The sequence below is a fragment of the Pedobacter sp. AK017 genome (genome assembly GCF_014200825.1).
GTDB classification, from domain to species: domain Bacteria; phylum Bacteroidota; class Bacteroidia; order Sphingobacteriales; family Sphingobacteriaceae; genus Pedobacter; species Pedobacter heparinus.
The window spans coordinates 230511-411702 of record NZ_JACHCW010000003.1 but is presented as its reverse complement, the minus strand read 5'-3'; the positions used below and the strand labels follow the sequence as shown (position 1 = coordinate 411702).

Sequence of the window (181192 nt, the reverse complement as noted above, 5' to 3'; positions counted from 1 at the left end):
GTCTCGGTACGCAGGCTGATCTTAGCCGGCCCGGCCTGCCCCCTTCTGGTGGTGATCACCATTACCCCGTTAGCCCCTTTGATGCCGTAAACGGCAGTTGTAGAGGCATCCTTCAGGATAGAGATGCTTTCGATCTCGTTGGCATCTATCCTGGCCACCTGGTCGTAGGTAGATTCCACATCGTCCACAATGATCAGTGGCTGGTTGGCACCTGCCCCATTGGAAAAGGTGCTTACCCCCCTGATGTAAAAGGCAGCCCCATCACTGCCGGGGATGCCCGATCGCTGCTGGGAAAAGAAGCCGGGCAGGCGGCCGCTCAGGGTGTTCTGCAAACTGGCCGAAGGATTTTGTCTGAGTTCCGACCCTTTAACCGAGCTTACCGAGCCCGTAACGGTCAGCTTCTTTTGGGTACCATAGCCCACTACTACCAGCTCTGCCAGCCCTTTCGTATCTTCCTGAAGGTCAACAATGGCATAGCCGCCCGAACTTATGGCGATTTCTTTCGACTGAAAACCCATATAACTGAACACCAGTATCCCTGTATCATCCGGAACCTCCAGCATGTAACGGCCATCAGCATCTGTAACAGTCCCCTTTTTTTCATCTTTTAAATAAACACTCACACCAGGTAAAGCTGCTTTTTGTTCGTCCCTTACCAGACCTTTTATGAGCTGCAACTGGTTTGCAGGAGCAGCAGGCTGCTGTCTCCATTTCACCACCACTGTATTGCGGTTGATCAGATAAGTAATGGGCTGTCCGGCAAAACACAGGTCGAGCACTGATTTTAACCCCGCATTCTTTACCACAATACTTACGGGATTCGCTTCCCTCAGCATTTGCGAATTGTAAATGAAATTATAGCCGCTTTGGCGTCGTATCTCTTTAAATACTTTTTCAAGGGGGACGTCTTTTTCCGACAGGGTTATTTTCTGCGCATCAACCGTATTCAGTAACGCAAATAGCGGGAATAGCAAAATAAGCACGAATTTCATCGACCTAAAAATTAAATGAATACAGGTATAATTAGTTTATATTGGTTGTTTCTATTCCTATGGCATTACGGTTACCGTTCTGCCATTTATACTGAAGTGAATGGTGCCCGTCAGTTCCAATGCTTTAAGTACCTCAGAGAGGTTGTCAGAACGGGAAGCCGTTCCGCCAAATTTGGTACCTTTAAGCTCGCCCTTATATACCACTTCTACATCATACCACCGTGATATTTTTCTCATGATGCTATGGATATCTTCATCTTCAAACATAAATATGTCGTTCTTCCAGGCTATGGCCTCTTCCAGGTTAGCCGCTGAAACAGCTATGCTACCCTTTGCAGGGTTCAGCAATGCCTGCTGCCCGGGTTTTAACAGTTGTTGTATATTGCCTTTGATAGCCGAAACACGCACGCTGCCTTCCAGCAGGGTTGTTCTGGTCATAACTTCCTCATCGTATGAACTGATGTTGAAATGGGTACCCAAAACCGCTACACTTTGCGCGGCAGTTTCCACTATAAAAGGAACCCGTTCTGCTATTGCTTTTCCATTCACTATGCTTAACCTGTTACTTTTTGCAACTTCAAAATAGGCCTCGCCCTTTAAGCGGACTACCCTTTTTTTAGTACCGAACACCGCAGGAAAACTTAAAGAAGATGCGGCGTTTAACCATACTTTTGTACCATCCGACAATATTACCTGATATTTTCCGCCACGCGGCATACTGATCGTATTGACCTGCTGATCTGAAACATCAGGCCCAGCAGCAGGTTCGTAAACCAGTTGCCCGCCATCGATGCGCAGATTTGCAGCACCCTGCTGCGCCAATATTCCATTCTTTTTACCTTCCAGCACAATTTCCGACCCATCAGCCAGTGTAAGTACAGCTTTATCTTTTCCAGGAGGAACGTCATTTTTAAAGAATTTGCTTACTGCTTGTCCGGCCAGCTGCACAGCTGCTTTGCGGGAATTTAAGCGGTACAGGCCTACAGACAGCGCCAGCAGCAGCACTGCAGCGGCAGACCATCTTACTAAGGTATTTAAACGCAATACTTTACGCGGCCTGATTTTCGGCTGTAGTCTGTTGAAGATCATTTGCCTGGTCTGCTCCTGATCGCCCATCTCTTTCGTATCCCAGGGCAGGTCAAGCAGTTCAAAACCATCCTGATAATTCATCAGTAAAGCCTCCTCTGCCTGGCTACAGGTGCCGGCAAGGTACTTTTCATACAGTTTCAGGTAATCTTCTTTGCTCATAATTTGGTTGCTCTAATTATATAGAGCCCGATTTTGAAAGCCACACACATAAAAGTTAAATCTTTTTTTTAATTTTTTCGGCTTTTGTAAATTAATGCCTTAACATTACAATTTGTAATGCAGTTGATGCTATTATTGTCTAATTTTATGGTAATATGACCGATCAGGAACTTTGGAAAGCAATCAGGGAAGATGACCCCAGGGCATTTGCTGTGCTTTTCGAGAAACATTGGTCTAAAATTTATACCACGGCATTCTCCATGCTGAAAGATGCTGAGGCCTGCTCTGGAATTGTACACGATATTTTCCTTAACCTCTGGATCAAAAGGGAACACCTGAATATAGCATCTTTTCCTGCTTACCTGAAAGCTGCTGCGCGCTACCATGTTTACAAATATATCAAAAGCTTAAAGGCCAGCCCTATCGATTATACCGACGAGCCCCTATCCCTGGAAAAGGCAGTCAGCCAGAATACCGGTGATGAGCGTATCAGGTATATGGAACTGGAAAATAAAGTGGAACTCTACTTAAAGGAATTGCCTAAGCGATGCCAGGAGATCTTTATACTGAGCAGAAAAGAAAACCTGAGTAATGAGGAAATTGCCAAACGCCTGGGCATTTCAAAAAGAACAGTAGAAAATCAGCTCACCCATGCACTCCATCATTTACGGATCTCTATGAAAGACCTGATTGTGGTCCTTATCCTGCTGGAAATTATGGGCCGCTAGATACGATGGAGCTAACCGGTTTCAATTTACCGGCTTGTTGTATAAACCGGTATTACCTTTTTCCAGTAAAACCATCAATTGTTTAACCAGTTCCGGCTGCTGTGCTGCTATGTTCTTATTTTCATAAGGATCTGTCTGGTGATCGTACAATTCAATTGCAGGCATTGCGGCCCGGAAGTATTTTGTTAAACGGTAACGGTCTGTACGCAGACTGATCCCTTTCTTAAAATAACTGTAGGCTATATCGCCCGCTGAACTGGCAAGCGGATTTTTTAATGCAGGTACCAGACTTGTCCCGTCAATATGCGCTGGCTTCTTTATTCCGCAGAGTTCCATTAAAGTAGGATACACGTCTACAGCGCTCACCACATTATTGTTTATGGCCTGGGGCAAACCAGGTACCTTTATGATCAGGGGGCTGTGCAAGGCCCATTCAGATAGCGTATGTTTACCCCAAACGCGGTCGTCGCCCAGGTGCCAGCCATGATCACCCCATAATACCACAATGGTATTTTTATCCTTTCCGCTTCGCTTCAGTTCATCCAGTATTTTACCTATCTGGGCATCTGAATAACTTACTGCAGCATAATAGGCATGACGAAGTTTACGGGCATAAGCATCAGATACAGGCTTGGCCAGTGAGGCTTTTTCCTCGCCTTTTTTATACCCGTTAAACTCCCCGCTTTCCTGCAAACTGACAGGATTAACACCTACTGGTATATCTGGTGATGGTGTTAAGCTGATGTCGGCCTCCTGATACAAATCCCAATACTTCTGCGGCGCAGTAAATGGTAGATGGGGCTTAAACAGGCCTACACCCAAAAAAAAAGGTTTCTCTTTTGTACTCAGTTCTTTTAACTTGCTGACTGCCATTTCGGCTGTTAAGCCATCGGGGTAGCTGCTGTCACTTACAGGCGCATGTTCATAAGGTTTTACTTCGCCTTTCAATTCATTTCTGTTGCTGCCATCGGCATAGCCAAAAAAGGCATTCCACCCTGTTTTCCATTTACCTGCATTAAAAAGCATTTCATCCCAGCTTCTTTCCAGTTCCATTTGTGAACTTTTTGGTTCCAGGTATTTATATACATAACCATCGGGTGAGTGACTTATTTTACCTATCCCTACCGTATAATATCCTTGCTGTCTAAGTAACGCTATAAAAGATTCGGGTATATTCTGGCTTTTTGGTTTAAGTTCAAAAGCCTCATTGGAAAGATCATTTACTGAACGGGGCCTTAAACCTGTAAGTATACTGGCCCTTGAAGCCCCACAGGTAGGTACTGTTACAAATTGTTGCTTAAAAAGAACCGATTGTGCAGCCAAGGCATCTATATTGGGAGATTTTATAATGCGGTTACCATAACAGCCCAGATCGGGACGAAGGTCGTCAACAAAAATAAAAAGCACGTTATAAGGTTTTGTAGTAGGTGCCGGACCATATTTATGACTGCTAAATAAAATAAGGACAGAAAGGGTAAAAAATAATACTGTAGCTCTTTTCATGCTGGAAAATTTGGTTAGTGTTTGCTATATTAGAGTATTTTTTTAAGCAGTACACACATTTATTAAATATATTATTTTTTGTGCCGAACTTCTAAGCAACTGCTTATCTGGTAAGTTTATGTTTCTTTTGAATTAATAATCCGTTTTACCTGCCTTTGTTGTCAGTCCACAGTGAACCCACAGTCAGCCCACGGTGAGCCCACGTTTTTACTGGAAAAACGTGGGCTTACCATAGGTTAACTGTAAATTAATACTGGCCACAGCTACGCTTCAAATAAAGAGGAGGCCAGACACGGTATAAATGGTGTGGCCTCCTTTAAAGGAAGGGATAAAATGTATGTCTGTATTATTTAGTAGGCCAGATTGGGTTTTGGATTATTTTAGGGTTTAAAACAATCTGGTCATAAGGTATGGGCTGTAGATACATATAATCTTCAAATACCCTTTTTAAATTGTTCTGAACAATAATTACACCAAAGGTATCATTTGTCAGGTAATGTTGCGTACCGTTCACTACAAAATAAACTACACCTTTTACCGGATTGGCCGGCGCTGTTTTTACAAAGGATACATCGTTTACCCCATCTTCATTTAAATCGTACAGGGTATTCAGCGCCGGAACATACAGACCATCATAAGGTTTTAGCAACAATGAGCCAAGCTTCCAGCGCATCAGGTCGTCATACCTGAAACCTTCCATCGAAAGCTCGATGCCACGTTCTCTGCGGATTTCCAACAGATTTGCATCTGATATGTTTGTAAAATAATTGGTTTTCAGGTAATTATCGGCCGTGGTCGGCATTGCAGTATTTGTAATTCCTGCCCTTTCCCTTAGTACTTTAACGGTTGAGTTCCAATCGGTAACCGTAAAAGTGCCCAGTTCTGCCTTTGCCTCAGCAAAATTCAGCAACACTTCCGCGTAGCGGATGATGGGTAGTGAATTGCTGTTCTCGGCCTTACCATCGGTAGTTTTAGCATCCAGGGTAAACTTATAGGGCATATAACCCGTATAGGTATAAGTGAAATCGGGTGGTGCAGCGGCCCCTTCCCTTTTGTAATCGCCCATTCTGATGGTTTGCTGCAACCTCAGGTCCCTGCCTTTTACCTCATTCCAGAATGGTATGGCATTGTAACCGGTCTGATCGGTAAAACGGCTGCCATCGGCCTTTAAAAAGGTATTGATAAAGGATTTTGTAAAGCTCAGTCTTCTGCCGTAAGTAGCACTTGTCCAGTACCAGTTGGCATCATTAAGTACCCTTAGCGTCAAACTGTTTACTGCTGCCAGCATCACTTCATTCGTTTTAGGCAGTTCATTGATGAACAGGTTGCGGTAGCTCATGTTCAATGTAGCTTCCTTATTGATCTGATACTGGTTTCCCAGCATTACTTTTGAGGCTGCATCGGCACTCTGTTCCAGCCAGAAACTGGCATCTGTAAAGCTGTATTCTGTATGGTATTTGCGGAAAGTACCTTCGTAAAGACATACCCTCGACTTAAAGGCCAGTGCAACCCATTTGTTGATTTGGGAAGATGAGGCATCTTTAGCAGCCCTGATGTTGGCGGCAGCAAAATCCAGATCGGCCAGCACCTTTTTCATTACAAAATCCCTGGGATCTCTTGGTTTGTAAATGTCAGGATCTGATACGTCCATGGTTTTATCATACCAGGGCACATCGCCAAACTGTTTAACCTTATCAAAATAAAACCAGGCCCTGAAAAACCGGGCCAGACCTTCGAAGTGGTTTTTGGCTTCATCGGGAATACTGGCCTGTCCGAAGTGTTCCAGGAAGTAATTGATGTTCCTTAATGAAGTAAAGGACCAGGTTGCTGCAGGTGCCTGAACGGCATTGTAACTACCGGCAATATAGGCCGGAACGGTAGAGCCAACCAGAAAGTCACTGGTGCCATCAGCCCTTACAATATCATTACCTGTAGGCAGGGCATTGTAAAATGAATTGGCGTATAACTGCAGGTCTTTTTCTGTTTTGAACGCATTTGCGGGGGCAAGCTTATCAGGCGGATAAAGTTCGAACGACTTTTTACAGCCTGCCAGCAGCACTATTGTGGCAATAAAAATAATTCTTTTCATGATCATTTTATGATTGGATAAATTGATTATCGTGTTTATATAATTCATGCGGCAGCCTATAAAGTGACATTAAGACCAATGGTATAGGTTTTTAGCATAGGGTAAGCCATTCCTTGTCCTGCATTTTTGTTCAGTTCAGGATCGGCCTGTTCTATGTTTTCGGGATCCATGTTTTTGGTATGTTTAAACATGGGCGACCAAACCCAGAGGTTTTGTCCGGTTAAATAAACACGTAAGGCCGACAAATGTATTTTTTTGATCAGGCCGGAAGGGAGATTATAGCCTACAGACAGATTTTTAAGTCTGATATAAGCTGCATTTTGCAGGTACTGGGTTTGTGCGTAAGTGAGCTCTCCGCCCGCATTTAATGCCGTATAACCGCGTAACCTTGGGTAATAGGCATTTGGGTTTTCCGGCGACCACATGTTTTCTACCACATCTTTTGGGTGCCAGCTATATGGCCTGTTGTATGGGCCCCAGAACAGGGAATTGTCGGCCGTAGGCATGTAATCGCGTTTTCCTACGCCCTGAAAAAATACACCGAAAGAGAAGTTGTTCCAGTCGAAATTTGCGTTGAAGCCATATTGATAACGGATACTGCTGTTGCCGATCACTTTCTGATCGCCAGGATCGCTTAGTGTTTTTGTGCCCTGGTTGATGATGTTGTCTCCGTTCAGATCTTTGAACTTGATGTCGCCCGGCAATGGTTTATTCGCTGCCGAAACCTTAATTAAGCTTTGGTTGGCATGGGTGTTGATGTCGTTCTGATCTATAAAATAACCATCGTTTACAAAACCCCAGATCTCTCCTACTTTCATACCCGGGTAATAGGTGGTAATGAGGTTGAGCGGGTTGTTGAAACGTTCGATGGTCGACTGGCTGTCAGACAGGGTAAACCTGAAATCATAGCCAATTGGCTTGCTGGTATTGATTTTATCACGCCAGCCGATAGAGAGCTCCCATCCCGTGGTTTTTAAGTCGGCATAGTTCCCTTTGGGTACTGCTGCACCAAAAGTAGCGGGTAAAGGAAGGCCTACGGTAAACATATCTGTAGTTCTTCTGATGTACCAGTCGAAATTGGTGGTCAGCCTGTTCCTGAACAGGGAAATATCGGCACCTAAATTGGTGGTAGTGGCTTTTTCCCAGGTCAGGCCATCAGGTATTACATTGGGTAACTGGGTATAGTTTGGCCTGATGCCACCCAGTACCATTGGCGACCTGGTTACCCCCATAGTTTGAAGGAACTGGTAAGGATCTATATTTCCGTTACCCAGACTTCCGTAAGAGGCACGTAGCTTAAACTCATTGACCGTATTTTTGATAGATTTCCAGAAAGGCTCTTCAGAAACCCGCCATCCGCCAGAGAAAGAAGGAAAAAAGCCATATTGCTGACCTTCAGGAAATTTGGATGAGCCGTCGTACCTGCCGTTCACTTCAAACAGATACTTGCCTGCGTAATTGTAGTTGACACGGAAGAAACCGCCCAGGGTGATCCATTTGTTGCCCCCACCGGTAAGGATGAAGTTCTGCCCGTCTACAAGAGAGAAATCCGGAAATTCAGGGTTAATGAGGTTATCGCGTTCTACAAACTGGTCTTTTTGTGTAGACTGTTCGTAATTGTAACCCAGTAAAGCGGTAAAGTTATGTTTCCCAAAGCTGTTGCTGTATTCGCCATAAGTATTTAAAGCCAGGTAGGTAAAATCCTGGTCAAGGTTGTTCATTTTGTTGATACCACGCTCCAGAAACACATTTGGTGCCGTACTGTAAGGTACCGGGCTATAGATAAAACGCCTGTTGAAAGAAGTTTTATCGAAGGTAAAGTCGCCGTTGATCTTTAGCTTATTGTCGAGGAAATTAGTAAAGACGCGGGAAGTATTTCTGGTTTGTTTGTTGGCTTCGTTCATGAAGTTGTTACCGGAAATGAAGCTGCCGAATACGATAGAGGCATTATCGGTAAGTGTACCATCGGGGTTCCTTAACATGGCAACAGGAAAAGCTTCATCAGAGATGCGTCGCCAAACCGGTGTATTGCTGGCATGGTTCAGGATCGGGAAGAAATAATCGCGCTGATTAAAAGTAATGTCATTTTCAATTTTCAGCCAGCTGGTAGCCTGAATACTTCCTTTTGCGCGCAGGTTATACTGGTTAAATTTATCGGGGTTGTAACGGAATATACCACCCTGGTTGTTGTACCTTCCGGAAATGTAGAAAGCTGTTTTATCGCTGCTGCCCGAAACACTGATTTGCTGCTCCATGGAGGGCGTATTGTCGGCATACAATTCTTTTAGCCAGTCGGTACTGCCATAATAAATGTATTTGCCGGTAGCGGGGTCAATTTCAGTTGAGGGCCCTATGCCTGCTTCATAGCGCCTTTTAAGTTCTTTAAGATATTCCTGTGACCATGGAAACACGCTGTTGGCCTTTTGCGGATCGGCACTATAATCGTTCCATGAACTGAAGGCATCGTTAAATACCTGTGCCCATGGGTAGCCCTCGGTAACCAGATCGGGCCTGATGGTCTGATAGTTAAGAGAATAACCAGAAGTATAGTTAATGGTAGCCTTTTCTTTTGCCGGGGCTTTGGTAGTGATCAGTACCACACCAAAACTACCTCTGGCGCCATAAATGGCTGCTGATGCAGCATCTTTTAACACAGTAACACTCTCTATATCATTGGGGTTGACGAGGTCGGGATTGCCAGGGACACCATCTATCAATACCAGTGCGGAGCCACCGGCACCAATGGAAGTGGTACCACGAACGTTATAGGACGATGTCCGGGTAGGTTTTCCATCGGTCATTCTGATGTTTAAATTGGGGATAACACCCTGTAAACCTTTAGTGGTACTGGTAAGGGGGCGGTTTTCGAAAACTTCTTTACCAACCTGGTCAACTGCACCGGTAAGGTTTACTTTTTTCTGGGTGCCATAACCCACTACTACAACTTCAGAAAGTTCTTTCTGTTCTTCCAGCAGTTTAATGTTGATGGTGGTTTTGCCTGCTACCGGTATTTCCTGGGTTTTAAAACCAACATACGTAAATATCAGCGTTCCTTTATTGGGTACTTTGATCTGGTATATACCCTCTGCATTGGTGGTGGTTGCCGTATTGGTTTCCTTATGTTTGATGCCGATGCCCGGTAAGGGAATCCCTTTCAGGTCGACCACTTTTCCGGTTACTATTTTTAAAGTATCGGCAAGGATACGGCCAGCAGCCTGCCTTACCTGTATGACAATGGTTTTGTCTTTTATGGCATAGGTTAAGTTTACGGGTGCCAGAATTTGTGAGAGGGCCTCATCAAGTGACATGTTTTTAACGCTTACGTTTATTTTGGCATCCTCGTTAAACTTTTCCGGAGGCCAAATGATATTCATGCCCGTCTGCTTCCTGATTTCCTTAAATACCTGGTTTAAAGAAGTCCCTTGCTTTGACAAGGTTATCCGCTGTGCATGTCCTATAGCACTAACATGCATAAAGCAAACGGTTATGATCAGAATGGTAAGCTTAGCTCGCATAATTATTCTTCTTTTACTGGCCTCACTGATCTGGCAAAAAGCCAGGCCCGAAAGCAAGGGTTGTCCCAAAGCATAGACTAGCTGCCTAAGCCGGGATAGGTTATAAAAAATCATATATTTGGTGTTGGTTTTTATTAAATAATTGTGTTTCTGCAATTTGTTGGGATAAGACCAAAATATCCGGGGGTGTTAGCCGCACTCCCGGTTTTTTGCTTATCCGGATGGTAAAAATTTACAACATGGCCGTAATCCTCCTTCCTTCTACTTTAAAGTGGACCAGACCGGTAAGTTCCAGAATGGCCAATACCTGGGCAGCATTTTCGAATCGGGAGACATTTCCACTGAAAACCTGATCTTTAACTGTCTTGTTCTGATAGGTAACCTCTACATCGTACCATCTTGAAACCTGCCGCATAATGGTTTCAAGGGTAGTTTTATCAAATGTGAAATAGCCGTTTTTCCATGCTATTGCGGCCTCAGTATCTACCTTGCTTATTTCAAACCTATTGGTATGGAAACTGGATTGCTGTCCGGGTTTAAGAAGGGCCTGGGTATGGTTAGACAGGTTTGACACTTTAACCGAACCTTCAATCAGCGTAGTTTTGATATCCGGCTCATCTTCATACCCATTGATGTTGAAATGCGTACCCAATACTTCCAGTACCTGGTTATTGCTGATTACTTTAAAAGGTGCGTTTTTGTTTTTGGTAACTTCAAAATATGCTTCGCCTTTAAGTTCGATCAGCCGCTCTGTTTTACTGAAGGAAATGGGGTATTTCAGTGAGGAATTTGCATTTAGCCAGACTCTGGTGCCATCGGAAAGAATGAGCTGATATTGTCCCCCACGTGGGGTTTCTATGGCATTGAAACTTAATTTTGATGTGGCAGCTTGCTGTTGAATGTGATATATCAGTTGACCGGATGCTGTTTTGGTGAGCTGAACACCAGCCTGTGTTGACACTTTTCCGTTAAGGACATCATCAAGTGGCACCCTGGTTCCGTTGGCCAGTGTAAGTATAGCTTTGTTGGTACCAGGTACCAGTTCATTTTTTGCATGGATCTGTTTATTTATTGTTTTATGCTGTGTATTTTGATACTGAGAATAGAAAAATATTCCGGCAAACAGCAGGAGGATTACTGATGCTGCAGCAGCTAATTTTTGATAAGGCCATTTAGATTTGACCTTTGGTTTTCTTTGCGTTTTATGCATCATAGAATTGTAGAGCTGCTCCCATTGTGCGTTGGTATGGTGTTGCTCGGGGCCGGTATGCTGCCACAGGAGTTTCAGTTCCCTTTGTAAAAAATCGTTATTGCTGTGATGATCTAAAAGTTGAAACAACTCGTCAAGTTCACCTGCTGTACAATTGTTGTGGATGTAACGGTCTAATAAAAAGGATATTCTTTCCTGCTTATTCATACATGGAGGTTATTTGGTTATGCTATGTACTGGTAAGACGAAAAAAAATGAAGAGCGGCCTAATGGCTGGGTATTATTTTTTTAAAAAAAATAAAATGAGCAAAATGAGCTCAAAATTAGTGTTTAAGTGATGACGAATAAAATGGAGGGAATCGAGCATGTGGTTTTTTACAGTACTTTTTGAAAGTTGCAGGTGACTGGCGATCTGATCGTAGGTCATGTGCTGCTCGCGGCTAAGGCGGAATACAGATTTACGCTGTGGCGATAGCTGTGCTACCGCTTTATCGATGTTGGATTTTAATTCGTTTAGCAATAATTGATCGTCTGGCTGGTCGGCAGCTGGTGTATTGATCTGGTCCCAGAGCAATTCGACCAATACGCGGTCTTTTGCGGCCATGCGTAGAAAGTCGAGCGACTTATTTCTGGCGATGTGAAAAAGGAATGCCGGGAAGTTCCTTATTTCTGTCAGGACCTCTCCGCTTTCCCATATTTTCATAAATACATCCATTACAATTTCTTCTGCCGTTTCCCTTGATTTTGTGATCTTGAAAATATAGGCAAATAATTTATCACGGTGTTTCCTAAATAAGCATTTAAACGCTTCTTCATCACCCTTACTAATGGACAGTAACAGATCGTCATCAATTAATTTCATGGTTTAATTGATTATTTGGTTAGGTAGCCATAAATTTAGCATTTATCTTTCAAAGTGTTTAATTTATTCAAAAATAAACATTAAAAAATCTTATATTTTCTTTTAATATATTAAATAAGTATTAAATTTTCATTAACAAAAATTTAAAGAAGAGCCAGGGCGACCAGGGCGAAATTAACAGGGCTGAGCATATGCCGGGATATAAAATTAAATAGCAATAATGTTTTAATTTAAATTACTTTATTTGTATAATTTTACCATACAAAACAACTAACCGACTTAATGCAGTTTAAACAGTTTACCTGGCAGATAGCCTGGGATTATCAAGCGTTCCGAATAAAGTTTATTGTTGGGATGCTCATTCTTATTGCAATTCTAATTTTTATTCCTCATTTCTTTTTACGTATTGAGGCGCGTGAGGGAAATGTATTGAATGACCTGGTGCTGGCGAATTTACCGGCAATAGATGTTTCGGCATATATATTTATCATATTGTATGCCATGATTGGCTTGTTCCTTTACAGGATGTCTAAAAATACACTGATGTGCCTTACGGCTTTATGGGCATTTATATTTTTGTGTGCAGCGCGGATCATCACGATAACCCTGGTGCCGCTTAACCCGCCCGTTGGTATCATTAATCTGGCTGACCCCTGTTCTATTTTCTTTTACCGCTCCAACGTAATCACTAAAGACCTGTTTTTTTCGGGCCATACAGCTACCATGTTTCTGGGCGCATTGTGTCTGGAGAAAAGAAATGATAAGGTTATAGCTTTTATTGCTACAATTATAATTGCCGGACTGTTGCTGATCCAGCACGTTCATTATACCATTGACATTATGGCTGCTCCGATCTTTACCTGGTTGTGCTGGTATTTAGGAAAGTCAATGGCTAAGATCTAATTAATCTTGTAATCACGGAGGCTTTTAAGCTGATTATTTAGTACCTAAAGGGAGGATGAGCTCCCTTTAGAACTAAATATATACGAGAACGCACCAATCTTCTTATACAGCTTTAAAAAACCCTGATACAACTAGTGCACCAGGACTTTAATGTTCATCATAGATGGATGATTAACTAAAAGTATAAAAGAAAGAATTCACCTGCAATTATATTACACCAACCTTATGTTTACCGTGGTTAATTATGTATTTTACGTGGTGAATGAAAATGAATGGTTTGAAATATGTGAATCGGGATAAAAAAAAATTGCCACAATACCTCGTTTTTATGATGAATATCCATAAGTTTGATAGATGATGATGAGCGTAAATTAAAAAGGCATTTCCATGGACAGCAAACTAAATTGTGTTATTATTGATGATGAGAAACATGCTGTTGATCTGCTGGCGGATTATATTGAAGCAATGCCAAATCTGCAATTGTTAAAGTATTTTACTGATCCGCTTAAGGCATTGATGGAAATTACTTTGGAAGATAATATTGATGTTCTTTTTATGGATGTTGACATGCCGGGAATGACAGGACTGGATTTATCGCTGGCCATTAGGTATAAAACCAAATATCTTGTTTTTACTACTGCGCATTCCAAATATGCAATTGATGCTTTTGGTGTACAGGCAAATGAATATCTTTTAAAACCGATTTCTATGACCAAATTTGCATTGATGATCAATCGGTTGCTCAAGTCAGAAATTAATCTTAAAAGAGAAATGAAAGATGAGGATTTCTTTTTTATTAAAACGGATCAGGTTCAGAAATACGTAAGGGTTAATCTGAGAGACCTGGTTGCTATTGAAGGTTTAAACAATTATGTAAAGATCCATACCGTTAGCGGTATGCATATTGCTTATTTAACAATGAAGGAGCTGGAGACCAAATTAGAGGGTAACAGTTCGTTTATACGTGTTCAGCGGTCTTTCATTATCTCAATGGATTTCATTAATAAAGTTGAAGGTGCAAGTATTACACTGAACAATAAACTGGAGGTTCCACTTGGAACAACCTATAGGAAACAGTTTTTAACTTTTTTAGAAAGGAACACGCTGAGATCTAACCGGAATATATCAGATTAGGGACTGGTTGCCCAAATACTATGATATCTATACACGACTATATTACATAAAATGAAAGAGGCTTTTACAAGATGTTTTAATTTTTTATACAAGCACCGCATTCATTTTATTGCCTGGTTCTTCTTTATATTTTACGAAGTCATCATAAGTGGAATACTCAGGGGGTATTTTGCAACTGCCGGTAATTATGTTTTATTTTATGTACTTAATATCTGCCTTTTCTACTTTCATGCTTATGTGATTATGCCTGCGGCGAAATCGCATACCAAACATGGGATATGGTTATTACCCCTGCTAATTGTAATTGAGGTGGTCTTTTATGTGCCTTTTTCAATATTATTGGCGGGATTTTTAAATAAATATGCCGGACTAATGCTTGTAGCACCCGCAACACTGACTAAAACTGCAGTAGTCACTTCAGTTTGGAGAACCATTTATTTTATTCTTTTTTCTTCTGGTTACTATTATCTGGTCAATTATTTAAAAGAACGAAAAATTACACAGGAAGCTGAGAAAGAGAAATTAATTATGATCATTGAAAATCAGAACGTGCAGGCTGAACTGATCAAATCCCAGTATGCACGTTTAAAAGCACAGATCAATCCGCACTTTTTGTTCAATACCCTGAGCTTCATTTATGCAAGTGCACGTAAAAAGGCGCCGGAAGCTGCTGAAGCCATAATTACTTTAACGGATATGATGCGCTATTCTATCCAGGATGATGATGAAAAGATCTTTACGGATATTGCACTTGAAATTGAACAAATAGAAAACCTGATTAAACTTTATCAGATAAAATCGGAAACCAAACTGAATGTTATTTTAGAATATGATGCTGATTTGGCCAAAATTCAGATTATTCCTTTGGTACTGATTACACTTGTTGAAAATGTGTTTAAGCATGGGGATCTTTTACAGGAGGCCCACCCGGCTTTAATTAGCATTAATCTTGCGCACAATATCCTGATTATTGAAACCAGAAATTTAATTAATTTAAATGGTTCTGTAATCAGTCATAACATCGGTTTGGATAATATCAAAAAAAGAATACAAATGGTTTATGGTGACAAGGCCTTTTTGCAGACGGATAGAGACAAAAGCAATTATTTCAATGTTTTACTGAGCATTGAATTGAATTAACAAGATGTATTAAAAAAGCCTTCACGAATAAGATGAAGGCTTTTTTATATAAGGCTTAATGGTATTGTTTATTTTCCCTTAAATGCGTTTAAGCCGCTTTGCAGGTAAGCTGCATATTCCTTTGCATCGAATATAGCTCCCTGGGGTTTTACCAGTGGGTTCAGGTCATGACCCGCCAGTACATATAAGGGTTGTGCATTGGAGCCGTATTTTGTAGCCTGGAAATCCAGGTTCCAATAACCCAGGTCATCCGTATTGCGTTTCAGCACACTGGAATAATGGACCTTGTCTTTCTCCATTTTGATGTTGCGGTCGTCGGCATACAGCTGGATCAGTACATATTCCTCTTTGATCAGTCTGCCCACCTCCTGGTCTACCCATACCAGGTCTTCCATTCTGCGGCAGTTTACACAGGTATGCCCTGTAAAATCAAGCAGTACAGGTTTGTTTACTTTTTTTGCATAGGCCAGTCCTTCTTCCAGTTCAAAGAAAGGATGGAAACCTACCGGGGCTTTTAAAGATCCGCTGTATTTGACCTGGGCCGGAAAATCTGCAGCTACATTTCCTGAGGCTGAGGACTGGTTGCCGTTCAGGATAAAGTCCTGGGTATTCATTGGTGGGGCCAGTCCGCTCAGTACGCTTACCGGAGCGCCCCACAGCCCGGGCACCATGTACAGCGCAAAGGAAAAAGAAAGAATGGCCAGGAACAACCTGGGAACAGATATATAAGGTACCTCACTGTCGTGAGAGAACCTGATCTTCCCCAGTAAATAGATCCCCATCAGCACAAAGATCACGATCCACAGCACCAGGAAGATCTCCCGGTCAAACCATTCCCAGTGCCAGGCCAGGTCGGCCGATGACAAAAACTTTAAGGCCAGGGCCAGTTCCAGGAAACCCAGGCATACCTTTACGCTGTTCAGCCAGCCTCCGGATTTGGGCATACTGCTCAAAAAGCCGGGAAATATGGCCGATAAGGTAAAGGGAAGGGCCAGGGCCAGGGCAAAACCAAACATACCGACGGCCGGGCCCAGTAACTCTCCTTTGGAACTGGCATCTACCAGTAAGGTACCGATGATCGGACCGGTACAGGAGAAAGAGACCAGGGCCAGTGAAGCAGCCATAAAAAAGATGCCTGCCAGGCCTTTGCTGTTATCGGCCTTATTGTCTATCTTATTGACGAAAGCACTGGGCAGGGTAATTTCGAAGGCCCCGAAAAAGGAGATGGCGAATACCACCAGCAAAATAAAGAACAGGAAGTTGAACAAACCGCTTGCACTCAATGCATTCAGGCCGGCCGATCCGAACAAAACAGTGATCAGCAGGCCAAAACCTACGTAAATGACAATGATGGAAAGCCCATAGATCAGGGCCTGGCCAATGCCTTTGCCTTTACTGCCTGCCCTTTTGGTAAAATAACTGATGGTAAGGGGCACCATGGGAAAGATGCAGGGCATCAGAAAGGCCAGAAAACCACCTACCAGTCCGGCTATAAAGGTTCCCCAAAGGGTTTTGTCCGCTTCAGCTGCAGGGGCTTTATTGCCCGGTGCAGCCGCAATGCCGGCTGCGCCAGCTGCCGGCACAACTGCAGCTTTGGCTTTAACCGTATCAGCGGGGCTGACAGTATCAGGGGCAATTTCGGTAAACTCCAGACCGGAAAGGCTCGTATCGGCTTCCTGGGCATGGACTGTAGCAGCTGATGCAAAGAAGATTAAGCAGCCAATGACAAGCACTTTCGTGCTTGTCAAATAGTTTTTTAAGGTCATTACTGTTTTATTTTACAGGAATAGAGAAGTCGACGGTTTCTGGTGGCAGACATTGTGAATCATCGCATACCATATATTCAAGTGTTCCTTTCACAATTGCATTTGCACCGGTAAGTTTTACTTTTTGCTGGAAAATAACTGACTTTTCAAAATAACTTACATTCATGTCAAATGATTTCTCGAATTTAACAATTGCTTTTGGTTCAGTTGTTTTACCTACAGTTTTGTAAGCTTTTGATGGAGTGAATTTAAAACTTGTTTTTACAGGCCCGCCATCAGCCATATTTTGTGAATATAAATGCCATCCTTCGTCAATAGTGGCTTTAAGGTACAAAGTAGCTTCTGTTTTTGAGGTTTTCTTAGCAGCATAGCTCCACTTTACAGGTTTCAAAATCTGACTACTTACCGTAAGGCTAAATAGTAATCCAACAGTTAACAAGATTAGGTTTTTCATTATTTATCGTTTTTTTATGTGTTAGCAAATTTATGCATTTCCTCTAACATCACGGTTATTCAATAGTGTAAATTAAATGATACCCCTTATTTAACATTATAAATTGCTATATCCCACCCCCTAAAGACCGGTAAAGTTCTACAGTTGCGCTGAGCTGTGCTGTTTTAATGGCTGCAAGTTCGAGTTCGCTTTGCAGGGAATTACTTTGGGCCGTAATGACTTCAAGATAGGTGGCCATCCCACTTTTAAATAGCATGTTGGCATTTCTAACGGCTTGCTGTAAGGTATTTACCCTATTTCTGGAAATATCGTACTGCAATTTTAATTTTTCTATTTTCACAAGTTCATCAGAAACTTCAGTAACTGCATTAAGGACAGCCTGACGAAACTGAATTACGGTTTTTTCTCTGTCAATTTTAGCGATCTCATACTGTGTTTTCAATTGCCGTCTCTGTAATAGCGGTTGGGTAAGTCCACCTGAAACCATGCCAAATAATGAAGCCGGAACATTAAACCAGTTACTGGCCTTGAAAGAATTTACTCCTCCAGTTGCGGTAATGTTCAATGTTGGATACATACCTGCCTTTGCTACCCCTACTTTGGCATTGGCAATATCCAGAGACAGTTCTGCACTTTTAACATCCGGTCTTTTACTTACCATCGCAGAAGGATATCCGGCAGATGGCTTGTCGGGTATAAATGTTTTGTCCAGACTTGTTTTGCGATCAATTGCTCCGGGGATACGTCCAGTAAGCATGCTCAAGGCATTTTCCTGAATAGTTATGTCCTGTTGAAGCTTAGGGATCAGTTGTGCTGACACAAGTTGCTGTGCCTGCGCTTGCTGTATAGCAAGTGAACTAACCTGTCCGGCATCAAATTGCAACTTTACAATAGTTAATGTGCTATCACTTAAAGCAAGATTCTTCTTGGCAATGCCTATTTGCGCATCCATCATCAATAACCTGTAATATCCCTGAGCAATGCTGGCGATCAATTGGGTTTGTACGGTTTTTCTTGCTTCCTCGGTCTGAAGATAAGTAGCCAAAGCTCCTTGTTTCTGGCTTCTTATTTTTCCCCAGATATCAGCTTCCCATGTTAATCCCAGGCTGGCATTAAAATCCTCAATATGGCTTGTCTTTAAAAACTCACTGGTGCTCAGCCCATTAACACTATTGTTTGAAGGGTTATTTGAACTACCTGTGATCTGCAGGTTCAATTGAGGAAGATTGCCAAGTTTAGCCTGTTTAAGTAACTGGCTGGTTGATTCAATATTCTTTATCGCAATTTGCAGATCGTAATTTCTTATCAAAGCTGTATCAATAAGATTTCTCAGCTCCTTTTCAGGAAAAAAGTCGACGATAGCCTGATTACCTATGCTCAATGAATCTGTGCGCTCTGCATTTCTGAAATGCTCAGGAATGGCTGTTTTAGGAACTGGTATGTCTTTCGATACCTTACATCCCCCAAGTATACTTATAGTGATCAGGATCACTAATATTTTTATATATGCATTCATTTTATGTTTTTGTTATTTAGGCGATTAAGAATATATCATTTCTGAATCAACTTTTACAGCAGGATGTGTTTCATTTTCAGCAACAACAGGTTTTCCAGATACCTTTTCCTGCAGGTGCTGGAAAATCACAAATAATACGGGTATGATAAATAAGCCCAATATTACTCCGGACAGCATACCACCGGCCGCGCCAATACTGATGGAGTGATTACCCTGGGCAGAAGGACCGGTTGCGATACTCATCGGGAACAATCCGAAAACAAAGGCCAGTGAGGTCATGATGATCGGACGAATCCTTAATCTTGCTGCTTCAATAGCAGCGTCTACCAGACCCCGCCCTGCTTTACGCCGCTGTACAGCAAACTCAATGATCAGAATGGCATTTTTAGCGAGGAGTCCGATGAGCATGATCAATGCAACCTGGACATAGATATTATTTTCTATACCTGTTAAGCCCAGGACTACAAATACACCAAAGATACCGGTTGGGATAGACAATATAACGGCTAAAGGCAAGAGATAACTTTCGTACTGTGCTGACAGTAAAAAGTATACAAAAACCAGACACAATATAAATATGACTGTCGATTGTCCACCCGACGAAATTTCCTCTCTGGTTTGTCCGGAGAATTCATAAGCAAAGCCTGATGGCAATTCTTCTTTGGCGGTTTCCTGAATAGCCCTGATGGCATCGCCAGAACTATAACCTGGTTTTGGGATGGCATTTACCTGGATGGAATTAAATAAATTGTAGCGTGATGCAGTTTCTGAACCAAATACCCTGGTTAATTTAACCAATGTATTGATTGGTACCATTTCGCCGGTTTTACTTTTTACGAAAACACGGTCAATAGATGCCGGGTCTGTCCTGTCGGCAATATCAGCCTGAACTACCACCCTGTAATACTTGCCAAAACGGTTAAAATCTGAAGCCTGGGCACTACCAAAATAAGCCTGCATGGTTTGCAGTACATCTTTCACATTTACACCAAGCTGATTGGCTTTATCGTCGTCAACTTCTAATTGTAACTGCGGATAATCTGCTTTAAAGGATGTGAATGCAAAGGCGATTTCTTTCTTGGCCATTAGTTTGCCGATAAAATTATTGGCTATGCCACTAAAATTATCCAGTTTACCCCCTGTTTTATCCTGCAGGACTAAATCCAAAGCTTCTACATTACTAAATCCAGGAACCGTAGGGAAACTAAAGACGAAGAAATTACCACCGGTTAAGGCGCCCAGTTTTCCTCTGATGACATTCTGGATGAGGTTAATGTCTTTAATTTCACCTCTTTCTTTATTTGGTTTCAACAAAACAAAAATTACAGCAGCAGAGGGACTATTTGAATTTGTTAACAAATTGAAACCGGAAATTGCTGTAACAAACCTTGAGGCAGGTAAAGCACTCAGCTCATCCTCTGCCTGTTTAAGCAATTTGGTTGTTCCGTTTAACGATGTTCCGGATGGTGTAGAAACGGCAATGGCTACAAACCCTTGATCTTCTGTTGGTATAAAACCAGATTTGGTATTCCGTACCAGAAATATGGTTGCCAGAACAATGATGAAAAGTCCACCCATACTGACCCATTTATGTTTAATCAGAAACTTTAAGCCGCCTACATACCTGTTGGTCATTGCATTAAAACTACTGTTAAAACCTATATAGAATTTTTGTATAAAAGTCTTTTTAACCTGGGTATGGCCTTCTGCAGTATGGTTACTTTTCAGAAATAAAGCAGCAAGCGCGGGACTTAAGGTTAGGGCATTTACTGCAGATATCACAATGGCAATAGACATAGTGAATGCAAACTGCCTGTAGAAAATACCTGTGGAGCCAGTCATAAAACCTACAGGTAAAAATACTGCGGCCATTACCAGCGTAATCGAGATCAGTGCACCCGTAATTTCACGCATGGCCTCTGTTGTGGCAGCCTTAGCACCAAGGCGTTTCTGTTCCATCTTTGCGTGAACCGCTTCTACCACCACAATGGCATCATCGACCACAATACCGATAGCCAATACCAGGGCGAACAACGTTAGTAAGTTGATGGAGAAACCAAATAGATTCATAAAGAAAAAAGTACCCAAAATAGATACAGGAACCGCGATTGCAGGAATTAATGTTGATCTGAAGTCCTGCAAGAAAATGAACACCACAATAAATACCAATATAAAAGCTTCTATTAAAGTATGTATTACCTGTTCAATGGATTCGTCAAGCGCATTTTTTGTTTTATAAAAGCTATTGTAACTGATGCCGACAGGGAAATCCTTTGCCGCCTTTTCCATTACTTTATCTACAGCAATCTGGATTTCATTGGCATTTGAACCTGCTAACTGGATTATGCCGATTACAATTCCGTCTTTTCCATTTAAATGACTGTTACTGGTATAAGAATAAGCACCCAGTTCGACACGGGCAACATCTCTTAAATGTAAAACAGAACCATCTTCATTGGCACGAATCGCAATATTTTCGTATTCTTCGGGTTTGTTAAGCTTTCCTTTATATTTAATTACATATTCGAATACTTCGTTACTTCTTTCCCCTAATTTACCTGGTGCAGCCTCTATACTTTTATCCTGGATAGCGGCCATTACTTCATTAGGTGTAATTTTATAATTGGCCATTTGAGTTGGATTTAACCAAACCCTCATGGAATAATCCTTAACACCACCAAATATAGCGGCCGAACCTACACCGGGAATCCTCTTAATTTCAGGAATAATATTGATCTGTGCATAGTTGGCTACAAAGGTCTGGTCATATTTTTTGGGATCTTCTGTGTAAACACCAATGGCATTAATGAAACTATTTTGTTGTTTGGTTGTGGTGATCCCCTGTTGTACAACTTCTGAAGGTAGCTGACTGGTAGCCTGTGCCACACGGTTCTGAACGTTTACAGCTGCCTGGTCGGGATCGGTACCTTGTTTAAAATAAACAGTGATGGCTAGTGTTCCGTCATTACTGGCAGTGGAGCTCATATAGCTCATGTTTTCTACTCCGTTGATGGATTCTTCCAGTGATGGCGCAACGGAACGCAACACGGTCTCTGCATTGGCCCCAGGATAAACGGCTGCAACCAGTACTGCCGGAGGAGCGATATCAGGGAATTGCTGTAAAGGCAATTTTGTTAAACCAAGTACTCCCAGAATTACCAATAAAATGGAGATCACTGTAGAGAGTACCGGTCTTTCTATAAATTTTTGGAACATGACTTTAATGTTAAAATTTGCTTGTTATTTTTTTGTTATAGCAACAACCTTATCTGTCGCTTTTTGTGGTGCAATTACAACTCCCTCCTGCAAACGGTCTAATCCACTCAAGACGATCTGGTCGCCGGCTTTTATTCCATCTTTAACCAGATAATTGTTTCCTGCTTTACCAATAATGGTTATGGCTTGTTTTTTTACCTTATTGCTATCTGCAAGTGCAAATACAAATACTTTGTCCTGCACTTCAATTGTGGCCACCTGCGGTACAACTAACGCATTATTGTGTTGAAGGCTCAATCTTATTTTTCCGGTATTTCCAGATCTGAGCAGTCCATCCGGATTTGGAAATTTAGCCCGCACTGTAATGGCCCCTGTTGTTTTATCAAATTGTCCGTCGATCACATCAATTTTTCCTGATCTGGCATATTCAGTATTGTCGGCCAGAATTAACTTTACCGCAGGAAGCTGTTTGATTTTCTCATTCAAAGTCTGCCCCGGATACTGATCTTTGAAATTCACAAAATCTTTCTCCCCTAATGCGAAATATACATGCACATCATGAACATCCGACAAATTTGTCAATGCTTCAGCGTCTGTTGCTGTGACTAAGCTTCCCTGTTTTTTAAGGAGACGGCCAATATATCCGCTCACCGGTGCTTTGATTAAAGTATATCCTAAGTTTATTGATGCTGTGGCCACATTAGCCTTCGCCTGCTCGATGTTTGCTTTAGCAACCTGTGCAGTGGCCTTGGCTGATTTTAGCTGAAACTCTGAGATTACCTTATTCTGAACTAAGGGTGTTAATCGCTCAACCTCGAGCTGGGCATTAATTAATGAAGCTTCTGCAGAATGTTGACTGGCAAGCGCATTATTTAAAGCAGCTCTGTAAGGCTGTTCATTGATTTTAAAAATTGGCTGACCTGAATTTACAAAAGCGCCTTCATCAATATATACTTTTTCAAGTGTACCACTAACCTGTGGCCTGATTTCGACATTGACTGTACCCTCTATGGATGCGGGATAATCCTGGAAAGTAGTTTCTGATCCTGTGGTAATACTTGCCACAGGTAAGGCTGGTGGAGCAGGTGCAGCGGCCTGAGGAGTTTTATCTGCACAGCCCATTAGAAATAGTGCTGCAAGTAATATAGTTGTCTTCATAACGTGTATAGATAATTTAACGGTGTTAAGTTGTGAGGGGTAAAAGAGGTTATTATTCATGATTATTTAGTTTATTTTTAACGTGTATAAGTTATTTAACGATGTTAAGTATTGGTGTCAAAAAAAGGCTTTTATAGTTAAAGCCTTTTATTAATCGTTTATATATTTTATGATTCCTTTGAGTGCATCTCTTAAAATATGTTGGTTCATGGCTTCGTCTCTGCCTTTATTGACCATGTTAATAGAAATTAATCCATGAACAATAGACCAGAAAGTATAATATTTTCTGCAGATTACGCTTTCATCAGGTTCTTCTGCCTTCATCAGGTCTTTAATGGTATCAAAGAACAGGTTATCTAAAAAGTCTATTTCCGGCATTGATTTCTTTTGTTCGCAACAGATCATATCTACCCCGTACATCAACTGATAAAATTCTTTATACTCAAAAGCAAAGTTCCAATATGCTATCCACATGGCTTCCAGTTGGCTGGCAGTTTCTGTGTGCTCGTTTTTAGCGGTTTTAATTTTTTCACCCAGCATGATATAGCCTTGTCGGGTTAACTCCAGCAGTATAGCATCTTTATTAAAAAAGTATTCATAAATAATCGGGGCAGTATATTCTATCTTATCTGCAATCTTTCTCATGCTTAAAGCCTGCCATCCCTCTTCTTTAACGATTTGTAAGGCTGCATCGAGAATATTTGCCCTCGTGTCTTCTTTAAGCCTTTGGATACGTTCTTTACTTCCCATTACATTTAGTTAAGATGTATAAATAATCTAACACCGTTAAGCAAATTTATAAACAGTTATTACAGTCTGTATCATTGCTTTGTCAAGTTATTTATACGGTTCATTTTAATATTAAATAACATTCATTTAATCAGCTTATTAAGATAGTTATTCTCAATTGATAAATCAAATTGGTTTTTTTGTGTTTGTTGGCATATCCTGAAAAAATAACCAAAATAAAATAAAGAAAATTAATCTTATCGCCTTAATAGTTGCAAATTAGCGTTTCTATTTAAAAGAGGAATGAGCATGAACAACAGCGTCACATTAAGAGATATTGCCAAAGCGCTTAATTTATCTATTTCTACAATTTCGAAGGCTTTAAACGATAGTCATGAAATCGGTGCAGAAACTAAGCAAAAGGTTTTAGACTATGCAAAGAAACACCATTACTCGCCCAATAGAATGGCAAAAGGGCTTAAAGAAGGTAAAAGCCGGTCTATTGGTGTTGTGGTCTGCTCTTTAGACAATAACGTTATTTCCCAAATGCTGGATGGGATCCATAAAGCTGCAACGGATAAAGCCTATCAGATCATTATTATGCAAAGTAAGGAATCTGAAAGACTGGAAAGTGCCTGTATAGAATTGCTATATGCGGGAGGTGTAGATGGAATCCTGATTTCTCCGGCATATGAAACTATAAACTTCAGTTACCTTATTGCCCTTCAGGAATCAGGTTTGCCCATCGTGTTATTTGACCGGCTGATTGATCAGGTCAATACCCATAAAGTTGGAGCTGATAACTTTAAAGGTGCTTATGATGCAACGATGCACCTGATCAACAACGGATACAAGAATATTGCTCATTTAAATACGAATACCATATTGAGTATAGCTACCGATCGTTTAAACGGATATAAACAGGCACTTGCAGATAGTGGTATTAAATACAGACCGGAATTATTGCGGTCATGTAATTATACGGATGCAAATAAGTTAAATGAAGATTTGGAGCAGGCTATTAAATATTACATGAGCCTGAAGGATAAACCTGACGCTATATTTACAGCTACGGACCAGATCAGTACCAGGTGTTTGGTCCTGCTCAATAAGCTGGGCTATAAAATTCCCGATGATGTTGCTTTAATTGGCTTTACCAATACTGAGCTTGCTGATGCGATGAACCCCGCTTTAAGTACAGTACATCAGCCAGCTTTCGAGATTGGCCAGCTTGCAGCTGAAAAATTACTGGCCCTGATTGAAAAGAAGGACCTGAATGAAGGCTATGAAACTGTTATGCTGCCGACACAGATTAAGGTGAGGGCATCATCTCAATCTAAAATCAGGTAAAAGCAGAACCCCATATAATGGGGTTCTGCTGTAGCTTAATAATTACCAGTTATACCCAGTTCCAGTCCGCGCAACTCTGCCAATCCGCGCAAACGGCCAATTGCAGAATAGCCAGGATTGGTAACCTTGTTTAAGTCGTCCAGCATCTGATGTCCGTGATCCGGCCTGAAAGGCATTGGTGTAGCTCTTTTTGCATTTTCTGCAACAATTGCTTTCATAATTTCATACATATTCACATCACCACCCAAATGATCAGCTTCATAAAAATTACCCTCTTCATCTTTGGTAACATTGCGAAGGTGAAGAAAGTATACCCTTTCTTTTACGGCTTCAAAAATATCATTTAAATTATTGGACACACCAGCTCCCAGTGAACCTGTGCAATAGCAAATTCCATTAAATGGTTTATCTACGCTTCTAAGAATACTTACCAGGTCTTCTTTTGTACTGGCAATCCGGGGTAGACCAAGAATGGCATAAGGAGGATCATCAGGATGGATGGTCATATTTATACCGGTTTCCTCACATACATCTGCGATTCCATTTAGAAAATAGGCCAGATTTTTTTTCAGTCCTTCTCTGCCAATGGATTTATATTCTTCTATACTGGTACGTAAAGCTTCGAGTTCAATTTCTTTTTCATTAGGTATCCCCATTAATACGTTGATCTTGAGTTCATTCAGTTCGTCAGTATTCATGGTAGCAAAACGATCCTTTGCCCGGCTTCTTATATCCGCTGAATAATCGGCATCAGCACCTTCCCTTTTCAGGATAAAAAGATCAAAAACGGCCAGGTCAAGCCAGTTAAAGTATAAAGCCTTTGAACCGTCGGTCATGGTTAAATCCAGCTGTGTGCGTGTCCAGTCGAGCACAGGCATAAAGTTATAGCATACTGTTTTTATACCGCAAGCTGCTAGGTTTTTTAATGTTGTTTTATAATTTTCGATGTAGTGGTCTGCATTGCTCCTGCGCGTTTTAATTGCTTCATGGACTGGAACACTTTCTACAACTGCCCATTGCAGGCCCGATGCTTCAATAATTGACTTTCTTTCCAGGATGTCTTCCAGCGGCCAGATTTCTCCATGAGGAACATGATGCAGGGCGGTAACAATTCCGGTTGCGCCTGCCTGTTTAACATCCTGTAAGCTTACCGGATCTGATGGCCCATACCAACGCCAGGTTTGTAATAATTTATGTTTTACTGTATTCATTTGTTTATATTATATCTTTAAATTATACCCCACTATAAGCATTAAAGCCACCATCTACCAGGATAGTTTCTCCGTTAACAAAGGCTGACGCATCGCTTAATAAATAGATCAATGTGCCATTTAATTCTTCAGGACTCCCCAAACGACCAAAAGGGGTATGATTTACGAAACGTTGCGCCCTATCTGTAAATGTGCCATCCGGATTGGTTAATAATGAGCGGTTCTGTTCTGTTAAGAATACCCCTGGTGCCAGTGCATTAACCCTTACTTTATCGCCATAACGCTGGGCAAGTTCTACCGCCATCCACTTTGTATACCCTTCTATTGCATTTTTTCCCATTGTATAACCCAAAACACGGGTTAAAGGGCGTTGTGCTGCCAGTGAAGAGATATTCACAATGGATCCTTTGCCTTTTTCTGCGATAACCCTTCCAAACACATGTGTAGGATAAACCGTTCCAAAAAGATTAAGTTCGACAGCTTTTTGGGTGTCGGCCACGTTTATATCAAATATATTCTGATCAGGAGAAATGGTAGCGCCAGGAATATTGCCCCCTGCAGCATTGACAAGTCCGTCAATGGTACCCCATGTATTCAGTATCTGATTTTTTGCCGCAATCAATGCCTCTTCATTTAGCACATCAGTGATTACCGCAATTGCCTCTCCCCCAGCTTCGGTAATGGCCTTTACGCGCGTATTGGCTTTATCTTGATTTCGCCCTAAAATGGCAACTTTTGCACCGGCAGCAGCAACAGCCAGCGCAAATGATTCTCCTAATACACCAGTTGCCCCGGTAATTACGATCACCTTGTTCTCTAATGAAAACAGATCTTTGCTCTTCATATTGTTTATTTAAAACGAGTTAATTAATTCTATCAATGTTAATGAAATTTAATCTCGGAAGGCAATAATAGAAACTAAATATTTACGAAATCGTTTGAAATTTATTAAATAAAATACTTTACTTCTATTTGATAGGGAGAACCTGTATTATTGCAATCTGAAATCATTAAATTTATGCTAAATCAAGAAAACATATTGGTATTCGGGGAATTATTGTTGCGGTTCAGTTCTTCCGAAGATCAATTTATTTCTAAGAACCACACTGTTTCTTTATTCCCCGGAGGATCTGAAGCGAATGTTTCCGCTTCATTGGGGCAATGGAATATTCCTTGTTCTTATGTGAGTTGTGTACCAGATAATGCACTTGCCAATAATGCTTTACAAACTTTGCAGGAATTGGGTGTTGATACGGGCAGAACTGTGCTGCAAGGCAGCAGACTAGGTTTGTATTTTCTACTTTCTGCGAATGGTTTAACCAATGGCGAGGTGGTATACGACAGAAAATATTCTTCATTCAGCAATCTGAAGCCCGGCACCATCGACTGGGATCAGGTTTTGGAAGGCCATACCTGGTTTCACTGGACGGCACTTACCCCTGCTTTAAATGAAAATATGGCTGCTGTTTGTGAAGAAGCGCTGAAAGTTGCAAGAAGAAAAGGATTAAAAATATCCGTAGATCTGAACTACAGGAGCAGGTTGTGGGATTACGGTAAGCAGCCTATTGAGGTAATGCCTGATCTGGTAAAATATTGTGATGTGATTATGGGAAATATATGGGCAGTAAATAAAATGCTTGGCATTCCTGTTGATGAGCACTTAAACCGTCAAACCCCTCCTGAAATATACAAAACACATGCAGATGTTTCTGCTGCCGCTGTATTTAGTAATTTCCCACAGTGCAGACATATTGCTTATACTTTCCGTTTTATGGATAATCCAAAGCACAATTTATTTTATGGTACTTATCATACACCCGATGGTAATTATATTTCTCCGGTACTGGAAACCAATGAGGTATTAGACCGGATCGGCAGTGGTGATGCTTTTATGGCAGGCTTAATTTATGGTTTATCAACCACTAATGACGGGCAGGAAATTATAAATAAAGCAACAGCATCTGGCTATAAGAAGCTTTTTGTAAAAGGGGATTTTGGTGATGGCGCTATTTAAATTGCAAATTGTAACGATAAAATAATCATATATACTGATGAACATTGAAAAAAATCCGTTAAAAGTTATACAGGACTACCCGGTTATCCCGGTTTATTATAACGAAAATGCACAAATCTGCATAGAAGTATTAAAAGCAAGTTATGCTGGTGGTGTGCGCGTGTTTGAATTTACAAACAGAGGGCAAAATGCGCTACAAAATTTTAAAGCTTTATTGGCATATAGAAATGAACATCTGTCGGATATGCAGCTTGGAATAGGAACTATAAAGACTGTAGCACAGGCCGAAGCTTATATAGAACTTGGCGCCGATTTTATTGTAAGTCCTATTGTACGTGCCGACCTTGCCAAAATAAGCGCTGCACACCATATATTGTGGATACCGGGTTGTATGACACCAACAGAGATTAATCTGGCTGAGGAACTTGGAGCGCCGCTTGTTAAGCTTTTTCCGGGAGATACTTTGGGTACTGGCTTTTTAAAAGCTATAAAACCACTTTTTCCTAATCTTAAATTTATGCCAACTGGTGGTGTTGATGTAACTAAAGAAAGCATAGACAGCTGGTTAAACGCTGGCGTAACTGCTTTGGGATTTGGTTCTAAACTATTTCAACAACCGGAAAATGCAAATGACTATAACTGGCTAACAGAACGCTGTCAGTTGTTAATGAGTCTTGTTCATAAAAAATAAGAGTTAAAAAAGAACGCTCACCGGTTTAACTGATGAGCGTTCATTAAATCTTATTTTTATGTTAGTTAATGTTCTGGTCGCTTTAAAAGAAAAGCCAATCTTATTTTTTCTGGTCGTCCCGATCGTAAAGGTCGATCAGTTTACTCTGTAACCTGATTACCGAATTTTCCAGCTGACTGATTTTTTCCTTTAACTGTGAGACTACTTGTTCCTGCTCGCTTACCCCCTCTTCTCCAATATCTAAAAACTCTCTAAGGGTTAAATTGTGAACTTCTGCTATCTGATTTATTCTGCTGAAGTTAGGGTCTGTAATTCCTGTTTCAAGCTTAGAATACGCCGGGATAGATATTTCCAACAGATCAGCCATTGCTTTTTGGTTAACTCCCTTTTTCTGGCGTAAGATTCTAAATTTTTCACCTAAAGTTTTCATAGTCTATAATCTATATCTTTGTGAAGTTTTTTGTATAATAAATTTAAGAATTATTTAATAAAATATTGTAATATTCTTATAATATTATGAAACAAATTATTCAAATCATTTATTGGTAATTAAAATATTATCTTTTGACCCAATAATTTCAGATTTTTAGAAAATATTGGGAGAGAGAAAAATACTATTTTTTATTCTGTCTGAAGATAAATGCTGCCATCATCAATGCGACAGATAAGCCTGAGAGGCCAGGAAAAGAAATAAACAAAAACAATACTCCACAAACTACACCAATTGCAACAATAAAGAGAAAGCCCTGCAGGAAAGTATCCATCTTAAAGGCCGCTATGAATGCAAACAAAATAAAGGCTAATGCTAAAATATTTATAAACATATACAAAGATGCATATTCAATGTTAAGTTAATGTTAACAAGGGTGTATTTTGCAATAATGTGAACAAAAAAACATTGCTTATTTTATTCCTATATTTTCTATAATCTCCATTTTGGCTACAAAAAGCACACAAACGTTTGTTTAATTTTAATTCATTGTTCCAAAACAAAGAGAGAAGCCAGATTTTTATTGAATTGTTAAAGTTTATTCTAATATTTGAATATGATGACTGATAAACCAACAACTATTAAGGAAATAGCTAAAATGCTCAAGGTTTCGGTTTCTACAGTTTCAAGGGCATTAAATGATCATTCAAGTATAGGTTTAACTACAAAAATGAGGGTCAAAAAGCTTGCTGAAGAACTTAATTATGAGCCCAATCAGAAAGCAATACAATTTCTACATGGAAAGTCTTACGTAATTGGTGTGATTTTGCCGGAGTTATCTGAATCATTCTTTTCTGCGGCCATCAGTGGCATTGAAGATATTGCATACAAAAGAAATTATACGGTTTTACTGGCGCAGTCACATGATGATGCGGATCGGGAAAAACTACTTGTGGAAAAAATGAAAACCCAGAGAGTTGACGGTTTACTTGTTTCTGTATCCAAAACAACGAGCACTTATGAACATTTTGATAATTTTAAAAAGTTAAATATCCCTGTTGTTTTTTTTGATCGTGTCCCTCCTGTTAAAGATATACATTATGTGGCTTCTAATCTGGAGACCGGTACTTTTGAAGCAGTGAACTTTCTTTTAAAAAAAGGGCATCGTTCTATTGGAATGATCAATGGACCTCAGACACTTGTGGCAAGTCATGAAAGGAAAGAAGGCTACATAAGGGCAATGCTATCTAACCGTTTAAAATTTGATCCCTCTTTGATGATCAGTTGTGATCTGTCTGAAAAAGGAACTGTTGAGGTAATGGACAGGATGCTGAACCATAAGCGTAAACCCACTGCAATTGTTACTTTTAATGATTACGTTGCCCTGTTCGCTATGCGCTATGTAAAGTCTCTTAACCTTCAGCAAATTGATTTTGTGAGCTATGCAAATCTTCCGATCATTAACTATATGGATTATATACCCATTGCCTCTGTAGAACAGTTTCCTTATAAACAGGGTAAAAAGGCGGCAGATATATTAATTGATCTGATCAATAAACCAAAAAATGAATCGGCAACTGAACAGGCCTACTTCCATATAGTTGTTGAATCTGAATTGGTTTTAAGTAGTAAGCGGTAATTTTGCGCAAACGTTTGCACATCTTATTAGCAACATAAATAATTAAATTTGGGTCAATAATCAATATACTAAACCCATGTTCGAAAATATTCTAAGCCATTATGGCCTTGATTTGAATACGACAAATATTCAGCCATTTGGTGATGGTCTGATCAATCATACCTGGATGGTTGTTACAAATAACAAAAGGTACATTTTGCAAAAAGTAAATAGCGAGGTTTTCAAAAAGCCATCAGATATTGATGAGAATCTTTTACTATTAAAAAAATATTTGCATAAAACACATCCTGAATATTTATTTGTATCACCTTGCAGTACAAAAGATGGAGCTTCTTTGATTAGTAATGAAGCTGGCTATTTTAGGTTATTTCCTTTTATTGAGGGTTCTACTTCACTTAATACATTGAGCAGGAAGGATGAAGCCTTTCAGGCTGCTAAACAATTTGGGATGTTCTCAAAGCTACTGGCCAACTTTGATGCAAAACAACTCAATATTACCATTCCTAATTTTCATAACCTGATATTAAGGTACGATCAATTTACGGAAGCATGTAGACTGGCGCCTAACCCAGAAAGGCTACAGAAAGCAGCCGATGAGATACATTTTATCAATGCCAATGAGGAAATTGTGCATACCTATCGGAAGATTTTACAGAATAAAGCCATTCCTTTAAGAGTAATTCATCATGATACAAAAATTAGTAATGTATTGTTTGATGCCCACAATAAAGGCATATGTGTAATTGACCTGGATACAGTTATGCCAGGTTATTTTATAAGTGATGTTGGAGATATGATGAGGACTTATCTGAGCGAAGCTGGTGAGGAAGAGACGGATTTCAGTAAAATAAGCATCAGGAAAGATTTCTTTAGCGCAATTTACGAGGGATATATGAGTGAAATGAAAGAAGTGCTGACTGATGAGGAGAAGGAATATTTTACCTATTCTGGAAAGTTTATTATTTATATGCAGGCCATTCGATTTTTGGCTGATTACTTACAAAATGATATTTATTATGGGGCAAAATATGAAGATCATAATTTCAACAGGGCAAAGAATCAGATTGTATTGTTAAAAGAATATATTAAAGTTGAAAAAGAACTGATCATTGATACGCTTAAGGTGGATTTTTAATTAAATTTGAGTGTAAATGTTTAATCATCAGGCATTATGTATAAATCTAAATTTAAGCTCGCTCTCCACTGGCTGCTGATTACTTTAGGATTCTACATATTTTGGGTTCTCAGTTACCTTATTTTAACTAAGTTTGCAACATCTGAAGTCAGCAGGTTCCATCACAGTAGGGAAAGTATATGGGACCAGTTGACAGCGGCCGATATTTTCTGGTATATCATGTTTGTTTTTGGAGTTGCATTGGTTACCTATGTAATCAAGCAATGCATAAAATATGCACCAAACAGAAGAATAGCGGCTCTGCTTTATGCATTACTTATTATAGTATCTGTAGGAATGTTAGTAGATAAGCTGATAGAAACAACTACATTTCTATATATTATTCCTCATTTTATTATAAATATTGTTTTTCTTTTTCCAATAGCCCATGCCCTTTTTAAGGCTACTGGAAAAGTCGAAAACGATGTTCAATCAAATTAAAACAAATATTTTGTACTCAGGAAATTGGAACTATTGCTGTCTACAATTTCATTGATCAGGTGTTTGTTACTCTCATTTAATTTAGTAGCCACTAAAGAGCGGATAGAAAACGACCTTAAGGCATCAATTACAGATAAGGTTCCTTCTGCGCTATCTTTCCTGCCTGTAAACGGAAACACATCCGGTCCGCGTTGGCATTGGCAATTGATATTAACTCTGCTTACCTGATTAACCAGCGGATCAATAAGCGCAGCGATTTCTTCATCATCATTGCTAAAAATGCTCACCTGTTGTCCATGTGTAGAATCAATAAGATATTGAATGGTTTCTTCCAGATCATCAAATGGTACAACTGGTATTACAGGTCCAAATTGCTCCTCGGTATACAACTTCATGCGCTTATTTACAGGATAAACAATTGCAGGATATACAAATGATTCACAGCTATCTCCCCCATTGTCGTTCACAATCTTAGCACCCTTAGCTACTGCATCAGCTATACAGTCTTTAAGGTAAGCCGGTTTTTGTGGCTCCGGTAAAGGAGTTAAAGAAACACCTGTTTCCCATGGCATGCCAAATTTAAGTTCAGCGACTGCAGCGGAAAGCTCTTTCAGAAATACGTCGGCCAGGCTTCGGTGTATAAAAACGATCTTAAGGGCAGTACACCTTTGTCCGTTAAAAGACAATGACCCCAATACAGTTTCCTGTACTGCCAGGTTAATATCAGCTTTTGCGGTAATTATTGCGGCATTTTTGGCATCTAAACCAAGGATTGCCCTTAACCTGTTAACTTTAGGATGTAGCTTTTTAAGTTCATTGGCTACCTTGCTTGATCCAATTAATGTTAAAACATTAATCTGACCAGATTTCATGAGATCAGGAATAATTTTATTTCCCCGACCGTATATGGTGTTTACTACTCCTTTTGGAAAACAATCCCTAAATGCTTCCAACAGTGGGTAATGTAACAGCGTACCATGCTTAGGTGGTTTAAACAGCAAGGTATTTCCCATGATCAACGCAGGGATCAGTGTGGTAAAAGTTTCATTTAAGGGATAATTAAATGGCCCCATGCACAATACCACACCTAAGGGTGAACGTCTGATCTGTGCCACAATTCCCTGCTCTATGCTGAATTTAGAAGATTGTCTGTCTAAGTCTTTCAGCGCATCAATTGTAGCATAAATATACTCCACTGTACGGTCAAATTCTTTGACAGAATCGGCATATGATTTACCTATTTCCCACATTAACAATTTGACAACGATGGCCTTCTTTTCAATGATTTTATGGGTAAACTGTTCTACGCAATGGATCCTGTCTGCTACACTCATAGTTGGCCACTCTCCTCTTCCGTTGTTGTATGCTGCTACTGCAGCCTGAAGTGCTTCATCAGCCTCTTTTTCACTACATAAAGGATATGTTCCTATTAACTTTCTTTCCAGTCCCTTTTCTGTTCTAATACAAACAGGAGATAGAACTTCATGTACCTCACCATTCCAGGCGCGCATTTCACCATTACTCAGGTATTCACGCTGGTGTATTTCTTCGGATAATTTAAACGCTTCAGGGATCTGATTTTCTGCTACGAAAATAGAATCGAGCTGATTTTTTGAAAACATTTAGATCGTATTAGATATTATTTAACAATTAGAGGTTGGTAATTGGTCTGTATTTAGGCACCAATGATTTCATGACTGTCCACCCAATTAAATAACAAACGGAGCATATAGAAAATACAATAAAATATCCTGCTTCCTCTCCCTTAAAACCCATGAATACCATTTGAGTCTGACCGGCATGATCGAACAATAAACCTGAGCCCTTGTTAATAAAAAAGGCACCTATACCACCGGCCATACCTCCTATACCTGTAACTGTTGCTATTGCTTTTTTAGGAAACATATCTCCTACAGTTGTGAAGATATTTGCAGACCATGCCTGGTGTGCTGCACCGGCAATACCGATAATAAGTACCGGTATCCAGTAAGTAATCTGCCCCAGGGGTTGTGCCAATAAAGCAAGCAGAGGGAAGAACGCAAAAATTAACATTGCTCTCATTCTGCCCTCGTAAGGGTTCATCCCCTTTTTTTCCACAAAATAAGTAGGCAACCACCCTCCGATGATAGAAAGCAATGTGATCATATAGAGCACAAAAAGTGGTAGTGCACTTTGTGTAGAATCCATTCCATATACTGAGCTCAGATAAGCTGGCGTCCAGAAAAGGAAAAACCACCATACCCCGTCGGTCATGAATTTACCAAAGGCGAATGCCCATGTTTGGTTATGTTTCAAGCAATCAATAAAAGAAGCTTTGGTAGTTGTTTCTTCTACATAGTCGACCAGTTTCCTATCGGAGATCAAGTCTTGCTGTATATATTCCAGTTCAGCTGCATTCACTTTAGGGTGTAATTCAGGTTTATGATAGATAAATACCCAGAAACCCATCCATACAAAGCCTAGTGCTCCTATAATTATAAATGACATTTCCCAGCCCCATTTTGCGGCAATAAAAGGAATGGTAATTGGCGCAGCAAGCGCGCCCACTGTTGCACCTGCATTAAAAATACTGGTAGAAAATGCCCGGTCTTTTTTAGGGAAATATTCGGCTGTAGCTTTAATTGCTGCTGGAAAATTACCAGCTTCACCAACAGCCAGGATAAAACGTGCAAAAATGAACAAAGTAACGCTTACCGTAATGATCATTGCTGTATTATCCACTAAGGCCAGTGATTGTTTTGCACCTTCAAAACCGACCATCCAGTTGCCAGTAATCATACCTGATGTAGCTATTCCACAAAATGCGTGTAAACAGGCACCAATAGACCATATTCCGATAGCCCATAGAAATCCTTTTTTGGTATCAAGCCAGTCTACAAAACGGCCGGCAAATAACATAGAAACTGCATAGAAAATAGAAAAAAGAGCTGTAATGTTACCATAATCATTGTTTGTCCAGTGAAATTCCGGAGCAATAAAATCTTTCCATGTTAAGGAAAGAACCTGCCGGTCCATATAATTAATTGTAGTAGCAAAAAATAACATGGCACAGATTGTCCATCTGTAATTCCCCCTTTTAGTCTCTTTCATTATATTTGGTTTTGTTTAATTTGTATGTGATTGAAATTTAAATTTTTGCTCGTTGTACTTTACAATGTTTTCAGGGCCTCAATATATGTAATTCCCGTTAATTACCCGTGTCAAAAATTCTTTACGTAACTTATTTCTATTAAAATCTACGCCATTACTTTTAATTGTTTTACCTGTAACCTGAGCAATTCTACAGAATAATTATAAGTAAAAACAGTCTTCTTTGGAAAATATTTACGCAATCGTTATCGTGATTATGTGCTTTTGGATACTCTTTTGGCTATTTAATAAACATTATTAACATTTGCTTATGTAAGTGGAACGATATAGACTTTATTTTCATAAATTTATACATGCATTTAAAAGACACATTATTAAAATATGCTTTCCTGCTTGTTATTTATTGTGCAGGAGGGATTTCTCTGGGCTATGCCCAGGAAAAAACGGTTTTACTTGATTATTTCTTTAACCATGAAGTAAAAAAGGACAAATCGGGAAAAGAAGTAAGGTTCCATTATACCTGGGAGGATCAAACCCTGAACGGTTTTTCTATGCTAGGGGATCTGTTCATAAAGGAAGGATTAAAGATAAAAAGCCTGGATGCCGCCCCTACTGCATCTAATCTTAAAGGAAATGATATCTATATTATAGTCGATCCGGACAATCAAAAAGAAAGTCCCAATCCAAACCTTATTGGCCCCGGTCATATCAAGGCAATAACAGATTGGGTAAAGGCCGGTGGCGTGCTTGTAATCTTTGCCAACGATAGCGCAAATACCAATCTAATACAGTTAAATGACCTTTCTAAAAAGTTCGGAATAACTTTTACCAATCAAAGCAGGAATATGGTGAAAAATGGAAAACTTGAAATGGGCGAAGTAAATGTTCCAAATGACAATACGGTTTTTCCTTCTTCGAAGAAGTTTTATTTAAAGGAGATCTCTGTTCTTGGCGTTAGGCCACCTGCAAAAGCCTTAATTACGGAGCAAAATGATGTTATAATGGCAACCGCCAGATATGGAAAAGGAACAGTATTTGCCGTTGGAGATCCATGGTTATACAATGAATATGTAGATGGAACCAGGATCCCTGCAGAGTATGAAAATTATAAAGGCGCTGCTGAACTGGTAAAATGGCTGAAAAAGCAGATTCCTTAACAGCCATTTTATTATTTTTTTGCAGATAAATAAAATCCGCGACTATAACCGGATGGGTATTCATCGATATAAAGAATCTGCTCACCATCAATATATGGTGGGAAATCAGCAATTACATCGTAACCTTCAGCAAAATGGCTCAATAGTTTTTCCTGATTGAAAAACCAGGAAGGATAAGAGGCCGGATAAACTTCAGGAGGAACGATCTGTAAGGTCAGTCGGTCTTCTTTTTCCTCATGAAAAGCGGTTCTGTCAAAAAGAATAAAGTCAAAATGATATGCGGCAAGTTCTTTAAGAAAAATATGAGGTCTTTCAAGATACTGTACAGAGCTGGAAATCAATACAAAATCAATGTTTTTATCCTGGATACATTGCGCTATACTGTTATAGAATTTAAGTTGACCATCTTCAAAGTTAGCCTTACCGGATGCTACATAATGCTCTTGCTCAACTACATTCCAGGTTAAACATACGCCGGGATTCAAAAATTCTTTGATCTGGTAATAAGTACTACCCAATGAACCTCCAAAATCAATCACATGAAGCGGAGCACCCTTTAAAGAAGCACTATGCTGTAAAAAAGTAAGAAGAGGAAAAGGATACTCTTTTTTATCAAAAATTACAGAATCACGCTCATAAACAGCTTCACCGGATTTTACTTTTAACAGCGCATTTTTGGTTCTTTCTAAAATAATCCCAGAATCGTACCCGTCTGCTTCTTTTAATACATCTGCCCAGGACAAATAATTACCAAACCAGCCATATTTAGGCTGGTTATCTGACTTAAATTTCCCGAAAATACCTTTGAACATATAAAATTGATTATCTATTTATGGTTCAAGACAAGTACTTATTAAAAAAGTCCTATACCAGCCCTGGTATTTCTACCATTTCATCAACTTCTTTTTGATAGTCGACACCAGCCATATCGAAGCCGAATAAATTCAGGAAATCTTTTTTATAACCCGGCAGATCACCTATCAATGGCAGGGTTTCATCGGTTGCTTCTGCCCATAAGGTAAATACCTTATCCTGAACATCGCTACGCATTTCCCAATCATCTATTCTGATCCTACCCTGCTCATCAGTTTTGGGCTCATGTCCGGTATAGAGCCTTTCGGTAAATAGCCTTTCCATCTGTTCTATGCAACCTTCATGAATGCCTTTTTCTTTCATTACTTTATAAAGAAGGGAGATATAAAGTGGAATTACAGGTATCGCAGAACTTGCCTGCGTAACCAAAGCCTTATTTACAGAGACAAAAGCCCTTCCGTCGATGTCTTTTAATTTATCGTTGATGGTAAACGCAGTCGCTTCCAGGTGATCTTTCGCACGGCCAATGGTACCTTTACGATATACGGCCTCAGTTACAGATGGACCAATATATGAATAGGCAACTGTTTTAGCTCCTGTTGCGAGCAAACCTCTGGATTTCAATGCATCCATCCACATTTCCCAGTCTTCACCACCCATTACGGCAATTGTATTTTCTATTTCTTCTTCATTAGCCGGAACAATGGAAATTTCAGAAACTACCCCCGTATGAAAATCTACAGTTTTATTGGTAAATATATCCTCACCAATCGGCTTTAGCACAGAACTATGTAACACGCCGGTTTTAGGGTGCATCCTTTTTGGAGAAGCAAGGCTATAAATAACCAGGTCTATTTGCCCTAAATCTTTTTCAATCAAATCCAGCGTTTTTTGTTTTACTTCATCAGAAAAAGCATCTCCGTTAATGCTTTTGGCATATAAACCTGCTTTTAGTGCCTGATTTTCAAAGGCGGCGCTATTGTACCAGCCTGGTGACGCTGTTTTACCAGGGGCCGGCGGTTTTTCAAAAAAAACACCTACTGTAGCCGCGTCTGAACCAAATGCACTGGTGATCCGGGAAGCCAGTCCGAATCCTGTAGAAGCTCCTATGACCAATACTTTCTTAGGGCCATCAATTGGCCCTTTAGATTTTACATAATTAATTTGGTTGATTACATTTTGTTCACATCCTTTCGGGTGTGCTGTAAGGCATATAAACCCACGCATTCTAGGCTCAATAATCATAAAGCATTTTTATTTTGGTTAGTAATAATATAAGGAAGGATTAACATCATGGCAAAATAACCATTGTTTTTACATATTATCAAGAATTTCCCGATAAGTTTCCATCACACGACCAAAACAGATCTTCAACCATTCTGTATATTCTTCGGGATGGGCCTGCAGATCATTTAACAATACCTTCATTTCCAAATATTTATACGCTGCTACTTCAGCAGGATTGGGAACTGGTATACTGTCGCTTAGGCCAAAAAAAACATGATCATATTCATGTTCATAAATTTCATCTGATAAGGCCGCTTTATAGATAAAGTGAAAACCGTAAATAAGGTTACAATGCATCCCCATTTCTTCCTGCAGTCGCCTGTTGGCTGCATCAATAGTAGTTTCTCCATGTCGGGGGTGACTGCAACAGGTATTTGTCCATTTACCACCTGAATGGTATTTATCATTGGCCCGCTGTTGCAACAACAATTCTCCTTTGGTATTAAAAATAAAAACAGAAAAAGCACGATGCAGGCAGCCTTGCAGGTGTGCCTCCATTTTTTCCATCAATCCTATTTCGAGGTCATTTTCATTAACCAATATTACTTTTTCAGTCATTACAAGGTTCTATTTATATTAAAAGCTAGCGTACCAGTTTATTATATAATTTATGGAGTGTTTCGTGAGCATCAGCACTAAGACCCGCGTGGGCCCTGGAAGTTTGCAAAACTGTACTACGGGTTGCTGTCAACCAGCGGAACCTGGAGGCTATATCTAATTTACCAATGGTTCCAGCATCACTACCTCCTATACAAATGCGTTTAAATGCATTTAGGTTTTCTTCAAGTACGGAAACATCCAGATCTGTGCAAAAAATATTTAATTTTTTCAGGTTCAGTTCAAACATAACCTGTAAGAATTTTTGCTTTGGACAGTAGACCACGACGCCCACATTCATGAATTCTTCGCGTTCTACCCTTGGCACGACACGGATGACAGCATATTCAAATAAGTGTTTCTCTTGCATTTTGTGCCTCTTTAACAAAAATTTCTGAATTGGCCACTCTTGTTTCCAAAAAGTGGATATACGCTTGCCTGTGTTCAGTTAGCGTTTCAAAGGAATACTCCTCAACCAGCCATTCATCGGGGATCAGGTGTACAATATCAGCAATAAGGCCAGGTGTAAGCAACTGACGGAATTCCCTGTCAACGCTTTCCAGTTCTGTCGCCATTGGCAACATTACATGATCTTTTATCAATACAAATGGACGTAAGGCCTGTTCTTTCCAGTTTTGCCAGGAATGATGAAAATACAAGGATGCGCCATGATCTATTAACCAGAGTTCTTTATGCCAGATCAGCATATTGGTGTTTCTGGCTGTGCGGTCCATATTTGTAAGTAAACAATCCAGCCAAACAATTTGCGAAGCTGTTTTTGCATCAATTACAGTTACAAGCGGATCAAAAGTAATTGCACCAGAAAGATAATGTAAAGCCAGGTTAAGTCCTTCGCTTGCCCGCAACAGGTCTTGTATTTCTTCATCAGGTTCTATCCGTCCAAATGCTTCGTCTAACGAAGCAAATACAATTTCTGGAACCCGGAAACCCAATGCCCTGGCAATTTCACCACCAATAATTTCAGCAATCAGTGCTTTTACCCCTTGCCCCGCACCTTTAAATTTAAGTACATATAAAAAACCATCATCTGCTTCTGCAATTGCTGGCATAGATCCACCTTCCCTTAAAGGAGTTACATACCTGGTCACATTAACACTGCGCAATGTTAGCTGGCTATCGCTCATATCTTTATTTAATATTGCTATTTAATGGCTAAAGATAACAATCTTTTTATTGAGCAACCGAATAGCTTAATCGATATAGGAGACCGATATTTTTTTTGGAAGTGGTTCGGGATTACTTTTTTTACCGTTGTAATAATAAATGCCAGCGGCTTTAAAATATTCCAGGTGTGTATTTAACCTCAGCTGAAAATCATTAAAATTCTTTTTATTGTCTGTAGTCCAGGCGGCTTCTGCCAGTGCAGTTATCCTGGGAAACAATAAATAATCCAGACGCTGGCTACTGTTTACCGTCTCCGTCCACAAACAAGCCTGAATGCCCATAATATTTTTTTCATGATGAGCAGTTTCAGTAACCTGTTCATGAGAAAAGTAATATACTTTTTCAATCGGACTGTATTCGCCTGCTTTCCACCTTCTGCCGGAAACAGCTGTGCTGTCTTGCACAAAATCGAAATATAAAGGTATTCTTGGTGTCAATACAACCGAAAAGCCTTTATCCAGTGCGGTTTTTAGCACCTCAGGCTGATCATGCCTCCACCAAAAAACCAGGGTATTTTTTGGTGCCAGATTGGCTTCTGTTACCTCATCCCAGGCCAATACTTTATTGTTCAGTTTAGTCAGAGAATCAGCCATTCTTTTAATAAAGTAATGTTCAACCGCTTTGAGGTCTTTCAGGCCCATGGTTTTCATTAAATGTTGTACATCAGCATTGGTATTCCATTTTTTATTTCCAAAGGCAACTTCATCACCACCAATATGGATCATCTGCGATGGGAAAAGTACATCCGTTTCCTTTAAAATATTGGTCAAGTACTGATAAGTCCCTTCTTTACCAGGATTAAAAGTAAACTCGGCATATTTATCGGTTCCACCCCCACTGTATTCAGGATAAGCCATATTTGCAGCGGTTGCATGACCAGGCATATCTATTTCTGGGATAATCTGGATGTGTCTTTCCGCTGCATAAAGTACCAGCTCAGCGATGTCTTCCTGACTGTAGTATTTTGCCGGGGCATAAGGATTAAAATAGTTTCCTATGCCGCCTATTAAAGCTAATTTAGGATATTTTTTAATATCTAAACGCCAACCCGGCTGGTCTGTTAAATGCCAGTGAAAACGGTTCAGCTTATAAAAAGCCATCCAGTCTAACAACTGCTTAACTTTTTCTTTTCCGAAAAAGTACCTTGATTCATCGAGCATAAGCCCACGCCAGCCATATTTAGGTGCATCGGTTATTTTCCAGCATTCAATGGACTGTCCTGCTGACTGTCTGATCAATTGCAATAAAGTACTGATCCCATTAAACAGGCCATCAGTAGTTGAAGCGCTGATGCTGATATTTCGGGCATTCATTTCTAACTGGTATTCCTCTGCCTTAATCGTTTTTTTAGGACTAAGGTTTAATACTATAACAGATGAACGCTGTCCTTCTTCTATACGAAGACTCAATCCCTTATACTTGAGCAATTCCTTTTGCAGGTAATGGGCCAGTGGTTCAAGTACTGATTGGTTAACCTGTATTGAGGTTTGATCTGTAAGCTGAAAACTTCCGGTAGTTTTGGTAAAACTGGCTGGTAAAGGTATAACCGGACACGATTGTTGGGCAGAGGTACCAAGCCATGTATATAGAAATAAACACAATAATATTTTTTTCATATCAGTATTGATCTTATTTGATATTAAAACTTCCTGTTAATCTTATGTCTTCACTTGAGGCACCAATCATCACCTTAAAAGTTCCGGGTTCAATTATGTGCTGCATCTCGCGGTTCCATAATTTCAGATCATCAGGAAACAAAGTAAACTTAAGGGTTTTGGTCTCATTTGGTTTTAAGCTGATCCTTTCAAATCCTCTTAATATCTTTTCATAGGTGGTTACCGTACTCAATACGTCCCTGATGTATAACTGCACGATTTCATCACCTTCAAGCTTTGCAGTATTGGTAATGTCTACACTGATACTGATGTTGCCGTCTTTTTCCTGTTCAATTGGACTGATCTTTAGATTGCTATAAGCAAACGTTGTATAACTTAGGCCAAAACCGAATGGATACAGTAAACCTTTAATTTTAGCCAGTTCACCCTCATCAGTTTGTGCATTAGGTTTAGAGGGAAAATTTAAAGGCAGCTGTCCTACAGATTTGGGAAAAGTAAGTGTTAACTTGCCCCCAGGGTTATAATCACCAAATAAAACATCAGCAACTGCAATTCCTCCTTTTACGCCAGGATATCCTGCATATACTATACCGTCGATATATTTATCTATCCAATTTATGCCCATAGGTTGTGTACCTATCATTACGGCAACAACCGGTTTTCCAGTTTTTTGAATGGCTTTGATCAGGTTTAACTGGAAACCAGGAAGTTCAAGTGTTGTGCGGCTTTTGTTTTCGCCTGCTGTTTTGGTATTGCCCCCTAAAACTACTATTGCTACGTCTGCTTTCATAGCTGTGTTAACAGCATCTTCAATCAGGACTATAGCTGTTGCATCAGGATCTTCCGGAAAAATCTCGCTTTCCGGCCAGTTCTTGTCTACCAGCTCGCAGCCCTTGGCATACCATACCTTATCTGCTCCAATTTTATTACGGATACCTTCCAGTATGTTTGTACTTTTAGATTGAAGCGGGCCGTAATGCGTATGTGCGTAATCATTGTCGACAGCATTTGGCCCTATTACAGCAATCTTTTTTAAAGATCTTGAAAGTGGCAGGATTTGATTATTGTTCTTTAACAGCACAATACTTTCTTTGGATGCCTGTAAGGCAACTGCCTGATGGGCGATACTGTTTACCAGTTTTTCTGATGCTGCTGCATCTTTTACGTAAGGCTGGTCAAACAGGCCTAGCTTAAACTTTACCCGCAAAACATCTTTAACCCTGCTGTTAATTGTTTCTATGGGGATGCGTCCCTCATTAACCAGTTGCCGCGCATAAATAATGATGCTATCTGGTGGCCGAAAGGTAGTTCGCACATTTAATCCGGCCATAAAAGCCTGAAAAACGGCTTCTTTTAAATTGGCTGCAACATGATGCTTATTGTATAAATATTCAAGTGCATCGCTGTCACTTACCACATATCCACCAAAACCAAAATCCTTTCTTAAACGTTGTGTTAGCCAGTATTCACTTCCGGTAATGGGAATGCCATTGTAATCATTATAGGAACTCATCACCCCCATTATTCCGGCTTCCTGTATCACTTTTTTAAAAGGATAAAGCATGATGTCTTCTATTTCACGGGGTGAAACCTGAGGATCTGTTCTGGCAAGTCCCTCTCTTGCTCCTTTGTTGGCACTATATACTGCAAAATGCTTAGCTGTTGAGGCAATCTGGTTATTCTCCTGCATACCCAGGGTCATTTCTACACCCAGACGGGCCACCAGGTAAGGATCTTCACCATATACTTCTTCCAGTCTTCCCCATCTCTGGTCCCTTGCCACATCAAGTATGGGGGCATACACATTGGTGTAACCCAATGCCCTTGCTTCCTGGCCGGTGATTCTACCCATTTTCCTGATCAGGTTCCTGTTCCAGGTCATACCCATGTTTAACTGGGTAGGGAAACCTGTGGCCTCGTAAGCTTCCACCCCTCTTATCCCCTCATTGGTAAAATCTACTGGTATTCCTAAACGGGTTTGCTCTATAAAAAAACGCTGCGTTTCATTCATAGCCCATACATGTTTTTTAATATCAGTTACCAGTTCTGAGGTACTGGTTACACCCCAGGTTAGAAAGCCGTTCAAATGTTCGTCAATATTTGCAATCCCATCTTTCCATATTGCCGTTTTCCATTCTTTTGTAGGTAAAGAGTCCTTCAATACACGTTTCCAGCCATATAGAGTGGCCATCTGACAGGTTTTCTCTTCCAGTGTCATTTGCGACAGCAGGTTGTCTATTCTTGCATTTAAAGGTTGGAGCGGATCTTCATAAATATCCTTTTTTCCATTTTTATTCAGATCGATCCAGCCTTTGCGATAAATTGGTGGATCGGCCTTAAAAGATGAGATGAGCGTTGTGAGGCTGACAACAACAATAAGTATGGGTAAGTTGCTGATTGAACGGTTCTGCATGCTAAAAAATTAATAAGGCTAAGATAGCGCTTTTCAGCGCTATCTATAGCTTCTAGGGGGTTATTGAGAGCACTATTTCTTTAACATCGCTGACTGATCCATATACACTGGTATTACTTACTACAAAGGTTACTTTATAAGTTCCCTCTTCTGTATAGCTGTAAGGATAGGTTAACAATTGAGTGGTCATGTTTTGGATGGGCACGCCTATATCTGTTCTAGCCCCTGCGGTTATGCGGTCCCTGAATTCATACATGCGCCCCGTCTCGCCAGAATAAAAAGTTATGTAGTTTGGATTTCCTGAAAATGTGAAATCAATTTGTTCGCCAACTTTAAAAGTTGTTTTACCCTGTGCAATGGCAACATTAAAATTGGGGGCAACTACCTCCTTTTTGTTGCATGCTGATAACAGCAGAAAAAGTACAGGCAATAATAGTATTCTTTTCATTTTTATTAATTTAATTGTCTGCTGCATATTAATATCCTTCATTTTGTACCATAGCTTTGTTTAACGACATTTCCAGAATTGGAATTGGGTACAACAAATGTGTTGCAGTAACCCTTTGTGCAGCATCCCTTGCATTTTTATAAATGGTAGTGGTCATGGCAGCATAAGTAGTAAACTCGGTAGCGGTGGCTTGCATGGTATTTACAAATATTCCCCACCTGATCAGATCAGACTTGCGTAAACCTTCAAAACACAGTTCACGTGCTCTTTCATCCTGTATCACTTTTAAAAAGGCTGCCTTACCTAATGAAATTGCCCCGGGATAATCGGCATTAGCCGGATTGGTTGCCCCTGCTAATAATTTTCCGTAACCACGTCTTCTTACTTCGTTAAGGGCATTAACCGCAGTTGCATTTGGCCCGTTATTTACTTCATTTTCTGCTTCGGCCAGCATCAGTAATACGTCAGCATATCTGAGTATCTGGAAATTGGTTGACGTATAGTTTTTATTTTTAGGTGTTACCACTTCGTATTCACGGCGCCATTTAGCACAATTTCTTGCATAAATATTGGTAGCGGCAATATTCGCCTTTACACCAGATGCATTTAATGTATAGGTAGCTATTGCCCAATCTCTTCTAAGGTCACGTTTAGATGCATCAGTGGCATTATATTCATAAGACGTGTATAGCTTTCTGGTTGTGCTTACAAAGCCGTAAGCAAAACCAACTGTAGGGATCAAATCTGTAGATGCAGAGCATTTCACACCGTTCTCGTTGCCGATCCGGCCACCTTCTCTAAAAGCGTCACTATTTGATCCGTATAATTCAGCTTCAAAAATGCTTTCCTTTATATCGTACTGATCTTTACAAAGGTTTATAAAAACCTGGCTGTAATCTGGATTTAAAGCATGTTCTCCATATTCATTCACTTTTGCAGCCCATGTAGCAGCATCTTTAAATTTAGCAACGTCATTTAAGGGATAACCAGCCATGTTAAGGCATACTCTGGCCAAAATACCACGTACAGCGGATTTAGAGACCCTTCCTCCGAAACCGATATCAGAAATCTTTTTGACCAATCCTTCCGCTTCAACCATATCTTTTAGAATCTGATCATAAACCTCCTTAACAGAATTACGTGGAATATTAACATTGTTTATAGAGGTGGTTGGTGTCAGCTTTAAAGGTACACCACCCCAATTCTGTACCAGGATAAAATAATAAAAGGCCCGCAGAAAGAGAGTTTCACCTTTAACAACGGATTTTTTGCCTTCGTCCATATTTGCTTTATCCAGATTGGCCAGTAAAACGTTTGCCCGTTCTATGCCATCATACAGGTATCTCCATAGATCCCGTATCGTAGCATCATCGGCACCAAAATTATAATAGAAAGGTCCGGTTGGAAAGGAAGCATAAGAGAAGAATGACTCATCTGTACTGACTGCATGGCGAATGGGCAATTGTCCGCCAAATGTCTGCTCCCGGCCTAAAATATCATACACTCCGTTCAATGCAGTATTTACTTCTTTTTCATTATTAAAATAATTTTCGGGGGCAACAAATGATGAGGGTACTTTATCTAAAAATTTCTTGCAACCAGTTGTTGAGCATATAATTGCCAAAAAACTTAAAAGAATTATTTTTTTCATGTCCTATTTAGTTTAGGTAATTGTAATTGTATAATTAAAAGGATAAACCGGCGCCAAAAGTAATGGTACGCGCACGTGGATAGGCTGAATAATCAAATCCAGGCGTTAATGCGGTTCGTTTAACATTTACTTCAGGATCTGAACCAGAATAATTAGTCCAGGTAAATAGGTTTTGTGCAGACGCGTAAACCCTTAAGCCTTTTATTTTAACAGTGTTTATTAGGGTTTTAGGAAGAGTATAACCTAAGGATACCGTCTTTAGCCTTAAGAATGATCCATCTTCTACAATTCTGGTTGAGTAATTGTATCCATATTGTCCACCGGAACGGTGCATGGTGGTATTTGTATTTTCGGGTGTCCAGCGGTCCTGATAAGTTGCATATTGATTCAGGAAGGCTTTGTTTCCAGCTTCAAATATAAGTTTGTTGGCATTTACAATATCATTGCCATAAGACCACTGTAAAAATACACCGAGGTCAAAATTCTTGTATTTGAAATTATTGGACATACCACCCTGATGTATTGGATAAGCACGACCTATTACAGTCCGGTCAAAATCATTCACTACACCATCACCGTTAATATCCCTGTATTTGATATCTCCTGGCCTGATCGAGGTTCTGGCATTACCATTTGTAGCAATTTCAGGTTTCAAAAGATAGGTGGTTGGTGTTGGCTGAGTAAAATCATCAAGCTGATAAACACCATCCCAGATGTATCCGTAAATCTGCCCAATGGGTTGGCCAAGTTTCGCAATATATAGTGGAACAGCACTATAAAAACTATCCCAGCTAATGTTACTTGTCAAGCTTTCCTGGTTTTCAGTTAGTTCAATAACCTTGTTTCTGTTAAAGGCAATATTGAAGCTGGTGGTCCAGGAAAAGTTTTTATTTTTAATATTGGTGGTATTAATTGAAAACTCGAAACCTTCATTTCTGGTGGCACCAATATTTTTAAATGCACTTACATACCCGCTTGTATAGGGCAATAAGGCATTTAACAGTAAATCTGTGGTGTTTTTACGATAGTATTCTGCAGTAAAACCTATTCTGTCTTTTAAGAACCCTACATCCAGCCCAATGTCTGTTTGTTTTGTACTTTCCCATTTTAAGTTCGGACTTCCCACATTTGTAATGTTTATGCCCTGGGCCAATCCGTTATTGAAAGAATAATAAGAATTAATAGGATAAGTCATTTGGGCAAAGCGGTCGCCATCTCCAACCCTGTTATTGCCTGTAATACCCCAGCTTAATCTCAATTTGGCATCTGAAAGAAAGGAAATATTTTTCATGAAGTCTTCATTGATCAATTTCCAGGCAATAGCTCCCGAAGGAAAATAACCCCATTGATTGCCCGGGCCAAACTTAGATGAACCGTCTGCACGCATCGAGGCAGTAAAGAGATACTTATTTTTATAACTGTAATTTACCCTTGCCAAACCTGAAACCAACGCCCATTCAGAGTTATAGGAGGTTACAGGTTGTGGAGTTCCCGAGGCCAGGCCACTTAAGCCAAGTGCTTCGTTAGGTAAGGCATTTGCAGACAGACCGTAGTATCCATATTTATTACCATTTAAGGTAAATCCACCAATTACATTGAGTTTATGGTTTTTGCCAAACTTCTTGTCGTAAGTTAAAATGTTCTCATTTGACCAGGTAGTGGTCTCAAAATTTGTGATGCTACCATTTGGTCCGTTCGTGAAAGGATTTGAGGGACTTCCACTATAAGTATTTGAGTTGTTAAAAGACTCTGCACGTCTTTGTACCCTATTTATTCCACCGCTTATCCTCAGTTTAAGTCCGGGTATAAAAGTATACTCTGCATATCCGTTTCCTACAAAATTTCTTGCAAAAGTTTGTCTCAATTGATTTTCTGCAGTCATGATCGGATTAAACCGATAATCTGTAGAAGTATTTACAAAATCATCCGAAGGTTCTTCTATTACATCTTCAGGCAATACACCAATAGGCGTTACAGGTCTGTATCCCCAAACACTATATAAAAAATTGTTCATTGAAGAATTGGCGGCAGTTGAAGTTGCCGAACCAAAAGTTTTAGAACTTGTATAAGTAAAGTCTGCCCCTACTTTAAATTTATTATTTACAGTCTGGTCCAGGGTCATCTTGGCTTGTTGGCGTCGGTAACCGGAATTTATAATTGTCCCATCCTGCATAAATATTTGTCCTGACAGGGAATAACGCGTTTTCTCTGTTCCGCCCGACATCGATAGAGAATGGCTCTGCATTGGCGCCGTTCTGAAAAGCTGACTTTGCCAGTCTATTCCCTTTACATTACGGTAATCTTCCAGTGTATATTTATACCCTATAGGTGGGTTTGTAGGGTTAACAGGATCTGCGATTGGTCCCAGATACGCATTTTTAAAATCAGTAGCCGTAATTTCACTCTGCAATTTTAAATATTCATAAGGGCTCATCAATGGTACTTCATAAATGTTATTCTGAATGCCATAAGAACCATTGTACTTAATAACAGGCAAACCCACTTTACCCCTTTTGGTTGTTATGATAATTACACCATTTGCTCCTCTTGCACCATAAATAGCACTTGCCGAAGCGTCCTTTAGTACATCAATGGATTCGATTTCTTCAGGGTTAATGGCATTGTTGTCAAAATTTTCTGTAGGAAAACCATCTATCACATATAAAGGCGAATTGTCCTGCGTCAAAGAATTTGCTCCCCTGATGATGATGTCGATACCAGATCCTGGCTGCCCTTCAGATGAGGTTACCTGTACACCTGCCACGCGACCAGCCAGCGCCTCATCAAAAGACCTTACTGGTGCCTGTTGAAAATCACTGATGTTAACCTGTCCAACAGAACCGGTTAGGTCACTTCTTTTGGCTGTACCGTAACCAATTACCACGACTTCATTTAATTTAGACTGATCTATATCCAGGCCGATGGTTAATTGTTTCTGGTTGTTAACAGCAACCTCTTTAGTCAGAAAGCCTATATAGGAGATCACAAGTATTGATTTTGAATCTATACCTTTTAGCTCAAACTCTCCGTTGCCATTAGCCGTTGTACCTTTTGTTTCACCTTTAACCCTTACATTGGCACCAGGCAAAGGTTTCCCATCACCGTCCAATACCTTTCCCCTGATGTCTATTGTTGCAACGTACTGGTTTATGGGTGTTTTGCTTGATTTAATCACAACAGTCTTATCCTTAATTGAATAAGATAGCTGTTGGTTTATAAATAGCTTTTCTAAAGCATCATTGATAGAGATGTTCGAGAAGTTGACATTTACAGCTTTGGAATTTGCCAGATCCGTATCTTCGTAAAGAAAGCTAAACCCACTCTGGGCCCTGATCTTTTTTAATACTTTTTCCAGTTGCGCATTCTTTTCAGAAAGCGTTATTTTCTGACCATAGGTTGCAGCACTTACCTGCAGTATTGCAATCGTCAGCATTGTTATTGTTAATCTCATAACCAGCAGGAATTTCGTTATATAGCAATGAGGTTTAAATAAAATCTTTGTAGAAATTTTATACATTTGATTTAGTTTTGGTTATTATAAATACTTGTTTTTGCGACATTTTTTATACCACCTGAACATTTTGTCAGGAGTGTTGGTAGCACTCCTGATTTTATATACTGGTGTTCCTGATTGTGTGCTAAGGGGCTCGTTTGGATTTTTTCATTTCTGTTTTATTTTATATTTGGTTTATTCTTATTTACTCGTTTATATAGCGCGTTACTTTTATTTTACGTTCCTCAACACTGAACTTTACTTTATTGGTCATTTCCAGCATTTGTAAAACATCGGAAACATTTGAATACCTCGATACAGTACCCGTAAACCTCATTGAATTTACATTCCCTTCATATTCCACATCAACATTATACCACCTGGAAATTTTGCGCATAATTGCCGTAATGGGTTCACTCGAGAACATGAACTCGCCGTTTTTCCATGCGATGGCCTGCTCTGTTTCCACTTCTTTTACCTGTATACCCGATGCGCTTAGAACAGATTCCTGCCCCGGTTTTAGTATCTTTTCAAATAATACCGAACTGACATGTACTGCTCCTTCTATCAATGTCGTTTTTACCACAGGTTCGTCACCATAGGCATTAATGTTGAAATGTGTACCCAGCACTTTTACATCCTGGTTTACACTATGCACAATAAATGGTTTGGCCTTATCCCTGTACACCTCAAAATAAGCTTCCCCCTTCAGTTCAACGGCCCTTTCTTTTAATGTAGCAAATGAAGTAGGATATTTTAGCGATGAAGCTGCATTTAGCCAGACTTTAGAACCATCAGGGAGTAATATCTGGTATTGCCCGCCTCTTGGGGTTTCAATGGTATTATAGACATTATTAGCTGCAGGGTCATTAACCGATGATAGTTTATAAACCAGCTGCCCGTTTGCAGCTTTGGTGATTTCTACGCCTGCATCTTTAACTATTGTACCATTGTTCAGCTCGGTAAGCGCAATCCGTTTTCCATTGCCCAGCGTTAAGTATGCTATATTGCCACCTGGCGCAATACTTTTATTTGTGCTGCTCAGGCTTTCTTTTCTAGATGAATTTGAAAGGAAATAACTGGTAACGGCCGATAAAGTGACCAGTATTAGCGATGCTGCAACATATTTATACCAGGCGGCAAATCTTTTTGGTCTGTCCGAATTTATATCAGTGCCAATAGCCGCAATATCCCGGTCCATCTCTTCTTCCAGCAAAGCATCCATTTCATGGTTACTTATCATTCCAAATAAGGACTGCAATTCTTTTTCAGACGCTGCATTTTTTGCATAACGCTGAATCAATTTTCTTTTATGGCTTGAGTTTTTGTCTTGCATATCCTGAATCGGTTTTAGCCCTTTTACTGATATGACGATTAAGGCATACCCACAGGGTACCCCTCTCAATAAAATAAAATTCAGATACGCATTAAAAACTTGATAATAAGATAAATAGAATGCTCATTGAAATCCCCAGTTCCGTTTCAGCAGCGGTACGTAAAACCTTCATCGACCTTACCATGTGTTTTTTTATGGCATGCCGGGATATGCCCAGAATTGCGGCCGCCTCATCATAGCTTTTATATTGTTGTCTACAGAGTTTAAAAACTTCCTGGGTTTGCGGGGGCAATCTCAATAAAGTGTTATCAATAAAATTGAGATATTCATTGTATTGCTGATTTTCCTCTGTGATATTGTTATCTAATGGATAAGCCTGAAGAATTAAATTCATGGCCGTTTGTTCAACTGCAGCCCGTTTTAAAAAATCGAGACACTGGCGTTTGGCAATTGTAAACGCATAGGCATTAAATGAGTTGATGGTGCTCAGTTCTTCTTTATTTTCTCAGATTTTTAGAAAAACATTCTGACAAATATCATCAGAGAGTTGGGAAGACTTTAAATATTTTTTAATAAAAAGATAAACACGCAAACGATAACGTTCATAAATAATTGTAAAAGCCTCTTCATTGCCAGAAGATACGAGTTGCAATAAGGAATGTTCAGCTGTGTATCTCATTTTTAAAGCATTCGGAGCGGCTTTTATGGTAAAAAATTCACTTGCAAAATATTGATAATATTTTAAAAATCTTATATTGAACTTAAAATTCAATGTTAAATTTTATTTAATTATATTAATTTTTATTTAACCTAGCATATTTATCCTTGTTTTATTATTTTAAATTCACCTATTCCTCTTTTGTTTGAGCGTATTACATACAAATTATTTTATAAATTGCTTTACAATTAATTATATTAGCTGCTTATACTTATCAACGCTTAAAATCTAAATAAAAACACTTCGTCTTATCTGCGCCTTCTTGCTTCCTTTTTTCCTTATTTCTGCCTGTAAAAAAATACCTGTAATTCCTGAAAATAAAACCAAAGCCCTTATGGGTAAACGATGGAAAATGACCGCATATACAGAAGATGGAGTGAATAAAATGACAGAAACCTATGATGCATGTGAACTGGATAATATTGAGATCTATGCTGCTGGCGGTAAATACATGATGGATGAGGGGGCAACGAAATGCGACGATAATGATGAGCAGATTCAGGAAGGTGGCAAATGGGAAATTAAAGGTGACAAACTCATCCTTTCTCACGAAGCTCTTGATATACAACTCCAATTTATTATACTGGAGCTGACTACCACAACTTTAAAGTTTTCATTAAGAAATCCGTTTGGTTCTGAACTTTATATCTACACCTATACTGCCCAGTAAAACAATAGTTACTTATTTATAGATTAATAGTTCTATAATGACTCTTTATAGATTAATTATTCTATAATTTGGTTTTATAGAGTAAAATATCTATATTTATAATATATTAAGATGAACTATGAATGCACAGGCAGTAATCACAGGAGATATTATCAACTTCACCCGGCTGAATGCGGCAAACAGGAAAAAATTGATTGAAGATACAGAGCTGCTGCTTAAAAGATGGATAAAAGAAAAGCAAAATGCAGAGATTTTTCGCGGCGACAGTTATCAGGTACTTTTTGATGATATTTTTGAAGCCCTCACAAAAAGCATACAACTGATATGCTGGTTTAAAAAGCATTCCGATGAAAAGAATAAAATATATTTAAGTACAAGAATTTCTATAGGTATTGGAGCAGTATCCTATCGGGGTAAAAATGTACTTAACTCGGATGGAGAAGCGTTTCATTTATCGGGCAGGAATTTTGATACCATGAAGGAAGGAGAATTTTTAACCATTCATACCAATAACGAGCGAAAGAATGCAGGAATTAAAATCATACTTAGCTTCATTAATAAATACATTGCCAACTGGACGATGGCACAGTCGGAAGTGATTTTTCTGCTTTTAGAAGGTAAAACCCAACAGGAAATAGCAGAATATCTATCCCTCTCTCAGCCTTCCGTTAACAGCAGGTTAAAATCTGCAGGTTGGAAAGAGTTTGAACCTACAATGAGATATATTGCAGAATTAGTAAAACAGGAATAATGGAATTAAATTTATTATTGAGACTCCTGGTAGCACATTTGCTTACAGATTTTATTTTTCAGCCAAAAAGCTGGGTAAAAGACCGTGAAGAAAAGCAAGGTAAATCCATTAAACTATATCTTCATGTACTTGTTACAACTGTATTTGCCTATATTTTTTCAGGTCAGTACAACAATTGGGTCATTCCTCTGGTCATATTTGTGAGCCACCTGATCATAGACTATATCAAATCCAAAGTAAATAAGGATAACTTTAATTATTTTATTGCAGATCAGCTGGCACACCTGCTGGTCATAGTGCTACTTTCTGTGTCTTTCAGCTGGAACTGTAAGGCTGTACTGTCTTTTGCAAATGATACCTTCGGAAATTATAAGTTCTGGATACTGGTGGCAGGTTACCTGTTTGTAAGCTGGCCACTTGGTATAATTATAGGAAAGGCCACGCAAAAGTGGCGCGACCAGATTACCAGGGAAAGCATCTTAAATTCGGCTCCCACATTGCCAGGGATTGATATTTCAGAGCCTGCAGAAAACCAATCTGAAGAGCAACCCCAGCCTGTAGCCGAAGTAATTAAAAGCGGTGAAGAGCAGGAACTTGGACTGGCCAGTGCCGGTAAATGGATCGGCATTTGTGAACGGGTCATGATCTTAACCTTTGTTTTGATGGGTCAGTACACTGCAATAGGATTTCTTATGACAGCAAAATCGATTTTACGGTTTAGCGAAAAGGAAGCCAATACACAATTAAAAACAGAATACGTATTGGTAGGAACCCTGGTCAGTTTTGCAACATCAGCTATGATTGGTGTACTGATGAACCTCACTTTAAAGTAAAATTCCGTTTAAACATAGGCGATAAAATCTCATAAACCGAAGAAGTCTATTTTCTGTAAATTTGACAGTACAAAACCAGCAATACAAAAAGACAAACAATGATATCATTAAAAGACTTTAAATCTACTTTCTTGTACGGACTGATTTTATCAATATTGATTTTTGTTTTGAAGTGGCTGCAATGGAAATTTCTAATTGTTGACAATTCCATAGATATATACGTTGGATTGATAGCTGTTTTTTTTACTGCTCTAGGTATATGGGTAGCCACGCAAATCCTAAGACCCAAAATTAAGACCATCATTATTGAAAAGGAAGTGCCTGAACAGTTTTCCCTAAATGAGAAAGAATTAGAAAAGCTGAATTTAAACTCCAGAGAATATGAAATCCTACAGCTTTTAGCTAAAGGCCATAGCAATGCCGAAATTGCCGGGGACTTATTTATTTCTTTAAGTACAGTCAAAACTCATGTATCAAATCTTTTTGTGAAAATGAATGTAAAAAGTAGAACAAAAGCCCTGGAAAAAGCCAAAAGACTAAAAATCATCAGTTAAACGAATTCATAATTTAGCATAAAATGCAGTAAAAAAATGCATTTTGGTACTAAAGTATGATGGTCGAATCAGTTGTGAGACTAGTTTTGTAGAACATTTAAAAACAGAACTCATGAAAAAAACTGTATGGATTTTTGGGTTGATTATCGGGGGCATCTTAGCTGCAAATATGGTAGCTATGGTACAAATGGTTTATAGCGGTAAATTTAAGGGAAATGATTTTGTTGGCTATGCAGCGCTTGTGGTTATTTTCTCGATAATTTTCTTTGGCATAAAAAACTACAAGAATAAGCAAAATGCCGGTCTGATATCATTTGGAAAAGCTTTTAAAATCGGGACTCTAATTGCATTTATTGGCTCCACTGTGTATGTAGTGGTCTGGCTATTTTATTACTACCTTTTTGTTCCTGACTTCATGGACGTGTATACATCTTGCGTGCTCAGAGAAAGCACTCCAGCTGATCTGCCAGCTAAGACACAACAAATGGCAGACTTTAAAGAAATGTATAAAAACCCTTTGTTTGTCGTTTTGATTACTTATTCAGAAGTATTTCCCATTGGATTAATCGTCGCCCTAATTAGTGGATTGATCTTAAAGAAGAAAGTAAAAACCATTAAGTAACTAATTAAAAACAGATTGACATGAAACAACAGGTAACCCCATTTTTGACCTTTCAAGAAAATAATGCCGAACAAGCCATGAACTTTTACATCAGTTTATTTGAGAACTCCGGCATTATCGAGGTTCAGCGTTACGGGAACGATGGTCCAGGAAAAGAGGGCACAATCATGAAGGCGATTTTTGAGCTAAACGGAAAGGAATTCATTTGCAGCGACAGCTTCATTAAGCATCATTGGAATTTCACACCGGCCATTTCAAATTGGGTGGAATGTCGAAATGAAACGGAATTGGTAGATCTTTTTTCAAAACTAGCTGAAAATGGAAAAGTAATGATGCCACTCGATGATTATGGCTTTAGTGAGAAGTTTGGGTGGATTGCCGATCAATTTGGTATATCCTGGCAGTTGAATTTATCATAAAGCAAAACTATTTGCCGATGCAGAAAATACATGTAATTAACTATCAATAAGTTACATATATAAATGAACAAGTGGGGAACAAGAGAAGGGTTGTGCCAATTATTTTTCACCACCTAATAGTTTATGAAGGTAATACAGCTACCGGCTTTCCTTTTAGCCGTTCATTGCAAAAAAGTCTGGAATATTCAATGTTAAGACACCGTATATGCCAATAAAGTGGGTGTCGGAGACAGATTTGTTGATGGGATACACTACAGTAAAGAAGTGAAGCAATAGCAAACGCTCTGCTCCTAATTCAAGGAGGAAACAATCATGCCTTCATTGAATGTCAATCTTTCACGGACACTTGAGCAGGCAGTAAATTATATGGTAGAAATTAAAAGCAATCTGGACAAAAAAAACAGCTTCACTTGTTTGCTAAAAAGAAGAACTTTTCAGTTCTTCTCTCAATTTGAAAAATATTTGTGCAGATCGCATGCTACTAACTTATTGCTAAAAGCGAAAATCAGCATTGCCAATATCTGCTTTGAATGTGGTTTCAAGAGCATTTCTTATTTCGACAGCAGGTTAAAGAATTTACCGTACAAACCCCGATCGACTCCAGAAAAGCATTTTGTCCCTACTGAAGAGTAAATGAACCAAATCCATCCAGTTAAGCAAATCGCCCTAGGGAACTAAAGTACCTGTAACTGTCATATTGGTTTTACCTAGCCAAATATCTGAGTTAAATATGTCTGGGGCGACAGCAGATGTGGATGCCGCTCCACCGTATTGGAAACTAAACTGAGTGCCACCGGTTGTAAGCGGAGCGTTTGCGCCGGTACCGTAATCGGTAGTGAATCCAAGAAAATAAGTATTCAAACTTGGGTGACCAATAAGTTCCACAATTGCGGATCCGTCATCAAAGTTCAAGCCGTCGGAGGAAAACCGGAATGTAGGCACACGCTTGCCTGCTGAATTTGCGGTATGTGAAATACGCATATACAGCCGACCACCTGGAACATCGACATACCCTGTTTTGTTTCCAAGTTGTGAAAATCCACTACATAGCTGAGCTGTGCTCCAATCGAATGTGTGGGGTGTGGTAGATTTGATGCGGAAATAACCCTTTGGAACATTATTTAAATGTGAATAAACGTACATTACCCACGGCTTTGCCGCACCTGCTTCATACATCATTTCATGATGACCGAACTTCCGGGTGCTTCGCTCGGCAGCGGGTATATTCGTAATAACCCCCCGATTTACTCCTCCTGGAAGATACTTGGTCCAGCCACCCTCACCACTTGTACTGGTATAAAGCTGGATACGGTCAGCCCAAACCCCCGAGCCTGGAGATACTGTTGGAGAGCCATCTACATTCCGGCTTCCTGTAATTTCACACTGCGTAAATTGGTAATATACTCCACCAACTTTGATGACTTCAGGATCCATGTAATTACCAGCATCCCAAGCATCCGGATTACCGCCAGGAACATCTTCAGGCTGCCTCCACAAACCTCTGGGCAACTCGGTGCCTGAAGGATATAGCGGCGGCGATATCCAGGAAGACGAAGACTGCCAGTTGGCAATATTGGCTGATCCTGCGTAACTTACTTTCCTGGCCAGAGTATGATCGCCGTCAGACATAGCATCTTTGAAACGTCCACCATGAAAAAGTCGGATAGTTTGAGCCGCGACGTCCCTTACGAGATCGACTGAATAATCGTAGGCTGGTGAGGGCACAGAAGTAAAGCCAGTAGTTGGCCTTGATATTGTCCCGATAGAAGAGTTGTTGCTAAAGGTGATGGTCAAGCCCTTGTAGGTCGTTACAAGTCCTCCTGAAAGAGCCGATAGCGTAGTGTTTTGAGTGGCGACGTCGTCAATAGCAGTGGCCGTAGTTTTGAGCGAAGCAATTTCATCTTCATTTTTACAAGCAGACAGCAATATCAAGAAAATTGCTATCGGAGTTAAGATCAAATAATTTGGTTTCATAATTTATATTTGGTTAGAAAAAATGAATGCCTCTTTTGAAGGATGAAGCCTTTCCTATATGGTGTTCATCAAGTACTTCTATTTCTTTAAACGCCATGCATGCCAACACGGCAGCACGTTCGGATAATTACTAAAGCTATAGTAATATCACAGTAAATTATAGCATTGTATGTGCAAGCCATGATACAATATTTACCCCTTATGAAGTCACTAGCAGGATTAGGTCGGAAAAAGCCGGACAAATTTCACAACAAGAAATTTCTGTACGACACACTCGCTATATTGAGGTAGTTAGCGGTAATTACAGCAACCGTCGCTTCCTGGCAATTCGCTCGAAGAAAGCGCAAGGTTATAACTTTTTGATTGCCAATAGATTTTATATAAATTATGAATAGAAATACTAATTTTTGAGGTAAATCGTGGTGCCAGTATTTACAGTCGTCTCTTTGTTAACTATCAACCCGGTAAGCAAATTGCGATAGCTATCATTTTTATTTTCTGGAGCATTTAATAATGCACCAACTGTAGTCGTACCTGCTTTTGGATTAGTTAATACCAGATCTGCTTTGAAGTTTTTCTGCTGCATGCTCAATTTCATGATTTCCGTACCTGCCAACAAAAAGGCACAAACACCGTATACTTCGGTATCTTCATAGCCTACACTCGCTGGGCTATCGCCAATTTTTTGAACAAAGCCTAATTTACCATCGGGATGCACACAGTCGGTCAATGCTTTCCAAGCTTTTAAAACGCCCGGCGCATAGGTTTGCGCATCGAGCAAACCGTTGTTAATTCCCCATGCCAAGGCGTAACAGTAAAACCCGGTGCCGCTGGTTTCTTTGACAGGGAAACTTGCAGGATCCAATAAACTTGCATGCCATGTACCGTCTGGCTGTTGCAGCGAGGCTACTTTCTTAGCCATCTCTTTAAACTGCTGGTTAAAACGTGGTCTGCTAGGATAATCTGCAGGCATGCTTTGCAGTACGCCTACCAAACCGCCCATTACCCATCCGTTTCCCCTCGACCAAAAAACCCTCCTACCATTTTTTTCTTTTTGCTTGAAATAGCGGCTATCACGATAGAACAAACTTTCTTCCTTGTCATATAGATAGTCTGAAGTTTTCCACCAAAGCTGAGTACATATATCCAGGTATTTAATCTCTTCAGTTGCTTTTGATAATGCAGCTAAGGCTGGTGGCGCCATAAACAGGGCATCACACCAACTCCATTCCCTTTTATCAACCCTGTTTTTGTTTTCCAAAGATTCGGTATGTGGCCTTGCAATTAAGGTATCACCCAGCAATTTGAAATCTGCAACCATCTTTGGATCCTTGTATAAGGCGTACATTCGGCTGTACATTAAGCCAACACAATAAAAATCTGCATGGTAGCGCATATCGGTATTATACAATTTCCAATCGAATTTTTTACCAACTTTTTCCTGCATAAAACCATAGTAAATGGGATCATTTGCCACTTCAGCGAATTTTAAGAGGCCTGCATACAAAGCTCCATTGGTCCAGTCCCTTTCCGGATGCCTCCATCCCTTCCTGCTGATACTGTTCAATTGCCAATCGGCTACTTTTTTCATAATGGTATAAACAGATTCAGGGCTTGGGCTTTCTTCAGAGAAATTAGCATGCCTAACCTTACATGCATTGAATATGATCATTATAGACATTAAAAAAGCTAGTCTTATCATTAGACCGTGAAGTAGGTTGTTACTTTTAAAATTGATTGTTGTCATTATCATTTATTTTTAAGGAGTAAAATAGGTAGCCAATTGTGCATTCGAAACGGTATCAAAGGCAATCGGAACCGATTGATGTTCCTAATAAGCCTGATTGGTTTTACTGAACATACCTTGCTTAATTATCCATTTGGTAAGGTATCCTTGTGCTGCATGTGACGCAACCCATTCTTCCCTTCCTCCAAAATTATCTTCTTTCAAAGTGATATAACTACGTCTGTCGGCCGATCTATTTTGCATATCCAACACAGCCTGCGCATGCAGAGTTTCCCAATAGTCACCTTTTTTGCTCACGCCCTTGTCCATTCTAAAGGCGCTCATCTGGCAATCCATCAGCGCAAAATTCATTCTTCTTCCTTTTCCCCAATCGGTATTTTGTGGATAGTAAATTACATCTGACCCAGGAACATACATCGTACCTCCGGGAGGCACTGAAGGCGGCGAGGGAAACTCAAGGTCGATCAAAGCTTTGTAAATAAGATCTGTATTGAAAAAAGCCGCTTCTGGAGTAGGTCGCTGTGCCAGTGTAAATGTTAAGGCATTATAGAAATTATGTGCTGTGCAGGCCATATAGTCGGGATGTACAAAGCCATGATTTGTAATGGTTCCATCATTATTGCAATTTGATCCCTTTAGTACTTCGCTTAGCTTTCTACCGTTTATTACCGTTGAGCTGCTTAAGTCGTCTGGCCTCGCATTAGCGGAAAGCATCAATTCAATATTTTTGTTCATCCAGAGCTTCCAGTTAGCGTGATGTGGCATCATAGCCATAGCAACGTGCAGAACCATGGCATTCCATGAGTTCTCTTCGGATTTACTATCACCTTTAAAATTTACCTTTCCTCCACTGCTCTTATAATAGGGAACATTATACTTATTAAAGCGGTCGGCCTCATACTCTACCATCCGCCGAACTAGCTCCTGATCTGCGGGAGGAAGTTCATCCCACATCAGCCAGCCGGCAAAGCCTCCGAAGCCTGCCCAAAGTGCACTTTGCCAGACATTTCCCCAACCGCCTGCCTGGTTTATTTTATGTCTGTATGCTACAGAGCCAATAAGTTTTAACGTTATTTTTTTAGCATCAGAAAGAGATACCCCGGTTTTAGATGGATCATACACACCTGTTTTGATCGATACTGCCAAAGCAAATGCCTCACTACCGGGTTCTCTGATACTCTTGATCTTTAAATAAGTGCTATCCTGTAAATTGTATTTGTTGATCTCGTTGTACCATGTGGACAAAGCAAATCGGTTACTATTCAAGAGTATTTCTCTTTGTTTAATAGAAAGAGGATCCGTTGGATTGCCTTTTCGGAATTTTTTCCAATTAATCGGCAACACGTAGTTCGAAGCAACATTATCTTTTAATGGCAATAGCTTTTTTGAGCATGCCGATGTATTAAGTAGTATAATGACGAGAACTAGCTTCAAATTTAGGGTATTATGGAACATTTAATTGTTTTTTTAGTTAGGCTGCGATTATTTTTCCAAAAATTATATCAGTTAAAGAGGTTGGGAAGGGTTCATTCCTATTTTGTTCAAAATTTAACAAAAGCTAATACACTTCTATTATCTGCTTCATTAATTAACATATCACGCAGATGCTATGGAGTTGTAACATCCACCAACTTAAATCCTGCACTACGGATCACCTGTTGAGTGGACGTTACCCAATTCACCAATACACCTACAGAAACCTGTCTGGTCGATGGTACTGTAAATGTAATTGCTGCCGAAGTTTTGCTAACAAAAGTCACAGATGCGAGGGCAGTGTTTATATTGGCAAGGTCGGGTAGTGTAGCACCATTTGCTGCAACTAAAAGCCGGGTTTCGGTTCCCGAATTGTTAAAGCCATTCGCAGTACCTTGCTGCCAACTGAATTCGTAAGTTCCCGGAGGCAGAGTGAATGTTTGATATACTTTTCCATTTGCTATATTGGGATCAGCAGGAACCTTTTGCAAACCGAAGAAGCTTACTCCGTTAAAATTATCATACCCACCATAAATTTTGGTTGGAGCCCCTTGATTTTTAGCAGCTGCATTTACCGTCCAATCTTTTAGCGTTCCCCACCTCGTGCCATCATATAGATCGGGAGTAAAAGGCTGAGAAGCGTTTTTCAGATAAGCTGAAGTAACATCCTCGAAGACGACATTTTTTGTGACGTTAACTCCGGTAGAAAAATTATCGATAGCCAGTAGTTCAGGTAAATATTCCGTTGAATAGGTGAAGCCGGTGCGCGGCTTAAAATTAGGGATTAACGTTTGATTTTCATTTGGAGGTATCGTAATTGTGCGGGTAACATTAAACTTGTCGGTATAGGTTAGTTTAGTATACGCGAGCTGGGTCTCAGAAATCCAGTTGATGGTTGCGACATTATCGGTGATAAGCGCATCTTTAAACGTTCTATTTCTAATTGAGGCCTGATAGGTATCACCATAAACATTACCAGAACCGGTTACTTTCACCGATTTGTGACCTTTCGCGTCAAAAGTGTATAAATCGAAAGTATAAGCTCCTTCTGGCAAATTGTTTACCATGACTTCGACGGTGTTCATTCCCGGCGCTCGCTCAATGATCGTCTCCAAAGAATCAGCTCCATTGTTCCAGAAAATTTTGGCCTTTTTAACCTTTGGATCTGTCCCAAGTGCCCAGGTTAACAAAATCCGCTTCCTACCTGGATGAATAACTAATGAATCAACCTTACTGACATAAATGGTTTCTCCGTCTTTAACGTATTCTTCATAAGTACTATCCATCTTGTCGCAAGCAAAAAAACTTACAAGAGTGAACACGAGCAATAAAAATTTATATATATGTTTCATATTATCTTAAACTAGAATAGATTATTGACCAAAAAAAGCTAATTCCGCTATGTGAATATAATTTACGGTTCCGAAATTCTTAGTTGTTTTCCAACGGATATATCTAAAAGCAGGAGTATTTGATGGAAAAGTTAAATCTAGGCCTGCAGCAGCCGTAGCTATATCAGCATTCGAACTTGTTCCTATTGGCAAACCTGATGGTTTCTCAATTTTATACTCGGCAATCCTTGTCCAGTTTGCAAAATTATCGTCTAAAACATTACTTCCGTAGAGCTCAAATATTTCCGGATTTCCTGAATTGTACAAGTAAGTTTGATTTTCGCCGGCAGTTAGTCCGCGCATCCAGTACTTGAAACGGCTGAATTTCGATGCAACTCCAAAATCTAAAGTGAACGATACCGGAAAAACAGTTCCAACATTTGTATGAGCCATATTGGTAGAACTTTTATCAACAACCTTGTCAAACATTCTTTCCCAAACATATCCCATATAAAAATCTGCCGTTCTCCATTTATCACTGGCTAAAATTTTTACGATGGCGGGCGAAGCCAATTGCTTTTCAAAAATTGGAGTCAGCGTGGCTTTCAGCGTATCAGAATAATTACTGTACCTATCCCGTATAAATACACCAAATTCTGCGGGAGCCGATGCCTGACCTCGGGCCGAATACTGGCCCGTCTTTTGGTCTGTATAAAATGTCTCAAGTGTTACCCAATCTCCAGTTGCATCCTTAACAATTACGTTGATTGCGATATTTGCCCCAAGCTCATTTAGGAATGAAACAGTAACCCCTCCAAAATCTGCTGTCATACTTAGCGATTCTCTGACAAGTTTTACGGGAGCGGTAAGCGGTGTAACCATGACTATTTCGGGTTCTGATTGAATTTCGGAACGACTAACGGCATAAAGTTTAACTTCATGAGGTTTTGTATCTCCAAAACCGACGATGATAAGACTATCGACATACACAGATGCCTTTACCTCCCGAACGTGACCTGGAGATGTTTCATATACCGCTTTAACATATAACAAATCGTCATCATCAGGAACGTTGTAGCTAAATTTTGCTCCTCCCGGACGAGCTTTCACCGTTACATTGCTCACCTTCTGAGGCATTGACCCCTTCTTAGACAAAGGTCCTAGGTCATCTTCTTTACATCCAGCAAATGCGAGTAAAATAAGCGCGATTGCAAAAAAATATTTGGTTATTTTCATTTTAGTTTGTTTTAATGGTTACCAACCTGGATTTTGAATCAGTTTTTTGTTGATGGTAAGCTCCAATTCGCTTATAGGAAAGAAATAGTCTCTCGATCTAAAAGTTTGTGAAAATAAAGTTAACACCCGATAATAGGTAACGGCTTCCGCCTGGGTGATGTCCCATCCCTGAATAGGGGCATTTAAAACCTGGGGGGCCTCTTTCCATCTCCTAAGATCCCAAAACCTATGTCCCTCAAATGCCATTTCAATTGCTCTTTCTCGGTGAATAATTGCTCTCATTCCAACTTTAGTTGTAAACTTAACTGGATTGTTGGAATATGTACTCCAGGATTCTACAACCCCTGGAAGACCCGCTCTTTTTCTGACTAGATCTATATAAGTCAATACATCTGGCACGTCTGGTCCCACTGCTTCATTTAGTGCCTCGGCATATAATAAGTACAAGTCTGCAAGCCTTATCTGCGGCCATGGGTAGTCTACTACTTGATAGTTTGCGGTTGCAGAGTACACGCTATTAGGATTTACTAATTTTTGTGGCCAATAGCCAGTAGTAGAATACTTGCCAGCAGAATTTTTGCCGGCCGGCTGACCAAGTTTGGCTTGCACATACCAATTATTCACATCGGTAATAATTCCCTGTCCATACCAGATGCCGCCGTCAAAGCCTAAATCAGCATAAAACCTGGCTTCCCTGTCAAAATGTAGTCCAACAGTTTGGTATCCCTCCTTAATGTAAAACCGTTCAGCATTAACTGCATTTCTTAGATTAAAGCGGCCATTGTAATCGTAAGTTACATCTTCGGAAATGGGAACGCCATTCTTGGAGTAAAATAATTCGGCCATCTTCAAGGTCGGCGCAAGCTCGCCGGCCAAAGAAGATTGACCTGGAGCATTACCATCCAAACGTGGCTGGGAATAAATTTGCAAATCGGCAGTACGACTATTAGGATTTGCCCAGACTGTTTCGGAATTCCACTTAGAAGCAATTGCATTTCTGATGTTCATCTTCAAATTGGTCTCTGGAGAAACCAGTAACGCATTCGGATCATTATCTTTATAGTAATATAATTTATTGCCGTTGGTATGACATAAATCAATTGCTTTTTTACAAGCGTCGGCTGCTATTTTCCATTTTTGAGGATCGTAGGTTTGGTTGAAAAATGGTATTCCTTGAGCATTTTTAAAGTTTGAATATTCAATATTGCCATTAAAAAGGGGACTCGCAGCCATTACCAAAACTTTTGCTTTTACAGCAAGGTTGATTGCTTGGGTTATTCGTCCTAACTCGGTATTTTCTGCCTGAATTTTACTGGGCAGGAACTCTAAAGATTCATCTAATAACTGCACTATGTAAGCCACGCAGACATCTATTGGTTCTCTTGGAGGCGTCAGTTCGTCCAAGCTAGCATTTACAGGTATGTTTTCTCTTATAACAGGAATTGGCCCATACATTCTTAAAAGATAGAAATGATAGTAAGCTTTCAGAAATTTGGCTTCAGCTATCCATCTATCACGCTCATAGTTGTCAAGCCCCTCTACTTTGCCCACATTGTCTAGAAAGATGTTACAGGTTCTAATTCCTTCAAATAGAGGCTTAGCAGAATTTGTGCCCTCCCAATAGTTATTCTGAGGGCTGGAAACGCTTTGATTTCCTTTGGCAATAACTTGACCTGTGCCGTAGTGCCAAACTTCATCGGCCCCATACATTGCAGCATTGGTAGACCTGTTACCGTCTGTTGGGAGGTAGGAGTAGCAGGTGAATAAGTATTGTTCGGCTTTTGACCGCAGTGTAAATGAATTATCGATTGTCGCAATATTGTCTGGCACTACGTCCAAATATTTTTTGCAGGAACAATTGATCGAAACGAGTACCACAATTATCAAATTAATATTAAATTTTTTCATACTCTTTGCGCTTAAAATGAAACTTGTAAACCGAAATTATAAACTCGCTGTAAAGGATAGCCTAGGCCATCGCTGCCCATTTCTACGTCCCATGTCTTGAATTTGCTTAGGGCACCAAGGTTAGTTCCTTCGGCATAAAATCGAACGCTCTCCATCAATAATTTCTTCGTTAGCTTTTTGGGAAGCGTATATCCTAATAGAACTGATTTTACTCTTAAAAATGCGCCATTACGCATAAACCAAGTACTGGTTTGATTATTATTTTCAAGAACCTGAGTACTTAACCGCGGGTAAAGTGCATATATATCCCTATTCTCTTCAGACCAATGGCTGTCTGCATATACCTTTAACAATTGGTTTCTCGGCACACCGGTCACATTGCTTTCACCTGCGTAAAAATATGGGGCAAACGGCGACGTCGAGCCATTTGTATTCATCCAGAAAGACGATCTGGCTGAGCCCTGAAAGAAACAAGCCAGGTCAAAACTTTTAAAGGTTGAAGAGAATCCAAACCCATAGGTGATTTCCGGAACGGTTGGATAACCTATGGGCACTCGATCACGTGTGGTGACTTGTCCATCACCATTCACGTCTTTGTATTTAATGTCTCCCGCACTGTAAGTGCCAAAAGTCTGAATTGGAGAGTTAGCAACATCAGCCTCATCCACAAATAGTCGTTCGGCGATGTATCCCCACGTTTGTCTAATTGGATAACCTACCCTGGAAAGGTTTTTTTCGGCATAAATAGGTTCCTCATAGACTTCATATTTACTTGTGGCATAAGTAAAATTACCTAAAGCCTGTATAGAAAAGTTGGTTCCAAAAAACTGTGAGTAACTGCTGCTGATATCTATCCCACTGGCTGAAGCTGCACCCACGTTAGCTCTTACTGCCGCTGTTAAGCCTAAGGACTTAGGCAAAGAAGCACGGGTTTGCAAAATTCCAGTTCTTTGTTCGGTAAAATAATCAGCTTGTAGGTCGAACTTATTGAACAAGCCTAAATCGAGTCCAATATTTAATTTCTTAGACCGTTCGAACGTAATGTCTCTGTTCTCATAACGAGTTACGTTTACTCCAGTTCTCCCGTAGGAGTAGTCCGTTCCGAATGAGGTTGTAGGACCGTTATAGGATATATTGGACAAATAGAAAAAGCGGTCGTCTGAACTTCCTATATCTCCATTACCTACTAACCCGTACGTTCCTCTCAACTTCAGTTTTGACAGAACTTTTTTGACCGGCGCCATAAACTTTTCTTCTGAAACAGCCCAAGCTATACCCGCAGAAGGGAAAAACCCAAAACGTTGGGTTTCGTAAAAACGTTCCGACCCATTGTATCCAAAGTTAAATTCAGCAAAATAGCGGTTATTAAACGAATAAGTGGCCCGTCCTGCTAAGTCGGCTGACCTGCTCGGCAACGATTTTTGCAGCGTGTTCGCATTTGCTTCTATCGATCCCAGTACCTTAAAATTTAACAACGCACTCACGCTATGCTTTGCCTGAAAAATACGGTTATACGTCAATGCAGTCTGTAAAGTGGTATTAGACTTAACAACTTTTGTTCCTTCAGAATAGTCTAAAGTCTCTGTACCAGAGTTCGAATTAAGTTCTCGCAACACAAAAGAGTCGTCAAATTTATTATAAGCGCTAACGGAATAGAAAAATGGATTATATTCCCTTTTGACGTCAAACGATGCTTCCTTGTTCGTATTTCCAAGTGCATTTATTGATAATCCTTCGGTAATAAACGATAAATTCTGCGTGAGTTCGAATTGCGCAAGCATCAGCGATTTCGATTTATCTTTATACCCGCTTACCATGTCGGCATATGGATTGATGTAAAAATTGTCCCCATTTAAGCTATTTCCAAATAAGGTATGTTTTGTCGCTGAATTTGCTGCATCTGGAGTATATCTTGCCGGAAACAAGGTAGGAACGGTGCGCATCACCTTCCTGAACAGCGCAGCACCTTCATCAATGGGACCATTATAATCGTCGAATGTACCATACAACCTTACTCCCACCCTCGTAGACTTCGTTACATTTATGTTTACGTTTGACCGTAAACCGTAACTCTTCAACTTAATATTATTATTAAAATCGTTATTTCTATCTACTTTCAGCAGTCCGTTATCTTGATTAAATGTACCTGCCAGATAATATTGGGCTGCTTCACCTCCACCTGTTAAGTTTAAGTTCATCCGCTGATTGGATGTATAATCCTTGATTAGCTCTTCTCTCCAATTAACAGCAGGATAGACTTGGGGATTTTTGCCAGCGATAGTAGCATCAATCCGATTTTCGGTGTAAGGTAATTCACCTAGGGGTGTTCTGGTTAATACAGCTTCGTTATTCAATCTCATATAAGTTATCGGATCCGCCAATTCAACATTCCTAGTGTTTGAAGAGATAGGGTTTTCCAACCTAAAACTAAACTTAGGCTTTCCGGCTTTACCCTCTTTGGTGGAAACCAGAATTACACCATTGGCACCTTTCGCTCCATACAATGATGTAGCAGTGGCGTCTTTTAAAATTGAAAAACTTGCAATATCATCAGGTTGCAAACGTGCAAGCTCTGTTGTTGACAACTCTATATTATCTATCAGGATAAGCGGCTCTGCTTTGTATCCAAACGTGGTAACTCCGCGTATGAAAAACGACGCATTATCTGCACCCGGTTCACCGCTTCTTTGAAATGCAATTACGCCGCCAACCCGGCCAGCAAGCGCGGTAGTGAGATTACTGGATGATGTTTTTAAAATTTTTGGATCCACCGTTGTAACAGCTCCGATTAAGTCCGTTTTCTTTTGCTTACCATAGGCGACAACTACAACCTCGCCTAGTGACTCACCGGAAGGTTTAAGTATTACATCAAGTTTCGTTCTTCCGTTCAGTGGTATTTCTCGTGGCTCAAAGCCAACCATCGAAAATATTAGGGTTACGTTTCCGTCGGGTACGTCCAAAATGTATTTACCGGTTTCGTTTGTGGTGGTGCCTAAGTTGGTACCTCTCACTTTAATACTCACACCAGGTAAAAAGCCAACAGAATCCCGAACAGTACCCGTCACTTGTATTTTCAAGTTTTTTCCGTGACGCTCAAGATCGTTCAGAACTGAACTCGCTCTAGCTGCACCTAGCTTCCCTGCTGAACCGGCGTAAACTGCCGTGCTGTATACTAAAAACATTAATACACAATTGAAGCTAAACAGCTTAAAAAGTAACTTTCTTCTCATATATTATATTTGGTTTGTTGCTAAATTATTTCTTCACAATGCAGCACTTGTTTTTAAAAATTACATTTTGGTTTGGCTAAGACTTATTAGCCTCGGCAATTCGCCGAATAGTACTGAAATATTGTGCATTTGTTCAACGACTGAACGATTATTTCAGGAGTAGACACCATGTCTTGGATAAAGCTGTATTTATCAAAAGAATGATTGTTCCTAATCCGGATGCGATGTGGTGGCGATCACTTTTTAGTTTTGCACCAACATCCGGATATGCCCGCCGACTGGCTTTCAAATCTATTATTCATAATTTTATATTTGGTGGTTTAAATTTATCTGTTTAGCAATTACTAATATATGCCCCGTTTCTAGCTTATCAAAATACGCTATTTGCCGTTTTTAATACACTATTTACAAGTTCAAAGGATGATAAATAATACGTTTTCAGTAGATATGCAGACTAGGAGCAATTTCGATGTTACCTTGCAAATTTTAAAACTTGATTTCCCGCCATTAAAAAACCACCAGCTGCATACCAATTACTCATATTCGCGGTTGAAAGATAGGGTCTATCGCCGCCTGGTTGCACAAAGCCGAGCTTGCCGTCGGCTAAAACTACACTATTCAGCGCATTCCATGCTTTTAGTACCACTGGCAAGTATTCTTTGCGATCAAGCAGCTTATGATTTATCGCCCAGGCAATCCCATAACAAAAAAACGCTGTGCCACTGGTTTCTCCCATTGGATAAATCTCTGGGTCTAGCAGATCCGACTTCCAGAATCCATCGGGTTGCTGAAGAGATTTTAGTGAAGATGCTAGCTCAATAAGTAAATCTTCATACTTTTTCCGGCCTGGATAGCGTGCCGGCATCGCTTCTAGTGTACGCGCAAGACCAGCAACCACCCACCCATTCCCACGACTCCAGAATACCGGTTTACCTGTTGATCCAACGATAGATTTAAATCTATTGTCACGATAAAATAGTTTATAGGTTTTGTTTTGTAGGTTGTCAGCAGCATCCCAATAGATTTCCGCCAAGTAATCGAGATACTTTTGATCTTTGCTAATGGCCGAATAGCGACTCCAGATGGGTGGTGCCATAAATAAAAGGTCACACCAAGAAAACTCTAAGCGTCCTGGCTTTGGCGACAGCATGATCGAGTCTAAAGTTCTTTTTGTGGCCGTCAATAGTTTCGGATCTCCAGTAAATTCATACATTTCAAGATAAGTTTGCAAAATCGCCTGATCGTCTGCATTCCTAAGTTTAGGTCCACGGTCATATCGATTGCTCTCGGCCATCAGTTTTACGGCCTCCATATACTTCTCATTTTTGGTAGCCCTGTAGGCGTCCATTACACCTGGATAAAAAGCGCCAGCCTCCCAAGAGCGGCTACCAGTTGGTGGGTTGCCTGGCTTACTAGTTGACCAACTCTGGGCCACTTGCCAGTCAGCAACTTTGGTCATCTTGTCAATGATTCGTTTTTTAGTGAACTGCTGTGCATGTACTGCAACCGACCATGTGAAACTACTGACCAGTAGCATTCCAAATGTTTTAAAGTTAATCTTCATATCTGTTTGTTTTGTGCCTAATAGGCTCTATTCGTTGTCTTAAATTTTTTCTGGGCCATCAGCCATTTGGTGAGATAGGCTTGTGCCACATGAACCGCTACCCAAGCTTCTCTTCCCTTGTAGGTATCTTCTTTTGGTTCAATATAGGTCCGTTTGTCTTTACTCCGTTCCTGCATATCAAACACGCCTTGCGCATGGTATTTTTCCCAATATTCTCCATTGTAGGTTAGCCCTGTATCCAAGTTGAAGGCATTCATCTGACAGTCCATCAATGCAAAATGCATTTTGCGGTTTGTTCCCCAATCATTAACCTGTGGGTAATATATATCTTGCGAGTTAATCCTGTAAATACTCCCACCGGGCTTTTGGAAAGGTGGAGCTGCAAACTGATGTTCGACCATGGTTTTGTAGATTTGATCACAATTGAAAAGCGCCGCTTTAGGCGTTGGCTGTGATGCCAGGGCGAACATTAAAGCATTAAAAAACGAGTGAGCAGTGCAAGCCATGTAATCCGGGTGAATTCGACCGTGGTTGGTAACGGTCCCATCACTGTTATAATTTGATCCATTTAATAGATCATTTAACTTTTTGCCGTGAAAGATCTCCTCACTATTTGCATCCTGTGGGCGCGCGTTGGCAGATGCCAACAGTTCAATATTTTTATTCATCCAGAGACTAAAATTCGGATGTGTCGGCATCATTGCACATGCTACCTGAAGAATCATGGCATTCCAAGAGTTTTCTTCAGACTTACTATCATCTTTGGAGCCTAAAAGCTTTCCGTTTACGTCTCGCAAGTATGGAACTTTGTAGGTAATAAACCTGTTAGCCTCATACTCTACCATTTTGCTTAAGTAGGTCTGATTTTTAACAGAAAGGTCATCCCACATCATCCAGCCAGCGGCACCTGTATAGGCGGACCACAAGGCGCTTTGCCATTGGTCGCCCCAACCACCGGCCGAATTGGCCTTATGGCGAAAAGCTTGTGATGTGATCAATTTGACGGTAATCGCCACCGCTTTTTCTTTTTTAACCCCAGATTTCACCTCGTCGTAAACATTGGTTTTGAGCGCAACTGCCAATGCAAATGCCTCACTGCATCCTGCTCGGATATGGTGCTCACCATTACCGCCTAGATCAAGATACTCCGAGGTTTGGCTGGCATATTTAGTGCTATCAACATACCATGTTGTTAGTGCGTAAACATTAGTGTTGCGCAAAATATTTCGTTCCAGTAAAGACAGGTTATCTGCAGGATTATCTTTGTTAAATTTACTCCATCGTATGGGTTTTACCTGCGCGTTACAAATACTGGTAAAGAGTAACATGCAAAGAGCTAAGGTAACCTGTGTAGTTTGTTGGCGCATTAATGCAACTAAATTCATATTCATTACTTATTTATCCGTTTTTTGGTTTCATTGGTTTTGCGGTTAAGATAGACCACATCATCATTATTTTTTGATAAATCTGTAGGCGAATCGGCCATTCGGTGCCGAATCTCCTTTGTCTAACCAGTTCATTACATTTTCTTGTGCTGGGCTATTGTCTGACCATTTGAAGTCGAGCGTAAATTGCTGCCCCTTAATGCCAAGCATTTTCTTCGGCACCAACAATTCCAGCTCATTACCTTCACTATTCATTTTTATGTTTCCTTGTAAAAACCACTTACTTCCGTCGAAAAGCTGAAGGTCGGTAGCCAACTTACTTGTTGGTTTCGCGTTTACTAAAAAATTAAAGCCATTCCAATGGGGGTTCTCATTACCTTCGATAGCAACAAACAATTGCATCCAGTTTTTGTCGGTCCAGCTCGTCAAAGCGTCCTTAGTTTTTACATAAAAATAAACGTTTTCAGAATCGCAGGTGATACGTGATTCAATGATGTCATTTCTACCAGTTACATTGGTATATTCTTTAATTCGACCCCATCCTGGATGCTTGCGGTGAAATGTATCTCCCCGATCGTCCCTGAACACTGTTTCCACATTTCTCCAGTCGGAAAAATTTCCGTCAACCTTAATCTTATCTGTTTTATGGTTGGAAGTAACCGGTCGGCTGCCTTTGAATTTTCGAATGTTGGCAACCATTTGGTAGTAATAATTATCGTTAAAAGCGCCCATTACAGGTTCTGCATCCCGGCTGTATTCGTCATTGTAAAGGTCAACAAAAAAATTCTCTCCTTTTTGTATCGGCTTTCCCAAAAACTCTTCTGATGCTCCATTATTAAAGCGCATGGCGACCCATTCGTTCCATCCAGTGATGAAAACAAATTCTGGATCCACCTGTAGTGCACGTTTCCATTGCTCTTCAAAATACAAACCTCTTTCCGGATGCTTCTGCTCTGGCTCCTTCCCGTTATGGAAGCTCCTTCCAATATTAGTCGTTGGATGTTCTGCCACTGCTACACTAATCTGTTCCGGCTTGTCTTTACTTTCGTGCCAACCGTACGATTGGGGCGTATGGTCTAGCCAGGTCCATTTGTCCTTACCATCTTCAAACCAATCCTGGTCTTTACTCCATGCCCAGGATTGGCGTGAAGAGAAGAATGCGCGCATTTCTGGGGTTAGTGCTTCCGGTGGACAAAGCAACAAAGGCTTGCCTTTCCAGTAAAACCAAAAATCTTTGAAGAGTTCTTTTTTGTAAATTCGTTCATATAGATTGCTTACCGTGCGTTCAGGATTACTATTTACAATAAATGCAATTTTCGGGACAATTGATCCTTCGTCCTGCATTTTCCGGAAGGTTTCCACAATTTTAATCACCTGTGGCAAATAAATAGCCGCGTTGGTTACATCGAGAATAAGCACGTCTACCCCAGCATCTGCAAGCATCTGGCCATGCTTTCGGATTACCCACTCGTCATCAGAAAGGTAATAACCAAAATAGGGTTCGCCCCAGTAATGAAAAGCACCAACAGGCCCGTATTTAGGATTTGAAGGGTTTCTAATCAGCATCTCGCTGATGTTATAAGGGCTTGCGGTATCGGAAAGTTCCTTTGCTCTAACACTTTGTATAGCGTTGCTGCCAATGTTCCTGTCATAACCATGCGCGCCGTGCCAAATGAAATAAAAAACCCCCACATACTTGTCTTTTTTTAGGCCGTTACTTTCAGGTATTATCTTCCTGCCAAGAGCGTCAGTAGCGACCCACGTATCGGCCTGAGCATAGACAATAAGCCCTTGTATACAGGCAAACAAGATCAGCGAAAGCGTTTTCATCAGCGAATTATTTTGACTTGTTTAGGTCCGGTGATTTCTGAATGAATTTTTCCATTGGCAAGTTTGGTATGCTTTACTTTTACCACACCGTAGGGTGTAGGAAAAGTGCCCTCTGCAAATTTAAGGTCTCCCAGATGGGGTGTTATTTTAATGATTTTACTGCCCGGAGCCATCACCTTTATACCTAAAACATGTTCCGTAAGCCACGAGGTGGGTCCAGAAGCCCATCCATGACAAAGGCTATGCCGGAAACCCACGTAACAGTAGGCGCCGTAATCGCCATGAATGTCTATTTTACCGGCAGGCACGGGTTCGTCAATACGGGAAGCATTGGGGAGCCAATCCATGTTAAAGTCCTCCCAGAATGTAGTAGCACCAAGGTCTAACATTGCGCCCCAATATTCCCGGATAACGTCTATAGCACCCTGATAGTCTCCTGCTTTTGCTTTTGTCTCCAGCATGTAATAACCATAAAATGTAGAGAAATTTTTGGCCCCGCCTACCGAGAGCACTTCTTTGTTTGCTTTTTCGGCTGTTGTGATGCCTGCAATAGCCATTAACGCGGCTGCTTGTTTTGAGTTATTTACATCAGGAATGTATTTCTTCATTCGTGTAACGGTAAGATTGCAGAGGGCCTCGGTTTCCTTATCTCCCACTAAGACGCTTATTTTAGCAGCTGTAGCGAGTGACCATACGGTCATTGCCTGTAGACCTGCATGTATGCCTTTGGGGTTTTCGCTAGAGGGCCAGTCAAGGAAGCGCGTACCGTCCATATGCTCTTTGTTGTCGTTCCCCACCCTAGCCACAATTTGTTTCACTAATCCATTCAGATATGTCTTCTGCTCTTTTAGATATGCCAAATTGCCATTTTTCATATACCAATCATAGTGGATGATGATCCACCACATGGAGTAGGTACTAATCCCATTCATCCATCCTGGTAAGGGCGTAGTGTCTCTTGATAAATCTAAACTTTTAGGCACCACTTCATTATAGCCAAAGACAGCACTTAAAGTAGATACTTCAGGATGTAAATCTCCAACCCAAACCAGTCGGTCTCTTTTTATGCCGTCCCATAGATACTCTTGCATATTCAAATGCACTGTGTATGCCCCTGTTTGCCATATTTTATTCAAACGTTCATCACTGCTTTTAAAAGAACCGAGATAAGGGATGTCTCTGAAGGTATAAATTGCGCGAATTTCTTTCAATTGCAGTTCCGCATGCTCATCTTCAAGATCGATGCGAACGAAGCGAAAACCGCTTTCCCCAAATTGAATCTTTCCTAGCCATGGCACAAGTGCCCTAAAGTCACGGATCGCATGATCGTTCGTAGCGCCTTTTTCGCCTATGCTTGACATTGCTTCACTGGCAGATTCGCCATAGCGAATGTGGATATTGCGCGGTTTATTTCCACCGCCCCACATCCCTGTTACGATCTCTAAGCCACCATGTAGCTCTCTGCCGAAGTCAAGTAGTATACTCGCTTTTTCACCAGCCTTTTTGTTATTAAGAATAACGATATTCCTATTGGCGAGATCACCTTGGCCAATACCTGGCTTTAAGAGCTGTTCACTATTTCTAACATCACCGTTTTTCCACACAATTCTTACAGGTGTGATGTATTGACGGGTAAGAGGGCTTTTCTGCTGTGCATTTGCAAGCTGTACGGTTAGAAACAATACCAATAGACGGGGAATTAATTTATGGACAATCATTAAGTTTTAATATTTTATGGTTTTTACCACTACCTTGCCTGTTAAGCCTGAAGGCACGAGTTTACTATCTGGAGTGTAAGGATTATTATTGGTCCAAGTTTTACGTTTTGCTTCCGGTAACTTGCTGTCACCTACGAGGCGGTTAACCCAGTTGTTCACCACCGAAATATCTAATGTATTTACGCCGCTAATTATAGCGTCGGTAATGTCTACCCGCCATGGTGCGGTCCACATGCCGCCTACATCGGTGCCGTTTACCTTCACCTTGGCCATTACGCTAACTTCAGAAAAATACAGGTAAATTCTTTCTCCTTTAACTGGCTTTGTTGCCCTGAAGGAATTGCTGTAAACTGCCGTTCCTGCGTAATACTTGATACTTTCCTCAGGTCTCTTGGTCCAGTCTATCAAGGTGTCAAACATTACCGGCTTTTCAGGGCCTCTCATCTGGGAATTAAAAGTAACCTTCCATGGACCGTTAATTTCTTCAATTGTTTTAGCTTCAGGAAAATTAATTGCGCGGATGGGACTGGCCACAAGTGGATTCCTGAATACGACGAATATGCTTTGGAGTGGCTCAAGTGTTAGCGGAATAGTAGTACTACTGCCATTTGCAGATAACTCAGAGAGCACGCGGGTTTTACCCGTAACAGGATCCCACAACTCGGGCTGCATGTCCACCGAGCGGAATGTTGGCGAAAATGTGATTTGCTTCTCACTTTGATTGCTGATAAAATATAGCTCTGCCTGTGGACCTGATCTGTGGATAAACAACACAGGATCTGTGGTATTGGTCTTAAAATCGGGAAGGATGTTTAATGCATTTAACGCAAGCTTCATATCCATGCCAGACATAATAGTTCCCTTCCCAAGTTTGCGGGTTTTAATAGTTGTGCCGTTCACATTTCCCCAAAGTTCGGTTACCATGCGCTTCACCTTGGCATCTGCCTCAGGAAAATTTGCAAGACTGGGCGACCGCTCCGGTGCTGGACCAAGGATGTTTGCTCCCTGTGCTACCAGCTCTTTTATTTTGGCCAGTAACTCCGGTCTCATTGTTTTGAGTTTGGGTAATACCAATAATTTATAGCTCATTCCATCTGGCAATACCATTCGGCCGTCTTTTACTTTCATTCTGGTCTGGATTACTTCGGCGTTGATGTAATCAAATGAGTAGCCTGCTGGAAGTGCTGGATCGGTAATACCAGTCATCTTTGGCGCGTCCTCGCCGATAAAATAAGCCACATCGGCAACATACTTGCCTTGCTGCAACATAAAGTTGGTTCTCTTGAGGTAGCCTGTAAACAAGTCCATATAACTGAACCAGGTATTGTGTCGATTAAATTCGTTTCCAAAATTGGCGTTGATACCTGGTACTTTATCTTCTGATGGCTGCTGGATGAAAAGATGCAGCAGGGTGTTATTAATTCCCTCTGTAAAGAAGCGATCCCCCCTCTGCTTCATGATATATGGATAGCGCTGGTAGGGCTTGTCGCCTGCAGTAAATGATTCTGCTGATACTTTCGTTTTACCATAGATGTGCGCGGCAGAGGAAGCTGCACGATTTTCTATATTACCCAACTCGCCCTCGCTCCAAAATTCACCACCTATTTCGTCCGACTGACCACCATACTGCAAAAACTCGCCAGGAAAACCCCAGTGGCCATAGTTTTCCAACCACGTTGTAAGGCCATGTTTATGGCTAATATCTCGTAATCCGCCTACATAATCATAAGCTACCCTATCGGCAATAAACCGTCGTAAATCCCACAAGAAACGGTCTGATTGGTTCTGGTCGCCCACTACCTCTCCTTGTATTACAGGTAAGTATGGAAGCGGATCGTAATGGAAACTGGCTTTAAATTTCTCAATCATATCGTCAGTCCAATTCTGTCCACCGGTTTCGTAACTATCTTGCACGACGACTTTCCAGGTCTTGCGGTCAGCCGCAGGAATCCTTCTAAGCAGCTCACCCATAAACGCATCGAAATGATTGGCTACATGTTCCTTGCTCATCTTATCTATCTCTAGGCCGGTGCCTTCAGGGGATGCTGGTCCATTCTTAACCCCCGTAGGCAGCATTCCGGTACGCATAATGGTCCAATTACCTGCGGGTAAATCCCATTTTAGCTGTCCTTCAGCGTTCATAAATGTCGTGATATCTATCACTGTTTTTGGGTCTATCACAAGGCTGAGATCATCTATTAATGGCTGATCTGGCCACTGGTATTCATTCCAATACGGTAATGGACTTTGGAACATTTTAGCCAATGTTTTCTCAGTGTAGCTTTCTACTACAGGTGTTTGCGATAGGACTACCTCTGCAAGCCCGAAACCTCCTGACTTACCAAATACCAATCTGAAACTATGCCCAATTGTAGGCGGAATCGAAACAGCAACGGGACCATAAGGTTTAAATCCCACATGTAGATTGCTGTTCGTCCTATTTACGGAAAAAGTTTTAACGGATACATATTCCTTATTTTTCTTAACCTGCAACTCTACATTTACGTTTAGGCCTTTATGCGCTGGGTATACCACTAAACTCCTGGCCGTAAAACTTGAACTGGTTTCGAGATCAATCGTAATTGACTCAGTTGCAGGGATGTCTACCGTAGTGTTTTCTGAGCCATCAATAAGATTGTTAATGTTTTGAACTGAAATTGAACTGCTCAATTTGGGCTTGTGCACCGCAATCGAATTGCCATATGCTTTCGGTGTCTTATAAGCAATGACCCTTACATCCTGAAAATAGCCTTTTGGCTTTTCTAGTTGTACATTAAGCTGTTTAGGACCAACGAAGTTGGCCTTAGTAGACGCCAAGTAGCGCATGGCCTGCACTGGTTTTACCCAGGGACCACCGGATTGACTCCAGCCCGGACTGTTAAAAACACCAATCTCAATATTGAGGTTTGTAGCTGTCTTTAGTGCCGTATGCATAATGTCCCACCACTCGGCTGAAAATAGCTTCACCTTACCGTAAGGTGTAGTCTCGTAACCAATATTACCTATAAATGCACGATTGATACCCGCCGATTTCATCGCGTAGAGGTCTTTTACAACCCCATCCTTCGAAATATTGTCGGACATCCAATACCAGTACACGCTGGTTTGGATGGTATCTGGAGTTACCTTAAAGGATTGTTCCAGATTTTTCTGTGCAATGCAGGGAAAGCATACGATAGTGCTTAATACTAAGACTATACCAGTGGTTTTTAGATTCATTAATTGCAGTACTATATGTTTTCGAATAATTTTTTCAATAGCTTGTGGCAAAGCTTTGGTATGCCTGGCTATCTCAGGTCTTCGCAGACGAATGGACTGGAAGACTGGGATAGGCTTAAGAACTTTATTAAAACAGCAAAGATTTTAAGGCAGCTAACTAACGTCCCTCATTAATCTCAAAAGCTTGTTTTAAAAAATCTTATACAGCTCTGAACCTGCCAGCAAAAACGCACCCACCGCATACACCTCGGTACTGTTTGCTGCAATGTTAGTAGGCGCGCCAGCAATTTGCTGCACACTTCCCAACATGCCATTCGGCTCAACCGAACTGGTTAAGGCTATCCAAGCTTTTTTAACGATAGGCAAATATTCAGTTTTGTTGAGCATGCCGTTATTTATTCCCCAGGCCATTACGTAACAATAAAAGCCCGTTCCACTGGTTTCTTTAGTTGGATAGCTGTCCGGATCTAACAAGGATGTCCTCCAGCTGCCATCAGCCTGTTGTATGGAGGCGATCTTTGTGGTCATTTCTTTGTAAAGACTTATAAATTTAGGCCTATCTGGATGTTTTTTTGGCAGGTTGTCTAGCATACGGACCAATCCGCCCAATACCCATCCATTGCCTCTGGACCAAAACACCTTTTTCCCATTTTTTTCAACTTTATTGATAAATCGGCTGTCCCTCGAAAAGAGGTGTTCATTTTTGTCGTACAGGAATTCGGTGGTTTTCCACCATAATTTACATGCCTTATTGAGGTAGCTGGGATCTTTTGTAGCGGTCGACAGGTAGGCCAGTGAGGTTGGCGCCATAAAAAGCGCATCACACCAGGCCCATTCTCGAGACTTGATTCTAGGTGCCCATTCAAGTGATTCATAAGAAGGCGCAGCGACAATGCTATCCGCTAGTGCCCTGAATGGTTTAACCATTTTTTCATCCTTATAGTTTTGATAAAGCTGCACATACGTTTGGGCAATGCAGTAGTCATCGGCCATGAAACGGTCGGGGCCAGTATTCCAGTTCAATTCGTTGCCTATCTCGATCAGCATGTTAGAATAAGCCTGCTTTTTGCTGATCCGGCTAAGCGCGAAGAGCCCAGTATAGCCCGTGGCGTTAGTCCAATCGTATTTTTTAAATTTAAAGCCTTTGGTATTCCAGGTGTTCAGCTGCCAATCTGCCACGCGCTCCATTATTTTCAAGGTGGCTTTTTTATTGAATAAAGTGTCTTTTGAGATAGTTCGGCCAGTAACGTTTGGAGAGGCTGATAATGGAACGTTTGGCGTTGTGGTAAGGACAAGGGCAGCAAATAGCGCACAAAGGTTAAAATAGTTTAAAAGAATTCTCTTTTTCATCGCTCTGTATTGTAAAAATATGAATATGTGGTTCTATAGTAAGTCTTATCGGTTAGCCTGCATTTTGCTGTTGCATAATGCATTTGGTAGATAAATTCCACCTGCAAATCTGGCAACCCATTCTTCATGAACAGCATAGGTATCTTCAATTTTCGCTTCATACATGTGAACGTCTTCGTAGGCTTAATGATGCTCATTCCATCCTTATAAATATTCTTCATTATTTTTTGTTGACGGTAATTCCCGGCCAATCATCTGTACGGAAAGGCGATGCAGGCAAACCTGCATCATTGATCAAATTGCAAACGGGATTGTTTGCCCAGGCATAGCGAACTGCAACAGGATTTTTAACTTCTTTTGAAGAGACAATTACGCTATTCCCAATAATTTTGGCATCTGCCCAATAGAATTTTTTGTCGGCCCCAGCTATTGCGAAACCCATGGGCGCATTCCCATTACTTGTTTTTAAAGCTACACTAGATGGTTTGAAATTGACCGTTATGATGTTGCCGGCAACCTTATAAGATTTGTACATTGGGCCTTCAGCTACCACATCTTCCTTATAAACCTTTTTTAGGGCCACCAAGGCTAGGCGCTTGCCTACATCTTGTTTGTTTTTAGGATGAATATCTGCTGTTTCGCCAATGTCTATGGTCACTGCCATTCCTGTATTCTTTAAATTCAATGCCATCGCTTGCGCTTCTCTTAACTCTGCCCAGGCTGCATCCGCTGGCTGTGGATTAATGGCTTGAAAACTAGCGAGCTGTACAAAAAGGAATGGCAATTGAGGCCTATTGAATTTTGCCCTCCAATTGTTAATCATCAAAGGAAACAGTTCCCGATATTGATAGGCTCTCGAAGCATTACTTTCCCCTTGATACCAAATTACGCCTTTAATACCTACAGGCAAAAAGGGATTGATCATGCCATTAAACAATAAAGTAGGCTTATGGGGATTCGTTAATCTTGTTGTTTCGGGCATAGCCTGAAATTTTTTGACCGTATCAGCAAAGATATCTACTTTGCCAATGGCTTCAGCGCTCGTCCACGCTTCGACAAGCGTTCCTCCCCAAGTGGCATCAATTAGGCCAATGGCTATGTCTTTGTCTTGAATAAGTTTTCTGGCAAAAAAATAGGCCGTTGCAGAGAAGTTTGCTATGGTTGATGGAGAACACTCCTGCCAGCCCTTGGTATTGGATTTAAAATCTTTTTGAGGCTGACTACTGATTGCCTTTTTAACTTGTATAATCCTAATATTCGGATATTTGGCATTTGCAATTTCGTTTTCGTAATCTTTAATTTTACCCCATCCTGCTAAAGGCATTTCCATATTCGATTGTCCGGAGCATAACCAGACCTCTCCGATCATGACGTTCTTTAATTTAAGCAATTCGCCATCATTGAAAGTAATGTTATATGGTCCACCAGCAGCTGGAGTTTTGATCTTTATCCTCCAATTTCCATCGGCATCAATGTCAGTGGTATAGGTTTTATTGTTCCATGAGGGCGTAATCATGATTTTCTTACCACGCGCTGCCTTGCCCCAAAAAGTGGTTTCGTCTTTTTGTTGCAACACCATATTGTCGGTAATTACGTCTGGTAATACAATAAATGCGTGCGCATTAAGTGCACAGGAGAGCGTGATGAGCAGGAGGTACAATGATTTTAATTTGTTCATAATTAAAAATGATTTTATGGCGTCAGTGTTCCTGTTAGCTGCATTTGGGTTTTACCCATCCATATATCGGAATTCCAAATATCTGCATTGCCAGATCCAACTGCTGCCGAAGATACATACAACATGTTGTAATTATTAGCCGCGCCTTCTGGCGGTAGTTGTCCCGTTCCATCTACAGTAGAGAAGCCAAGAAAGTAGTTGTTTAATGTTGGATGACCAACCAGTTTTAATGTAGCTGAACCGAAGCCCCATATTAGCCCGTCGCTTGAGAACTGAAAGGACGGCACCAAATGGCCATTGTCGCTCGCCATCGTGATGCGAAAGTATAGACGGGCAGTTCCACCACCGCTTTTTGGGACATCTGTATATCCTATCTGATTTCCTAACTGAGCCATTCCGGAGCAGGCTTCCCTCGTAGGCCAGTCAAAAGTCCCGGGATCAGCAGATCGTATGCGTACATGTCCTTGGTTAACTCCATTGTTTTGCCAGAATACATACATTACCCATGGTTTATCAGTTCCAGGTTCGTAGATCATTTCCTGATGAGTGAGTTTGATTTGGCGACGGGTAGCAGCTGGTAAATTATATACCACACCACGGTTTACGCCACCAGGGAAAACTTTCTGCCATTGGGAACCACCATTAACACTGGTATGTAGGCGAATCCTGTCTGCAGGGCTGGGACCTGCGACTTCTGTTGCAGGAAAATCTATATAGTCTCCAGGACGGATCTCTACCTGAGAAAATAAGTAGTAGAGGCCTCCCACACGGATACACTCAGGTTCCAAGAAATTGCCACTGTCCCAGATATGGGGATCATATCCCACATCTTCGGGCTGGCGCCAAAATGCCGAGGGATGAACCGTTGCTGTTGGATTCAAAGCCGGCTCAACATACGATGCTGTTGAATTCCAGTTGGCAAGGCTTCCGCCTCCAGTCTTGATCACTCTGCGTGAAAATATATTGTCGCCATCGGAGTATGCATCTAGATAACGTCCTCCATGATAGAGTCTGTACTGCGTAGTTGATTGATCTAACATCATAAATCCAGAATAATCATAGTAATTGGCAGCACCCCTGCCTGAGTTCACTGTGCCTACTGCATAGTTTTGATGAAAGGTAATAGTTATGCCTTTATAAACGGTAGACAAGACTGTAGCGGCAGTAGTAACATCGTCTACCTGTGCGCTGTTTTCTACGGGTTTACTGCCTTCAAGATCAGCTTTAGCATGATCTCCAGACAACTTGGCTTCTTTTGTACAACTGGAACTAGCCATCGATACCATAACGGCCAAAAGACACCAATGTAATGGATTAACTTCTCTAATTTTCATAATATATTTGGTTAGTGGAAAATTCTTTTGGATAGTCAAAAATTACCAATCCGAAAATACACTAGATAATCAAATGAAAAAAATACATGGTTTGCGTGAACTGATACTATATTTACGCTTTTAATAAAGAGGTAATTAGGCTTGTTAGGTTAAGCCAAAATTATTGTGCTGCTTCCACTGCTGTGTTTTCCTGTTCCGAGTAAGCAAAAGCTTTTCTGTACTCCAAGGGCGTTTGGCCCATAATTTCCTTAAACTGCCTGTTAAAATAGGAAATATTGTTAAATCCGCATTCGAAACAGATGTTGGCTATGCTTATATTCTCCTTAAAAAGTAAGCTGGTCGCATGCGATACCCGTACATAATTTACAAACTGCGAGAATGTTTTTTCCGTTCTCCGTTTGAAATATCTACAAAAGGCGGCCTCATTTAAGCAGGCTAGAGAAGCGGCTGTTTTACTATCTAGGTTATTTTTAAAATTTTCGACTACATAGTTTACCACTGATTCGAGTTTCCTTGAGTCATTGTAATTCAAAGATGGTTTTATGGTGGATGAATTGATGAAATAAAAGCTTTCTTTTTTCAGGTTTGACAAATTGTTTAACATGTTTAATAAGATCAAGAGGCTATCCATTCCCTTACTGCTAACCAATTTGTGAAAGGCAGACTTTACATTGTCCGGACTGTTTGAAATTTTAATTCCGTAAACCGATTTGTCCAGCATGTCCTTAATCTTAGTGAGTTCTCCTTTGCTGAAGAAATCCTTGCCCAAAAAATCCTCTTTAAAAAAAGCAACGATCGCGTGAGCAGTTTGGCCCGATCGGATGAATTCTTTATCGTTATAAAAACAATGCGCAAAGCCAGATCCAAGCAGGTAAATTTCACCTTCATTAAAGTGAACAATGTTATTGGCAGAATAAAGCTTACCAAAGCTTTTAGCGATATAGATAAGTTCATAAGAGTCATGAAAATGAAAAGGAGACGTAAAGTGAGGTTGTAAATACTCCTTTATCGTGAAGCTCATGTCTATAAGCGAAGCTTGGTGCTGAAAGGTCATTTTCATATTCTCGTATTGTTAGCCATCGATATTTAGGCTTTTAATATAGTAAATATTGTATTAGAAATCGAAAACAACTTGTTTAAAACCTATAGAATGATGTCTGTTTTATAACCCTTCATCCCATAGAAAAGCACGTAAACATAACAAAGGATTGGTAGCGTAAATGAAAGCTGAAGATTATTACTGATATCCGCAAAATATCCCTGCAAGGGAGGTACAATTGCGCCACCTACGCAAGCCATAATTAGCAATGAAGCGCCCTGACTAGTATAACTACCCAATCCTTTAACAGCCAAGGCAAATATAGTAGGAAACATGATCGAATTAAAAAAACCAATTGCGATGATAGACCAAAGGGCAATTTGTCCATTTGTAAAAGCTACCATTAATAAAAGAAGAATTATTGCTGCTGCAAAATAACTTAAGGTTGTTTGAGATTTGAAATTAGCTAGGCGGAAAATAGCAGCATTAAAAAGAACAAGACAACACATGACCGCTGCAAGTTGAAAATTATATAAAGTATAGACGGTTATAAATACAGCAATACTAATTAAAAACATAAGGCCATATTTGTAGCTGTTACGTTCGAAATTGCCCAATGCAATGGCACCCAAAAAGCGGCCTATCATTGCGCCACCCCAGAAAAAGGCCAGGTAAGTTTTGGCCGTTTCTGCCTCAAAACCGCCAATTGCCGGTAATTTTAAAAAGCTCATAAAATTACTGCCTATCGTTACCTCCCCACCTACATAGGCAAAAATACAAATTACACCAAGTATGAGGTGACGATGTTTTAAAGAACCAGCATGGTTAATATGTACATGATCCTTAACAATACGAGGAAGCTTAGTTGTTTTGATCATAATTGCAATGAGGATCAGTGCAGCGGCTAAAGCAATATATGGAAGCTTCACAGAATCTGCGTTTGTACCTTCTACCGCTTCGGTAATAGTCCCAAAAATTAAATAACCACCAAGAATTGGTGCTATTGTTGTTCCTAAAGAGTTGAAAGCTTGTGTAAGATTTAAGCGTGCAGAAGCAGTTTCTGGCGATCCCAAAATGGTGACATAAGGATTGGAAGCAATTTGCAAAATGGCGGTTCCTGATGCTAAAACAAACAAGGCCCCTAAAAAAAAGCCGTAGCTCTTATATGCTGCCGCAGGATAAAATAGTGAGGCACCTAAAGCACAAACAAAAAGTCCTGCAATAATCCCATTTTTGTAACCAATTTTCATGATCGGATCTTCTCGGGTAACCGAAAGTACAAAATAGGCCAGTGAGATGATAAAGTATGCTCCGAAAAACGAAGTTTGTACCAACATAGCCTGCCAGTGAAGCAGCGTAAAAACTGTCATCAGTTTAGGGATGAGCACATCATTCATGCTCACAATAAAACCCCAGATAAAGAACAGCGTGGTAAGAATAACTAAGGAGAAAGTATGATTCTTTGCCGAACTTTTGTTACGTTCCAACTGCGTTGTGGATGAAGTAAATGGTGCTGACATATTTTTGTTTTAAACTTGTGATTAAAAAGTGATGGTTAAACCTCCGTCTACCGTTAAAACAGAACCTGTTATGTAAGAAGCATCGGGCCCTGCAAGAAAATAGACTACTCCGGCAACTTCCTCAGGCTCACCCGCACGCTTTAAAGGCAAGTGATGAGAATCAATATAATTGTCTTTAAACCACTTAGTTTCCAATTCACTCTTTCCATCAGCTTTTACAGACATAGGTGTATTAATAAAGCCGGGAGCAATGGTATTGGCTAATATATTTCTAGAAGCTAATTCGAGGGAAAGGGATCTGGTAAATTGGGTAATTGCGGCCTTAGCCATGCCATAGGCAGAACTACCATGTTCTACCCGTTCATGATGGATAGAAGTAATGTGAATAATGCGGCCTCCATTTTTTATTAGTGAAACTAATGCTCTGCAACTTTTTACAGTACCATATAACATGGTCTGAATTGAATCGTCCCAGTTGTCAAACTCCGAAATAAGGGAATCACTGGCTGCAGAAATTCCCACACTGTTTATGAGCACGTCAAAATCTCCAAAAACTTCGGTCACAGTTTTACGAAGTTGCGCTATATGCTTCTCGTTTCTCACATCAACCTCACAAGCCATATGGCCTTGTCCTTCCAGCGCGTCAATTACACCGCGAGCTTTTTTAAGGTTAGATGATCCAATTATAACAGTCCATCCCTCTCTGGCAAACCTTTCTGCGGTAGCCTTTCCGATACCGGAAGAACCGCCCAAAATAATTGCCTTTTTCATTATAGATGATTGATTTTCTCTTTTCATATAGAATTAATACGTTGCCCTACCCCCAGAGATATCAAACACAAAACCTGTAGTAAAACTTGCTTCTTCAGAAACTATCCACGTCGAAATGGAAGACACCTCCTCTACGGTACCGAGCCTGTTCATAGGGATTTTACTGATCATGTATGCCAGCTGTTCAGGCGATGTTTCGTTGTTCATTGCAGTGCCAATGACTGCTGGTGCTAGGCCATTGATTGTGATTTTGGTACCGGCATACTCTTTACCAATTCCTTTAACCAAACCGATTACCCCTGCCTTCATGGATGAATATCCCGCCATAAATGGGTTGCCTTCTTTGCCCGCAATTGATGCGATTAATAATATCCGCCCATAATCATTCTTCTCCATTACCTTAATCGCATATTTGACCATTAAAAAACTACCACGTAAGTTAATGGCATAAACTCTATCATAGGCATGCACAGGGTAATCCGTTATTTTAGTACTTGTAGGGCCTACAATACCGGCTGAATTAATCATTACGTCAATTTTACTATATAATTCTTCAACCTTTTCAAATGCAGCTTTCACCGCGTTTTCATCAGAAATATCTACGGCATAACTATCTGCCGTAAAATTCAACGCTCTGAATTCGGCCACAACATCTTGCAATAAAGCTTTATTAATATCAAAAAGAATTACCGTGCCTCCTTCTGCTGCAATCCTGTGGGCAATACCCTTACCGATTCCAGCGGCTCCGCCAGATACAACGGCCACCTGGTTCTCAAACCTGTTATTCATCATTTTATATTTGGTAAATTAAATCTATTTGTTTAGCATTCCTAAAGTATGCTCAGTTTTCAGGTAATCAAAATACCCTATTTGCCGTTTTCAATACACTATTTACAAGTGCAAGGATTGTTACAACTAAATCAAGAATACATGGCTTTTCGCTATCAGGCTATCCAAACCGGATAAGTTTCCTATGTATATATAATTAATAGTTAAATTCGATAGCAGGTAAGCCTTTGAAAGAACTATTCCTGATTACAAAAATGGCCCCAGCCTCGGGTTGCTTTTTTAAATCAGATGTGCTGAGCCCGGTTCTTGCTGAAGTAACATATAAATCATTTAGATTTTTACCACCAAAGGTGCATGAAGTTACTCTGGCAACCGGCATAGGAATGCTCAACAATTTTTCACCATTTATAGGATCCCAACGTGTTATTTGCCACCCATCCCAATGGGCTACCCAAAGCATACCTTCATTGTCAATGGTCATTCCATCAGGGTATCCATCTTTTTCCGAAACTTTGATCACCACTTTCCTATTCGTTATAGTGCCTGTACTGCTATCATAATCATAAGAAACGATTTCGAAAGTAGGCGTATCAATGTAGTACAATGTCTTTTTGTCACCGCTCCAAGCCAGACCGTTGGATATAGAAACCTCTGTGATTTTTTTATCTATCTTTAATTTTTCGTCCAGTGCATACACGCTGCCTTTTTTCTCCTCATCTGTAAGCGACATGGTTCCAACCCAAAACCTTCCTTCTGGGTCACATTTCCCCTCATTAAACCGATTAAAAGGTAAGTGAGTTTCCGGATTTGAAATGAATTTTATCTCAGCGGTTTTCCTGTCGATAAAACTTATTCCACTTCTTAGCGCCGCTATAAAATTTCCATCTTTACAAAGCGCCATTGATCCGGTCAATGGAGGTACAGCCAGTTTGACATGTGTGCTATCTACTGGGCTATATTGATGGATTTCTCCCCTAAGGATATCTATCCAACAAATTACTTGTTTCTTCACATCCCAAACAGGACATTCTCCCAGCTGGCACCTATGCTTTGAAACTATATCTATTTGAAAAGGTGCTCGCATATCACCTTAATGAGAATCCCTTAATATTGCACTGCCAGATTTACCCCGCAAAATATCCAGGTCTGCTCCTAAGTGTGCTTGCTGTACATGATCTACATATAAACGTACATATCCCCTGTCGGCATGCTCAATCGCAGTCGCTTTATTTTCTTTCCGCTGGTTTATTTCTTCCTCACTTAACTGCACATTTAAGCTCCTGTTTGCCACATCAAGTACAATGACATCGCCATTTTGAATGATCCCTAATGTACCTCCTGCAGCCGATTCTGGTGAGACATGGAGCACAACAGTACCAAAAGCTGTTCCGCTCATTCTCCCATCAGAAATACGTACCATATCCGTTACGCCTTCAGCCAGTAGCTTTTTAGGGATGCCCATATTTCCTACTTCTGGCATACCGGGATAGCCTTTTGGCCCTACATTTTTTAATACTAGAACACTGTCTTTGTCTACTTCCAAATCTGGGTCATCAATACGGGCCTTATAATCTTCAATATTTTCGAATACCACAGCCTTACCCACATGTTGCATCAAACTGGCACTTGCACAGGCAGGTTTCATCACAGCACCATCTTCACAAACATTACCTTTTAATACAATAACGCCCGAGATGGGATTAAACGGATCAGACAAGGTAGAGATCACCTCTCTGTTGTAGCAAACCCCTTTCGCTGCATTTTCTCCAATAGTTCGGCCGTTTACGGTTATACAATCTGTGTGAAGTTCCTTTCTTAATTCTTGTAATACCGCAGGCAATCCGCCTGCATAGTATAAGTCTTCCATAAAATAGCGTCCCGATGGTTGCAAATTAACCATCAAAGGAATTTTAGCAAGCAAATCAAAATCTTCCAAGCTAAGATCAACACCAATACGCCCGGCAATTGCCAGCAAATGAATTACAAAATTGGTAGATCCGCTTATAGCAGCATTAACCATAATTGCATTTTCAAATGCTTTTTTCGTTAGGATATTTGATAATTTCAAATCTTCCTTCACCATTTCAACGATTCTCATACCAGATAAATGCGCTAAAACTTTACGACGCGAATCGGCTGCAGGGATCGCTGCATTATGTGGTAAAGACAAACCCAAAGATTCTACCATGCAGGCCATTGTTGAGGCTGTGCCCATTACGGCGCAGCTTCCGTTGCTCCGGCACATGCCAGCTTCAGCCATTTCTAAGTCTTCCATGTTCATCGTTCCAGATCGGCTGGCCTCACTAAACCTCCAAACATCAGAGGTTCCAATATCAGCCCCTTTGTATTTCCCGGTAAGCATGGGGCCTCCCGAAACCACAATAGAAGGAAGATCTACACTGCAAGCGCCCATTACTAAGGAAGGAGTCGTTTTATCGCAACCACAAAGTAGTACCACACCATCTAAGGGATTGGCACGGATAGATTCCTCTACATCCATACTTGCCAAATTCCGGTATAACATGGCTGTAGGTTTCATCAATGTTTCGCCCAATGACAATACCGGAAACTCTACAGGGAAACCTCCTGCTTCGTAAATTCCATGTTTTACAGATGCTGCCAGTTCACGCAGATGTCCGTTACATGGTGTTAGTTCAGACCAAGTATTACAGATTCCAATGACAGGTTTACCTTCAAATTGATGTGCCGGTACACCCTGATTTTTCATCCATGCACGATAAATTAACCCGTCTTTGCCCTTACGGCCAAACCAGTCTCGACTTCTAAGTTTTAATTCTGTCATTATAAAATTATAATAGCTTTGGATTCATTAATGCATCAACACATAAAAAATTCACTTACAAATCCGGTCAAAAATCCGCTCAATGCAATAATTTTTTCCTTGGTCATACAAATGTGATGTTACATTGCTCACAAATGATTATAAATTTGACTTCAAAGTCTCGTTGATTTTCAAATGTACAAGTGTCCCAAGTATATCAAAGACACAAATTTTGCTACTTCCTACACATTATTTACATGGGATTTTATGGCAATAGTAAACCGACTTTGTAATAAAGATGATAATTCTCTTTCGGATAATTACACTATCCGTTAGTGTACCTAACTGAACTTAAGGGTAAATAAGTGAAGTAATTTCCCCCTGTGATTTTGCACTTGTGAAAAATTCAAAAAAAGGGACAAACGGGGGACAAAATCGGTCAAAAAGGGACGAAATACGATTCAACAAAAAATCGTTTAATAATTGATTATAAGCAGTTTAATATTGTTTTTATTTGTGGTGTTTTGTGGGTTTACTTGCCAATACAGAACTTACTGAAGATATTTTCCAACAGGTCATCCGTAGATACAACTCCTGTAATGAGCCCTAGATAATGGAGCGCCTGTTTAATATCCATAGCCAAAAAATCAGATGTTACAGGGTTACGCAAACCTTCAGCTACATTATTTAAAGCAGCACGGGTCTTTTCCAAAGCCTCAACATGCCTGATATTGGTAACCATCGTATGGTTATCTGAAAGCTTATCTCCTACTGCAATTTCATACAACAATTGTTTAAAGTCTTCAATATTTTGATGCTCCTTAGCAGAAATAGAAATAAAGCTGATATCAGAAGGCAATTTCAGTTCCTTTAACCGGTCGCTGTAAGAAAGATCCATTTTGTTTGCAACGGCAATAAACGCAATTCCGGGTTTATGTAAACTTAAAATATCATCCCTTACTTCTGTAGCAGAAATATTTACTACGTCAAACAAATAAACCAATACAGCCGACTGACTAATTTTTTGCATGGTTTTTTCTACTCCAATAACCTCAATCGCATCAGTTGCCTCACGGATACCTGCTGTATCTATCAGTCTGAAATTGATGCCATTAATGTTAAGCAGCTCCTCTATCGTATCCCGTGTAGTACCGGCAATTTCACTTACAATAGCCCTGTCTTCATTTAACAGAGCATTTAATAATGTTGATTTACCTGCATTTGGACGGCCGGCAATCACAGTATTGATGCCCATTTTTATAACATTACCCAGTTCAAAAGAGCGTATAAGCTTATTTAGTACCAGGGTTATTTTATTGATCAGTTCCTGTAGCTGCCCCCTGTTGGCAAACTCAACATCCTCTTCAGCAAAATCAAGCTCAAGTTCAATCATCGAAGCAAAATGGATCAGCTGTTCCCTCAGCACATTTAATTCTGTGCTAAAACCACCCCTTAACTGGTTCATAGCTACACTATGAGCAGCGGCTGAATCTGAAGATATCAGATCAGCAACAGCCTCTGCCTGAGAAAGATCAAGCCCTCCATTTAAAAAGGCCCTTAACGTAAATTCCCCTGGCTTAGCTGCTGAAGCCCCTTTTCTGATGAGCAAATTAATGATCTGCTGAATGATATAATTTGAACCATGACAGGAAATCTCTACTACATTTTCTTTAGTATAAGATTTAGGAGCCACAAACAAACTTACAAGCACCTCATCTATAACGATATCACCATCTTTAATTAAACCAAAATGTATTGTATGTGATGCCTGGGCAAGCAAGTTTTTGCCACTAAAAACCGAATTGGTAATGGCAATAGCATCTTTTCCCGAAAGGCGGATTACTCCTATAGCACCCAGTCCGGGTGGGGTAGACAAAGCAACTATAGTCTCATTTGTAATCATGGTCAATGTTCGTTAAGTTTGATTTCTGGCACAAAATTAGCCAAACATTCGGTACCTTTTACTGTTTACCACTTGAAAAACAAACAAATTACGAATGAAAGACATGCCGCTAACCGTCAGAAGATCTATTGAACTACTTGGAATTGCCCTTATTGGTGCCATTCTTGTCATTGGAAATGATATCATTATGCCAGTTATCATGGCTTTTTTTATCAGCATCGTGCTGCTTCCAATATTTCGCTTCTTAAAAAAACACAAGTTTCCAGAAATAGTCGCCATTATACTTCCTATCCTGCTGGTTGCAATTTTTGTAGGAGTAATTGTATGGTTCTTTTCCGCTCAGATTGGTGTTTTAGTTGCCGATTTCCCACAGATAAAAAATAATGTAAACTCACACTTAAAATCACTCAGCGAATGGTTTAGCACTATAAGCCATGTTTCAACAAGGGAACAGATGAAGTTCATTACTGAAAAAAGTGATGATTTATTAGGAATGGCTGGAAAAGCAGCAAGCGGGGCTGCTGTAACGCTAAGTTCCATTTTTGTATTTGTCGGACTACTTCCGATTTACATCTACCTGATGCTTTTTTATAAGGATATATTACTTCGCTTCATCTTCATGTGGTTTAAATCCGATCACCACCCAAAAGTAAAAGAAGCGATCTATGAGACTGAAGCCATCATCAAAAATTACCTGGTAGGATTATTGATCCAGGTGACCTACATGACCATCCTTCTGGGTGGAATCCTGTTGCTGGTAGGGATTAAACATGCCTTATTAATTGGTGTTATTTTCGCTATTTTAAACCTTATTCCATATGTGGGTGCATTAATTGGAAACATTATAGGTGTATTACTTACCCTCACCTCATCAACTGAACTATGGCCTGTAATTACCGTACTTGGCGTGATAGCCGTTGTTCAGTTTTTAGACAATAACATATTAATGCCCAGAATAGTTGGTTCCAAAGTAAAGATCAATGCCTTGTTTGCCATCCTGGGTGTAATTGTTGGTGGCAGTATCGCAGGTGTCTCCGGTATGTTTCTCTCCATGCCCATTATAGCCGTTTTAAAAGTGATTTTCGACCGGACCGAAACCTTTAAACAATGGGGGGTGCTATTTGGTGATGAAAGACCTTCAAAAAGCCCCATGACCTTTCCTGCTTTCCGGAAAAAGAAAATTATACCTGTTAAGGCAGGCGTAGAAAAAACAAAAGAGAAGGATTAACCCTTCTCTTTTGTTTTTAAACAGCATACTATACAAACAGGAGACTACATGCGTTCAGGAACTGTTATCCCTAAAATACGCATCCCGCGTTTCAAAACATCAGCCGTTACAAAACTTAAATTTAAACGATACAGTTTAACAGTTTCATTTTCTTCTTTAATAATAGGCGGTGTTTCGTGATAAAATTTGTTAAATAGTTTGGCCACTTCATATAAATAATTAGCCAAAGTAGCCGGGCTATAGGCTTTTGCAGCCGAAGCAATCTCGGCCGGATATTTTGCCAGCAACATGATCATTTCCAGTTCAGTTCCTGTAATGGAGGCATCAGAAACACCTTTTGCAGAAAAATCATAGTCTGCTTTACTAAGCAAAGATTTAATCCTGGCGTGTGTATATTGTATAAAAGGCCCAGTATTTCCCTGGAAGTCGATAGATTCCGAAGGATCGAACAACAGACGTTTTTTGGGCTCAACCTTTAACAGGAAATACTTGAGCGCCCCTAAGCCAATGTTGTAAAATAACTCTTTCTTTTCCTTTTCCTCAAAATCATTCACTTTACCCAGTATTTCAGTTTTTGCCCTCGCAGTCTCAATCATTTCAGCTACCAGATCGTCAGCGTCTACAACGGTCCCCTCTCTGGATTTCATCTTTCCGCTAGGTAAATCAACCATACCGTATGACAAGTGGTGTAGTCCCTTGGCCCAGCTCTTACCTAACTTTTCCAGAATCAAAAACAAAACCTTAAAATGATAGTCCTGCTCATTGCCAACTACATAAATAGATTCATCCATCTTAAAGTCATCATACTTCATCTGAGCAGTGCCTAAATCCTGGGTGATATATACCGAGGTACCATCAGCACGCAATACCAGTTTCTGGTCCAGTCCATCTTCTGTAAGATCTATCCATACCGAACCATCTGGTTTTTTAAAGAAAATTCCTTTTTCCAGCCCCTCATCAACCGTATCCTTACCTAGTAAATAAGTATTGCTCTCGTAATAATATTTGTCAAAATCGACCCCCAGGTTTTTATAAGATACATCAAAGCCAGCATATACCCAGCCGTTCATTTTCTTCCACAGGTCGATTACTTCTGGTACACCAGCTTCCCAGTCCAGAAGCATTTTCTGGGCTTCTTTAATCAAAGGAGCATTTTTCTTAGCTTCTTCTTCCGTTTTGCCTTCCAGTTTTAAAGTATCTATTTCCTTTTTATATTCCTTATCAAAAATCACATAATACTTACCTACCAGATGGTCTCCTTTAAGCAAAGCACTTTCAGGGGTCTCGCCATTACCCCATTTTTGCCAGGCCAGCATAGATTTGCAGATGTGAATTCCTCTGTCGTTCACCAAGTTTACCTTAATTACTTCATAGCCATCCGCTTTAAGTAGTTCAGCTACAGAATAACCCAATAAATTGTTCCTTACATGTCCCAGGTGTAAGGGTTTATTGGTATTGGGTGAAGAATATTCTACCATTACCTTTTTCCCATTAGGTTTAATGGCAGCAAAAGACGGGTCTAATAAGGAGGTATTAAACAGGTTTAGCCAGTAAGCATCAGCAATGCTAAGGTTTAAAAAGCCTTTGATCACATTAAACGTCCTGATTTCTGGAATATGCTGTACTAAATATTCACCCAGATCAGCAGCTGTTGCCTCCGGTGATTTCTTGGAAAAGCGTACTATAGGAAATACTACGATGGTAATTTGTCCTTCAAATTCTGTCCTGGTATCCTGTAAACTTACCTGGTTTTCCGGTAAGTCCTGATGATATAGTTCTTTTACTGCCGCGATGGTTGAGGCAATGATATGTTGTTCGATGTTCATATACTAAATAATTCTCAAATCTACTATTCGTTTCTGAAAGCATTGGTAGCTTTAATTAAAATTTCAAAGGCATGCTCTGCCATTTGGTTCTCCCGGTCTAATGTTGGGTTTACTTCTACAATTTCAAAGCAGCAAACCTTTTGGTTAGTAATCAGGCGAGACATTAAATTACCCGCTTCCCTTTCCGTTAATCCCTGCGCAACCGGTGTTCCAGTTCCTCTTGAGGCAGTTGGGTCAAGTGAATCCACATCAAAAGAAACATAGATCAGGTCGCAATGGTCCAGGTACTTAAGCGTTTCTATTACCGTCCGTTCCACTCCTCTTTTCCGCAGTTCGGCAGTAGTAAATATTTTTACCTTGTTCTTTTTAAGCAATTGTTCTTCCGGCCGCTCCATATCTCTTGCAGAGATCAATACCAGGTCGCGGTAACTGATTTTAGGCGCTATCTTACCCACATTTTTAAGCTGGTACCAGTAATTGATGGTTTCCTGGTCAAGCTTGTTCACTTTGGCATCTAAATTATCTTCATCGAGTGCCATAGCCAAGGGCATTCCATGCATATTTCCTGAAGGTGTAGTGTAAGGAGAATGTAAATCTGCATGCGCATCTATCCATACCACACCTAATTTTGCCTTCGGATGTACCGCTTTAATTCCGGCAATAGTACCGGCAGCTGTGCTGTGGTCGCCTGCCAGAACAATCGGAAATTCATCTTTATTTAAGGTAGCACTTACTTCATCACTCACCCGCTCTACCATCGTCAAAATACCCGAAATCCGTTTTGCAAATGGGCTGCCCGTACTTTCCAGCAATAAATGGTTTTCATTAGGGATTTCTACAGACTTATGTTTTTTAAAAAATCTGCTGCCAAAATCGAGTGCTGCAATCTTAATTGCATCCACTCCTAAACTGGCCCCGCGAGTGCCAGCACCAATCTCAGATTTTACTTCTATAATTTTTAAAGTCTTAGTCATAAAAAAAATACGGGTGTATTTTATAAAGTGTTTATCTTTGAGCCCAAAATTAAATATTTTAATTTGCCACACCTCATAAATAAATAATAGTTCAAAAATAAAAAAATGCAGAGTTACTCCGAATTTCTTGATCTAAGTGTTGGTTTTCCTCAGGAAGGTTACAGCGTAATAGACGACGAATTATATTTTCAAGACCTCAATCTGATGGAGATGATTGAAACCTATGGTACCCCATTACGTTTCACTTACCTTCCCATGATCAGTAAGAAAATTCAGCAGGCCAAATTGTTGTTCCAAACGGCGATCATCAAAAACAACTACCGCGGCGATTATAAATACTGCTATTGTACTAAAAGTTCGCATTTCCGGCACATTGTAGAAGAAGCCCTTAAAAATGGTATCCACCTGGAAACCTCTTCTGCATTTGACATGCCCATGATTGAGGCCCTGGAGAAAAAAGGTGCGCTCACAAAGGACATTACCGTGATCTGCAATGGTTTTAAAACCTATCAGTACAAGCAGTACATTATTGATATGCTGCACGATGGCTATAAAAACATCATCCCTGTACTTGATAATAAAGAGGAATTCAACCTTTTTGATGATGAGGTAGAAATGGATACCCCTTGTAACCTGGGTATCCGTATTGCGGCAGAGGAACAGCCCGATTCTCAGTTCTATACCTCCCGTTTGGGCGTACGTATGGAAGATGTGATTGATTTTTACAATAACAAAATCTCTGCAAACCCTAATTTCAGGGTTAAACTGCTGCATTTCTTTATCAACTCTGGTATTACCGATTCTCCGTATTACTGGAATGAACTGGAAAAATATGTTACCCTTTACTGTAAGTTCAAAAAGATTAATCCTGAACTGGATACTTTAGATATTGGTGGCGGTATGCCTTTTAAAGATTCTCTGGTATTTGATTTCGACTATGAATACATGGTAAATGAGATCGTAAAGCGGATTAAGGAAATCTGCGCGGAGCACGATGTGGTAGAACCCGATATCATTACTGAATTTGGAAAGTATACTGTTGCCGAGGCATCGGGTATTTTATATAAGGTGCTTGGCCGTAAACAGCAGAATGACAGGGAGAAATGGCTGATGCTGGACGGCTCGTTCATTACCAATTTACCTGATGTATGGGCATTGAACCAAAAATATATTTTGCTGCCCATCAACAACTGGGATGCAGAATACGAAAGAGTAAACCTTGGCGGTATTACCTGCGACGGACAGGATTATTACAACCAGGAAGCACACATGAACAGTGTGTTTATGCCCAAAACCCGTAAAGTTCAATATTTAGGTTTTTTTAATACTGGGGCTTACCAGGAAGTATTGAGTGGCTATGGCGGTATACACCACTGCTTGCTGCCTAGTCCGAAACATGTCATCATCCGGCGCAATCGCGATGAGACCTTCAACTTTGAAGTATTTGGTGAAGAACAAAATAGCAAACAGGTATTAAAGATACTAGGTTATACCTAGTATTTAAATTGTTGTAACTGTAATTGCCCTGGAGATATGAAGATTTTTCAGGGCATTTTTTTTCTGGACCCTTGATATGCTATTATTTTGTACGTCTACTATCCGTCTCTTGTACGTCTACTTACATCAAAAACAGATAACAGACATTTAAAAGTGGTTTTATAAAAGTATTAGATGATAGCACTTATACTGCTCTGATTTGGTTGTAATGTAAATTCAGATGTGTAATTTAGGAATCAGATGAACGATTTTGTTATTTTTGAGTATGTTCATAAGGAATTACTAGCTTTACCGTTATAGAATTTTGTACAAGACGATTAAAAGTTCATAGATGACAGACAAACCCTCTTTTTGGCAGCGAATAGGTATACAGGATTGGTTTCTGAGCAACAATACTACCAAACCGGTTGCCAAAGTACAAGCGCTTACCCCAGATACTGTTTACAAATATATCATCGATAAATTCAAAGCGTCCATAGCTGAACTCTCTTTTGCTGAGCGTATTGTTTTTTATCATGAATATATCATATGTCTAAGTACAGATGATTACAGGGCCTTCATGGACAATAAAAATGGTTTATTAGGCCTGATAGCCCAGGAATCTGTAAAAATGTTTTATGAAATATTGAACGAATATGCTGCTGTAGGTAAAAGAGTTGAACCATCAAGCAACAAATGGGTTTTTCGCTTTGTTTCACATCCCGATTATAAACAGGGCGACAAGGGCTTTATTGGTAAACTTATGCCCGATGGCGGTCAGAAACAGGAAAATTTACGGGTTACCTTTATCCCCCGGCAAACTGGCCTGGCCCAGACATTTGACATCAGCAATGAAATTCTGAAAGATTTTATTTTTTACAGTGAAGGATATTACGAAATTCCCTATCTGGCCAATTTAAAGTTTGATACTAAATATGAAGCAACAGAAGGAAATACCATTTTAGCAAGATTTGAAACTACTCTTCCCGATAAGGCATATTCGGGACAAAAGCTAGAGTACCTGATGAAGTTTAATGAAATTACCGTGTCGGGTAATGAAGAGGCAAAGGACGATAAGAATATTTTTAAAATCCCATCAGAATGGGTAAATGCACCGCATTTAAAGATTCGATTCAGCAAAACAGAAGAAAAATTTTACCTGTCATCATTTGGGGAGAAAACTATACTGAATGAAAATCTGGTGGAGCGGAGCCGGCAGGATGATCCCCAGTGGACAGAACTGCCATTGAATTCGAGAATTATACTGAACGGAATAATTGGTGTTAATATATTTAAAGCCTGATTTTATGTCGCAAATCTGCTCTGTAGCGTTATTGCTATTGTGTGTGATCTTATTGATTACACATTTTATATCGATTAAAAACTCAACCGGCAATAATGGGTAGCAATTATTTTGGAATAACAGATACCGGGAAATTACGTAGCAACAATGAAGACACCTTTATTGCTGAAAAAATAACCGATACTGATTTTGTGATCGCCTGCGTAATTGATGGTGTTGGTGGCTATAAAGGTGGCGAAGTTGCAGCGGCCATTGCCAGAAAAGCCATATTAAAATTACTGGACAGCCCCGGAGGAGACCTTTCTCTTTTAATGCAGGCCACCATTGCTGAGGCAAATGACCAGATCATTGCAGCAAAACTGCAAAACAAAGAATACGAGGATATGGCCTGTGTACTTACCTTGGCTCTGGTAGATTTAAATAAGAACCAGCTTTATTACGCACATGTAGGCGACACCAGGTTATATCTTTTAAGAGACCACTCCTTAATTAAAATATCTAAAGACCAGTCCTTTGTTGGGTTCATGGAAGATTCTGGCCGCCTGACAGAGGAACAGGCCATGAGCCATCCTAAAAGAAATGAGATCAATAAGGCCCTGGGCTTTACCGGCAACATAGGTGTGCAGGAAGATTACATTGAGACAGGACACTCCCCCTTTTTACCTGGAGATACGATCCTGCTATGCAGTGATGGCTTGTCGGACATGGTAAATAAGCAGGGTATCACCAATATCCTGGTTAAGGAAGGTACGCTGGAACAAAAAGGAAATGAACTCGTAAACACAGCAAACCTCAATGGTGGAAAAGATAACATTACAGTTGTTCTGGTAAAAAACAATAAGGAATCTTATGCCCACGAAGCCACCAGACCCATTACCCCGCTTAAGAAAAAGAAAAACCTGCATGCAGTGCAAGAAGCCACATTAGATAGGGTAGAAAATGAACAACATCTGGCCACCACAGATCAGCTCCCGGCAAAATTAAACCCAGCTAAGGGAATGAATGTATGGCTAATGGTTTTTGGTTTAATTGTGTTGGTTGCAATAGCTTATTTTATTTTGAGAAAAAATACTGACAATACTGATCAGTTTATACCTGTTGATAATGCGCAACAGGTTGAGCAGACTGCTGAGTTTAAATTGCAGGATACTTTAAATAAGCTGAAGGGAAATATACTGATACTGAACGATTCTGTTTTTAAATCGCCAATAGTGATCTCTAAACCCATTTCCATTACCAGGGATAGTCTTTATTTAAAAGCAGAAGGCACTATTGTACTTAAAAGCGATAGTGGATACAATGGCCAGCCATTTTTTATTGCAGCAGCCAACAAAAGCACACTTCTTGAGAATTTTACGTTTGAAAATTTCAAAAACATCACTGCATTGCAGAAAAAAGGTGTACTGCTTAAAGATGTGAAGTTTATAAAAACAGATTCTTTAACCAACAGGTCAAACCCTTAATATGAGCATGCAAACAAAAACAAATCCTGGCAGAAAGGCTGAGCGTATTTTTTTACTGCTCGTTACACTGGTATTGGGTACTTTGTTTTTGACATTATTTTATACGCAACAGCACAGTTTTGCTGATGTACATAAGCGGCTTAGTGATGGGACCATGGTAAACCTGAACGATAAAGCACCAGGCGCAAAGATTAGAGCCCTGCTTATAAAAGGTTATTATTTTGAAGATAAAAAAGATATTAACCTGGTTGAAGATATTGTAAGCAAAAGCTTTTTACTGCATAAAGAACCGGTTGATAACATCGGAGAACTAAATAAACGCAAGTTTTTCGTTGCAGCAGATGAGGCTTTTAATAAAGGCGGTAAGAATTTTAAACAAAGGATTATTACTTCACGTTTATTGCTTGGCTTTACTGGTGCTGATTCTTTAGTTTACAAGCAGGAACAGCGAAAGCCTCAACAATTGCCTGCTCAAAAGGATTTTGGCAAAGGCAATTATGACATAAGTGGAAAAATTACAGATACAGCAGGTAAAGCAGTAGCCGGGGTATTGGTTAGGCTGCAAATGATTTTACCACAAGATACTGCTTATACAGAAGATGAGGTGGTCAATGATTTTATTGCTTATCTGCGGACAGATGCCAATGGAAATTATAGTTTTCTTCATCTCCCGGATCATAAAGCTTATGGGGTATTGCCTTTAAAACCAGGTTTCCAGTTTGGCCGCTCGCAAGGACTGCAGGAGCTGGATAAATCGGCAAGTTTTAATTTCAGGCAATCGCCACACAGTATTAAACTGTTTTCTACGCGCGACTTTAAGATCCTTAAAAAAGAAAAATCGCTAATTGTACGTACCCCTGAAGTGTATAACCAATGGTATTGGATCATTGTGCTTAGTTTTTTTGCAGGATTTTTCCTGGTTCATTTTTTAATGAGCCTTAAATATCCGCAGGCAGATCAGCTGATATTGCCTATAGTTATGCTAATGACTGGTATCTCTTTTCTGACCTTACTGAGTTTACAGGATCCTTTGCGCGATAGGTTTTTGGCTAAAGACAGTCTTATTTTCTTTGGTATGGGTATTATAGGTATCTGTATTCTGCTTTCTTTAAAGCTGCGCAAATTCAATGTGGATTCGCGCTGGTACCGTATGTTTGTCGTAAACAATGCTTTTAGCAAGGCCAACGGCTGGCAATGGGCTTTTGTTGCTTTATGTCTGCTGGCCTTCACTATTGTATTTGGCACAGGGCCTGAAGGGAGTGGTGTAAAGGTAAACCTATTTGGGATACAGCCCAGCGAAATTGTAAAATATGCCATTGTTTTGTTTTTAGCAGGCTTTTTTGCCTCTAATGAACGGTTTATTACCGAATACAGTAGCTGGCACAAAAGATGGTTCTTCTTCTCTTTTGCGCTGGTGGCTATGGTAATGGCTATACTGATGTACCTTGTACTGGGCGACCTTGGCCCGGCAATGGTAGTATGCTTTACCTTTATCATCCTGTTCTCCTTTTCGCGGGGCGATTTTATGATGATGCTAACGGCTATTATCATTTACGTATTCAGCGCCTGGTTCCTGAACATCTGGATAGCGACACTGGTTACAGCTGTGCTGGTATCGGTAGTTATGGTGGTCAATAAAAAAACCAGTGAATCTGCTATAATGATCATCATGGTCATGGCGGCTTTCCTGCTGATCGATCAGGTGCCTTTCCTCGCCAAACTGATTCCAGGACCGGTAAACAGACTAACAGAACGTAAATCTATCTGGCAGGATCCCTGGAACAATGAGGTTTATGGTGGTGATCAGGTTGCCAATGGCATCTGGGCCATGGCCAGCGGTGGCATCAGCGGTCAGGGTGTTGGCCAAGGTTTTGCCAAAACCATTCCTGAAGCGCATACTGATATGATATTGCCAGCTATAGGCGAAGAATTTGGTTGGGCAGGTATTGTAGCCATTTTTGTATTGTTCCTGATCTTTTTACACCGCGCTATTATAATAGGCCGGCAAACGGGTATGCCTTTCCTGTTTTATATGTCGGCCGGTGTAGGGATAAGTCTTTTTATACAGTTTTTATTGATTGCTGGCGGCTCTACCGGAGCTTTACCTTTATCGGGTGTTGCTTTGCCTTTTGTAAGTTACGGCGGCTCCTCTCTGGTAGCAAATATGCTTGCAGCGGGCTTTTTGCTCTCCGTTTCAATGGTCAGGGGTTCGGATGTTCAAATGGCCTATATGACCAAACAGCAGGATAAAAACCTTGTTCCTGCCTTACTTGCTGCAAGTGTAGCCATATTATTGCTCACCATGACCGTATCCAACTATATTATCCACAATAAAAAATGGGTGGTGCAACCGGCGTTGGTGGCCGACCGTAGCGGTTCACGTATGTTCAGCTATAATCCAAGAATTCCTATTCTGATGAATAAACTTGCAGCAGGTGATTTATACGATAGAAACGGACGTATTCTGGCCACGAGCAAACCGGAAAACATTAGAAGACAACTGCTGCTGTTAAAAGAATCAGGTATCAGTTATAACCTTGATTCTGCTGAACATAAACGGGTAGACCGTTATTATCCTTTTGAAGCACAAATGTTTTTTTGGGTTGGCGACAACAATACCGGGATTTTTAATGGCAGTACCAATGGTTATTTTGCAGAATATGAACATGCAGCAGAGTTAAGGGGTTTCCACACTCCTGTGCTGTCATTTAACACACATGCAAATAAATATCAGGAGAACAGGTTTCTGCCAAGAGGTGTTAAGGAAATGACAGTAAGTAAAAGAGATTATTCTGCTTTAGCACCACTTTTGCTCACAGGCATTAACAGTGCTGAAGTAGAAGAGTTTAAAAAGAGAAACAGAAACGTAAAATTAACCCTGGATGCATCTTTGCAGACAACCATCCAAAATACCATTGCACAAGATACTGCAGTTAACAACAGCCGTGTATCGGTAGTCATTATGGAGGATATTACCGGTGATGTATTGGCTTCTGCGGTGTATCCCCTTCCTCAGATTAATAACTGGGAACTGCTGAACATGTCGACCACGGAACAGAATAAACTGGCTGGCTGGTATACCACTGCCGACCTGGGTTTTACAACGGCTACCCCACCAGGGTCAACCGCTAAGGTGCTTACTGCTATGGCTGCATTTAACAAGTTAGGGCCAAATGCGGCCAAAAGGGTTTTTACAGTAACTGCAGCCGAGCGCATCCGTACCAAAGGCATTGAACCTGATGAAACCGGTAGAATTAACCTGGAACGGGCTTTGGTTAAATCGAATAACGTTTATTTTATTAAATTGGCCAATGAGGAACACCTGCAGAATGAAATGGCAGATCTGTATTTGAAGACCGGTATGTTTTTAAGAGGTGTTGGTGGTTATTATTATGGCAGGGATACCAGCAATATGAAACAGGAGGATAAATGGAGAGCATTATGGGAACGTACAGAATTTAATACCAAACCAAAATACGATCCTTCCAGAATCCGTCGTACACGGGCCAAAGGTATATCAGGAATGGCCTGGGGACAGGGAGAGTTAATTGCTACCCCTGCTGCAGTGGCACGCATGGTTGCTGGCGTGGCCAATAAAGGGCAGTTGGTTCCCAATCGTTACGTACTAAAGATCAGTGATTCAGCAACATCAGTTAAACCATTTATTCGCATTGCCGGCAACCCAGAATACGCAGATTCAATTAGCCGTTATATGCTAAAGCAGAGTGAAAATAAGACCTATACACTGGGCTTAAAAGTAGCTGGAAAAACGGGAACTCCGGAAAGGATATGGAAAGATGAGAAGATAAACGATGGCTGGTATACTTTTTTTGTACCCAAAGCAAATGGGAAAGGTCATATTGTAGTCTGTATCAGAATAGAATCTACCCGTGGGTCAAGTAAAGCTGTGAAGCTTGCCGGACAGCATGTAGTGCCTGCACTGCTGAAACTGGGTTATGTCGGGAAAGAAAAAGAGAAAATAAAAAAATAACAGCTGTATGTTTAATTTATTTAACAAAAGTAATCAGGAACCACCGCAAGATGTTAAGGCTATCAGGGAAATACTGCTGACTGCTATAAAACGTGAGCTTCAAAAACTGGAGGGTGGTGAAGGGAAGCATATTAAAGGCCTGACCTTATTTATTGCCTGTAAGCCGGAGGAAAAACACAGGTATGAATCAGCTGTTTTTACAGAAGATGAAGATCGCTTTAGAAATGAGATCCAGCGGATAGCTGATGATTTTGCTATAGATTTTCCAGAAACCTGGAGTATGCAGATCACGTTTATAGAAGAGCTGCCTGCTGATACCATAAAACTGGCAAATCTAAGTGCGGCACTTCATATCAAAACCCCGGAACATCAGGTAACGCTCAGGTCACAAATTGCTTATATCCGTACTTTAAATGGAGAATCTGAAAAAAAGGAATATAAGATTACCGCAGATAGTGGCAAAATAAATATTGGAAGAGAACATAAGGTGCAGGTAAGTGATGGATTTTTCAGGATTAATCAGATTGCCTTTCCTGATGACAGTAAAAATGAGGCCAATAAATTTATCAGCAGACAGCACGCCCATATTGTATGGGATGCTGATACAGCTGCGTTCCTGCTATTTGCTGATGAAGGTGGAATTCCTCCAAGAAACAAAGTAAAAATCAGATCTGTGGGTGAGCATAACCCTGTAAAATTAAATGTTACCGAACTTGGGCATGTGTTGCAGGAGGGTGATCAGATCATATTGGGTGAACTTGCAGTCTTGGAATTTAGTTATCTTAACATAGATTATAATCAATAATAGCATAATGAGTAAAGTTTTTACAATAACAGAAGGATTAGAAAATCTTGGTGCCTTAAGCACGGGTGGACAGGGGTCTGTATATAAAGGCAAAAGGATTGGAACAATCATCACGGCAGTGAAAATTATGCCCACCCCCATTCATACGGAAAGTGAAGATGACAAGAATTTCCTTAAGTTTAAAAATGAAGTAGAAAAACTGAAAAAAGTAAATGAAATACCCAACCCTAATGTAGTAAAAATATTGGGGTCGGGCCTTACTGAAAGTGGTTCTTTCCCTTTTATAGAAATGGAATACATTGAGGGGCCAGACCTGGAAAAGCTTTTAATGCCGCCTAATGCCCCTATATTTACTGTTGCCGAGGTCATTAAACTTGCAGAGCAATTGGCCAATGCCCTTGCCCACTGTCACCGTGTTGGCATTAAGCACGGCGATATTAAAAGCAATAATGTAAAGTTTAATACAGATACGGGCAATTATGTCCTGCTTGATTTTGGCCTGGCCATTATGTCTGATGAGCAGCGCCGTACAAGCTTGCGCCATGCGGGCGCGGTTGAATTTATGGCACCAGAACAACACGATGGTGAAGTGTTTTTTCAGACAGATGTATATAGTTATGGCATTATACTATATGAGTTGCTTGCCGGAACAGTACCTTTTCCGCTGATCAATAAAAATGAAAGCTCGCGTAACCAGGTGATGCTGGCACATATTGAAATTCCGGTCCCAGATATTCTTGCACTGCGCAGAAATCATCTTCCTGAGAGCTGGGACATGGAAAAGAAGAAAAAAGAAATGTATGTTCCGCAATGGTTGCTGGAAGTCATCAAAAGATGTCTGGAAAAGAATCCCGAAAAACGGTACGCCAATGGCACTGCTTTACTGGATGTAATTATGCACCGTGGTGAAGAATTGGTAGAGGGTGTGGAAGTTGTATCCAGCCAGCTTCCGGTAAAACAAAAGGAAGTTACGTTTGTAGAGGCCGTACCAGGTGAAGTGAGCCTGTCAAGGCCCGTATTTGCAATCATGATCTTATCCATGCTCATATTGGGGATGCTTTCGGTTTATGGTCTATTTCTTAAAGACAATAACAGCATTAAACAGGTGACAACAGATTCTGTAAGTAATGTTCCTGCAGACACCACTAGTGTTGAACCGGTGATCCGGCATGATACCGCCCAGGTTCATCCGGTAGTGATTGATACTGTAGCCCAGAAAGCTGAAATAGACAGTTTAAAAAAAGAATATGAAGCCCAGATGGCAGCTGCCGCCAAACGTGCACAGGCAGATGCCCAAGCCAAAGAAAATAAAGACCCTGTGATTGTAAGCAGCGGAAAAAAATACCAGTTGCCAAAAGGAACAGTATATTTTTATGAGGCAGCGAGTGGAGATTCGCCAAGAAATGGTGTATTGGGCCTATGGAACAATGCCAAATTTAATGTGATAGATGAGCAAAATGGTTTTATTTATGTTACCCATACCAATAAAGATGGTCAGATTACGAAGGGATGGTTGAATAAAAATGACCTTAAAGAACTGAAGGAATAATTAAAAAAATAAGGGCAGTCTTACGACGTGCCCTTATCACCTTAAACAAACTAACCAATTATGAAACCTTTATTTCTTTAGTAGCTGATGCAGAGTCATCTTTTTTACCTATAGTAATGTTTAAGATGCCATTTACATATTCAGCCGCAATTTTTTCACCATCTACACTTTCAGGCAGTACAAAGGATCTGGCGAAAGAGTAATAGTCAAATTCTTTTCTGGTGTAATCTTTTTTCTCTTCAGTTTCGGTTGTTTTTTTCTCGGCCCAAACCGAAAGGGTATCTTTTTTCAAGTTGATCTGAAAATCCTCTTTAGTGAGGCCAGGTGCAGCCAATTCAATTTTATAATCGGTTTCTGATTCTAAGATATTTACACCCGGTACTTTATTTATAGTTAAGTTTTTATTTAACGCTTCACTAAACAATGAGTCGAAAACATTGTTAAAGTATGGTGCAGTGTTTCTGGTTCTGTTGTTAAATTTTACTAGTGTCATTGTTATTTTCTCCTATTTTAAGTTTTTTATTTTTTACTAATTTGTATACTAACCCTTTGTTCAACTCTTATACCAACCCTTTTTTTTATGATTTTTAAGACATTTTGGCGCAACAGAAGTAAAAAACAAGACAAAAAGACAGACATCATCAATACTTTAGACAGTTTTAAGTATAAAACTGTGATAGAGACCCGTTTTGCGGATTTTGATATGATGGGCCATGTAAACAATGCTGTGTATTTTACTTACATGGAAATTGCCCGGGCCAAATACTGGAACCATGCAATACAATGGGATTGGAAAAAAACTGGAGTGGTGATTGCCCAGGCCTCACTTGATTATATTTTACCCGTATTTATGGATGACAAGATCAGTATGTATGTACGTACGTCCAGAATTGGAAAAAGCAGTTTCGACCTGGAATATTTACTGGTAAAACTGGTTCATGGTAAAGAAGAGGTTTGCAATAAAGGTAAAACAACCTGTGTGGCTTTTGACTATACCAGCAGAAGTTCCTTTCCTATTCCGCAGGATGAAAGAGACAGAATGATCTCTTTTGAGCAGTTAGAGGTATAGTCCCTATTTATACAGGTGCTGTGTATTTCAGCTGCACAAAAGAATGCCCTATATCTCCGGGCATAGGCGGATGCAATTTTCGAATACCTACGGTTGCTGTTAAAATGAAAGGATAAACTGCAATGGTACGGTCTATAATGTTTCTGATCACTGTTTCAAGCATTTTCTGGGTTTGTTCCATTTGTTCCAGAATGATGTTGTTCAGGGTTTCATAGTTTACCGTGTGCTGCAAATTTTCAGTATCGCCATAAGGAACGAATTCGACCACAATATCTGTTAAAAAATAGATCCCTGTTAACTGTTCTTCGGGGTAGTAGCCATGAAAAGCAAAACATTTTACATCTTTTAAAGCAACTGTCTGAATGAAATTGGAATGGTCTGGCATTAGAAAAGATAATTTTTTGTTCGGTTTTAACCGGCCGTACCCTTAAATTATTACCTTTGGGTATACAGCCGATTGCTAATCCAAATATAGTGTAAACAATGAATAAATCAGCCAGGAAAGATCTTTACGAAGCACCAGATTATTACCTACTGGACGAATTATTATCTGAAGAGCATAAACTGATCCGTTCTGTTACCAGAGAATGGGTGAAAAAAGAAGTCAGTCCAATTATCGAGGATTATGCACAAAAGGCCGAATTTCCAAAACATCTTATAAAAGGGCTCGGTGAAATAGGTGCCTTCGGCCCTACCATTCCGGTTGAATATGGTGGCGCGGGGCTTGATTATACAGCCTATGGAATTTTAATGCAGGAAATTGAACGTGGTGATTCCGGAATCCGGTCTACAGCTTCTGTACAGGGATCCTTGGTAATGTACCCCATTTATACTTATGGAACGGAAGAACAGCGGAAAAAATATTTGCCTAAGCTGGCCACAGGTGAACTAATGGGCTGTTTTGGCTTAACAGAGCCAGATCACGGATCGAACCCAAGTGGTATGGTCAGCAATATTAAGGACAAAGGAGATCATTATTTGTTAAATGGCGCAAAAATGTGGATTTCTAATGCACCATTTGCGGATATAGCAGTAGTTTGGGCAAAGGACGAGTCGGGTAAAATTAGAGGGATGGTAGTAGAACGTGGAATGGAAGGTTTTACTACTCCTGAAACGCATAACAAATGGAGTTTAAGGGCTTCAGCTACCGGCGAACTGGTATTTGACAATGTGAAGGTTCCTAAAGCAAATATTTTTCCTGATGTTACAGGCCTGAAAGGTCCCTTGGGTTGTTTGAACCAGGCACGTTATGGAATAGCATGGGGAGCTTTGGGTGCGGCGATGGACTGTTATGATACGGCATTGCGCTATGCCAAGCAACGTGAGCAATTTGGCAAACCCATAGGTGGCTTTCAGTTACAGCAAAAAAAACTGGCTGAAATGATTACAGAGATTACAAAAGCCCAGTTACTGGTATGGCGTTTAGGGGTTCTTAAGAGTGAGAACAGGGCAACACCAGAACAAATATCAATGGCAAAAAGAAATAGCGTAGAGGTTGCGCTGGATATAGCGAGAAATGCAAGACAAATGCTTGGTGGCATGGGCATAACCGGAGAATATGCTATCATGCGCCATATGATGAACCTTGAGTCTGTAGTTACCTACGAAGGTACACATGATATCCATCTGTTAATCACAGGCATGGATGTAACCGGGATTAATGCATTTAAATAATAACTAAATTATTGCCGCTCAACACTTATCTAATTATGCCAGCTCAAACGTTCTTAGCACTTACATTACAGGTGTTATTCAGAAAAATGCTTTTCACAGCAGTTCTTATATCAATTATAAGCGCTGCATACGGACAGGACAAGAATTTTTATATAAATAAAAAAGATCCGTCCTGGATTGTTAAACGAAACAACCAGGGCTTCAAACCGGCTGGAAAAGATATTTCTGATGGTTATTTTCTAGCTGTTTACGAAAACCAGAACCATGCTGAACTTCAGGAAGAATATGTGCATGTCATCAGGGAGATCGTTTCAGATGCCGGAGTACAGAATGGTTCTCAGATCTCTGTTACTTATGATCCTAGTTTTCAAAAACTGATTTTTCATAACATCACACTGTGGCGTGGCGATAAGTCTTCAGACCGTTTACAGGGTAATAAATTTAAGGTACTGCAAAATGAAAAAGACCTTTCAAAATTTATTTACAGTGGAACCTATGATGCTTTTTTACTGCTGGATGATGTAAGAAAAGGGGATCGGATTGAATTTTCATATAGCATTAAAGGTACCAATCCGATATTTGGTGATAAGTTTGCTTCACTGTTCTATTTTGAAGGATCGAGCAGTATAGGGCACACCTATACCAATATTATCATCAATAAAAACAGATCCTTAAGCCTCAAAAACTTTAATTTCAACGATCAGCCGAGGATAACCGAACGTGATGGATTAAAAGTATATGAATGGGAGCATAAACTAACTAAAACACATCGGGTTACCGATTTTGAACCCAGTTGGTACAATCCTTTAAAAAGAACCCAGCTTACAGAATACAAAAGCTGGAATGAAGTGGTAAACTGGGGGCTTGCGGTAAACGATTATAAGGATATTGAAACTCCGTTGCTCAATAAAAAAGTTAAGGAACTGCATGAAAAAGCTGGCGGCAACCAGGTTAAGTACATCGAAAATGCAATCAGGTTTGTACAGGACGAGATCAGGTATATGGGAATTGAAATGGGGATATATTCACATCGGCCCAATTCTCCGGAAAAGGTACTTAAGCAACGTTATGGCGATTGTAAAGACAAATCCCTGTTGCTGGTATATTTGCTTAAAGCAAAAAATATTGCTGCCTATATGGCTTATGTAGACACCTACTCTACTATAAAAACTAAGGACTACCTGCCCAGTCCATTCGTATTTAATCACGTAGTAGCAGTTATTGAACATAACAACAATAAAACATGGGTTGATCCCACAATAGCCTACCAGAGAGGTACATTTGACAATTTTTATTTTCCCAATTACGGAGATGCACTGGTCATTAAAAAAGGGGTTAGCACATTGGAGCCAGTCATCAGCATCCCAACAGGCAAGCTGGTCTCTGAACTCCGGTTTGATGTTGCAGACACCATTCCCGACAGTAAATCTTTCCTCACTATTAAAAGTACTTATACCGATAATTATGCAGATAACATCCGCAGCGAAATTGCAGGCTCAGGCACTGATGGAATAGAAAAGACTTACCTGGAGTATTATGGTAAATATTACCCGGACATTGAACTAAAAGAGCCGATTAAGGTCACCGATAATGAAGAAAGCAATACACTTGAAGTTTTAGAGCGTTATGAAATCAGCAACATTTGGGCAGAAGATAAGAAAACTGCAGAAAAGTACTTGTCCTTCTTTGGCGATTTGATCAGCTCAGAAATGAGAGACATTACTGCTAAAAACAGATTGGCTCCCCTATCGCTTAAAAATCCGGTTAATGTTGAACAGGTGATTACGGTAAATATGCCTTATCTGTTTAATTTTGGTACTGAATCTGTTAAGGTAGAGAATGATGATTATTATTTCGAACTGTACAGGTTTCAGCGGGGAAAAACCATTACATTTAACTACACTTTTCGCAACATGAGCGCCTTTATTGATGGTTCAAAAGTGAAGGATTATGTGAAGGATAAAGGGAAAATACAAGACTATTTAACTTACTATATCAATCGCGGGACGGCCGGAGAAAATACCATCAATCCCTATACGCTTTGGATGTTTATAGCAGCAATGGCTGCTACTGCTTTTTTCTGTTACCGTTTATACTTTAAAAGCGGAGATTTTGATCTTGAACGCCTGGAATATGCCCGGCCAATCGGTGGATGGCTTGTATTACTGGCCATCAGAATTGTATTACAACCCCTGGTGCTGATTAGTGATGCCATACGATCGGGTTTGTTTAGCATGAGTGGATGGGCCGGACTGGCCACGCTGAAGAGTCCGGGCCAATATATTATAAAACTGGTTTATTTAGTGGAAATAGCAGCATTTGCCTTGTTAATTGGTTTTGGTGTATTACTGATATTCCTGTTTTTTAAGAAAAGGGAAAGCTTCCCGGCGCTGTTCATCATCTTTTCGCTTTGCCTGATTGCTTTTCTGATTGGCGATAATGTTGCTGCTATCTATGTCCGTTCCTTAACCGGGCAGCCTTTGATCAATGTAATTGAAATCCCAACAACAGTGATATCTTTGCTTTACAGTGGCGCATGGCTCTGGTATGTTGCAAAATCGGAAAGGGTTAAAGAAACTTTTGTGTATACTTACCCGGCTGTTGAATGGCAGGCCGCTCTGGCAAAACATTACGATGAAAAAATGGCTGTACAAAAGAAGGAAATTGATTACCCCGCGTCTGCAGAACTATTAGACAGCCCTGAAAATATTAAAAATTATGAAGACGTTTAAAAAATATTATGACCTGCCCGCCTCTCCGGAAGAAGTTTACTGGGCTTTGACCAAGGCCCAAAGCATACAGTTATGGACGGGTGCCGAAGTTGAATTTAAGGAAGAAGCCGGCACCGAATTCTCATTTTGGGAGGGTGATATTGTAGGTAGGAACCTGGAATTTGATTATGGAAAAAAAATTGTACAGCAATGGTATTTTGGCGAGGATACTGAACCATCTATTGTTACGATTAAACTGCATGAGGATAAAAAGGGCACTTCCCTTGAATTTATACAGACGAATATTCCTGATGCAGATTATGATGATTTTACAGCTGGTATAACTGAATATTACCTAGGTGGTTTACTTGATTTTTTTGAAGAATAAATTAATATCCTAAATTGTATAAATACAATTTAGGAATATTGACCCTATGGATTATTTACTTAATTCGAGTTATGCTTCTTCACTGTAAACAGACCTGATCTCATCTCTCAGGTTGTACTTTGATGCCATTACTTCTCCGTATGCTCCTGCACTTCTGATGGCATAAAGATCTCCCCTGAAACTTTCTGGCTGTTCTACTTCTTTACCAAAACAGTCTGTACTTTCACATATTGGTCCCACTATATCATATTTTAATGTTGTTTGATTCCCACGACTAAGGTTCTCGATTTTGTGGTAAGCTTGATATAAGGCTGGGCGCATCAACTCTGTCATACCTGCATCCAGCACTACAAAATTTTTCTTTTTACCATTTTTTATATATAAAACCCTGCTGATCAGTGAGGCACATTGCCCTACTAAAGCCCTGCCCAGCTCAAAATGGACTTCCTGGCCAGCCTTAACCTCAAGAAATTCTGAGAAGATCTTAAAATAAGCATCGAAATCAGGAATCTGCTGCTCCGGATTATGATAGTCAATACCTAAGCCCCCACCCACGTTTAATATTTTTACATTAAAACCGCGCTCTTCAAACCATATCGCAAATTCATTAACCCTTACGCATAAGTTTTTATATACATCAAGATTAGTAATCTGCGACCCGATGTGGAAATGTATGCCTAAGAACTCAAGGTTTTCAGATACCTTTAAGGTTTCTACACATTTCGGAAGATCCCAGGAATTTACACCAAACTTATTTTCGTCCAGACCAGTAGTAATGTTGTGATGGGTATGGGCATCAACATTCGGATTGATACGTATAGCAATTTTCGCTATTTTGCCCTTTTTACCAGCCAGTTCATTGATCACTTCAAGTTCCTGAACAGATTCTACATTAAAACAAAATATATCCTGGTCCAATGCCAAATTAATTTCTTTATCAGATTTACCCACACCTGCAAAAACCACTTGTTTAGGATTAAAGCCTGTTTCAATAGCCCCGTTCACTTCCCCTCCACTCACGCAATCAGCACCAAAGCCAATTGCCTTTACTTTTTTCAGTACCGCTGGATTGAAGTTCGCTTTTAAGGCATAGTGCACATGAAAATTGTATAACTTAGCAGCATTTGCACATGCATTTAACGTATTTTGCAACAGGTTAAGGTCGTAATAATAGAACGGTGTTTCTAAATTTGCGAAACGTGATATATCTTTATTAGAAAACATAATGTTTAAATTTCTTGTTATATTTTTTATTGTTGTACTGGGCCTGATTTATATTGGTAATTATATTGATCTCAAAAATCATAAAATCAATAAAAAAGAGTACAACAGAAGGATCAGGTTCTTCATTGTACTCATTTTTATTGCGATTGGTATCCTCGTCTGGATAAAAAGAAGATAATTTTAAACTTCTGTCTTATTCAAACAATCTGTTGTGCAAACTTTTTAAAGCTTCCGTTTTGTCTGCAGTACTGATTAGCAATGAAATGTTATAATTACTTCCACCATATGAGATCATCCTTAATGGAATATGCTTTATGGCATCCAGTACACGGGCTGCATAACCATGTTTTTCTGCGCTAAAATCGCCAACCACACAAACAATAGATTGATCGCTGTCAATTTCTACTGTACCAAAAGCATGCAGTTCTTCTACGATTTTTTCCAGGTTGTCTGTATAATCAACTGTTAATGAAACCGCTACTTCAGAAGTAGTGATCATGTCAATTGGTGTTTTGTACCTTTCAAAAATTTCAAATACCCGCCTTAAAAATCCATAGGCCAGGAGCATGCGGCTCGACTGTATCTTAATTGCTGTAATCCCGTCCTTTGCAGCAATGGATTTGATTTTTCCTTTCTCACTTTCGGTAGAAATCAATGTTCCGGCAGCTTTTGGTTCCATTGTATTTAACAGTCTTACCGGAATTTTATATTTCTGTGCAGGAAAAACAGATTGTGGATGCAGTATCTTTGCACCAAAATAGGCCAGTTCGGCAGCTTCATCGAAAGACAAGTGTGCTATAGGTTTAGTACCTTTTACAATCCTTGGATCATTATTGTGCATCCCATCAATGTCTGTCCAGATCTGTACCTCCTCAGCTTTAATTGCTGCACCAATTAGCGATGCCGTATAATCGCTTCCACCGCGGCGCAGGTTATCAACTTCGCCAAAGCTGTTCCGGCAGATAAAACCTTGAGTAATGAAGAGCTTATTGCCGGTATGTTGTGCTAACAGGGGTTGCAATTGCTTAGTAGAAAAAGGGACATCAGGCTCGTTGTCCTCATCAATTTTCATAAAATCCAATGCGGGCAGCAATACAGAAGGTACGCCAATGGATTTTAAATAAATGTGATATAAGGTGGTCGACAACAGTTCACCCTGTGCAAGTACGACTTTCTCTTCAACAGTAGTAAAAATATCATTGGTCAGTGAACTTAAGAAGCTGAAATGATAATCTACTACTTCCTGTCCCTGTTCACGATATTCACCATCTACTAAAAGTTCAATTACAAACTCATTATATTTTTGATGTAATGCGTTAATTAAGTTTAACGCCTCCTGTTTATCCTCCTTTAAAAGTTTGGCTGAAATTTCCACTAAACTATTGGTGGTACCAGACACAGCCGATAACACGACAATTTGTTCTTCTGCAGGATCAATGATATCCAGCAATTTTTTCATGCGCTCAGGGCTTCCTACAGAAGTGCCTCCAAACTTTAATACTTTCATAATTTGTTTTGTTGTTGTTAATTGTTGTGGTGCAATTACTGACAAAGTCAGATTGCCTCGTTTTGGGTTTATTTAATTTTTTAAGGTTAAAAAGCTATGTAAATAGCTATATTTATTTGCTCCAGGTATTTTATTTTAACCAAAATGGTTATATACTTGTAATCGGGCGTGAATTTAAATAAATCATGCCTAATAAAGGCAAAATAGACAAAATAAAATTTGGAAAATCAACAGCTGTTATGGTTTTCAATACCTGGCAGTTCATAAGTTGATTGGATAACGGATAACAATACAACCCCATAAGTAAATATGCAATTAGAACAAACTACCCAGGCAACCATAAAAGAATGGCTTAATGGCAATTACGATCAAAAAACTAAAGATGAAATACAAGGTCTTTTAGACCAGGAAGCTTATACTGAACTTACAGATTCATTTTACCGCAATCTTGAATTCGGTACTGGAGGATTAAGGGGGATTATGGGTGCTGGTTCTAACAGGATCAATAAATATACCATAGGGACTGCAACCCAGGGTCTGGCCAATTACCTGAATACAAAATATCCCGGAGAGAAAATTAAAGTGGCCATTGCACACGACAGCAGAAATAATTCTGACTATTTTGCAAAGATTACTGCAGATGTATTTTCGGCAAATGGCATACATGTTTACTTCTTTTCTGCTTTAAGGCCTACACCCGAATTGTCTTTTGCGATCAGACAGCTGGGATGTAAAAGTGGGGTAATGCTTACGGCCTCTCATAATCCTAAGGAATATAATGGTTATAAAGCCTATGGGGCCGACGGCGGACAATTTACCGCACCGGATGACAAAATGGTAATGGATGAAGTAGCAAAGATCAGCAGTATTGACGCTGTTAAATTTGAACGTGTAGACAGTAATATCGAATTGATCGGATTAGAGATAGATCAGCTGTATCTGGATAAGATAACTGCATTATCCGTTTCTCCGGAAGCAATATCACGCCAGAAAGATCTGAAAATAGTATATTCTCCTATTCATGGAACAGGGATTACCTTAGTTCCCAAAGCTTTGGAACAGTTTGGTTTTACGAATGTAATTATCGTGGAAGAACAAAGTAAACCAGACGGAAATTTTCCAACCGTAGTATATCCTAATCCGGAAGAAAAAGAAGCTTTAAGCCTTGCTTTAAAAAAGGCTGCTGAAATTGATGCAGATCTTGTATTGGCTACTGATCCGGATGCCGATAGGGTTGGAATTGCCGTAAAGGATAATGACGGAGAATTTGTATTGTTGAATGGAAATCAAACCGGCAGCTTACTGATCAATTACCTTTTAACCGCCTGGCAGGAAAAAGGAAAACTAAGCGGTAATGAATACATTGTTAAAACTATTGTAACTACTAATTTAATAGAGGCTATTGCTAAAGCTAAAAATGTCACCTATTACAACACGCTGACTGGGTTTAAATGGATTGGACAGATCATGACCAATCTGGAAGGGAAACAAACTTTTATAGTTGGTGGCGAAGAGAGTTATGGTTATTTGATCGGCGATTTGGTAAGAGATAAAGATGCGGTTGTCTCCTGCGCATTTATAGCTGAAATGACTGCTTTTTATAAAGATAAAGGCAGCAGCCTGTATGACGCCTTGTTAAATATGTATGTAACATATGGCTTATATAAGGAAGAATTGGTATCCATCACAAAAAAGGGCAAAACCGGGGCTGAAGACATTAAAGCCATGATGGAAAAATTCAGGAATAACCCTCCGGCTACACTTGGTGGGTCTAAAATAAAAACCTTAAAGGATTATGAACTCGGCGTAGAGACAGACCTGGAATCTGGAATAAGAACTGAGCTGGAATTACCTAAATCGGACGTACTCCAGTTCATTACCGAAGATGGCAGCATTGTTTCGGCAAGGCCTTCGGGAACCGAACCCAAGATCAAATTTTACTGCAGTGTAAATGCGCCACTGGCCAGTAAACAGGATTTTAAGGAAACAGAGGCCAGGCTTGGCCATAAGATTAAAGCAGTAATGATTGATTTAGAGGTTTAATAAACCTCTAAATCAATTTTCTTTAATCTCTTCAAAATATGTATTGGCAATTGTCGAAAAGGCTTCTAAATTTAGGGGCTTGTGTAAATAAGTAGCAATTTCTTCTACCCTGGCTGCATGAAGTTCATCATCGGGATTAAGAGATGTGGTAAGCATAACTACTACAATTCTAGCTTTATGTCTTTCATCCAGTTTTTTATATTCGGCAATAAAATCCCAGCCATTCATGCCAGGCATGTTGATATCCAAAAAGATGATGCCTGCCTTAGGGCTGCTTTCCAAATCCTGGTACTTACCAGAATAAGTTAAATAATCGAGCGCTTCTTTAGCAGATGTTATTTCTTTAACAGCCACATTGATCTTAGCATTCTCTACGATCCTGCGATGGATGAAATTTGTAGATATATCATCATCAATTAGCAGTACACATTCAAGGTCTTTATATTTTTTCATCAATATACAAGTTGTGCTTTCATTTATTAATTCGTTTAATCTTTATTATACCCTGATAGAAAAACAAAAGGTGCTCCCCTCTCCTAAAACCGATTTAACCGAGATTTGACCTCCATGTAGTTCTACAATCTTTTTGCAATGTGAAAGTCCAATGCCATAACCCTCATAATCTGCTACATTGTGAAGGCGCTGAAACATTACAAATACTTTTTCCTTATACTTTTCTTCTATTCCTATCCCATTGTCCCTAAATTCAAAATGCCAGAACTTATCATGCCCAACAACAGCAATGTAAATTTCCGGATCAACATCTTGTTTTTTAAATTTTAAAGCATTACTCAACAGATTTTGAAAAAGCTGACGGAGTCCTGTTTCGTAACCATAAACAATTGGCAGATCCTGATAATAGATTTTTGCACCTGTAGCAAATATGCTGCTAAAAAGGTCGCTTTGTAATCCGTCCATTAAGGTATTACAATCTACCAATGTTTTACTCTGTTGTCCACCTAGTCTCGAATAATCCAGCAAGCCCTTGATCAGGTTCCGCATCCGCTCGGTAGACCTGTCTATAAACTGGAGATAAAGCTTTGCATTATCATCAAATACATCTTTATACTCGTCCTTAAATAACTCAACAAAATTTTTAACTGTTAAGAGCGGCTCCTGTAAATCATGGGAAGCGATATATACAAACTGTTCAAGCTCCTTATTCTTGATTTCAAGTTCACGGGCATACTCCTCTGTGGTTTTTTCCAGATGTCGCTTAGCCGACAGGTCCCTTACAAACAGAGAGTAACCAACTATAACATCATTGTCGTCCAATATGGTAGAAATGGTTACAAAGCCCCAGAAAAGCTCCTCTCCTTTTCTTACATGCCAGCCTTCATGCTGTGCCCTGCCTTTCAGTTTAGCTTCTTCAATAAGTAATTCGGGCAATTTGTTTCTACGACTTTCCTCACTATAGAACATACTGAAACTATGACCAATAACCTCAGCTGCATGATATCCTTTTATTCGCTCAGCTTCTTTATTCCAATTCCCTATACTCCCATACCTGTCCAAAAACAGAATCGCATAGTCATCTATTACCTCTAACATTCTAAGTAGGCTATCTGATCTCAAGTACTTGTATTTTATATTTGTGGTGGATCCAATACAAGTATTTTCAAAATTCAGGCCATTATGCAAAAGTCTGATTTAACAGCAACAACACGTTTTCATGTTGTAACATCAAATTTACCGGTGCTTTTTTTTCCCAATAAGGGGAATTAACCCACAGTATATTCAGCTGATAACAAGAAGATTACCGGATTTGTCCATTGCCCCTGATTACCCATTTTTCGGTAACGAGTTTTTCAAGTGCAAAAGGACCGCGTGCATGCAGTTTTTGAGTGGAAATCCCTATCTCCGCACCAAGTCCAAAAACCTGTCCGTCAGTAAATCTTGTCGAAGCATTAAGATAAACAGCTGCCGCATCAACTTCATTCAGGAACCTTTCCGCCTTGGAAAGATCTTCTGTTAAAATAGCCTCCGAATGTTTGGAAGAAAATTCAGCAATATGCTGCAAAGCTTCATCTGTACCTTCAACAACCTTTACAGAGCATTTAAAATCCAAAAATTCCCTGCCAAAATCTTCAGGAGCAGCCAGGTTTAATTTAGGGTAATTCAATTCCTTTAACACGGGAAAAGAATGCTCATCAGCAAAAATCTCTACATCATATCCGGATAATAAAGGTGCAGCGAGTACTAAAAAATCCTTGGCCACCAGTTTGTCAACCACAATAGTATCCAATGCATTACATACAGAAGGTCTTGAAACTTTAGCATTAACAACTATGTCCGCTGCTTCTTTAAGTTTAGCCGTTTGCTCTACATAGGTATGGCAAACACCCGCACCGGTCTCTATAACTGGTACAAGCGAATTTTTACGGACATATTCAATCAGTTGATTTGAGCCACGCGGAATAATTACATCAATATATTTTTCGGCTTGAAGGATATCAAGAATGTATTTTCTATCAGCAGGTAATTGTTGCACAATATTTTTATCAAGCCCCTGCTCTTCCAAAATCTGCTGTATTAAAGAAACTATGATCAGATTGGTATGATAGGCATCCTGGCCACCACGCAATAAACAAACATTCCCTGACCTGATACATAAAGCTGCGACATCAACAGTAACATTGGGTCTTGATTCATAGATCACCCCAACGATTCCAATGGCTACTGTCTTTTTCTGAACATGCAGTCCATTGTCGAGTCTGCGCTCAGAAAGGATCTTATTGGTAGGATCTTCCAGGTTTGCCACATCTTTTAAACTACTGGCAAGGTCATCTATCCTGGTTTCATTCAACAACAAACGGTCCCTTTTGGGATCCGATACCGACATCTTTTCCAGATCTTTTAAATTCTCTGCTATAATCTGGGCCGAGTGTGCCAAAATAGATGCAGCAAAACTAGTCAGCAGGTCCTGCTTTCTTTGATCGCTTAAAGAAGCTATAGAAGCCTGAGCTTTTTTTGCATTGATTAATTGTTGTTGAATAGATTCCATTATTTCTTTTATAATATTACAATATCACTGGCATTTGCAATTTCCAGATTACGTTGTTTCGAATTTTCAATGAGGGTGTCGGACGAGGTTTTAGCACGTGCCACAGCAACTATATTCTGTTGAGCATCAGTGATTTCAAAAATCTCGCCATCACTGAATTTTTCAATAACGGATAACACCCCTACTGCAAGCAAACTTTTACGTTTCCTTATTGCTTCACAGGCACCATCATCAACCATTAATCTTCCGGTAACCAGGCTGCCACTGGCCAGCCATTTGTTTCTGGCCGATATGTTACCCTGTTTAGGGATACAAACTGTACCTGTTTTTTCCTGAACAGCATTGATGATCCCATCAGTTGTACGAACACCAAATATAACTACTTTGATTCCCATCACTGTTGCCAGATGGGCAAAGGTTAGTTTAGAGATCATCCCACCCAGACCAAGATCAGATTTATTCTTGTCAGCCAGCGAGAATATATCATTGTTAATGCTATTAATTTTATCAATTACCTTGCCTTCCCTATCCAGAACGCCAGGAACAGAGGTGCCAAGTAAAATTAAAGAAGCCCCAAAACCGACGCCAAGTAAAGTGGCCAGCTCATCATTATCTGAAAATTTCAATTCCAGGCTACTTACCACATCATTTTCATTGGCAATAGGAATTACGCCATTTTTCCATAATTCCTCATAAGTTTCTTTTAACTGTAAAAACTGTCTACGGTTAGAAAAATGCTGCCTTTCACATAAACTTTGTGCAATAGAGATATGATAAGGTAAAAAGTGTTTGGAGTAAGTGCTGAGTAATAAGGGGTTTCCAATAGAAGCAGCTGCTTTACGTTCTGCAATTTTACCCTTATAATCTTTAATATATTTTTTACCGGCAGCTACGGCCCCCGAAGAAACAAGTATCAACCGGTAATCTTTTGCAATCTCTGCAACTTGCCTGGTTACATCTGCAACTACCTGTTCATCAAGCTCTCCCTTTGCCGTGGTGATGGAGGCAGTACCTAATTTCAAAACGAGTATAGGCTTGTTCATTTGTGGTTCGGGTTATGAATTTGTTATGAAAACCCGAAAATAGACAAAAATCCTCCTATCAATGAAATAATAGGAGGATAATTGATGGAATTTGTAGAAAATATGACTAAACTAAGGTTGCATCAAGTGTAATATCAACACTATAAGCTCTGCTTACCGGACAGGTAGCTTTTGCTCCTGCAGCAATTTCCTGAAACTGTGCATCGCTTATTCCAGGGATACTGGCTTTCAATACCAGGTTTGAACTTGTAATCGTTCCGTTATCAAGGGTTACTGTACCTGTTGTTTCCAGTGATCCAGGGGTAAAACCAGCCTCAGTTAAATCAAGACTCAGCTTCATGGTAAAACATCCGGCATGTGCTGCTGCCATAAGTTCTTCAGGATTGGTACCAATGCCATCGGCAAACCTGCTGTTAAAAGAATACTGGGTTTGATCAAGTACTTTGCTTCCGGTAGTAAGGTGGCCTGAACCTTCTTTTATTGTGCCATTCCAAACGGCAGTTGCATTACGTTTCATATTGTTTTAATTATATTGATTAAGCAATTAACATGCTCAAATATACCTTTTACTTTGTTTGTTCCCTATTTCTGTTCAGTTTAATTTTAATTTTGCCGTTCTCTCCATCGGTAGCCAGCAAATGTAGAACGATCCCTTTCATACGTCTGGCTTTTTTCTCTTCTTTATCTGTAATATCTTCATCCTTTTTGGGGTTTCTTAGTGGTACATCTACCGCTATATTAGTACCATTGCCAAAGGAATATATACCGGCAACATCCATATTTAACAAGCTGGAATTAATCTGCATAGGATTAATGGTAATCTGTTGTCCGCGAATGTCAAATCTGCCATTCAGATTGGTGAACGTAATGTTATTAAGGTCCCTGAAAGGAAAAGCAAATTTGCCTACACTAATAACCGGATCAAAATTCAGCAGGGCACCTTTCTTTAAGTCGAAAATAACACTGCCACTCATAGAGTTGGCTACCAGTTTACCCTGGTCAGTAATACCACCCGAAATATTGGTCCTGGAGTTCAGAAAACCTCTTAAATTTTGGGATGTAAGGCTTTTTAATCCAAAATTATCAAAGGAATAGAAAAAATTTCTGATGTCTACATTGCTTAGTGTAGTATTTATTGTAAACCTGTTAATTGAACCTTTCTGACTAATGTTTCCATTTAATTTAAGTAAGCCACCGGCGTGCCTTACACTTACATTTTTAATGGCAATGCCCAATTCAGAAAGCAGCAGATCTGCATTGGCATTGGTAGCTAAAAATTTATTGTAATATACCTTATCAACGCTTACATTCATATTAACATTACTTTTCTCGAAAACCTCATTCAGGTCTTCCGAAAAAGTGCTCTTACCGGCGTTTCTCTTTTTTACTACGCGAGCAGGTTTTCTGCTGCCTAAAAAACCAATAAATTCACCCAAATGTATTTCAGGACTACGTACCTTCCAGTTCAAAAGTATCTTTTCAGGTGCGGTATAATACAGGTTCAAAAAGTTGCGGATGCTCCCATCCATAAAGACAATACTTTTTCCACTTTGCAGGCGGATATTTTTTATAAAAAGATCGTTGTTGGTGAAATTAAGCAGAATAGCAGTATTATTGAACCTGAGCTTTCTGGGTACATAACTTACATCGGCATTTTTAATATCAATTGATCCGGAAACCAATGGTTTAGTTAATTTGAAATTTACAATATCAGCGCTATAAGCCAGGTTAACATTCGCAGTCCCCTTGCCAAACTTTAAAGTTTCGTCTCCAACAACATTGTTTAGTTTTGAAATGTCAAATTGTGATTTAAAAATCCCGCTTGCAATGGGCTTATCCAGATTGACCACAAAAGCAGTGTCAATTGAAAATGGAACTTCTTTATAGTTTCCTTTAAAATTATACAGTTTGATGGCAGAATTTGCATCTGTAAAATCATTCCCTTTTACGTAATTATTAGTAAATACTCCATTAAAATTACACTTATCTACTACCCCTCCCGGTGTGGTCAGCACATTGTCCTTAACAATTGCCTCTACATAAATTAACGGATCGCCACCCGGGCCCATATTTCCTTTAAGCAGACATTTGGCATTAATGGGCCTGTCCAGGTTAAACATATTCAGTTTCGAGGTTATATTTGGTGCCAGCAAGGCTGATGCATTACGCCATAAGATAGCCGGTGCCTCAATGTTAATGGTAAACTCAGTATTCTCCTTTGAAGTATCAAATTTAGCACCAATAATAAAGGGGTCTGTGCCAATGTTTAGCTTATTGGGAGCAACGGTTACTATTCCACTATTATCATCATAATTAATCTTAAAAGGACCTTCAAGCAATTTATCTTTTATAAAGCTACCCCGTCGTGTATTAAAGGCCAAACTTTTGGCCAGCAGTTTCAATTTAAGATCTGCTTCCCAGCCACCTAACAGTTTATAATCAACTTTTGCCTTAAGCTCATCAACCACAAACTGAAAAAGCTTATGCCCTTTTTGATTGTTTACTACAAAATCTACGTTGTTCAGGGTAATTTTTCTGATTTCCGCTGGCGAGGATCCTCTTTCATTAGTTTGTTTCTGTTGCTTATTCTTTTTAAATACAGCTGTATTGGCATAACCATTACTGTCTGTAAATAAATAAATTGTAGCATTGTTGATTCCTACTTTTTCTATATCAATGGCCCCTCTTAAAAGTCCCATTATATTTACTGCTATATCAAAATCCTTGGCTTCAAGTAAATTGTGCCGATGCAAATTCCACAGGCTGTCCCTCAAAACTACATTTCTCAAACTGAGTGAAACCCCCGGAAACCCTTTTAAGAAGGTAGGATCCATACTTTCAATGGTCATTTTTCCGTTCAGGTTTTTGTTAAGCCGCTCTGTAACGGTAATCAGCAGACTTTTTTTATTCGCATTTACATAAACAGCCAATGCCACATAGATAAGCAGGACCAATCCAATAATTGCAGCAAATACGATCAGTGTTATTTTAGACCAGCGGGGCATTTTCTTGTATTAAAAGGTTAGCTAAATAATAATTGCTTGCAATTTGAATCTCATAGTTTTGTTCAATTATTATACCAAATAATCTATACAAACTTATCAACCTCTTTAAATATACAAATAAATACAGCCGAAATAAAATAGGCAGCACCACAATGGTACTGCCTATTTTATAGCTTGGATCAGCTCGTTACAAGCCTAACGCATGACTGGTCTGTGTTCTGATATTTTCTGTTAACTGCGGATTACCGTTCAGTGCCTCGCCATAAGAAGGTATCATTTGTTTCAGCTTTTGCTGCCATTCCGGTGTATTGATTTGGTCGGTAAAACAACGTTCCATCAAGGTGATCATAATAGAAACAGCAGTAGAAGCACCTGGTGATGCGCCCAAAAGCGCTGCTATTGAGCCGTCAGCTGCAGTAACTACTTCCGTACCAAACTCCAGAATCCCCCCATGTTCTTCGTCCTTTTTAATCACCTGTACACGCTGACCGGCAGTTTCCAATTCCCAATCTTCCATTTTTGCAGTAGGTAAATATTCACGAAGGGCAAGCATCCTGTCTTCAGGAGATTGACGAACCTGGTCTATCAGGTATTTGGTAAGTGGCAAATTATCGAGACCGGCCGATATCATTGGCCGGATGTTATTGATTTTTATAGATAGCGGTAAATCGAGTAAAGAACCATGTTTTAGAAAGCGGGTTGAAAAACCAGCGTAAGGGCCAAACAATAAGGCTTTCTTACCATCAATCATCCTGGTATCCAAATGTGGTACAGACATTGGGGGTGCACCTACAGATGCTTTTCCATAAACCTTAGCATTGTGCTTTTCTATAATTTCAGGATTTATACATTTTAACCATTGTCCGCTTACCGGAAAACCACCAAATCCTTTTCCTTCAGGTATATCCGCTTTTTCGAGCAGTGGCAATGAGCCTCCACCGGCACCTATAAACACAAATTTGGCTTTAACCACTCTTTTTTGCCCGGTATTCTCATCCTTAACCTTTACTTCCCATAAACCATTCTTTTGCTTAAGTTTCTTTACATCATGGTGAAAATAAAGCTTTACATCGGGTTTGGTCTGCAATTTATTAAACATCATACGGGTTAAGGCGCCAAAATTTACATCGGTACCAATTTCCATCCTGGTAGCGGCAACCTTATCTGTTGGCTTACGGTCCTTCATCACTAAGGGCATCCAGTCAGCAAGCTGTGCAGCATCTTCCGAATAAACCATTCCTTTAAACAAATCACTTTCCTGTAATTTTGCATATCTTTTTTTCAGGAAATCCACATTTTCATCCCCCCAAACAAAGCTCATGTGCGGAATTGCCTTAATAAAGGTTTCGGGTGCATCAACCAGTTTACTTTTTACAAGAAAAGACCAAAACTGTTTTGATACTTCAAAAGACTCAGCAATTGAGATGGCTTTTTTAGTATCAACAGAACCATCGGTTAATTGAGGCGTATAATTTAATTCACAAAAAGCAGAGTGGCCAGTTCCTGCATTGTTCCATGCATCAGAACTTTCAGCCGCTGCAACATCTAATCTTTCAAAAATATCGATGGTAATATCTGGCTGCAGTTCTTTGAGCAACATACCCAAAGTAGCACTCATAATACCTGCTCCAATTAATACAACATCAACATTTTTATCAGAATTACTGTTTTTTCGGGTCATTTATTTGAAATTTTCCGCAAAAGTACAACACAAAATTAAATTTTGCACGTAATCTCAAAATATAATCCATGTTTTTTATTGATATAATCGTTTCTTTTTGAAATAAGCAACTGATTAAATTGTTTTTATTACATAAAAATGATTTTTAATATGTTTTTTTGTTTTTCTTTAAATTTACTTAGCTTGTCATTACCTAACATTTCCTCAATTAATTGAAATTATGAAATTGATACTTTTCAGTCTTTTGTTTTTATACTTTAAGCCAATTGCTCCTGTTACAATTGAACAGGATAAAGAAAGGTGGAAACCATATTATACAGATGCAGCCCCTAATGCAATAGCGGATAGCTGGTTATTGCCGTTTGACGTAGCTAACCGTAAAGACATGAAGCAAATGAAGGTAATCAGTATTTTTGGAGACCATAGGGACAGTTATTTAAAAGGACATATTCATACAGCAATAGATATCAATCCTTCAAAACCAAAAAGTAAATATATTGGTGTATTTCCAATGGCCAAAGGAATTATATGTTCTGTGCATCTTGGTGAAAACCAGCGGACTGTAGTTGTTAAGCATAAATTAAGCAATGGACAAATCATATTTACTTCTTACAAACATTTAAAAGAGGTTTATGTACAAAACGGGCAACAGGTAGATCAGCTTACACAAATAGCGCGTTTATTTACACCTGCCGAATCGAAAAAATATGGTGGAGATTATCATCACCTGCACCTGGAAATCCGTAAAAGTTTTGACGATTACGGGTGTGCAAGCTGGCTTACAATGAATAAAATACAATTGAACCTCAGGTTCTATAATCCGCTGCTGTTTATGAAAGAAAAACTGTAAAAATTCATTTTATTTTACTTACTGGTTTCATAATTATAAATGTACTCAGAAATGGAAGACAGTGTTTTTTTTGCCGCCTCTTCTTCCATTCCTCTAGACAGCAATATCAATACATATTCTCTGCCATCAGGAAGATATACAATACCCGAATCGTTTAGCACCTTCGTAATAGAGCCGGTTTTATTGGCTACCTTAACTTCTTTGGGTAACCTGGCCGGAATTATCCCTCTAAAAGTTTGTTGCATCAAAATATCAACCATGGCTTCACTGGCTTTTTTATTAACCATATCCCCCTTGGCAATCTTTTCAAACAATAACATCAGGTCGTAAGCAGTTACCGTGTTGTTCATTCCCTTTTCAAAGGCCTTCCCATCTTCAACACCCCTTAGTACCTGTATATCATGAGCACCAATACTGCGCATGGTTTTATTTACATTTTTCGCACCTACTTTATCAATCAGGATATTGGTAGCCAGGTTACTGCTCCTGGTAATCATCAATAACAACAGACTTTCTATACTCATCTTTTTACCGATCTTATGATAAAGCTCCAGTTCGCTGTCATTTGCCGGGTCAAGCTTATACAAGCCTCCGCCTGCAATACTTTTGAACTGGTTGTAAACCACAACTGAATCACTTATAGCAAATTTGCCTTTAGCTGCCTGTTTAAACACCTCTGCCATCACCGGTGTCTTCATTGTACTGGCCGCATGAAAATTGGTTTTTGCATTCATCAAAAAAGTCTCACCGGTACCTAAATCCTTATACGCTACCGCAAAATCAGCATTTTTATACTTGTTTGTTTCGGCTTTAATACGTCTGCTCAGTTCTGTAGTGTCCATAATTGCTTTCTTATCAGGAGTCAATACAATATCTTCCAAATCGCTGTCGGCATTGGAAAAAGAACTGATAAACCTGGCCTCACGGATGCTAAGGTCCGGATTTAATGAAAAGGAAAGAAAAGGGCCTTCACCCATATTTTTATTTTTATAATTCACCTTAAACATATCGCCATGGAAATGGCTAAGCTCTCCTTCGTACAATGGAGATTTAACAAATCGCATGCTCAATCCTTTTTCTCCCTTACTGATCACAATGCTTCCCATTAAACCATCTTTATACATACCTGCATATTTCTCCAGCGGCAAGCTAAGATGAAGATCTGAATTGGGCACGATCCTTTTCCTGCTTTGCTGCACTGAATCTCTTCTAACCAGAGATTTGTCCCATTCCTTTTTATAACCCGCAAGCCAGTCAAACCGTGCAGCTTTCATATTATAATCAAGAATATAATTGATAATGGCCATATACGCTCCTGTAGAAAGCTGATTGGTAAGTACCACTACACCCAGCCTAAGATCCGGAACCATCGCAATCTGCGATACAAAACCAGTTAATAAGCCACCATGTCCTATTACCTGGTATTGCCGGTAATCATAGGTACGGAAGCCCAATGCATAACCAGAAAAATGCCTTTGTGCGGGTTTAAGCCATTCCGGCTCCTGTCCTACCGGCATTGGCCGGATAATTTTCCAGAGTTCCTGCGTAGCGGTGGGTTTAAAAAGCGGGCCCTGGTCAGGTGTGCGACCAGAATCCAATTGCGTGATCAACCATTTAGACATATCTTTTGCAGAAGAAACCACGCCACCGGCAGGATTACTGGCATCACCTATATTCATATCAAAAAATGAATCCAGCATTTGTAATTTCCCATCTCTAACGGCATGTGCATAAGCTACATTCGTCTGGTTTTTCAAACTGGAATACTTGCTTACGCTTCTGTTCATTCCAACTTTATTGAATATCCTGTTTTTTACAAAATCTTCCCAGCTCATTCCTGTTTTAGCAGCTATTATTTCTCCGGCAGCCAGGTATAAAATGTTATCGTAAGCATAAACCGTACGGAAATCGTATTTAAGTTTTACATCCTTTAGTTTTTCCAGCAGTTCCCGTCTGGTAAATGTAGAAGGTGGAAACAGCAATATATCATTTGCATATGCATTTAAGCCACTGTGGTGTACAAACAGATCCCGTACGGTTAAATGTGTGCTTACATAATCGTCCGACATCCTGAACCATGGTAAATGTTCAATCACCTTATCTTCCCATTTTAGTTTTCCCTCTTCAACCAACATGGCTATAGCGGTTGCTGTAAAGGCTTTACTATTTGAAGCAATGCTGAATAAGGTATTTTCATCAACCGGGGCAGGATCACCCAGTTTTTTAATCCCATAACCCTTAGCGAGTACAATTTTACCGTCTTTTACAATACCCAACCCTATGCCGGGCACCTGAAAAGCCTGTAGTACTTTGGTTACATAATCGTCAAGATCGGGTGGTAAGGCCGGTTGTTGGGCAACAGCACAGGTCAAAATACCCAGATGAATTACGCACACGTATATACCAAATTTTAAAATTCTTAACATAAATCAGGTTGTAAATTTATTGCAGTTGAAAATAAATGCTAAACACCGGTTTTTGTTGCATTAAGCATACAAAAACCGGTGTTTAAACTCCCAATAGGAAAGCTATGGTTTGTCCCACCAAAGCGGCGTACTCAAAGGTACTTCTGCTGGTACATTAGAACCGTTCTTTGAGCGCTCTGAAGCAGGATATGCCACTCTTCTGATAAAAGTAGGTAAAACTGCTCCCAGCGGAAGCCTGAAATTCTTATACTGGTAATCAAACCTCCTCATGTCATTCCAGGATTCAGGACTTAAATAAGATGCAGCGTATTTCTCTTTGAAAATTAATGCTAATGTTAAGTTTGCTTCGCCTACACTAACAGTTGTACTGTTCACATAAGCCTCCCTGTCTGCCAGAAGCACCTGTAGTCTGTCCATATTGGAGCGGATACCGGCAAGGTAAGCCTGATAGGCTCTGGTTCTGCCGCTTGCCCCTAAGCGGAAAGCCGCTTCAGCTTCTATAAATTTAAGTTCCGCATAAGTGAAAATATACAACGGTGAAGTTCTGTTAGTCAGCGGGCTGCTCAAACTCACGTAATTTTCATTACGCAAGGTATTAGCTCCTGTATTTGGTCTGTTACCTTCACCATTACGCGTACCAATGTATATTCCATCTACAGTTTTATCTGTGATTTTTGCCAGACGAGGATCAAATAAACCGTAAGTTGTCCCGTTCATATGGTTAACAAAGTTCTCAGACAACCAGCCATCCAATAAATTACCCGCATTATTTATCGCTACCTGTGCCCATGGGTTAACTCCACTGAATACTGCCATAGACGCTTCCTTCGTAGCCGGAAGATAGGAATTGTCAACTGCCGTCAATACCGCTGCAGCACTATAAGTTGATTTTTTCGATATTTTGTTCAAAAATCTGGCTTGTATTCCGTAGGCAGTTCTTAACCAGTCTGCCCTTACACCCGCATGGATCAGATCTGAAGTAGCATCTAGTTTTATCGTAGCAGTAGTCAATTTCAGGTTGTTTATACTTTCATTGATCAGGTTAAGAGAGGTTTGGTACAAAGCTTCTTCCGAATCGTATTTAGGGGTAAGCGAACCGCTTGTAGCAAAAGCATCAGTATACGGAGCGCTGCCCCAGGTATCGGCAACCAGGCCCAGCGTGTAAGCCATCAGTAACTGCGCCACACCTAAGTGCTCTGTAGCACCGGCAGCCTGGGCCTTACCAATCATATCAGCCAGATCGGCCATCGCATAATAAGCATTGTTCCATTGTGTGGTATTATCTGTGATCTGATAGGTATCAGTTGCACCATTTGCTGAGGGGCTGGCCAGGTACTGCGCATAATAATTGTTAAAGCTGGCAAAGCGCTGTGTATTTAAAGCGGCCTTTTGCGTTGCTGTAGAAAGCATGGCATTGATCGGAGGGTTTTGCACCAGATTAGGGTTTTCGTTCTGATCAAAATACTTTTTACATCCTGTATTGATAGCTGCAATGCTCACAAGCAGGATAAAGATCGAAAATATATTATTTCTTTTCATAGTCGTTATACTTAAAAACCAACATTTAATGAGAACAGGAAGCTGCGCACCGCAGGATAAGTCATACCGGCAAAACCTTCGACATTTGATCCACTATTGGTAGTGGTACTTTCCGGATCAAAGCCATCATATCCAGTCCACAGAAATAAGTTGTTACCTGTAACCGATACATTTACATTTTTAACAAAGCTGTTCTTTATCCATGTTTTAGGAAGTGTATACGCCAATGACATAGAGCGCAGCCTTACCCATGAAGCATCTTCGATAAAGGTTTCAGAAACACCTCTATGTACATTTCTATAGTAACCATTTCCATAGTTAATGCCTGTAGCTGGATCAATTCCTTGACCAAGCCATACCTCTTTGGTATTTGGGGTACCATTGGCCAGCAAACCTTCAAAAAGCTTATGTTCAGTTCTGTTCTCTGTATACTTCGCTATTCCAAAAGCAGAAAAATAATTCCCAAGTTGATTATAGCGGTCTTGGCCTACCCTGGCATCAAACAACACATTTAAAGAAAGGTTTTTATAACGGAAAGTATTGTTCCAACCGCCTATCCAACGGGGCTGCACATTTCCCAGTTTTTTCTGGTCCGAGGAAACGCCAATGATGGGGAATCCATCTGCGCCAATTAACAACGGCCTGGAAGGATCACTGGCTTCAGATGATTTATCTAAACCTGCTGCAATTTCTTCCGGAGAGAAATAACGTTTATATTCGGTGCCATATAAAGTTCCGTAAGCCTCACCAGGTATCAATTTCATCGTTACACGTGCGTTCAAGTAACCATGCTCATCAGCAGCAACAATCTCTTTAAGATCAGATCTTAAAGAAACTACTTTGTTACGGTTCGCCGAGAAATTCAACGTAGTTTCCCATGAAAAGTCGGTCGTTTTAACCGGAGTGCCGGAAACACTTACCTCTATACCTTTGTTACGCATACTTCCCGCATTAATGGCAGCAGTTGCATAACCAGTAGTTGTAGATACCGGCACACTGATAATCTGGTCTGTACTTAAAGAATGGTAATAATTTACGTCAAATCCAATTCTGTTACTGAAAAGCCGCATGCTCAAACCGCCTTCGTAAGTATCAGTAAACTCCGGTTTCAGCGTTGGATCACCGAGTTGTGCAGGTCTGGTAAACCCGGTATAGCCTGTAGGAAGGCCCGTATAATTGGCATATCCAAGGCTGGTTGCATATGGTGCGGCATCTTTACCAATTCTGGCATAAGAAAATTTAAATTTGGCGTTACTGATTGCCGCCGGAAGTTTGATATGGTCAGAAAAAATATAACTTAAACTAGCCGATGGATAAAAGAAAGTGTTATTTGGACTGGCCAGTGATGAGGATTTGTCATTTCTGCCTGTTAAAGTTAAATACAAATAATCTTTATAATTTAACGATAGCTCACCAAATACACCCATTAACCGGTATTTTTCATCATAAGTACCGGCAGTCAGAACCTTTGCATTACTTAAGCTAAAGAAGTTATACACCGTTAGATCAGATCCTTCTATCGCGGTCCTGTAAATGTGCCTGTCATATAAGTCGTGGCCTAGTCGCAAAGTACCGGTTAAATCGCTGGATAATTTTCCCTCGGCGCTTGCAATAAAGGTACTGTTGATACTGCGAAACTGATTGGTATAATTGCTGATTAGACCATAACCGGGAGCAGCGTCAGAACCATTGTCGTCAACCAGACGTTCACCAACTAAGCCCTGAAATCCAGGTGCGGTTGTTTTCCTGTTATCACGATAAGTATCAACCCCTGCACGATAACTTAAGTTCAGCCATTTTAAGGGCTGATATGATAAATTTGCGCTACCGATCAAGCGCAGTACATCATCACCAAAACGTTTACTTTCTGCAGCATACCTTGGATTGGTGGTCTCCCCATACGACCGCATCGTACCATTGTCTTCCAAATAATCATTCACATCATGACGCGGCGACCAGTAAACCAATTGCTCTACATATCTTCCTGCATTATATTTATTGCCACCTGTATTGCTTACAGCAATAGAAGCACCTGCACTAAGCTTTTCACTCGGCTTAAAAGTAGTATTCAAGCGCCCTTGCAGGGTTTTAAAATCTGTTGAAGGCAAAACCCCCTTTTGCTGGCTCTGAGAAAGAGAGGTTAAAAAAGTAATTTTTTCAGAACCACCAGAAATGCTTATCCCATTTCTGTACTGGCTACCGGTGGTAAAAGCATCTTTAAAATGGTTGTACAGCTTATCAGGATGTGTAGGATCAAGTTTCTTAGCTTCTTCCACTGTCGGCCCAAAAGAAGGCCAGAAATCATCCTTATTGTATACTCCTAAAAAGCCTTGGCTAAACTTGTCCTGTATCTCAGGCATGGTATTTACATTTTCAAATCCGTAAGTGCCCTGGTAGTCAATTTTAATGGTACCCGCTTTTCCGGATTTGGTAGTAATTACAACAACTCCATTCGCTCCCCTCAATCCGTATAATGCAGTTGCAGCACCGCCACGAAGGATGTTCATAGATTCAATATCATCGGGGTTCAGGTCCACCGCCCGGTTACTCGCACCATAGGCATCCCCCTGAGTTGACGTGCTGTTATCCATTAAAATACCATCAATTACAAATAAAGGCTGGTTATCTCTGGCCGGGTCAATTGAGTTTACCCCCCTTATCTGGATTCTGGAACCCTGACCTGGTGCACCGCCGGTACTACCGATTGTTACACCGGCAACTTTGCCTTGCAGCGCATTTACCACATTGGTCTGTTTATTTGCAGTCAGTTCCGATCCGCTTACCGATTGTGCAGTGTACCCCAGCGACCTCTGGTCACGTTTAATACCCAACGCAGTAACCACTACTTCTGTCAGTTGCTTGCTATCCACGGCAAGTACAACATTAATAATAGACTGATTGCCAACGGGTATTTCTTTGGTAAGATATCCAACATAACTAACCACCAATATCTGGTTATTACCAGATACCTGGATTTTGAAATTTCCCAGTGCATTCGTTGTTGCGCCAGTTGAGGTTCCTTTAACTTTAATGCTTACTCCAGGTAAAGGGCTGCCGTCGTCAGAGGCGGTAACCCGTCCGCTTACATCTTTTGTTTGTGCCGTAACAGATGCGACCCATAAAAAAAGAAGTAATAAAATACTCAATGTAAACTTTCTTTTCATAATGATTTAGTTTAGTAGTTTATTGATCGTTTATATAAAAATCTTTGCTCGATTATTGGTTATTGAATCAAATGGGGTAAGATGTTATTGTGGTTTCTGGTTCTTATTGTCGGGTTTAGCGTTAAAAAATAGCAGAACAAACCTGAGAGCTGCTTAATGCCGGTTTTTGCAGGTTTATATGCAGTTAATTCTCGAATACAATATAATTATATATTAAAAGATTTACCAATAAATAATAAAAAATTGTATTATTTTTTTTCTTCTGTAATTAATTTTAATAGATTGAACTGATTTTTGAAGAAAAAAACACGTTTTTAATGCATTTTTCACCCTTGTAAGTTAACTATGAAAAAATTATCTTTATTTACCTTGCTTTCCATAATAGGGCTTTGCAGTGCCTGCCTCATTCACGCACAAACCCTTAGTCTTCGTGATGTAAAAAGCTATCCGTTTCCTACAAGTCTTACTGCTGCCGCCACTGGCAACAAAATAGCATGGGCATTTGACGAGCAAGGGAAACGAAATGTATATGTCGCAGAAGCACCCGATTTTAAAGCAAGAAAACTTACAGATTACAATGAAGATGATGGTCAGGAAATCAGTAGCCTCTCTATTTCTGCCGATGGAAACTGGGTTGTGTTTTTAAGGGGGGGCGATCATGGTTCCAACTGGAACGATGAGGCACCAGTAAATGTAAATGCCAGCCCCGAACCTCCAAAAGTACAGATACACGCACTGAGCTTTGATGGCAAACAACATATCGTAATCGGAGAAGGAGAAAACCCGATCCTATCACCTAAAAGCGACCAGGTGCTTTTTACCAGGAAAGGACAGGCATGGATAGCCAGCCTGGCTGCTGAACCCTTAGCAAAACAACTGTTCCAGGCAAATGGCATTACAGGAGAAATGCAATGGTCACCAAAAGGCAATGCCATTGCATTTGTGTCCAACAGGAGCGACCACTCCTTTATCGGTATTTATACCGACAAGAACACGGCGATAAAATGGCTTTCTCCCTCCTTTAACCGCGACAGGTCGCCCCGATGGTCACCAGACGGAGACCAACTGGCATTTGTCCGTACACCAGGACGTGGCGGAGCAACAGATTCTATTTTAAGCAGAAAACATCAACCATGGGCCATCTGGAATACCGACCTGAAAACCATGGAAGCCAGACAGGTATGGAAAGCCCCACAGACCCTTGCAGGATCGCCGCCTACCACCCAGGGCGGCACCAATTTAAACTGGGGTACCGGCAACCGGATCCTGTTCGTCTCTGCCCAGGACGGCTGGTCTCATCTCTACAGTATTCCAGCCGCTGGCGGGCCCGCTTTATTACTTACCCCAGGGGAATTCATGGCCGAACATATCGTTTTGAGCCCAGATAAGAAATGGCTTTACTTTAGTGCCAATACGGGCAAAGATTCCAAAGATATAGACCGGCGTCATATCGCTCGTGTGCCTGTAAACAAAGCAGCAATGGAGGTGATAAGTGAAGGTACGAACCTGGAATGGACGCCTGCAATTACCGGAGACTCAAAATATATCACCTTCATTACCTCTATCGGGCAACAACCACCATTGCCGGCAGTTATTCAATTGGATAAATTAAAACAGTTCAATAAGGAAATTAAACTGGTAGCTAAAGAAAATATACCCGCTAGCTTTCCAACATCACTATTGACCGCACCAAAACAAGTATTTTTTCATGCTCCGGATGGTTTGCTGATCCATGCGCAGCTCTTTGAAGGAAAAGGAAAAGCACAAAAAAAACCGGCCATCATTTACATCCACGGCGGACCTTCCAGGCAGATGTTACTGGGCTGGAACTATTCCGAGTACTATACCAATGCCTATGCCATGAACCAGTACCTGGCCAGTTTAGGCTTTACCGTACTTTCCGTGAATTACCGCATGGGTATCGGTTATGGATATGAATTCCAGAACGCCCCCAATTGTGGTACCAAAGGCGCCGCAGAATATCAGGACATTAAATCAGCAGGCCTCTGGCTCAGCAAGCAGCAAAACATTGATGCCAGCAGGATCGGAGTTTACGGTGGCTCCTATGGTGGCTATCTGACCAATATGGCGCTGGCTAAAGATTCAAAACTTTTTGCAGCCGGTGTAAGTATACACAGTATGGGCGATCTTACCCTCGACAATGACCGCCGCATGCCCGAACGTTTCGAAAAAGCACCAGATGCCGAACTGGCCTTAAAAACCATATGGGAATCATCCCCCGTTGCCCATATCGGCGGCTGGACATCTCCGGTGATGCTCATCCATGGCGATGACGACCGCAACGTGCATTTCAGCCAGAGTACCGACCTGAACAAAAGACTTCTGGAAAAAGGCATTGAGGTCAGCTCGCTTGTTATTGTTGACGACACCCATCACTGGATGAAATATGAAAATGTAATGAAAGTTAACCAGGCAGTTGCCGATTTCTTTAGTAGAAAGCTAATGCCATGATTTGGTATATCCTTAGTAGTCAAAAACTTTAGTCAGTTAAAAGAATTCTTAAATTCCAAAGGTGATAAATTGGTTTTATTCTTAAATAGCTTACTAAAACTTTGTGGGTGTTCAAAGCCCAGTTCATAAGCTATTTGTGATACTGAAAGGTCGGTTGTCGAGAGTTTTATCTTCGCTTTCTCTATCAGCTTTTCGTGGATATGCTGCTGGGTGTTCAACCCGGTAAGCGATTTGAGTAAAGAAGCCAGATACCCTTTGGAAACATGCAGCTGGTCAGAAACGTATTGTACCGAAGGTAATCCTTTTGGCGCATCAACATCATTGAAATAGTTATCCAATACGGCTTCCATTTTTTCGAGTACCTGATGACCTGATTTTTTTCGGGTAATAAATTGCCGCTGATAAAACCGTTCAGCGTAATTGAGCAAAGTTTCAATCTGCGAAACAATAATATTATGACTGAACTTGTCAATATTGTTTCCGTATTCCTGTCTGATATTGGTAACGATGCCATTGAGAATCTCTTCTTCCTTATCTGACAGAAACAAAGCCTCGTGTACCGAATAATCAAAAAACTCGTATTGACTGATAATTTTTGCCAGGGGCGTATTCCATAAAAGGTCGGGATGTACTTTCAATATCCAGCCAGAGCGTTGCTCTTTTGAGTTTTGTCCGGGTTCTACAGTCAGCACCTGTCCGGGGGCCATAAAATACATCACACCTCCATCAAAGTCGTATTCTTGCTGTCCGTATCGCATTTTTCCCACCCCCCGTTTCAAAGAAATAGAATAGAAGTCAAACACAAAACTTTCCGTTTGTTCAGATACATGAGCAACCGAACCGTAATCAATCACACTAATCAGGGGATGCTCCGGTTGTGGAAGCCCTCTCAATTTATGAAACTCACTGATGGTCTTTATTCTTCTTGGCATGGTTATAAGGCTTGTCCGCCGGAAACTTCTATACGTTGACCATTGATCCAACCGGCCTCATCACTACACAAAAAGGCGACAACACCCCCGATATCGTCCGGCACACCAACACGCCCCAAAGCTGTAAAACCGGCAATTTGCTCGTTTATATCTTTATTGTCCCGAACACGACCGCCGCCGAAATCAGTTTCAATAGCACCGGGAGCCAACACATTGACACGTATTTTCTTTGGTCCCAGTTCTTTCGCCAAATATCTTGTAAGCGTTTCCACTGCAGCTTTCAAAGAACCATACACAGAAGATCCCGGCATAGTAATTCGTGTAAGTCCGGAAGATATGTTTACAATTCCACCCCCCTCATTGATAAAAGGCAATATTTTCTGAATTAAAAAAAACACTCCTTTGTAATGGATATTAAAAATGGCATCCAATTGTTCTTCTGTAGTATCTGTTGCCGGGGCATACAAAGCTGTTCCTGCATTGTTTACCAAGAAGTCGAGGTTTGGATTTTCGTAAGTTTGATTCAGGTAAGCGGTCAACTCATTTATAAAACCGTCAAAAAGTCTTGTGTTGCTGGTATCCAGCTGAAAAGCTTTCGCTTTTTGTCCGGTTTTTTCAATGGCCGCTACCACTTCATCTGCTGCTTCCTTATTACTGTTATAGGTAATCATAACATCCAGTCCCTTTTTAGCAATAGCCAAAGCTATATTTCTTCCCAAACCACGGCTTCCACCAGTAACCAGGGCAATCTTGCTGCTTGTTTTCATTTGTTTAATTTTTTTATTAAAGTTCGACTTTTTTAATTGAAATAATTTTGTTCCATGTCTTCTAACAAGCCAATATGGATTGGCTTCCAGCCCAATTGCCTCTGTGTTACAAGGTTTGTAGCCGGACTATCGAAACTGATAAAACCACTCATCCATTCAAAATGTTTGGTCAGATCATCTCCTGACAAGGAAACCAAAGGAAGTTTAAGTTTATGAGCAATTAGCTCGGCAATTGCTTTTACCGGAATACCATTATCGGCTACAGCATTATATAAAGCTCCCTTAGCAGCCCGTTCCAATGCCAAACGGAAAATTGTTGCGGCATCCATACGATGTACTGCCGGCCAATGATTGCTGCCATCTAAAGGATAAGCAGAGACACCATTTTTTTGAGCCTGCTGTATGATAAACGGAATGAAACCTTTATCATCAGCATCATGAACTGAAGGTGATAAACGTATCACTGAAGCATTCAGCCCTTTTTCTGCCAATGCCAAAGCGGTGATTTCTGAACTTCTCGGCGAGTTTCGTGCCTTATCATTTTCAGTAATAAAACCATTTGATTTAGGTAAGCCTAAAATGCCTGCGGTTATAATGATGGGCTTTTCAGTCCCGATTAATACATTACCCATCGCATTAATGGCCGCTTTATCTGTATCATTTGCTTTGGCATATTGATTGAAATCGTGGATAAAAGCAGTATGAATGATACCGTCTGCCTGCAAGGCTCCCTGTTGCAATACGTCCAGATCCTCCAGGCTGCCCATCAATACTTCGGCGCCAGTTTCATGAATAGATTTAGCTGATTTCTCCGAACGGGCAAGCCCTATTACCTGATGCCCTGAATGGATAAGTTCCTTTACTACCGCCGACCCTACAAAACCCGAAGCGCCTGTTACAAATACTTTCATAATTTAATCATTTTAATGATACAAAGATGTGAAGTATCTAAAAGGCAGATGTAGCCAAAACGAAGTTTGTTGTAGCCAAAAAGCATATATACCTGATTATTTTATGGAAGAAAATATAGGCCACATCCTCAGGACAAGAAAAATCATATTAAAAAACAAAAGAGCTAATCATAAAATTAGCTCTTTGTATATTTATTTTGTAGCCCGCAGGGGAATCGAACCCCTATTTCCAGAATGAAAATCTGGCGTCCTAACCGGTAGACGAGCGGGCCATCATTATGGCTTTTTTGCGCTGCAAAGGTAATATTCTCCTTTAATCGTCCAAACTTTTTTTGAAAGTTTTTCATCAAAACCTAGCCCCTCTTTCCGATCATTCTGATCCTGTTGCATTTACGCTAAAACAAACATTAGTTCATTTTTAATTTCTTCTCAATGTCATTTACATAAGCCCTGAATTTCTTATCCGTCTGTATCAGGTCTTCTACAGTTTGGCAGGCATAAATCACTGTAGAGTGGTCTCGCCCTCCAAAAAATGCACCAATGGTTTTTAAAGAGCTTTTGGTCATGCCTTTGGCCAGGTACATCGAAATCTGGCGGGCCTGCACTACCTCACGTTTACGGGTTGGCGCTTTAAGCAAATGAACCGGAACTTCAAAATAGTCACAAACCAGTTTCTGTATGTAATCAATGGAAACCTCTTTAGTTGTATTTTTAATGAAATTTTTGAGCATAGATTTAGCCAGTTGCAAATCTATTTCCTTCCTGTTCATGGTCGATTGGGCCAGTAAAGAAACCATTGCCCCTTCCAGTTCCCGAACATTATTATCAATATTATGTGCTACGTACTCTACCACTTCATCAGGTAAATCTATGCCATCAGCATACATTTTTTTTCTTAGGATGGCAATTCTTGTTTCCAGTTCAGGTACCTGCAAATCTGCAGAAAGCCCCCATTTAAAACGGCTCAACAACCTTTCTTCCAATCCTGACAAATCTTTAGGCGCCTTATCAGAAGTAATGATGATCTGCTTGCCCGACTGATGCAAATGGTTAAAAATATGGAAAAAGATATCCTGTGTTTTTTCTTTGCCTGCAAAGTTATGTACATCATCCATGATGATCACATCCATAGCCTGGTAAAAGTTCACAAAATCATTAATGGTGTTGTTCTTTAACGATTCAACAAATTGCTGGCAAAACTTCTCACATGACACATAGATCACCAGTTTATCCGGCAGGTTTCTCCTGATCTCGTTACCGATGGCCTGGGCCAGGTGGGTTTTCCCTAAACCTGAAGAACCATAAATCATCAGGGGATTGAATGAGGTAGCACCAGGCTTAGCTGCTACAGCATGTCCGGCCGAGCGTGCCAAACGATTACAGTCGCCCTCAACATAAGCTTCAAATGTATAACCAGGGTTCAATTGTGGATCTACGTTCATTTTCTTCAGCCCTGGAATCACAAACGGATTTTTGATGTCCCTGTTGATGTTTACCGGAACTGGCATAGACTGTTTCTTGTTGCCTGCACCATTTCCGTTAGATGGCATATTAGTTGTATACGGCAAAGCTCCGTTACTCGATTTGTCTACCACTATATTGTATTCCAGCCTGCCTTCATCACCCAGCTGCTGCTTTACTGTTTTACGCAACAGGCCTACATAATGTTCTTCCAGCCATTCGTAGAAAAATAAGCTGGGTACCTGCACAGTTAAAACCTTGTCTTCCAGCTTAAGGGCAGATATCGGTTCGAACCAGGTTTTGAAGCTCTGGGCCGGGATATTATCCTTTATAATCTGGAGACAGTTATTCCATACTTGTGTACAAGTGATTTGCATATTTTTCTTTAATATTTTATGGTTTTGTTAATAATAAAACAACAGGTAAACCTTGTTGTTGGGGATGCGAAGATGGTAAAATTTACCAACATTCGGAGGGAAAATCTGACCTTTTTTATAACTCCTTAAGCAGCAAAAGAATAGAATTCTTGTTTATCCCAACTCCTGTGGATAACTCTTTTTATGTCTAAAAGCTTTTACCATTTCATCAAGTCCATCACCCTCAAAAATTCGGTCTGTACCGAAGCCTTCAGCTGCACTTGTTTACCGGTAACCGGGTGCAAAAACGTCAATTCCGATGCGTGGAGCAACATTGTAGTCATATCCCAGGTTTCTTTAAAAAATTTATTCTGCTTGTTACAGCCATGTTTACGGTCCCCTATTATCGGATAGAATATATGTGCAAAGTGCTTGCGCAGCTGGTGCATACGTCCTGTTGTTGGACTGGCCTCAACCAGCGAATACCTGGAAGTAGGATGCTTTCCAAAAGCAATATCCAGCTCTGCACGCTTTAAAGTAACAAAAGCAGTAAATGCCTCCTGTATCGTCCCGTTCTCTTTGGCAAGCGGATAATCGATAGCCATCTGATCGGGTGCATAACCACGCAGTACAGCCAGGTATTTTTTTTGTACTTCCCCATTCATAAATTTCTGCTGCATTGCGGTTTCCACATCCTTCTCAAAAGCGAAAAGCAATAATCCCCCGGTTTTCCTGTCCAGTCGGTGTACTGGGCTAACATGCCTGTTTACCTGGTCTCTGAGCAACTGTAATGCAAACTCTTTCGCATCATTGGCTATCGATGACCGGTGTACCAGTAATCCATGTGGTTTATTGATGGCAATTAAATGGTCGTCCTGATATACAATTTCAAGCATTTACTTTTTTACACAAAGGTAAGGCTTTTCTCTGTTATGCCCTACCCATTCTAATGCCCTCTTACAGGGTAGCATATAAAGATATAGTAATAACAATATTAAAACATAATGAATACAGAATTAAAATATCTTTAAGTTACCTTTTACTTACCCTTGAGATACCGTTGAAATACCCTATATGGTATTCCAACGGTATCTCAAGGGTATTTTAACAGTATCATAATTATGTATTCATATTATAATTATTTAATTGTCACTATATCGTCATATAAAACCCTTTAGTAAGACTTCTCTTGATTTAATGCTATCTTTATAATCGCCTGTCATTGAAGGTGATAAGAAATCTAACCAAATATTAGCGATGGCTATTGCAGAAAACGGCCCTGGTGGCAACCACAAGGGCAAATTAGGGAATGTGGTGTATTACATGCTGAATGGCAAAAATGTATCGCGTTTAATTGGTAAAACCACCAAACCTCCTACTTTATTACAACTCGAATCCAGGCTGGCAACCAAAATGTGCAGCGCAGTGCTCAGCCGTTTGAAGGGCTTCATCAATACGGGCTTTAGCGTAGCTGCCATTAAAACTAAGGACAATGCTTTTAACGAAGCCACCAAAGCCAACAAAAAGAACATCATCAAAGGAATATATCCCGATCTGGAAATTGCTTACGACCGCCTCCAGGTGAGCACAGGTCCTTTAATGCCTGCACAAAACTGGCTGGTAACGCCAACCGAAATTGGCTTGCAGTACAGCTGGGATACCGACCCGGAAATGCCCTGGCCTGAAGCTACCGACCAGGTGATGATGCTGGCCTATTTCCCTACAGAGGAAAAGGTATACTTTAACCTTTTTGGCAACAGCAGGCTATCGGGCAGTGATGTGCTGGAAATTCCGCCTAGTATGCAGGGTAAATACATCGAAACCTATATCTCTTTTATTGCTGCCAACAGGAAACAGCTGGCTGACAGTACCTATACCGGGTATTTTAACCCCGAAACAGCTGAAACCTTAAATTCATAAGCATGGGTATACAAAGATCGGGGATCCTTGGTCCCTTCCGCAATAAAGTAGGGCCGGCAGTTGGCCGCCACCATATGGGCCAGGATCTGCTGCTCCCTCTTCCGCATACGAGCAATAAGCCGCCTACGCCGGCGCAAACGGAGGCGCGCCTTAAGTTTGGCCTGCTGAATAGCTTTTTAAAAAGAATTAAGCTGTTGGTAAATGTAGGTTTTAAGGCTTATGTAAAGCACAACAGCCCGGTAAATGAAGCTTATTCTTACAATGCCGACCGGGCTTTTGTTAAAGATGGCGACAGTTTTTTGATCAACTATCCAAAAATGGTGTACAGCAGGGGGCATGTGGTTGGCCCTGAAGGGGCGCAGGTAAGCTCAGCTGATGGAAAGATTACTTTTAGCTGGCAGGCCCAGAAGCAGTCGGCCTATTGCCAGTATACCGATCTGGGCAGTTTTCTGGTGTATCATCCTGTGAAGGACATGGCGGTTATTTTACAGGGCAAAGTGAACCGGTATGCCCAAAGTTTTGTAATCCAATTGCCTGTAGATTTTCCGGGTGACAAGGTGCATTGCTACATGAGCTTTGCTTCGGCCAATGGAAAATTGCAGGGGGATAGCTTGTATGTTGGGGAACTGGTGGTGGTAGCTTAATTGTTAAAACTATTTAGCAATCCAGGCTTCAGGATTCAGTTTGGTCTGCCCCCTCATGATCTCAAAATGCAAAACAGGGCCATCTTCTTTTGAAGCAACCACACCTAACGTTTGTTTGGTTTCCACCTTATTGCCTTTGGCTACACTAACCGTTTTTAAATTCTGATAAATGGTAAAATAATCCCCGTGCCTTAATGCTACGATATAGGTGCCATATAATTCCCGTACAAATAAAACTTCCCCTTCAAATACGGCTTTCACTGCAGCTCCCTGTTCTGTTAAAATATTGATCCCATCATTGGTATAGTTGGCCTGCCCTTCTGTGTGGTTACCAAACCGCTCTACAATAGAATACTGTCCAACAGGCCATGGCAACCGGCCCCTGTTATTTTCAAAACCAGCAGATAGTTTTGCCGATTCAGGTGAAGCCGTCAAATAACTACTGTTCGTTTTTTCTTTTGCTACAGGCACAGGCCGGCCTTCTGCTATAGCCTTTTGAGCGGCAAGCCGTTCTTCTTCTTCAGCTTTTTTTCGGGCCAGTTCAATTTCACGCTGTATGGCCGATCTGATGGCCCGGTCAATTTCAGCCTGTTTACGTTTACGCGCTGCAATGTCCTGTCTGAATTGTTTTTCCTGACGGCTGATCTGGTTCAGCATCTGGGCCTGTTCTGTTTTATTTTTGCCCAGTTTTACTTTCTCCTGCTGCTGTTCTGTCAATAAATTGCTTTTCTCTTTCAGGTTTTTATCCAATACCACAATTTTGTATTCTATCTTTTTCTGGGTACCCTGTATATAGTCAGCTTGTTTTTTACGGTATTGCCCAAATTGCTGGAAATATTTAATTCTTTTATAGGCCTGGTTAAAATTATCAGATGCAAAAATAAACATCATCTTTTCATAAGCATTCCTGTTGCGCTGGGCAAACCGTACCATTCCTGCATATTCGTTTTTTAACTGGCCAAGCTGACTTTTTAAAGAATGAACTTCGTTCGTATTTTCATGGATCTGGTTATCCAGGTTTTTAACTTCAGAATTAATGATCGAAATTTTATTCTGCATCAGCCTGATCTTCGAGTTAATAGCCCTGATCTGGCCCATGGTAAGCCTTTTAGTGCTCGAAGTTTCATTAAGGTTCCTTTGCAACAAATCGATTTCCCGTTGTATGGCTTCTTTATTTCTTCTAAGCTCTGCACTGGTTTGTGCTAATGCAACAGTAGTAACACAAATAAAAAGGAATAGTAAAAATAATCTCTGTAGTAGCTTCATCGTATAACCAAAAATAGCAGATTAAGCCTATCCAAACAAGTCGCTGCTCAAATATCTGTCGCCACGGTCACAAGCAATAAATACAATCATGCCCGATTTCAGTTCATTTGCCAAGTTCAATGAACAAGCCAGTGCTCCTCCGCTGCTCATTCCGGCAAAAATCCCTTCAACTCTGGCCAGTTCACGTGCCTTCTCTGTAGCTTCCTGCTGTGAAACATCCATTATGCGGTCTACCCTGCTTGCATCAAATATTTTTGGCAGATAAGCAGCCGGCCAACGCCTGATGCCCGGTATAGAAGATTCTTCGGTTGGCTGACAACCAATAATCTGTATATTGGGATTCTGTTCCTTTAAAAACATAGAATTGCCCATAATACTGCCGGTAGTACCCATAGAACTTACAAAGTGGGTAATCTGCTGATTGGTATCGCGCCAGATTTCCGGTCCGGTAGTTTTATAATGGGCCAGATAATTATCGGGATTGGCAAACTGGTCCAGTAAAAAGTAGCCGTTCTTATGGCGCTGTTCTTCCGCATAGTCGCGGCATACCTCTATAGATTCTAATAAAGTTACTTTAGCACCAAAAGCTTCCATAGTCAATGTCCGTTCACGGGTAGAGCTTGCCGGCATAACCAGCTCAATCTCCAGGTCATAAATACTGGCAATCATGGCCAGTGCTATACCTGTATTCCCACTTGTTGCTTCAATTAACTTTGTTCCTTTTTTAATTTCGCCACGTTCCATTGCACTGCGGATCATGTTTAATGCGGCCCTGTCTTTTACACTTCCACCCGGGTTATTTCCTTCAAGCTTTGCAAATATCCTTACATCAGGGTTTGGATTCAATTTACTGATCTCTACCAGGGGTGTATTCCCCACAAATTCTACAATATTTCCCATGTTTATTTTGGATCTTTTGTTTCTATAACTTTTACTGACGATTGGTGGTATACCGTTGACCTTGGTGGAACACTTTTGGTAAGCCATACATTTCCCCCAATTATGGAATGGGCACCAATATGAGTTTCACCTCCCAGTATTGTTGCACCCGAATAAATGATTACATGGTCGTCTATAGTTGGATGGCGCTTGATATCTCTCATGTATTTTTCTACACTTAAAGCGCCTAATGTTACCCCCTGGTATAATTTAACATGATTTCCAATTACAGTTGTTTCGCCTATAACCAAACCTGTACCATGATCTATATACAGATATTCACCTATTACAGCACCGGGATGAATGTCTATGCCTGTCAAAGAGTGCGCATACTCAGTCATGATCCTTGGAATCAATGGAACGTCAGCTTTTAACAATGCATGCGCAATACGGTATAAGGCTATAGCCAGAAATCCAGGATAACTTCTGATCACTTCAAATTCACTTTTAGCAGCAGGATCTCCGTTTAACATAGCTGTTATGTCAGTATTCATTTTCCTGTAAAGCTCCGGAAGTTCATTAAAGAAATTGGCCACAATCAGTTCATTGTTACAATGTTCGCATGCTTTGGTTGAATTTAGTATGGTAATCAACTCCTTTTCCTGTCTTAAAAACATCCGTTTAATTTCGTTTACCGAATAATCTGGTGTGGTTAAACGTTCAGGATACAATAAGTTCATCAGGTTAATGAGCCATTCTGCAATCTCCTGATTTGAAGGTACGGGCTCAATGCTGTTTTGTTTATTAAAAATATGAAGATAAAATTCCTCGTTCATTTTAGTTGCGATTAAAAGCTCAGTTAGATACTACAAAGAAATGAAATTAATTACTATTTAACGAGCAGGTATTTCTTCCAGTACTTTCAAAAGATAGTTCCAGAACTTGTTCACCGAAGAAATCTGAACGCGTTCGTCTGGCGAATGTGCGCCATGGATATTGGGACCAAAAGAAATCATGTCCATTCCTGATAAATGGGCGCCTAAAATACCACATTCCAAACCGGCATGACAGGCATTTACATTGGGTTCAGTCTTAAAATTAACCTTATACAAACTCCGCATCAGCGACAGTATTTCTGAAGCAGCATTGGGCTTCCAGCCAGGATAATCGCCACTGCTGTTAACTTTACAACCCATATTCTCAAAAGCTGCCCCCACTGCAATAGCAACATCTTCCTTTGTGCTTTCTACACTGCTCCGCTGTAACGATAAGGTAATAAATTCCCCGTCTTTAATGATCACTTTTGCCAGATTTGAAGACGCTTCAACAAGTCCCGGAATTTCAGGGCTCATCCTGAACACGCCATTTGGCACTGCATATAGTGTATTGATGATCTCCATGTATTCTTCCTTTTCCAAAACCTCTGCAGGCAGTACTGTTTCTTCTGCAGTAATTTTCATAAAAGGTTCTATTGCATGGTATTCGGCTTTAATGACCTCCGTAAAATCTGCTATAAAGGAAAGAAATGCCTTTTTCTGATTTCCCGAAACTGCAACTACCGCAACAGACTCACGTGGGATCGCATTTCTCAGGCTTCCACCTTCAACGCTGGCCAGCTGCAGGTCTAAAACTTTATTTCCATTATAGAGCAAACGGTTCATCAGCTTATTGGCATTGGCACGTCCCTTATGAATGTCCATTCCGGAATGCCCGCCAATCAGGCCTTTAATTGATATCTGGAACGCAGTGCTGTTTTTGGCAACAGGATGGGTATGATAATGATAGGTAGTTGTTGTATCTATGCCGCCAGCACAACCAATGGTTAATTCTGTGTCTTCTTCAGTATCGAGGTTTAACAATATTTTTCCAGATAAATTAGACGGGTCAAGTTCCTTTGCACCGGTCATACCTGTTTCTTCATCTATGGTAAACAAGGCTTCAATGGCAGGGTGCACCAGGTCGGAAGCCGCCAGTATAGCCATAATTGTAGCTACACCAATTCCATTATCAGCCCCAAGGGTGGTGCCCCTGGCTTTTACCCAATCTCCATCAACATACATCTTAATACCTTCCCTATCGAAATCAAAATCTGTATCGCTATTTTTTTGATGGACCATATCCAGGTGCGACTGCAGGATGACAGTTTGTTTATCCTTCATGCCCTCAGTTGCCGGCTTTTTGATCACAACATTTCCAACATGGTCTTTAATGGTTTCCAGTCCGAGCTGTTTGCCAAAAGCAAGCATAAATTTTATAACCTGGGTTTCTTTTTTTGAAGCACGGGGTATGGCATTTAAAGCAACAAAATTGTTCCATAGTGCCTTTGGTTCTAAATTTTCAACTTTCATTACTCATTTACTATTTGTAACAAAGCTAGAAAGTTAAATCAATTTAAGTTTTAATCCTTCCCAATTCTTCTTAGCTCATCGAAGGAAATGATATTCCCTTGATTTTTCTAAACAATTCAACTGCATAAATGTCTGTCATTCCAGATACAAAATCCAGTATGCTCTGTATTTTTGAATAAGTGTCCGTTTTTTCGGTTAAAAATTGCCTCGGAATTAATGCTACCAGTTTTTTGTGATATTTGGATTCATCCTGCAGGTAAGCCGGAATAAACTCTTCCAGCAAACCACCCATAACCTGATAGCCCGCTACCTCAATTTGTACTACAGATGAATAATTGTAAATCTTTTTTACAGAAATATTTTCGATTTCTTTCATCACCGATAAAAATGGTTCTTCAATAGCGTCCATCAAACTTTGGTTAAAGTTACCTTCCAGGATGCGCTGCTGTTCTTTAAAAAACACTGCCGAACACAGACCGATCAGGGTACTGATAGACTTGGCCCGCATTAAAGTGATTTTTGCATCATCATCATCTATTTCAGCAAGGCGCCCCTCCATCCTTTCATCCCTGCAAAGTGGCAGCAACAGGGCCTCTACTTCTTTATAGGAAAGGATTTTAAGCCGATGTGCATCTTCCAGGTCAATGATATTATAACAGATGTCATCCGCTGCCTCTACCAGGTATACCAGCGGATGTCTTTTATAGACCAAAGGAGATTCCTGCGCTTTGATGAGGCCCATTTCCAGGGCAATTTTCTCAAAGCCGCTTTCTTCAGACTGGAAAAAGCCATATTTTTTGGTATAGATGTTTTTTTTATTGTGCCCCGCCAATGAGGCACAGGGATATTTTGCTATGGCGGCCAGGGTAGCATAAGTAAGTGCAAAGCCCCCGGTACCCTTACCGGTAAACGGGTGGGTTAAAATACGCAAAGCATTGGCATTTCCTTCAAAATGGATCAGATCTTCCCATTGTGCTGCTGTAACCTGCGACTGATAAATCTGTCCTGCTCCACTGGTAAAATAACTTGAAATTGCCGCTTCTCCCGAGTGGCCAAAAGCAGGATTGCCAAGGTCGTGGGCCAGGCAGGCAGAAGCAATGATGTTTCCTATTTCGCAGAGTAGCGGACAGGAATCGTCTATTCCAGGATCCAGATCCTTTATCTTATTGTAAAATATTGTACCCATCGACCTGCCAACACTGGCTACTTCCAGGCTGTGGGTTAATCTGTTGTGCACAAATACACTGCCTGGTAAAGGAAATACCTGGGTTTTATTCTGCAACCTCCTGAACGGAGAAGAAAAGATGATCCTGTCGTAATCGCGCTGGAATTCAGACCTGGATTCCTTTTGGTTACCCATAAATCTATCCTCATTTCCCCAGCGTTTAGCCGATAATAATTTTTCCCAAACCATAAATACTTCCTTGATTCCAATTGAATTTATTGTATAAAACAGCTGCGAATGTAAGTATTTATCGTTAAACGGAGATTGTTCAAAGATTTAACCTACCTTACAAGCTTAGCCCTATCCATTGGAAAAAATATTCAATCAGCTTATCAACAGCTTTATAAAAGACAAAGTAGGAATTGCTGAAAATTTCATAAGCCCTGCATTATCCATACAGCTGGTAAATAACCTGCTTCATTTGCAGGATAAGGATCAACTGCTCCTGGCAGGTACAGGAAACAAGGTGATCGTTGCCTATAACGAAACACTAAGAAGCGATAAAATACACTGGCTTGACAGGCTCCACAATGACCCTTATGAAAATGATTTTTTAGACCTCATGGATACTTTTGTCGCTTACCTGAACAGCACTTGCTATACCGGGATTACAGGCTATGAATTTCATTATACCTTGTATGAAAAGGGTGCATTTTATAAAAAACATATAGATCAGTTTAGAAACAACAACCTAAGGCAATATTCTATGATCATGTACCTGAACGAATACTGGACTGAAAATGACGGGGGTGAGCTGTGCATCCATCATCTAAATCACGTACAGCACATCACACCATCGGCTGGTAAAAGTGTGTTTTTCAAAAGTAGCGAACTGGCACATGAAGTGTTGCTTACCCATAAGCCCAGGATGAGTATAACCGGCTGGTTAAAAACCGGTTAAAAATTAATCAGCCCGCAATGTGCGCAGGGAAAAGGCAGCTCCCGTACCCAGCAAAGCACCGGCGGCCACATCTGTAGGATAATGAACGCCTAAATATAAACGGGAATAACCAACGGAACCAGCCCATAGATAAGAAGGAACAATCACATACCATTTAGGGTAAGCCTGAGAAAGTGCTGTGGCGGTAGTGAATGCAGTGGAAGTATGACCAGATGGAAATGAGTAATGAGAGGGCTGGTAAACAGCTTTAATCTTAACATTGGCTAAAAATGGTCTTGGACGCTTTACTATTTTCTTGACCAGCATAGTAACCAGCACATTTACGGCCGAACTGCTTGCTACGTACAATGCATTTTGCCGCATTCTTTTATCGTCTGCTATGATGCCACCTGCAAGTAAGCCAACCGGAACGCCAACATTTACCCAATCGTTATGGTTTGATAAAAACAGAAAGAAGTCTGTCTTTTCGGGCGTCCTGTTATTCGATAAATTAATCAGGATCTGGTCATCAAGCTGTTGCAGCTTGTGCTGGGCTTTTAACTGCAGCGGCCCTATTACTGCCATGGCAAGTTGCAGTATAACCAAATAAAAATAACAATGCCCTTTCATAAAGTCAAAAAATTAGCTGGCTATTGTTTGGCATCATTTACTTCCAGCCAATGTCCGTCGGGATCTTTAAAATAAATTTGTTTTACACCATCTACCCTATTTGTAATGGCACCAGCTTTCCCGGCCCAGTTTTCAAATGGTATATTTTTAGCGGTAAGATGTGATGTAAAAGCATCAACAGAAGCTACACTAAAGCACAGATGGTCATTTTTCTCATGTTCTACATTACTTTTCGCACCCTGTATCAGATGTAAATGTCCTGCAGCTCCCAATGTAAACCAGGTATGCTTGCCGTCCTTAAAAGGTTCGGGGATCTGTTCAAGATGGAAAACACTTTGATAAAAATCAGTAGCTTTCTGCAAATCTGCCACATAAACGGCAATGTGATTTAACACCGCTATCTGCTGTTTCTTTTCTGTTTGTGCCATGGTTTGTTGAAATGATGTAAGTAGCGTTAACAACGATAAAATTGAAAATATCTTCATGGAACTAATTTACCAGAAAAAATAATATTCCTTATGATTAATCTTTAAACACCTGGGCAAGCAGCTCATAAGAACGTAATCTGGCGCTATGCTCAAAAATATGAGACGTAGCCATAATCTCATTAACGCCCGTCTGGTCCAAAAACTGTTGCAAATCCTGCTTAACCGTCTCCTTACTCCCTACAAAGGTACAGGCCAGCATCTGGTTTGCCTGTTCTTCTTCGTATACATCCCATACATCGTCCATATTATCTACAGGGGGCTGGAGCAATCTTCTTTTGCCGGTAACTATACCCATAAACAATTGATAAAGAGAAGTAACAAGCCTGTTAGCTTCAGCATCGCTATCTGCTGCAACTACATTTACACAGGCCAGTACGTAGGGTTCTTTAAGCTGTGCTGATGGCTTAAAATTTTGTCTGTATATATTAATTGCAGTTATAAACTGGGCTGGAGCAAAATGGCTGGCAAATGCATAAGGCAATCCCAGGGCAGCGGCCAGATGTGCGCTATCGGTACTGGATCCCAATATCCAGATAGGAATATCAAGTCCTTCACCCGGAATGGCCCTTACGCTATTTTTATTATTTTCGGCCGAAAAATAGGCTTGTAATTTCAACACATCCTGCGGAAAACTGTTCGCAGCATTAAAACGCTCACCTCGTATAGCCATCGCAGTGAGCTGATCCGTTCCGGGGGCACGGCCCAGGCCTAAATCAATTCTGCCCGGAAATAAAGATTCCAGGGTCCCAAACTGCTCCGCAATAACCAAAGGAGAATGATTTGGTAACATAATGCCACCAGAGCCTACCCTTATTGTACTGGTTCCGGCTGCAATATGCCCGATAACCACTGAAGTAGCCGAACTTGCAACACTGATCATGTTGTGGTGTTCGGCAAGCCAGTAACGGTTGTAACCCCACGCTTCAACGTGCCGCGCAAGGTCAAGGCTATTTTTAAATGTGTCGGCAGGTGTTTTACCTTCTACAACAGTCGCAAGATCGAGTACAGAAAAAGGGATGGTATTGAGTAGTTTCTTCATAAGATTGATCAAAAAAACAAAACTACAGTCTGCAATGCTTAAATTCCACAGCGGTTCGGTGATATGACTTTAAATCTACATGCTTATGAAATTCACATTACGCAAGAAATAATTTACAGCACTATTTTACAGAAAAACACTAAATTGACCATAAATTGCCAATTGATGGAACAGAGTGATGTAAGAATATCCCGCAAAAAGCCTATTTTCCCGGTATCACCCGCTTTACAAAAATACCTTAAAACCTATCAGCGGGAATCGAAACTTCCAATTACTTATAACGATCTGTTGATGTTTACTGAGTCTTATCCTATCATGGACAAGTACGGCAAAGATTCACTGTGGGAAGGCCCGATTTATGCCGCCGATAAGATCGAAGAACTCCATAATGGCTTAAAAATCATTTATGCCAACTTAAAGGCCTCTGGTAACCTGCGCATTGTACAACATAAATATATAGACAAAATTGAATATTGTACCTTCGGAAATACGCATCCTTTCAGAATAAGGATTGTAAATAGGTTAAATGACGTTTACGATTACTTCTATATCAAAAAAGCCGATGCCTCAAGAATTTATGGCCTGGAGATGGAAGAGATTTTATCTCCGAATCAGGTCAATTACCTGGTAGACAGAGAAACACTGGTTGAAGAGCACATTGCCGGAATTCCAGGTGATGTTTTTGCTAAAAATTATTTACATAACCCAGAATACAACCCAACCCGGATAGCTAAAGAATTTGTCAAATTTAACGAGCGCTGCCTGGTCATGTTGCTTGGCGACATGAGGGCTTATAATTTTGTGATGCAGATTACACCCGATTTTGATGATATCCAGTTCAGGATCAGGGCTATCGATTTTGATCAGCAATTTTATGAGGGAAATATAAAAGTATACCTTCCGCAGTTTTTTAAGGAAAATTTTCCTTACGTAAAAATGGGGATGGAACAATTAACCGATAAAACTTACCTTCAATATCAGCAGGAAGAAAAATCATCCATATTACACCGGGTGCGAAGTGAACGTCACCGCTTAACAGATTTGCGCGATGTTTCGAACACAGAAATCCTCACCACTGCAGAAAATATAGAAATGTTAAAATCCGGAATAGCTGAATATTTTTCAGACCGGCAATATCTTGAATGTAAAACCATGACAGATATTATTGAGCTGAACATAAAAAACATCATCAGACAGGTCAAATTATAATTATTCCTGCTAAATCATTGATGCAGATAAGCCCATAAAAAAGCGGAGACAGGTCTGAATAGACTTTGCCCCCGCAAATTAACGCTCTCGCTGTAAAATTAAAAAAAAATACTGATAATCAAAGATTTCTCATAGCAATACTTTTTAACAGTGTATCATAACAGAATATATTCTGCTAAAAAATAAAATTACCTGATCTTTATATCATTTTTTTTATGTGCATATATCAAAAAAAATAGAAACCTATGTATAATTTTTACCACAATATCCTTACTTTGCACTAAAAAAAAGTTATGTCTTTAAAAGCAACTGTTGATAAAATTTTAAAAGAAAAGAACAGATCACTAAGCTGGCTTGCGCATGGCATTGGAAAAACATTTGATGGTTTGAGACTGGGACTAATCAATGAATCCATAAAATATAAGGACATTATCATGATGGCAAATTTGTTAGAGGTCTCTCCCGCTTTCTTCTTTCACACCGATGCCGGCAATGAACATCTGGTAGCAGAACCCAAACCGGAGTATGGAGATTTGAAAGCAAACCTGAAAACATGTAAAGATCTGATCACCACATTAAAAGACCAGGTGAAAGATAAAGAAAGAATCATCAGTATGCTTGAGGAAGGTAGATAATCATTTAGTCATATTTGCGTAATACCTTAAATATGAGTACTTTTAGAAAATACATTTAGATACATTTGTGAGCTTTTTGTATAATTGAACTAAAAAAAAGAAATAATTCAATTGAATTAACAGCTGAAAACAACAGCATAACTATGAAGAGAAGGATTTTACGAGGAAAGGGATTGGTTATTATATTGTTTGCACTTGCCCTGATGAGTTGGAAACCTGAGGACGAAGTTGCTTCGCCAGGTATAAACGAGCTGTATGACACAGCCGGGCTTGCGGAAAGCGGACTTTCCCTTTCTGTATTTGAAAAAGCAGTTACAGGGTTCTACAATTTAAAAAACACCGGCAGATTATCTGCAACAAAATCAATTTTAAGTATTGCCGATTTTGACCTGAACAGCACAAAGAAGCGTTTATGGATCATAGATTTGGAGAAAAAAGAACTGATTCTAAATACATGGGTAGCCCATGGAGAACGTAGCGGCACAGACAAAGCCCTCTACTTTTCAAATAACAATGAGTCTCTGAAAAGCAGCATAGGTTTTTTCATTACAGGAGAAAGTTATTATGGAAAACACGGGCTTTCCCTAAAACTGGATGGCGTGGATCAGGGGTTTAATACAAATGCCCGTAAAAGAGCCATTGTTGTTCATGGAGCAGATTATGTAAGCCAGGAAACCATCAATGCTTTAGGAAGGCTGGGGCGCAGTCAGGGATGCCCTGCAGTACCACAAGAACTCTCGGCTACTATTGTTCATGCAATTGAAGACAAAACTGTTCTGTTCATTCACACAAGTGATCAAAACTATACATCAATATATCTGGATGAAGATCCAGGAACAGTACTGGCCAGTAAATAAATTTTATTTTTCAACCCTGATCACACTGGTTTTGGCCCCTAGCCCCCCCTTCATATCAGCCCCTTCCATGATCAGCGAATAACTGCCAGGGTTATCGGCAGTGTAAAATGTTACTGTTGCCATTCCATTTTTATCCGTTACAATATATGGCTCCCAATAAATGGTTGAACGAATATCTGTCATATCAACAAGGCCAGCAGTTTTGTATTTAGGCATATAGAATTTTTTTGGAAGTGAAAAAGCCATTGGCTTGTATAAATAAGTGCCTGTGCTTTTCTTTAAAAACGGCCCCGCCCCCCCGCGCGTGGTTACTTCAATAAAGGCATGCTCAAATGGATTGGCCATGGGGTTATAAATGAACCTGCTGCTATAGCGCGTCTGGTATTTGCCGCTCATCATAACCTCTATCCCTTTAATTTCTTCGGCATCGTAATAATCAAAATATTGCTTAAAATATTCATAGGGATCCATACCTTCCGGTTTGGCAAAGTCTACATCCACACCATCTATAATAAGATGGGCCAGCATGCCTTTAATGACATAAAAACGCATCCCTGTTTTATTGGTTCTGTTGCCAAACCCAACTACTCTTTTTTCCAGTAAATCTCCCAGTGTCATTTTGCCTGATTTTTCCAGCTCCTGCTGACTGACGATCACATCAGCCCCGCCTGGCCCATTCAGATTTTTAGAATCTTTAATTGTTTTTTTTGCAGTAATGGCCACCTCTTTCAATATATTCCGGCCAGTAATCCGATCTACTTCCTTATTTAACAGGAATTGCTTTTTTACGGCTAAAAACCTTCCGGTATCCATATTTACATACCAGGGTATCATCCGCTGGCCAATACTGCTAAAAACAGGAGGTATAAATTCCTCTACCTCTATTCCAACATTAAAACTTTTGCCTCTTTTGTTTCTGGCCTGAATAAAAAATACCGCGGTATCAGAAGGAAAAATACCCTTGAATCTGAAAAGCCCCGATTCATTGGTTACAGTATCCATCACTAACATTGGTCTTTTTGAGAAGAGATTAATGCCCGAATTGGCTACCGGTTTGTTAAATAGATTTGTCACCTTACCTTTTATTTCAAATTCTGGTTCAGCAGCATAAACATAAGTCTTTACCGGATCAAACATTTCATTCCAGCTATAGCCAACCCAGCCTTGTGTCAACAGTAGCAGATCCAGATCCTGCCACTTTTTAAGATCTGCAGCAGCATGTAAATAATATCCCGGATCTTCTACAAGCCCCTTCAAATCAGCAGTCAGCAACATCCTGGTAACGATAGAACCCCTTGCAATACTATCAGTTTTAACCTGGTTATCATCAGTAACTGTCATAGAAAAATTTCCCTGAACAGGCATTCCATTGGCATCTGTTACCTTAATGCGCATTGAAACACTATCTCTTTGCTTATAAAATGATTTATCCGGGCTCAACTCAATTTTCAGCGCATCAGTATGATCAATATACATTACCCGCTCGTTAAGCACCTTTTTATCGGTTCCAGCCAATGTTATACGTACTATCCCGGTTGGAAATGCCTTTTTACTAATCCTTATCCGGGAGCCGTTCTTATTTAAATTGATCAGGGCGGCAAAACATACCGTTCCCCTCGCCTGGCCAATTAAGATATAGCTGTTCCCGGCCAAGGCTATATCAGGTGTAGCATTAATCAGCACTTCACAGGAATCCCGCTCCAACCTATTGTTAATACTTAAAATTGTACCACTGGCTTTTACTGCAGGTAATGGATAAGATCTTGATGTTCCCTCTATTTTTGCGGTATATTGCTCGCCTGCCAGGGCACTCAGATAAAACACCCCCATACCTTTATGTGCAGCATTAAAAGCAGCTACTTCCAATCCATGGCTATCGTAAACCTTACCCGATACATTCACTCCTAAACCATCCTCATTTATAGCCTTAAAAGCTACACGTGAAGCTAAATCAGCTATCAGGTCGCCACCCTCAGGCATAAACTGCAGGTCGATATGTTCTGGCCGGTTAATGGTAACAGGTATAACGAGCTGATTATTTTCTCCATTTTTACTTAGGTCCTGAACACGTAAGGACATCCCTTTTGCATTTAATTTTTCCGGTATATCAAGGTTTACTTTCAGCATCCCGTCAATATCCGTTTGCATTTTTGCTTTGGCCCATGATCTTTTTCCATCAGTTGCCATAATCTGGACATCTTTTAATGCTACACGCACATTATCCAGTCTGCTAAACTTTAAATCAAGTACTTCATTGTCTTTACCCGCAACTTTATTTAGCTGGGCATTATAGTTTACCAGCCATTCTGTACCGGCGCTACTGCCAATATAAAATTGCTGCTTAAAAATATAATCTTCGCCAAAATTGCGCATCCAATTGGTATATGCTCTAATTACATAATTTCCCTGGGGGAGCTCTTCGGGATCAAGTGCTATCTGGCCAAATGAAATTCCAGCAAATACGGGCAGCATTATCCGTTTCATCAGCCTGTTGCTGTCGTTAGCAACTTCAACATACATCAGCCCACTTTTAGGAGCTGCGTAATAGGTATCATCAAATAAATATACTTTAAACCATAATGTATCTCCGGAAGCATATGCCGATTTATCTGTCTGCAGATATAGTTTTTCGACTGAGCGCCTTTCATTGAATTTTTGAATAGTAGAGATTACACTCTTGATACCGGGTTTCGACGAGACCTGGGCTAAGACACTCCACGTAAGAAATAAAAAAAATACATTAATTATTAAATACTTCATAAACGTCTTTAAGCTTATGTACTATTCGATAAAACTGTTAAGAAGTTGAACCATTAACCTGGTTCAACTTCCTTACTTAGATATAAGCTGGTATTTTTTTCAAATTTGAATACCTGCTTTTGGTTCATTCTCAGTATGATAATGGCATAAAATTCGGCACTTTCTTCAATTTCGAGTACTTTTCCAAGATTTATGATTTTATCACCTTGTTCAAGGTCTGAAATTGACTTTATTTCTATCGGTTCGGTATGGGATTTTAAATTCGACATTGAGATCGCTATTAAAATATAGTTGTGGATATAAAAATACACTTCAAAGATATCAAAAATACTATAAGGATAGCTAATTATTATCAAATCCCCTGACGATCAGTTTGTACGGTCATACAATATTTAACCATATTTTCAGTTATAGTATATAATGCAATACTTCAGTTAAAATATCATTTTATATTACTTAAAAGTATTTTTTAAACAAATAATTAATATCTTTATATATTAATTAACAGAAAAAATACACTAAAACGTTACATTTTTACATCAATTGATGATATATCAATTGTAAAAATCAAATATATTTGCCTATTAAGATGCCAGATATAAATTATTCGGAGCAAATGCCTCAACTACAAAAAAATAACGCTCAAAAAGAAAAAGGCAGTCACCAAATCAGCCGTTATTCTTTATCGGGGCAATTACTGGAAACCTACGCCAATGCAAAAGTTGCAGCAGCAGCAATGGGTACACACCAGGTATTTCTTTCCAGTGCAGCCAGAAAAAGCAGCAAACTGTTAACAGCCTGTGGCTATTTATGGAGACGGGGAAATGCGCCCGAAATAGATATGAAATCCCTTTTACAGGAAAGATGGTACCGTTCCTCTCCCCTTGCTAAAAACCAGCAAACAGTTGGACAGTATGATTTACAGGGTAACCTGATCCGTACCTTTGCCAATACCATAGAAGCTGCAAAAGCTGTAGGTGTTCATAAAAATGGCATCCGTGACGTAATTAAAGGCCGCGGACTAACCTATGGAGGCTTTATATGGAGTAATACACTTAAAAAGAAAGTACCCGTAGATCCAAAAATCACATCCAGAAGAGAGCGGGTTTCACAATACGATCTGGATGGCAGATGGCTGGGCTCTCACAAAAATTGCTATACAGCATCCAAAGCCACAAATATAGACAATGCACAGATTCACAACGTATTGAATAATCTTTACCTCACAGCAGGAGGCTTTTTATGGCGTAAGGGCGAACAGCTTCGGATAAACATCAATGAACTCCGTAAAGACCCACATTATCCAGGTTCCTTACTGGAAGAACACATGAAGAAAAAAAGAAAAAACAAACAGTAAATACCCCACATCAGACAGTGGTTTTTGTTCATTCAGGCAAGGCATCTATCACCAGATTAAAAATGAACAAAATAAATAAGAAGCAGTATAGCAGCATATTTATATCGGCACAATTACCTTAAAATGCAAACATTTACTGATTTTGAGCAGGTCAAGGTCAGGTCTGTTCCTGTAATGACAATTACAATTGACTGCTAATGTTATGGTTATAAGTTATAAATTATATACTTTTGAAAATGAAACTGAAAAAATGATTTAAATTATTCATATTAAACAGGAACATTTTGAAATTATACGCTCATCAATTAGTTGCAGAGGCACTCAGCCTATTACATGACAACAATACAGATTGCTTTCCTGTATATGATCAGGAAGTACCCATAGGTAAAATTACCTATGCTGAACTAATGTTCTTTGTTGGCCATCATGAAATCAAACTTCAATTTGATCTAAGAACTACTTTGTCTGCTATCAAAGGGATGCAAATAGCGCAACATCAAATGGCACAAAAAAAAGCCAGAATCTCGAAATGGGTTGCCAGGCTAGGTACAGCTGTAGTTTTGATGTTTGTACTGTTTGGTTTTACCTGGTTGTTTTCTGACCCGGTTGATTTCGGGTCTGGCAACCATAATGATAAATCGGGTCCGGATGCTAAAAACATTATCTTAGCTTTATCAAACGGCATGCATCTGCCGCTTGATCCCTATAAAGAAGGAATTGTTGTTGATCACTCAAAGTTGAGCTATAATGACGGGACTGTTGTTTTCTCGCGCAATGACAACAGAACTACTAACTTGAGTATCAGCACTGCCAGAAAAGGCATTTACCAGATAACTCTTCCCGATGGAACCCGGGTTTGGCTCAATGCTTCAAGCAAACTTAGCTTTCCTTCAACTTTTACCGGAAGTGCCAAACGCATTGTCCGTTTAAGTGGCGAAGCATATTTTGAAGTTGCAAAGGTTTGGACAAAACCAAATCACAGAATACCATTCATTGTGCTAAGTGATAATCAGGAAATAGAGGTTCTGGGCACGCATTTTAATGTACGTGCTTATCCAAAAACAAGTATAAAAACAACTTTGGTGGAAGGCGCTGTCCGCATTACACCTTTAACTGATAACCAGCCAGTTAGTGCCGATCCTTCTATGACAGACCCCATGATGGCATCTGTTAACAACCAGTCCAAAAGATTGCTGCAGTCCCAGGCAGTGGTCCTGAAACCTGACCAGCAAGCCACTTTAACGGCTCAGCAATTAACTGTCAGCGCTATTGATGCAGAAGGTACCATTGCCTGGACAAAAAAGGATTTTACTTTCAGAAATATGCCATTGGAAGCCATTATGAATGTAGTTGCCAGTTGGTACGATGTAGACATCATCTATCAGGAAAAACCCAACATTGTGCTTTTGGGTGGTTCACTACAACGTTCTGATCAATTGGATGAGCTGCTTGCTGCACTTACACTGGCTTCAAATATGCACTTTAAGGTACATGGCAGACAGGTTACAGTAATAAAACAGTAAGCCCTTAGTCTAAATCGACCTGCTATAATGTCTATTTCACAACCTGAATTTCAAATTTACAGGTATTACCTTTACATAAAAAAAGGAGAAATTTATTATGGCAGATATATTGCACAGAATCGGAATTAAATCGTCGTCAATAGACGAAGTTTACCAGGCATTAACCACCCGGAAAGGTCTTGCCGGCTGGTGGACAAACAATACACACGGAGAAGGGAACCAAACAGGTAACGTAATTGAATTCCGCTTTGGAGCAGGAGGTTTCGATATAAAAGTTATCGGTCTTACCCCATCAACTAACGTATTGTGGGAAGTAGTAGAAGGGCCTGAAGAATGGATAGGTACCACGATCAGCTGGGACCTTAAGCAGGATGGCGATTATATTATCCTACTTTTCAAACACATCGGATGGAAAGAACCCGTAGAGTTTATGCATCACTGCAGCACTAAATGGGCTATCTTTCTAATGAGCCTGAAATCGCTTATTGAAACGGGAAAAGGAACCCCTGATCCTAATGATGTCAAAATAGACAACTGGAACTAAAAGCAGAACGGAGATTTTATTTTACCCTGATAAATGAGTTTTGAGCATCTCCCACCCATTTATACTTATAGATGGTGCTTTCCTGCATTCCGTCTTTGTACTTTTTATTGTGTGAAATATAAAACAGTCCATCACCTATAGGGCACAAGCCGGTAGCACCCCATTCAAAATGCCAGCCTCTGATACCAGTATTTTCATCTTTCGGCCCTGCCTGAAGTAAAGAAAGGGTTTTGACTTTGATATGCTGACCACCTGATGAAATCTGCGCTTTAACGGGCATTTTGTGTGCATCAATCACAAACAGATCGTAATTAGGAAACTGGGCTTTAGTGCCACGGTATACCGCAGCAAAAAAGTTTCCTGTAAAAGCATCGTAAGCTAAATTTTGAATGCCGTAATTGGTGCTACCGGTTTTTATAAAGTATTTTTCCGAAGGCCTTGCCGGTCCGGAATGATGCAATTTGTCCTGTAATAATGGCTGCGCTAATTTATTCCAGTTGGCAATATCATACTTTAATAAAACCTGATGATCATTATCATCTCTGTCAGTATCACCATAAACACCGTAAGCAACATATAAATATTTTTTATCAGAGTTGGGGCTGCCTATGGCCGGTGCAAAAGCAACACCATCAATTCCCGAACAAGCGAACCGATGTGGCTTTGTACCATTACCGGCCTTTACTTCAGCTTCATAATCCGTTACCGCCTCCTTTATATAAATGGTACGCAGCAAATCTTCTTTTTCTGCATCCATATTGGGACGTACAATACGGGAACCATCAAATATGGCAATGTAAAAACCATTTTCATTGTTGTTTTGTACCCCTAGTGATTTTCTGATTCCCTTACCAATTGCATCATTTTTATATTCCAGCGAACCATATATCTTCCCGTCTTCAGTATTAAAATCCAAATCACCAAGATGTCCTACAAAACCAGTTACACTTCCTATCAATTTACCTGAAAGATCCATCTTAATCAACCGGTCTGTAAAAGAAAAATAGATACATCTATTCGCCTGATCTAAAGCAACACCCTGGACATGTAATTTACCCTGTTTTCCAGAGTAAACCGAATCTGGCAGACTTTCCAGCATATTTACATTTTGAGATTGGACACTCAGCGTTAGTAATATAAAAAAGACAGGCAGTAAAAATATTTTTTTTATCTTCATGTAATTAAAATTTAAGCATTGAGGTTTCAGTTTTACAGGAAGTAAATGTAATAATATTTGGTAAACCGACCACCTATTTACTTTAATTATTAATCAATATATTTCATTTTGTTACAAAAAGAACTAAAATTCTTTCTTTTTCTTATTTTATAAGACGCATCTAAATTTAACACTGTATAAACCCGTACTTAAACATGTTAGAAAACTTTCCTTTTTATCTGAGTTTAGTTGTTGCCATTGTATTGCTGATTATGCTGGCAAACAAAATTAAAGTTGCGTATCCGGTGCTCCTTGTAATAGCAGGGCTACTCATTAGCTTTATTCCTGAAGTACCTAAAATGCACATAGACCCGGAGCTTATTTTCTTTATCTTCTTGCCCCCTTTGTTATATGAAGCATCCTGGGCGGTATCCTGGAAAGAATTATGGCGCTGGCGCCGCATCATTACCAGTTTTGCCTTTGTAGTTGTATTTCTTACTGCCATGTCAGTAGCGTTTGTTGCCAATCATTTTATTCCTGGCTTTTCATTGGTACTGGGCTTTTTATTGGGCGGTATCGTTTCGCCACCCGATGCGGTAAGTGCCGGTGCCATATTAAAGTTTGTAAAAGTCCCCAAAAGAATGTCATCTATATTAGAAGGTGAAAGTTTACTGAATGATGCCTCCTCACTTATTATTTTCCGTTTCGCACTGATAGCAGTGGCAACTGGTCAGTTTATCTGGTATGAAGCAGCCCTAAACTTTACCTGGATGCTGATTGGCGGGATTGGCATTGGTTTAATAATTGGTTTGGTTTTCATGAAAGTTCATAAATATTTGCCCACAGATGCCAATATGGATATTGTATTAACTATTGTAACTCCCTATATTATGTATCTTGCTGCCGAGGAAATACACAGTTCGGGTGTACTTGCCGTAGTAAGTGGCGGATTATTCTTATCGAACAAGAGGCATCATTTTCTGAGCAGCACCTCACGATTGCGTGGTGTAAATGTCTGGGAAAGCCTTTGTTTTGTATTGAATGGACTGGTGTTTATGCTTATCGGCTTAGACCTGCCCGAAATTACGGCAGGACTGGAAGGTGTAAGCATTTCATCGGCCATTGGTTACGGGGTGCTGATTACAGTTGTACTGATTATAGGGAGAATATTGTCTGCTTATGGAGCGGTAATCGTTACACTTATTGCACGTAACTTTATTACTGTTGCCGACACCAGAAGCCCAGGCTTTAAAGTTCCTTTTGTACTTGGCTGGACTGGTATGCGCGGTGTGGTATCCCTAGCGGCTGCATTATCTATTCCGGTGCAGCTGTCAGATGGCACTGCCTTTCCTCAAAGGAACCTTATCCTTTTTATAACATTTGTTGTGATACTTCTGACCTTATTGATTCAAGGCTTAACGTTACCCTATCTGATCAGAAAGATACAAATTCCCGATCCTGACAGGAGCATATCTGAAGAGGAAGCGCACTATGCCATCAGAAAGCAACTGGCCGAACATGCCCTATCACATTTAAAAAACAACTATAGTGAACAATTAAGTCGTCAGCCCGTATTGCAGCAACTGGCCCTTAAATGGGAAAACAATAAAACGATAACGGATAATGATCTGATGGCGGAAGAGTGTAAACAGATTTATCTTGACATTCTGGCCCAACAAAGGCAATGGCTGATTCAGAAAAATAAGGATGAAAAGACATTGGACGAAGAAATTATCCGTAAGCATTTGAAATATCTGGATATGGAAGAGGAAAAACTAAATACATTCTAGCTTCATGCTATAAAGTGCTAATGCTATCCAGGCTCTTGATAAAATCGATTATTTCGGTTTTCTCTTCTTCGTTCAGGTGCAGCGGTGTCTCATCCAGTGTCTGGTTGGCAATTTCAATGCCCGCACCCCTACCACCACCCTTATCATAAAAATCGATCACTTCTTCAAGTGTCCGAAATACACCATTGTGCATATATGGTGCAGTACGGGTGGTATTGCGAACCGTGGTAATTTTAAAGGCATGGCGATTAAAATCTCCGGATTGAATGCGGTAAAGGCCCAAATCCGGATCGATATATTTACGATCTATTTTTTGGGGCACCCCAATCACTTCCGCTTCCATTTGCATATAACGTGGTGGCAGCGTACCGTTAAACAGCGGCAGAAAATGGCAGGTCCCACAGCGGGCTTTGCCCATAAACAGGTTAAAACCAGCCAACGCTGTCTCTTTCATGGCACGCTTATCGCCCTGCATATAAGCGTCAAAACGACTGTTTAGTGCAGTCAGGCTACGCACGTATCCCGCCAGGGCATTCATTACCTCAAAGGTATCAATCGCCATACGCCCCTGTCGGGGATAAGCACTACTGAACAGCTTTCGGTAGTTCGTATCGGCCCAGAGCTTACCAATTGCTACCTGCATGTCACCATGCATTTCGTCTGGGTTATTTAACACATCCCTGGCCTGGTCTTCCAGCGAAGGAACCCGCAGGTCATAAAATTGTGCAGGTTGTAAAGCCGCATTGATCAGTGTCGGGGTATTGCGCATAATCATCCTTTTGCCGGTAATATCAAGGTTTTTGATCAGGCCATCCGTAAAATCAAGGTTAGGCTGATGGCAGGAAGCACAGCTGCGCTTGCCACTGCCAGAAAGTACCGGATCGAAGAATAGCTTTTTGCCTAAAACAGTCCTTTCTGCGGTAACAGAATCCCCCGGTTCGGCAGTATAAGCATTACGGTTAAAGGCATCTGCTTCAAATAGTGTTGCGGCATCCTGATTAAGCAAGCGGTTGTAGCGAACATCCGGCAATTTTAATTGATCCTTTAATAACTTGAGCGACCTGGTGAGCGGGTTGGCGTAACGGATGATAAAGGTGGCTCGATCAAAGCGGTCAAATGTTTCGGGATGCTGAAGATAACCGATAGCCGGATCAAATTCAGGCACAGCCTTATAGTGAGCAATAACACCCTTCAGACTTTGCAGTGCTGCCGCCGATTCGGCAAAACACCTTTTGGATAGCGGGTCATCAAAGTCATTAAGTCCAAGTATCTCTATTCGAAAAACCTCCTGCTTTACCGCATCATGGATCTGCCAGTCCTGCAGGTCTGCTCTCCTAAAAAACTCACGGAACTCCGTTGCATTGATTGCCAAACGCCCCAGTAAGCCACTAAATTCTTGTTGTTTATCAGATACAAATCCCGGAAAAAGATACTGTTCAATAAGTTGTAATCCATCGGGCTGTATTACCAGTCCATTCAGTTCGGTTTCTGGTACCGGCGGGCCGTTCACTTGCCGGGCCGTTAGCGGATCAAAGTATTCCGTGGCCCATTCTAGCTGTTTATAGGCAAGCCTTACCTCGCGGAAACGCTGCTGTAACAATTGGCTTTGTGCAACATCCATTTTTACTGACCGCAACAAGTTGACGGCAAGCAATAAACTGTCTGCCTGACGAATTAATTGTTGTTTAACCTGTACTGCTGGCCCGTCCGGTTGCCGCAGAGATAGTAGCGTAACAACTACAGTTGCTGAAAAACCAAGGATAACAATTTTAGAAATTGAACGCATGGCTCAACGGATCTGCATTTTTATCACGTTCATTCAGTGGTTTCAGTCCCCACCTTTTTTCAATAAAAGCCAGAATACTTACAGTTTCATAAACCGTATGGTCCACATAACCCTTTTTTGCAAAAGGCGATAAGATCAGGGCGGGTATGCGTGTACCAGGTCCCCATTTGTCGATTAGCGGTGGAGCAACATGATCCCAAAAACCACCGTTCTCGTCATAAGTCAGAATAACTACCGCATCCTTACCGTTAGGGCCGTTCAGTACCGCATTAATCAGTTCTACAGCATGGCTTTCCCCGCCGGTTACAGTAGATTCGCCCGGATGCTCGTTTTCCAGGCCAATAGGCTTAACGAAGGAAACCGCCGGCAAAGTACCTTTTTTAGCAGCTTCTAAAAACTCAGTCTCATCCTTCAGGTGTTTCTTTCTACCCACCGTTCCTTCAGCATAACGTGTAAAATAAGCAAAGGGCTGATGATGATATGTAAAAGAAGGAGCAGGTTTTCCTGCCATAATATTGTTCCAGCCACCTGAGTACCATGCCCAGGAAATACCCTTGTCTGATAACCGGTCACCTATATTGGGTCCGGTCTGTGAAGGTACCAGAAAAGCAGGGTTTCCGTTTTTTGGATATAGATTAATCGAATTGACCGTGTTCACCGCATAACCATCAGGCGTTACTGTACCATCTTTAATCAGTTTACCCTCTGCATCTACCTGTGCTACAATACTGGCAGGCGCATTAGGAAATGTAGGTGATGCAGCAGCAACCAGCCACTGATGATTTAGAAAAGATCCTCCAAAAACACTATGGAAGAAATGATCGCAAACTGTATATTTTCTGGCAAGATCGTACAATGGTAAATCACTGGTACGATAATACCCCATAGCAAAACCTTTGGTAAAGTTATAAAGTGCATACTTATTCATTTTGCCGCCATTAATCTGTAATTGCTCCTGATAAAAACGATGTGTCACATCGGGAGTAACCTGGTCAGCAGCCACATATTGGTCAATATTGAAATAGGTATTGGGCAGGTTTGTCGGAAAAGCACTACTGCGCGGGATCGGTGGCAAGGTATGATAAGGTTGCCCGTCAGCATTAAGCTGTGTAATATTTTCTTGATTGGCCTGTTCCAGGCCTTCTGCACCGGGAAACTGTCCATACAAGTTATCAAAGCTGTGGTTCTCCATATAGATCACCACAACATGCTGCACTTTATTTAATTGCGCAAATGCCGGCGCAGCAGTCATACCCAAAGCGGCTAATAAAATGTATGTTCTTTTTAGAGCTATTCTCATAAACTATATACTTTCATACTCAAACATACTAATATTTTACAAAAACTGTTATCCTGTTCACCACACCGCAACTGGCCCTAATCTGTTAAGTGCAAGTATTACCGGCCACAAAGCCTTCTCAATGTAATACCGTAGTAGAAATTAAAGTATGGACCTGGTTAACAATAGCAGCAGCATTGATACCGGCCAGTTCCAGCAGCTCCTCCATTTTCCCCGACGCTGAAATTTCATTCACCGCCAGTTTTTTCACCTGGATGGGTTTGCCGGTCATTGCCAGCGCAGCCATTGCAAAGTCCCCCATACCACCATGGGCAAAATGGTCCTCAACAGTAATTAAAATTGCATTTTTGGTCTCACGGACACATTTAATCAAAGTATCCTGATCAATAGGATTAATGCAATAGCAATCCAGTACCCGCACAAGAATTCCTTCTTCTTTTAATTGATCTGCGGCTTTAAGCGCTTCAAAAACAGTAATACCGGTAGCGGCAATGGTAAGCTGATCATCTTCAGCATGCCTTAACAGTTTTGATCCGCCAATTTTAAAGGTTTCAGCATTATCATACAATACCGGCGTTTTGGAACGCAGTGTCCGCATGTAAAAAAAACCTGTATGACCGGTCATCTGGACGGTCAATTTTACAGTCGAAACTGCATCTGCCGGTTGAAAAATAACAGTGTCGGGTAAAGCTCCAAATAAAGCAATATCCTCAAGTGCCATTTGCGAAGGGCCATCCGCACCAATAGACACCCCCACATGAGAACCTACAAATTTTATATTGGCCTCCGATACCCTGGCCATGCGAATCTGGTCAGCAGCCCTGGTCAAAAAGGCACCGAAAGTAGCCACAACAGGTATTTTGCCAAGCCGAGACAAGCCTGCTGCAACCGAAACCATGTTTTGCTCGGCTATGAAGCATTCTACAAAACGTTCTGGAAAAGCCCGTAAAAAATCTTCAGAAAAGGTCGAATTTTTTACATCTGCATCCAGAACATAAATGTCTTTATTCTGGTGTCCCGATTCGGTTATCGCCTCACCAAAAACTTCTCTTGTAGCATATTCATTCCCTTTTTCAAAGGAAAGTCCGTGTTTCGGAGCTACTACTTCCTGTTTTGGTAAGCTTATTGAATCCGGATGCCTCAAATCTAGTTTTAGCTGATCATCTGGTTCACCCAGCTCCTTCAAGGCGCTTTGCAGTTCTTCCTCCGTCAGTGCTTTCCCATGCCATCCTTCTTTATCTTCCAGAAAAGAAACACCTTTCCCTTTTATGGTATGGGCAACAATGGCCAGGGGCTTACCACCCTGATGGTAAAATGCTTGTTCAAAGGCAATTTGGACTTCTTTAAGGTCATGCCCATTGATCACCATCGTTTCAAAACCAAATGCCCGAAAACGCTGCTCATATTTATCAGTGTCCCATCCAAACATGGTCTCCCCACTCTGCGCCAATCTATTGATATCAGCAATAGCAACAAGGTTATCCAGCTGGTGATAAGCAGCAAAGTTAGCAGCCTCCCAAACCTGTCCTTCTGCCAGTTCACCATCTCCTAAAAGGACATAATTCTTGCAGGGAAGCGATTCCCTTTTAGCCAGCAGAGCAAGTCCTGCAGCAACGGAAAGCCCCTGACCTAACGATCCAGTAGCAGCTTCAGCATAAACGAACTTTGGTGTAGGATGCCCTTCAAAGCGGCTATTAAACTTCCTCAGTGTAAGCAGTTCTTCCAAGGGGTACGCACCTGCCATCCCAAATAGGGTATATAGCAATGGTGCGGCATGCCCCTTAGAGAATACCAACCGGTCATTATACAAATTAAGGGGGTTGTTGAGGTCGTATCTGAAATACCGGTCAAAAAGTACCGCCATCATGTCAGCGGCAGATAAACAGGATGTGGGATGTCCCGATCCGGCTGCTGTGGTAGATTTCAAGCACCATTTACGGATAAGATTGGCTTTCTTTTGCAAATTTTCATAATTCTCCATCATACATTACTTTAAATTTTACAGAAATGTTTCTAATTTCTGCTTTCATTTTTTTAACATGTTAATTCAGGAGCTTAACCAGATAGGTTAGAAACAATCCGGATACAGAATGGTTCAAGAAAATTAAATTTATCCGGCGCTTACAATTCTCATTTAAAACATCGCAATTTTGTGAAAACCTGAACTAATCAACCTTATCCGAAAATATACGGGTAAACTGAAAAAAAAGTATACAAATAATAGTTCCGATTGTGTATGCTACAATATCGCTCCAAAGAAACCCGCGTCCAAGTATTAATGCGCCTAAAGTAGTATTTCTAATATCATTTATCCATACTGCATTATAAAGCTGGCTTAATTCAATAAGAAAACATATTAATAAACTAATCAACGCAATAATCCAGAAATTCACTCTGATGAAGAGCAATTTCACGCAGAGGAACATCATTGCGGCATACAATACATCCCCAATAATCAACGGTATAAATGATGCTTTCCTGGAAAGGATTCCCAATACAATTACAAAAACGATTAACAATACATACCTAAACCATAATCTGATATTTCTGTTTAGTGATGTCATAACTCAATACGTATTTATTTCGTTTATTTATATAAGTAAACTTATAAAAATCAGCCTCATGAACCTAATGTTTCTAAACTCAAGAAAATTCTTTCTAACTGGAGGCTCTTATGGATAAAGAAACATTCATCATGATAGCCTGGATAAGTAGGGAGACCTGTATAATGGAGCCGCTGCAGAGAGGCTGAAATGTCGCAAACAGACCTACAAAAGTCGCTTTATCCCCCCTATATAATCACTTTTTAATATGATATTTGTTATGGTTATATAAATACATAATACTATGGCAAAAAATAAATTATTACGAATGGATAATATCGGGATCGTAGTAGAATCTCTTGATGACGCGATCTCCTTTTTCACAGAAATAGGCCTGAAGCTCGAAGGACGGGCCACGATTGAAGGTGAATGGGCTGGTCGCGTTACTGGATTAGGTAATCAGCACGTCGAAGTTGCGATGATGGTTACTCCCGATGGCCACAGTCGGCTTGAGCTTTCACGGTTTCTAAGCCCCCCTGTTATCGAAGATCACAGGGCAGCACCGGTAAATGCCCTCGGTTATCTACGCGCAATGTTCACCATCGAGGATATTGACGAGCTGGTATCCAGGCTCCTCAAGCATGGTGCCCAGCTCGTTGGCGAAGTAGTTCAGTACGAAAACTCGTATCGGTTATGCTACATTCGGGCAAAGGATGGCCTGCTAATCGGTTTGGCAGAAGAGCTCGGTAAAAAATAAAATACTGAATATACCACACACAATTACAGGGTTGACTTTCAGTCAACCCTAAATCACTATTATTTTATATATTTTCCGGATTATAAGTACCGTGATCACGGTCACTTTTATAATTCATAGCATCATCTTCAGGTCCGTTTTCCTGCTCGCCAACCTGATCTTCAAGCTTATCCCCCTTTTTTGTCTCCGCGTCTTCGCGCATCTCCGAAATACTTTTAGTTGCATCTATATTATGCCCGCGTTTATCATCCCTTGTTTTTAAAGGCGGAGTGTTTTCATTGTTTTGCTGAGTTTCCATGGTGATATCATTAGTTTATAGCTACAACAACGTTAAGATCATAATGTTTACTTTTTAGTGTTCACGTGCCAGCTTTCTAAACAGCAGTTTAAATGCTTTTTTAGTTTCCAGATGATAGCGCTGCGCCTACCTGGTTCTGAAACTCATCCAGCATATCAAAAGTAGGCACAAAAAACAGGCTGCCAGTTTTGGCTGTACTGAAATCCAGTATACGGTCATAATTGCCTGCAGGAAAACCGATGAACATATTATTCAACATCTTCTGCACTGTGCTGAATGTACTGGCGTAAGCTATAAAATAAGTCCCCATTTCGTTGGTTGACATATGGCCGAAAGGCATGTTGTCACGGACAATCTTAAAATCGTCACCAACATTGGCCAAAGCAATGTGCGCATTTGCAGGCTTTACCTCATCAGACATTTCAATATCGTCTGCTTTCGACCTGCCAATGATTTTTTCCTGGTCTGCCGTAGACAGTCCTTTCCAGGTCGACAGGTCATGTATATATTTCTGCACAAAGAGATAGCTTCCCCCTTTATAAGCCGGATCATCATCACCAATAATAGCAAAACGTTCCCGGTCAATACCATGTGGATTTTCAGTGCCATCTACAAAACCTAAGATGGAACGACTGTCCCAATAACGGAAGCCATGAATTTCCTCTATACTTACCGCAACTGGTTCCAGAACATCCGATATGGCTGCTGCCATATCATAACAGATACTTGTACTGTCAGCCCGGATATGAATATGCAGGTCTGCTTTTGAAGATATTGCTGTGTGCTTTTCACCAATAACTGGAGCAAAATTTGTCAGTTCCTTAGGCGCTGGTGCCGGAAGATTTAGCCTGAACCAGGCGTCATACCCGATTCCCAGAACACAACTGGCCCTCGAAACCGGAAAGCGGACATTAACAGAATTATTAAGGTTAATGACCAGCTTGCAAAGCTTATTAAAAACAGTCCTGATCTCAAGGTTATCCTTAAAATTCCAGACCATAAATATGGTATTGTTATTGGTATAATCTGTTACATTCTGTGATTCAGGGTTCATTTTTTCTATTGTATCGTTTCATTGTAAAACTCCAGCCTTTTCATAGAAGCAAGTTACTAATTTCAGAAAATTCCAAACCTTTTTTTATCAGGTATGTTAAAATGTTCAAAAGAAGTTATGGAAACCCATTCTTATTGGCTCTTTATTCTCTCAATCGTGGTCGCCTGCATCAGCTGGACAGTCACTAAAGAAGAAATATTTAAAGAACCCCGTGAATATTGCGTCGCAAAATCAAAATCATGCAATACCCTGTTGAAGAGAAAATTCTTTTACGTATTCACTTGTGAATACTGCTTCAGTCATTACGTGACGCTATTGCTGCTCATTATAACTGATTATAAGCTACTTTACCAAAACTGGATTGGCTATATCATTGCAGGCTTTACCATAGTATGGATAGCAAATGTATACATGAGCTTATACAATATCATCCGCGTAGATTTAAAAAAGGTAAAAATCATAGCCGAAGAAGAAGCTGAAAACCTTAAAATGAAAAAAGATAAGTTTTACTAAAAGCCATTCTTTATCAAAAAATCATATACACACTGATCATACTCACCGCAACTTCAGGATGCGCTCAAATAACACCAGCTACTTAGAGGAATTGTCTAAGATATAGTTCAGTTCAGTTACACCGCATGTAAATTGCTTGGTAGTCAGCAATTTTAATTTGATTTTGTCTTTGATATCTGCAAACAATGGAATGCCTTGTCCAAGAATAACTGGATTAACGAATAGCCAGTAGCCATCGATTAAGTTTAGCCGAATAAGTGAATGCGTTGCCCTGGGGCTACCAAAAAGCAAAATGTCTTCACCCTCTCTTTGTTTTATTTCATTTATTTTGTCAGAGATGTTACCGCTTATAATTTCTACGTTCTTTAAACCGGTACCTTTCAGTGTTGTTGATAAAACAACTTTGTGTACTTTTTTATACCACTTTGAATGCTCAATGTCGTGTTTGCTTGCCGTAGGGCTATCTGCTGCAGTAGGCCAGTAATTTTCCATCATCTGATAGGTTACCTTTCCGTATAACGCGGTATCTCCCTCACTTATCCGTTTGCCAACATGATCAAAAATTTCTTCATCAACTGTAATCCAGTCCATTTCTCCGTTTGGTCCTGCCACAAAGCCGTCAAGCGATATGTGCATAAATGAAATTATCTTTTTCATGATTCTGTTTTTTGGTGAATAGTTATTTTAAGATAGTTTTCGAGTCTGTTTAAAGTCTGTTTGCCTCCTTCTATAGCATTTACCTTTCTGTTTAACTCATCAATAATTGCTTTTGATTTAAATACCGACTTCATGGTCAATAAGGTTTTTCCTTCAACTTCTTCAAACGAAACTGAAACCATAAAGTTATAATCTTCGCTTTTTTCACCAGAATGTTTATAGGACAGTAAGTAAGGCTTATTTACTTCTACATATTCTATTTTATTATCCCAATCCCTTCCCATGCCGTGCATAATAAAATCCCAGATCTGGCCTGGTTCTACCGTCATTGATCTGGTAGTTAGCGAAAAACCGTTTGGCCCCCACCATTCCCTGATATGTGCAGGGTTTGTCCATACTTCCCATACTAAATCTCTTGGTGCATCCAGGATTCTTGTATGTATCAGAACATTATCTTCTTGTTTGAATGTATTGTACTTTTCCATCTTTCTGTTTCTATTTTTTTTGAATTTTTGCCAGATAGCTTTCCAATGAATCAAATTGATTGTCCCAATATTTCCGGTACTGGTCTACCCAATCTGTCACTTCCTTTAGTTTTTCGAGTTTTGCCTCACAATATCGTTCCCTACCTTGTTGCCTGATGGTAATAAGACCACAATCGTTTAGGAGTTGTACATGCAATGAAACTGCTTGCCTCGTTATGGCAAACTCCTTGGCAATAGCATTCACATTGAGTGATTTCTGCGCAAGCATACCTATAATTTGTCTTCTGGTTGGATCTGCTATTGCCTGAAAGATGTCTCTTGTATGTGTCATAATGCGCAAGTATTTCCTTGCAAATATATACGCAAGGTTTTGCTTGCACAAATAATATTGAATATTTTTTTTTGCTTAGCAGCAATATCTGTATTTCCACATCCTGCCACTACTCAGTTCCATTGCAATTAAAGCATCCCAGGGGGCTTACTATAAAGGAAATACGAACATAATAGCCTAATGAACCAATATTTGTCCTTTTACCACAACTTCAAAATCTTCAGACATTCCGGCATTATAAACCCGAAAACAAATCTCCCAGGGATCTCTCACCAGATTCATAATGTAAGCCCTGAACAGTTTTTCAAACCGCTCAAAATCAATTCCTGCCTTACAAACCACCAGATACTGGGTATCACCCTGGGCAATCGTTTCCTGTACATAAGTTTCCCAATGCATTTTAAGCTCCATTGGCAAACGGTTAAAGTGCTGCCGGTCAATCAAAACACCAATACCTTCAATAAGTTCCTGAGGAATCCGTGCTTTCCCTTTCACATACCACAAGCCTTCTAGTTTTTCCATACTGCAAATCAGTTCACCGGCATAAACAATGCGCCATGGTTCAGCAGCACGAAACTGCACTACCTGGTAAACCAGGCCATCCACCCCATCCGGAAAATAATCCAGCTCAATCATCTGTCCTCCTTTTTAAACAAGCTTCTCATGGTATAAAACCTTAGGTACTATAAACTTAAGTCAATTAAAAACAAAAATACTAATATTTTTAGTTTTATTATCTTAAAATTATTTTTTTGCTAAAAAAAAGCAACGATATCCAGAATTTAATACGATAGTGAAATAATTTCAAGGCTATCAATCGATTCCTGATTCCGGAAAAAACGTATTTTAGTCAAATGGATATGGTGCAAAAAACTATTCTCATTAATGTTCCTGTCTCGGCAGTCTGGGATACATTAACCCTCAGCCCCTTTGTTCAACAATGGACTTACGATACACCCATTCAAATAAAAACAGATTGGAAAGTCGGCAGTACAATCGTCACCAGCGGAGATCTCCACGGAATTCCATTCCGGAATTCAGGTATCATCCTGGCCTTCGATCCTAATGTTAAGTTCAGCTATACTTTTCTAAGTTCACTGTCCAACTTAGCCGATACCGATGAAAATCATTGTCTCCTGGAATTTGACCTTTCATATGAAAACAAACAGACCAGACTTGATCTTTTCATCAGCAATTTCCCCGACGATGTGATCCGCAAGCACCTGGAACTGTACTGGGGTCCAACCCTTGAACTCATCAAAGAACAAACTGAAAGCCGTCATAGGCAAACCTAAACATACTGCGATTTAAATTCTACCTCATTTTGACTGCCATCAGAATATAATTATATTTACCAGCCCAGGAATTCTGTTATGAACATCGAAGAAATTACTGCATACATCTCATCCAGTTTTGAAGACGTGAATGTTACTGAAGCAAACAATGATTTATTCTTTTTCTACAGAGAAGAGAAAATGATGCCGTTCGCAACCATAGTTACAAGCGATAACGATTTTGACAATGCATCGCAGTTAAACAGGAAAGGTTTCTTCCGACTTAACATTGGTATTGACAAAACTACCTTTATAACCGAATTCAATGATATTGAGTTAAAGAAGGGTATTGGCGCTTACTTGAATTCCGGCTTAGATTTTTCGGTGGAGAATGTACTTATGCCACATCCAGTTTACGGTGCGATGTACTGGGTATGCATCGTTAATCCACACAAGGAAAATATGCTGAAACTAAAGCCCCATCTGGATGTAGCTTATAGTATCGCTGTTAAAAGGCAAAATAAAGCCTAGATTTTTAAATTATTACGCAGCAAATAGATTTAATTCTAAGCTTTCTTCTTAGGAACTTTAGCCCCTGCTTTTCTTGCCTCCGAAAGACCAATTGCAATGGCTTGCTTTTTAGAAGTCACCTTCTTTCCACTTCCTGACTTCAGTTTACCTTCTTTCATTTCATGCATCGTTTTTTCTACCTTCTCAGATGCTTTTTCTGAATACTTTGCCATAATATTAAAATTTATGTTTTCAATTTAATCTCCATCTTTCATTCGTTTACGCTGACGCTCTTCTGCTTGCTTTACTTCATCTTTTTCTGACAATGGTTCATCAGTTTGAAGCTTTTTATTTTTAGGCAGGTTTAAACTACCCGCTTTGGCCAGTGGCTTATCCATTTCATGACCTTTTTTTTCTTGCTTTTTCATAATAACTTTCATTAAGATATATTAAGCCATCGTTTCCAATGATATCCATAATACTTATATTTAGTATCTAGTATCTAGTATTATCTAGTATGTAGTATTTAAAAACAAGGTTAATCACAAATTGATTCGATTTTTTAATAAAATATTTCTAGCCAGCTAAAATCATGAGCTTAATGTTTAATCAACCCGCAAACAATATCGCTTCAGCAAATGTTTTAACACCATGGCGACAACAAAAGAACTTATTGAACAGATCAACCTCTTGTTTACTGAAAACAGAATGGAGGCATTTATGGATTACCTGGCCGACGATGTAGTTTGGGACATGTATAGTTCTACATCAGGCCATACTACTTTTAATGGAATAGCAGAAATCAATCAGATGGATGGAAGTGACATGCCGCAACACACAGATTTCAGGTTTTCAACCATCGTGATTGAAGGGGATATGGCCTCCGTACAGGGATCAAGTAAAAGTAAAAAAGTAGATGGCACGGAATATGAAAGCAATTTCTGCGATGTTTATCACTTCAAAAATGATAAGATTATAAAAATGAGCTCTTATATAATCGATAATAAATAAGCTAAAAAATGGGTTAGGCAAAGAAGTTTAACTTCTAATATATTAATTAATCAATTTCAAAGTTTTAAGATCATATATCAATAGCTGATTTTTGTCGGTCTTATCGTATTTTCCGTTATTATTGGAATCATAATGACCAGTAATCACGATTCTTCCAGTTTGCTTGTTTACAATCCATGTGCTTACAAAGAATCGATCTTCCATACAAATAGCACAAAGACACGCTTCTGTCGAATCCAGATTCCACTTCTTTAATACCCATTTCATCTTTGTAAAAAGAGGAACACGGATAGAAAATGCAACTGATCCATACATCTTTGATATAGAAAATACGACAGATGTAATACATTTATTTAATATATTCAGGCTCACTAACTCCTAAATCAATTAATGCTCTTGATAATATTTTTGGTTCCTCCTATGAAAAGACAACTATTATAAAACTTATGATCGAGAACAAAAATCAAAACAAGAACAACTATATTGCTAAATTCTTGTTTACTGGAAAATTCAAACTTTTGCTTCTAGGATTGGTAATTCTGCAAATTACCTGTAAACCAAACATACAACCTTCGAAACTTATCCTCAAAAGAGATGAGAAAACTTCAATGTATGCGTACTTTGATCAGAATGGAAATAAAATTTTGGGCGACTATTATGCAGCTTATACGGATACAATAACAGACTTTGGGATTGTAGCAGATTCTGGCTTTGTTTTAATTGATCGGAATGGAAAGCATATTTATAACATACTGCCATTTGATAACGGGCCTGATTATACGAGTGAAGGATTATACAGAATAACGAAAAATGGCAAAATCGGATATGTTGATTCACTTACTTCAAAAATTGTAATTACACCCCAGTTTGATTGTGCATTGCCTTTTGAAAACGGTAAAGCCAAAGTAAGCTTTAAATGTAAAACTGTATCGGCTTCTCCTGATGATGAACATCCCACTTGGGAAAGTGAAGAATGGTTTTACATTAATAAAGATGGGAAAATTCTGCAATAAACGCCCCCACATGCAACAAAAAATGAATATACAACCACTCAGTACACTTGAAAAGAAAAAGTTGAAAAGCCTGTTGATACAGCGCTTGGTATTCCTTTTTATATTTATTTTGCCATTATTATACGCCTATGTGATCTTTATTAAAAATGTAATTGGCGACTTGGCGATTAACCATATTAACGGATTGACCTGGTTTGGGATTTTCCTGATAGTAGTATTTACGATCTTGCTCATTGGGCTGGTTATACCTTTTTATATACGCACTTTCAAACACTGTCTTCAATCTTCTAAAAGGGTGGTCGATACCGTTATACTGGGAGTAACCGTAGAAAATTCAATAAGTGGTATTTTACCACCTCGCTATATTATAAAAACGGAATATAAGGAACTGGATAGCTGGGCAGCTGTAATATTGAACCTCGGCCTTAGTCTGCAACAGTTAAGACCTGGTATGGAGGTACGTATCCATTATACGGTTAATCGCAGCCATGATATATTGTTTATTGAAAGGCGTTAGCAGATAGACCACATCCTCTCTGTTTACCTTCATGGTTATCTGCTACTTAAAATTCCTTCCCTTATAGAAAACATCGGTTTGCGCTTCGGTTGCAGTGACGGTTAAATTGCCCAGTAACTTGTTAAAATTGAAGCAGCGTTTGAGTACCACATGAATAACCTCACCCTCTTTTTGAAGCTGGCCTTCCACCATAATCAGTTTAGACTGCAATATCTCTTTCCGGTAATGATCAAAAAGCTTTTGAAATACAACCAGGTTTACCGTTCCGCTCTCATCTTCTATAGTGATAAAACAAATACCGCTTGCGGTGCCCGGTCTTTGCCGAACCAGGATCAATCCAGCTACTTTTACAAAGTCACCATCCTTAGCTTCGGTAATTTCCTGGGCAGATAATATCCGCAATAGCTTCAGCTTTTCCCTTACAAAACTAACTGGATGTGCTTTAAGGGACAAGGAAGTCGCTGCGTAATCCTGCACAACATGTTCGCCGGCAGTCATAAACGGAAGGGCTACCTGCGTTTCGGTAACACTTTCAGAGGGCTGCCCCTCAAATAAGGCCACCGGCCTGTCACCCAAGGCAGACACTTCCCACAAGGCCTGCCTGCGGTCAAGACCTATCGAGCGGAAGGCATCCGCACCAGCCAGCTTTTCCAGGGCAGCCTGCGGTACACCTGCATCGCGCAGTGCATTGACCGAGAAATACCCCCCCGATCTTCCGGCAATCAATGCCTGTAAATCCTCTTCCCTTAATCCAGAAACCTGCCGGAACCCCAAACGCACAACCCAGTGTTTACCCGCTTTTTCTTCCAGTAAATTATCCCAGCCAGAAAGATTAATATCTACAGGTTTTACCTCAACTCCATGCTTTTGTGCATCAATAACGAGCTGTGCAGGCTGGTAAAACCCCATTGGCAAACTATTCAGCAGTGCCGTTGCAAATACATCAGGATAATAACATTTGAGCCAGGAAGAAACATAGACCAGCAAGGCGAAAGAAGCAGCATGGCTTTCAGGGAAACCATAGCCCTCAAACCCTTGCAACTGCTTAAAAATCCGCCTCGAAAATCCCTCTTCGTAGCCTCTGGCTACCATACCGTCTACCAGTTTTTTTTCATACAGATGCAATTTGCCGTTTGCTTTAAAGCTAGCCATGCTCCGGCGCAGCTCATCTGCTTCTGCCGGAGTAAAGCCCCCGGCCATGATGGCAATCTCCATCGCCTGCTCCTGAAACAAAGGCACACCGAGTGTCCTGTCCAATATTTCTTCCAATTCCTTTGATGGATATTCCACCGGCTCCTCGCCGTTGCGACGGCGCAGGTAAGGATGAACCATATCACCCTGTATTGGCCCTGGCCTGACAATGGCAACCTCGATAACCAGATCATAAAAACATTTGGGTTTCAGGCGCGGCAGCATGGACATTTGTGCCCTGCTTTCGATCTGGAAAACACCGATGGTATCTGCATGGCTGATCATTTCATAAACGGCGGGGTCATCCTGTGGCACATTGGCTAAAGTCAGGTCAAGCCCATAATGCGCCTTAACCAGATCAAACGCTTTACGGATGCAGGTCAGCATACCCAATGCCAGTACATCCACTTTCAAAAAACCGAGCGCATCTATATCATCCTTGTTCCATTCAATGCATGTACGGTCCTCCATACGGGCATTCATCACCGGGCAAAGGTCCGACAGTTTACCCTGCGTAATTACAAAGCCGCCGGTATGCTGTCCAAGCTGGCGTGGAAAACCTATCATTTGACAGGTTAATTCAAGGGTTTTACGTAAATGCCGGTCTGAGGGATCAAAACCCTGTTCTATGAGCTGCTGATCATCCAGTACTTCTGTATGGCGCCAGACGGAAGCCGACAAACGGTTTACCATATCTACGGATAGGCCCATTGCTTTTGCCACGTCCCTGACAGCACCTTTGAAATGCAGCTGGGTTACAGTGGCAACAATGGCAGCACGCTCACGGCCATATTTCTGATAAATATATTGTATCACTTCTTCACGGCGCTCATGCTCAAAGTCAACGTCAATATCAGGCGGTTCGTCCCTGGCTTCCGACATAAAACGCGCAAACAGCAGCCTGAATTTAGAAGGATCGACCGAGGTGATACCCAGGCAATAGCACACTACCGAATTGGCCGCCGAGCCTCGTCCCTGGCACAGGATGCGCTGGCTTCGGGCGAAACGCACAAAGTCATGAACGGTCAGAAAATAAGCTGCAAGGTTGCGCTTCTCCATAAAGGCCAGTTCTGCCTTAATCGTAGCTTCAACTTTTTCAGGAATTGCATGGTTAAATTTTTCATTTGCCCCCTGCCAGACTAAAAAAGTCAGTTCTTCCATTTGGGTGCGGCCATCACTGGTAATTTCTTCGGGATACACATATTTCAGGCTATCAAGGGAAAACTGGCAGGCTTCGGCAATTTCCTGTGTGCGTGTGATGGCATCTGGATACTGCCTGAACAAACGCTGCATTTCCTCCATTGGTTTCAGGTACCGCTCTGCATGCTGATGCAGCAAAAAACCTGCATGCTGAATAGTGCATTTTTCACGGACACAGGTTAATATGTCCTGTAATTCCCGTCGCTTAGGTTC

The 181192-nt window shown here is 40.2% G+C and carries 145 protein-coding genes and 1 tRNA gene (1 of these 146 running past the window's edge); 48 read left to right on the top strand and 98 right to left on the bottom strand.

The genetic code is table 11. From position 1 onward, the window contains the following. Both HDC92_RS06680 and HDC92_RS06675 read right to left on the bottom strand, forming a co-directional pair. On the bottom strand, window positions 1–992 hold a 992-nt coding region (locus HDC92_RS06680), incomplete at its 3' end, for a SusC/RagA family TonB-linked outer membrane protein (RefSeq protein WP_183873167.1). 57 nt (window positions 993–1049) lie between these two features. Then, window positions 1050–2240, bottom strand: a complete 1191-nt coding sequence (locus HDC92_RS06675; RefSeq protein WP_183873165.1) for a FecR family protein — start codon at window positions 2238–2240, stop codon at window positions 1050–1052. A gap of 155 nt (window positions 2241–2395) precedes the next feature. On the opposite strand from HDC92_RS06675, the gene HDC92_RS06670 reads away from it, so the two are divergent. Beyond that, complete coding sequence (locus HDC92_RS06670; protein WP_015808063.1) at window positions 2396–2968, top strand: RNA polymerase sigma factor; 573 nt, start codon at window positions 2396–2398, stop codon at window positions 2966–2968. A 21-nt stretch (window positions 2969–2989) separates the two neighbouring features. Here HDC92_RS06670 and HDC92_RS06665 read toward each other — a convergent pair whose 3' ends face one another. From HDC92_RS06665 to HDC92_RS06645, 5 genes are all read right to left on the bottom strand, one after another. Further along, window positions 2990–4471 (bottom strand): sulfatase, encoded by a 1482-nt coding sequence (locus tag HDC92_RS06665; protein WP_183873163.1) that lies wholly within the window; start codon window positions 4469–4471, stop codon window positions 2990–2992. 346 nt (window positions 4472–4817) lie between these two features. Next, the gene (locus HDC92_RS06660) at window positions 4818–6560 is read right to left on the bottom strand and encodes a RagB/SusD family nutrient uptake outer membrane protein (protein WP_255484464.1); all 1743 of its coding nucleotides are present in this window, start codon (window positions 6558–6560) and stop codon (window positions 4818–4820) included. 56 nt (window positions 6561–6616) lie between these two features. After that, window positions 6617–10189, bottom strand: a complete 3573-nt coding sequence (locus HDC92_RS06655) for a SusC/RagA family TonB-linked outer membrane protein (protein WP_183873159.1) — start codon at window positions 10187–10189, stop codon at window positions 6617–6619. Window positions 10190–10307: 118 nt separating this feature from the next. After that, a complete protein-coding gene (locus HDC92_RS06650) occupies window positions 10308–11492 on the bottom strand; it encodes a FecR family protein (RefSeq protein WP_183873157.1) in 1185 nt (394 codons plus the stop codon). 73 nt (window positions 11493–11565) lie between these two features. After that, a complete protein-coding gene (locus tag HDC92_RS06645; protein ID WP_015808068.1) occupies window positions 11566–12147 on the bottom strand; it encodes an RNA polymerase sigma factor in 582 nt (193 codons plus the stop codon). Window positions 12148–12429: 282 nt separating this feature from the next. Here HDC92_RS06645 and HDC92_RS06640 point away from each other — a divergent pair, with 282 nt between their 5' ends. The 3 genes from HDC92_RS06640 to HDC92_RS06630 all read left to right on the top strand — a co-directional run bounded on the left by HDC92_RS06640 (window position 12430) and on the right by HDC92_RS06630 (window position 15324). After that, window positions 12430–13050: a phosphatase PAP2-related protein gene (locus tag HDC92_RS06640; RefSeq protein ID WP_015808069.1), complete on the top strand. Its 621-nt coding sequence runs from the start codon at window positions 12430–12432 to the stop codon at window positions 13048–13050. Window positions 13051–13437: 387 nt separating this feature from the next. Further along, on the top strand, window positions 13438–14184 hold the full coding sequence (locus tag HDC92_RS06635) for a LytR/AlgR family response regulator transcription factor (RefSeq protein ID WP_015808070.1): 747 nt from the start codon (window positions 13438–13440) through the stop codon (window positions 14182–14184). 51 nt (window positions 14185–14235) lie between these two features. Beyond that, window positions 14236–15324: a sensor histidine kinase gene (locus tag HDC92_RS06630; RefSeq protein WP_015808071.1), complete on the top strand. Its 1089-nt coding sequence runs from the start codon at window positions 14236–14238 to the stop codon at window positions 15322–15324. A 68-nt stretch (window positions 15325–15392) separates the two neighbouring features. Here the strand turns inward: HDC92_RS06630 and HDC92_RS06625 are convergent, their stop codons facing one another. The 6 genes from HDC92_RS06625 to HDC92_RS06600 form a co-directional block, all read right to left on the bottom strand. After that, complete coding sequence (locus tag HDC92_RS06625; protein ID WP_183873155.1) at window positions 15393–17090, bottom strand: protein-disulfide reductase DsbD family protein; 1698 nt, start codon at window positions 17088–17090, stop codon at window positions 15393–15395. Between the two features lie 7 nt (window positions 17091–17097). Continuing rightward, complete coding sequence (locus tag HDC92_RS06620; protein WP_015808073.1) at window positions 17098–17544, bottom strand: protein-disulfide reductase DsbD N-terminal domain-containing protein; 447 nt, start codon at window positions 17542–17544, stop codon at window positions 17098–17100. A 106-nt stretch (window positions 17545–17650) separates the two neighbouring features. After that, the gene (locus tag HDC92_RS06615) at window positions 17651–19060 is read right to left on the bottom strand and encodes a TolC family protein (protein WP_183873153.1); all 1410 of its coding nucleotides are present in this window, start codon (window positions 19058–19060) and stop codon (window positions 17651–17653) included. 24 nt (window positions 19061–19084) lie between these two features. Further along, complete coding sequence (locus tag HDC92_RS06610) at window positions 19085–22276, bottom strand: efflux RND transporter permease subunit (RefSeq protein ID WP_015808075.1); 3192 nt, start codon at window positions 22274–22276, stop codon at window positions 19085–19087. A 24-nt stretch (window positions 22277–22300) separates the two neighbouring features. Next, a complete protein-coding gene (locus HDC92_RS06605; RefSeq protein ID WP_143715730.1) occupies window positions 22301–23434 on the bottom strand; it encodes an efflux RND transporter periplasmic adaptor subunit in 1134 nt (377 codons plus the stop codon). A gap of 150 nt (window positions 23435–23584) precedes the next feature. Beyond that, window positions 23585–24184 (bottom strand): TetR/AcrR family transcriptional regulator, encoded by a 600-nt coding sequence (locus HDC92_RS06600; protein WP_015808077.1) that lies wholly within the window; start codon window positions 24182–24184, stop codon window positions 23585–23587. A 288-nt stretch (window positions 24185–24472) separates the two neighbouring features. Between HDC92_RS06600 and HDC92_RS06595 the strand changes: the two genes are divergently transcribed. Beyond that, window positions 24473–25513 carry a LacI family DNA-binding transcriptional regulator gene (locus tag HDC92_RS06595; RefSeq protein WP_036674029.1) on the top strand — a complete coding sequence of 347 codons (1041 nt, stop codon included), beginning with the start codon at window positions 24473–24475 and terminating at the stop codon, window positions 25511–25513. A 35-nt stretch (window positions 25514–25548) separates the two neighbouring features. Here the strand turns inward: HDC92_RS06595 and uxuA are convergent, their stop codons facing one another. Next, window positions 25549–26724 carry a mannonate dehydratase gene (gene uxuA, locus HDC92_RS06590; RefSeq protein WP_015808079.1) on the bottom strand — a complete coding sequence of 392 codons (1176 nt, stop codon included), beginning with the start codon at window positions 26722–26724 and terminating at the stop codon, window positions 25549–25551. Window positions 26725–26746: 22 nt separating this feature from the next. Then, window positions 26747–27568 (bottom strand): SDR family oxidoreductase, encoded by an 822-nt coding sequence (locus HDC92_RS06585; RefSeq protein ID WP_183873151.1) that lies wholly within the window; start codon window positions 27566–27568, stop codon window positions 26747–26749. Window positions 27569–27742: 174 nt separating this feature from the next. Between HDC92_RS06585 and HDC92_RS06580 the strand changes: the two genes are divergently transcribed. Both HDC92_RS06580 and HDC92_RS06575 read left to right on the top strand, forming a co-directional pair. Further along, entirely contained in the window at window positions 27743–28738 is a 996-nt protein-coding gene (locus HDC92_RS06580; RefSeq protein WP_015808081.1) for a sugar kinase, read from the top strand. A 37-nt stretch (window positions 28739–28775) separates the two neighbouring features. Continuing rightward, window positions 28776–29429, top strand: a complete 654-nt coding sequence (locus HDC92_RS06575) for a bifunctional 4-hydroxy-2-oxoglutarate aldolase/2-dehydro-3-deoxy-phosphogluconate aldolase (protein ID WP_183873149.1) — start codon at window positions 28776–28778, stop codon at window positions 29427–29429. A 100-nt stretch (window positions 29430–29529) separates the two neighbouring features. Here the strand turns inward: HDC92_RS06575 and HDC92_RS06570 are convergent, their stop codons facing one another. Further along, complete coding sequence (locus HDC92_RS06570; RefSeq protein ID WP_015808083.1) at window positions 29530–29859, bottom strand: helix-turn-helix domain-containing protein; 330 nt, start codon at window positions 29857–29859, stop codon at window positions 29530–29532. Between the two features lie 616 nt (window positions 29860–30475). On the opposite strand from HDC92_RS06570, the gene HDC92_RS06565 reads away from it, so the two are divergent. The 3 genes from HDC92_RS06565 to HDC92_RS06555 all read left to right on the top strand — a co-directional run bounded on the left by HDC92_RS06565 (window position 30476) and on the right by HDC92_RS06555 (window position 33113). Further along, entirely contained in the window at window positions 30476–31498 is a 1023-nt protein-coding gene (locus tag HDC92_RS06565; RefSeq protein WP_015808085.1) for a LacI family DNA-binding transcriptional regulator, read from the top strand. Window positions 31499–31574: 76 nt separating this feature from the next. Then, window positions 31575–32633, top strand: coding sequence for a phosphotransferase enzyme family protein (locus tag HDC92_RS06560; protein WP_015808086.1), 1059 nt, complete (start codon window positions 31575–31577; stop codon window positions 32631–32633). 36 nt (window positions 32634–32669) lie between these two features. Further along, on the top strand, window positions 32670–33113 hold the full coding sequence (locus tag HDC92_RS06555) for a hypothetical protein (protein WP_183873147.1): 444 nt from the start codon (window positions 32670–32672) through the stop codon (window positions 33111–33113). Here the strand turns inward: HDC92_RS06555 and HDC92_RS06550 are convergent. Together HDC92_RS06550 and HDC92_RS06545 are read right to left on the bottom strand one after the other, a co-directional pair. Beyond that, the gene (locus HDC92_RS06550) at window positions 33110–34735 is read right to left on the bottom strand and encodes an NADP-dependent glyceraldehyde-3-phosphate dehydrogenase (protein WP_183873145.1); all 1626 of its coding nucleotides are present in this window, start codon (window positions 34733–34735) and stop codon (window positions 33110–33112) included. The two genes, HDC92_RS06555 and HDC92_RS06550, sit on opposite strands and share 4 nt — an antisense overlap. 28 nt (window positions 34736–34763) lie before the next feature. After that, window positions 34764–36203 carry an MFS transporter gene (locus tag HDC92_RS06545; protein ID WP_015808089.1) on the bottom strand — a complete coding sequence of 480 codons (1440 nt, stop codon included), beginning with the start codon at window positions 36201–36203 and terminating at the stop codon, window positions 34764–34766. Window positions 36204–36556: 353 nt separating this feature from the next. Between HDC92_RS06545 and HDC92_RS06540 the strand changes: the two genes are divergently transcribed. After that, window positions 36557–37360, top strand: coding sequence for a DUF4350 domain-containing protein (locus HDC92_RS06540; protein WP_015808090.1), 804 nt, complete (start codon window positions 36557–36559; stop codon window positions 37358–37360). Between the two features lie 11 nt (window positions 37361–37371). Here HDC92_RS06540 and HDC92_RS06535 read toward each other — a convergent pair whose 3' ends face one another. From HDC92_RS06535 to HDC92_RS06480, 12 genes are all read right to left on the bottom strand, one after another. Next, window positions 37372–38172: a TIGR04325 family methyltransferase gene (locus HDC92_RS06535; RefSeq protein WP_183873143.1), complete on the bottom strand. Its 801-nt coding sequence runs from the start codon at window positions 38170–38172 to the stop codon at window positions 37372–37374. Between the two features lie 52 nt (window positions 38173–38224). Further along, entirely contained in the window at window positions 38225–39418 is a 1194-nt protein-coding gene (fabV, locus tag HDC92_RS06530) for an enoyl-ACP reductase FabV (RefSeq protein WP_015808092.1), read from the bottom strand. A gap of 69 nt (window positions 39419–39487) precedes the next feature. Then, the gene (gene idi / locus HDC92_RS06525) at window positions 39488–40018 is read right to left on the bottom strand and encodes an isopentenyl-diphosphate Delta-isomerase (protein WP_015808093.1); all 531 of its coding nucleotides are present in this window, start codon (window positions 40016–40018) and stop codon (window positions 39488–39490) included. 25 nt (window positions 40019–40043) lie between these two features. Beyond that, window positions 40044–40427: a DUF3037 domain-containing protein gene (locus HDC92_RS06520; protein WP_183873141.1), complete on the bottom strand. Its 384-nt coding sequence runs from the start codon at window positions 40425–40427 to the stop codon at window positions 40044–40046. Next, complete coding sequence (locus HDC92_RS06515) at window positions 40405–41202, bottom strand: HipA family kinase (RefSeq protein ID WP_015808095.1); 798 nt, start codon at window positions 41200–41202, stop codon at window positions 40405–40407. Before HDC92_RS06515 ends, HDC92_RS06520 begins: the two co-directional genes overlap by 23 nt. A 66-nt stretch (window positions 41203–41268) precedes the next feature. Beyond that, window positions 41269–42858, bottom strand: a complete 1590-nt coding sequence (locus HDC92_RS06510; RefSeq protein ID WP_183873139.1) for a beta-N-acetylhexosaminidase — start codon at window positions 42856–42858, stop codon at window positions 41269–41271. Between the two features lie 13 nt (window positions 42859–42871). After that, window positions 42872–45271 (bottom strand): glycoside hydrolase family 3 N-terminal domain-containing protein, encoded by a 2400-nt coding sequence (locus HDC92_RS06505; protein ID WP_183873137.1) that lies wholly within the window; start codon window positions 45269–45271, stop codon window positions 42872–42874. Between the two features lie 52 nt (window positions 45272–45323). Continuing rightward, on the bottom strand, window positions 45324–45719 hold the full coding sequence (locus tag HDC92_RS06500) for a DUF5017 domain-containing protein (protein ID WP_183873135.1): 396 nt from the start codon (window positions 45717–45719) through the stop codon (window positions 45324–45326). Window positions 45720–45747: 28 nt separating this feature from the next. After that, window positions 45748–47370 (bottom strand): RagB/SusD family nutrient uptake outer membrane protein, encoded by a 1623-nt coding sequence (locus tag HDC92_RS06495; RefSeq protein WP_183873133.1) that lies wholly within the window; start codon window positions 47368–47370, stop codon window positions 45748–45750. A 34-nt stretch (window positions 47371–47404) separates the two neighbouring features. Continuing rightward, entirely contained in the window at window positions 47405–50821 is a 3417-nt protein-coding gene (locus HDC92_RS06490; RefSeq protein WP_255484463.1) for a TonB-dependent receptor, read from the bottom strand. Between the two features lie 247 nt (window positions 50822–51068). Continuing rightward, window positions 51069–52199, bottom strand: a complete 1131-nt coding sequence (locus tag HDC92_RS06485; RefSeq protein WP_183873131.1) for a FecR family protein — start codon at window positions 52197–52199, stop codon at window positions 51069–51071. A 91-nt stretch (window positions 52200–52290) separates the two neighbouring features. Next, window positions 52291–52680 (bottom strand): RNA polymerase sigma factor, encoded by a 390-nt coding sequence (locus HDC92_RS06480; RefSeq protein ID WP_317618086.1) that lies wholly within the window; start codon window positions 52678–52680, stop codon window positions 52291–52293. Window positions 52681–53269: 589 nt separating this feature from the next. Between HDC92_RS06480 and HDC92_RS06475 the strand changes: the two genes are divergently transcribed. The 6 genes from HDC92_RS06475 (at window position 53270) to HDC92_RS06450 (ending at window position 56766) form a co-directional block, all read left to right on the top strand. After that, window positions 53270–53587 carry a lipocalin family protein gene (locus HDC92_RS06475; protein ID WP_183873129.1) on the top strand — a complete coding sequence of 106 codons (318 nt, stop codon included), beginning with the start codon at window positions 53270–53272 and terminating at the stop codon, window positions 53585–53587. Window positions 53588–53705: 118 nt separating this feature from the next. After that, the gene (locus tag HDC92_RS06470; protein ID WP_015808104.1) at window positions 53706–54338 is read left to right on the top strand and encodes a hypothetical protein; all 633 of its coding nucleotides are present in this window, start codon (window positions 53706–53708) and stop codon (window positions 54336–54338) included. Then, window positions 54338–55171: a DUF3307 domain-containing protein gene (locus HDC92_RS06465; protein WP_183873127.1), complete on the top strand. Its 834-nt coding sequence runs from the start codon at window positions 54338–54340 to the stop codon at window positions 55169–55171. The genes HDC92_RS06470 and HDC92_RS06465 overlap by 1 nt, the downstream gene beginning before the upstream one ends. Before the next feature lie 98 nt (window positions 55172–55269). Beyond that, window positions 55270–55725 (top strand): response regulator transcription factor, encoded by a 456-nt coding sequence (locus HDC92_RS06460; protein ID WP_183873125.1) that lies wholly within the window; start codon window positions 55270–55272, stop codon window positions 55723–55725. 112 nt (window positions 55726–55837) lie between these two features. Then, a complete protein-coding gene (locus HDC92_RS06455; protein WP_183873123.1) occupies window positions 55838–56347 on the top strand; it encodes a DUF4199 domain-containing protein in 510 nt (169 codons plus the stop codon). Between the two features lie 20 nt (window positions 56348–56367). After that, complete coding sequence (locus tag HDC92_RS06450) at window positions 56368–56766, top strand: VOC family protein (protein WP_183873121.1); 399 nt, start codon at window positions 56368–56370, stop codon at window positions 56764–56766. Between the two features lie 666 nt (window positions 56767–57432). On the opposite strand, the gene HDC92_RS06445 is transcribed toward HDC92_RS06450, so the two are convergent. The 22 genes from HDC92_RS06445 to mnmE all read right to left on the bottom strand — a co-directional run bounded on the left by HDC92_RS06445 (window position 57433) and on the right by mnmE (window position 92547). After that, on the bottom strand, window positions 57433–58740 hold the full coding sequence (locus HDC92_RS06445; RefSeq protein WP_183873119.1) for a hypothetical protein: 1308 nt from the start codon (window positions 58738–58740) through the stop codon (window positions 57433–57435). 400 nt (window positions 58741–59140) lie between these two features. Next, a complete protein-coding gene (locus HDC92_RS06440) occupies window positions 59141–60412 on the bottom strand; it encodes a glycoside hydrolase family 105 protein (protein WP_143715732.1) in 1272 nt (423 codons plus the stop codon). A 159-nt stretch (window positions 60413–60571) separates the two neighbouring features. Then, window positions 60572–61753: a hypothetical protein gene (locus HDC92_RS06435; protein ID WP_143715733.1), complete on the bottom strand. Its 1182-nt coding sequence runs from the start codon at window positions 61751–61753 to the stop codon at window positions 60572–60574. Between the two features lie 341 nt (window positions 61754–62094). Beyond that, entirely contained in the window at window positions 62095–63312 is a 1218-nt protein-coding gene (locus tag HDC92_RS06430) for a DUF4998 domain-containing protein (protein ID WP_183873117.1), read from the bottom strand. Between the two features lie 21 nt (window positions 63313–63333). After that, complete coding sequence (locus tag HDC92_RS06425; protein ID WP_183873115.1) at window positions 63334–64527, bottom strand: DUF5000 domain-containing lipoprotein; 1194 nt, start codon at window positions 64525–64527, stop codon at window positions 63334–63336. A gap of 18 nt (window positions 64528–64545) precedes the next feature. Beyond that, the gene (locus HDC92_RS06420) at window positions 64546–66435 is read right to left on the bottom strand and encodes a RagB/SusD family nutrient uptake outer membrane protein (RefSeq protein WP_183873113.1); all 1890 of its coding nucleotides are present in this window, start codon (window positions 66433–66435) and stop codon (window positions 64546–64548) included. Window positions 66436–66446: 11 nt separating this feature from the next. Beyond that, window positions 66447–69665: a SusC/RagA family TonB-linked outer membrane protein gene (locus tag HDC92_RS06415; protein WP_143715734.1), complete on the bottom strand. Its 3219-nt coding sequence runs from the start codon at window positions 69663–69665 to the stop codon at window positions 66447–66449. A 472-nt stretch (window positions 69666–70137) separates the two neighbouring features. Then, a complete protein-coding gene (locus HDC92_RS06410; protein ID WP_015808117.1) occupies window positions 70138–71229 on the bottom strand; it encodes a glycoside hydrolase family 105 protein in 1092 nt (363 codons plus the stop codon). A gap of 17 nt (window positions 71230–71246) precedes the next feature. Further along, a complete protein-coding gene (locus tag HDC92_RS06405; protein ID WP_238326469.1) occupies window positions 71247–72614 on the bottom strand; it encodes a hypothetical protein in 1368 nt (455 codons plus the stop codon). Between the two features lie 66 nt (window positions 72615–72680). Next, complete coding sequence (locus HDC92_RS06400; RefSeq protein ID WP_183873111.1) at window positions 72681–74444, bottom strand: hypothetical protein; 1764 nt, start codon at window positions 74442–74444, stop codon at window positions 72681–72683. After that, on the bottom strand, window positions 74444–76162 hold the full coding sequence (locus HDC92_RS06395) for an alpha-L-rhamnosidase C-terminal domain-containing protein (RefSeq protein ID WP_183873109.1): 1719 nt from the start codon (window positions 76160–76162) through the stop codon (window positions 74444–74446). The genes HDC92_RS06400 and HDC92_RS06395 overlap by 1 nt, the downstream gene beginning before the upstream one ends. Window positions 76163–76168: 6 nt before the next feature. After that, complete coding sequence (locus HDC92_RS06390) at window positions 76169–79381, bottom strand: glycosyl hydrolase (RefSeq protein ID WP_183873107.1); 3213 nt, start codon at window positions 79379–79381, stop codon at window positions 76169–76171. Between the two features lie 189 nt (window positions 79382–79570). Then, window positions 79571–80731 carry a glycoside hydrolase family 105 protein gene (locus HDC92_RS06385; RefSeq protein WP_015808123.1) on the bottom strand — a complete coding sequence of 387 codons (1161 nt, stop codon included), beginning with the start codon at window positions 80729–80731 and terminating at the stop codon, window positions 79571–79573. Between the two features lie 220 nt (window positions 80732–80951). Further along, window positions 80952–82409 carry a sialate O-acetylesterase gene (locus tag HDC92_RS06380; RefSeq protein ID WP_015808125.1) on the bottom strand — a complete coding sequence of 486 codons (1458 nt, stop codon included), beginning with the start codon at window positions 82407–82409 and terminating at the stop codon, window positions 80952–80954. Window positions 82410–82423: 14 nt separating this feature from the next. Next, window positions 82424–83743, bottom strand: a complete 1320-nt coding sequence (locus HDC92_RS06375; RefSeq protein ID WP_183873105.1) for a hypothetical protein — start codon at window positions 83741–83743, stop codon at window positions 82424–82426. Window positions 83744–83903: 160 nt separating this feature from the next. Further along, window positions 83904–84803 carry an AraC family transcriptional regulator gene (locus HDC92_RS06370; RefSeq protein ID WP_015808127.1) on the bottom strand — a complete coding sequence of 300 codons (900 nt, stop codon included), beginning with the start codon at window positions 84801–84803 and terminating at the stop codon, window positions 83904–83906. 83 nt (window positions 84804–84886) lie between these two features. Then, window positions 84887–86302 carry a sugar MFS transporter gene (locus HDC92_RS06365; protein WP_183873103.1) on the bottom strand — a complete coding sequence of 472 codons (1416 nt, stop codon included), beginning with the start codon at window positions 86300–86302 and terminating at the stop codon, window positions 84887–84889. A 21-nt stretch (window positions 86303–86323) separates the two neighbouring features. Further along, window positions 86324–87073 carry an SDR family NAD(P)-dependent oxidoreductase gene (locus HDC92_RS06360; protein ID WP_036674529.1) on the bottom strand — a complete coding sequence of 250 codons (750 nt, stop codon included), beginning with the start codon at window positions 87071–87073 and terminating at the stop codon, window positions 86324–86326. A gap of 33 nt (window positions 87074–87106) precedes the next feature. Next, complete coding sequence (locus tag HDC92_RS06355; RefSeq protein WP_015808130.1) at window positions 87107–87865, bottom strand: SDR family NAD(P)-dependent oxidoreductase; 759 nt, start codon at window positions 87863–87865, stop codon at window positions 87107–87109. Window positions 87866–88058: 193 nt separating this feature from the next. Continuing rightward, window positions 88059–88946, bottom strand: coding sequence for an SMP-30/gluconolactonase/LRE family protein (locus tag HDC92_RS06350; RefSeq protein WP_183873101.1), 888 nt, complete (start codon window positions 88944–88946; stop codon window positions 88059–88061). 6 nt (window positions 88947–88952) lie between these two features. After that, window positions 88953–90665 carry an IlvD/Edd family dehydratase gene (locus tag HDC92_RS06345; protein ID WP_183873099.1) on the bottom strand — a complete coding sequence of 571 codons (1713 nt, stop codon included), beginning with the start codon at window positions 90663–90665 and terminating at the stop codon, window positions 88953–88955. Window positions 90666–91176: 511 nt separating this feature from the next. Then, a complete protein-coding gene (gene mnmE / locus HDC92_RS06340) occupies window positions 91177–92547 on the bottom strand; it encodes a tRNA uridine-5-carboxymethylaminomethyl(34) synthesis GTPase MnmE (RefSeq protein WP_183873097.1) in 1371 nt (456 codons plus the stop codon). A 94-nt stretch (window positions 92548–92641) separates the two neighbouring features. On the opposite strand from mnmE, the gene HDC92_RS06335 reads away from it, so the two are divergent. Then, entirely contained in the window at window positions 92642–93775 is a 1134-nt protein-coding gene (locus HDC92_RS06335; RefSeq protein ID WP_015808134.1) for an AI-2E family transporter, read from the top strand. A 44-nt stretch (window positions 93776–93819) separates the two neighbouring features. Here HDC92_RS06335 and argS read toward each other — a convergent pair whose 3' ends face one another. After that, complete coding sequence (gene argS / locus HDC92_RS06330) at window positions 93820–95601, bottom strand: arginine--tRNA ligase (RefSeq protein ID WP_183873095.1); 1782 nt, start codon at window positions 95599–95601, stop codon at window positions 93820–93822. A 23-nt stretch (window positions 95602–95624) separates the two neighbouring features. Then, window positions 95625–96575, bottom strand: coding sequence for an arginase (rocF, locus tag HDC92_RS06325; protein ID WP_183873092.1), 951 nt, complete (start codon window positions 96573–96575; stop codon window positions 95625–95627). 105 nt (window positions 96576–96680) lie between these two features. Between rocF and HDC92_RS06320 the strand changes: the two genes are divergently transcribed. From HDC92_RS06320 to HDC92_RS06295, 6 genes are all read left to right on the top strand, one after another. Further along, complete coding sequence (locus HDC92_RS06320; protein WP_008246064.1) at window positions 96681–98072, top strand: arginine decarboxylase; 1392 nt, start codon at window positions 96681–96683, stop codon at window positions 98070–98072. Window positions 98073–98403: 331 nt separating this feature from the next. Next, entirely contained in the window at window positions 98404–99354 is a 951-nt protein-coding gene (locus HDC92_RS06315; protein ID WP_183873090.1) for a hypothetical protein, read from the top strand. A 95-nt stretch (window positions 99355–99449) separates the two neighbouring features. Further along, on the top strand, window positions 99450–100817 hold the full coding sequence (locus HDC92_RS06310; protein WP_183873088.1) for a PP2C family protein-serine/threonine phosphatase: 1368 nt from the start codon (window positions 99450–99452) through the stop codon (window positions 100815–100817). A gap of 7 nt (window positions 100818–100824) precedes the next feature. Further along, window positions 100825–104808, top strand: coding sequence for an FtsW/RodA/SpoVE family cell cycle protein (locus tag HDC92_RS06305; protein WP_143715864.1), 3984 nt, complete (start codon window positions 100825–100827; stop codon window positions 104806–104808). Window positions 104809–104815: 7 nt separating this feature from the next. Continuing rightward, window positions 104816–105613 carry an FHA domain-containing protein gene (locus tag HDC92_RS06300; RefSeq protein ID WP_183873086.1) on the top strand — a complete coding sequence of 266 codons (798 nt, stop codon included), beginning with the start codon at window positions 104816–104818 and terminating at the stop codon, window positions 105611–105613. Window positions 105614–105620: 7 nt separating this feature from the next. Continuing rightward, on the top strand, window positions 105621–107162 hold the full coding sequence (locus HDC92_RS06295) for a serine/threonine protein kinase (protein WP_183873084.1): 1542 nt from the start codon (window positions 105621–105623) through the stop codon (window positions 107160–107162). A gap of 58 nt (window positions 107163–107220) precedes the next feature. Here the strand turns inward: HDC92_RS06295 and HDC92_RS06290 are convergent, their stop codons facing one another. Continuing rightward, a complete protein-coding gene (locus HDC92_RS06290) occupies window positions 107221–107655 on the bottom strand; it encodes an Hsp20/alpha crystallin family protein (RefSeq protein WP_015808142.1) in 435 nt (144 codons plus the stop codon). 87 nt (window positions 107656–107742) lie between these two features. Between HDC92_RS06290 and HDC92_RS06285 the strand changes: the two genes are divergently transcribed. Further along, window positions 107743–108231 (top strand): acyl-CoA thioesterase, encoded by a 489-nt coding sequence (locus HDC92_RS06285; RefSeq protein WP_015808143.1) that lies wholly within the window; start codon window positions 107743–107745, stop codon window positions 108229–108231. 7 nt (window positions 108232–108238) lie between these two features. Here the strand turns inward: HDC92_RS06285 and HDC92_RS06280 are convergent, their stop codons facing one another. Beyond that, a complete protein-coding gene (locus tag HDC92_RS06280; protein ID WP_015808144.1) occupies window positions 108239–108616 on the bottom strand; it encodes a dihydroneopterin aldolase in 378 nt (125 codons plus the stop codon). A 98-nt stretch (window positions 108617–108714) separates the two neighbouring features. Here HDC92_RS06280 and HDC92_RS06275 point away from each other — a divergent pair, with 98 nt between their 5' ends. The 3 genes from HDC92_RS06275 to HDC92_RS06265 are packed head-to-tail and all read left to right on the top strand — an operon-like array spanning window position 108715 to window position 113004. After that, window positions 108715–109905 carry an acyl-CoA dehydrogenase family protein gene (locus HDC92_RS06275; RefSeq protein WP_015808145.1) on the top strand — a complete coding sequence of 397 codons (1191 nt, stop codon included), beginning with the start codon at window positions 108715–108717 and terminating at the stop codon, window positions 109903–109905. Between the two features lie 35 nt (window positions 109906–109940). Further along, window positions 109941–112637, top strand: a complete 2697-nt coding sequence (locus HDC92_RS06270) for a DUF3857 domain-containing protein (protein WP_183873082.1) — start codon at window positions 109941–109943, stop codon at window positions 112635–112637. Next, window positions 112624–113004 carry an SRPBCC domain-containing protein gene (locus HDC92_RS06265; protein ID WP_183873080.1) on the top strand — a complete coding sequence of 127 codons (381 nt, stop codon included), beginning with the start codon at window positions 112624–112626 and terminating at the stop codon, window positions 113002–113004. Before HDC92_RS06270 ends, HDC92_RS06265 begins: the two co-directional genes overlap by 14 nt. Before the next feature lie 69 nt (window positions 113005–113073). On the opposite strand, the gene lysA is transcribed toward HDC92_RS06265, so the two are convergent. After that, window positions 113074–114228, bottom strand: a complete 1155-nt coding sequence (lysA, locus tag HDC92_RS06260) for a diaminopimelate decarboxylase (RefSeq protein ID WP_183873078.1) — start codon at window positions 114226–114228, stop codon at window positions 113074–113076. A gap of 193 nt (window positions 114229–114421) precedes the next feature. After that, window positions 114422–115735: an aspartate kinase gene (locus tag HDC92_RS06255; protein WP_183873076.1), complete on the bottom strand. Its 1314-nt coding sequence runs from the start codon at window positions 115733–115735 to the stop codon at window positions 114422–114424. Window positions 115736–116044: 309 nt separating this feature from the next. On the opposite strand from HDC92_RS06255, the gene HDC92_RS06250 reads away from it, so the two are divergent. Continuing rightward, window positions 116045–117778: a phospho-sugar mutase gene (locus tag HDC92_RS06250; RefSeq protein ID WP_183873074.1), complete on the top strand. Its 1734-nt coding sequence runs from the start codon at window positions 116045–116047 to the stop codon at window positions 117776–117778. Window positions 117779–117790: 12 nt separating this feature from the next. Here HDC92_RS06250 and HDC92_RS06245 read toward each other — a convergent pair whose 3' ends face one another. The 7 genes from HDC92_RS06245 to HDC92_RS06215 form a co-directional block, all read right to left on the bottom strand. After that, on the bottom strand, window positions 117791–118231 hold the full coding sequence (locus HDC92_RS06245; RefSeq protein WP_015808151.1) for a response regulator: 441 nt from the start codon (window positions 118229–118231) through the stop codon (window positions 117791–117793). Window positions 118232–118276: 45 nt separating this feature from the next. After that, entirely contained in the window at window positions 118277–119329 is a 1053-nt protein-coding gene (locus HDC92_RS06240) for an ATP-binding protein (protein ID WP_015808152.1), read from the bottom strand. Window positions 119330–119534: 205 nt separating this feature from the next. Next, window positions 119535–120782, bottom strand: coding sequence for a glutamate-5-semialdehyde dehydrogenase (locus HDC92_RS06235; RefSeq protein WP_183873072.1), 1248 nt, complete (start codon window positions 120780–120782; stop codon window positions 119535–119537). An 8-nt stretch (window positions 120783–120790) separates the two neighbouring features. After that, window positions 120791–121825 carry a glutamate 5-kinase gene (gene proB, locus HDC92_RS06230; protein WP_183873070.1) on the bottom strand — a complete coding sequence of 345 codons (1035 nt, stop codon included), beginning with the start codon at window positions 121823–121825 and terminating at the stop codon, window positions 120791–120793. Window positions 121826–121931: 106 nt separating this feature from the next. After that, entirely contained in the window at window positions 121932–122342 is a 411-nt protein-coding gene (locus HDC92_RS06225) for an OsmC family protein (protein WP_183873068.1), read from the bottom strand. A gap of 49 nt (window positions 122343–122391) precedes the next feature. Beyond that, a complete protein-coding gene (locus tag HDC92_RS06220) occupies window positions 122392–124830 on the bottom strand; it encodes an AsmA-like C-terminal region-containing protein (protein WP_183873066.1) in 2439 nt (812 codons plus the stop codon). Between the two features lie 187 nt (window positions 124831–125017). Further along, window positions 125018–126511, bottom strand: a complete 1494-nt coding sequence (locus HDC92_RS06215) for a malate:quinone oxidoreductase (RefSeq protein WP_015808157.1) — start codon at window positions 126509–126511, stop codon at window positions 125018–125020. Window positions 126512–126731: 220 nt separating this feature from the next. Between HDC92_RS06215 and HDC92_RS06210 the strand changes: the two genes are divergently transcribed. Continuing rightward, window positions 126732–127361, top strand: coding sequence for a M23 family metallopeptidase (locus HDC92_RS06210; RefSeq protein ID WP_183873064.1), 630 nt, complete (start codon window positions 126732–126734; stop codon window positions 127359–127361). Between the two features lie 14 nt (window positions 127362–127375). Here HDC92_RS06210 and HDC92_RS06205 read toward each other — a convergent pair whose 3' ends face one another. The 3 genes from HDC92_RS06205 to HDC92_RS06195 all read right to left on the bottom strand — a co-directional run bounded on the left by HDC92_RS06205 (window position 127376) and on the right by HDC92_RS06195 (window position 134490). Further along, window positions 127376–129787, bottom strand: a complete 2412-nt coding sequence (locus HDC92_RS06205) for a serine hydrolase (RefSeq protein WP_183873063.1) — start codon at window positions 129785–129787, stop codon at window positions 127376–127378. 102 nt (window positions 129788–129889) lie between these two features. Then, window positions 129890–131326 carry a SusD/RagB family nutrient-binding outer membrane lipoprotein gene (locus tag HDC92_RS06200; RefSeq protein ID WP_183873061.1) on the bottom strand — a complete coding sequence of 479 codons (1437 nt, stop codon included), beginning with the start codon at window positions 131324–131326 and terminating at the stop codon, window positions 129890–129892. 11 nt (window positions 131327–131337) lie between these two features. Then, a complete protein-coding gene (locus tag HDC92_RS06195; RefSeq protein WP_183873059.1) occupies window positions 131338–134490 on the bottom strand; it encodes a SusC/RagA family TonB-linked outer membrane protein in 3153 nt (1050 codons plus the stop codon). A gap of 345 nt (window positions 134491–134835) precedes the next feature. On the opposite strand from HDC92_RS06195, the gene HDC92_RS06190 reads away from it, so the two are divergent. Further along, window positions 134836–136962 (top strand): S9 family peptidase, encoded by a 2127-nt coding sequence (locus tag HDC92_RS06190; protein ID WP_183873057.1) that lies wholly within the window; start codon window positions 134836–134838, stop codon window positions 136960–136962. Between the two features lie 32 nt (window positions 136963–136994). Here the strand turns inward: HDC92_RS06190 and HDC92_RS06185 are convergent, their stop codons facing one another. The 6 genes from HDC92_RS06185 to HDC92_RS06160 all read right to left on the bottom strand — a co-directional run bounded on the left by HDC92_RS06185 (window position 136995) and on the right by HDC92_RS06160 (window position 142285). After that, complete coding sequence (locus tag HDC92_RS06185) at window positions 136995–137894, bottom strand: AraC family transcriptional regulator (protein WP_183873055.1); 900 nt, start codon at window positions 137892–137894, stop codon at window positions 136995–136997. Window positions 137895–137896: 2 nt separating this feature from the next. Next, complete coding sequence (locus HDC92_RS06180) at window positions 137897–138661, bottom strand: SDR family NAD(P)-dependent oxidoreductase (RefSeq protein WP_015808164.1); 765 nt, start codon at window positions 138659–138661, stop codon at window positions 137897–137899. A 32-nt stretch (window positions 138662–138693) separates the two neighbouring features. Continuing rightward, complete coding sequence (locus HDC92_RS06175; RefSeq protein ID WP_183873053.1) at window positions 138694–139572, bottom strand: SDR family oxidoreductase; 879 nt, start codon at window positions 139570–139572, stop codon at window positions 138694–138696. A 200-nt stretch (window positions 139573–139772) separates the two neighbouring features. Continuing rightward, window positions 139773–139844 (bottom strand) — tRNA-Glu (locus HDC92_RS06170). A 135-nt stretch (window positions 139845–139979) separates the two neighbouring features. After that, entirely contained in the window at window positions 139980–141410 is a 1431-nt protein-coding gene (dnaA, locus tag HDC92_RS06165) for a chromosomal replication initiator protein DnaA (RefSeq protein WP_015808173.1), read from the bottom strand. A gap of 197 nt (window positions 141411–141607) precedes the next feature. Continuing rightward, window positions 141608–142285, bottom strand: coding sequence for a pseudouridine synthase (locus tag HDC92_RS06160; protein WP_015808174.1), 678 nt, complete (start codon window positions 142283–142285; stop codon window positions 141608–141610). Window positions 142286–142646: 361 nt separating this feature from the next. Here HDC92_RS06160 and HDC92_RS06155 point away from each other — a divergent pair, with 361 nt between their 5' ends. Both HDC92_RS06155 and HDC92_RS06150 read left to right on the top strand, forming a co-directional pair. Further along, complete coding sequence (locus HDC92_RS06155; protein WP_183873051.1) at window positions 142647–143309, top strand: DUF6266 family protein; 663 nt, start codon at window positions 142647–142649, stop codon at window positions 143307–143309. Window positions 143310–143311: 2 nt separating this feature from the next. After that, window positions 143312–143953, top strand: coding sequence for a DUF6266 family protein (locus HDC92_RS06150; protein WP_015808176.1), 642 nt, complete (start codon window positions 143312–143314; stop codon window positions 143951–143953). A 9-nt stretch (window positions 143954–143962) separates the two neighbouring features. Here the strand turns inward: HDC92_RS06150 and HDC92_RS06145 are convergent, their stop codons facing one another. The 5 genes from HDC92_RS06145 to HDC92_RS06125 form a co-directional block, all read right to left on the bottom strand. After that, on the bottom strand, window positions 143963–145219 hold the full coding sequence (locus HDC92_RS06145) for a murein hydrolase activator EnvC family protein (protein WP_015808177.1): 1257 nt from the start codon (window positions 145217–145219) through the stop codon (window positions 143963–143965). A 27-nt stretch (window positions 145220–145246) separates the two neighbouring features. Further along, complete coding sequence (cysM, locus tag HDC92_RS06140) at window positions 145247–146119, bottom strand: cysteine synthase CysM (protein WP_183873049.1); 873 nt, start codon at window positions 146117–146119, stop codon at window positions 145247–145249. Window positions 146120–146121: 2 nt separating this feature from the next. After that, window positions 146122–146934 (bottom strand): serine O-acetyltransferase EpsC, encoded by an 813-nt coding sequence (epsC, locus tag HDC92_RS06135; protein WP_015808179.1) that lies wholly within the window; start codon window positions 146932–146934, stop codon window positions 146122–146124. 57 nt (window positions 146935–146991) lie between these two features. Then, entirely contained in the window at window positions 146992–148446 is a 1455-nt protein-coding gene (locus HDC92_RS06130; protein WP_183873047.1) for an aminoacyl-histidine dipeptidase, read from the bottom strand. A 70-nt stretch (window positions 148447–148516) separates the two neighbouring features. Further along, window positions 148517–149860, bottom strand: a complete 1344-nt coding sequence (locus tag HDC92_RS06125; protein WP_015808181.1) for a deoxyguanosinetriphosphate triphosphohydrolase — start codon at window positions 149858–149860, stop codon at window positions 148517–148519. Window positions 149861–149978: 118 nt separating this feature from the next. Between HDC92_RS06125 and HDC92_RS06120 the strand changes: the two genes are divergently transcribed. Continuing rightward, on the top strand, window positions 149979–150572 hold the full coding sequence (locus tag HDC92_RS06120; RefSeq protein ID WP_183873045.1) for a 2OG-Fe(II) oxygenase: 594 nt from the start codon (window positions 149979–149981) through the stop codon (window positions 150570–150572). Window positions 150573–150575: 3 nt separating this feature from the next. On the opposite strand, the gene HDC92_RS06115 is transcribed toward HDC92_RS06120, so the two are convergent. From HDC92_RS06115 to HDC92_RS06105, 3 genes are all read right to left on the bottom strand, one after another. Then, window positions 150576–151136 carry a phosphatase PAP2 family protein gene (locus tag HDC92_RS06115; protein ID WP_255484461.1) on the bottom strand — a complete coding sequence of 187 codons (561 nt, stop codon included), beginning with the start codon at window positions 151134–151136 and terminating at the stop codon, window positions 150576–150578. Window positions 151137–151201: 65 nt separating this feature from the next. Next, the gene (locus HDC92_RS06110; RefSeq protein ID WP_183873031.1) at window positions 151202–151609 is read right to left on the bottom strand and encodes a VOC family protein; all 408 of its coding nucleotides are present in this window, start codon (window positions 151607–151609) and stop codon (window positions 151202–151204) included. A gap of 94 nt (window positions 151610–151703) precedes the next feature. Further along, on the bottom strand, window positions 151704–152708 hold the full coding sequence (locus HDC92_RS06105; protein WP_015808184.1) for an LLM class flavin-dependent oxidoreductase: 1005 nt from the start codon (window positions 152706–152708) through the stop codon (window positions 151704–151706). A 165-nt stretch (window positions 152709–152873) separates the two neighbouring features. Here HDC92_RS06105 and HDC92_RS06100 point away from each other — a divergent pair, with 165 nt between their 5' ends. The 3 genes from HDC92_RS06100 to HDC92_RS06090 all read left to right on the top strand — a co-directional run bounded on the left by HDC92_RS06100 (window position 152874) and on the right by HDC92_RS06090 (window position 155409). Then, window positions 152874–153917 (top strand): hypothetical protein, encoded by a 1044-nt coding sequence (locus HDC92_RS06100; protein WP_015808185.1) that lies wholly within the window; start codon window positions 152874–152876, stop codon window positions 153915–153917. A 293-nt stretch (window positions 153918–154210) separates the two neighbouring features. Then, window positions 154211–154552: a hypothetical protein gene (locus HDC92_RS06095; protein WP_015808186.1), complete on the top strand. Its 342-nt coding sequence runs from the start codon at window positions 154211–154213 to the stop codon at window positions 154550–154552. Between the two features lie 143 nt (window positions 154553–154695). Then, window positions 154696–155409, top strand: a complete 714-nt coding sequence (locus HDC92_RS06090) for a murein L,D-transpeptidase catalytic domain family protein (protein WP_015808187.1) — start codon at window positions 154696–154698, stop codon at window positions 155407–155409. Window positions 155410–155412: 3 nt separating this feature from the next. On the opposite strand, the gene HDC92_RS06085 is transcribed toward HDC92_RS06090, so the two are convergent. Then, window positions 155413–158169 (bottom strand): TonB-dependent receptor plug domain-containing protein, encoded by a 2757-nt coding sequence (locus tag HDC92_RS06085; protein ID WP_183873029.1) that lies wholly within the window; start codon window positions 158167–158169, stop codon window positions 155413–155415. Between the two features lie 53 nt (window positions 158170–158222). Next, a complete protein-coding gene (locus HDC92_RS06080) occupies window positions 158223–158438 on the bottom strand; it encodes a hypothetical protein (protein WP_015808189.1) in 216 nt (71 codons plus the stop codon). 347 nt (window positions 158439–158785) lie between these two features. On the opposite strand from HDC92_RS06080, the gene HDC92_RS06075 reads away from it, so the two are divergent. The 3 genes from HDC92_RS06075 (at window position 158786) to HDC92_RS06065 (ending at window position 161593) form a co-directional block, all read left to right on the top strand. Further along, the gene (locus tag HDC92_RS06075) at window positions 158786–159526 is read left to right on the top strand and encodes an NUMOD1 domain-containing DNA-binding protein (RefSeq protein WP_162141654.1); all 741 of its coding nucleotides are present in this window, start codon (window positions 158786–158788) and stop codon (window positions 159524–159526) included. A gap of 284 nt (window positions 159527–159810) precedes the next feature. After that, window positions 159811–161049, top strand: a complete 1239-nt coding sequence (locus HDC92_RS06070; protein ID WP_183873027.1) for a FecR family protein — start codon at window positions 159811–159813, stop codon at window positions 161047–161049. A gap of 97 nt (window positions 161050–161146) precedes the next feature. After that, window positions 161147–161593 carry an SRPBCC family protein gene (locus HDC92_RS06065; protein ID WP_015808192.1) on the top strand — a complete coding sequence of 149 codons (447 nt, stop codon included), beginning with the start codon at window positions 161147–161149 and terminating at the stop codon, window positions 161591–161593. A 16-nt stretch (window positions 161594–161609) separates the two neighbouring features. Here the strand turns inward: HDC92_RS06065 and HDC92_RS06060 are convergent, their stop codons facing one another. Then, the gene (locus tag HDC92_RS06060; protein ID WP_183873025.1) at window positions 161610–162770 is read right to left on the bottom strand and encodes a hypothetical protein; all 1161 of its coding nucleotides are present in this window, start codon (window positions 162768–162770) and stop codon (window positions 161610–161612) included. Between the two features lie 194 nt (window positions 162771–162964). Here HDC92_RS06060 and HDC92_RS06055 point away from each other — a divergent pair, with 194 nt between their 5' ends. Continuing rightward, window positions 162965–164539 carry a Na+/H+ antiporter gene (locus tag HDC92_RS06055; RefSeq protein WP_015808194.1) on the top strand — a complete coding sequence of 525 codons (1575 nt, stop codon included), beginning with the start codon at window positions 162965–162967 and terminating at the stop codon, window positions 164537–164539. A gap of 7 nt (window positions 164540–164546) precedes the next feature. Here the strand turns inward: HDC92_RS06055 and HDC92_RS06050 are convergent, their stop codons facing one another. The 4 genes from HDC92_RS06050 to HDC92_RS06035 form a co-directional block, all read right to left on the bottom strand. Further along, complete coding sequence (locus tag HDC92_RS06050; protein WP_183873023.1) at window positions 164547–166325, bottom strand: cytochrome-c peroxidase; 1779 nt, start codon at window positions 166323–166325, stop codon at window positions 164547–164549. Continuing rightward, window positions 166309–167625 (bottom strand): alkaline phosphatase family protein, encoded by a 1317-nt coding sequence (locus HDC92_RS06045; protein WP_183873021.1) that lies wholly within the window; start codon window positions 167623–167625, stop codon window positions 166309–166311. Before HDC92_RS06045 ends, HDC92_RS06050 begins: the two co-directional genes overlap by 17 nt. Before the next feature lie 118 nt (window positions 167626–167743). Next, window positions 167744–169609 carry a transketolase gene (locus tag HDC92_RS06040; RefSeq protein ID WP_183873019.1) on the bottom strand — a complete coding sequence of 622 codons (1866 nt, stop codon included), beginning with the start codon at window positions 169607–169609 and terminating at the stop codon, window positions 167744–167746. A 181-nt stretch (window positions 169610–169790) separates the two neighbouring features. Then, complete coding sequence (locus HDC92_RS06035) at window positions 169791–170189, bottom strand: DUF2809 domain-containing protein (protein WP_183873017.1); 399 nt, start codon at window positions 170187–170189, stop codon at window positions 169791–169793. Window positions 170190–170472: 283 nt separating this feature from the next. On the opposite strand from HDC92_RS06035, the gene HDC92_RS06030 reads away from it, so the two are divergent. Further along, window positions 170473–170925 carry a VOC family protein gene (locus HDC92_RS06030; RefSeq protein WP_183873014.1) on the top strand — a complete coding sequence of 151 codons (453 nt, stop codon included), beginning with the start codon at window positions 170473–170475 and terminating at the stop codon, window positions 170923–170925. Window positions 170926–170989: 64 nt separating this feature from the next. Here the strand turns inward: HDC92_RS06030 and HDC92_RS06025 are convergent, their stop codons facing one another. Beyond that, a complete protein-coding gene (locus HDC92_RS06025) occupies window positions 170990–171223 on the bottom strand; it encodes a hypothetical protein (RefSeq protein WP_183873013.1) in 234 nt (77 codons plus the stop codon). Between the two features lie 100 nt (window positions 171224–171323). Beyond that, window positions 171324–172277 (bottom strand): Dyp-type peroxidase, encoded by a 954-nt coding sequence (locus HDC92_RS06020; RefSeq protein WP_183873011.1) that lies wholly within the window; start codon window positions 172275–172277, stop codon window positions 171324–171326. 117 nt (window positions 172278–172394) lie between these two features. Here HDC92_RS06020 and HDC92_RS06015 point away from each other — a divergent pair, with 117 nt between their 5' ends. Beyond that, window positions 172395–172790 carry a hypothetical protein gene (locus HDC92_RS06015; RefSeq protein WP_255484460.1) on the top strand — a complete coding sequence of 132 codons (396 nt, stop codon included), beginning with the start codon at window positions 172395–172397 and terminating at the stop codon, window positions 172788–172790. Window positions 172791–172868: 78 nt separating this feature from the next. On the opposite strand, the gene HDC92_RS06010 is transcribed toward HDC92_RS06015, so the two are convergent. From HDC92_RS06010 to HDC92_RS05995, 4 genes are all read right to left on the bottom strand, one after another. After that, window positions 172869–173447: a dihydrofolate reductase family protein gene (locus tag HDC92_RS06010; protein WP_183873007.1), complete on the bottom strand. Its 579-nt coding sequence runs from the start codon at window positions 173445–173447 to the stop codon at window positions 172869–172871. Beyond that, on the bottom strand, window positions 173444–173932 hold the full coding sequence (locus tag HDC92_RS06005) for an SRPBCC domain-containing protein (protein WP_015808203.1): 489 nt from the start codon (window positions 173930–173932) through the stop codon (window positions 173444–173446). The genes HDC92_RS06010 and HDC92_RS06005 overlap by 4 nt, the downstream gene beginning before the upstream one ends. A gap of 10 nt (window positions 173933–173942) precedes the next feature. Next, window positions 173943–174263 (bottom strand): ArsR/SmtB family transcription factor, encoded by a 321-nt coding sequence (locus HDC92_RS06000; RefSeq protein WP_015808204.1) that lies wholly within the window; start codon window positions 174261–174263, stop codon window positions 173943–173945. A gap of 177 nt (window positions 174264–174440) precedes the next feature. Then, on the bottom strand, window positions 174441–174899 hold the full coding sequence (locus HDC92_RS05995) for a hypothetical protein (protein WP_183873004.1): 459 nt from the start codon (window positions 174897–174899) through the stop codon (window positions 174441–174443). 218 nt (window positions 174900–175117) lie between these two features. Between HDC92_RS05995 and HDC92_RS05990 the strand changes: the two genes are divergently transcribed. Together HDC92_RS05990 and HDC92_RS05985 are read left to right on the top strand one after the other, a co-directional pair. Continuing rightward, window positions 175118–175558 (top strand): SRPBCC domain-containing protein, encoded by a 441-nt coding sequence (locus HDC92_RS05990; RefSeq protein ID WP_015808206.1) that lies wholly within the window; start codon window positions 175118–175120, stop codon window positions 175556–175558. A 78-nt stretch (window positions 175559–175636) separates the two neighbouring features. Next, the gene (locus HDC92_RS05985) at window positions 175637–176068 is read left to right on the top strand and encodes a DUF6194 family protein (RefSeq protein ID WP_183873002.1); all 432 of its coding nucleotides are present in this window, start codon (window positions 175637–175639) and stop codon (window positions 176066–176068) included. Window positions 176069–176103: 35 nt separating this feature from the next. Here the strand turns inward: HDC92_RS05985 and HDC92_RS05980 are convergent, their stop codons facing one another. Further along, window positions 176104–176280, bottom strand: a complete 177-nt coding sequence (locus HDC92_RS05980) for a DUF6496 domain-containing protein (RefSeq protein WP_183873000.1) — start codon at window positions 176278–176280, stop codon at window positions 176104–176106. A gap of 24 nt (window positions 176281–176304) precedes the next feature. Beyond that, window positions 176305–176475, bottom strand: coding sequence for a hypothetical protein (locus HDC92_RS05975; protein ID WP_183872998.1), 171 nt, complete (start codon window positions 176473–176475; stop codon window positions 176305–176307). A 223-nt stretch (window positions 176476–176698) separates the two neighbouring features. Between HDC92_RS05975 and HDC92_RS05970 the strand changes: the two genes are divergently transcribed. The 3 genes from HDC92_RS05970 to HDC92_RS05960 all read left to right on the top strand — a co-directional run bounded on the left by HDC92_RS05970 (window position 176699) and on the right by HDC92_RS05960 (window position 178588). Continuing rightward, window positions 176699–177058 carry a nuclear transport factor 2 family protein gene (locus HDC92_RS05970; RefSeq protein WP_015808210.1) on the top strand — a complete coding sequence of 120 codons (360 nt, stop codon included), beginning with the start codon at window positions 176699–176701 and terminating at the stop codon, window positions 177056–177058. Window positions 177059–177504: 446 nt separating this feature from the next. Next, window positions 177505–178071, top strand: coding sequence for a WG repeat-containing protein (locus HDC92_RS05965; protein WP_015808212.1), 567 nt, complete (start codon window positions 177505–177507; stop codon window positions 178069–178071). Between the two features lie 22 nt (window positions 178072–178093). Beyond that, window positions 178094–178588, top strand: a complete 495-nt coding sequence (locus HDC92_RS05960; RefSeq protein ID WP_143715738.1) for a hypothetical protein — start codon at window positions 178094–178096, stop codon at window positions 178586–178588. 42 nt (window positions 178589–178630) lie between these two features. On the opposite strand, the gene HDC92_RS05955 is transcribed toward HDC92_RS05960, so the two are convergent. Continuing rightward, window positions 178631–181192 carry the 3' portion of an error-prone DNA polymerase gene (locus tag HDC92_RS05955; RefSeq protein WP_183872996.1) on the bottom strand. Its footprint extends 576 nt past the window's final position, so 2562 of the gene's 3138 nt are visible here — the last part of the coding sequence; its start codon lies beyond the right edge, outside the window — the gene reads right to left on this strand; its stop codon occupies window positions 178631–178633.

What these genes read in the sequence shown, in the direction of transcription:
- HDC92_RS06675 (WP_183873165.1), bottom strand. Translation starts at nt 2,240, where the DNA reads ATGAGCAAAGAAGATTACCTGAAACTGTATGAAAAGTACCTTGCCGGC.
- HDC92_RS06670 (WP_015808063.1), top strand. Translation starts at nt 2,396, where the DNA reads ATGACCGATCAGGAACTTTGGAAAGCAATCAGGGAAGATGACCCCAGG.
- HDC92_RS06665 (WP_183873163.1), bottom strand. Translation starts at nt 4,471, where the DNA reads ATGAAAAGAGCTACAGTATTATTTTTTACCCTTTCTGTCCTTATTTTA.
- HDC92_RS06660 (WP_255484464.1), bottom strand. Translation starts at nt 6,560, where the DNA reads ATGAAAAGAATTATTTTTATTGCCACAATAGTGCTGCTGGCAGGCTGT.
- HDC92_RS06655 (WP_183873159.1), bottom strand. Translation starts at nt 10,189, where the DNA reads ATGATTTTTTATAACCTATCCCGGCTTAGGCAGCTAGTCTATGCTTTG.
- HDC92_RS06650 (WP_183873157.1), bottom strand. Translation starts at nt 11,492, where the DNA reads ATGAATAAGCAGGAAAGAATATCCTTTTTATTAGACCGTTACATCCAC.
- HDC92_RS06645 (WP_015808068.1), bottom strand. Translation starts at nt 12,147, where the DNA reads ATGAAATTAATTGATGACGATCTGTTACTGTCCATTAGTAAGGGTGAT.
- HDC92_RS06640 (WP_015808069.1), top strand. Translation starts at nt 12,430, where the DNA reads ATGCAGTTTAAACAGTTTACCTGGCAGATAGCCTGGGATTATCAAGCG.
- HDC92_RS06635 (WP_015808070.1), top strand. Translation starts at nt 13,438, where the DNA reads ATGGACAGCAAACTAAATTGTGTTATTATTGATGATGAGAAACATGCT.
- HDC92_RS06630 (WP_015808071.1), top strand. Translation starts at nt 14,236, where the DNA reads ATGAAAGAGGCTTTTACAAGATGTTTTAATTTTTTATACAAGCACCGC.
- HDC92_RS06625 (WP_183873155.1), bottom strand. Translation starts at nt 17,090, where the DNA reads ATGACCTTAAAAAACTATTTGACAAGCACGAAAGTGCTTGTCATTGGC.
- HDC92_RS06620 (WP_015808073.1), bottom strand. Translation starts at nt 17,544, where the DNA reads ATGAAAAACCTAATCTTGTTAACTGTTGGATTACTATTTAGCCTTACG.
- HDC92_RS06615 (WP_183873153.1), bottom strand. Translation starts at nt 19,060, where the DNA reads ATGAATGCATATATAAAAATATTAGTGATCCTGATCACTATAAGTATA.
- HDC92_RS06610 (WP_015808075.1), bottom strand. Translation starts at nt 22,276, where the DNA reads ATGTTCCAAAAATTTATAGAAAGACCGGTACTCTCTACAGTGATCTCC.
- HDC92_RS06605 (WP_143715730.1), bottom strand. Translation starts at nt 23,434, where the DNA reads ATGAAGACAACTATATTACTTGCAGCACTATTTCTAATGGGCTGTGCA.
- HDC92_RS06600 (WP_015808077.1), bottom strand. Translation starts at nt 24,184, where the DNA reads ATGGGAAGTAAAGAACGTATCCAAAGGCTTAAAGAAGACACGAGGGCA.
- HDC92_RS06595 (WP_036674029.1), top strand. Translation starts at nt 24,473, where the DNA reads ATGAACAACAGCGTCACATTAAGAGATATTGCCAAAGCGCTTAATTTA.
- uxuA (WP_015808079.1), bottom strand. Translation starts at nt 26,724, where the DNA reads ATGAATACAGTAAAACATAAATTATTACAAACCTGGCGTTGGTATGGG.
- HDC92_RS06585 (WP_183873151.1), bottom strand. Translation starts at nt 27,568, where the DNA reads ATGAAGAGCAAAGATCTGTTTTCATTAGAGAACAAGGTGATCGTAATT.
- HDC92_RS06580 (WP_015808081.1), top strand. Translation starts at nt 27,743, where the DNA reads ATGCTAAATCAAGAAAACATATTGGTATTCGGGGAATTATTGTTGCGG.
- HDC92_RS06575 (WP_183873149.1), top strand. Translation starts at nt 28,776, where the DNA reads ATGAACATTGAAAAAAATCCGTTAAAAGTTATACAGGACTACCCGGTT.
- HDC92_RS06570 (WP_015808083.1), bottom strand. Translation starts at nt 29,859, where the DNA reads ATGAAAACTTTAGGTGAAAAATTTAGAATCTTACGCCAGAAAAAGGGA.
- HDC92_RS06565 (WP_015808085.1), top strand. Translation starts at nt 30,476, where the DNA reads ATGATGACTGATAAACCAACAACTATTAAGGAAATAGCTAAAATGCTC.
- HDC92_RS06560 (WP_015808086.1), top strand. Translation starts at nt 31,575, where the DNA reads ATGTTCGAAAATATTCTAAGCCATTATGGCCTTGATTTGAATACGACA.
- HDC92_RS06555 (WP_183873147.1), top strand. Translation starts at nt 32,670, where the DNA reads ATGTATAAATCTAAATTTAAGCTCGCTCTCCACTGGCTGCTGATTACT.
- HDC92_RS06550 (WP_183873145.1), bottom strand. Translation starts at nt 34,735, where the DNA reads ATGTTTTCAAAAAATCAGCTCGATTCTATTTTCGTAGCAGAAAATCAG.
- HDC92_RS06545 (WP_015808089.1), bottom strand. Translation starts at nt 36,203, where the DNA reads ATGAAAGAGACTAAAAGGGGGAATTACAGATGGACAATCTGTGCCATG.
- HDC92_RS06540 (WP_015808090.1), top strand. Translation starts at nt 36,557, where the DNA reads ATGCATTTAAAAGACACATTATTAAAATATGCTTTCCTGCTTGTTATT.
- HDC92_RS06535 (WP_183873143.1), bottom strand. Translation starts at nt 38,172, where the DNA reads ATGTTCAAAGGTATTTTCGGGAAATTTAAGTCAGATAACCAGCCTAAA.
- fabV (WP_015808092.1), bottom strand. Translation starts at nt 39,418, where the DNA reads ATGATTATTGAGCCTAGAATGCGTGGGTTTATATGCCTTACAGCACAC.
- idi (WP_015808093.1), bottom strand. Translation starts at nt 40,018, where the DNA reads ATGACTGAAAAAGTAATATTGGTTAATGAAAATGACCTCGAAATAGGA.
- HDC92_RS06520 (WP_183873141.1), bottom strand. Translation starts at nt 40,427, where the DNA reads ATGCAAGAGAAACACTTATTTGAATATGCTGTCATCCGTGTCGTGCCA.
- HDC92_RS06515 (WP_015808095.1), bottom strand. Translation starts at nt 41,202, where the DNA reads ATGAGCGATAGCCAGCTAACATTGCGCAGTGTTAATGTGACCAGGTAT.
- HDC92_RS06510 (WP_183873139.1), bottom strand. Translation starts at nt 42,858, where the DNA reads ATGAAAAAAATATTATTGTGTTTATTTCTATATACATGGCTTGGTACC.
- HDC92_RS06505 (WP_183873137.1), bottom strand. Translation starts at nt 45,271, where the DNA reads ATGCAGAACCGTTCAATCAGCAACTTACCCATACTTATTGTTGTTGTC.
- HDC92_RS06500 (WP_183873135.1), bottom strand. Translation starts at nt 45,719, where the DNA reads ATGAAAAGAATACTATTATTGCCTGTACTTTTTCTGCTGTTATCAGCA.
- HDC92_RS06495 (WP_183873133.1), bottom strand. Translation starts at nt 47,370, where the DNA reads ATGAAAAAAATAATTCTTTTAAGTTTTTTGGCAATTATATGCTCAACA.
- HDC92_RS06490 (WP_255484463.1), bottom strand. Translation starts at nt 50,821, where the DNA reads ATGAGATTAACAATAACAATGCTGACGATTGCAATACTGCAGGTAAGT.
- HDC92_RS06485 (WP_183873131.1), bottom strand. Translation starts at nt 52,199, where the DNA reads ATGCAAGACAAAAACTCAAGCCATAAAAGAAAATTGATTCAGCGTTAT.
- HDC92_RS06475 (WP_183873129.1), top strand. Translation starts at nt 53,270, where the DNA reads ATGACCGCATATACAGAAGATGGAGTGAATAAAATGACAGAAACCTAT.
- HDC92_RS06470 (WP_015808104.1), top strand. Translation starts at nt 53,706, where the DNA reads ATGAATGCACAGGCAGTAATCACAGGAGATATTATCAACTTCACCCGG.
- HDC92_RS06465 (WP_183873127.1), top strand. Translation starts at nt 54,338, where the DNA reads ATGGAATTAAATTTATTATTGAGACTCCTGGTAGCACATTTGCTTACA.
- HDC92_RS06460 (WP_183873125.1), top strand. Translation starts at nt 55,270, where the DNA reads ATGATATCATTAAAAGACTTTAAATCTACTTTCTTGTACGGACTGATT.
- HDC92_RS06455 (WP_183873123.1), top strand. Translation starts at nt 55,838, where the DNA reads ATGAAAAAAACTGTATGGATTTTTGGGTTGATTATCGGGGGCATCTTA.
- HDC92_RS06450 (WP_183873121.1), top strand. Translation starts at nt 56,368, where the DNA reads ATGAAACAACAGGTAACCCCATTTTTGACCTTTCAAGAAAATAATGCC.
- HDC92_RS06445 (WP_183873119.1), bottom strand. Translation starts at nt 58,740, where the DNA reads ATGAAACCAAATTATTTGATCTTAACTCCGATAGCAATTTTCTTGATA.
- HDC92_RS06440 (WP_143715732.1), bottom strand. Translation starts at nt 60,412, where the DNA reads ATGATCATATTCAATGCATGTAAGGTTAGGCATGCTAATTTCTCTGAA.
- HDC92_RS06430 (WP_183873117.1), bottom strand. Translation starts at nt 63,312, where the DNA reads ATGAAACATATATATAAATTTTTATTGCTCGTGTTCACTCTTGTAAGT.
- HDC92_RS06425 (WP_183873115.1), bottom strand. Translation starts at nt 64,527, where the DNA reads ATGAAAATAACCAAATATTTTTTTGCAATCGCGCTTATTTTACTCGCA.
- HDC92_RS06420 (WP_183873113.1), bottom strand. Translation starts at nt 66,435, where the DNA reads ATGAAAAAATTTAATATTAATTTGATAATTGTGGTACTCGTTTCGATC.
- HDC92_RS06415 (WP_143715734.1), bottom strand. Translation starts at nt 69,665, where the DNA reads ATGAGAAGAAAGTTACTTTTTAAGCTGTTTAGCTTCAATTGTGTATTA.
- HDC92_RS06410 (WP_015808117.1), bottom strand. Translation starts at nt 71,229, where the DNA reads ATGAAGATTAACTTTAAAACATTTGGAATGCTACTGGTCAGTAGTTTC.
- HDC92_RS06405 (WP_238326469.1), bottom strand. Translation starts at nt 72,614, where the DNA reads ATGAATTTAGTTGCATTAATGCGCCAACAAACTACACAGGTTACCTTA.
- HDC92_RS06400 (WP_183873111.1), bottom strand. Translation starts at nt 74,444, where the DNA reads ATGAAAACGCTTTCGCTGATCTTGTTTGCCTGTATACAAGGGCTTATT.
- HDC92_RS06395 (WP_183873109.1), bottom strand. Translation starts at nt 76,162, where the DNA reads ATGATTGTCCATAAATTAATTCCCCGTCTATTGGTATTGTTTCTAACC.
- HDC92_RS06390 (WP_183873107.1), bottom strand. Translation starts at nt 79,381, where the DNA reads ATGAATCTAAAAACCACTGGTATAGTCTTAGTATTAAGCACTATCGTA.
- HDC92_RS06385 (WP_015808123.1), bottom strand. Translation starts at nt 80,731, where the DNA reads ATGAAAAAGAGAATTCTTTTAAACTATTTTAACCTTTGTGCGCTATTT.
- HDC92_RS06380 (WP_015808125.1), bottom strand. Translation starts at nt 82,409, where the DNA reads ATGAACAAATTAAAATCATTGTACCTCCTGCTCATCACGCTCTCCTGT.
- HDC92_RS06375 (WP_183873105.1), bottom strand. Translation starts at nt 83,743, where the DNA reads ATGAAAATTAGAGAAGTTAATCCATTACATTGGTGTCTTTTGGCCGTT.
- HDC92_RS06370 (WP_015808127.1), bottom strand. Translation starts at nt 84,803, where the DNA reads ATGAAAATGACCTTTCAGCACCAAGCTTCGCTTATAGACATGAGCTTC.
- HDC92_RS06365 (WP_183873103.1), bottom strand. Translation starts at nt 86,302, where the DNA reads ATGTCAGCACCATTTACTTCATCCACAACGCAGTTGGAACGTAACAAA.
- HDC92_RS06360 (WP_036674529.1), bottom strand. Translation starts at nt 87,073, where the DNA reads ATGAAAAAGGCAATTATTTTGGGCGGTTCTTCCGGTATCGGAAAGGCT.
- HDC92_RS06355 (WP_015808130.1), bottom strand. Translation starts at nt 87,865, where the DNA reads ATGATGAATAACAGGTTTGAGAACCAGGTGGCCGTTGTATCTGGCGGA.
- HDC92_RS06350 (WP_183873101.1), bottom strand. Translation starts at nt 88,946, where the DNA reads ATGCGAGCACCTTTTCAAATAGATATAGTTTCAAAGCATAGGTGCCAG.
- HDC92_RS06345 (WP_183873099.1), bottom strand. Translation starts at nt 90,665, where the DNA reads ATGACAGAATTAAAACTTAGAAGTCGAGACTGGTTTGGCCGTAAGGGC.
- mnmE (WP_183873097.1), bottom strand. Translation starts at nt 92,547, where the DNA reads ATGATTACAAATGAGACTATAGTTGCTTTGTCTACCCCACCCGGACTG.
- HDC92_RS06335 (WP_015808134.1), top strand. Translation starts at nt 92,642, where the DNA reads ATGAAAGACATGCCGCTAACCGTCAGAAGATCTATTGAACTACTTGGA.
- argS (WP_183873095.1), bottom strand. Translation starts at nt 95,601, where the DNA reads ATGAACATCGAACAACATATCATTGCCTCAACCATCGCGGCAGTAAAA.
- rocF (WP_183873092.1), bottom strand. Translation starts at nt 96,575, where the DNA reads ATGACTAAGACTTTAAAAATTATAGAAGTAAAATCTGAGATTGGTGCT.
- HDC92_RS06320 (WP_008246064.1), top strand. Translation starts at nt 96,681, where the DNA reads ATGCAGAGTTACTCCGAATTTCTTGATCTAAGTGTTGGTTTTCCTCAG.
- HDC92_RS06315 (WP_183873090.1), top strand. Translation starts at nt 98,404, where the DNA reads ATGACAGACAAACCCTCTTTTTGGCAGCGAATAGGTATACAGGATTGG.
- HDC92_RS06310 (WP_183873088.1), top strand. Translation starts at nt 99,450, where the DNA reads ATGGGTAGCAATTATTTTGGAATAACAGATACCGGGAAATTACGTAGC.
- HDC92_RS06305 (WP_143715864.1), top strand. Translation starts at nt 100,825, where the DNA reads ATGCAAACAAAAACAAATCCTGGCAGAAAGGCTGAGCGTATTTTTTTA.
- HDC92_RS06300 (WP_183873086.1), top strand. Translation starts at nt 104,816, where the DNA reads ATGTTTAATTTATTTAACAAAAGTAATCAGGAACCACCGCAAGATGTT.
- HDC92_RS06295 (WP_183873084.1), top strand. Translation starts at nt 105,621, where the DNA reads ATGAGTAAAGTTTTTACAATAACAGAAGGATTAGAAAATCTTGGTGCC.
- HDC92_RS06290 (WP_015808142.1), bottom strand. Translation starts at nt 107,655, where the DNA reads ATGACACTAGTAAAATTTAACAACAGAACCAGAAACACTGCACCATAC.
- HDC92_RS06285 (WP_015808143.1), top strand. Translation starts at nt 107,743, where the DNA reads ATGATTTTTAAGACATTTTGGCGCAACAGAAGTAAAAAACAAGACAAA.
- HDC92_RS06280 (WP_015808144.1), bottom strand. Translation starts at nt 108,616, where the DNA reads ATGCCAGACCATTCCAATTTCATTCAGACAGTTGCTTTAAAAGATGTA.
- HDC92_RS06275 (WP_015808145.1), top strand. Translation starts at nt 108,715, where the DNA reads ATGAATAAATCAGCCAGGAAAGATCTTTACGAAGCACCAGATTATTAC.
- HDC92_RS06270 (WP_183873082.1), top strand. Translation starts at nt 109,941, where the DNA reads ATGCCAGCTCAAACGTTCTTAGCACTTACATTACAGGTGTTATTCAGA.
- HDC92_RS06265 (WP_183873080.1), top strand. Translation starts at nt 112,624, where the DNA reads ATGAAGACGTTTAAAAAATATTATGACCTGCCCGCCTCTCCGGAAGAA.
- lysA (WP_183873078.1), bottom strand. Translation starts at nt 114,228, where the DNA reads ATGTTTTCTAATAAAGATATATCACGTTTCGCAAATTTAGAAACACCG.
- HDC92_RS06255 (WP_183873076.1), bottom strand. Translation starts at nt 115,735, where the DNA reads ATGAAAGTATTAAAGTTTGGAGGCACTTCTGTAGGAAGCCCTGAGCGC.
- HDC92_RS06250 (WP_183873074.1), top strand. Translation starts at nt 116,045, where the DNA reads ATGCAATTAGAACAAACTACCCAGGCAACCATAAAAGAATGGCTTAAT.
- HDC92_RS06245 (WP_015808151.1), bottom strand. Translation starts at nt 118,231, where the DNA reads ATGAAAAAATATAAAGACCTTGAATGTGTACTGCTAATTGATGATGAT.
- HDC92_RS06240 (WP_015808152.1), bottom strand. Translation starts at nt 119,329, where the DNA reads ATGTTAGAGGTAATAGATGACTATGCGATTCTGTTTTTGGACAGGTAT.
- HDC92_RS06235 (WP_183873072.1), bottom strand. Translation starts at nt 120,782, where the DNA reads ATGGAATCTATTCAACAACAATTAATCAATGCAAAAAAAGCTCAGGCT.
- proB (WP_183873070.1), bottom strand. Translation starts at nt 121,825, where the DNA reads ATGAACAAGCCTATACTCGTTTTGAAATTAGGTACTGCCTCCATCACC.
- HDC92_RS06225 (WP_183873068.1), bottom strand. Translation starts at nt 122,342, where the DNA reads ATGAAACGTAATGCAACTGCCGTTTGGAATGGCACAATAAAAGAAGGT.
- HDC92_RS06220 (WP_183873066.1), bottom strand. Translation starts at nt 124,830, where the DNA reads ATGCCCCGCTGGTCTAAAATAACACTGATCGTATTTGCTGCAATTATT.
- HDC92_RS06215 (WP_015808157.1), bottom strand. Translation starts at nt 126,511, where the DNA reads ATGACCCGAAAAAACAGTAATTCTGATAAAAATGTTGATGTTGTATTA.
- HDC92_RS06210 (WP_183873064.1), top strand. Translation starts at nt 126,732, where the DNA reads ATGAAATTGATACTTTTCAGTCTTTTGTTTTTATACTTTAAGCCAATT.
- HDC92_RS06205 (WP_183873063.1), bottom strand. Translation starts at nt 129,787, where the DNA reads ATGTTAAGAATTTTAAAATTTGGTATATACGTGTGCGTAATTCATCTG.
- HDC92_RS06200 (WP_183873061.1), bottom strand. Translation starts at nt 131,326, where the DNA reads ATGAAAAGAAATAATATATTTTCGATCTTTATCCTGCTTGTGAGCATT.
- HDC92_RS06195 (WP_183873059.1), bottom strand. Translation starts at nt 134,490, where the DNA reads ATGAAAAGAAAGTTTACATTGAGTATTTTATTACTTCTTTTTTTATGG.
- HDC92_RS06190 (WP_183873057.1), top strand. Translation starts at nt 134,836, where the DNA reads ATGAAAAAATTATCTTTATTTACCTTGCTTTCCATAATAGGGCTTTGC.
- HDC92_RS06185 (WP_183873055.1), bottom strand. Translation starts at nt 137,894, where the DNA reads ATGCCAAGAAGAATAAAGACCATCAGTGAGTTTCATAAATTGAGAGGG.
- HDC92_RS06180 (WP_015808164.1), bottom strand. Translation starts at nt 138,661, where the DNA reads ATGAAAACAAGCAGCAAGATTGCCCTGGTTACTGGTGGAAGCCGTGGT.
- HDC92_RS06175 (WP_183873053.1), bottom strand. Translation starts at nt 139,572, where the DNA reads ATGAAAGTATTTGTAACAGGCGCTTCGGGTTTTGTAGGGTCGGCGGTA.
- dnaA (WP_015808173.1), bottom strand. Translation starts at nt 141,410, where the DNA reads ATGCAAATCACTTGTACACAAGTATGGAATAACTGTCTCCAGATTATA.
- HDC92_RS06160 (WP_015808174.1), bottom strand. Translation starts at nt 142,285, where the DNA reads ATGCTTGAAATTGTATATCAGGACGACCATTTAATTGCCATCAATAAA.
- HDC92_RS06155 (WP_183873051.1), top strand. Translation starts at nt 142,647, where the DNA reads ATGGCTATTGCAGAAAACGGCCCTGGTGGCAACCACAAGGGCAAATTA.
- HDC92_RS06150 (WP_015808176.1), top strand. Translation starts at nt 143,312, where the DNA reads ATGGGTATACAAAGATCGGGGATCCTTGGTCCCTTCCGCAATAAAGTA.
- HDC92_RS06145 (WP_015808177.1), bottom strand. Translation starts at nt 145,219, where the DNA reads ATGAAGCTACTACAGAGATTATTTTTACTATTCCTTTTTATTTGTGTT.
- cysM (WP_183873049.1), bottom strand. Translation starts at nt 146,119, where the DNA reads ATGGGAAATATTGTAGAATTTGTGGGGAATACACCCCTGGTAGAGATC.
- epsC (WP_015808179.1), bottom strand. Translation starts at nt 146,934, where the DNA reads ATGAACGAGGAATTTTATCTTCATATTTTTAATAAACAAAACAGCATT.
- HDC92_RS06130 (WP_183873047.1), bottom strand. Translation starts at nt 148,446, where the DNA reads ATGAAAGTTGAAAATTTAGAACCAAAGGCACTATGGAACAATTTTGTT.
- HDC92_RS06125 (WP_015808181.1), bottom strand. Translation starts at nt 149,860, where the DNA reads ATGGTTTGGGAAAAATTATTATCGGCTAAACGCTGGGGAAATGAGGAT.
- HDC92_RS06115 (WP_255484461.1), bottom strand. Translation starts at nt 151,136, where the DNA reads ATGGCAGTAATAGGGCCGCTGCAGTTAAAAGCCCAGCACAAGCTGCAA.
- HDC92_RS06110 (WP_183873031.1), bottom strand. Translation starts at nt 151,609, where the DNA reads ATGGCACAAACAGAAAAGAAACAGCAGATAGCGGTGTTAAATCACATT.
- HDC92_RS06105 (WP_015808184.1), bottom strand. Translation starts at nt 152,708, where the DNA reads ATGAAGAAACTACTCAATACCATCCCTTTTTCTGTACTCGATCTTGCG.
- HDC92_RS06100 (WP_015808185.1), top strand. Translation starts at nt 152,874, where the DNA reads ATGGAACAGAGTGATGTAAGAATATCCCGCAAAAAGCCTATTTTCCCG.
- HDC92_RS06095 (WP_015808186.1), top strand. Translation starts at nt 154,211, where the DNA reads ATGTCTTTAAAAGCAACTGTTGATAAAATTTTAAAAGAAAAGAACAGA.
- HDC92_RS06090 (WP_015808187.1), top strand. Translation starts at nt 154,696, where the DNA reads ATGAAGAGAAGGATTTTACGAGGAAAGGGATTGGTTATTATATTGTTT.
- HDC92_RS06085 (WP_183873029.1), bottom strand. Translation starts at nt 158,169, where the DNA reads ATGAAGTATTTAATAATTAATGTATTTTTTTTATTTCTTACGTGGAGT.
- HDC92_RS06080 (WP_015808189.1), bottom strand. Translation starts at nt 158,438, where the DNA reads ATGTCGAATTTAAAATCCCATACCGAACCGATAGAAATAAAGTCAATT.
- HDC92_RS06075 (WP_162141654.1), top strand. Translation starts at nt 158,786, where the DNA reads ATGCCTCAACTACAAAAAAATAACGCTCAAAAAGAAAAAGGCAGTCAC.
- HDC92_RS06065 (WP_015808192.1), top strand. Translation starts at nt 161,147, where the DNA reads ATGGCAGATATATTGCACAGAATCGGAATTAAATCGTCGTCAATAGAC.
- HDC92_RS06060 (WP_183873025.1), bottom strand. Translation starts at nt 162,770, where the DNA reads ATGAAGATAAAAAAAATATTTTTACTGCCTGTCTTTTTTATATTACTA.
- HDC92_RS06055 (WP_015808194.1), top strand. Translation starts at nt 162,965, where the DNA reads ATGTTAGAAAACTTTCCTTTTTATCTGAGTTTAGTTGTTGCCATTGTA.
- HDC92_RS06050 (WP_183873023.1), bottom strand. Translation starts at nt 166,325, where the DNA reads ATGCGTTCAATTTCTAAAATTGTTATCCTTGGTTTTTCAGCAACTGTA.
- HDC92_RS06045 (WP_183873021.1), bottom strand. Translation starts at nt 167,625, where the DNA reads ATGAGAATAGCTCTAAAAAGAACATACATTTTATTAGCCGCTTTGGGT.
- HDC92_RS06040 (WP_183873019.1), bottom strand. Translation starts at nt 169,609, where the DNA reads ATGATGGAGAATTATGAAAATTTGCAAAAGAAAGCCAATCTTATCCGT.
- HDC92_RS06035 (WP_183873017.1), bottom strand. Translation starts at nt 170,189, where the DNA reads ATGACATCACTAAACAGAAATATCAGATTATGGTTTAGGTATGTATTG.
- HDC92_RS06030 (WP_183873014.1), top strand. Translation starts at nt 170,473, where the DNA reads ATGGCAAAAAATAAATTATTACGAATGGATAATATCGGGATCGTAGTA.
- HDC92_RS06025 (WP_183873013.1), bottom strand. Translation starts at nt 171,223, where the DNA reads ATGGAAACTCAGCAAAACAATGAAAACACTCCGCCTTTAAAAACAAGG.
- HDC92_RS06020 (WP_183873011.1), bottom strand. Translation starts at nt 172,277, where the DNA reads ATGAACCCTGAATCACAGAATGTAACAGATTATACCAATAACAATACC.
- HDC92_RS06015 (WP_255484460.1), top strand. Translation starts at nt 172,395, where the DNA reads ATGGAAACCCATTCTTATTGGCTCTTTATTCTCTCAATCGTGGTCGCC.
- HDC92_RS06010 (WP_183873007.1), bottom strand. Translation starts at nt 173,447, where the DNA reads ATGAAAAAGATAATTTCATTTATGCACATATCGCTTGACGGCTTTGTG.
- HDC92_RS06005 (WP_015808203.1), bottom strand. Translation starts at nt 173,932, where the DNA reads ATGGAAAAGTACAATACATTCAAACAAGAAGATAATGTTCTGATACAT.
- HDC92_RS06000 (WP_015808204.1), bottom strand. Translation starts at nt 174,263, where the DNA reads ATGACACATACAAGAGACATCTTTCAGGCAATAGCAGATCCAACCAGA.
- HDC92_RS05995 (WP_183873004.1), bottom strand. Translation starts at nt 174,899, where the DNA reads ATGATTGAGCTGGATTATTTTCCGGATGGGGTGGATGGCCTGGTTTAC.
- HDC92_RS05990 (WP_015808206.1), top strand. Translation starts at nt 175,118, where the DNA reads ATGGATATGGTGCAAAAAACTATTCTCATTAATGTTCCTGTCTCGGCA.
- HDC92_RS05985 (WP_183873002.1), top strand. Translation starts at nt 175,637, where the DNA reads ATGAACATCGAAGAAATTACTGCATACATCTCATCCAGTTTTGAAGAC.
- HDC92_RS05980 (WP_183873000.1), bottom strand. Translation starts at nt 176,280, where the DNA reads ATGGCAAAGTATTCAGAAAAAGCATCTGAGAAGGTAGAAAAAACGATG.
- HDC92_RS05975 (WP_183872998.1), bottom strand. Translation starts at nt 176,475, where the DNA reads ATGAAAAAGCAAGAAAAAAAAGGTCATGAAATGGATAAGCCACTGGCC.
- HDC92_RS05970 (WP_015808210.1), top strand. Translation starts at nt 176,699, where the DNA reads ATGGCGACAACAAAAGAACTTATTGAACAGATCAACCTCTTGTTTACT.
- HDC92_RS05965 (WP_015808212.1), top strand. Translation starts at nt 177,505, where the DNA reads ATGATCGAGAACAAAAATCAAAACAAGAACAACTATATTGCTAAATTC.
- HDC92_RS05960 (WP_143715738.1), top strand. Translation starts at nt 178,094, where the DNA reads ATGAATATACAACCACTCAGTACACTTGAAAAGAAAAAGTTGAAAAGC.